The sequence below is a fragment of the Luteibacter sp. 329MFSha genome, from assembly GCF_900111665.1.
GTDB lineage: Bacteria > Pseudomonadota > Gammaproteobacteria > Xanthomonadales > Rhodanobacteraceae > Luteibacter.
Genome location: NZ_FOJE01000003.1, coordinates 113295 through 340930, shown reverse-complemented (window position 1 = coordinate 340930; position 227636 = coordinate 113295). Strand labels below are relative to the sequence as shown.

The window sequence follows — 227636 nt, the reverse complement described above, 5'->3', positions numbered from 1 at the left end:
CCCGATAGGGGCCGAAGCGCTCGCCGTTTCGTCCGATCCAGACCTGCATGGTGTTCCTTCCGATAACCTGACTCGATGTCCGGCATGATGCCAGATGGCCCCCGCGGCCGCCGAGGGCTGGAAGGCAGGGTTACGCCGCCCGGCGTTTCAGATGCACCAGCAGGAGCGAGATCGCGGCCGGTGTCACGCCGCTGATGCGCGACGCCTGGCCGATCGTCGCGGGCAACGAGCGTTTGAGCTTGAGGAGCACCTCGGCCGACAGGCCGCGCACGCGGTCGTAGTCGAAGCCCTCGGGAATCGCCGTCGATTCGTGCCGGCGCTGGCGTTCGATCTCCTCGCGCTGGCGCTCGAGGTAGCCGGAATACTTCGCCTGTACCTCCACCTGCGTCGCGACCTCGGGATCGTCGACGGCCGGGCCGAGTTCCGGCATCGAGGTGAGCGTCGCGTAATCCATCTCCGGACGGCGGAGCAGGTCGAGCGCATGGGTCTCGCGGCTGACGGCGATACCGAGCGAGCGTTCGACGGCGGCGCCGAGCGCGTTCGTCGGCGCCGCCCATAGACCGCGCAGGCGCGCGGTCTCGCGCTCGCTGGCGTCGCGCTTCGCCTCGAGCCGGCGGAAGCGTTCGTCCGGCACGACGCCGCGCGCATGGCCCTGCGGCGTGAGACGGAGATCCGCGTTGTCCTCGCGCAGGTGCAGACGGAACTCGGCGCGCGAGGTGAACATGCGATACGGCTCGATCGTGCCGTTGGTGGTCAGGTCGTCGATCAGGACGCCGATGTAGGCCTCGTCGCGACGCGGGCACCACGGCGCGTCGCCGCGGACCGCCAGCGCGGCGTTCATGCCCGCGATCAGGCCCTGGGCGCCGGCTTCCTCGTAACCCGTCGTGCCATTGATCTGGCCCGCGAAATACAGCCCGGGGATGCCCTTGGTCTCCAGCGACGGATGCAGGCCGCGCGGGTCGAAGTAGTCGTATTCGATGGCATAACCGGGTCGCGTGATGTGCGCGCGTTCGAAGCCGGGAATGGAGCGCACCAGCGCGTACTGCACGTCGAAGGGGAGCGACGTCGAGATGCCGTTCGGGTAGATCTCGAAGGTGTCGAGCCCTTCGGGTTCGACGAAGATCTGATGCGAGGTCTTGTCGGCGAAGCGCACCACCTTGTCTTCGATGGACGGGCAGTAGCGCGGCCCGACGCCTTCGATCTGGCCGCTGTAGAGCGGAGAGCGATCGAGGGCGCCACGGATCAGGTCGTGCGTCGCCTCGGTGGTCTGCGTGATCCAGCAACTGACCTGGCGCGGATGGTCCGCGGCCGATCCCATGAAGGAGAAATGCGGCATCGAATCGTCGCCCGGCTGCTCGTCGAGCACGGAGAAGTCGATCGTGCGGCTGTCGATGCGCGGCGGCGTGCCGGTCTTCAGCCGGTCCGCGGCGACGGGAAGCTCGCGCAGCTTCGCCGCGAGCGTGGACGCCGGCGGGTCGCCGGCACGGCCGCCCGCGTACTGGGCCTGTCCGATGTGGATCTTGCCGGCGAGGAAGGTGCCTGCCGTCAGCACGACGGCGGGCGCATGGAAATCGAGGCCCATCTGCGTCCGCACACCGGCGACGCGCCCATCGACGAGGATGAGGTCGTCCACCGCCTGCTGGAACAGCGACAGGTTGGCCTGCGTTTCGACGATCGAACGGATGGCCGCCTTGTAGAGGGCGCGGTCCGCCTGGCACCGCGTCGCCCGCACGGCCGGGCCCTTCGACGCGTTGAGCGTGCGCCACTGGATGCCCGCCCGGTCCGCCGCCATGCCCATGGCACCGCCCAGCGCATCGATCTCCTTGACCAGATGGCCCTTGCCGATCCCGCCGATCGCGGGATTGCAGCTCATCTGGCCGATCGTCTCGATGTTGTGGCTGAGCAGAAGGGTGCGCGCGCCCGCTCGGGCGGCGGCAAGCGCGGCCTCGGTGCCGGCGTGTCCGCCACCGACCACGATCACGTCGTAGGTTTCTTTATGCAGCATGGGAAGGGTGGGCTCGATGGGCCAGGATCGCGATTTTACGCCGGTCGGGCCGTGGCCGCTCGCACCCGGATACGGCAACGGGAACCTCGGTGGCACGACTCATGCATCCGTATTCGTGCACTTCCACCGGGCAGACGCTGCGCGATCAGACGCGCGCCGAGGCCGAACGCAGGGGTTTGGCCGCGTGCCGGGGGAAGGAAGCGGGATGTGGGCAAGGATGCCCCATTCGGTTCGACGAATGAGATCTGGCGCCCGGCGGTCTCAGGAACAGGGGGAATCCAGGATGACCGTGCTGCCGGGCGCCAGAAACCGAGTGACTGGCACGAACAGCCGCGACCGATGTCGCGGCTTTTTTTCGTTGTGGCCAACATACACCGTTCGAATGAACCGTGTGTGACTTTTGCGTCAAAAAACTGCTCCGTTCCGGCAAACAGTGACGCAGTACGTCAGTTTCTAACGCTGGACGAGACCCGGCGTGACGCGCCGCACAATTTCAGCCGAGTGCGACGCGCGCCAGGATGTCGGTCAGGTCGCGCGAGAGGTCCTTCCGCGCAGCCAGTTCCGACACCACGGCGTGGGCGGCTTCGCGCCTCACCGGTTCGAGGCGCTTCCAGCCGTTGAATGCCGTGGCCACGCGGGCCGCGACCTGGGGATTCAGCCCGTCGATGGCGACGAGGCGGTCGGCGAGCCACCGGTACGCCGCGCCATCGGCGCGATGGAAGCCCGTGGGGTTCGCGCGGGCGAAGGTGCCGATCAGCGACTGCACCCGGTTCGGATTCTTCAGCGTGAAGGCATTGTCGGCCTCCAGCGCCTGGACCCGCGCCAGCGCGCCGTCGCCCGGCAGTGCCGCCTGCAGCGCGAACCACTTGTCCAGCGCGAGCGCGTTGCCGTCGTAGCGCTGGCGGAAGTGCGCGATGGTGGTGGCCGCGCGTGCCGGATCGTGCAGGGCGAGCGTGGACTGCGCCGCGAGGCGGTCGGTCATGCCCGGTGCCTCGGCGTACTGCGCGGCGGCGAGCGCGACGGCCGTGTCCTTGTCGACCAGCGCGATCAGGTCGAGGACGCGCCGCTTGAGCTGCCGGCGGGCCTGGCTCTTCGCGTCGAGCGCGGCGCTGGTGGCGGCACGCAGCGTGTCGTAGCGGGCGCGGAGCGCGTCGGCGCCGATCCGCTGCGCGAGCGCGCGGAGCATCGCCTGGCGCGCCGAGCGGATGCGGTCCGGATCGCGCTCGGCCTGGCGCTCGACCAGCTCGATTTCGCCGGGCGGCGTCAGCAGTTCGGCGAGCAGCGCGTCGTCGAGCGACGGATCGGCGAAGAGGTCGGCGAGGGCCCGGGTCCACGCGTCCAGCGCGAGGCCGTCGGCGCGCCCGTCGCGACAATCGTCGTAGGCCAGCGCGGCGAGCTGCTGGCCGGCCTCCCAGCGATTGAAGCCGTCCGGATCGTGGCGAAGGAGCACCGCGAGCTCGGCCGGGGCGTAATCGCACTCGAGAATGACCGGCGCCGAGAAACCACGCAGCAGGGACGGCACCGGTACCGTATCGACGTCTTCGAACACGTAGCTGCGCTCGGCGGTGTCGAGCACCACGGTACGTTCGGTTCCTTCCGCCGCCGGCTCGCCCTCGAGGCGCAGCGGCAACGCCCGGCCTTCGCGATCGAACAGCGAGAGGCGCACGGGGATCGGCAACGGCTGCTTGTTGACCTGACCCGCGGTGGCCGGCGTGCGCTGGCGCAACGTCAGCCGGTAGCGCCGGGTCGCGGGATCGTGGCGGCCATCCGCCGTGAGACGCGGGGTGCCGGCCTGGCCGTACCACGCGAGGTAGGGCGTGAGGTCGATGCCATTGGCTTCGCCGAGCGCGCCGAGGAAATCCTCGATCGTCGCGGCGCGACCGTCGTTGCGGTCGAAGTACAGGTCCATGCCCTTGCGAAAGCCTTCTTCCCCCAGCCGGCCGGCGAGCATCCGCACCAGCTCGGAGCCCTTCTCGTAGACGGTGGCGGTATAGAAGTTGTTGATCTCGCTGTACTGCGAGGGGCGCACCGGATGCGACAGCGGACCGGCGTCCTCGGGAAACTGCGCGCGACGAAGCAGCGCGACGTCCTCGATGCGCTTGAGGGGCGCGGAATTCATGTCGGCCGAGAAGCTCTGCTCGCGGAAGACCGTGAGGCCTTCCTTCAGGCTGAGCTGGAACCAGTCCCTGCACGTGACGCGGTTGCCGCTCCAGTTGTGGAAATACTCGTGGGCCACGACGGCCTCGACGTGACGGTACTCGTCGTCGGTGCTGGAGTCCGGATCGGCGAGCAGGTATTTCGCGTTGAAGATGTTGAGGCCCTTGTTCTCCATCGCGCCCATGTTGAAGTCGTGCGTGGCGACGACGTGGAACACGTCCAGGTCGTAGTTGCGTCCGTACGTGCGCTCGTCCCACTGCATCGATCGGATCAGCGAGTCCATCGCGTAGCCGCAGCGGTCGATGACGTCGGCTTCCGCCCAGATGTGCAGGGCGACGGCACGCCCGTCGGCGGTGGTGTAGTCGTGGCTGATGCGCTCCAGGCGGCCGGCCACCAGCGCGAACAGGTAGCTCGGCTTCGGATGCGGATCGACGAAGTGAGCCCAGTGGCGGCCGTCGGGAAGGTCGCCTTCGCCGTCCGGGTTGCCGCCGGCGAGCAGGACGGGAAAGCGCGCCTTGTCCGCGCGCAGCGTCACCGTGTAACGCGAAAGCACGTCCGGCCGATCGGGGAAGAAAGTGATGTGACGGAACCCTTCCGCCTCGCACTGTGTCAGCAGGAAACCTTTCTCGCGGCTGCCCGAAAGATAAAGCCCTTCGAACGCCGTGTTCTCCGCGGGCAGCAACGCCACGCGGGTGGTCACCGTGCATGCCGCGGCGGCGACGGCGAATTCGAGCGTCCCGTTGTTGAGGATGTATTCGCCTTCGGCCAGCGGCCGCCCGTCGACAGCGATCGACAGCAGTTCCATGCCCTCGCCCTGCAGGCGCACCGGTTCGTCGGCCTGGCGGACCAGATCGAGTGTCGCGAGTACCTCGGTGCGGTCGATGCCGAGGTCGAACTCGAGCGCGACGTGCTCGACGGTCCAGGCCGGAGGCCGATAGTCGGCGAGGCGGATGACGGCGGTGGGGGCGTCGGAACGATCGCTCATGGCGGCAGGCAACGTTTGTCTGGTGTGTCTGGCAGGCTAACATGCGGTCGAACCCGTCAAAAGGAAGTCCCACCATGTCCCGTTTCACCGTGACGCGCGCCTCGCTCGGGGCGCAGGAAATCGTGGTCCTGCGCGATCTCGACGACGACCGCGAGGTCCGCATCGCCCGAAGTGGCGCCACCGTGCTGTCGATCACCACCGAAACGGGCGGCAAAACGCACGACATCGTCGACGGATTCAGGGACGAGAAGGAACTCGTCGGCCATAAGGGCTCCCGTTTCGCCGTCATGACGCCCTTCGCCAACCGCGTCGACGATGCACGCTTTACCTTTGAAGGATCATCCTATGACTTGCAGCCCGGTGCCGTGGGCGCGGACCGCGCCGCGCGCCATGGTTTTCTTCGCGGTGTCATCTTCGATGTGACAGCCGAGCAAGGCGGCGAGAGCGCCGCGACGGTGACGTTCTCGACGAACATCGCTCCGGACGAGCATCCCGGTTATCCGTTCAGCCTCGCTTTCTCGATCTCCTACACGCTCGACGCCAACGGTCTCACGCTGGAAGCGACGACGACCAACACCGGCGACCGCGACGCGCCGACGTTCTTCGGCTGGCACCCGTACTTCCGGATCTCGTCGCATCCGATCGAAACATGGGAACTGCATATCCCCGCCGACACGGTCATCGCCGCCCGGGAGGATTTCATCCCGCTGCCCGGGACGGCCGCGTGGATGTCGCTCGATCGCGCCGACCGCAAGCTCGACTTCCGGAAGCCAAGGCTCATCGGGGACACGGAACTCAACAACACCTACGCCGATCTCCAATTCGATCCCGACGGGCGCGCGCGCACCCGCCTGCGCGATCCCGCGACGGGCCAGTGCATCGCCCTCTGGCAGGAGCGCGGCGTCATGCTTGCCTTCACGTCGGACACCGCCGAGCGCGACGCGCGCAAGTCGGTCGCCCTCGAGCCGATGGAATGCATGCCCAACGCCTTCAACCGCGAGGACTGCGCACCGCTGATCACGCTCAAGCCCCGCGAAAAGCGCAGCTTCGTCTGCGGCGTGGAGTTCGACGCATGACCCTGCCGACCTTCGCCGACGTGCGCGACGCGGCGGCGCGCATCGCACCCCATGCCCTGGTCACCCCGGTGCTGCGTAGCGACCGTATCGACGCGCTCCTCGGCGCCACCATCGTTTTCAAATGCGAGAACCTGCAGCGCGGCGGAGCGTTCAAGTTCCGCGGCGCGACGAACGCCGTATGGTCGCTCGGCGACGACGAGGCCGCGCGTGGCGTCGTCACGCATTCCTCGGGCAACCACGGCAACGCGCTGTCGATGGCCGCACGCACGCGTGGCATCCCCGCGCACGTCGTGATTCCTGAGGGCGCGGTCAAGGCGAAGGTCGATGCGATCGTCGCCGCCGGCGCGACCGTGCACCGTTGCGCCCCCACCACGGCCGCGCGCGAGGCCATGGCGGCGGAGGTGCAGGCGCGGACGGGCGCGCGACTCGTGCATCCCTACGCCGATCCCCTCGTCATGGCGGGGCAGGGCACGCTCGTGCCTGAACTCTTCCGCCAGGCACCGGGACTCGACACGCTGCTGTTCCCCGTCGGCGGCGGCGGCCTCGGCTCGGGTTGTTCGATCGCCGCGCACGGCATCGACCCCGCGGTGAAGCTGTTCGGGGCGGAGCCCGAAGGGGCCGACGACGCGGCGCGCTCGCTCGAAGCCGACGCTCGCGTCGGGTCCTTCACTCCCGACACCGTCTGCGACGGACTGCGCACGCTGATCGGCGAGCCGAACTTCCACGTGCTGCGCGAGCATGGTGTCCAGGTGCTGCGCATCAGCGACGCCGAGGCGATCGCCGCCATGCGCCTGCTCTGGAGCGAATTGCGGATCGTCGTCGAGGTGTCGAGCGCCACGGTGCTCGCGGCCGCGCTGCGCTATCCGGAGCACTTCGCCGGCCGTCGCATCGGCGCCGTTCTCACGGGCGGCAACGTCGATCTCGACGCGCTCCCCTGGTGACAGGGAAGCGTCGCTTCTGTGAGCCGCGCCCATCGCGCTGACGGCAGGACACAGGTATCGCCGGTCGTGCGCACGGACAGCGCATTGCGAATTCAACGGACAGGCCGGCCGTTCCCGTAGTCCTATCCTCGCCGCTCCTACAGGACGACGGGGCGGGACATGCGTTGCAGCTGGGCAGAGCGAAGCGAAGTGGAGCGCGCTTACCACGATGACGAGTGGGGCGTGCCCGTGCATGACGACAGGACGCTGTTCGAGCGCCTGGCGCTGTCCACGGTGCAGGCGGGCCTCGCCCTGCGCACCGTGCTGGCGAAGCGGGCATCGTTGCGGGCGGCCTTTCACGAGTTCGACATCGACCGCGTGGCGGCGATGACCGATGCCGACATCGCCCTCGTCCTCGCCGATCGCGGTGTCATCCGGCACCGGCTGAAGGTGGAGTCGATCCGCAACAACGCCCGCGCCGCGCGGCGGATCGTCGAGGCGACCGGCTCGTTTTCCGACTTCCTGTGGACGTTCGCGCGGCCCGACGAACCACCGAGGGCGCGTCCGGACAGCGAGCCGCTACCCGGTCGCAGCGACGCGTCGGATCTCATGAGCGAGGCCTTGCGGCAACGTGGTTTTCGCTTCGCGGGCACGGCGATCTGCCATGCCCTGATGCAGTCCGCGGGCATGGTGAACGATCACGCGGTCGAATGCTTCCGCTACCGATGACGCTCCGTTCACCGCCGATGCACCGTCACCGCGGTGCCATGGCCCGATGGCAAAGACGCGAATCGGCATTTCCGGCTGGCGCTACACGCCCTGGCGCGGCGTGTTCTATCCGAAAGACCTCGCGCAGCGGCGCGAGCTGGAGTTCGCATCGCGGCAGTTTCCGACGATCGAGCTCAACGGCTCGTTCTACTCCTTGCAACGACCGGAAAGCTACCAGGCGTGGTACGACGAGACGCCCAAGGGCTTCGTCTTCGCGGTCAAGGGTCCGCGGTTCATCACGCACATGCTCCGGCTGAAGAACATCGACGCGCCACTGGCGAATTTCTTCGCTTCGGGCGTGCTCGCGCTGCGCGAGAAGCTCGGCCCGATGCTCTGGCAGTTCCCGCCGAATTTCCGTTTCGAGCCTGCCACGTTCGAGGCGTTCCTCGCCATGTTGCCTTCTTCGATGGAGGCGGCCGTCAGGCTCGGGCGCGGCCACGACGCGCACCTGAAGCGCGAGCCCTGGTTGCAGGTGGAGACGAATCACCGCATGCGGCACGCCGTGGAGATCCGGCACGAGAGTTTCGTGGATCCGGCGTTCATCGCATTGCTGCGCAAGTATGGCGTGGGCTTCGTCATTGCCGACACCGCCGGCAGATTTCCACGCTACTTCGACGTCACCGCACCCTTCGTCTATGTGCGCCTGCACGGCGACAAGAAGCTGTACGCGAGCGGCTATCGCGATGCCGCGCTCGCCGACTGGGCGCGCCGCATCCGCGCTTGGCGGCGTGGTGCGCAGCCATCGGGCGATCCGCGCATTTCGCGCGTGGCGCCCGCGAAGCGTTCGAGTCGCGATGTCTATGTGTATTTCGATAACGACATGAAGGTGAAGGCGCCGCGCGATGCCCGTTCGCTCATCGCGCTGGTGTAGCGTTTTCGCGAGCACCCATTCGCGCGCGAGCGCGCTCCCACAGGCCAGCGGAGTGTTCCGGCGCCCTCGTGAGCGAAGCGTGCCGCGGCACCACGCTCATCAGAACGGTGTTTTCCGCCGCGAGCCGCGCAGGTTTTCGATCGGGAAACTCGCGATTTCTCCGGCGCCTTCGCGCCGCGACTGTCCCGCAGGCGGGCCCCAGGCGTGACCCGTGACGACTTCCCATGTCGACGGAATGACACCGTCGCTGCGCATGGCCTCGTAGGCGTCGAGCATGCGCCGGTAATGCGTCTTGCCGGTGAGACCGCGCGGGCGCCCCGCATCGGCGTTGTTGGCGCCCAGGCCCTTCAACTCGTCGAGCAGCGCGCGTGGCGTCGGGTAGGTGAGGGTGTAGCGTTCGGCGAAGAGCACGGGATCCTTCAGGCCCTGCACGAGCATCGCGTCGCCGACATCGTGCATGTCGAGGAAGCGTGCCACGTGCGCCTGCTGGTCGGCCTCGGCCCATGCGGCGCGAAGTTCTTTCAGCGTGTCCGGCCCGAATGTGGAGAACAGCAGCAGGCCGCCGGGCTTCAGCACGCGGGCGCATTCGGCGAACAGTCGCGAGACGTCCTCGCACCACTGGAAGCAGAGATTCGAGAAGAGCACGTCGACGCTGCGATCGGGCACCGGCAACGCATAGGCGTCGGCGACGACCCGGCCGAACGGTTTCAGCCAGCTCGCGTGCTGCTTCGCCTGTTTCAGCATGGGCAGCGCGAGATCCACGGCGATGACCTGCGCCTTCGGGTAACGCTTCTTCAGCGCGGCGCTGCCGCGGCCCGTGCCGGCGCCGACGTCCAGCACGACCTCGGGCACCTGCTCGTAGAGTTCGAGACGCTCGACCAGCGTCGACTGCACTTCGCGCTGTAGCGCGTCGTGCTTTTCGTAGGTACCGGCCGCACGGCCGAAGTTGCGCCGCACCTGGCGCCGGTCGAAATGGAAGTCGCTCATGGGTTGCCGTCGGTGAACCGTGTCAGGACATCCGCCATGGCGGCGGCGTGTCCGATGAAGGGGGCATGCCCGGCGTGCGCGATCTCCTCGAAACGGCCGTGGGCGGCTTCGGCGGACCAGCGCATGGCCTCGGGATGGACAATGCGGTCGCGACGGCCGGCAATCCAGAGGCTGGGCTGACGGATGTCGTGCAGGCGCGGCCGCAGGTCGGCCGTCTCGAGCAGACGGATGCCTTCCATCAGCACGCGTGGATCGGGCTCGCCGCGCGAGAACGCGTCGGCCTTGAGCCGCCGCGTCTCCGCGACCGGATCGGGGCTGCCCATCGCTTCCAGCGCGATGAAGCGTTCCACCGTCGCCTTGTAGTCGGCTTCCAGATCGGCGGCGAGCTGGCGAACGACGGCGGCGTCGTTCCCCTGCGGCCAGTCGGCGGCGCGGACGAAGCGCGGCGTGGAGCACACGGGAACCACGGCGTCCACGGCCTCCGGTACGTCGAGCGCCGCGGTGAGGGCGACGAGCCCGCCGAGCGACCAGCCGAGCCATGTCGCGCGAGGCGTCGCGGCGGCGATGGCGCGGGCGCACGCGAGCGGGTCGAGTGGGATGTCGGACTGGCGGGAGTAGCCGTGACCCGGAAGGTCCACGACGTACATCGTGTAGCGCGAGGCGAGTTCGTCGACGAGCGGCTCGAGGATACCGCCGTGCATGGCCCATCCATGGATCATGACGAGCGGTTCCGGCCCGTCGCCACGCGTTTCGATGTGCAGGCCCGTCACGCGGGCGTTCCCGGTGCGAGCGCGGGATCGACCGTACCGCGACCGTCGAAGACGAAGCACTCGCCTCGCCAGTGCGCGCCACCCACTTCCTCGAAATACTTCAGGATGCCGCCTTCGAGCTGGAAGACGTTCTCGATGCCGATCTCGCGCATGTGGATGGCGGCCTTCTCGCAGCGGATGCCGCCCGTGCAGAACGACACGACGGTCTTGCCGTCGAAGCGCTCGCGGTCGGCGGCGACCGCCGCGGGGAATGCCGTGAAGCTGGTCAGGCCGTACTCCACCGTGCCCTCGAACGTGCCTTCGGCCACTTCGTAGTCGTTGCGGGTGTCCAGCAACACCACCGGCCGGCCGGCGTCGTCGTGGCCCTGATCCAGCCAGCGGCGCAGGTCGACGGGCAGCACGTGCGGCGCGCGTCCATCGGCAGGACGGATCGCCGGCGCGTGCATCGTGATGATTTCCTTCTTCAGCCGCACGCGCATGCGTCCGAACGGTACGGTGTCGGACCAGCTCTCCTTCGGCGCGAGGTCCGCGAAGCGCGGGTCCTGTCGCAGCCAGGCGACGAACGTGTCGATCGCCTCCCGCGGCGCGGCCAGGAAGACGTTGATGCCTTCCGGAGCGAGCAGGATCGTGCCTTTCAGCGCCAGGGCCTCGCAGCGCTCCACGATCCGCGCGCGCAGGGCGTCCAGGTCGTCGAGCCCGACGAACTTGTAGGCGGAGATGTTGAGGATCGTCATGGCGGGGCCAGGGGGATGCGACCGCTCATTATACGACCGCGACTTCCGCGGGGCGGGGCAGGCGGCCCAATGCGTCCAGCAGGCCGTCGATCCGGTCGTCGGTGTGGACCGCCGACAGCGTGATGCGCAGGCGGGCGCCGCCCTGGGGGACGGTCGGTGGACGGATCGCGACGACCAGGTACCCCTCGTCCTCGAGAGCCGACGCGGCGGCGGCCGCCGCACGGGCGCCGACCATGGGCAGCGGCTGGATCGCCGTGGCCGAAGGAAGCAGCGGCAGGCCCAATTGCGCCGCGCCCGCCCGGAAGCGGGCGATGTTGGCCGCGAGGCGTTCCCGTCGTCGTTCCGCATCCGTCCGTACCAGCCGGACCGCGGCACGCGTCGCCGCCGCGAGCGCGGCCGGCATCGCGGTGGTGTAGATCGCCGTGCGCGCGAACTGGGCGATGGCATCGATCACGCCGGCGTCGCCTGCGACGAAGGCGCCGGCGCAGCCCAGGGCTTTCCCCAGCGTACCCATCAGGACCGGCACGTCCGCGCTACCCAGTCCCGCTGCCGACACCGAGCCGGCGCCTTCCGGCCCCAGCACGCCCAGTCCGTGAGCGTCGTCGACGTACAGGGTCGCGCGGTGGGTACGGCAGACGGCGGCGAGGTCCCGCAGCGGCGCCACGTCGCCGTCCATGCTGAAGACGCCATCGGTCGCCAGCAGGGCCGGCAGCGCCGGCCGCGTGTCGAGTTGCCGCCCCGCGGCCTCCACGTCGCCGTGTGGGTAGCGACGCAGGTCCGCGCCGGCGAGCTGCGCACCGTCGATAAGGCTCGCGTGGTTGAGCTTGTCCTGGACGCACAGCGCCGTGGCGACGCCGCCGGCGGGAGGGGTGCCCGCGGCGAGCAGCGCCTGCAGCGCGCCCAGGTTGGCCATCACGCCGGTCGAGAACAGGAGCGCCCGCTCGCGGCCGGTCCATGCGGCCAGCTCTTCTTCCAGCGCGGCGTGTTCGCCGCGATGGCCGGAGACCAGGTGCGCGGCACCGGTGCCGACGCCTTCGGCGGCCGCGGCGCGCGAGAGCGCGCGGACGAGGTCCGGGTGGCTCGCCAGCCCAAGGTAGTCGTTGCCGCAGAAGTCGACGAGGGCGCGGCCCTGTACGAGGCGCTTTCCGTCGGCCAGCACGTCGCACGTCCGCGCGCGCCGGAGCAGGCCGGCGCGTTCACGCCCGGCCCGCGCCTGCTCCGCGCGGGCCAGCAGGTCCGGCCGGGTCACGCCGCGGCGTGCTCGACGATGTCCGCGTGGACGGTGCCTGGCTCGATCTCGACCTCCATCGGCTTCAGGCCAAGGCGCGCGAAGAGCTGGCGGTCGTGCTCGACATCGGGATTGCCGGTCGTGAGCAGCTTCTCGCCGTAAAAGATCGAATTGGCGCCGGCGGCGAAGCACAGCGCCTGCAGCGCGTCGTCCATCGTCTCGCGCCCGGCCGAGAGGCGCACGACCGAGGCCGGCATGAGGATCCGGGCGACCGCGATGCTGCGCACGAATTCGAACGGGTCGAGTGCCTCGGTACCGGCGAGCGGCGTGCCGGCCACCTGGACCAGGCGGTTGATCGGCACGGACTCGGGGTGCTCCGGCAGGTTGGCCAACGTCGCCAGCAGGCCCGCGCGCTGGGCGCGGGATTCGCCCATGCCCACGATGCCGCCGCAGCAGGTCTTCAGGCCCGCCTCGCGCACGTGCTCCAGCGTGTCCAGGCGATCCTGGTACTCGCGGGTGTGGATGATCTCGCCATAGAAGTCCGGCGAGGTGTCGAGGTTGTGGTTGTAGAAGTCGAGTCCCGCGGCCTTGAGCGTGTCGGCCTGCGGCTGGGAAAGCATGCCGAGCGTCGCGCAGGTCTGCAGGCCGAGCGACTTCACGGCGGTCACGATCTCGGCGACCTTCGCCACGTCGCGGTCTTTCGGCGAGCGCCAGGCCGCGCCCATGCAGAACCGGCTCGCACCGGCGTCCTTCGCGGCCTGCGCCCTCGCGAGCACGGCCTCGACGCTCATGAGCTTTTCGGCCTTGACGCCCGTGGCGTAGCGCGCCGCCTGCGGGCAGTAGGCGCAATCCTCGGGGCAGCCACCCGTCTTGATGGACAACAGCGTCGACACCTGCACGGCGTTCGGATCGTGGTGCGCGCGATGGACGGTCTGCGCCTGGAAGAGCAGGTCGTTGAAGGGCAGGGCGAAAAGGCTCTCGACCTCCTCGCGGGACCAGTCGTGGCGGATGGCTGCGGTCATGGTGGCGTTCCCGGGGCGAAGGCGCGCAGTGTGGAAACGACCGGCGCCACTGTCAACCTTAACGGCACTACGCAAGTTGACGGCTGCCTCGCGCTCCCTGCCGTACGATGAAATCGTCCCCCAGCGGAGAAATCGCATGTCTACCGGACAAGGCAGTGCCGGCAACGTTCTTGCCGCGATCTGCAGCCTCTTCATCCCGGGCCTCGGCCAGCTCGTGCAGGGTCGTGTGTTCAAGGCCCTGATCATGTTCGTCCTGGCCGCGGTGCTGTGGATCATCTGGCTCGGCTGGATCATCCACCTGTGGTCGATCATCGACGCCGCGATGTTCCGTCGCGACTGACGCGAGCGCACGCATGGACGCGTTCGACCTCCGGCGGATGGCCGCCGCCGTAAGGGCATTCGCCCTCCCGTCCCGCTGCCTCGTCTGCGGTGGGGACGGGCAGGGCGATGTGGAACTCTGCGATGGCTGCCGGTCGTCGCTGGTGAGCAACCCCTCGCGATGCGCACGTTGCGCGATCCCGCTGCCCCTGCCGGCGGCGGCCTGCGGGACGTGCCAGCGGCGGCCGCCGCCATGGCACGACATCTGGGTGCCGCTCGTCTACGCATGGCCGCTCGACCGGCTCGAGGCGCGCTTCAAGTTTTCGGGAAGCCTCGCCGCCGGACGCGCCCTGTCATCGTGCTGGATCGACGCAGGCCCACCACCGGCGATACCCGATGCCATCGTGCCGGTGCCGCTGCATCCGGCGCGACTGCGTGCGCGCGGATACAACCAGGCACTGGAGCTCGCGCGCCCGCTGGCGCGGCACCTCGGCGTGGCGGTGGCGCACGACGCGTTGCGGCGCGTCCGAGTCACCGAGGCGCAGTCGGACCTCGACGCGGTCGAGCGGCGGAAGAACGTGCGCGGCGCGTTCGCGACGCATCGTTCAACGGGAGCCGCGCACGTCGCGGTCGTCGACGACGTGATGACGACGGGTTCCACCCTGGCCGAGTGCGCGCGCGTGCTGCTCGCATCGGGCGTGCGGCGCGTCGACGTCTGGGCGCTGGCGCGGACGCCGCGGCCGGGCTGACCGGCCGGGCGTCCGTTCGCGCTCAGTGGTTGACGTACAAGGGATTGCCGAGCACGAGCAGTCCTCCGTCCGGCGCGCGGACATCCACGCGGAGCCAGTGCCGGCCGCCGTCGCCCGGCCAGTCGAACGACGCCGCGCCATCGACGGGAATCGCCTTTCCGAACTGATCCATGCGCTTCCCGTCGACCGTCACCGTCAGGACGGCGCCGGTGACGCCCGCCGTCTTCACGTCCACGTGCAGCGGCGCGCCCGCGGGTACCGCGATCGCATCGCCCATGGACGCACGTGCGCCCCCCGTCGTCGCGACGACGTCGAGCAGGCGGTCGCGCGTGCCTTCGGCGTCCACGAAGACGTGGCCAGCGCGGATGCCGTCGAGGATGCCCTCCATCGACTGTTCGCGGGCATGCACCACCGTCGTCGGCGTGCCGATCGCGCCGGCGTAGGCGTCGCGCGGATCGTCGCTGCCGTCATGGCTGTCGCTGCCGCCGATGGCCGTGATGCGCAGGCCATCGTTGAGCTGCGCCTCCCAGAACGGCAGTCCCGAGTCGGCACGCTGCGCATCGCGGCCGTTCACGACTTCGATCGCCTGGAAGCCGCGCATGTCGACGGGGCCACGCGGCGTGAAACCGCAGCCCATGCAGGTCTCGTCGTTCGGTCGGCGCGGATGGTTGATCGAGATCACGCCGTGGGCACGCGCCACGTCCGCGAGCAGCGCGTTCCAGTCCGGGACAGCCTTGCCGCCGAGACGGAAGTCCACCGTGCGCGACACGCCGAACAGGTTGGCGTGCCCCTCGAAGGTCGTCACCTCGCGCGCGGGGATGAGCAGCATCGTGTCGAAGTAGGGCTGCAGCTCGCGCAGCTCGGACACGTGCGACATCGTGTTGTGCTCCGACACCGCGATGAAGTCGAGGCCGCGCCTCGCCGCCGAGGCCACGGTGAGGAACAGCGGGCAACCGACCTTCCGCGTGCCCGAGGCGCTCGTGCAGTTGCCGTCGCTGTGCGCGGAGTGCATGTGCAGGTCGCCGCGATACCAACGATCCTGCGACGACAGCGCGGCGGTGAGTCCGTGTTCCGGACCGAACCCCTCGTCGTCCTTCGACAGCCAGACCTTCGCGGTGAACGTGGCATTCGACGCGGGCCGGATGTTGGGGATGCTGAGAAGGATGCGCCATCGGCCGGGTTCGATCGCGCCCGGCAGATAGGACGCGGTGGCGTCGGTGGCGGACACGGTGAAGCGGTGCTTGCCGCCGCCGCTCCAGCCGCGGAAGCCATCCTGCGCCTCGAACCCGCCCGGGCCGAGGAGGCCCAGGTCGATCGTGGTCTTCTCGGCGCGGCCCGTGTAGTCGACATCGACCGTGATGCGCGACGTGCCCTTCGGCACGTCGAACGGCAGCTCGCGATACGTGTGCTGGTCGCGCCCGGACAGCGCACCCGTGAGCACGAGGTCCGGAGCGCGCTCCGCCGACACCGGGGCGGCGGCGAGGCAGGCCAGCGCGATGGCGATCAGCGCGCGCATCAGAAACGGTACATCGCGGCGGCGCGGAACGAGCGGCCGAGCAGCGGACGCGCGATGAACGTGTTCGCGCCGGCATCGGCACTGGCGATCTCGCCGGCACGCGGGTTGCCTTCCGTCAGGCCCAGCGAGTTGGTCAGGTTGTCCGCGTAGAGGAACAGGGACAGCTGGCGCGTCGCGTCGAAGCGCGCGCTGGCACCGACGACGTGGTACGACGGCAGCACCACCGAGTTCGCGGTGTCGACGTAACGCTTGCCCTCGTGCTCGTACGACACCTGCAGGCGGAGGCGGCCGTCGAGCAGGTTCACGCCCGGCACGACGCGGTAGCTGACCTTGGGCACGCGGATGAGCTGGTTGCCGTCGTAGTCGCGCAGCACCGGCGCACCGGCCACCACGTCGGTATAGCTAAGGCCCTTGTACTTCGGGTCCTGCAGCGTGGCGTTGAACTGCACGTCGAACCAGCGGCTCGGGTAGAGCGTGCCTTCGAGTTCGAGGCCGTAGGTCTTCGTGTTCGCGTAGCCGGTCTGCGGGGTGGACGTGTTGCCGTTGCGATCGAAGACGTTGTTGGTGAAGCTCACGTTGTCGTACTTCGTGTAGAACGCGGTCGCGTACAGGTCCATCGTGCGGTCGCTGTACTTCCAGCCGGCTTCCGCGAGGTCCATCGTCTGCAACAGCGGCGTCGCGCTCGGGTTGGTGATGTAGGTGCTCAGGTTGGGCAGGCGGAACGCCGAGGTCCAGCGCGCGAACACGCCCTGCCGCGGCGAGAACTGCCAGTTCGCGCCAAGCGTCCAGCCGGTCTTGTCGAACGACTGGTCGTAGTGCGTGAACTGGCCATTGCCGGTCAGAACCTGCGCGGCCGCGGGCGAGCCGCCGAGGTTCACGGTCTGCTTGCCTTCGGTGTAGCCCTCCACGTTCACCTTCTCCCAGCGCACGCCGCCGTCGATGCGAAGCTCCGGCGTGATCTGCCACTCATCCGAGGCGTAGAAGGCGTTCGTCTTCGACTTGCCGCTCGCGTGCTCCCACTCGTAGCCGTAGCGGTAGAAGCCATGGTCGGTCAGCGAGCCGCGGACGTTGCCATTGGCGTCGACGCCGACGAGGTCGATCAGCCGTGCGTTGTCGCGCACGTCGGTGAGCACGGTGGACGAATAACGGTCGAAATCCTGCTCGAAGTTCGCGTGGTAGTAGCCGAAGGTGACGTCGTGCGTCTGGTCGCCGAACTCGAACTTGCGCAGGACGCGCGTGTCGTTGATGAACTCGTCCACCGGGGCCGTCACGCCGCGCAGGCCTCCCGTCACGACGAGGCCGTTGCCGTTCTGGTTGGCCACGTCGTAGACCTGCGAGGGGTTGTCGACGTAGCGGAACTGCAGCGCGGTGGCGCCGGGAATCAGGCCCAGTCGCTTGCTGTCCTGCGCGAGGAACGAGCTGGCGCTCTGCAGCGAGTTCGGGAAAACGCCGTTGCGCTGCGTGTCGGTGGTGTCGTAACGCATCGACTCGGCGAGCTTCCAGTCGTCGCCGAGGTCGTGGTCGAACTTGAACGTCGCCTGCGTGCGTTTGACGTGCGTGCCTTCGGTGTTGTCGAAGTCGTAGAGGCCACCGCCGGCCTCGCGCATGTTCAGGTGCTGCGTCTCCGGTCCCGCCAGCGTGCCGTAGTTGCCGTTGAAGCCGGGGACGGGGCGGATGTCGCCGTTGGCGTTGGTGCGCATCGGGATGCCGAGGTAGAGCGCGACCTTGTCGTCGAGGTGCTTCACGTCGAAGCTGATGTCGCCGTGTTCCAGGTCCTTCGACAGCGTGGCGCGCAGCTGGCCGCCATCGTCCGCATGGAAGCCCGGACGACGCACGCCGTCGTCGACGCGCCAGAAACCGCCGACGCCGAGCTTCCAGCCGCCGCCGACCGGCGTGCCGTACCAGAAGTCGAGCCGGTTAAGCGAGTAATTGCCGACGGTGTACTTGATCAGCCCCTCCGGCGTGTCGCCGGCCTTGCGCGGGATGAAGTTGATGGCGCCCGCCGGTGCGTTCGAATAGAACACCGACGACGGGCCGCCGCGCACCACTTCCACGCGTTCGATCGTTTCGTCCAGGCGGAAGGCCTGGTCGGCGTTGAGGTAGCCCAGCGCCGGGTCGTGCTGCACGGGGACGCCGTCCTCGAGCAGCGTGACCGAGCCGTAGCCGTCCACGGGAATGCCGCGCGCGCGAATGTTGCCCGAGGCCTCGCCGCCCGACGATTCGACCCAGAAGCCCGGCACGGACTTCACGGCCTCCGTCACGCTCGTCGGCGCCTGCATGCGCAGGCGATCCTCGTCGATGGTGGTGATCGAATAGCTCGTCTCGGCCTTCGTGCGCGATTCGACGCCCGAGCGGGCCGTCACCACCACGTTGTCGAGGTCGGTGGTTTTCTTCTCGGGGGCGCTGTCCTGGCCATGGGCGGCGGCGGAAACGAGCAGCGCGCCGACGAGCGCCGCGCGCACGGCGCGGCTGAGCTGGGTATTTCGCATCGTTGTGTCATCCGGGGAAGGGGCCGCGCGAACCCTCCCCCCGGACCGTACGTGTGCGTCGGTCCGCGGCCTCTCCGTGGGTCCGCGACCCCCGAACGTTATGCGTCACCGATGACGGATCGACTCAACTTACGTTACGACCGCATTTCAATCGAGACAAATGGTCATCGACCGCTCACGGCGTGATCACGATCACAGTGCGGATGCGATCACGATGCCGAGCCACAACGCGAGCCCGACCCAGTTGTTGTGACGGAACGCGGTCAGGCAGGCGGCACGATCGTGGTGGCGGATGAGCCACTGCTGGTACGCGAACAGGCCCGCCGTGACGACGAGCGCGATCCAGTAAGGCCACGCCAGCGACGCGCGCGTGCCCACCAGGAGCATCGTGAGCAGGAAGGTCGCCATCAGGATGCCGAGGATCGGAAGGTCGGCGTCGCCGAACAGGATCGCGGTGGATTTCGCGCCGGCCCTGATGTCCTCCTCGCGATCGATGATGGCGTACTCGGTGTCGTAGATGACCGACCACAGCACGTTGCCGATGAAGAGCAGCCAGGCGATGGGCGGCACCTCGTTCGTCACCGCCGCGAAGGCCATCGGGATCGACCAGCCGAACGCCGCGCCGAGCACCACCTGGGCCAGGTGCGTGTAGCGCTTGGAGAACGGATAGGCCGCCGCCAGGGCCGCGCCGACGAACGAAAGCCCGATGGTCAGCGGATTGGTGAACAGCACGAGGATGAACGCGAAGGCGAGCAAGGCGCCGAATACGTACAGCGCCTCGCGCGGCGTCACCCTCCCGCTGGCGATGGGACGGCCGGCGGTGCGCGCGACCTGCGGATCGAGCTTGCGATCGGCGTAGTCGTTGATCGCGCAACCGGCCGAGCGCATCGCGAACACGCCGAGCGTGAAGATGACCAGTGGCCCCACGGGCGGGAAATCCTTCGCCGCCAGCCACAGCGCCCACCAGGTGGGCCACAGCAGGAGCAGGGCGCCGATGGGCCGGTCCATGCGGGTCAGGACGAGGTAGGCATGGGCCTTTCCGCGCCAGCGCGGCGGCAGGCCCCGGACCAGGAAGGCGAGCACGCGCTCGGCGGTGGTCGAGGCGTCGGCGGGGCGTGCGGCGGGCGGCGGCGCGGCCGGTCGGCGCGGCGCCGGGGCGGGCGCCTTCCGCCGCGGGGCGGCTTTTCGGGACGTGGGGCTCATGGGCGGAAGTCTAATGGACGCCGGGGCCCCCGTTCATGGAATCATGACTCCCGCAGCGCAACACTGGGCGACATGCGCTTGTCCGGTGCCACCCCATGAGAACCCGCTACCGCCGCAGTCTCTGGATCGTCGGCGTCATCGCCATCGTGCTCGTCGCGGCGCGCATCGCGATGCCGTACCTCGTCCTCGATTACCTCAACGGGCGCCTCGCGCGGATGGGCGCGTATTCCGGGCATATCGCCGACATCGACATCCACCTGTGGCGTGGCGCCTATTCGATCGACGGGCTGACCATCACCAAGGTCGACGGCAAGGTGCCCGTGCCGCTGTTCAACACCGCGCGAGCCGACATCTCGCTGAGCTGGCGTGCGCTCGCCCGGGGCCGTCTGCGCGGGAAGATCGATTTCTACGATCCGGTGCTCAACTTCGTCGACGGCCGCGGCGAGGGGGATACGCAGACGGGTAAGGGCGTCGACTGGCGCGCGCAACTCAAGGCGCTCGCGCCCATCCGGCTCGACGAAGTCAACGTCATGAACGGCACGGTCACCTTCCACAACTTCGTCTCCCGTCCGAAGGTGGACCTGAAGATGACCGACGTGAACGCGGCGGCGAGCAATCTCACCAACGTACAGGGCGAGGGTGGCTCGCGCGTGGCCCATCTGCATGCCACCGCCAAGGTGCTCGGTGACGCGCCCCTGGAAACCAGGGCCGAATTCGATCCGCTGGAGCGTCTCGGCGATTTCCGTTACGAGCTGAGCGTCCGCAACATCAAGCTGGTGAAGGCCAACGACCTGGCCCGTGCCTATAGCGGGCTCGATTTCGCCGGCGGCGAAGGCGACTTCTTCATGGAGCTGCAGGCGAAGGACCGCCAGCTCAACGGTTATGCCAAGCCCCTGTTTCGCGGCCTGAAGATCTTCAGTTGGAAGCAGGACGTGGTCGAGGAAAAGAAGAACCCGGTGAAGCTCGCTTACGAGGCCGTCGCCGAAGGCGTCACGAAGCTGTTCAAGAACCAGTCGAAGGACCAGTTCGCGACCCGGGTTCCCATCTCGGGCAGCATCGACGCGAAGAACGTCTCGGCCATGGAGGCCATCGTCGGTGTGCTTCGCAACGCGTTCGTCGAGGCATACAAGCCGAACCTCGAACACCTGACGACGCGGCCGAAAGACGAATAGCCGACTTGGCAGGGGCGGCCAAACGCGCGAAAGTGCGGGCCAGTTTTCCAGGCAGGCAGCCGATTCCATGACCGTGACACCCCTCCACGTCCTGATCCTCGCCGCTGGCGAGGGCAAGCGGATGAAGTCCGCCTCCGCCAAGGTGCTGATGCCGCTCGCGGGCCGGCCCCTGCTGGCGCACGTCGTCGCCGCCGCGCGGGCGCTCGATCCGCAGGGCGTGCACGTGGTCTACGGTCACAACGGCGAGCAGGTGCGCGAGGCGTTCGCCTCCGACACGGGGCTCGGCTGGATCGAGCAGCGCGAGCGCCATGGCACGGGGCACGCGGTACGAACCGCGCTGGAGGCGCTCCAGGCCGACGGCAAGCTGGAAGGGCGCGTGCTCGTTCTCTACGGCGACGTGCCGCTGATCCGCGCCGAAACGCTCGCCGCGCTCGTCGGGTCGGACCAGGGCCTTGCGATGCTCGCCACGCGGCTTGCCGATCCGAAAGGCTACGGGCGCGTCGTGCTCGACGCGTCGGGCCGCGTGCGTCACATCGTCGAGGAAAAGGACGCCAGCGCCGCGCAACGCGCGATCGACATCGTCAACACCGGCATCGTCGCCGCCGATGCGCATCGCCTGCTCGACTGGACGCGGCGCCTGCGCAACGAGAACGCCCAGGGCGAGTACTACCTCACCGACGTGTTCGAGATGGCCGCGGACGAAGGCGAGCCGGCGGCGTGCGTGGATTGCGATCCCGTCGAGGCGTCGGGCGCGAACGATCCCTGGCAGCTGGCCGGGCTCGAGGCGCTGTATCGCGAACGCAGCGCACGCGCGCTCGCGCTCGCCGGCGTGCGCCTGGCGGACCCGTCGCGCCTCGACGTGCGCGGCACGGTGACCACGGGCCGCGACGTCGAGATCGATGTCAACGTCATCTTCGAAGGCGACGTGACCCTCGGCGACGACGTGCGCATCGGCCCGTTCACTCGGGTGCGCAACGCGCGACTCGCGGCGGGCACCGTCGTGCTCGCCCATTGCGATCTCGATGGCGTCGTCACGCACGGCCCGTGCACCATCGGCCCGTTCGCGCGCCTGCGGCCCGGTACCGATCTCGCCGCCGGCGTGCACATCGGCAACTTCGTGGAAACGAAGAACGCGACGATCGCCGAAGGCTCCAAGGCGAACCACCTCACGTACCTCGGCGATGCCGTCATCGGCAGCAAGGTCAACATCGGCGCGGGCACGATCACCTGCAACTACGACGGCGTGAACAAGAGCCGCACCACGATCGGCGACCGCGTCTTCGTGGGCTCGAACAGCTCGCTCGTGGCCCCGGTGACGCTGCACGACGGCGCGACGATCGGCGCCGGCTCGGTGATCACCAAGGACGCCCCGGCGGACACCCTCACGCTGTCGCGCGCGCGCCAGGCGTCCATCGACGGCTGGCAGCGACCGGTGAAGAAATCCTGAGCGCCTAGCTCCGGTAACGCCAGCCGTCGATTTCCACCAGCAGTTCCTCGCGGCAGATATCGCCGTGGAGCAGGAGCATCGGCGCTCGCGGCAGGTGCTTCGCCGCGAAAGCGCGCACGGCCTCGGCGTGCGCCGGATGCCGCACGTACGCCTTCAGTGGCGCGTCCGCGTTGAAACCCGGCGGCAGGCCGCCCGCGACGAGCAGCGCTTCGAGGTTGCGCAGCGTTTCGGCAAGCTGGGCGTCGATGTCGCCGGCGTGTGCCGACGCATGGCCGACCACGGCGGCCGTGCCGGAAATCGCCAGCACGTCGTCGGCTGGCAGCAAGGTGGCGCGCGCGAAGCTCGGCGGCGTGCGGCCGTACTGGCGCGGATACTGCCACGCGCTCACCTGGCGGGGGTTCTCCACCCGCGTGCCCGGGCGGTCGGTGGCGAGCAGGTACACCTGCAGCACGTCCCGGTCCGCGTGGTGACCGATGGCGGTGGCCGCGGGAAAGCCCTGCGCGAAGACATCGCCCATGCCGCCGATGCGGCCCGTGCAGAAATGCTTGTAGCGCTCGTCGTCATCCTCACCGGCGTTGATCGCGCCGAGGTAGTTCCAGATCCGCTGGACATGACGCTCGGGGCCTCGGGCGACGAAGCGCGAGAGCAGCTCGTACGCGTGCCGGGCGGCACCTTCGATGCCGCCATAGGCCGATTCACGGCACTCGACCGCCGCGAAGAGCCATCCGCCGCCGCGCGACCAGCGCAGGTCGCCGTCGCGGCCATGGGTCACCTCCGCGCCGACGTCCCAAGTTTCGACCACCGCGTCGCCGAACGGCTCCAGCGCGACGCGGAACCAGCGCGGATCGTCGACGGCGTCCGGGCCGTCGCCGAAGCCGAAGGCCGCCAGCGTCGTGGGACCGGGCTCGACCGGTCCGGTGCGGTAGCGGACGCGTGGCGCCGCGGGGGCTGTCGACGGCGCGGACGCGCGCATGTCACTGGCTTCGAGCATGGAGTCTTCCGTTCTGACGCTTCGTCCCATCATATCGTCCCCTCGCCGGGCGGAAGCGTGAAGCCGCCCTTCAGGAGCCTGAACGCTCCGCGGAGGGCCGCGGAAGCCGTGTGATAAACTCCGCGGCCGCTGCCATCCGGGGGGAGGCAGGAACATCCAGGACCTGGAAACGAACATGGCAACGCAGACCGCAGCACAGCAAGAACTCGCAGAACTCATCGTCACCAGCCTCAACCTGGAGACGGTGAAGCCGGCCGACATCGACCCGGAGGCGCCCCTGTTCGGCGGCGACCTGGGCCTGGACTCCATCGATGCCCTCGAGATCGCCCTCGCCGTTTCCAAGCGCTACGGCTTCCAGCTGAAGTCCGACAACCCGGACAACCGCACGATCTTCACGAGCCTGCGCTCACTGTCCGAGCATATCGAGCAGCACCGCGCGGCCGCCTGAGCCTCGCGCGTGCGCCGGGGCGGAAGGTTTCGCCCCGAACCTCAACGGCGGACGTCGTCCGCCATGCTCGTGGGCCGTAGATGCCGATGACCGAATCCGTCGACACCGCATCCTTCGTGCGTCCGCTGCGCTTCGACGCCGCGCACCCGAGCTTCGCCGGTCACTTTCCCGGCCGTCCGATCGTCGCGGGCGTCCTGCTGCTCGAGGAAGCGGCCGCCGCGCTGCGTGAATGGCGTGGCGTCGGCATCCGCCAGGTCGTCGACGCGAAATTTCTCGCGCCGCTGCTGCCGGGCGAGGACGCCGAGGTCGAGCTCGTCGCCCAGGACGCCGGCCGCGTCCGCTTCACGGTGCGGCGTGCCGGCGAGACGCTCGTGCGCGGCACGTTCGAGGCCGGCTGATGAGCCACTGGAAGCAGCGCGAAGGCGGCGGCATGTTCGCCATCTGGACGATCCGCACGATCGCCCTGGTGCTCGGCCGGTCGGTCGCGCGGCTGCTGCTCTATCCGATCACCCTGTATTTCTTCCTGCGCCGCGCGCACGAGCGCGCCGCGTCGCGGCTCTACCTCTCGCGCGTGCTCGGCCGTCCCGTGACCGGACGCGACGTGTTCCGGCACATCCACATGTTCGCCGCGACGCTGCTCGACCGGATGTTCTTCCTCGCGCGTGGCGAGAAGGACTTCCGGGTCGAGGTCGAAGGCCTCGCCGAGCTCGACCGCTGCATCGACGCCGGCCGTGGCGTGCTCCTGATCGGCTCGCACCAGGGCAGTTTCGAGGCCCTGCGCGCGCTCGGCGCGCGCCGCCCCGACGTGCCGCTGCGCGTGGTGCTCGACAAGCAGAAGACGCCCGCGCTCACGACGGTGCTCGAAGCGCTCGCGCCGGACGTCGGCGCCGCGGTCATCGACGCCTCGCTGGGTGGCGCGTCCGTCGCCCTGGCGATGGCCGAGGGTGCGGCGCAGGGCGGCATGGTGGCGCTGCTGGCGGATCGCGGGCATGCGGGCGAGGCGACGCTCGATGTGCCGTTCCTCGGCAAACCGGCGCCTTTCCCGGTCGGCCCCTGGCTGCTGGCGTCCGCGCTGAAGATTCCGGTGGTGCTGTGCATGGGCATCTACCTCGGCGGCAATCGCTACCGGCTGATCTTCGAGGCCTTCTCCGATGGCATCGAGATCCCGCGCGCCCAGCGCAAGGCCGTGCTCGAAGACATCGTCGCCCGTTACGCGGCCCGCGTGGAACACTACGCACGCGTCTATCCCTTCAACTGGTTCAATTTCTATGACTTCTGGCAAGAAATGGGTCCTGCTGCTGACGAGCCTGCTGCTTCCGCTCGCCTCCCTCGCCACTCCGACGCCTGATGCCGACGACGCGAACGCGCTGATCGCCAGCCTGCACCGGCCGGCGCCGGCACGCACGCCGTTCGCCGAGGCGCGCTTCATGCGCGTGCTGGACAAGCCTCTGGTGGTTTCCGGCGAACTCGGCTGGCTGGGTGGCGACAAGCTGGAGCGTCGCGTCGAGAAGCCGGCGAAGGAGGTCTCCACGATCGCCGACGGCGAGGTGACGCAGGAGCGCGAAGGCAAGAAGCCGCGCAGCTTCTCCCTCAATCGCGCGCCGCAGCTCAAGGTGCTGCTCGACAGCTTCGTCGCGCTGCTCGCCGGCGATCCGTCGCGGTTGTCCCAGTCGTTCGACGTCACCCTTGGTCGTGACGCGGATCGCTGGGCGCTCACGCTGACGCCGCGCGACGCGCGCGTCGCGAAGCAGATCGCGCGCATCCAGGTCTATGGCAGCGGCACGGTCGCGCGCTGCATGCGGATGGACGACGCCGATGGCGACATGTCCATCGATCTCCTCGGCGAGCTCGCCGGGAGCATGCCCGCGGCGCCGACTCGCGAAGGCCTGATCGCCCAGTGCGGCGGCGCGATGTGAGGGGGCGTCGCCTCGGCATCCTCATCGGCTGGCTCGTCGCGCTCGCGCTGCTCGGCGCGGTCGTCGCCACGCACCTGAAGGTCGGCACCGACCTGCGCAGCTTCATGCCCGCGCCGACGACGCCCGATCAGAAACTGTTGATGGACCAGGTGGGTGAGGGCCCGGGCTCGCGACTGCTGCTCGTCGCCATCGACGGCGGCGACGACGCGACCAAGGCGGCGCTCAGCCGCGGCCTCGCGTCGGCGCTGCGCAAGGACGACGGCTTCACCCAGGTCGTCAACGGCGACTTCGACCTCGGCATGCTCGACAGTTCGCTGCTGCCGTACCGGTTCCTGCTCTCGCCGACGCTCGATCACGGCGCGCTTGACGAAACGTACCTCGCGGACGAACTGCAGCAACGCCTCGACGACCTCGGTTCACCCGCCGCGACGCTGCTGAAAGGCCTGCTGCCGCGCGATCCCACGCTCGAAACACTGAAGCTCGCGGAGCGCTGGACGCCGGCGCGCTCGCCCGAGGTTCGCGAAGGCGTGTGGTTCTCGTCGAAGGGCGAGGCGCTGCTGCTCGCGCAGACGCGTGGCGCGGGTTTCGATCCGGGCGCGCAGGAGGCCGCGATCGGCCGGCTGCGCGCCGCATTCGCCGCGCTGCCCGGCAGCGGCGGCTCCCACCTCACGATCAGCGGACCCGGCTACTTCACCGTGCTGGTGAACGCCCAGACACGCGACCAGGCCGACTGGATCGGCCGTATCTCGACCATCGGCTTCATCGTGCTGATGCTCGTGGCCTACCGCAGCATCGGTGCGCTGCTACTCGGCGCGCTGCCGGTGGCGACCGGTGCGCTGGTCGGCATCGTGGCGCTGACGCTGAGCTTCCCGGAGGTCCACGGCATCACGCTCGCGTTCGGCTTCACGCTGCTCGGCGTGGCGCAGGAATACCCCATCCGGCTGCTGAGCCATCGCCGCGCGGGCGAATCGGCCGTCGCCGCCGTGCGCGGCCTGTGGCCCCTGCTGCTCACGGCGATCGCCTCGGCGTGCATCGCCTACCTCGCGTTCTACGCATCCGGCGTCGGCGGCCTGAAGCAGCTGGCGGTGTTCACCATCGCAGGATTGCTCGCCGCGGGCTTCAGCACCCGCTACATGCTGCCGTACGTGCTGCCGGAGCGCGCGCGCGACGTGTCCGGCATGCCGTGGCTCGCGTCGTTCCGCGACTGGCTCGACGCGTTGCCACGACCGCGCTGGCTACCGTTGCCGATCGTCGCCGCCGTGCTGGCGATGCTGTTCTTCGCGCCGGGTCCGTTCTGGCAGAACGATCTTTCCGCGCTGACGCCGCTTCCGCGCGACCTGCTGATGAGGGACGCGCAGCTGCGCGGTGAACTCGGCGCGCCCGACGTGCGCTATCTGCTCGTCGTGCAGGCACCGGATGCCGACGGCGTGCTCCGCGCCTCGGCGGCGCTCGAGCCACGGTTGCGCGAGCAGGTCGCGGCGAAGCACCTCGACGGGTTCGAGCTGGCCTCGATCTACCTGCCCGATCTCGCGACCCAGCGCGCGCGCCAGGCGAAGCTTCCCGACCGCGCCACCCTCGACGCGAGCCTCGACGCCGCGCTCGACGGCATGCCGTTCCGCAAGGACCTGTTCGCGCCGTTCGAGGACGACGTCGAAACGGCACGCCACGCCGCGTTGCTGACGCCGGAGATGTTCGCCCGTTCGCCCCTGGGCCAGCGCATCGCGTCGATGCTCGCGCACCGCGACGGTCACTGGGTCGGTTTGTCCACGCTGAGCGGCGTGCACGACGCGTCCGCCGTGGCCGCCGCCGTCGCATCGGCCGGCGTCGACGCGCGCCTGCTCGACCTGAAGGACGCGTCGGAATCGCTGGTCGTGGCGTACCGCACGCGCATTCTCCACGCCGTGCTGGCCGCCACGGCGTTGCTCTTCCTCACGATCACGCTCGCGCTGCGCAGCGTGCGACGCGCGTGGCACGTGCTGGCGCCGATGACGCTGGCCACGTTCCTCGTGCTCGCCGTCGAGCGCATGCTCGGCATTCCGATTTCGCTGTTCCACCTCGTGGCGCTGATCCTCGCCGCCGGTCTGGGACTGCATTACGCGCTGTTCTTCGAGCGCGACACCGGCGATCCGGCGGAGCAACGGCGCACGTTGCACGCCACCGTGGTCTGCGTGATCGCGGCCCTGCTGGTGTTCGGCATGCTGGCGTGGTCCTCGATCCCCGTGTTGCGCGCCATCGGCCTCACGGTGGCGCTCGGCGTCGGCTTCCATTTCTGCCTGTCGATCCTCATGGCCCCGCATGCTCGCAAAGACTGACTTCGTCGATCTCATCCCGCATGCCGGCGACATGTGCCTGCTGGATGCCGTCGTGGCATGGGACGAGGGATCCATCCATGCGCGCAGCACGAGCCACGTGCTCGCCGCGCACCCGCTTCGTGGCGCCGGCGGCATGCACGCGGTGCACCTCGCGGAATACGGTGCGCAGGCGATGGCCGTGCATGGCGCCTTGCGTGGTCGCGACGAGGCCCGCACGGCGCCGCGTCCCGGCATGCTCGTGAGCCTGCGCGGCGTGAAGCTGGCGGTGGATCGCGTCGATACGCTGGAAGGCGCGCTCGACGTGCACGCCGAATGCCTCATCGCCGATGCCTCCGGCGCGCAGTACGCGTTCCGCATCCTTCACGAAGGCCGGGAAATCGCCTCCGGCCGCGCCGCGGTGATCCATCCCGAAGGGTGAATCGCCGGCCCGGAGGGGCTTGAAAGGTGACTGATGAGGAGCCTGACCGCCACCCTCCGGACCGACGGAGAACAGTGTGGCCGCAGGGCGTCTCATGGATCGCGACGCTGGCGCAGGGTGGGAGCCGATCGTATCGGCGATCCCGCGGCAGCGGGCCCGGCGCGGCGACGTATCAGGCCACCGCGGGAAACAGCGCCATCCGCTCCGACTCCGTGTCCGCGAGATGCCCATACCCCTCGCGCACGGCAGGATGATCCACCGCGGCACGTTCGACGATCGTCGCCGCCAGCGCGCGCATCATGCCCACGTTGCGTCGCAGGCGCGCGACCAGCGCCTCGTCGTCGAGGCGGTCGTGGAGCGTGCCGTTCATGTCGGCGAACCAGGCCAGGTCGCGCTGGTCGAGCATCGCGCGCGGGTTGCGTCGTTCCGACACCTCGTGCCAGCGCTGGAAGAACGCCTGCATCGTCGTGTTGAGCTCGGTGGCCTCCGCGAACTCCGGCCCCATGCGCGCGATGAAATCCGAGTCGCCGAGGCGGCCCTGGAACACGATCTGGCAGAGGACGCCCCAGTAGTACGCGTAATCCCAGATCACCTTGACCGGAAGCACCTCGGGATCGCCGAACAGGTTGTACTGCCCGCGGTACATGCGCAGCGTGCCTTCGTAGAACGAGAAGAACAGCCGTTCGTAGTGGCGCGCGTGGGGCGCGAGTTTCTCGCCACGGCGATCGAGTCCGACCAGCAGCGTGATGTACGTGTTCGCGATCGCGATGAAGTCGCTGCCGGGCGAATAGAACGGGTCGAGGAACGCACCCGCTTCGCCCGTGAGCGCCCAGCGGTCCGGCGAGAACATCCGCGAGCAGCCGTACGAGAAGTGGCGGAAGAAGGCGAAGTCGAGCAGCTTCTCGCGCCGCGATTCGACGTGCCGCGCGACCAGTGGCTGATGTTCGCGCATCCATTCCAGCGCGAGGTCGAACGTCTTCATGCCTTCGAGCGGATGCATCGCGGCGTCCGCGACGATGCCAACCGAATGCGCGCCCGAAGCCAGGGGAATCAGCCATACCCAATAGCCCGGGCCGACGAGATGGTTCGTGGAACGCCAGCGTTCGGGCGGATGGCAACGGTCCTTCCATTCGGCGTCGTCGCACCAGTCGTCGATCGCGAGGCGGTCGTCGATGCGGAACCACACGGCGTTCGCGTGGTGACCGTTGTCGCGCGTGAGGTCGAGCTTGCGCCGCATCAGCCCTGCACGGCCCGAGGCGTCGAGCAGCCAGCGGGCGCGAAGCACGTCGTCGCCCTCGGCGGTCGACACGCGGATCGTATGGTCGGCCTCGCCTGGGCCCACGTCGAAGCCGCGCACGGTCACGCCTTCGCGGAAATCGATCCCGCGACGTCGGGCTTCGTCGCCGAGGAAGTTCTCGAGGATGCCGCGGTCGATCTGGTAGCTGGGCGTGGGAAGCACCGCGCTGACGCCGAGCTCGGTGACGTCGGCGATGTCGTCGAGGCCCTCGGAGAAGAAGAAGCGGAAGCCGAACTTGCGGATGTGCCGGGTTTCGAGATGGTCGCGCAGGCCGATCACGTCGGCGAAGTAATGCGCGGCGATCTCGACGGTCGACTCGCCGACCTTGTGCGCGGCCTCGGGCAGGGGACGGCCCTGGCGTTCGAGCACGACGATATCCATGTCCGGATACGCGCCCTTGAGCTGCATCGCGAGGGAGAGCCCCGCGAGTCCACCGCCAAGTACCACCGCGTCGTGCGTCTTCCCATCCATTCGATGCAACCCCTGCTGCGATTGGTCCGGATCAGTGGCCGTTGCGGCCGCCACCGATGATCGTCGGCGCGCCGAGCGAACGGCGGTAACTGCCCACCACGCTCCCGTAATGAAAAATGCGGCCGATCGTGTAGAGGGTGATGCGCGACACGTCGCGCACCGGCTTGAAGTGGCTCATGCGGAAGTCGCCCTGGTAGCGCGAGGCGATCGGCACGGAAACGACGCCGATGCCGCGCTCGCGGCAGGCGGTGATCAGGACGGCGGCCTCGAAGACGAAATGCTCCGCGGGCACGTCGACGAGATCGAGCACCGCGCGTGGATAGAAACGCTGGCCGCTCTGCGTGTCCGCGACGGGGCGCCCGCATGCCCACGAGATGCCCCAGTCGGCGACCGCGTTCGCGCGGCGCCGCCCGTTGGGCTGCTGCTCGCGTTCCAGCAGCCGCGCGCCGATGACGATGCTCCCGGGATGCCGCTCGGCCGCGGCGAGGATGGCGGGTATGTCGGAAGCGAGGTGCTGGCCGTCGCCGTCCATGGTGACCACGCCGTCGTAGCCTTGGCGGATGACCTCGCGAAAGCCCGTGCGCAGCGCTTCGCCCTTGCCTCGCCGCGTGTCGTGGCGAAGCAGCGTCACGGGAAGAGAGCGAACGATCGCCGGTGTGCCATCGTCCGATCCGTCGTCCACCACGATCACCGGGAGGCCGAGCGCCACCGCCTCGCCGACCACGCGCCCGATGGCCCGTTCCTCGTTGAGGCAGGGAATCAGGATGCAATAGCGAGGGGTCGCGGCGCTCATCCTGCGACTCCGACATCGATGTGCAGATCGAGGCCTTGGGCGGCCGCGACGCGGAGCGCCGTCGGGCGCGTCAACGCCAGCGCGCGCATCAACGGTATCGCGCGGGCCGACGGGTTGCTGGCGGCGATGCCGTCGAGCCATGCGTCACCCAACGGCTCGCTGCCGCTGTTGCCGGGCTCGGGCGTGATGTCGAGCCGGACGGCCGCGCCATCGGCGCGTGGCGAAAGCACGAGCGCGACGGCGAACGGGCCGGTGGTCGTGGTCATCTCGCCGAGCGGTCCGCTGCCCGCGATGTCGTAGCTGGCCAGGAGCACGTCGCGATCGTCGGCGACCGCCAGCGTCGCGGCTTCCAGCAGGCCCGCGCCGAAGGCGTACTCGCCGCCGGAGACGGCGCTCGAACTCGCATGGCAGTGCGTGGCGATCGTCCAGTAACCGGCAGGCGCGTTGTGCACCGAGTTGTGGAACTTCGTGGGCGAAAGCTCGGCCGGCGCGGTGGCCAGCGTCTGGCACATGTAGTCGGTGATCACCTGGTCGCCGTGCGCGGATGCGAAGACGCACGGCAGCGCGTCGGCCTCGCGGCCGCTCATGCGGACGGCCTGGCCGGCGGCGGCCGCCGCCAGCAGCACGCTCTCGGGCGCGCGACGGCGTTCGTTGGGTGGCAGCACGTCCGCAGCGGGCCGTGCCGTTTCGCCAGGCGTCGCGGCGCCGCTCACGATCTCGCGGAAGGCGTGCCAGTCGCCGGCGCCGGGCGCCCACAGGCCGATGCCGCCGACCCAGACGGAGAGTGCCGCGCTCATGCGAGATACCCCGCGCGGGCGAAGGCGAGGCAGGCGTTGTTGCCGCCGAAGCCGAACGAGTTGCTCAGGGCGACGCGGATGTCGCGCTCCTCGCGCGTCCATGCCATCTGCGGCCCGCAGAGTGGATCGGGCGCGTCGGCGCCGAGGTTGCCCGGCACGCTGCCGTCGCGCATCGCGAGCAGGGTGATCGCCGTCTCCAGGATGCCGGCGGCGCCGAGCGTGTGCCCGGTGAAGCCCTTGGTCGAGCTCGCCCGTGTGGACGCCGGGAACGCGCGGGCGACCAGGGCCGCCTCCACCTCGTCGTTCTTCTGGCTCGCCGTGCCGTGCAGATTGATGTAATCGACGTCGCCCGGCTCGATGCCCGCGCGCGCCAGCGCGTCGCGGAGGGCGAGCTCGGCGCCGAGGCCTTCGGGATGCGGCGTCGACATGTGGTGCGCGTCGCTCGCCTCGCCGTAACCGATCAGCAGCGGCGCATCGTCGTCGTCGCCGACGACGCGCTCGAGCAGCGCGAAGCCGGCGGCTTCGCCGATGGAGATGCCGCTGCGCCGCGCGTCGAAGGGACGGCACGGTTCGGGCGACACGAGCTCCAGCGCGTTGAAGCCGAAGAGCACGCTGTCGCAGAGGGTGTCGGTGCCGCCGACCACGGCGGCGTCGATGAGGCCGAGGCGGATCATGCGTTCGGCGTTGGCGAAGACCTTCGCGCTCGACGAACAGGCGGTGGCCACCGTGAGGCAGGGGCCGTCCAGATCGAACGCGGCGGCGACGAAACCCGCCAGCGAATGCGGCGTGTGGATGACCGACCGATGCAGGTCGGCCGGCATCCGGCCGTCCTCGAGGCGGCGGTAGCCTTCCTCGGTGGAGCCGATGCTCGCGGTGGACGTGCCGAGCAGCACGGCCACGCGTGCCGAGCCGTAGCGTTCGCGCGCGGCGTGGACCGCGTCGGCGAAGCCGTCCTGCTGAAGAGCCAGCCAGGCGAGGCGGTTGTTGCGGCATTCCCACTCGGCGAAGCGGGCGGGCAGCGGTTCGTCCTCGACCCCGGCGACGCGGCCGATCCAGCACGCGAGCGGGGCGACGCTGAAGTCGTTCGGGGCGAGGCCACCGCGCGAGGCGGCGAGGGCGTCTGCGTGGGCGCTGAGCCCCCGGCCGAGGGCGGATGTGGCGGTGTACGCGCGGATGGCGAGAGGAGGCATGGGATGGGGCATGCCGCGAGCCTATCCTTTTTGCTCGATAGCGTCGCGTGAACGCAAATCGTCGTTCAGCGATTGCACCCCGGAGCGACAGTACGCAGACTGCGCGTCTTCCCGCGGACCCGAGCGATGTCCGGTATCCAGGCACCGAAAATCCTGCGCCGAGGCGTATGGCGATACCTCAGCGACCGCGACATCCTCGTGGCGGCGTTCGTCACCGCGATCGCGTTCGCCGCCACGGCCGGACTGCTCTACGTGGCCCATGTCGCCCGGGTGGTGTGGCTGGCCACGCGTAGCCCGGCGAGCGCGCCGTCACGCCGCACGTTGCTGGTGTTCGGCCGCCGTCTGGTGGACGACCGGCCCGAGGCCGATTTTCGCCAGCGTCTGGCACGCGCGCGGGACGATGCGCTGGCGGGTCTCGCCTCGCGGGTCTATCTCCTCGGCGGTTTCAGCGGCGGGTCGGTAAGCGAGGCCGAGGCGGGGCGGCGCTGGCTGCTGGGCGAAGGCTGGCCGCGGGCGGTGCCGCTGGCGCTGGAACAGATGTCGATCGACTCGCTGGAGAACCTGCGCCATGCGCGCGTGCTGCTGCGCGAGCGCGACGACGACCCGTTGCCGCCGGTGTGGCTCGTGACCAGCCGCTACCACCTGGCGCGATGCCTGTACCTCGCCCGGCGGCTGGGTTTCGACGCCGGGCCGGTCGCCGCCGAACCGCATGTTCCGTGGACCCCGCGCTACGCGATCCGTCTCGCGATGGAGGCCGGGTATCTGATGTGGATCGACACGGGCATGCGCTGGGCCGCGGTCACGGGCAACCATCGGATGGCGGCGCGCATCACCTGACCGTGGCGGCTTGCCGCAGCGGTGCCGCCGCGTCCACTTGCTAAGCTCCCCGCCAGTTCCCTTACGAAGCGGCGCCGCCCATGTCCGACCAAGCCGATCTCGCCGAAGCCTACCTGCGCGGACTCCAGGACCGGATCTGCGCCGCCATCGAGTCCATCGACGGCAAGGCGCGGTTCGAGGAAGACGCGTGGACCCGTCCCGCAGGCGGTGGCGGACGCACCCGCGTCCTTCGCGACGGCGGCATCTTCGAGCAGGCGGGCGTCAATTTCTCGCGGGTGTCGGGATCGCCGTTGCCGCCGAGTGCCACGGCGCACCGGCCCGATCTCGTCGGCGGCAGCTTCGTGGCGACCGGGGTTTCGCTGGTGCTGCATCCGCGCAACCCGTACATCCCGACCACACACGCCAACGTGCGGTACTTCGAAGCCTCGAAGGAAGGCGTGGAGCCCGTCTGGTGGTTCGGCGGCGGTTTCGACCTGACCCCGTACTACCCGTTCGACGAGGACGTGCGTCACTGGCACCGTGTGGCGAGGGACCTCTGCGAGCCTTACGGCGACGACGTCTACGACCGCTACAAGCGCTGGTGCGACGAGTACTTCTACCTGAAGCACCGTGGCGAGACGCGCGGCGTGGGCGGGCTTTTCTACGACGACGTCAACGAAGGCGGCTTCGACCGCTGCCTCGACTTCACCCGCGACGTCGGCGACGGATTCCTCGAGGCCTACCTGCCTATCGTCGAGCGTCGTCGCGACATGCGCTACGGCGAACGCGAGCGGGAGTTCCAGCTGTACCGCCGTGGCCGCTACGTGGAGTTCAACCTCGTCTACGACCGCGGCACCCTCTTCGGGCTGCAGTCCGGCGGGCGCACCGAGTCGATCCTGATGAGCCTGCCGCCCCGCGTGCGCTTCGAATACGCCTACACCCCGGAACCGGACAGCCCCGAGGCGAAGCTGTCCGAATACCTCAAGCCGCGCGAGTGGCTGTGAGGCAAACGCCGATCAGGGCGAGGCGCCCGAGAACTTCTTCGCGGTCGCGCCATCGATGCGGCCGACGGTGGCCGAGTCGCTGACGTAGAGCTCGACCTCGCGTTCGAACCGGAGCGTGCCCTGCACGACGGCATGCGGACCGATCACCACCCTGGGCACGCGGCTGTTGCCGTTGAACCAGCTCATGCTCGGCTTCTTGACGACGATGCCGCCATCGATACGCGCGCCCTCGCCGATGGTGATGTCCGAGTTGGTCGTCTCGATCCCGCCGCCGACGTACGCGCCCTCGACGGTGATGTCACCGTTGACGTTCGACAGCTGGCCCTTTACGTCGGCGCCCTTCTCCAGCTTCAGACGGCCGTTGACCGTTTCCACCGTGCCCGAGACCTGGGCCTTCTCGTGCAGCGTCACCGCGCCGTTGACCGTCTCCGCCTTGGTGGCCGACGCGCCTTCGCCCAGCTCGACGGCGCCGTTCACGGTGCTGGCTTCCTTCACGATGGCACGGTCGCCGATACGAACGGAGCCGTTCACTGAACTGACGTCGCCGGCCCGCTGGCCGGCCTCGACCGAGGCGGTGCCGTTGACCTTGCTGACATCGCCATCGTCCGCGAAGGCGGCGCCGGAGACGGACAGGGCGATGAGGATCGAGAGAAGCGTGCGGCGCATGGGTCGGACTCCACGGGTGACTGAGCCCCTAGGATGCACCCCTCCGGCGCAAGGTTTAGCGTGACTGACGGCAGGGGGCCAGGCCGGAGGCAGCCAAGTTGACGCGACCGACCCCTCGCCCCACCATGGCTTTTTCCCTCGTATCGAAACGAACGCCATGTACAAGCTCGTCATGATTCGCCACGGCCAGTCGGCCTGGAACCTCGAAAACCGCTTCAGCGGCTGGGCCGACGTCGACCTCAGCGAGCAGGGTATCGCCGAAGCCCGCGAGGCCGGCCGTCTCCTGAAGGAAGCCGGCTTCACCTTCGACCTGGCCCACACGTCGTACCTGAAGCGCGCCGTGCGCACGCTGTGGCACGTGCAGGACGAGATGGACCTGATGTGGGTGCCGGTGGTGACCGACTGGCGCCTCAACGAGCGTCACTACGGCGCGCTGACCGGCCTCAACAAGGCCGAGACGGCCGCGAAGTACGGCAACGAGCAGGTGCACATCTGGCGTCGCAGCTACGACACGCCGCCGCCGGCGCTGGAGGCCGGCGCGAAGTCGTTCGCGGACGACGCGCGCTACGAGGGCATCGACGTGCCGCTGACCGAGTGCCTCAAGGACACCGTGGCCCGTGTGCTCCCGTACTGGCACGAGGTGCTGGCGCCGGCGATCCGGTCGGGCAAGAACGTCGTCATGGCGGCCCACGGCAATTCCATGCGCGCGCTGGTGAAGTTCTTCGACGACATCTCCGACGACGACATCGCCGACCTCAACATCCCCAACGGCATCCCGCTCGTCTACGAATTCGACGCCGAGCTGAAGCCGGTGAAGCACTACTACCTGGGCGACCAGGCGGAAATCGAGGCGAAGATGGCCGCCGTGGCCAACCAGGGCAAGGCGAAGTAATCGCAGGGCGGGGTGACATCCGTCATCCCCGATGCCTCACAACCGCCCCTCGTACCGAAGGGCGGTTCGCGCGAATCTGGCACCACGCCGTCCACGAGGCCATCGCCATGCTCGCCCCCTCCGCCCTCCCGCTGCTCGTCGCCCCGCTCATGGCCTTCGCCGTCTACCGCCGCGTCCGCGGCAGCTTCGGGCGGCAGCCGATCCGGACGACGCGGATGAAGGTCCGCATCGGGATCTTCGCCGTGGTGATCGGCCTCGCGATGCTCTCGGGGCTGCAGGACATCCGTCTGGCCGAGGGCGTTCTCGGGGGAGCCCTCACGGGCGCGGCGCTCGCCACCTTCGTCGGCCTGCGCCTGACGCGCTTCGAGGCAGGCGCCGGCGGCACCGACTTCTACATCCCGAACCCCTGGATGGGCGGCGCGCTGACCGCGCTGCTGGTGGGGCGGCTCGCCTGGCGCTTCCTGATGTTCGCTCCCGCGCTGGCCGGTGGCACGGTCGCCGCGGCGCATGGACCGGCTCCCGGCAACAGCCCGCTGACGATGGCCGTGATCGGCCTCACGCTCGGCTATTACCTCGCCTACTACGCGGGCATCCTCGTCCACCATCGCCGCTTCCTGCGCTCCCAGGCGCAGCCGGCCTGACCGGCGCGACGGCGTCCGTCAGAGGGCGTCGTTGTCCAGTTCGCCGGTACGGATGCGCACCACCTGCTCCAGCGGACTGACGAAGATCTTGCCGTCGCCGATCTTGCCCGTACGGGCCGCCTGCTGGATCGCTTCGACGACGCGTTCGATCTGATCGTCGGCCACGGCGACCTCGAGCTTGATCTTGGGCAGGAAGTCGACCACGTACTCGGCGCCGCGATAGAGCTCCGTGTGGCCTTTCTGCCGGCCGAAACCCTTCACCTCGGTCACCGTCACCCCCTGGACGCCCACATCGGCAAGGGCCTCGCGGACGTCGTCCAGCTTGAAGGGCTTGATGATGGCGACGACCAGCTTCATGTAGAACTCCTCGGGGACGCGCCGGGTGCCGGCGCGTGGACGAGCATTGTGCCATCCGGCCGTCCGATCGTGTCCATACGGTGGTCTGTAGGAAAACCCCTACAACACGTGTAGGCAACGACCTATAGCGCCTACAATCCCATCACTCTAAATTCATTCCACGACATCGAGGTGCGCAAGATGGATGTGCAGGGTATCGATCAACTCGCACAGCGATTGGCATCGTTGGTTCCGCCAGGGTTGGCGCAAGCGCGTGAGGATATGCATGCCAACTTCAAAGATATTCTGGCGCAGGGACTACGCCGCCTCGATCTCGTAACCCGCGAAGAATTCGATGTACAGAGTCAGGTCCTGGCGCGCACGCGCGACCGGCTCGAGCAGTTGGAAAAGCGCCTCGCCGATCTCGAAATCAGCGCGGCGCACCGCGGCCAGTAAGGACGGCTGCACAGCCCGGGACCGCCCCCGATCCGTCACCCTCACCCCGAGAGCGGTCGGGGGCGGTTATTTTCCCAGCGACCGCAAGGGAGTGCGTATGCGGAACGGAGCCCGCGAACACCTCGTCGGCGCCCTTTGGCGCCCGATCCGTTACCGGTTACGATTCCCGGCGCCATGAGCCTCGCCGTCACCCTCTCTCGTGCGCAGGAAGGTGTCACCGCGCCGCAGGTCGTCGTCGAGGTCCACCTGTCCGGCGGCCTGCCATCCACCTCCATCGTCGGCCTGCCCGAAGCGGCCGTGCGGGAGGCGCGCGACCGCGTGCGCGTGGCCATCCAGAGCACCGCCTTCGACTACCCGAACCGGCGCGTCACCGTGAACCTCGCGCCGGCGGAGCTGCCGAAGGACGGCGGCCGCTTCGATCTCGCGATCGCCCTGGGCATCCTCGCCGCCGGCTCCCAGGTGCCGCGCGAACGTCTCGACGACTGCGAGTTCCTCGGCGAGCTGGCGCTCTCGGGCGAACTGCGCGCCGTGCCCGGCATCCTGCCCGCGCTGATACGCGCCCGGCGTAGCGGCCGGCGCATCGTCGTCCCGATGGCCAACGCCGCCGAAGCGGCGCTGATCGGCGAGGGCGACGTCCTCCTGGCCGAAAGCCTGGCCGAGGTCTGCGCCTGGCTGCGTGGGCAGGCCGAGCTGACGAGCCCCGCGGCGGCCGACTTCTACCAGATGCCGACCTGCGGCCCGGACATGCGCGACATCCGCGGCCAGCACCAGGCGCGTCGCGCGCTGGAAATCGCGGCCGCCGGCGGTCACCACATCCTCCTCGTCGGCCCACCCGGTACCGGCAAGACGATGCTGGCCGAGCGCCTGCCGGGCATCCTGCCGCCCATGAGCGAAACCGAAGCGCTGGCCAGCTGCGCCGTGCGCTCCCTGTCCGGCGAGGACATCGATCCGCGTTGCTGGCGCCGGCGCCCGTTCCGCGCACCGCACCACACGGCGTCCGGTGCCGCGCTCGTCGGCGGCGGATCCTCGCCGCGCCCGGGCGAGATATCGCTGGCGCACAACGGCGTGCTCTTCCTCGACGAACTGCCCGAGTTCACCCGCCACGTGCTCGAGGTCCTGCGCGAGCCGCTCGAGTCGGGACAGATCGTCATCTCGCGCGCGGCGCGGCAATCGACGTTTCCGGCGGAGTTCCAGCTCGTCGCCGCGATGAATCCCTGTCCGTGCGGCTACGCCGGCGACCCGCTCCACGAGTGCCGCTGCACGCCCGATCAGGTACAGCGCTACCGCGCACGCATCTCCGGCCCGCTCCTGGATCGCATCGACCTCTGCGTGCATGTGCCGCGCGTACCGATCTCCGAGCTTTCGGCCCCACGCGGACCGCACGACGACGACAGCGCCACGGTGCGCGAGCGCGTCATGCACGCGCGCGACAAGGCGTTGGCGAGGGCAGGGCAACCGAACGCCGAACTCAGCGTCGTCAACCTCGAGCGCGACTGCGCGCTGCTCTCCGACGAACGCGAATGGCTCGAAGCCGCCCTCGACAAGCTCGGCGCATCGGCGCGCGCCTACCACCGCATCCTCCGCGTCGCCCGCACCATCGCCGACCTCGAAGGCGGCAGCGGTTGCGTCGAGCAGTCGCACCTCGCCGAGGCGCTGCACTACAGGCGCTTCTGACCGATCTTCGGATCACCGCGAACGTCGACCTATTCCTCCGACGTCGACGCCGGCCATTCCGGCGCATCGGGGTCGAAGACGAGGATGTCGCCCGGCTGGCATTGCAGGTACTCGCAGATGGCCGCGAGGGTGCCGAACCGGATGCCGCGCACTTTTCCCGATTTCAACAGCGACAGATTGCTCTCGGTGATGCCGACATGGGCGGCGAGGTCGCGCGATCGCACCTTGCGCAGTGCCAGCATCACATCGAGGCGGACAACGATTCCCATGCGTGGTCTCAGACGAAGCCGCGGTTGTCGTCTTCGAGGCGTCGTGCCTCGTCGAACAGGCGCGCGATGAAGAACAGGAGGGCGGCGACGATGAGGGCGAGCACGCGCCCGTCGTCGAAGCCGACGGTGATGAGTCCATGCCCTCCATGCGCGACGAACAGGCTCAGCTGCATGATCGGCGGCAGGAGCAGGTCGGCGACGACGGACAACAGGTAGAGCAGCGCGAAGCGCCGGAAGCTCCGCGTCATCGACCGACCGAACGGATCGCCCGCCTCAACGGCGCGTAACGTCGTGGCGAGGGATAGCAGACTCAGCACGGCCAGCGCGATCACGACGCCGCTGGCGACCAGACGCCACGCGCGCGGCAGCGCCTGCCCGGTGACCTGGATCACGCTGTTGTCCGACACCACGGATACGCCGAGCAGCATCAGGACAAGCAATGTGCTCGCCGCGAGCGTTAGCCAGCGCAGTTGCCGAGCCCGGCGTTGCACGAATTGCGATCTCATTGTTGAACGGCCATTGTTTTCTGTATTACAGTAAATAAAGTCGGTTTAACGAAGATTACCGAACGCATGGCGGCAGCGCAACCGTCGGTGCGACGTAGCGCCGTGCCCGACGAATTCAGCTGCGCCGCCCTGCGGCGCGAACCCCGACCCTGACGACAGGTTCCTTCTCATGAAAACAGGTAATGTCCGGCACCTCGTGGCCTTGCTCGCATGCGCGGGCTCGCTCGGTGCCATGGCTCATCAGTCCGATCCCACCCGCCGCGCCGAGGCGGCGCTCGACGCGTGGCGAATGAACGAGGTGAGCGCGCTGTTGCCGACGCTACCGGACACCGCCGCCGCCGATTACGTGCGCGGGGTCGCCGCGAACCGCGTGAACGACATCGAGGGGTCGAAGCGCTATCTGCTGCGTGCGCTGCCGCGGCTGGAGCAGGCGCATTCCCCGCTGGCGCTGAATACGCTGTTCGCCCTCGCCGACGACTACCAGAAGAGTTACGCCTACGCCGACCAGGCACGCGTCCTGCGCGACGTGTTGCAGGACCACGGTGCCGAACTCACGCCCGGGAACGTCCCGGGGGTGAAGAGCGTCCTGGCGCTGGCAAGCGCGCTGGCCGGCTCGCCGCCGCAGACCGTCACCTTCTCCGGGCCGTCGCAGGTGCCCATCCGGCGCAATCCCCTGGGCACGCTGGACGTGGAGGCCGTGGCGAACGGGGTCAGCGGGTCGTGGATGCTCGACTCCGGCGCCAACTACTCCGTCGTCAGCGAGAGCTTCGCCAGGCAGCTCGGGCTTTCCGCGACGGGCGCGATCGACGGACTTGCGAGTAGTACGGATGCCACGTTCCAGAGCAAGGTGGCCGTCGTCGACGAGATTCGTCTCGGCAGCGCGACGCTCCGTCACGTCGCCGTGCTCGTCGTTCCCGACGAGCAGCTGATGATGAAGCTGCCGACGGCCCAGCATCAGATTTCGGCGGCCTTCGGATTCCCCGTCTTTCAAGGCCTGGGCCGGATCCGCTTCATCGGCGACAAGGCGATCGCGATCGGTTCGGAGGCCGATGCCGTCGACGACGGCACGCCGCTCTTCATGGCCGACCTGAGTCCGGCCGTCCTGCTGCGCGTTGAGGGGGACATGCTTCCCTTCATCCTCGACACGGGTGCCAGCGCGACCGGTCTGACGTATCCGTACTGGAAGAGGGTGAAAGCACGCGCGAAAGACTGGCCGCACGCCCAGCATGCGACGGCGGGCGCGGGAGGAACGCGCAGCTACGACACGGTCAGGCAGCCGGAATGGAAGGTCGCCATCGGCGGCGGCGGCGACGTGGTGCTGAAGAACGTGCGCGTCGAGACGGTCAGTCGCGCCGGCGTGGGCAGCGCCCCGATGTTCGGCATCCTGGGGCAGGATCTCTGGGCGAACGCCGCCGGCTTCACGCTCGACTTCCGGTCGATGCGCTTCCGCATCGACAAGACCACGGCCGGGTCTACGACCGCGCTGCGGTGAGCAGCGGCCATGCCGCCATGGCGGAGGCGACGACGGAACGCAGTTCGTCCGTCGTCGTTCCGCCCCGCGCGCTGAGGCTCAGGCCCCTGTAGACGGTGGCGTAGAACGCGGCCACGGCCGCGATGTCGGTTCCGGCGGGGACGTCACCGTCGGCGATGCCCTTGCGCAGCCGCGCCGAGAAGTTCTCGTTGTTGGCCTCGCGCAAGGCGCGGAGACCGGCCTCGACATCGGGAGGCAGGTCGCCCGCCTCGCCCGCCGTCTGCTCGACCATGCAGCCGCTCGGGAAATCGGTGCGGGAAAAGACGGTCACGGCGTTTCGCAACAGCGCCTCGACGCTCTCGCGCGCGGTGGGCAGCGCCATGGCGCCCGATACGAGGTCCGCGTGGAGCGCGACGTAGCGATCGACGGCCGCCCGGTAGAGGCCCGCCTTCGAACCGAACGCCGCGTAGAGGCTGGGCGAGGCGATCTCCATGGCGCCGATGAGGTCGTTCATGGACGTCGCCGCGAAGCCCTTCGCCCAGAACACGCGCATGGCCCGTTCGAGCACGGCGTCCCGGTCGAAGGTGACGGGGCGGCCGCGCCTCGCGGCGGGGGACTTCGGTTGACGGGGCATCGTCCTGCTCCTGATTTGTTTGTCGATCATTACATAAATTGCTTGCGGCCGGAAAACAACGCCGGTAGGATTTATGTATCGATCGACACATAAATCAATCAGAGGACCCGACCATGACTTCTTCGACCCTCCCGCTCGCCGGAAAACGGGCGCTCGTTACCGGCGCGGCCCGCGGCATCGGCGCGGCCATCGCCCTGAAGCTTGCCGAAGACGGCGCCGATGTCGCGATCACGTACGAGAAGTCGGCCGCCAGGGCCGAGGCGCTGGTGGCCGAGATTCGTCGCCTCGGGCGCCAGGCCGTCGCGATACAGGCCGACGCGGCGAGTCCGGATGCATCCGTCGCCGCGGTGCACCGTACCGTCGCGGAACTCGGTGGCCTCGACGTCCTGGTTAATAACGCCGGCGTGCTGGTGGCGGGTGCGTTCGCGGACCTGACGCTGGAACAGATGGACCTGCAGCTGAACGTCAACGTGCGCGGCGTGTTCGTGATCACCCAGGCGGCGCTCAACCACATTCCGGACGGCGGTCGCATCATCACCATCGGCAGCAACGCGGGGCTCTCGGTGCCATTCCCCGGCATCGCCGTCTACGCGGCGACCAAGTCCGCCATGGAGAGCTTCACGCGAGGACTCGCTCGCGAGCTCGGTCCGCGCCACATCACCGTCAATCTCGTCCGGCCCGGCCCGATCGATACCGACATGAACCCGGCGGAAGGTCCGCTCGCGGCGTCGATCCTGCCGAGCCTTTCCATCGCCCGCTACGGCAAGGCGCGCGAAGTCGCCGAGGCCGTGGCTTTCCTCGCCGGACCGGGCGCCGCCTATGTCACGGGCTCCGGCATCCTCGTCGACGGCGGCATCAGCGCCTGAGCGTCCGGAAGCATCGAAGGAGATAAGACATGACGAAGATGATCGTGGTCTGCACCGGCGACGAAGGCACCCGATTCGATCGCGACTACTACGCCACGGAACATTTCCGCGTGGCGATGGCATCGTGGGGCAAGTACGGCCTTCAGTCCGCCGAGGCGTTCTTCCCCTACGCCGGCTCCGCCGAATGGATCTCCATCGGCGTCTACACCTTCGCTTCCGAACAGGGTGTGCACGACGCGCTGGCGAGTCCCGAAACCCAGCAGGTGATGGACGACGTGACGAACTTCACCGACGCGACCGTGGTGCTCAGAAGTCTGTTCACGCCGTTCTGAGCGGGGCGATCAGCGCTCCGCGAGCGGCTCGTCGGCAAGCATGCGGTCGGCGAGATCGAGCATCGCGCGCAGTCGATCCATGTGCCTCAGGTCCTGGTGGTAACCGACCCAGATGTCCCGCGACGGGGGCGGCGTATCGGTGTCGATGCGCTGCAATCCCGTGACGGCGTCGCCCAGCGGCCGCGGCAGCACCGCGAGGCCCATGCCGCGCAGGCACATCCGCGATTGCACGCTGCGGCTCGTGCTGGTGAAGGCGCGACGCGCGCGCGGGAAACGGTCGAGCAGCCACGCGACATCGGGGAAGTGCGCCTGCGCGGTGTTCATGAGGATGAGGCCGACCGACGCCGGATCGTCATGCATGGCGCGCACGGTTTCCGCCGAACCGTAGAGACCGTAAGGCATCGTCATCAGGCGGCGCTGCACGATGTCCGGTTCGCTGAAGGGCACGATGCGGAACGCGACGTCGGCGTCGCGACGAGACAGATCCAGCAACCGATAGCTCGCGATGACCTCGGGCACGACGGCCGGATGCAGCCGGCTCATCTCGCTAAGGACGGGTGCGAGGACGTAGCCGGCGAACCATTCCGCGGACGATATCCGCAGGATGCCCTCGAGGCGTTCCTGGTTACCGGCGAGGCGCCGCTCCATGGACAGGGCGGCGTTCTCCATGGACTCGGCGAGTGCCATGACGGCGTCGCCCGCGTCCGTGAGCAGAAGCCCGTCGCGCGTGCGGCGGAAAAGGGGCTGTCCCGCTTCGTCCTCCAGCGCCTTCACCCGTCGGCCGATGGTCGGATGACTGACACCGAGTCGTCGCGCCGCTTCGCCAAGGGACCCACCGCGGGTCACCGCGAGGAAGATCCGGACATCGCTCCATTCCATCTCGTCGGCCGTTCAAAAGTGAACGGTGAATATGCAGCAATGGCAGTGCCCGGACAATCCTGCACACGCCAACATGGTTCGCACCGTTTCTTTCGCCGAGGTAATCATGCCATCCCCATCGAATGCCGGACGTCCTCCGGCGCGGCCACATCCGGGCTCGCCGACCACACCGGTCTGGGCCGACGTGCCCGCGCGCACGTCGCGCCGCGGCGACTTCTGGATCACGGGCGATCGCGTCGAGAAGGACGGGGCGCAGTACCAGGCGGGCCCGATGTACGTCGCCTGGGAGGCGCCCGTCGATGTCACGCAGGCACTGCCGATCGTGCTCGTCCACGGCGGCACGTTGCAGGGAACCGAATGGGGCGACACGCCCGACGGGCGTCCGGGTTGGGCGCAGCGATTCGTCGAAGCGGGTCATGCCGTGTTCGTCGTCGACCGGCCCGGCCACGGCCGCTCGCCGTACCATCCGGACATCCTCGGGCCGACCAGTCCGCCGTTCTCCTACGAGCGCGGCCGTGCCGTGTATTTTCCCGAGCGCGGCGGCGAAACGCAGTGGCCGTTCGATCCGTCCGACGCGGACGCCTTCGACGCGTTCATCGCGGCGTACGGTCCCATGCCCGCCGATCTCGCGCACGCGCAAAGCCTCGACGCCGATCGCCTCGCGCGTCTGCTCGATCGCATCGGCCCGGCCATCGTCGTGACGCATTCCGCATCGGGGCCCGATGGCTGGCTGCTGGTGGATCGGCGCCCGGATCTCGTCCGCGCGATCGTCACCGTCGAACCGATGGGGCCGGCGTTCGGACACACGCCCGGTATCGGCACGCTCACCTGGGGCCTGACCGCGGCGCCCATGCGCTTCGATCCTCCGCGCGCCACGCCGGACGAGGTGCGCACGGCCGCGGCGGAGACACTGCGCATCCCGTCGCTCACCGGGCTGCCCGTCGCGCTCGTCACCGGGGAAACGTCGGTGTTCGCGACCTTCGCTCCGTCCATCATCGGTTTCCTGGAACACGCGGGCGCGCGTGTCGACCATCTGCACATGCCCGCGCATGGCATCCACGGGAACGGGCACGGGATGATCTACGAAAAGAATTCCGACGACGTGCTCGCCGTCGTGCTCGCGTGGCTCGAGGGTCTTCGTACCCGCTGACTGGTTCATTCCACGGCGCAGGGACCGGGCCCCATCGTCGGCCGCCGGGGGAGCCGATGCCCCGAAAGAGTTAATACTTATTTCATGTACTGGATAGTTGACAAATAGGGGGTCGGGGCGGAGAATTCTGTACCAGGCGGTTCTCTAAAGGGCTGCCCGCCCCGCTCCGGTGCTGGATACCCCTCCCTCCCCCCGCTCCAGCACCGGAGCCCGGCCTTCTTCGAGCGGCCACCCCTTCGCCCGCATATCGGCCCGCCATCCTTGGCGCCGGCCGATTTTTCCTTTTGGGGCTTGGGATCATGCCGCCGAGGCGGGGTGGAACTGGTCTTCCTCGGTCGAACCCGTGAGCGCCGACAGCGAGCTCAGCGAACCGGCGATCACCTGGTTGACCGTGTCGAAGTAGCCCGTGCCCACCTCGCGCTGGTGCTTGGCCGCCGTGTAGCCATCCTTCTCGGCCGCGAATTCCGCTTCCTGCAGTTCGACGTAGGCCGCCATCTGACGGTCGCGGTAGCCGCGCGCGAGCTGGAACATCGAGTAGTTCAGCGCGTGGAAGCCGGCGAGGGTGATGAACTGGAACGCGTAGCCCATCTCGCCCAGGCGTTTCTGGAATTGGGCGATCGTGGTTTCGTCCAGGTTCTTCTTCCAGTTGAAGCTCGGCGAGCAGTTGTACGCGAGCTTCTTGCCCGGGTACTTCGCGTGGATCGCCTCGGCGAAGCGGCGCGCCTCGTCCATGTCCGGCGTGGAGGTCTCGCACCAGATCAGGTCCGCGTAGGGCGCATAGGCGAGGCCGCGGCTGATCGCCTGGTCGATGCCCTGGCGCGATTCGTAAAAGCCTTCCACCGTGCGCTTGCCGGTGAGGAACGGCTTGTCGTGATCGTCGATGTCGGACGTGACGAGGCCGGCGCCCATCGCGTCCGTGCGCGCCACGATGAGGGTCGGCACGCCGGCGACGTCGGCGGCGAGACGCGCGGCGACCAGTTTCTGCACCGCTTCCTGCGTCGGCACCAGCACCTTGCCGCCCATGTGGCCGCACTTCTTCGCGCTGGCGAGCTGGTCTTCGAAATGCACGCCTGCCGCGCCGGCTTCGATCATGTGCGACATCAGCTCGTACGCGTTGAGCACGCCGCCGAAGCCGGCCTCCGCGTCGGCGACGATCGGCACGAGCCAGTCGATGCCGTCCTTGCCTTCCGCGTGATGGATCTGGTCGGCGCGAAGCAGCGTCTTGTTGATCTTGCGCACGACGTTCGGCACGGAGTCGACCGGATACAACGACTGGTCGGGGTACATCGTGCCGGCGGTATTGGCGTCGGCGGCCACCTGCCAGCCCGAGAGATAGATGGCCTGAAGGCCGGCCTTCACCTGCTGCATGGCCTGGTTGCCCGTCAATGCGCCCAGCGCGTTGACGTACGGTTTGTCGTGGATCGAGCGCCACAGGCGTTCGGCGCCGCGGCGGGCGAGCGTGTGTTCCACCTGCACCGTGCCGCGCAGACGGACGACGTCCTCGGCGGTGTAAGGGCGCTCGACGCCGCTCCAGCGGTCGTTGTTGGTCCAGTCGAGCGTGATCTGTTCGGCGGTATGCGTCTTCATCGAAGGCTCCTTGGGAAACGGGTGATCAGGCGAGGTGTTCGTAGGCGGGCAGGGTGAGGAAGTCGCGGAACTCGTCGGCGTGCGTGAGCGCGGCGATCAGTTCCGCCGCCTCCTTCGCCCGGGCCGCACCGGGGTGCGTGCTGCCGGCGAGCAGGTGTGTGTGTCGCGCGAGCGCGTGGTCGAAGAGGCTGCGCGTGACCGGCGCGTGGTCGCTGAATTCCACCGGGCCGTGATGCAGCCATTGCCACAGCTGCGCGCGCGCGATCTCCGCCGTGGCGGCATCCTCCATGAGGTTGTGGATCGGCACGCAGCCGAGGCCGTCGAGCCACGCGGCCGTGTAGCGCAGGCAGACTTCCACGTTGTTGTCGAAGCCCTGGCGAGTGATCGTGCCGATGGCCGGCGCGATCAGCTGGTCGCGGCCGACCTCCACGTCGTCGCGTGTGACGTGCAACTGGTTCGGCGTCGGCATGTGCGCGTCGAAGATCGCCTGCGCGATGGGAACGAGCGCGGGGTGGGCGACCCAGGTGCCGTCGTGGCCCGCCGTGACCTCGCGCAGCTTGTCCGCGCGAACCTTGGCCATCGCGGCGTCGTTCGCCGCGTCGTCGCCCTTGATGGGAATCTGCGCCGCCATGCCACCCATCGCGAAGGCGCCACGGCGGTGGCACGTACGGATGAGCAGTTCGGAGTACGCCTTGAGGAAGGGCACCGTCATCACCACCTGGCCGCGCTCGGGAAGCAGGCGGTCGGCGTGCGCGCGGAACGTTTTCAGGTACGAGAAGATGTAATCCCAGCGCCCGCAGTTGAGGCCGACGACGCGTTCGCGCAGCGCATGCAGGATCTCGTGCATCTGGAACACGGCCGGCAGCGTCTCGATGAGCACCGTCACCTTCATCGTTCCGCGCGGCAGCCCGAGCACGCTTTCCGCGTGCGCCATCACGTCGTTCCACAGCGCCGCCTCTTCCATGCTCTGCAGCTTGGGTAGGTAGAAGTAGGGGCCCCGGTCGCGCTCGTGCAGCGTCTTCGCGTTGTGGGACGCGAAGAAGCCGAAGTCGACCAGCGAGCCGGACATCGTGTCGCCATCCACCTCGGCGTGGCGCTCCGGCAGGTGCCACCCGCGCGGGCGCACCACCAACACGGCCGGATTGTCGCCCACGCGGTATCGCCTGCCGTCGGCATTGACGAATTCGATGCTGCCGCCGACCGCGTCGCGCAGGTTGCGCTGGCCCTCCATCTGGTTCGCCCAGGTCGGCGCGCTGGAATCTTCGAAGTCGGCCATGAACACTTTCGCGCCCGAATTCAGCGCGTTGATGATCATCTTGCGCTCGACAGGACCGGTGATCTCCACGCGACGATCCTGCAGGGCCGCCGGAATGGGGGCGACGGTCCAGTCGCCCTCGCGGATCGCGACGGTGTCCGTGCGGAAGTCCGGGAGGTCGCCAGCGTCGTAGCGCTGCTGGCGGGCGGCGCGCTCGGCGAGCAGGGCGAGACGACGGCGTTCGAAGCGACGGTGGAGGTCGGCGACGAAGCCCACCGCGCCCGGCGTCAGGATGTCGGCATAGGCGTCGGTCCCATCGCCGACGCGGGTGCCGGCCAGCGGATCGATCGCGCTCTGGGGAACTGCCATGGACGTGTCTCCGGATCGGGTCTGGAGGTCACGCTAGGACCGGCGCTATGCTTTTGACAAAGCATATGTTTCAAAGAAATGTATTAACCAAACAAATAATGCCCGCAAGCTATTGCCCAGACTAGGGAAAAAGAGTGGTCCGAAAGATGAATCCAGCCAGAAAGAGTGCCTCGCGGTCTCCGACAGCGACGCCGGCACCGCGCGGCGCCGGGGACGAGGCTGGCCGGTTCTACTACAAGGGCAACCGCCTCAAGCAACTCAGGGCGTTCGTATACACCACCCGCCTGGGCACCTTGAGCCGCGCCGCCGAAGCGCTGTTCCTGTCCCAGCCGTCGATCAGCCTCCAGATCAAGGCGCTCGAGCGCGAGCTCGGCGCGGTCCTGCTCGAGCGCACCCGGCGGCGCGTGACGCTGACGGACGCCGGCGAGGCGCTCTACGAGATGGCACGCCCGCTGGTGGAAGGATTCGAGGGGCTCGACCGGGAGTTCCACACGAAGACGCGCGGCGCACAGGCGGGTAAGCTCACCGTGGCGGCGGGATCGTCGACGATCCAGTACCTGCTTCCGGAACTGGTGAAGGCGTACCGCGAACGGTATCCCACGGTCCACCTGCAGCTCGCCAACGTGACGGGCAAGGACGGGCTGGCGCTGCTACGTGCCGACGAAGCGGACATCGCCATCGGCTCGATGCTCGACGTGCCGAACGACATCGCATGGGCGCCCGTCTACCACTACGACCCGATGCTCATCATGCCGCCCGACCATCCGCTGGCCGCGCGCGACGACATCCGCCTCGAAGATCTTTCACCCTACGGCCTGATCCTCCCGCCGCAACGCCTCACCACGTTCCGTCTCGTCGACATGGTCTTTCAGCAACGTCGCGTGCCCTACACGGTCGCGATCGAGGTCGGCGGCTGGGACGTGATCAAGCAATACGTGGCGATGGGTCTCGGCATCTCGATCGTCACCGGCATCTGCATCACCGATGCCGATCGCGAGCGGCTCGCCGTGCGCAACCTGCGCCGCTACTTTCCCCAGCGCAGCTACGGCGTCGTGATGCGCAAGGGAAAGTTCCTCAGCCCCGAAGCACGCGCGTTCATCGACCTGATCCGCCCGGGACTCCTGACGCATCGCGACTACGACGAGCCGGGGCACTCGGAACGGTGAGGCTCAGGCACGAATATCGATGGCTTTCACGCCCTTGATGGCAGCCGCGAGATAGTTGAGCCCGCGAGCGCTCATGCTGAATTCCGCGTAGATCTTTTCGGGCTGAAGGCTGCCGATCCTTCGAGCCATCGCGCGCACCTGTCGCGTGCCATCCCGCACCTCGCGCAGAAAGTCGAACGGTACCTCGGGACGAGGTCTTCCTTCGGAGTTCCTCGTCGCGTCACGAAACCGATAGTACACGTCGAGCGACATCGCTCCGTCCTTGCACAGAGCTCTAGCCAGATTCTCAAGTTCCGACGGGAGAACCCTTGTCAGATCGACATCACGGAGGAGGCTCCTCACACCGGGGGACACGTCCTGTGCAAGGCGCGCCACATCAGCGCGACGTTGGCCGACCTTTCCCAATGCGTCGACCTTCGCTGGTGGTGTCTCGAATCGACCTAACCAGGAGGGGACGATCATGGATCCTTACCCTTCGCGGAATTCTCGACAGGATTCCTTCAGCGGCGAGCGGCGTCTGTCGGTCATCGCGATGGGTACGAGTCATCCCGTTGCGCGGAGGTCTGGGCGACGAGATGTCGGCGGCGGCACGCATTCGAATCGACGTTCCCTGCCTCGGTCCGTCAGACTTCGCTACGTGGCCCACGGAGGCATGCGTCGTAATGTGACCGCGCGCAATCGAGCGCGATAGAGACGCTGAAAATGAAATACGTCATTCCCATGCTGGTCGCGATGGCGGGTCTTTGTGCTTCCCCAGAGCCGGTGCGATCAGAGACGAACAGTTCCGCGCGTGCAAGGTGCATCGGTTATGTGCCGGAGCTCAAGCTGTCAGGTCGTATCGAAGCGCAGCAGGAGGAAGAAGTACTGCGATGGACGACTACATGCACAAGCTCGGCGTATGCCGCCACCTCGGCTGGCGTGTTAGCCATTATTCAAGAGAAGGTGCCGGGCGGATGGAGGACTCTCGCATCGGGCACTTACGCCAGCATTCCAACCGTTCCCGGAACGTACCGCGTCGTCCTGAAGAGTATCTCGGCTTACTCGACCACCTACACTCTCAGGCACCGGAGAGGCCTGGGATAGCCTGAAGTCGTGGTCGTAGGGCGTTATGGGGCACGTCGCGGGGAGGCAGTAGGGGCGTTTCGATGCCGACAACCTTGCTCAGGCGCCGCGGTGTTTGCCGGTGTAGCCGACGAACATCGCGCGGATGCGCGACATGTCGGCGTCCGGTGTGGCGGTGGCGTGGATCAGCGGGCCGACCGTGAACGTCTTTGACGGGTAATCGATGAAGATGGGGAGGATGGGGACGCCGGCTGCGCGGGCGATGCGGAGGAAGCCCGACTTCCATTGCTTCACCGGTTTGCGCGTGCCTTCGGGCGCGATGCCGAGCCACATGCGGTCGTGGGTCGCGAAGCGGTCCACCATCTGCGCGACGACGTCCGTCGCGGCCTTGCGATCGATCGGCACCATGCCGAGACGGCGGACGATCGGGCCGAAGGGGCCGTTGAGCACCTCGCGTTTGATCATCACGCCGAGGTCCAGGCCCATCGCGGACTTCATCAGCAGGCCCCACACGCCGTCCCAATAGGACGAATGCGGCGCGCCGATCACGATCACCTTCGGCAGGTTCGGCAGTTCGCCGACGAGCCGCCAGCCGCTGCGCCGGATCGCCCAGCGGCTGAAGCGCTTCCACCACGAGTCGGGAAGCGACGGGATCTCCGGACCGAGCCGTTCGGGATACGGAGTCAATCGTGGCTCCAGTCGCGCGAGCGCGCGCGCTTGGTCTGACCGCGTTGCGCCTTGCCCGTCAGGCGGCGCTCCTTCGATGCGCGCGTGGGCTTGGTGGCGACGCGCTTCTTCGCCACCACGGTGCCCTCCCGGAGGATCTCCGCGAGGCGGTCGCGCGCGTCGTCGCGGTTGCGCGCCTGGTCGCGGAAGCGCCGTGCCTGGATCACCAGCACGCCGGCATCCGTCATGCGCCGGTCCTTGCGCGCGAGCAATCGCGCGCGCACGTCGTCCGGCAGGGACGGCGATCCGGCAACGTCGAAGCGAAGTTCGACCGCGCTCTCCGTCCGGTTCACGTGCTGGCCGCCGGGGCCATCGGCGCGCGTGAAGCGTTCGACGAGCTCGCTGTCGGGAATCGCGATGGTGGCGGTCACGATGAGCATGTGGCGCGGATTCTAGCAGCGAGGGGCGGACAGGCGACGTGACCGTCACTGCGCACCGCTGTTGGAGCGCACCTGGGCGCGATAGGGGTGCTTGCCGCGAGCACCCCTATCGCGCCCAGGTGCGCTCCAACGGGGGAAGAACCTTTCTCAGGCCGCGTCGTGCCAGCGGTCGTACGCCTCGCGCCAGCCGAACTGGTCGAGCAGGCGCGTCCACGTGGCATCGGGTCCGGCGCGCACGATCATCCGCTCCGCAGTCGCCGGGTGCTCGAACGAGAGCGACGCCGCGTGCAGCAGGAGTCGGTGCGACGCGAAGTGGATCTTGAACAGACGGTTGTGGTCGCCGCGCCCGTGCTGGCTGTCGCCGACGATCGGGTGATGGATATGCGCGAAGTGCTTGCGGATCTGCCGGAAGCGCCCCGTCCGGGGCTCGGCGGCGACCAGCGAGTAGCGTTGCTTCTCGTAGCGGCCGAGCGGGATGTCGACTTCGACGGTGCCGAGGCGCTCGTAGTCGGTGGTCGCGTCACGCCGCGGTCCGGTTTCGCGCGAGCCCGGCAGGGGATAGTCGATCGTCCCCTCGGTGGGCTCGGGCCAGCCGCGCACGACCGCGGCATAGCGTTTGTGCACGGTGCGGCCCATGAACTGCTCGCCGAGACGGCCCGCGATGTCGGCCGAGCGCGCGACGAGCAGGACGCCCGACGTCGCACGATCCAGCCGATGCGCGAGGTGCAGTGGCCCCTCCACCTGCTCGCGCAGCAGGTCGATCAGGAAGGCGTCGTCGGGACCGACGAACTTCGACCGGTGAACGGCGAGATTCGCGGGCTTGTCGACGGCGACGATGTCGCCGTCCTGATAGAGGATGCCGAGCACCGATCAGGACGCGCGGCGCGGCCAGCCCGCGACGAACGCGAGCACGCCGGCGATCGCGGTGACGGCGGCGGGCCAGGTGCCTCGCGGTGCGAGCGTGCCGATGAGCGCCGCGCACACGAGCAACGACGCACCCAGCAGGCCGCACGCGACGAGCCGGCGCATGCGCCGCGCGTCGTCCCGCGCGAGGGCCATCGCCAGCGGATCGGCCACCTGGCGATGCTCGCCACGCGCGACCTGGCGAAGCGCGTCGCGTACGAGCTCCGGCATCCGCGGCGCCGACTGCACCCACTCGGGCAGGCGCCGACGCACGTCGCGGAGCGTCGCGCGCATGCTGTAGCGCTCGCGCAGGATCCGGCGCAGCACGGGATGCGCGACGGCCCAGATGTCGATGTCCGGATCGAGCATGCGACCGACGCCTTCGATGTTCAGCAGCGTCTTCTGCAGCAGGATCAGCTGCGGCTGCAGCGTCAGTTCGAAGCGGCGCGCGGTCTGGAACAGCTTCACCACCAGCTCCGCGATCGAGATCTGCGAGAGCGGGCGTGTGAAGTACGGTTCGCACACGGTGCGCACGGCGGCTTCGAGCTCGTCGAGGCGGATCGTCGAGGGCATCCAGCCGGCGGCGACGTGCAGCTGCGCGATGCGCGCGTAGTCGCGTTCGAACAGCGCGATGAAGTTCTCCGCGAGCCAGAACTGATCCGCCTCGGGCAGCGAACCCATGATGCCGAAGTCGAGCGCGATGAAGCGCGGTTCCTCGATGCGCGACGTGTCCACCCAGATGTTCCCGGGATGCGCGTCGGCGTGGAAGAAGTTGTCGCGGAACACCTGCTCGTAGAAGAGGCGCACGCCCTTCTCGGCGAGTTGCTTGCGGTCGAGGCCGGCGGCGTCGATCGCCGCGATGTCGTCGGCGCTGACGCCGCGCACGCGTTCGAGGGTGAGCACGCGCTCGGTACTGAAGTCCCAGTGGACCTCGGGAACGTACAGGTCGACGCCGCTCGCGAAATTGCGCCGCAGCAGGCTCGCGCTGGCGCCTTCGCGCTGGAGGTCGAGCTCGTTGGAGAGCATCTTCTCCACTTCCGCCACAACTTCGAGCGGCCGGATCTTGTCGGCGTTCGGATGCCAGCGCTGCGCGAGCTCGCCGAGCGCATGCAGCAGGTCGATGTCGCGCGCGATGCGCTTGTCGATGCCGGGACGCAGCACCTTCACCACGACCTCGCGGCCATCGTGGAGCGTGGCGGCGTGCACCTGCGCGATGGATGCGGAAGCGAGCGCGACTTCATCGAACGTCGCGTAGAGCGTCGTCACCGGCGCCTTGAGTTCGCGTTCGACGATGGCCCGCGCCTCGGCGCCGGGGAACGGCGGTACCTGGTCCTGCAGCAGCGCCAGCTCGTCCGCGACGTCCGCCGGAACGAGATCGCGCCGCGTCGAAAGCACCTGGCCCGCCTTGACGAAGATGGGGCCGAGCTCCGTGAGAGCGAGGCGCAACCGCGCGCCGCGCGACAGTCCGCGCGTGTCGGCCGGTGCGCCAGGAAAGAACGGGCGGATGAGTTTCAGCGGGCGGTAGAGGTGCGCGCCGTCGACGAGTTCGTCGAGCTGATACTTGAGCAGGACGGCCGCGACGCGGAGGAGACGCGGGGCGAGGCGCAGCGACGTCATGCGCCGCCTCCCTTCAGCGCGCGCTCCAGCCGGGCGAGGCGTGCCTCGGCGCGTTCGGTGCGCTCGCGCAGCGCGTCGACGCCGTCGAGGAAGACGTCCATCTCACCCGGTGCCACGGCCACGCGCGCTTCGTCGCGAAGCCAGTCGGCCGTGTCGCCCGTGAGATGGGACGCGGTCTCCTTCGCATGGCCGAGCCCCTCGCGGAACGCTTTCGCCAGCGGCACGCCGATCACATCGCCGAACGTCTTCGCGAAGGCTTCCTCGACGTCGGGCGCATACTGCCGGGCGAGGCGTTCGAGGCGCCGCGCCAGTTCGGCATCGCCCGCGATATCCACCTTGCCCGGGGCCACGCTCTCGTCGTCGCCGCGCAACGCCATGGCGAGCAGGCTGCCGGGCGACGCCGTGACGCGCAGGCTGCCGCCTTCCTCGGTCGGGCCGACGCGCAGGCGTCCCTTTTCGACCGAGATCCGGATGGCGAGCTCCGGTCCGCTCAGGTGCACCTGCACGCTGCGGCCGTCGAGCGCGTCGAGGCGGGCACGGGTGTCGGGGTCGAGGTCGACGGCGCGGTTCAGCGCGGCCTCCATCGCCCGGCCCGCGAGGACGCGTAGCGGGCGGGGCAGGAACGAGGTGGGGCCGGCGTCGGCCTTCGGGCGATCGGGAGTCATGCCCGGATTGTAGCTTGGCGGGTCCGCTCCCATGCGTGGACGCGGTGTGCACGGTGTCGCGGGTCTAGGGCGCGGCGCCTTCGAAGCCGTTCTGCCGCCATGCCTCGAACACCGCCACGGCCACCGCGTTGGACAGGTTGAGGCTGCGGTTGTCGGGCCGCATCGGCAGGCGGATGCGCTGGTCCTCGGGCAGGGCGTCGATCACCTCATCGGGCAGGCCCGCGGTCTCGCAGCCGAACAGGAAGGCGTCGTTGTCGCTGTAGACGGGCGCCGTATGCAGCCGGCGGCCGCGGGTCGAAAAGGCGAAGACGCGTGGGTGACCGATCGCGGCGAGGCAGGCGTCGAGGTCGTCGTGCACGGCGACGCGGGCGAACTCGTGGTAATCCAGTCCGGCGCGGCGCAGGCGGGTGTCGTCCAGCTCGAATCCAAGCGGTCGTACCAGGTGCAAAGCCGCGCCGGTATTGGCGCACAGGCGAATCACGTTGCCCGTATTGGGCGGTATCTCGGGGCGGAAAAGGATGACGTGGGGCATGCCCCCATTATGACGCCGAGCGCGGGCAGACGATGCCGTCGGGCGGCAGGGCGCAGCTCGTCGCCGTCAGCGTGGCCGTCTGGCCGACGCCGGCCAGCTGGATGGGCTCGCCGGCGTACGTGAGCATGTTGCCCAGGATCAGGCCGCAGACCAGCAGCGAGGCGACGAGCAGGCTGCGGAGCATCAGGAGTTCGTGTTTCATGGTGTCGGTTCCTTGATCGAAGATTCTTGGAGGTCAGAACATCTGGCCGAGGGTCAGGCCGCAGACGAGCATCGAGGTCACGAGCAGGCTGCGCAGCATCAGCATTTCGTACTTCATGGCGTTCTCCTCATCGTGTGCCGGGTCGAGAGCCGACCGGCTTGGCACGGTTAGTAACGCAAACGCCGTGCCAGCCTTTAAGAGGCTGCAATCAGCTGATTCGCATGAGGTTTGTCAGGTCGGTCCGCGTGCGCGGGCTGTCCGCGGACACTGACCACGCGTCAACGGACACCGTCCGTACACCTGCCATGACGCCGATTGCGTCCGGAGGACCGGGCGGGCTAGCCTCCGACGATCGGGACCACGAGGGTCCCTCGAGGAGTGCTACATGAAGAAACGCTATGCCCTGCTCGCGGCAGGGCTCATGTCCCTGGTCGGCAACGCTTTCGCCGCACCCGCATCCTCCGATGCCATCCCCGATATCCCCTTTACCCGCTTTCAGCTGCCGAACGGACTCACCGTGGTGGTCCACGAGGACCACAAGGCCCCGGTCGTCGCGGTCAGCATCTGGTATCACGTCGGCTCGGCCGACGAGCCGGCCGGCAAGACCGGCTTCGCGCACCTGTTCGAGCACCTGATGTTCTCCGGCTCGGAAAACCGCAAGGGCACCTACTTCCAGCCGTTCGAGCTCGCCGGCGCCACCGACATGAACGGCACCACCTGGTTCGATCGCACCAACTACTTCGAGACCGTGCCCACCACCGCGCTCGACATGGCGCTGTGGATGGAATCCGATCGCATGGGCCACCTGCTCGGCGCCATCGGCCAGAAGGAACTCGACACGCAGCGCGGCGTGGTGCAGAACGAGAAGCGCCAGGGCGAGAACCGACCCTACGGCCGCGTGGACGAGAACATCCTCGTCAACACCTATCCGGCCAACCATCCCTACCACCACGACACCATCGGTTCGATGGCCGACCTCGACGCGGCCTCGCTGGCGGACGTGAAGAAGTGGTTCCACGACTACTACGGCGCCGCGAACACCACGCTCGTGCTCGCCGGCGACATCACCGTCGCCGAGGCGAAGGCCAAGGCCGAGAAATACTTCGGCGACATCCCCGCCGGCCCGCCGGTGCCGCGCCAGCAGGCGTGGATCACGCCGCTGCAGGCGTCGACGCGCGGCACCCAGCACGATCAGGTCGCGCAGACGCGCATCCTGCGCACGTGGGTCGTGCCGCAGCTCGGCACCGACGACGCCATCCAGCTCGACCTGGCCACGACCGTGCTCGGCGGCGGCAAGACTTCCCGTCTCTATCAGCGGCTCGTCTATCAGGACAAGCTCGCCGACGACGTCAGCATGGGCATCTCGCCCTTCGCGCTCGCCAGCCAGGTGCAGCTGAGCGTCGACGTGCGCAACGGCGTCGACCCCGCGAAGGTGGAAGCCGCCATCGCGGATGTCTGGAGGGACTACCTCGCCAAGGGCCCCACGGACGACGAGCTCGCTCGCGCCAAGGTCGTCAACCGCGCCGGGTTCGTGCGCGGGCTGGAAAAGGTGGGCGGCTCGGGCAAGGCGGCGATCCTGGCCGAGGGCCAGGTCTACCGGAACGACCCCGCGGCGTACAAGAAAGACCTCGCCCGCGCGCAGGCCGCCACGGTCGGCTCGGTGCTTGCGGCCTCGAAGACCTGGCTCGCGAAGGGCGACTACACCCTCACCGTGCTGCCCGCCGCACCCGGGTTCGACCCGGCGGCCGAGGACAAGGCGGTCAAGGGTCTGGGACCGTCGGACCATCGCCCGGACGCCGTCATGCCGAAGCCAGCCGACTACACGGTGGCGAAATCCACCGTGGATCGCTCGAAGGGCGTGCCGTCGGTCGACACCTTCCCCGACCTCGTCTTTCCCAAGCTGCAGCGCGGCAAGCTGAAGAACGGCATCGAGGTGATCCTCGCCGAGCGGCATACGGTGCCGATCACGCAGGTGCAGCTGCTGTTCGACGCCGGCTACGCGGCGGACCAGGGGCGCAAGCTCGGCACCGCCAGCTTCACGTCGACCCTGCTCGAGGAAAGCACGACCTCGCTCGATTCGGTGGAAGTCGCCCGTCGCAAGGAGCGCCTCGGCGCCTTCGTGAGTGCGAACTGCACGCTCGATACGTGCGGCGTCGGCCTCAACGCGCTGAACGAGCAGCTGACGCCGTCGCTCGAACTGTTCGCGGACATCGTCCGCAACCCCGCGTTCAAGGCGGACGACATCGAGCGCATCCGTGGCCAGTGGCTCGCGGGCATCGCGCAGGAGAAAACGGAGCCTACCGGCCTCGCGCTGCGTTCGTTGCCGCCGCTGCTCTACGGCAAGGATCACGCGTACGGCATTCCGTTCACGGGTAGCGGCACGGAATCGGCGATCAAGTCGCTGAAGGCCGCCGACCTCGTCGCTTTCCAGCGCGATTACCTGCGGCCCGACAATCTGCGCATCCTGGTCGCGGGCGACACGACGCTGGAAGCGATCCTGCCGCGACTCGACGCCGTGTTCGGCGACTGGACGCCGCCCGCGACGCCGGTGCCGAAGAAGAACATCGGTCAGGTCGCCGTCCAGCCGAAGCCGCGCGTGTTCCTCATCAACCGCACGGACGCGCCGCAGTCGCTGATCCTCGCGGGCCTGCTCGCGCCGTCGACCAAGGCGCCGAACGCGCTCGACCTCGGCATCGCCAACGGCGCCTTCGGCGGCACGTTCACGTCGCGACTGAACATGAACCTGCGTGAGGAGAAGCGCTGGGCATACGGGGCGGGTAGCATGCTCTCCGATGCCAAGGGCCAGCGCCCGATGCTCTTCTACGCTCCGGTGCAGACCGACAAGACCGCCGAATCCGCTGCGGAAATCCTCAAGGAATCGAAGGACGTCATCGGGGCCAAGCCGCTGACGGACGACGAGATCGCGAAGATCCGCGCGCAGCGCGTGCGCGCCTTGCCCGGCAGCTACGAGACCACCAGCGCCGTGCTCAGCGCCCTCTCCGGCATCGTGATCTACGACCGTCCGGACGACTACGTGCAGACGCTCAAGTCGCGCATCGAAGGCGTGGACCGCAAGGATGCCGAGGCCGCGCTGTCCGCGGTGATCCGGCCGGACGCGATGACGTGGGTGATCGTCGGCGACCTGCGCAAGATCGAGGCGCCGGTGCGCGCGCTGAACCTCGGCGAGGTGCACGTGATCGACGCAGACGGCAATCCTGCGAAGCCGGTCAAGGCACCCGTCGGCTCGAAGGCGGCGGCAAAGCACACGCCGTCGACGCCCGCCGCGGGAGAGTGAGCGACACGGTGGCGCGATCGCAAGCGTCGCGCCACCGCCGTCATCCCGTTAGCATTAGCGCCGATCGATTTCCCCGGAGTTCCGCCATGCGCAAGTACCTCATCTTCCTCGCCCTTCCGTTCGCACTCTCCGCCTGTAACTGGGGCATCAAGCTCGACGACAACGCACGCAACATCCGCACGGCATGGAACGGCGACGTCGGCAGCTGCCGTGAGCAGGGCAAGGTCACGGTGTCGGTGATGAACCGCGTGGGCCCCGTCGATCGCAGCGACCTCAAGGTGCGCGACGAACTCGAAGTCCTTGCGCGCAACGAAGCCGCGAAGATGGGCGCCGACACGATCAAGCCCCTCGGCGAGCCGCGCGACGGCTCGCAGGACTGGGCGGCCTACACCTGTGGCACCCGTAGCCTGCCGGCGTCCCCGTCGGCGGCACCGGCAACGCAGCCCGCCAATCCGGCACCGCAGGGCGGTTTCGAAACGGTTCCGCTCAAGAACTGATTCCGGAGCGCTTCGCTCGCGACCCGGCGCGTCAGCGTGACGCGCCGGCCGCCGAACAACCCTGCACCAGGCCTTCGTCGAACCATTCGCGCAGCAGCGTGCCGGCCTCGGCCGCCACGTCGATGGCCGGTACCCGGGTGCCGAGCCAGGCGCATACCTCGCCAAACGTCGCCCCCGACATGGCCAGCGACAGGCAGATGGCATCGCGCGACGGCAGCGTGGCGAAACGTGGCGCGAGGTGCCGGCGCCAGACGCGTACCGTGGAGGGCTCCGTCAGCGTTACCGCATCCGGAACGGGCGACGACGCGGCGAGCGCGGCCCATATCGTCGCGGCGTTCGTGTGCAGTCGGTGGAGGCGTACCGACGGTACGAAGCGGAACGTCGCCTCGCTCCAGTCATCCACGGGGCAGTCGCGCAGTGCGATGGACGGTACATCGGGGCCATAGAAGGCATCCCTGAGTGCCTCGTCGATCCAGGCCACCTCGGCGACCGCTTGCGGAACCGTGGCGAGGCGCTGGAGGAAATCCGGGAACGTGGCGCCATAGCCGTTGAGGCTCCACGCGTGCGAGGGATGGCCTTCCGCGTACGCATGGGCCATGGCCGCGAAACGCTCGTGGCCAAGCAGGCGTTCGGTGCGTTCGAAGGTGTCGCGCAGGGCCTCCACGAGGCCGCCGCGGTAATTGCCGAGATGCACGCGCCATCCGCGCGCATCGGCGACCGGCGGCTCGCCACCGTCGAGGAGTGAGCCGACGAACCGGCGCTGCAGCAGGGCGAGCGTCATGCCGCCACGCGGGCCGACACGCCGGCGATGCGACGGGCTTCGTCGAGCTCGTCGAGTAGTGTCGCCAGGGGCGGAATGTTTCCGTCTCGCTCGATCATGGTCGCGACGGGGCCGAGGCGTTCCATGAAGCGGGCATACAGATCCCACACCGGTGACGGGACGGGCGCATCGTGCGTGTCCACGAGGAGATCCTCTCCCCGACTGTGGCCGGCGAGATGGATCTGCCGGATCCGGTCGACGGGCAGCGTATCGAGCCAGTCCTCGACACGCTGGCCATGGTTAGTCGCGCTGACCACGATGTTGTTGACGTCGAGCAGCAGATAGCACCCTGTGCGGGCGCAGAGTTCGGCGAGGAACGACGCTTCGGTCATCGCGCCGTCGAACGAAAGATAGGTCGATGGGTTCTCGACGACGAGGGGCCGGCCGAGCGCCTCCTGCGCCACCATGATGTTGCGTGCGACGACGTCCAGCGCCTCGTCGGTGTACGGCAGGGGAAGGAGGTCGTGCGTGTGGATGCCATCGACGCCGGTCCAGCACACGTGGTCGGACACCCAGAGGGGATCGAACCGGTCCGCGAGGAGGCGCAGGCGGCGAAGGTAGGTCGCGTCGAGCCCGTCGACGGCGCCGATGTTCATCGACACGCCGTGCAGCGCGAGGCGGTAGCGCGCACGCACCTGCTCGAGTACGTGCAGCGGCTTGCCGCCGTCGACCATGAAGTTTTCCGAGATGACCTCGACGAAATCGAGCGGCTGCCGGGCTTCGAGCACGTCCGCGTAGTGCGGCACGCGCAAGCCGAGGCCGAAACCGGCGAAGGAAGGAAGTGCGGACGGTGCCATCGTGCTCTCCTCGAAGGCCCGGCCGACGAGCGGCCGGGCCGGGTCCATCAACCCGCCGGCGGCGTGGTGCTGCCACCCTGCGCCTTGCACTCCTGCACGGAAACCTCCTTGAAACCCTGGCCCTTGCAGCTGTTCTGGCCCTTGCACTCGTGGCTGCCGGACTTGCAGTCCGACGTGCCCTTGCACGAGTTGATGCCGTAACAGTGGACGGTCTTGCCGGCCGCCTGTTCGGCCGCCTGCGCTGGCGCGACGATGGCGGCGGTGGAAACGGCGAACAGCGCCGCGGCGGCAGCGATACTTTGCGAAGCGGTATGCATGGTGATACTCCATCATGTGAAGGAATGCCGGACCGGCACACATCAGTTCGTCCGGCGATGGCGCCCGGTTACAGCGCGATGAGATGTCGTCAGCGCACGCCGATGGCGCGATCCACCGACCAGCGCCCCGCGCCGCGGGCGATCAGGTAGAGCAGGATGGCCGCCCATGACAGATGCGTCGGCCACGCGTCGGGGTAGACGAAGATTTCGATGATCGTCGACATGCCGAGCAGCACGAACGCCGACAGGCGCGTGAAGAGCCCGAGCACCATCAGCACGGGCACGAACGTCTCCACCGCGGCGGCGGCGTGCGCCGCTATCTCGGGTGGGACGAGGGGCAACGCGTATTCGCTGCGGAACAGCTCGTAGGTGCTGGCGGTGATCGTCAGGAAGCCTTCGACCTTGGTGCGTCCGGACTGGAAGAAGATCGCCGCGATGGCGACGCGTCCGGTCAGCGCGATGAGGTCGCCACCGATCCATCGTTCGAGGTGCGCGGTCAGAAGATTCCATCGATCCCGCAAGGAGCGGGGGCGGGCGGCGAGGGCGGTGGCTGGGTTCATGGACGTTTCCTTCAGGCGGTCGTCAGTGCGCGCGCCTGGAGCAGGTGGGAGAACACCCGATCGGCGGGGACCGCCGGGTGCAGCGAGGCGACACGATCGATGCAGCGCGCCAGCGTGGCGCCTCCACGGCACGCGTCGAGGAAGTCGAGTGCCGCGCCTTCCGTGGTCGTCACCTCGACCTCGTGCAGCGGACGGGTGATCAGCGTGACCTGCGGTGTCCATGCGAGGTCGTCACCCACGGCGCGCCCCTGTCGACTCGCCTCCCAGATGGCGAAGGCGGGCGTCGCCGCGGCAAGGATGCGCGTCGCGGGATGAGGGGCGACGGCCAGCTCACCCAGTGCGCAGGCGTCGAGCGCGCGCAGGGCCGCGACGTCGAGGGACCGCGCATCGGCGGCGAACTGGCTTTCCAGAAAGAAGCGATCGAGCCGGGCGACATCGGCCAGGTAAGGCAGGTGCCGCGCGGCGGGTGCCGCGGCGAGGAACGCCGGAAACGCATCGCCGTAGGTGCTCGACCGAGGGTCGCCCGGCGGGCAGGCCACGGCATAGGCGGCAGCTGCGGATCGGAACCACTCGGCGCCGACGAGGCAAGCGACGGCCGGATAGTTGGCCTCGAGCGCGTCGATCGCGGCCTGTCGCGTGGTGCCGTAGTGCACGGCGAAACCTCGCACGCCGTCCCACGGCGCCGCGGGCGCCTCGCCCACCAGCGCCGCCTGGAACGAGCGCTGGAACCGCGACAGGGAGGCCGCCGGGCGAGGCATGACCTCAGCCCGTCTTGGTCAGCGAGCCGTTGCCCTTGGGCGTCCTGATCGACGTGCAGGTGCCGGCGGGTACGTTCTTCCATGCGTTCTTCTGGTAATCCGCCTTCGCGGTGCCGGCGCACGTGGTGCCTGGACCCGCCGCGCAATCGTTCTGGCCCGCCTTCGCGACGCCCCAGCATTTTTCGACGGCCGGCTGCTTGCCGCTTTGCTTCTCATCGGCATGCGCCACGCCCGCGACGAGGGCGGCGACGGAGAAAGCGAGCGACGTGACGTAACGGTGTGACATGGGAGCTCCCGTCATGCCGGACCCGGGTGGCCGGCTTCATGGACGAGTTCGTCGGCCGGGTCGCGACGGTTACAGCCGGCCATCGAGAAAAAATTTTTCGTCGCGCTGTAACCGCCGGGCGGCGCCGGACGAACTCGGGATCATGGACGCCATGCCGATCACGCGACTCATGCCTCGCCATGCGGATCGTCGCGTCGCCTGGTCTACACTGCCGGGCGCCGTGAACCGCATGGCGCGCATCCCCCTGGACGGAGCGTCAATGATCCCCGAGCGGACATGCGACCCAGCGGCCGAACGACGCACGCAGGTCGAGGACGAACTGCGCGTTCGCCTCATCGCCGGCATGGCTGGCGACGGCGTCGCGTATCGCGGCTTCCTCGATCGGCTGGCCCCCTACCTGCGCGCCTATCTGCGCCGGCGCCTGCCGCGGGCGCTCGAAGACGTCGAGGACATCCTCCAGGACACCTTGCTGGCCGTGCACAACGCGCGGCACACCTACCGGGCGGGCGAGCCGGTGACCGCGTGGATTCATGCGATCGCCCGCTACAAGCTCGTCGATTTCTTCCGGGCGCACGCCCGGCGCGAAGCGCTGCACGATCCGATCGCCGACGACGACCTGTTCGTCGCCTCCGACGACGAGCCGGCCGACGCGCGGCGCGACGTGGGACACTTGCTGCAGATGCTTCCGGACCGTCATCGCTTGCCCATCCAGCTGGTCAAACTGCAGGGACTCACCGTCGCGGAAGCCGCGGCACGCAGCGGCCTGTCCGAATCCGCCATCAAGGTCGGCATTCATCGCGGCCTGAAGGCGCTGGCCGCCCGCATCCGGGGTGACGCATGAAGACCGACGATCTGGTCGCCCTGCTGGCGCGCGAACCGTCCCCCACGCCGGCTCGCCGCGACGCGCGGCGCCGCTTTGTCCTGGGTCTCGTGGCCGGTACGGCCGCATCCACCGCGCTGATGCTCGTGCTGCTCGGCGTGCGCCCCGATCTGTCGACCGTGATCCACGACCCCGCGTTCTGGGTGCGCCTCGCGCTCCCTTCCGCGGTCGCCGTCGCCGCCCTGCTGGTGAGCCTGCGCCTGTCCCGCCCGGCGGCGCGGATCGGCACGCCCCGATGGGTCGCGCTCGGCCTGCCTTTCCTGCTCGCGTGGATGCTCGCCGCCATCGTTCTGGGCGGTGCCGAGGCCGCGCAGCGCGGCGCGCTCGTCCTGGGACACACGTGGAAAGTCTGCTCGGTGCTGATCACGTTGCTGTCGCTGCCCTCGATCGTCGCCGTGTTCTGGGGTATCCGCGGCATGGCGCCTGTCCGGCTGCGTCTCGCCGGCGCCGTCGCGGGGCTCCTCGCCGGGGCGATCGCCGCGATGGGCTACTGCTTCCACTGCCCCGAAATGGCCCCGCCGTTCTGGGCGATCTGGTACGTCGTCGGCATGCTGGCGGCGGCGGGCATCGGCGCGCTCGCCGGACCGCGCTGGCTGCGCTGGTGATCGTGCCGCCGTTCCCGGTCTGACCCGTCGCCGCGTGGCGCGATCATCGGCCATGCACGGCATGGCGCTCAGGATGCATCCGGAAGGGGGTGGCCCTGCGTATGCATGGTGACGAACCGATGCCCGGAGCCGATCATGCACCTCCTACGATGGATCGCCGTCGCGCTTGCCTGTCTCTCGGCCAGCGCCTGCTATCCGCTACGCGATACCTCGAAGCCGCCGGCGGTGCGCCGCCTTGCCGCCGAGCAGGCGCCGCGTCGCGTCGTCCTCGTCTTGCCGGGGATCGGGGACAACCTGGACTCCCTTCAGGCGGGTGGCGTCGGTGACGCGATTCGTTCGGCGTGGCCCGACGCGGACGTGGTGTTCGTCGAGATGACCATCGGTTACTACAAGGACGAGCGCGCGATGCCCGATCTGCACGCGCTGGTGGAGCAGGAGCGCGCCCGGCACGCGGAGGTATGGCTCGTGGGCGCCTCGCTGGGCGGCATGGGTGCGCTGCTTTACGACACGGCGTATCCCTGCGACGTCGACGGCATCGTGCTGCTCGCGCCGTACCTGGGCGACGACGCGATGCTTCGTCGGATCCGCGACGGCGGCGGTCTCGCGCGTTGGCAGGCGCCCGTCGCGGCGCCGCCCGACGCCGCGAACTGGCAGGAGCAACTGTGGCGCCGCGCGAAGGCGTGGTCGATGGAGGGCGGCGATCCGCGCGTCTGGCTGGCGTGGGGCGCGGACGACAAATTCGCCCGCAACATGCCGCTGCTGCGACCCGCGGTGCCCGACGCTCACGTGATCAGCGGGGATGGCGTGCACGCCTGGCGCTCATGGACCCCGCTGGCGGCGCAGGTGTTCGCCAGGGCGGGCGACGCGCCACGAACGACGCCGGCGGCGTGCCCGAAGTCCTGATTCCCGGCCCGGTCAGGCGCGGCCGCTGAGGAAATCGTCCAGCTGCGAGAATTGCCCGGGAAGCCCTTCGGCCGATCCGGCGAGAGCGTCTTCCAGCGCTTCGCTGCTCGGATAGCGTTCCCGGTACGTCACGAGCGTCTTCCCGTCGCGCTCCACGAACGTCACCGTGGTGAGCGCGCCATCGTCGCTTTCCTCGTTCGTCCAGACGATGCGCTCGTTCGGGATCACCTCCTTGTACGTGCCGAAGAAGGCCATCGGCTCGCCTGATTCCGGGTTGCGGAACTCGAGGCGATACGAACCGCCCTCGCGCACGTCGAGCCGGTGCGAGAGCAGGGCGGAAGCGAAGGCCTTCGGAACCCACCAGCTGATGAACGCATCGGGATCGCGCCAGGCTTCGAACACGTGACGGGCGGGTGCGGCGAACGTGCGCCGGACCACGAGCGCGCGGTCGGACTCGCGTTCCACGGTCGTGGCGGCGGACTGGGCGGGCGTCTTCTCAGGCATCGGTGGCTCCCTTGCGTAGCGGGTGATTGAGTTGTGCTTATTTCGCGCGTTCGAACGGGCGCATCGCTGGGTCACTGGCGCCACGCTCCTTCTGCAACGTGGCTTTCTCCCTTACGTCCGTGTAGCCCTCCGTCACGTCGGCGATCGTCGGCTCCATCGGTGTGCAGTCCTCATCCTGCAGACTATGAGATTGACCCGTCCCGACGCCGGTACCAGGGCTCATAAGACGTTTGATCGGAAATCAAGCACACAACGTCTGCAAGAGCAACGCATTTTCTCTCGTCAAAGAGGTCGGTCACCGGTCTCCGTCGTGCCCTCGAACGGGCGACTGGTTGGACTTCCGCCCGGAAGGCTCGTCCACTGGACCTTTCCCCACATGCCGCCGAGGCCGAAGTACAGCCTCGACCGGGCGAAGCACTTCTCCCCACCCGCTTCCATCGCGAACATCGCCGCCGTGATGAGGGCGGCTGAATTGCCGTATTCGGCGACGCGCTGATATTCACCGAATGCCTCTTTGAGGCGCCCGGCCGCCTCGTACTCGTGGCCGCGCTTCCGCCTATTGGCGTAAAAGCCATCTTTGGGCTTAGTTTCCCAGGAGAACTCCGGTTTCGTCAGGACCAAGCTTATGCCGGGGCGATGATCCTATCAGTGCTTCGGAATGATGAATTGCTCATACTGGCGCGTAACGTCAGCGATTGTCGGCGCGTTAGGCGTGCAATCCGCGTCCTTGCATGCAGAGATCATCAAGCGTCCAGCTCTGAAACCCCAATCGGATGGATCGCGATCTGGTGGCAGCACGAGAAGCCTCAGATCACAGCTTCCGTCCTGCCTAAGCCGCACGGACATTGCATGCCATGATCTGCCGCTCCAAGGAACATTGGCTTGATGTCCGATCGGCTCAACCGTGTCAGCAAGGCCCTTGCGGCAGCCTACCGGCTCGAATATCACCAGTAAAGACGTGGGGCGATGCATTTCCTGAAGCACCCATGTGTGGTCCGAAGTGTAACTTTGGCCCATCGCTTGTTTGCTTGTTATCTCGACGCTGCCTTGATGGATACACCAAGCTTTCTGCCGGACTTCGCATGCTAAAGGGAAGGATGCCGTAGAGGCTGGCTCCTTGCGCTCCGCCGACGCTGGGATTTTCCCGGAGTTGAGACTTGCATAGGCGAGCAGTAAAGTGAATGCGGTGATCATTTAGCACCTTCCATTCGCAGCTTTGACGCCAGGCGCACATGTATTCGTACGCGCCGGCTAATCCTCTGCCTCGCCCCCTTGGGTCTGCTCCTGCGATCAGCGGGACGTTGACTCCACGAATTTACGCCGAAGAGCGAGCCAAGGGTGAACTGCTAAGCGCGTCTTAGTGATTGGCCTTGTCGGCCAGCTCCTCGGGAACATTCGCCCCAATCTAGTCGCTTAGATCAAGCTTGATGGCAGGCAGGGCCATGGCATCCTCAAGCACACGCGGAAGTGCGCGTATCTCGTCGAAGTTCTTGATGACATCTTCAGCCGGGACGCGCACCTCAGCCCGCATGATGGTGGGGTGTCTAACGAACGCCATCCATGCCTTGTCAAGTGCGGCTCTGGGATCTTTGTCGAGATAGAGGGAGTTTCGCATCCACCAATCACGTATCTCGTTCCCGACATCGAGATGGTCAGCTTCGGCAGCGAAAAACGGTCTGGAGCATGCGCATCGAAAGCCGGTAGGCGTCCTGGTGCACCTCGAGTCGCTTCTCCAGTGCAGCGGACCGCATTGAGTAGTGCGCACGCAGCTCTTCGGTGAGCTTGGTGAGGCCGCGGGCGTTCCCGTCTTTGATGTTCTCGACGATCTCGGTCAGCTCCTCCAAGTCCTCTTTCGTCGCAAGGTTCTTGGCCTTCTCGCCGGTGTAGGTGCGAAGCATGGACAAACCGAGGCCGCAAAGGAAAGAGATAACGGCTATCGCCGCAGCATACGCAAGGTCCATGTACATCCCCTATCGATCCCGAATCCCGTAACGCGCGCGTGCCCGTGCCAGCGCACCGTCTATACCCTGCGACCTTCGGCGAGCCCGCACAGCCGCGATGCCGCCGACCAGCATACCGATCAGCACCACAGCGCCTACGGCGAAGAACGCAAGGTCGATCCAGTCATCCAGTTCTGTGTGCTGGTGATAGCGCCGCGGCCGGAAGGCCAACTCGGCAAGGCCTGCGATGTTCATGTGTCATTTCCCCTGTACAACGTTTCCCTTATCCCTGCGATACGCGTACGTGCTCGCGCCCAGTGTAATCCAACCGCAGCACGGCTCAGGGGCCAAGCATGTCCACCTTCGACTATTCCCGCCGATCGTTCCTGGGTTCGACGGGAACAACGAGGGCGACGAGTACAGCGCGGCTCAGTTCCTCGTTGACGAGATGGGTAGATTCGGCAGCTACAAGGGCAGAGCGATGTAGCAATCGCATGCTCGCGGTCTTCGGGCCGATCCGGGGCAGCATCGCCATGCGCCATCCGGTCCTGCTTACGGATCAGGAAATCATCGCTGTCATGAATGCCTGATCGCTTCACAACGTTCTAGCCCGCGCAAGAATCCCATCATCGCATTGGTGTGTCCTTCGGGCGCAGCGCAGGAGCAGTGCCCTTAGAAGTGGTGGAGAAGGCAGGGGTCGGGCAACTCCGATTGATCCCATGCGCCAAGGCTTGAAAAGCAAGCCACTTCAGCATTCCAGTTTTGAGCGAGGCGCGACGGCGCCGGCAGGCCCTCCAAGCCAGGCACGAAGGGTTCGAGTCCCTTGCTTCGCTCCACTTTTTTGCTGTGTGGGACCGGTGCTTACGGTCCAGCGAGATTGGCCGATGAGACCTCGGCAGCGCAGCGACGGTACCAGCTGCGAGGGTTCGATACCTTGACGGGTGCAGGAGACCCCGGACCGGACGCCCCTCCCAGCCGTTGCCGCGCAAGGCGGCCGTCCTGCACCCCAAATCCATTGAGCCGACGGTCGTTAAGGCGACGAAGGGAGGGGCCAGATCTCGAGTCGCTCGACGAAAAGCGGGAGCTTATTCAATTACACATATTGAATATACACAAATGAACTATATACTTATGGAGTAACCACCGCCGGAGCGCCGCCATGCGCGATTTCGCCACCACCGAAGCCCGTCTCGACATCACGATCGCCAAGTACCCCGCCTTCCCGCGGCAGCCTGCGATCGTCACGCGCCTGGTGAAGCATCTCTTCAAGGAGATCAACGACGACGCGAACGCGGCGATGCGCCAGTACGGCCTGAACCACCCCGAGTACAACATCCTGATGATGCTGTACGGCACGCCCGACAACAGCCTGCATCCGTCCGAGCTGGCCGACGTCGCCGGGGAAAAGTCGGCGAACGTCACGCGCCTGACCGGTCAGCTCTGCGACAAGGGCTACATCGTCCGCTCCGGCAGCGAGGACGACCGGCGCAAGGTCACCCTCACGCTCACCCCCGAAGGCGTGGAGGCGATCGAGGGCTTCCTTCCCGACATCGTCACGCTCCTTCACCGGCAGACCCGTAACCTGACGTCCGACGAGCAGGGCCAGCTCGAGGTCCTGCTGAAGAAGATGCTTGGTGGGTTCGGGGAGTAAGCGAGCGCGCCATGTCCGCATCGACGGCCTCAACCAGGGTTCCGCTCACCCGCGACGTACTCGCGAACACGCTGCGCGAGGAAGCGTCGGTGTGGCTGTTCGTCGCCAAGACGCTGACGGCCCTCTTCGTCGCGGGCTGGATCGCGATGCGCGTGGACCTTCCCGCGCCGTCCACCGCGATGATCACGACCCTGATCGTCGCCAATCGCCAGTCGGGCCTCGTGCTCGCGAAGAGCTTCTATCGCACGCTCGGCACGTTCGCCGGCGCGTTCGGCGCGATCGCCATCATGGCCACGTTTCCGCAGCAGCGCGACCTCCTGCTCGTCGCGCTGTCGCTCTGGATCGGCCTCTGCGCCGGCGGGGCGACGCTCTATCGGAACTTCAAGGCCTACGCGTTCGTGCTGGCGGGTTATACCGCCGCCATCGTGGCGATCCCGGTCATCGACAACCCGCCGGGCGTCTTCGATTCCGCCGTCGCGCGCCTGAGCGAAGTGCTGCTCGGCGTCCTCGTCAGCGGCGTGATCAGCGACGTGGTCTTTCCCAGCCGCATGCGCGACGTGCTGCGGCGCACGGCCCGCGACCAGTTCGCGCACTTCCTCGGCTTCGTCCGCGACAGCGTCGGCGGTGCCATCCCGCGCGAATCCATGGAGAAGGCGCACCTGCGCTTCGTGCGCGCGTCCGTCACGCTGGAAGACCTGCGCAGTTCGGTCATCTTCGCCGACGCGGATGCTCGTGCCCGCAGCAACCAGATGCGCCTGTTCAACCAGCGGTTCATGGCCGCCTCGACCAGCTTCCAGTCGCTGCATCACCTGATCAACCGCCTCAAGCGCGCGCGTCGCGACCGCGCGGCCGACACGCTCATCCAGCTGTACAGGCCGATCGGCGAGGCGCTGGACGCGCCGATCGAGGCCGGTTCGGCCGCGCGCATCCTGTTGCCTCGCCTGACGGCCGCACGCGACGCGATCGCCTCGTCGCGCGCCGCGTTGCGCGCCACCCTCGACGACGCGCACGACCTGCGCGACTTCGACACCGGCGCGTCGCTGCTGCGGCGCTTCGTCGATGAACTGCACGACTACGTCGACACTGCCGTGGCGCTGCAGGCGCCGCGCGTTATCGCCGGGTCCGCCGAACGCGTGCGTTTCGATCGCGGCAACGACTTCGTGGGCGCCGGCATCGCGACGCTGCGCACGACGCTGGCGATGCTCGCGCTCGGTGTGTACTGGATCGAGAGCGCCTGGCCGCAGGGCGGGGGCGCCATGCTCAACGCGACGATCTTCGCCGGCCTGTTCGCGACCATCCCGAATCCCACGCGCGCCACCTGGGAGCTTACGTGGGGCTATTTCATCGGCATGGTGCTCGGCTTCGTCTGCAACTTCTTCGTGCTGACGCAGCTCGAGGGTTACGGGCTGCTGGTCGCCGGCGTCTTCCCGTTCATCGTGGTGGGCGTGATGCTCATGGCGAGCCCACGCTGGGCCGGCCTCGGCCTGGGCTGGGCGCTCGGCCTCGTCTACATCCTGGCGTTCAAGAACACGCAGACCTACGATCCCGCGCACTTCATCAACGACGCGGTCGCGCAGATCGTGGGCCTGCTGGCGGCGGCGGTGTCGTTCATCGTGATCCCGCCCGCGATCGGCAGCGCCTGGCTGCGGCGCCGCCAGCTCGCGCGCCTGCGCGCGCAGGTGGCGCTCGCCGCGGAGGCGCCGCTGCCCGGCCTGCGCCACCGCTTCGAAAGCGTCAACCACGATCTCGTCAGTCAGATCGCCGCCCAGACCGAGCCCGGGAGCAGCGACTCGCGCGCGTTGTTCGCCTGGGCCCTCGCGGTGCATGAGACGGGACGCGCGTTGATCGAACTGCGCCACGACATGGTCCGTCGCGGCGTGCCGTCGACGCTCAAGCCCTATCTGGACGCGGCGTTGCGCAGCCTCGCCCGCTTCTACGAGAAGCCCGACGCGCCGGGCTACCTGCTGGCGCGCGACGCGGTCGCCACGGCGATCGCGAGCGTCGGTGAGCACGACGACAGCGCGCACCTCATCGAACACCTGCACCTCGTCCGCATGGCGCTGCTCGATGGCGAGTCCATCCTCGCCGCGTACATGCCGGACACCCCGCTGAGCAAGGAGATCGTCCATGCCACGTGAGATCGTTCTGGGCGACGCGCTCGTCCCGGGCCTGCTGATCCTGTTCGTCCTCGCGATCGCGGTCATCTGGCTGCTGGACGCGATCGCGGGACGCTTCAGTCTCTATCGCTTCGTATGGCACCCGCCGCTCTTCCGCCTCGCCGTCTTCGTCTGTGTCTTCGGCGCCTTCGCGCTGCTCCTGAACTAGAGTGATGCCGTCATGAAACTCGCCTCCCTTGTCCGTTTCGCCATCACCGCGCTGGTCGTGGTCGTCGGCGTCGTCGTCGGGTTAGCGCTGTGGAAGCACTACATGTATTCGCCATGGACGCGCGACGGCCGCGTGCGCGCCGAGATCGTGCGCATCGCGCCCGACGTGTCCGGCCTCGTGACCGATGTCCGCGTCATCGACAACCAGACGGTGAAGAAGGGCGACCTTCTCTTCGTCGTCGACCGCGCGCGCTACGAGAACGCGGTGGCGCAGGCGAAGGCGAACCTCAACGCCGCCGAGGCGGCCGCTCGCGCCGCCGGTGCCAACATCAACGCGGCCTTCGCCGGCGCGGAGCAGAGCCGCTCCAACTACGAGATGTACGAGGCGCAGTCGGAGCGTCGCCAGAAGCTGATCAACAACGTCATCTCCGCCGAGGACAAGGCCAACGCGGTGGCGGCGGCGAACGCGGCCCGTGCCGGGTGGCAGCAGGCGCAGGCGAGCACGAAGCAGGCCAGCGCGTCGCAGCAGCAGGCGCTGGCGGCGGTCGCGCAGGCCCAGGTCGAATTGGCGTCGGCGCAGCTCAACCTCGATCGCACCGAAGTGCGCGCCCCGGTGGACGGCTACGTCACCAACCTCGACGTGCGCATCGGCGACTATGCCAGCGCGGGCACGGCGCGCATGGCGCTGATCGACAGCGGCTCCTACTGGATCTACGGGTATTTTGAGGAGACGAAACTCCCGGGCCTGCGCATCGGCGATCCCGTCGACATCCGCCTGATGAGCGGCGGCGTGCGTCTGCAGGGCCGCGTCGAAAGCATCGCCCGCGGCATCACGGACGCCGACAATCCCACCGGCAGCGACCTGCTCGCCGATGTGAATCCGACCTTCAACTGGGTGCGGCTGGCGCAGCGTGTGCCGGTGCGCGTGAAGATCGACACGGCGCACATGCCGCAGGGCACGGTGCTGGCGGCGGGCATGACGGCGACGCTCGTGGTGCATCCGGCGGGCGTGGCGGCCCGCTGAGGGAGCATCAGGCTTCCGCGGGCGCCAGCCGCCGCAGGCGGTGCTGCAGCCAGCGGTCGACATCCGGCCATTCGGTGGCGAGGATGCTGTAGCAGACCGTGTCGCGCAGGGAACCATCGTTTCGGCGCTTGTGCGCGCGCAGGATGCCTTCCCGCTTCGCGCCGAGCCGCTCGATCGCCCGCTGCGAATCCTGGTTGTAGGCGTCGGTGTGGAATTCCACCGCCACCGCGCCGACCTCCTGGAACGCGTTCGAGAGCAGCAGGTGCTTGGTGGCCGTGTTGACGTGGCTGCGCTGCCAGCGCCGCGCGTACCACGTGTATCCGATGGCCAGGCGGGACGGGTCGGGCACGATGTCGTAGTACCGCGTGCAACCCACGATTTGCCCGCTGCCGTTCTCTCGCACCACCCAGGGCGACATCCGGCCTTCTTCCTGCCCGCGCAGGGCGGCCTCGACGTAGTCGGTCATTCGGCCCGGGGCGGGCACCGAGGTGAACCAGAGGTCCCAGAGGTTGCCGTCGGCCGCGGCGCTCTCCAGCGCGGCCACATGGTTCAGCCCGAGCGGCTCCAGCGTGACCCAGCGGTTCTCGAGGCGGACCGTATCCATGGGCTTCAGGCGTCCAGGTCCGGGATCAGCCGGCTCTCGATCCGCGCGATGGCGTCCTTCAGCAGCAATTTGCGCTTCTTCAGGCGCGTCAGCTGGAGTTCGTCGCGGCTGATGGCGGCCGCCAGGTGGTCGATGGCGGCGTCGAGGTCGCGGTGCTCGACCTTCAGTTCGGCCAGGCGCTGGGAGAGCTGCATCGGATCCTGGACCTGCATGGCGTTCGGCCGGTCGGGGGGAAGGGGCGATTGTAACCCCCGGCGCGCCCGGCCGCAGCGGCTACAATAGGCGACTCGCCCGTCCCGAAGTGCCACCCTCATGTCCGCCTCCCCCGACGCCACCCGCAAGCAGACCTTCGAAGCCGGCAAGCTGGCCAAGCGGCTGCGCCGCCAGGTCGGCCAGGCGATCGCCGACTACGGCATGATCGAGGAGGGCGACAAGGTCATGGTCTGCCTGTCGGGCGGCAAGGATTCCTACACCCTGCTCGACATGCTGCTCTCGCTGCAGGCGAAGGCTCCCGTGCGTTTCGAGATCGTTGCGGTCAATCTCGACCAGAAGCAGCCGGATTTCCCCGCGCACGTGCTGCCGGAGTACCTCACGGCCCGCGGCGTGCCGTTCCACGTGATCGAACAGGACACCTACAGCGTCGTCACCCGCGTCATCCCGCAGGGCAAGACGATGTGCAGCCTGTGCTCGCGCATGCGCCGCGGCGCGCTCTACCAGTGGGCGGCGGACAACGGCGTCACGCGCATCGCGCTGGGCCATCACCGCGACGACATCCTCGGCACGTTCTTCCTCAACATGTTCTACCAGGGCAGCCTGAAGGCGATGCCGCCGAAGCTGCTCTCCGACGACGGCCGCCATGTCGTGATCCGTCCGCTCGCGTACTGCCGCGAAGACGACATCGCGGCGTATGCCGAGTCCCGTGCGTTCCCGATCATCCCCTGCAACCTGTGCGGTTCGCAGGAGAACATGCAGCGCAAGGTCGTCAAACGCATGCTCGCCGACTGGGAGAAGGCGCATCCCGGTCGCAGCGAAACCATCTTCCGCGCGATGGGCAACATCGCGCCGTCGCAGCTGACCGACCGCTCGCTCTTCGACTTCGCCTCGCTCGGCGCACGCGACGACGCGTCGCGGCCCGACGCGCACGCGTGGCTCGCCGGCGGCGACAGTCACGACGAAACCGACTGATCATTCCCCTTAACGTCTACAAGGCCCTCCGATCATGACCCTGTTCTCTTCCGTCGAACTCGCGCCGCGCGATCCGATCCTCGGCCTCAACGAAGCCTTCGGCGCCGATACGCGCGCCGACAAGGTGAACCTCGGCGTCGGCGTGTACTACGACGAGAACGGCCACGTGCCGCTCCTGCGCGCCGTGCGCGAAGCCGAGAAGGCGCGCCTCGAGGCGCAGCTGCCGCGCGGCTACCTGCCGATCGACGGCATCGCCCTCTACGACACCGCGGTGCAGAAGCTGCTCTTCGGCGCGGATTCCGCGCTGCTCGCCGATCGCCGCGTGGTCACCGCGCAGGCCCTGGGTGGCACGGGCGCGCTGAAGGTCGGCGCCGATTTCCTCAAGCGCCTGAATCCGGACGTGCCGGTCGCGATCAGCAATCCGAGCTGGGAGAACCACCGCGCACTGTTCGAGAACGCGGGCTTCGAGGTCGTGGAGTACCGCTACTACGACGCGACCACGCATGGCGTCGACGTGGACGGCATGCTCGCCGACCTCGCGAAACTGCCGAAGGGCGCCGTCGTCGTGCTGCACGCGTGCTGCCACAACCCCACGGGCGTGGACCTCGGCACAGGCGACTGGAAGCGCGTGATCGAGACGGTGCGCGAGCACGGCCTCGTGCCGTTCCTCGACATCGCCTACCAGGGCTTCGGCGACGGCATCGAGGCGGACGCCACCGCGGTGCGCCAGTTCGCCGACGCGGGTCTGCCGTTCTTCGTCGCCAGCTCGTTCTCGAAGTCGTTCTCGCTGTACGGCGAACGCGTCGGCGCGCTGTCGATCGTCACGGGTTCGCACGACGAAGCCGCGCGCGTGCAGTCGCAGGTCAAGCGCGTCATCCGCACGAACTACTCCAATCCGCCGACGCACGGTGCGGCCGTGGTGGCCGCCGTGCTCAACCACGACGACCTGCGCGCGACGTGGGAAGCCGAACTGGGCGAGATGCGCGAGCGCATCCGTCGCATGCGCAGCGAACTGACGCAGCGCCTGGCGAAGGCCGGCGATTTCGGTTTCATCGAGCGACAGCGCGGTATGTTCTCGTACTCGGGACTCTCCGCCGCTCAGGTCGAGCGCCTGCGCAGCGAGTTCGGCATCTACGCCGTCGGCACGGGCCGCATCTGCGTCGCCGCGCTCAACGGTGGCAACATCGAGCGCGTGGCCGACGCCATCACCCGCGTGGTCTGACCTCGCACCCATCGTGTTTCGCCGGCGGACGCATGCGCGTCCGTCATGGCCACCCCTTCGCAAGAGATTTGTCGATACATGTTCTTTCGCAACCTGACGCTTTTCCGTTTTTCCGAACCCGTCGCCGCCGATCTCGACCGTCTCGACGAGGCGCTGCCGGAACACCGTCTGCGTCCCGTCGGTCCGATGGAGCTCTCGACGCGCGGTTTCGTCTCGCCGCTCGGCCGCAACGAGGAAGCGCTCACGCATACGGTCGGCCGCAACACGATGGTCACGGTGGGCAGCGAGGATAAGCTCCTGCCGGCGGCCGTCGTGAACGACGAGCTGGCCAATCGCATCGAGAAGATCGTCGAGGAAGAGGGACGCAAGGTCGGCGGCCGCGAGCGCAAGAAGCTCAAGGACGACGTCATGAACGAGCTCCTGCCGCGCGCCTTCGTGCGCAGCTCGCGCATGAAGGCCTACGCGGACAAGAAGAATGGCTGGCTCGTGCTGGATACCTCCAGTCGCAAGTCGGCTGAGAATACGCTGAGCCAGATCCGCGAAGCCCTGGGAAGCTTCCCGGCCGCCCCGCTGGCGCCGGAAGAGTCCCCGCGCATCCTCATGACCCACTGGGTCGCGTCGGGCGAGCTGCCGGCCGGCCTGGTCCTCGGCGACGAGTGCGAACTCCGGGACCCGGCCACGGCCTCGGGCGCAATCGCGCGCTGCCGCCGCCAGGATCTCGACACCGATGAGATTCGGGAGCACCTCCGAACCGGCAAGCAGGTCTTCCAGTTGGGTCTGGTGTTCGACGACCGCATATCGTTCGTGCTGGGCGAGGACCTGATCCTGCGTAAAATCAAGTTCACAGACGTCGTGCTCGACGAACAGGCGGACAGCCCCGAATCGGCCGCGGCGGAAATGGACGCGAACTTCGCCCTGATGGCGCTCGAATACGAACGCCTGCTCGGCAAGCTCGCCGAATGGTTCACGCTGCCTCGCCCGGAATGATCCCGGCCCGCCAGTCGCAGTGTCTGATATGAGTTGGTGGGATGTTCGTCGGGATCGCAACGAGACTCGGCTCATGGCATCGGACGAAGGCGACTGGCTGGAACTGGCGACCCCCACGGGCGCCACGATCCGTGTACTGAAGGCGGCGCACCCCCGTGCGCGCCGCCTGCGGCTGACGGTGACGCCGAAGGGCGCCCGTCTCACCTATCCCAACGGCACGCACGTGGCGCAGATGACCGCGTTCCTGCGCCACCATGCCGACTGGCTCGAGCAGAAGCTCGGCGAGTTCAACCTCGATGCCGAGCCCCTGCCGCCGCTGCGCGTGGGAGTCCCCACCACGTTCCCATTCCGTGGCGAGGACGTCACCCTCGATTGGGCCGAGGGCCCCTATCCGCGCGTGGAGCACGAGCCGGGCCTGCTCACCCTCAGCATCCCGCGCCCGCATACCCGCGCGTTGCTCGTCGCCCGGGGGCTGCTCGCGACCCATTTCGAGGCGCAGATCCGGCGCGACGTCTCGCGCTGGCTGCCCGCCTACATCCCCCAGATCAACGCGGCGCCGACCGCCCTGCGCATCCGGCCGCTGAAGAGCCTGTGGGGAAGCCTGGACACGCGCGACAGGATCAATCTCGATCTCGCCCTCGCGCTCGCCCCGCCCGCGGCGCTGCGCTACGTGCTCGTGCACGAGCTGTGTCACCTGAAGGTGCGCAACCACTCGGCGAAGTTCTGGCACTGGGTGGAAGCCGTGTTTCCCGACTACAAGGAACAGCGCACGTGGCTGCGCGCGAACGGCAGCGGGCTGAAGATGCAGCTCGATCGTCTGATCGCCGACGTGGCGGACTGAGCTTCGCCCGCCGGCGGGCGCCGGTCGCGTTGGCGATCAATGCGCCAGCGCGAAACCCGTCAGGACGCGCGCGGTGTCTTCCGGCTTCTCGAGCATGGGCATGTGATTGCAGCCGTTCAGCACCGTGGCGCCGATCGACGGCGAGCTCTTCAGGCCTTCGCGCAGCGTGTCCAGCGCGGACACGTCGATGATCTTGTCCTCGCGGCACCACAGGCCGAGCACGGGCATCTGCAGCTTGCCGATGACCGGGTCGAGCGCGAACGCCTGCGCCGGCTGCTTCAGTTCGACGAACGTGCGCTCGATGAAGGCGTGGTCCTTGCGGTTGCGTGCGACCAGCGCATCCTCGATGCGACCGGGGAATTGCGGCGGCTTGAGGAAAATGCGCGCCAGCAGGGCTTCCAGATCGGCACGATCCTCGAGAAGGAATGGATTCTTGCCCGACTTCACGTCGCGGGTGAAGTCGTTGTCCTTGAACGTGAGGCCGAGCGAGCTCATCAGCACCAGACTCGCCACGCGCTCGGGATGCTGCTGCGCGTACACGCCAGCGATCGCACCGCCCATCGAATGGCCGACCAGCAGGAAGCGCTGCGCGCCGACTGCGGCCGCGAAGGCCTCGAGGCGGGCGGCCTGCTGGGGAATGCCGTAGTCGCCGGTGTCGATGCGCGAGGAATCGCCCCAGCCCGGAAGATCGGGAATGAGGATGTGGAAATGTTCGCCGAGCGCCTTGGCGGTTTCGAGCCAGGTGGCCTTGTCGGCGGCGAAGCCGTGCAGCAGCACGATCGTCGGACCCTGGCCGCCTTCGTAATACGACCACGTGGTGTCGCCCGCCACGATCGTCTTCTTCTCCATGTGCGCGCTCAGCGCCTGCCGGGCCGCGTCGGCCTTGAGCAGCAGGGAGGGCGCGAAGAGGTAGACGATGCCCGCGCCCAGGCCCAGCACGACCGCCACGATGACGAGGAACTTCAGCCGGCGCAGCAGCAGGCGCTGCCAGAGCGGGCGGCGATCGGACGAGGCGAGGGTGGGGGTCTTGGCCATGAATGGGGGCTTCGTAACGGTGGACGCCCCGCAAGATGCGGGGCGTCGCAGGAGGATGCAACCCTTGCGGCCGCCTTCGCGGCCGCAAGATCGTGCGTCACGGCTTCTTCGCGGTACCGGCGAGGATGCGTTCGACGGCCTGTTGCGTCATCGGGTGGTAGCCGGACTTCGCCTTGGCATACGTCGCCTTCGCGAACGCGAGGCCTTCCGGCGTGCGGGCGAAGGCGCGGTAGACGGGCGTCGTCAGGTAAAGGCGGCCGATGCGCGTCATGTGCTCCGCGGCGGCCGACCACACGTCCTTGTCGCCCGCGGCGATGGCGTGCGCGTACCAGCGCATGCCGATCTCGGCGTTCGGCGTGCCGGTGAGATGCCACGCGGCGTCGATCTCCTTCATCTTCGCCAGCGGCGGCACGTCCGGCAGGCGATCGAGGAAATACATCCACTCCTGGGTGTTCCACGACTTCGCATCGAGCTTGTCCGCGGCGAGCTTGCCGGCGAGGAACGCCTCGCGCTCCTTGTCGATCGCGTCGAAGCGCGGCGATTCGGGCAGCGGCGCGTCCTTCGGAATGCCCGGCTGCCAGATCCACGCGCGGGCCTCGGCTTCGCTCATCTTGCCCGGGTACTTGTCGAGCAGGTTGGCCTTCAGGTACGCGAACATCGTGTCGGTATCGATGCTCTGGAACGCGAAGTGCGAGAAATAACCCTTCAGGTAGGTGTCGAAGGTCTCGCGCCCGAAGCGGGCTTCCAGCGTGCGCAGGAACCAGGAACCCTTGTCGTAAGCCACCGACGAAAGCGAATCGTCGGCACCCACGCCGCGCGGCTCGGGCGTCAGGCGCTGGACGTTCTCGGGCATCTTGCCGATCGTCTTCTGCAGTTCGCGCGCGGAAAGAAGGCTTTCCTCGTCGGCTAGCGCCTTGCCGTAGACGGCTTCGGTGATGCGTCCCTGCACGTAGGTGGTGAAACCTTCGTTCAGCCAGATGTCGCGCCATGCGGCGCTGGTGACGAGGTTGCCCGACCAGGAGTGCGCCAGCTCGTGCGAGACCAGCGACACGAGGCTCTTGTCGCCGACGAGTACCGTCGGCGTCGCGAACGTCATGTTCGGATTTTCCATGCCGCCGAACGGGAACGACGGCGGCAGCACGAGGATGTCGTAACGGCCCCAGGCATAGGGACCGTAGAGCTTCTCGGTGGTCTCGATCAGTTTCTCGGTGTCCTCGAACTCGTGCGCGGCCTTGCCGACGACACTGGGCTCGGCATACACCGCGCTGCGTGGACCGGTTTCCTTGACGGCGAGGTCGCCCGCAGCGATGGCGAGCAGGTAGGACGGGATCGGGTGCGGCTGGTCGAAGCGGAAGTCGCCATCGAGCGGATGCTTCGCGTCGTTGATCGCGCTCATCACGACGCGGACGTCCTTCGGCGCGGTGACGTGCGCGTCGTACGTGAAGCGGATCGCCGGCGAGTCCTGCAGCGGCACCCACGAACGCGCGTGGATCGACTCGGACTGCGAGAACATGAAGGGCTGCTTCTTGTCGGCCGTCTGGTCGGGCGTCAGCCATTGCAGGCCGGAGGCTTCCGGCACGGTGGCATACGTGATGCGGACGCTTGCCGGATGCGCCGGGGCCTGGATCGTCAGCTTCGAACCGAGCTCCTTGTCGCGCGGCGCGAGGGCGAACTTCAGCGGCGAGGCCTTGCCGGTCGCATCGACGGCTTCGACGCCGGCGATCTTGAGGTCGCGCGTGTCGAGGACGAGGTCCTTCGCCTTCGCGTCCTTCCAGTCGAGCTTGAGCGTCGCGTTGCCCGCGAGCTCACGCTTGCCGAAGTCGAGCTTCAGGTCGAGGTCGAGATGGGTGACCCGGACCGCGTCGGGCTGGGCGTAGGAATGCGGATCGGCGGCGAAGGCCACGACGGGAAACGTCATGGTCAGGGCAACGACGGGAAGCAGGCGCATCGCAGGGTTCCGTACGGGGGAAGCCCCGAGTATGCCACCGGGCGCCGCGTTCCGTTCCCTAGAGCTTGTACGCCCGGTGGATCGCCACGATGCCGTTGGTGAGGTTGCGCACCTCCACGTGCCCGAAACCCGCGTTGAGCATCATGCCCTTGAGCGTTTCCTGATCGGGGTGCTTGCGGATCGATTCCGCCAGGTACTGGTAGCTGTCGGCATCGTTGGCGAACAGGCGGCCGAGCCGCGGCAGGATCCGGAACGAGTGCACGTCGTAGAGCTTCGACAGCAGCGGACTCTGCACCTTAGAGAACTCCAGCACGAGCGCGCGGCCGCCGGGCTTGAGGATGCGGTGCATGTCCGCCAGCGCCTTGTCCTTGTCGGTGACGTTGCGCAGGCCGAAGGCGATGGTGACCGCGTCGAAGCTGTTGTCCGGGAACGGCAGCATTTCGGCGTTCATCTGGGCCCAGCGCAGGCCCGCGACGAGGCCGCGGTCGGTGAGCCGGTCGCGGCCCACGCCCAGCATCGCGGCGTTGATGTCGCCGACCACCACCTCGCCCTCGTCGCCCACGACGGGCTTGAGCAGCGCCGCGATGTCGCCGGTGCCACCGGCGAGGTCGAGTACCCGGTCACCGCGGCGAACGCCGCTGACGGCCACGAAATGACGCTTCCACAGCCGGTGGATGCCGAACGACATCAGGTCGTTCATCAGGTCGTAGTTGCGCGCCACGGACGTGAAGACCTGGCCGACGAGCTTCTGCTTGTCGGCCACGGGAACGTCGCGGAAGCCGAAATGGGTGGTTTTCTGGGATTCCATGCGTCCATGGTATCCCGAACCCGTGCCCCTCGCAGCTTCCGCGACGCCACCTCGTCACACGCCGCCGACCGGGCGGCCAGCGTCAGCGGGGAGCCAGCGTGTTGTAGACATGGAAGTTGAAGATGCGAAGTTCCGTGGCCCCGTCGGCGGGCATGAGGTAATACGTGCCTGCCGGTCCGTCGACTGGCGCGAAGACTTCGACCGCCGGACGCGCGAGGTGCGGAGGCCGCTCCGCGAGGCTGCGGGCGTTGAATTCCACGGCGAACGTCTTCGACCGCGGTAGACCGCGGAGACCCATCGCGGCGATGATCTGGTCATGTGGCGCACTCAGATCGAACGAGGTCGCGCGTACCACCGGGAAGCCATCCCTCAGCAGAGTCGTGCGGATGGTGCCCGCGTTGTTGGAATAGCCCTGGTTCCCCACGAGGATCGACCGGGTGAGCCGGCTTCGCTTGAAGGGCAGTTCGTCGTAGAACCAGAGCTGCGGCGGCACCTCGTGGGCGGGCACACGCCGGATGCCGGGTGGAAGCGGTTGTTGCGACAGGTCCATCGCGACGGATCGCGGCAGCCCACCCACCCACGGGTCGCGTTGGATCGCGCGCCCGGCACCTCGCAGGGCCGCCGTCTCCCATGCCGCGCGCTGTGCGGGCGTGATCATCGCCGGAATGTTTTCGGTGAGCTCGGCGCGCATCGCCGTGGCGACACGCTCGCGCTCCACCGGATCGGGGAAGGCGCGTTCGATCTCGTCGGCGTAGTCGTCGAAGAGATCGGTGGGCCGCACGCCGGCACCGCGTCCGGAGCCGCCGCGCAGGCCCACGGTCCGGAACGCCCAGCCCTGGCTTGCGCCGCGCTCGATGGCGGGTCCCCAAGCGCCGGAGGCGGCGCCCGGACGGGCGAGTCGCCAGGTGCCGTAGTCGGCGTCGAAGCGTACGCCGTAGAGGCCGCCGTCATGCTCGATGTACTGCTTGCCGTCGATCGTGTAGACGCCCTCGCTGCTCGCCTGGCCGGTCTTGCGGACGTTCGGGGCGCGATACTGCGATTCGAAGACGACCTTCTGCGGCGCGGGCGCGCGGCCTTCGACCAGCGTGCCACCGGCGCGGAAGCGACCGCCGACGAAGCCGCGGCCCGCGGCGACCTTCACGAACTGCTGCGCGCCGGGCGCGGCCCAGAGCGAGGCGACGTAGAGCTCCGTGAAGTCGACGAAGGCCTGCCGGGTGTCGCCGGCCTTGACGCTGTCGTAGAGGCGCCAGCCGGCGGAGGCGGCATGCACCGGGGCCGTGACGACATCGCGCACGACGCGACCCAGGCTCTCGAGCACGCGGCGATCGTACTCTTCCGTCCAGCGGCGCTTCGCGTCGTCGGTGCTGGTGGTCAGCGTGCGCGCGTTGCGCTGGCCGAGCTGGACGTCCGTCTCGTAGAGCGCGTGCAGGAAGTCGCCGGTGACACGGCGCTCGTCGAACGGCTCGGCGGTGAACGTGACGTCCGCGGCGGATGCGGACGAGCCGAGGATCCAGTTGGCGAGCCGGTCGCCGGCGAAGACGCGCGTGCCGTTGGGACGGACCGCGGCGTGCTCGAGCGGGAGTCGATCGAGCAGGTACTCGCGGAACCGCGGTGCGTAGAGGAACTGTCGCGCGGCCTCGGCGCGGCTGCCGAACTCGCGGAAGCTGATGCCGTCGGGGGCCTCGGGCGTGTACAGGACGATGGTGGACACGCTGCGCGGATCGCGTACACCGACCATGAACACGTCGCGCAGCGCGACGCCCTGGTAGGTGAGCTGGCTGACCTGGATATCGTGGTTCTCGACGCGGGCGCGTCCGGCTTCCGACGGACTGGCCAGCACCGCTTCGACCCAGCGGTAGCCGCGGTAGGCATGGTCCTTCTGGAACGAGCGCGGCAGGTCGCTCAGGAAATACGACAGCCGCGCCTCGTTGGCGAGCAGGCGCATCTGCGCCAGTTGCAACGAGGAGGTGGCGTCGCGCCGCGCGGTGGCGTCCGGTCCGCTGCGCAGCGCGGTATCGAGGTAGGCCGGGTAGGTGCGATGGACGTCGAGGTCGTTGACGATCACGCGCAGCGCCGCGTCGTCGAGCCCGGCCACCGGCGCGCCGTCGGGGCCGATGGCCTTCATCCGTACCGGATCGGTGCCGCCGATGTTGCGGTAGGCGAGGTCGACGAGGCTCAGCGAGGGCGGCTTGCCGCCGGCGAGGAAGTCCAGCACGGACTGCGGCAGGAGGCTGTGGTAATTCTCGATGTCGATGCGGATGTCGCTGGGATCGAGCGTGACGCCCAGTGCCTTCAGGCGCGTGCGCAGGCCGTCGTGCGTGAACGCGTAGAGGCCCTTGACCGGTGCCGCATGCGGCTTGCCCGCGTCGGCGGCGAGCAGATCGTGCGTCGCCAGGAAGTGCTCGCTGGCGTCGCGCCAGTCGGCGGCGACATTCGCCGGCACGCGGGCCAGGCGCGCCTCGTTCACCGCGTCGACGACCGCGGCCTGGCGGATCGCGAGCAGGGCGGTGGCGTCGAAGAGGTAGTCGTCGCGCAGGGCGTGGGTGACGCCATCGACGAGCAGGCGCGAGGCGCGGTCGGCGTCGCCGGCCAGCTTCGCCTCGAACCACGCCTGGTTCAGCTTCTCGCGCTGTACGCCGACGAAGCGATTGACGACGGCGGTGAAAGGATCGCTGCTCATGGGCCGGGAGTCGATGAAACGGCCCTCCGCGATCCCCGCGGCATACCGTCGCGCCAGCCCGGGCAGGTCGCTGGACGTCACGAGCATGGCGCGGAAGCGCGCTTCGAACGCCGCGTAGGCCGCTTCCAGGTCGTCGAACGGTTCCCAGCCCGTCTGGGTCGAGAAGGCGAGGACGCGGTTGTCGCGTGCGAGGTCCTGCACGAGCAGCACGCCCGCGTAGCCCGTGCCGCCGATCCGCAGTTCGCGAACGACCACCGACTCGGCCGCGCCGCCGGCGATGGTGACGGAACGCGCGAGATCACGCGCGTCGGCGTCGAGCGTGCCGTCTTCGTAGGCCAGGACGGCGAGGGCGCGCGCACCGTCGGCGATACGCGCGGCGAACGCGTCGCGACGCGTCCGCGCGGTGCCGCCGTCGGTCGCCGGTCCGTACCAATAGGCCCTGTGTGCCTCGATGAAGGAGTTCAGCGGCACGGCGTCGATCGACTCGGGCGTGGCTGGCAACGCGGCACGCTCGTTGGCGAGCCATGCCTGCACGCCGACGATGCGATCGTACGCCTGCTGGGCTTCCTGATAGACGTGTTGGATGTGTGCAGGCGGTGCCTGCGGGGGGAGCATGTCCAAGAGCTTTCCTTTGCGTGGGTGAACCGGCGCAAAGTGTAGGAACTGCCCTTGGGATGACGCGCGAGGCGGGGGCCTCGCGCGAGTCATCGTTTGCCCTCGTCTGCCTGTCAGCGTCGACTGATCGGCCGGGTCGCCACGAAGACGTCAGTGCTGGCCGTGATGGCGTTCCCGCTCGTTCGCCACGTGGCGGTCGTGCAGGGACGGGCCTGCCGAACCATCGTCGGGATCGACGGGAGGCCGCGCATCGAAGTCGCGATCGTTCTCACCACCCGGCGTGATCTTCAGGATCGAATGGCGCACCTCGCGCGCGAGAATCACCCGGGCGTCGCGGACCATCTCCTCCAGGGCCTCGCTGAAATCCAGCTTCCCCGCGTCGTCCGTCCAGACGACCCTGGCTTCGCGCAGCTTCTGGATGAAGCCGCGGAAGAGGGCCTTGTCGAAGAACTCCGGCGCCGAGAGTTCGTTGAGCAGGCTGAGGCGCTGCGCGGTGAGCGTGCAGGCCGTTTCGAGTTCGCCCGCCGTCATGGTGTGCGGACCGTTCTTCACGAGCGCGGCGATGGCGATGTAATAGCGTTCGAACGCCTGCAGCATGCTGCGCGCGATCACGCGTAATTGGTAGGCGCCATCGTCCTGGCCGGGACCGCGCTCGAGCACGCGGCCCTCCGCGCTGGCCTCGAGAATGCCGCGACGCACGAAGAACTCGATGGTGTCCTGAACCTGGGCGGCGAAACCATCCTCGTCCCAGGGCAGGAACAATTCGCCCTGGATGAAGGGGTAGATGATGCGGCCGAGTCGCACGACCGACGAGCGCGACATGCGGCGATTGTTGAGGAAGCATGCGGCGACCCACGCCGCGGCGGCGTTGAGGTGCAGCACGTTGTTGCGGAAGTACGAAAGCAGGACGGCCTGCTCGCCTTCCGTCACCAGCACGTCGCCCAGCGGATGGCGCACGCGACGGATCCAGCCCATCTGCTCGCCATAGGCGATCACGCCCTGCGGATTCATCGGCGTGATGGTGACGCGGTCGGAGTAGGGCAGTTCCTGCAGCATCGCCTTGGTGAGTTCGATCTGCGCGAGCAGATCGTTTTCCGCCATCGCGTGCTTCGGCGTCGCGAGGAGGGCCAGCGCGAGCAGGTTGATCGGATTCACGTCGGCCGCGCGATTGATGTTCACCTGGATGCGTTCGGCGAGGTCGTCGACGACACGGTTCATCCATTCGGGCTTCGTATCGGGATCGGCGCCGGCCTCGCGCCAGTCCGGCGCCGCCGCGTCGAGCATCGGGGTGAGCAGGATCGGCTCGCCGAAGTTGAGGGTGACGTGGCCGTAGCGTTGGCGCAGCACCTTCAGGCCGCGGATCAGGCCGAGCAGCGATTCCTTCTCCTTCGGCTTGCCGGAAAGCTCGCCGATGTACGACTTGCCTTCCATGAGCTTCTCGTACCCGATGTATACCGGCTGGAACAGGACCGGGCGGCGTGGCGCGCGCAGGAACGCGCGCAGCGTCATCACCAGCATGCCGGCGCGCGGCGCCAGCAGCCGGCCCGTGCGCGAGCGGCCGCCCTCGATGAAATACTCGAGCGGCACGCCGCGATCGACGAGCTGGGCGAGGTATTCGTTGAACACCACCGAGTACAGCGCGTTGCCCTTGAAGCTGCGACGAAGGAAGAAGGCGCCACCGCGGCGCAGGATCGGGCCGACCACCGGCAGATTGAGGTTGACGCCCGCCGCGATGTGCGGCGGCACCACGCCCGAGTGGTGCAGCTGGTAGGAGAGCAGCAGGTAATCGGTGTGGCTGCGATGGCAGGGCACGTACACCACTTCGTGACCCGGCGCGGCGGCGCGCGCCTTGTCGAAGTGATGCATCGCGATGCCGTCGTAGAGCTTGTTCCAGAAGTTGGACAGCAGGAACGACGACGAGCGCACCACGGGGTGCGAGTAGTCGGCGGAGATCTCCAGCGCGAAATCCCGTGCCCGGCGCTCCGCCTTGGCGAGGGGAATGTTCTCCTTGCTCGCGGTGGCGGCGATGGCGTCGCGCACGGGCTCGGTGTTCAGCACGGCGTCGACGACGGTGCGGCGATGCGAAAGATCGGGGCCGATGACCGCCGCCCGGATGCGGCGGAAGTGCGTGCGCAGCACGCGCGCGATCTTGCGCGTCAGCCGCTCCGGGCTGATGCCGGCCGATTCGGCGAGCACGCTGCGAAGGGACACTGGCGCGGAGAAGTGCACGACGGTGTCGCGGCCGTTGAGCAGCAGCGCGAGCATGCGGCGGAAGCGGCCGACGACCAGCCAGTTCTCGGCGAACAGCACGCTGAACCAGCCGCTTTCGCGGTTCGGCGCACGACCGACGTAGATCGAGACGGGCACGATCTGGATGTCGCGCTCCGGATCGTCCTCGAGCGCGCGGATGAGCTGGCCGATCGGCTCCCTGGGCCCCCGTGCGTCCGTCCGGCCGAACAGCCAGCCGTGGCGGCGGCTCAACGAGAACACCGAGCGGCGGCGTCGCCCGGGCAGGTCGAGCAGTTGCATCGGGCTGGGGAGCCCGGCTTCGCGGCACGCGCGCTCGAGGATCAGGGCGTCGGACGTGCCGTCGCGTTCGATGGCGTAGCAGACCGCGGCCCCGCTGCCGAGCAGCGTGGCGGGCTCCGCGGGATCGCGTTTGATACGCACCCAGGGTTCGAGCATGCGCCCCAGCAGCTTGAACCACCAGGGCGAACGGGCGACATGGACGTGCGGATCCGCACTCATCGGGATATCAGGCATCGGACGATTGTAAGGCCTCAGCGGGCTCTGGCGTCCGCGACGGGCGGCGCGGGGGTGGCGGCGGTGCCGGGGCGCGCGGGAACGCTGGTTGCGGGAGCGGGAGCGGGAGCGGGAGCGGGCGCGGGCGGGGCGAGGCGGGCGTGCTCGTCGCGCACGCGTTGCAGGAGATCGCTGTCGTACCAGCGGCCGTCGAGCAGCACCATCGTGGCGTCGGTCTGGATGGGCTTGTCGAGCAGGGTGTAGGTGATCTTCACGTGGGCGGAGCCGCCGCCGCGCTCCAGCGTGTCGATGCTCACCGAGTCGAACGTCTTGTCGATCGACAGCCCGTACACGTCCAGCAGGCGCTTGAAGCCCAGCCACGCCGTCGACCAGGTCGCCATCGATTGCTCGAAGTTCATCGCATGCAGCGCGTCGGGCGTCGAGAGATGGGCCTGCCGCGCGGTGTCGACGACCGTGGCGATGGCCTGCTTCGCCTTCGCCTGATCGCCCCACGACACCGTCTGGGCCCACGGGCCGACGATGTTCACGGCCTCGCGAAGCTGCCGTTTCTGCGACAGCGTCAGGTCCTTCGCCTGGTCGATGGCCGTGAGCGCCATCGACTGGCCGATGCCCGCGATCAGCGGCATCTGGTCCTTGTAGTCGCGGTCGAAGCGTACCAGCGTCGGCCGCAGGTCGGCGAAGAGTTTCTTCTCGGCGTCGGGCTCCGTGAGCCGTTTCACGCCGTTCTCGAACTTCGCCCGATCCTCGTCCGACATCGGCTCGTTCGCGGCGTTGCGGCGCGGCCAGTCGGCGCGCAGCGTCGCGAAGTCGGCGGGCGGCAGGGCGTGTTTCCAGAAGAGATCGAACTTACCGTCGCGCAGCAGCTGCAGCGATTCGCGCGTGGCGTCCTCCGGCGAGCCGCCGCCGGGCGTGCCGGGCGCTTCCTTCTGCCGGTTGCAGGCCGCGACGAGCGCGAGGACCAGCAGGAGGGCCAGGGTCTTCGGGAAAGTGCGGGGCATGGCACGCATGTCGACAACGGGATCGGGAAGCGTAACAAGAAAAAACCCCGGAAGCCGGAGGCCTCACGGGGTTATCCAGCCCGAAGCCGGAAAGGGAAATGGCCTTGCCTGCTTTGCTTTGGGCACCGCAGGTTTCGGCGAGTGGAATGATAGTTGGCTCACATTGCTAAAGCAATATGTCAGGTTATGTGCCGTAACTCACTGATTTAGTTGGTGCGAAGCGATTCGATCTTCTTCGCGCGGCGCCCGGACCGCGGCAGGCCGTAGTCGTTGTCGAACAGCGCGCTTTCCCAGGCGCCGTACGTCGGGTTCGGCAGCACGAACCAGCGCTCTCCGATCCACGCGGTGTAGGGCGCCATGGCCTTCGCGCGACCTTCGGCGTTGTTGCCGTACACGTCGGTGAAGTCGCCGATCTGATCGCCGAACTGCATCAGCACGCGATGGTCCTTGCCGACCAGCTGGCGGCGGCAGCCCTTCTCGCTACCCGCCTGCTCGCATCCTTCGACGAAGGTGCCCAGGCCCAGGAACGAGGACTTGTCCGCGACCGGGAACCCGGCCGAACGGAGGTTGGCGAGCGTCGCCTCGTCGAGATCCTTCGCCCGGTTCGAGATGTAGAACACGGCCACGCCATGGTCGGCGGCGAACTTCGTGAATTCGAGCGCGCCGGGTAGCGGACGGGCGATCGCCTCCTTGCACCACGCCGCCCATGCGGCCTCGTCGAACTCGCCGCCGGAGCGCACGAGGCGGGCCTGGTAGGGCGAGTTGTCGAGCACGGTCTCGTCGATGTCGAGGATCACGGCCGGCTTCAGACCCTTCAGCGACGGGTGCGCGGCGCGGTCCGCCTTCGGCAGGGCGTCCCACGTCGGGTCCTTCTTCGCCTTGAGGAGTTTCTCCGTCGCGTCGCGGTAGGTCTGCAGATAGATGAAATCGTGCTCGCTCGCGTTCTGCGACCAGGCCACGGCGTTGAGGTTGTCGTCGGCGGCGGGGCCAGCCGGCGCCGGCGCGGACGCGCTGGCACTCGACGCCGGAACCGGCATCGGCGCGGTGGCCTTCGGCGTGTGAGCGCAGCCCGCGAGTGACAGCGCGGCCGCGAGTGCGACCGGAGCGAACCTGATCATGCAAACCCCTGTGGAGACGGGCACCGCGCCCGTGGCGCGGCGATTCTGCGGGCAGTTTACGACAGCGTGACGACGGCGGCACGCCTCTGGCGCAAAGGCCCCACCTGCTGACAGACTGCGCTCTCATCCACGACGGAACCGTCCATGGAAGTCGCCACCTCGCGATCGCACGCCGTGCGCATCGCCAGTTATATCGCCGCCGGACTCGGCCTGTTCCTCGTCCTTTACCTGCGTCTGTTGCCGGCGCTCCTGGCCGGACTCCTGGTCTACGAGGTGGTCGTGTCGACCGCGCCGCTCATGGGCCGCCGGCTTTCGGGCGACCGGGCGCGCGTGCTCGTCGTGGCCCTCGTCGGCGTGCTCGTCGTGGGTCTGCTCACGCTCCTAGTGTTCGGCGGCATCAGCTTCTTCCGCAACGAGATCGGCAACCCGGAAGACCTCTGGCAGAACCGGCTCATGCCGCTGGTCGAGCGCGCCCGGCAGCAGCTGCCGCCCGCGATCGTCGACCGCCTGCCGGACAGCGTGGAGGCGCTGCGCGTGACGGCGATGGATTGGGCGCGCTCGCACGCCGTCACGCTGCAGCTGGCGGGCAAGGAAGCCGCTCGCGTGGTGGTGCACATCCTGATCGGCCTCGTGCTGGGCGCGATCGTGGCACTCAGCCGTACGCGGCCGACGCACCAGGTCGGGCCGTTCGCGGCGGAGCTGAGCCTGCGCGCCGCGCGCCTCGCCGACGCCTTCCACAACATCGTCTTTGCGCAGATCAAGATCTCGCTGTTCAATACCTTGTTCACCGCGATCTATCTGCTCGCGGTGCTGCCGATGTTCGGCGTGCACCTGCCGCTGACGAAGACGCTGATCGTGATCACCTTCGTGGTCGGGTTGCTGCCGGTGATCGGCAACCTCCTGTCCAACACGGCCATCACCGTCGTGGGCCTGTCGGTATCGCTGTACGTCGGTCTCGGCGCGCTGGCGTTCCTGATCGTCATCCACAAGTTCGAGTACTTCCTCAACGCGCGCATCGTCGGCAGCCAGATCCGCGCCCGGGCGTGGGAGCTGCTCGTTGCGATGCTGCTGTTCGAGGCGGCGTTCGGGCTGCCCGGCGTGGTGGCGGCGCCGATCTTCTACGCCTACCTGAAAGCCGAGCTGGAAGCCGAGCGGCTGATCTGACCTCGCGGGCTTGATGCCGCGTTCATCGCCGTGCTGCTGGAATCGCGCCACCCCGAGGAGCCCTACATGCCGGATACCCCGTACAACGCACGCGCCATCCGCATCGTCACGTACGTGCTGGCGGCGCTCGCGCTATGGGGCATCCTGATGCTCCATCTCATCTCCGCGCTTCTGGCGGGGCTCCTGGTCTACGAGGTCGTGGAAACGCTGACGCCGCTGATCCGGCGGGTCGTCCCCGGCGAGCGCGCCCGCTTCTTCGCTGTCGGCGTGGTCACCGTGGTGGTCGTCGGCGCCATCATCGGGATCGTCGTGGCCGCGTTGACGTTCTACCGTCGCGACCTGGGCGATCCCCAGGCGCTGTGGGATGCCAAGCTGCTGCCGCTCCTGACCAAGGCGCACGAGCAGCTGCCCGCCTGGCTCACGTCGAACCTGCCCGACAGCTTCATCGACTTCCGCGAGCAGGGCATGGCCTGGGCCCACGAGCACTCCGGCGACCTGCGCCTGGTCGGCACGACCGCCGCGCGCGTCTTCGCGCATGTCCTGATCGGCCTCGTGCTCGGCGCCATCGTGGCCGTGAGTCACGGTGCCGGGCACCGGCCGTCGCGTCCGCTCTCGTCGGAGCTGGCGACGCGCGCGGCGCGCCTCGCGCGCGCCTTCCACAACATCATCTTCGCGCAGCTGAAGATCTCGGCGATCAACACGGCGCTCGCCGGTCTCTTCCTGCTGGTCGCGCTGCCGCTGTTCGGCGTGCACGTGCCGCTGGCGAAGACGCTCGTGATCGTGACCTTCGTGACCGGCCTGCTGCCCGTCGTCGGCAACCTCATCTCGAACACGCTCGTGACGATCGCGGCGCTATCGGTATCGCTATGGGTGGGCGTGGCCGCGCTCGGATTCCTCGTCGTCGTGCACAAGCTCGAGTACTTCCTCAACGCGCGCATCGTCGGCGGGCAGATCCGTGCGCGCACCTGGGAGCTGCTCGTCGCGATGCTCGCCTTCGAGGCCGCGTTCGGCCTGGCGGGGCTGGTGGCCGCGCCGATCTACTACGCCTACCTGAAGAGCGAGCTCGAGGCCGAAGGGCTGGTGTGATCAAGCGCCGCCGCGCGGCATCGCCGATGCGATCGGGTGCTCGCGGTGGCGTCAGCCGCCGGCGAGCATGGCGCGGATGCGCGCCATGTGCGTCGCCGCCGTCTCCTTCTTCACCTCGGCGTCGGCTTCCGGATCCTTGCCGTCCCAGTGCAGGTCGTCCTGCGGCAGCTCGTCGAGGAAACGGCTGGGATCGTTGGTGAGGATCTCGCCGTACTTGCGCGACTTCGCGGCGAAGGAGAGCGTAAGCAATTCCTTCGCGCGAGTGATGCCGACGTACATCAGGCGCCGTTCCTCGTCGAGGCGCCCTTCGTCGATCGCACCCTCGTGCGGAAGGGTGCCGTCCTCGCAGCCCACGATGAACACGAAGCGGAATTCGAGGCCCTTGGCCGAGTGCAGCGTCATCATGCGCAGCGCGTTGCCCGGATCGTCGCGGTCGGCATGGCTGAGCAGTGCCAGCTGCGCCGCGATGTCGCCGGTGCGGCCGCCGTCCTTGCCCATCGCGCGGAACCAGTCGGTCAGTTCGCGCAGGTTGCCCAGCCGACGTTCGCGCAGCGCTTCGTCCGGCGTCGAGGCCGCGATCTGCGCGCCGTATCCGGTCTTCTCGATGACCGTGTTCACCAGGTCCGCGGCGCTTTCGTGCACGGCGTGGCTGCGCAGTTCGTCCATCAGCCGCGCGAAGCTGGCGAGCGCGCCCGCCGGACGGGGGCTGATGGATTTCAACGCCGCGTCGCTGCGGGCGGCGTCGAGGAGCGACGCGTTGCGTGTCTGCGCGATCTGCCCGAGCTTCTCCAGCGACGTGGCGCCGATCTCGCGCCTGGGCACGTTGACGACGCGCAGGAAGGCGGCGTCGTCGGTCGGGTTGGTGATCAGCCGCAGGTAGCAGAGGATGTCCTTCACCTCGGCGCGGTCGAGGAACGACAGCGCGCCGCTGAGGTGGTACGGCACGCGCGCCAGGCGCAGCGCCTTCTCGATCACGCGCGCCTGGAAGTTGCCGCGGTAAAGGATGCAGAAGTCGTCCCAGCGAACGCCCTTTTCCTTGTACTTCTCGTGCAGGTTCGAGGCGATGGCGGCGATGCGTTCGGCCTCGTGCTCGTTGTCCTTGCACTCGAGCACGCGGATCGGCGGACCCTCGATGTGGTCGCTCCAGAGCTTCTTCTCGTGCACGTGCGGGTTGTTCGCGATCAGCTGGTTCGCGGCACGCAGGATGCGCTTCGCGCAGCGGTAGTTCTGCTCCAGCTTGATCACGCGCAGGTTGGGGAAATCGCGGCCGAGCTGGTCGATGTTCTCCGGATTCGCACCGCGCCACGCGTAGATGCTCTGGTCGTCGTCGCCGACGCAGGTGAAGCGCGCCTTCGGGCCTGCGATGGCCTTCAGCAGACGGTACTGCGCGTCGTTGGTGTCCTGGTATTCGTCGACCAGCAGGTAGCGCAGGCGCTCCTGCCAGATGGCGCGCGCCTCGTCGTCCGTCTCGAGGATGCGCAGCGGCAGCCGGATGAGGTCGTCGAAGTCCACCGCGTTGAAGGCGGCGAGGCGCTGCTGGTAGAGATCGTAGATCGTCGCGGCCTCGATCTCGCGCGGGCTGCGCGCGGAGGCCATCGCTTCCTCGGGCGTCAGGCCGGCGTTCTTCGCGCGGCCGACGAGGTTGCGAATGCCCTGGATCACCTCGGGCTTCACGCCCTTGGGTGAGAGCTCCTTGATCATGTTCGCGCTGTCGTCGGCGTCCAGCACCGAGAACCCGCGGCGCAACTGCGCGCGGTCGTGCTCGATCTGCAGGAACTTCAGGCCCAGCGCATGGAAGGTGCACACCGTCAGCGCCCGGGCGGCATCGTCCGAGATGAGCTTCGAGACGCGCTCGCGCATCTCCTTCGCCGCCTTGTTGGTGAAGGTGATCGCGGCGATCTTCTCGGCGGCGAGATGCCGGCGGGAAATCAGGTGCGAGATCTTCTCCGTGATGACACGGGTCTTGCCGGAGCCGGCGCCGGCCAGCACGAGGAGGGGGCCGTCGCAGTATTCGACGGCCGCGTGTTGTTGCGGGTTGAGCATCGTGGGATCGGCCACTAGGACAGGCGGACGAGGGCCCCGATGGTAGCAGGTGGAGGCCCCGGGCTCGCGAGGCGGTAAACTGGACCGTCACGTACCGGAAAGTCCATGGCCAAGCTCTACTTCTACTACTCGGCGATGAATGCCGGAAAGACCACCACGCTGCTGCAGAGCGCGCACAACTACCATGAGCGCGGGATGCGGACGCTGATTCTCACGCCGGCCCTGGACAACCGCTACGGCGAAGGCGTCGTGGCCTCCCGGATCGGCCTCCAGGCCCGCGCGATGCGGTTCGCGGGGGAGGACGACATCTTCGCGATCGTCGAGAAGGACATCGCGAACCGTGGCGCGCTCCACTGCGTGCTGGTGGACGAGGCGCAGTTCATGAGCAAGGCGCAGGTCTGGCAGCTGTCGGACGTGGTCGACCGCCTGGGCATCCCGGTCCTGGCCTACGGCCTGCGGACCGATTTTCGCGGCGAGCTCTTCGAGGGCAGCCGTTATCTGCTGGCGTGGGCCGACAACCTGGAGGAGATCAAGACGATCTGCCACTCGGGCAAGAAGGCCACGATGGTCGTCCGCGTCGACGAGCACGGGCGCGCCGTGACCCAGGGCCCGCAGGTTGAGATCGGCGGAAACGACCGCTATGTCTCCGTCAGTCGCGCCGAGTTCAAGAGCATCACCGGCGGCGACGGACGTATCGAGCTTCAGCAGCCCGTGCTGCCCCTCGGCGAAACCGACCCCGAAGAAGGATCCCACGCGTGACCGAGACGACGACCCCCGCCGCCGAATGGCCGCGCCCCTACTGGCAGGAAAGCGACGAGCAGGCCGTGCTCCTGTTCTTCGTCTTCGGCGCCTTCCCCGAGGACCTCGCCATTCCGGCCGCGAAGTACGGTAGCCCGGGCCTGCCCGAGGGCGTCGAGCTGCAGCGCTTCCAGAACGCCGTGCTCGCGCGTTGGGAAGGCTACCCGCTTTCCGGCGCGCTCGGCGAACTGTTGCGCGAGGACAACGCCGAGGCCTTCAAGGCCGCGAAGGCCGCACCGCATGTGATCGCGATCCGTGGGCGCTTCCCCGACCGCGACACCCTCGACTACCTGCGCGACACCCTGGGCGTCGTGGCGGGGCTGCTCGATGTCGGCGGCACCGCGGTGGTGGATCCGCAGATCCTGACCCTGTTCGACAAGGGCGCCTGGCGCGAGCATTACCTCGTCCAGGGCGGCGCGCCGCCGCGGAACCACGTGCTGATCCTGTGCAGTCCCGAAGAGACCAAGGGTCGTTCGTGGATCCGGACCCGCGGCATGCGCAAGTTCGGACGCCCGGACATCAGCCTGACCAACGTGCCCGATCGCGAAGTCGACCGCGCGGGCGCGCTCTCGGAGCGCCTCGTGGAGCTCGGGGCGCTGGGTTCGCGCTTCGACGACGGGCAGGCGCTCGAGGTCGACGGCGTGCCGGGCGGCCTCGCCGTCGTGCTTTCCGGCGACGAGGAAGATCCACGCTTCAACAACTCCCATGCGGCGATGCGCTGGCCGGACTGACGCGTCAGTCCGGCGCGAACGCGTTGAGCCAATGCACGAACTTCGCCGTGTCGCCGTCCTCGTGGATGTCGACCGCGACGAAGTTCGGCTTGCGCCCCGCGGCGGGACGACAGTAGTCGACGTAGCGGACGTGTAGCCGGTCGAAGGCGTTGTCCGCCCCCACGTGCCAGTCGGTCAGGGGCGTCGCCGCGTCGTGGAAGTGGTTCATGGTGAAGAGCCGGCGCCATCCCGGTTTGCCCGCGACCTCCGGTTCCGAGAGGGGAACGTGGTTCCATCGGGTGTAGCACGCGTAATTGTGCTCGATGACCGGTGTGCCGAGGCTCCAGTAATTCTCCACCGTGAACGCGTCGCTGCGCATGAAGTGGACGGGCCCGGCCGGCGTGTCGATGCGGCCGCTTTGCTCGTTGGCGAGGGTGAAGACGAGGATGCGCCGGCCGCTCTGCACGATCGCTTCGTAGGACGGCCAGCCATCGGTGTCCCACGCGTCGGGATCGAACGTCATCGCCGCCAGGGCGGGCGCCATTTCCAGTTCGGCGACGAGCGCGTCGCGCGTCGTGAAGTCTTCCAGATGGAGCATCAGCACCGCCGACGGATCGCGCTCGAGGAACGGTAGCAACGTTCCGTTGACCAGATCGGCGAAGTGGGTCGGCGGGGTGGTGCACCGGTTATGGCAAAGGCTCACCCGGCCGCGGTGTTCATGCAGATCGAGCATGAACGCGCGAACGCCCGCGGCGAGCTGCTCCTCGATCGTCTGGCGCTGGTTCGGAAACGAGCCGTTGCTGGTGAACGCGTTGTGCGTCGTCACCCAGCTGTAGCGGTCGAAGGGGCGGCTCAGGTCGGTCGGCGTGTCGGCATTGGCTGCATGGGCCAGCAGGTTGGCGATGGCGAATACCGTCAGTCCGGCGAGCCGCGTGTGCATGGTGGTGGGCACGGGAGACTTCCATGTGGCAAGGCATGGAGAAAGTCTATGAAGCGGTGCCCGGGCGTCGCCGTCGGTTCACTACCCGGGTTCGTGTAGTCCTGCCTACTTCTGGCAGCCTGGGCAGTAGAACGAGGCGCGTTGGCCGAGCGTCACGACGCGGATGGCCACGCCACAGGTCTTGCAAGGCTCGCCCGCTCGGCCATAGGCGTTGAGTTCCTGGAAGAAGTAGCCCGGCGCGCCGTCCGGTGCGAGGAAGTCGCGCAGCGTCGTGCCGCCGCGTTCGATGGCGTACGCGAGGATGCGCTTCACCTCCGCGGCGAGCCGCGCGTAGCGCTCGCGCGAGACCTTCCCGGCGGCGCGACGCGGATCGATGCCGGCGGCGAACAAGGCTTCGCTCGCATAGATGTTGCCGACGCCGACGACCACGGCGTTGTCCATCAGGAACGTCTTCACGGCCGCGGTGCGACCGCGCGAGAGGCGCCACAGCAGGTCGCCGTCGAACGCGTCGGTGAGGGGTTCCGGCCCGATCCCTTCGAGCAGCTCGTGCGTTTCGTCCGGCATCTGCCAGAGCAGGGCGCCGAAGCGGCGCGGATCCGTGAAGCGGAGCACGCGGCCGGAGTCGAGCAGGATGTCGACATGGTCGTGCTTGCCGGGCGGCGTGTCGGCGGGGAGCACGCGCAGCATGCCGGACATGCCCAGATGCAGTAGCGCCGTACCGGCCGCCGTGTGCAACAGGAGGTACTTCGCACGCCGTTCCACCGCGTCGACGACCTGGCCCGGCAGCAGCGTCGCGATCTCCGGCGGAATGGGCCAGCGCAGATCGGGACGGCGCAGGACCACGCCGGTTACCCGTCGCCCTTCGATGTGCGGTGCGATTCCGCGGCGGGTGGTTTCGACTTCGGGCAGTTCAGGCATGCGCGAAAGATGGGGTTTCCCGGCGTTCCGGGCAAGCGGTCACGGTGCCGTCGAGGCCGACGTGGGCAACGACGACGTGCGCGGCGCCCTTGGCAGGGCTTGCGCGGGGACGATGGCGATGCGGTCGCCGATGCGCGCGTAGCGCTGCTTGCCCAGGGCGGTCATCTCGCCGAACTCGATCCGTGTATCGTCCAGGCGCAACTCGGCCAGCGGGGGCGCCAGGCCGATCTTCGCGGGGTCGAAGGCGCTCGCCGGCCGCCAGTCCGCGACGGGCGTGGCCGCCAGCGACGCGAGCTCGTCGGCGCGACCCTGATCGACGGCGCCGGTGCCGTTCGTCCAGCGGCCGTCGCGGCGGTCGAACCGCTGGACGGGCAGGCCTTTGAGCGACACCTCGACATGCGTCACGGCATCCGGATCGAGCGTCGTCAGCAGATGCGCGCGCGCTTCGGCGTCGTCGGCATGCCATTGCCAGGCCACCGCGCCCACGAGCGCGATCAACGCGACGATGCCGGCGACGCGTGCGAGCACGTCAGCGCCGCCGGCGTCGCCACGCGATGCCGACGCCGAGGGCCAGCAGCACGAGGGGCAGGAAGACGAGGAAGCCAAAGGTCACGGCGTTGAGGCCGTCCTGCGAGAGCGAGATCACGCGATCGGGCGCGCCGCGCGCCGGCAGGTCGACGAGCACGTCGTCGCCGAGCAGCCAGTCGAGGATGCGCTCGCCGAGCGCGCGATTGCCGCCGTTGCCGACATAGGTGTTGGAGAGGAAATCGCCATCGCCGATCACGACCGCTCGCTGTTCGCTCTTCGCCGGGCTGGGCGAGAGGCGGTTGAGCGCGAACGCGAAATCGAGCGGTCCCTTCAGTTCGCCGGCTTCGGGATGGAAGGCGACCGTCGACGGCTTGTCGTTGTCGATGCCTCCGAACGCGGTCCAACTGCGTTCGCCGGAGCGCAGGAAGGGCACCACGGCCCAGTCGTGGTCGGATACCTGCGCGAGTGCCGCGACCTGCGGGAACAGCGTCGTTTCGCGGAACGCGCGCGTGATCGCATGGAAAGGATAGTCGCCCACCACAACGAGGCGCGGATCGTTGACGTTGAGCGTGCTGCCCTGGCCATCGACGAGGACGCCGGGCAGCACGCGCACGCCGAGCACGTCGGCGAGCGCGCCGGTGCCGAGGTCGTCGTTCGCGGGCTCGGTGAGCCAGAGCAGGTTGCCGCCGTCGCGCACGTAGTCGACGAGCGCCGTCACGCTCTGGGCGGGCACGGCGGCCACCGGGCTCGCCAGCACCACGAGGTCGGTGTGCTCGGGAACGCCGCGCGTCTGGCTGAAGTTGAGGGGCACGGCCCGGATGCCGCGCCGTTCCACCTGGCGCATGAACGTGCCGAGGTCGGCGTTCGCACGACCGTCGGCCTGACGCTCGCCGTCGCCGGTGACGAAGGCGACGATGCGCTGGCCGCCGCGCGCGAGGCGTTCGAGCGCGTTGGACAGGTTGCGTTCGTTGATGGGGCTTTCGACGCGTTCCTCGCGGCCGTGGTAACGGATCAGCAGCGCGCCGTCGCCTGCGATGCCCAGCTGCCGCGACGCCGCCGGATCGAGGTCGGGATCGACGAAGGAGAGGACCAGATCGGGTTTCGCACGCGTGTAACGCTCCATCACCGCGGCGATCTGCTCGCGCAGCGGGCCGGCTGGCGACAGGTAGCCGACGACCTCGACGCGGCCCGGAAGTTTTCCGAGCACGGCGACGCTCTCCGGCGCGAGGCTGGCGCGCGCGCCGCGCGTCCAGTCCCACGTCCAGCTGTGTCGCGCGCTGAGGAAGCCGAGGCAGCCGGTCGCGACGATCAGGCCGAGGAGCACGAACCAGCGGTCGAGGCGGCGCATCACTGGCGCTCCCGGTCGGCGCCCAGGCGACGGATCGCGAGGGTCAGGGCGAATGCGATCGCGAGCGCGAACCATGCGAGGTCCGCGGTGGTCACGAGGCCGCGCAGGAGGTTCTGCAGGTGCGTCGCCATCGTCAGCCACTCGAGGAACCCACCGTTCACGCCGGCCGCCTGGGCGCCCCGGTCGATCGTCCACAAGGCCAGCGTGACGATCAGCGCCATGGCGGCGGCGATGGCGGGAAAGCTCGTCGCCGCCGAGCAGGCGACGCCGATGGCGGCGAGCGTGGCCAGCATCAGCGCCGTGCCGAGGGTGGCCGAGGCCAGCTTGCCCCAGTCGGCGGTCGACTCGAGGCCGACGACAAGCGGCATGGCGAGTGTCGCCATCAGCCACAGGGCGAGCCACAAAAGCACCGCGAGGTACTTGCCGAGCACGATCCGCCACGGCGGCAGGCCGGTCGAGGCGAGAAGGGCGAGGGTGCCGTTCCGGCGCTCGCCGGCGAGCTGCGTCATCGTCATCAGCGGCACGACGAGGAAGGCGAGCTTCGCCAGTTCGGCCAGCAGCGGAATGGCGACGAGATCGGTGAAGCCCGGCGCGTCGGCCACCGCGGCGTATTTCACCTGCTGGGCGACGAACTGGCCGAGGCCGAGGATGAAGGTCCACGCGAGCCAGGCGATCGTGAGCGCGGCGAGCGCCCAGGCCAGGGGCCGGACGGCGAGGCGGCGGAGTTCGAGTCGCGTGACGGCGAGGACGGTCATGCCGCGTTCCCCGTGGCGATGCCAAAGAAGGTGGCCTCCAGCGACTTGCCGCCTTCATCGCCGTGCAGCGGGGCGTCATGGCGGAGCGAGCCCTCGTGGAGGATCGCCACCCGGTCGCACACGGCGACGACCTCGCCGAGCACATGCGTGGAAAGGATGACCGCCGCTCCGGCGGCGGCGCGCTCGCGGATGAGCTTGCGCAACTCGCCGACCTGGACGGGGTCGAGCGCGTTCGCCGGTTCGTCGAGGATGATCAACGCCGGATCGTGCACGAGGGCGCAGGCCAGCCCCAGGCGCTGGCGCTGGCCCTGGGAAAGCACTCCGGCCATCCGCCGCCGCAGCGGCTCCAGCTGGAGGCGCGCGACCATCGCATCGGCCGCCCGGCGAGCGGCCGCGCGCGTCGCCCCGCGCAGCCGGGCGAGCGCCAGCAGGTGCTCGTCGACCGAGAGTTCGGGCCACAAGGGGGCGCTTTCGGGGAGCCAGCCCACCAGCGTGCGTGCCAGGCCGGGGTGGGCCACGAAATCCTTTCCGGCCAGGAGGATCCGTCCGCGATCGGGTCGCAGGGCGCCCGCGAGCATCGAAAGCGTCGTGGATTTGCCCGCGCCATTGACGCCCAGCAAGCCGAGCACTTCACCGCCGTTCAGGCGGAACGAGACGTCGGCGACCGCCGAGCGGCCGGCGCGGCGGCGGGAAACGCCTTCGACGTTCAGCAAGCCGTCTCCCATCATGCCCGTACGTCGCCCATCGCCGCGCTTCTTGCAGAATCCTGCTCCCATCGTGTCGACGGGGCGGCGTGCGGATGAACGGTGGGCGTCGGTGTCATCCCGCGATTGTGCGGAATGGCCGCGGGATCCGACAACCGCCGTTTTCACAAATCGCCCGAAACCGTGCTGGTGGGTATGGAACCGGCTGGTTAGACTGGTCGGGCACGATCCCTTCACTTCCCGCGCGGTACCGACTGAATGCTCGACACCCTGCTCGATTTCCTGTCCAACGGCCTCACCCGCGCAAGCTGGGGCGAGATCGTCGTGTACATGCTGGTGGTCACCCAGCTCACCATCTTCACGGTGACGCTCTACTACCACCGTAGCGCAACCCATCGCGGCGTGGATTTCCACTGGACCCTCAACGGCTTCTTCCGTTTCTGGGGCTGGCTGACCACGGGCATGGTGGTGAAGGAGTGGGTGGCCATCCACCGCAAGCACCACGCCAAGGTCGAGACCGAGGAGGATCCGCACAGCCCGCAGATCTTCGGCATCAAGAAGGTCTTCCTCGACGGCGTCTCCCTCTACCGTGAGGCCAGCGAAAACAAGGCCGACATGGAGAAGTACGGTCGCGGCACGCCCGACGACTGGTTCGAGCGTCACCTGTTCGGCAAGCACCCGTACTGGGGTCCGGTCCTCATGGCCGTGATCGACCTGTCGCTGTTCGGCGTGGTCGGCATGGCGTTGTGGGCGGTGCAGATGATCTGGATCCCCTTCTGGGCCGCCGGTTTCGTCAACGGCATCGGCCACTGGTGGGGCTACCGCAACTTCGAGAGCTCCGACACGGCCACGAACATCTCGCCGTGGGGCTTCTGGATCGGTGGCGAAGAGCTGCACAACAATCACCACGCGTTCCCGAGCTCGGCGAAGTTCGCGCTGCGCAAGTGGGAGTTCGACATCGGCTGGGCGGCCATCTGCGGCCTGCGCTTCCTCGGCCTCGCGAAGGTGCTCCGCGTCGCGCCGACGCTGAACATCCGCCCGAACGTCCACCTGCCGGACGCCGAGACGCTCAAGGGCGTGCTGGCGCTGCGGTTCCAGGCCACCACCGATTACTACCGCAACGTCATCCTGCCGACCATGCGCGAGGAAGTCGGCCAGGCCGGCGAGAGCATCAAGGCCATTCCGCGTCGCCTGCGCCGCGCGCTGGCCGATGGCGGCCGCTGGCTGGACAACGACGCCCGCGAGCGCATGCATGCCGCGCTCGCCAATCGCCCCGCGCTGCAGACCGTGTGCGAGTTCCGCGCTCGCCTCGTCGCGCTGATGGAAGAGCGCGGTGCGGAGAAGTCGCTCAAGGCGCTCCAGCAGTGGATCGTCGAGGCGGAGCAGAGCGGCATTCGTTCGCTCCAGCAGTTCGCGCAGCGCCTGAAGGGGTACTCCGCGGTCGGCGTCTGAGTCGAAGCGCTACGCAGGTCCGAAAGGGCGCCGACTCGGGAGGGTCGGCGCCTTTTTCATGCGTGGACGATCACCAGTGTCGTGCCGCGTCGGCGAACAGTTCGACGGCCCAGTCGATGAAGGCGCGCACGGCGGGGGCGAGGTGGCGACTCTGCGGATAGAGAGCCGACACCGGTTCCAGGGGCGCATCGACATCGGCGAGTACCCGGATCAGACGCCCCTCCGCGAGCGGCTCGCGCACCATGTAGCTGGCGGCGCGGATCAGGCCCAGTCCGGCCATGCCGGCCGCGACATACGCATCGGTGTCGTTGACGCGGACGCGTTCCTTCATCGCGATGCTCACCGTCTCCGTCCCTTGCCGGAACGGCCACGCGATCGAGCGGCCCGTCTGGCTGTTCACGTAGCCAACGGCCGTGTGCCGGCCCAGTGCCTCGATGGAGTCGGGCATGCCGTGGCGTTCGAAGTACGCCGGTGAACCGCATACGTACCATCGGAACGCGCCGAGGCGACGGGCGACGAGGCGCGAGGGGCGAAGCTCGCCGGCCCGGATCACGCAGTCGATGCCGCGCTGGATGACGTCGACGGTGGCGTCCGCCAGGTGCAGGTCGAGGTCGATGCCCGGATACCGTGCGTGGAAGCCTCCGAGGGCGGGAATGATGAAATGCGTCGCGAGCGACGGGGTGGTGCCGATCGTGATCGATCCTCGCGGCGCGCCGGCCTGCTGAGCCGTGGCCTCCGCCGCCCGCACGTCGTGCAGGATCGCCTTGCAGCTGTCGAAGTAGCGCAGGCCCGCGTCCGTGAGGCTCAGGGAGCGGGTCGTCCGGTTAAGCAGTCGCGCGCCCAGATGCGCTTCGAGCTCCTTGATGGTGCGCGTCACCGTCGACGGAAGGACGTGCATCGTCTCGGCGGCCCCGCGGAAGCTGCCGGCCTCGATCACGCGAATGAAGGTCTCCATCGCCTGCAGACGATCCATGCGGGGCTCCGTGGCGCGGCCGGCGCACCGACCAGGATTGTTGCGCGATGACGAACTATGAAGTCGTGCACGCGCAGCCTATCACCGGCTTCGCTTCGAGCACCATGGCGGCTGGCTTGGTCATTGCATCGAAGAGGGCGAACAACATGGTGAACGAAAGCGAAGTGCTCAAGGACGTCCTCGTCCTCGGCGCAGGACAACTGGGCATGGCGGTGCTGCGCGCGCTGGCGCCGCGCGCTCGGGCGGCGGGCCACCGACTGACGGTGCTGGTGTCGCCGGCGAGCCTGACCGAGCCGTCGGGGCAGGAGGCGCTCGAACGGTTGGGCGTCGACGTCATCGGCTTCGACCTCATGGCGGACGAAGCATCGCTGGCGGCGCTCTTCTCGCGGTACCGCACGGTGCTGAACGCGACCGGGTTCGTCGCGGGTCCGGGAACGCAGATGAAGATCACGCGCGCCGTGCTGGCGGCAGGGGTTCGCCGTTACTTCCCGTGGCAGTTCGGGGTGGATTACGACGTCGTCGGACGTGGCAGTGGGCAGCCCGTCTTCGACGAGCAATACGACGTCCGTCAGGTGCTGCGTGCGCAGCGGGGAACCGAATGGGTGATCGTGTCGACGGGCATGTTCACGAGTTTCCTGTTCGAGCCGGCGTTCGGCGTGGTCGACCTCGGCGCAGGAAAGGTCAACGGCCTCGGCAGCTGGGAAACACGAGTCACCGTCACCACGCCCGACGATATCGGCAGGCTCACGACGGAGATCCTTCTAGCCGAGCCGCGGATCGCGAACGAGGTCGTCTACCTGGCCGGCGACACGATCTCGTACGGCGGCCTGGCGGACGTGGTCGAGCGCGTGACGGGGAAGAAGGTCGAAAGGACGCTGTGGACGCTCGACAGGCTGCGCGCCGATCTCGCCAACGCGCCCGACGACGTGATGGCGCGATACCGGGCGGCCTTCGCGCGCGGCGACGGGATGTGGTGGGAGATGTCGCGGACGTTCAACCGGCGGCACGGGTACGAGACGGTCGACGTCGAGGGCTACCTGCGATCCCGCCTCGAGTGTTGAAGCAAAAAGAAAGCCGCCTTTCGGCGGCTCCCGCCATCGTCAGATGGCACGCCTTTATCACGGCAAAAAGAAAGCCGCCTTTCGGCGGCTCCCGCCATCCTCAGATGGCACGCCTTTATCAAGGCAAAAAGAAAGCCGCCTTTCGGCGGCTTTCTTCGGAAGATCACTTGATCTTGCCTTCCTTGTATTCGACGTGCTTCCGGACGACGGGGTCGTACTTCATGAAGACCATCTTTTCCGGAGTGTTCTTCTTGTTCTTGGTGGTCGTGTAGAAGTGACCGGTGCCCGCGGTGGAAATCAGGCGGTGCTTATCGCGCTTGCTTGCCATGTTCGATCTCCTTAGATCTTTTCGCCGCGGGAACGGAGGTCGGCCAGCACGGCTTCGATGCCGTTCTTGTCGATGGTGCGCAGCGCGTGGTTGGAAACGCGCAGCTTCACCCAGCGGTTCTCGCTGGCGACCCAGAAGCGACGCTCGTGCAGGTTCGGCAGCCAGCGGCGACGGGTCTTGTTGTTCGCGTGCGAGACGTTGTTACCGGTCTGCACACCCTTGTTGGTGACTTGGCATCTACGGGCCATGATGACCTCCTCTAGATTCGTTGGACCATCCTTTGGCCAGGACGGCGACGGCCCAGCGACGCGCCGTTCGACCGGGCGCCACGCGATGGCTGGAGGGTGGAGCGCTTCCGCCGCTGAGGGCCCGCATCGCGTGACGGGCCTGCCCGACGCATCGGGTTGGCATAGGGAAGCCGGGCATTCTCTCAGAATCCCACGTGCCCGCGCAAGCCGGACTGTGCGCCGCGCCGTGTTGTATGAAACAATCCCGGCTTTCGTGCCCCCGGCACACGCCCACTCCAGACGACGCCTTCCCGAGGACAACGCAATGGCAGAAATCACCGCCAACGGCCAGGCCGGCCAGCCGCAGCTCGTGCTGCAGAAGATCTACGTGAAGGACGCCTCCTTCGAAGCCCCGAACGCCCCGCAGGTGTTCCAGGAAATGGGCGAGACCGAGGCGCAGCCGCAGGTCCAGCTCAACCTGGGCCACAAGGCGACGGACCTGGGCAACGATCTGTTCGAAGTCGTCCTCAGCCTGACCCTCACCTGCAACCTGGGCGAGCGCACGGCGTACCTGGCCGAAGTGCACCAGGCCGGCATCTTCGGCATCGCCGGCTTCAGCGACGAAGACCGCGACGGCATCCTCGGCTCCTACTGCCCGAACCTGCTGTTCCCGTACGGCCGCCAGATGGTCTCGGCGATGATCCAGGAGGGTGGTTTCCCGCCGTTCCTGCTGCAGCCGATCAACTTCGACGCCCTCTACGCCGAGCAGCAGCGCCAGCAGGTCGAAGGCGTGGGTGCCCATACCCTCAACAGCTGACGCGATGAGCGCCGCTTCCCGACCCACCGTCGCCGTTCTCGGCGCCGGGTCCTGGGGTACCGCGCTGGCCGCGCTGCTGGCGCGCAACGACGTCCCCACGCGACTGTGGGGGCGCGACGCGGATGCGCTCGCGGCCATGGCCGCGGCGCGCCGCAACCTGCGTTACCTGCCCGATCTCGACCTCCCGCCCGAGCTCGCCTACGAGTCCGATCTCGCGGCGGTGCTGCGCGGGGCGGACATCGTCCTCATGGTGGTGCCGAGCCACGCCTTCGCGGCGATGCTCGACCAGATCGTGCCGCTGCTCGAGGCCGGAGCGAAGATCTCCTGGGCGACCAAGGGCTTCGAGACCGGCACCGGCCGTTTCCTGCACGAGCTCGTCAACGAGAAGCTGCCCGGACGCCCCGCGGCGGTCGTCACCGGACCCTCGTTCGCGCGCGAAGTCACGGCGGGTCTGCCCAGCGCGGTCACGGTGCACGCGACCGACGAAGCCTTCGGCAAGAAGCTCGCCGTGCTGCTGCACGCGCCGAACTTCCGTGCCTACACGGGCAACGACATCCTCGGCGCCGAGCTCGGTGGCGCGATGAAGAACGTGCTCGCGGTGGCGACGGGCGTGGCCGACGGCATGGAGCTTGGGCTCAATGCGCGCGCGGGCCTCATCACCCGTGGCATGAACGAAATGCTGCGGCTCGGCGTGGCGCTGGGCGCGCGGGCCGAGACCCTGATGGGACTGGCGGGCCTGGGCGACCTCGTGCTCACGTGCACGGGCGACCTGTCGCGCAACCGCCGGCTCGGGCTCGCCCTGGGCAAGGGCATTCCGCTCGACGAGGCCGTGCGCCAGATCGGCCAGGTGGTCGAGAGTGTCGTCACGGCCGACGAGGTGGCCCGGCTCGCCGGCTTCCACGGGCTCGACCTACCGATCTCGGCCGCGGTGCGTGCCGTGCTGCATGGTGAAGTCACGCCCGCCGAGGGCCTGCGCAGCCTGATGGGCCGTGAGCAGAAGGCCGAGTACCCGGTCGACCTGTTCGCCAACCGGCGCTGAGACGCGGGCAAGACCGACGCCCGGCTCGCTGAACCGGGCCGGTCCACTGGGTAAAAAGTCCTACGGGTTCCTCATCCTGCGTTTGCTAAGCTTCCTGTTTTGATCGCGCGGGCAGGATCGGTACGGATGCATCAACCGGACGACAAGCGCAGCAGGGGAGACGAGCCGGCCGGTTCACTGCCGCAGGCGTGGCGGCGCGCGCTCGACGGCGCGGCCCCGGCGGCGCCGACCGACCGCACCGTGCTCGGCTTTTTCGTCGAGGCCGTCAACGACGACCACGAGCCGGCCGCCCGGCTGGACGTCGCGCCCGTGCTGCTTTCCGTCAGCGCCGATGGCCGCTATTCGCGCCCCTTGCCGCTCGACAGTCGCCACCTGCCCGAATCCGCGCTCACGGTGACCGAGAAGCGGCTTGCCGCGACGCTGCTCGGACTGCCCCAGACGTTGCGCAAGAGCCGGAGCTACGCCCGCTTCACCGGTACGCTCGGCGACCAGCTGCTGGCCGAAGTGCTCGACAACGCACCGTGCTTCTTCGGCGGCGTCGCCGGCCTGCAGCTCTCGCGCGGCAAGCCGCACGCGTTGCGTTGGCGCTGGAGCCTCGAGAAGGACGGCAGCCAGAAGCTGCTACCCGACGTGCCTGCGAGCCAGCGTCTGTTCCGCGTGGGTTCGCTCTGGTACCTCGATGCCGAACACGCCGAGGTCGGCCCGCTCGAAGGCGACCCGTCCGAGAGCGCGTGGCTCGACCTCCCGGCACTGCCGCCGGAGAGCACCGCTGCGTTCATCGCCGGCCGCGACGGCACGCGCTTCGGCAATCGTCTTCCGGAACCGCAGGTGTTCGGCGCGATGCGCCGCGCGGAAGTCTCGCCACGGCCCGTGCTCGTACTGCATGCGCTGACGCGCCACGCCCGCCTCGCCGCCGGAACGCCGCCGCTCGCATACGGCCGGCTCGCTTTCGATTACGCCGGCGAGCGCCTGCCCGGACGTGGCGGCGAGCCACTGGTGCGCCGCGTGCGCAACGGAACGCTCCTCGAGATCTGCCGTCGCCGGGCCGAAGAACTCGCGACCATGGAAAGCCTCGAGTCCGCCGGGCTGAATCCTGCCGTCGACACCGAGGGTCTGCCCTGGGACATGGCGGACACGCTGCCGGAGGACGCCTGGCTCTTTCCGGGCAAGGGCTATGCCGGCGCGCTGGAAGTGAACACGCCGGCGCGATGGCTCGCCCTGCGTCCGCGGCTCGAAGCGGACGGTTTCCTGCTCGAGTACGACCGCAGCTTCCCGTTCGAAGTCCTCGAAGGCCCGGTGCGCTGGTACGGACAGGCCGACGAGGACGATGCCGATCGCGCGTTCGATCTCGAGATCGGCATCGAAGTCGAAGGCAAGCGGGTCAACCTGCTGCCGGCCGTGGCGCAGGCCCTGGCCGAGCATCAGCTCAGCCTGAGCCCGCTCCCGGGCGAGGCGGAAGACTCCGTCTGGTATGCCCCGGTCGACGATCGTCGCCGCGTGCCGGTGCGGCTGAAGGAATTGCGCGGCCTCCTCGCGCCGCTGGCCGAATACCTCGAGAAGCCTCGCCAGCAGCTTCACCTTCCGCGCGTGCAGGCGGGGCGTCTGGAGGAACTCGTGCAGGCCCTGCCGAGCGGCGGGTCGTTCGAAGCGCCGGAGCGACTGCGCGGCTTCACGCGCCGCCTGCGCGAGGCGGCCGAGCGCGCGAGCGACGCCGTGCCGGCCGGCATCCGTGCCGAGCTGCGCGGTTACCAGCGCGATGGCCTGCGCTGGATGAACGCGCTCGCCGAAGCGGGCACCGGCGGTGTGCTCGCCGACGACATGGGCCTGGGCAAGACCCTGCAGCTCATCACGCACCTGGTCGCGCTGAAGGAGAGCGGCAACCTGTCGTCGCCAGCGCTGGTCGTGGTGCCGACGAGCCTCGTGCCGAACTGGATTTCCGAGGTCGCGCGCTTCGCGCCGGAACTCACGTTGCTGGCGCTGCATGGCCCGCAACGCGCCGAGACGTTCGCGCGCATCGCCGAACACGACGTGATCCTGACCACGTACGCGCTTCTTCCGCGCGACGTCGAGACACTGAAGAAGCACGCTTTCTCGCTCGTCGTCCTCGACGAGGCGCAACAGGTGAAGAACCCGCGCACGCAGGCGCGCCGCGCGCTGCTCGCGCTGAAGGTGCAGCGTTGCCTGTGCCTCACCGGCACGCCGCTGGAAAACCACCTGGGCGAGTTGTGGTCGCAGATCGACCTCGCGGTGCCGGGACTGCTCGGCGACGAGGGAGCGTTCCGTCGTCACTATCGCGTGCCGATCGAGAAGCACCAGGACATCGACTGCCAGGACCGGCTCAATCGCCGCATCGCGCCCTTCATCCTGCGCCGCACGAAGGCGCAGGTGGCATCGGAACTGCCGGCGAAGACGGAAATCACGCGTCGCGTCGTCATGGAGCCGAAGCAGCGCGATCTGTACGAAAGCCTGCGTCTGTCGCTGGCGGAAGAGCTGCGCGAGGTGATCGCGCAGCGCGGAATCGCGCACAGCGGCATCGTGGTGCTCGACGCGCTGCTGAAGCTTCGCCAGGTCTGCTGCGATCCGCGCCTCGTGAAGCTCGAAGCCGCGCGTGGCGTCCGCGAATCCGCGAAGTTCGAGCTGCTGATGGACATGCTGCCCGCGCTGCTCGCCGAAGGGCGCCGCGTGTTGCTCTTCAGCCAGTTCACCGAGATGCTCAAGCTCATCGCGCACGAACTCGATCGCCGTCGCATCGCGTACGTGACGCTCACCGGCGAGACACGCGATCGCGCCGAGCCCGTGCAGCGCTTCCAGGATGGCGAGGTGCCGCTCTTCCTGCTGTCGCTCAAGGCCGGCGGCGTCGGACTCAACCTCACCAGCGCCGACACCGTCATCCACTACGACCCGTGGTGGAACCCGGCGGCCGAAGCGCAGGCGAGCGATCGCGCGCATCGCATCGGCCAGGACAAGCCCGTCTTCGTCTATCGCCTCATCACGGCGGGAACGGTGGAAGAGCGCATCGAAGAGCTGAAGGCTCGCAAGGCGGAACTCGCCGACGCGGTCCTCGAAGGCGGTGGCAGTCGCGAGCGCCTCAGCTTCGACGAAAGCGACCTCGACGCACTGCTCGCTCCCTCGACGTAGGCCGCATCGCCGGGGAATGCGCCGGCGATTGCGTCGGACCACGGCGCGAGGCTTGTAATCCATAGGTCACGAGCGTAACTTATGGGTTACAGTCGATCCATGTATGAGATCGTCCAGAGCGAGACATTCCGGCGCTGGTTTTCGCGGCTTCGCGATGCGGACGCGACTGCGCGCATACAGGCGAGGTTGCGTCGTATGTCGTTGGGTCATCCGGGCGACGTCAAGCACGTCGGATCGGGTGTCCGCGAGATGCGCATCGCCTGCGGTCCCGGATATCGCCTCTACTACATCGTGCGCGCGTCGGCGCTGGTCATCCTTCTGACAGGCGGCGACAAGAGCAGTCAGCGCGCCGACATCGAACGGGCGATCGCCATCGCCGCAGCATGGGACCACGGTGCATGAAAGAACGATTCACACGCTGGGATGCCGCCGACCACCTCCGGACCGAGGCCGACCAGACGCGCTACCTCAACGCCTGTCTCGCCGACGACCCAGGCGATGGCAGCCTCGTACGCGCCGCGCTTGGCGACATCGCGCGCGCGCGCGGCATGACGCACGTCGCACGCGCCAGCGGCATCTCGCGCGAAGGCCTCTACAGGGCGCTGGCGACGGACGGCAACCCCGAGTTTGCCACCGTCATGCGCGTGATGCGCGCGCTCGGCGTGCACCTGCACGCGGCCTGATCTCGCAAGCACCTGACCGCGCCAACCGGCCGTTCGCGTGCGACGGTATCGCCGCGCGTCGCGTCATTCGCGCCCACGGGTGAGAAACCTCGGAGATTCGTCGCGCGGGCGCTCGTCGGGCAGCGTCTCGCGCTCGGCGTCAAAAGAACCAGCAACTGTGATCTCCATCGCACTTTTGCGACGGGTGCGCTAGGTCATATCTCATTCTCAAGACGTAGGCGTGCTCGACAGGAATGATCGGCACGCGGTGCTCAAGCGGCCGCCGCGTATCGTTCTGACCAGGAGAAACACGTGCGAAAGAATCGCATCTCGTGCGTCGCTATCGGCGCCTTCTGTCTGCCTTTGTGCGCGTTCGGCCAGGGAGCGGCAGGGTCTTCGGAGACGGCGTTCGACAACGAGCCGTTTTTTCAGCGCATCGAGGCGCTGGCCCACGATGCCGCTGATGGGGCGGAAGCCTTGCAGGAGCATTGGCCGATCCGGGCGCCCGCACGGGAAATGCGCAGCAATACCGTCAGCTATGTCGGCGGTGGCGCGCCGCTCGTGCCGGGCATCGACGTGCTGGCCTCCGAGATCAGGGTGAGACGAACAGATCCGTCGCACGTCGTCGTTGCGAACATGCAGCTCTCCGCCCCGTGCATCAGCCTCGACACCGTCCGCGCACGTTACCCTTCGGCGATCGTGACCGGCTCGCCACACAACGGTTCGCCGGACGCATATGGTACGTGGTCGATCTTCGGGCCCGACGGGGAGATCGCCTTCGGATTCTCCTACGTCAATCCGAAGTGCGTCGGGCGGGTGACGCTGGTGCCGGGTGCGTCGCCGCCGGCCTGATCCCTCTAGGGAGGCACCAACAAAACGCCTGGCAGGAGCCGGGCGTTTCATATCAGCGCACGAAGCGTATGCAGCCGCGTGCCGCTGGCTTCGACGATGGCGAGCCCTGCGCCGCCGATGAGGCCTGGCTCGGGGTCCATGATCGCCAGGATCAGAATCGCCTCCGTCGTTCCGCGGGAAACGTAGCGTCGGAGTTCTAGCCTCGCCCACGCGCGAATCAGGCCGAACTCAAGCATGGGCTTCGGCAGATTGCGGATGGTTCTCAAATGCGAAGGCGACAAGCAGCGCCGATGTTTCGCCACGCAAGCTGGACATTAAGGAGTCATCGATGATCGCAAGAGTGGCTGGCGCCTTTCTGCTGGCCTTGTTCACGCCGTACGACGCCAACCACAGCCTTCCCGCATCCGGCGACGCTGGCGATCAGGATCCCGTTTTCTGGCAGCGGGTGAACGACATCGCGAGCCGGCTGGCGGAGGGCGAGGAAGCGCTGCGCGGCGTTTGGCCCGGAAGCTCCCTGTCATCGAGCGACGACGATCGATCCGAACGCGGTGCTGGTCCCTTTTCGCCCTCGACCACCGTCACGCGTTCCGAGTTGCGACAGCGCAGGGATGGACGGCTGGCGGTGGCGGTCATCGACATCGGCGGGCGTTGCGTCTCCCGAGGTGAAGTCCTGACTCACTACCCAGGGCTCGAACTTCGGGATACGCCGAGGCCGGACATGCCCGACGCGTCGAAGCGAGTGGTCTGGTCAGCGAACGTTGATCGCGGAAGCGTGGTGTTCAGCTTCGCGGACGGCGCACCCGGATGCCTTCGGAGCGTCTCGTTCAGTCCAGACTGACGTCGAGGAAGCTGGCAAAACGAAACGCCCGGCACGAGCCGGGCGTTTCGTTTCAGCACGAAGCGAGGGATCAGCGATGCAGCGGCGTGCCGCCGGCTTCGACGATGGCGAGCGCTGCGCCGCCGATGAGGCCCGGCTCGGGATTCATGATCGCCTGCGTCGGCACCTTTTCCATCGTGTCGCGGAAGCGGCCCTTGGCTTCGAAACGCTCGCGGAAATGCTTCTGGATCCACGGGAGCAGGATCGGTGTCATGCCGCCGGTGAGATACACGCCGTCCCATGCGCCGAGCGTGAGGACCAGATCGCCCGCCACGCTGCCGAAGATGCCGGCGAGGGCTTGCACGGCCCGCGCGCACATCGGGCAGGTGCCTTCCGTCGCACGCTTGGTGACATCTTCCGGCGTGATCGTCTCATCGGGCTTCTGGCCGGCGATCTCGCAGATCGCGGTGTAGAGGTTCACCAGGCCCTGGCCACTGATCAGGCGCTCGTTGGAGACGCGGCCGTAGCGGAGGTTCAGCACCTTGAGGATCTCGATGTCCTCGGCGCTGTGTGCCGCGAAGCCGGCATGGCCGCCTTCGGTCTGCAGCACGCTGACCTTGTCGCCGCGGATCAGCAGGCCGCCGACGCCCAGGCCCGTGCCCGGACCCACGACGACGAACGTCTGCTCGTCCTTGGCGCCGATCACGGGAACGGCCGGCTCGCCGATCCGCTCGAGCTCGCGATGGCCGTCGCGCAGGGCCTTGTCCGGGCTCATCAGCATCACGGCCATCGACTGCGCGGCGAAGTCGTTGACGAGGTGGACCCACTCGAGGCCGAGTTCGCCCGCCAGCGTATGCGCCGAGATGGCCCACGGATTGTTCGTGACCTTGACGGTCTCACCGTTGTCGATACGGCCGGCGGCGGCGATGATCGCGCGGGTCGCCTCGTGGCCCGTTTCCTTGAAGTACTGCTTCGCGGCGTCCGCCATGGAGGCGTAGTCCTTGACGTGGTACTTCCGTATGCTCGATTCGATAAGCGGTTGATCTTCTTCCGGATGCGCGATGCCGAAGCGCACATTGGTGCCGCCGAGGTCGGCGAGCAGGGTCGGCGCCGGAGCGCTAACGTTGGCCATGTTGGAGAACCTGTCGTGTCACGGAAGCACGCAAGGGTGCCTCGCATGGGGGCTGGCGTCTAGTGAAGGCTGTCCCCGCGCTTAGCTACCAGCGTGGTTCTCCTTGAACGGCCTTCCCTGCCGGCACTTTGACGTAAACGATTACGTCGGCAGAATACTCCATTGCCCGGACCATTGGCAGGCTCGACCTGTCGCCCGCGGCGCCCACCGGAGAAAGTGATGGCAGCGGTTCGCCTCGACAAAGTACGCAAGGTCTACCCGAACGGTCACGTGGCGCTGAAGGAGGCCAGCTTCGAGATCGCCGACGGCGAACTCCTCGTACTCGTCGGCCCGTCGGGCTGCGGCAAGACGACCCTGCTGCGCATGATCGCCGGCCTGGAGTCGATCAGCGGGGGCACGATGACCATCGGCGACCGCGTGGTGAACGACGTCGCGCCGAAGGACCGCGACATCGCGATGGTCTTCCAGAACTACGCGCTGTATCCGCACATGACCGTGCGCGAGAACCTTGGCTTCGGCCTGCGCCTCCGTGGCGTGGCGAAGGAGGAGATCGACCGTCGTGTCGACGGCGCGTCCGGGATGCTCGGCCTCGACGAACGCCTCGACCATCGACCGGCCGCGCTCTCCGGCGGGCAGCGCCAGCGCGTGGCGCTCGGTCGCGCGCTCGTGCGCGATCCCGCCGTGTTCCTGCTCGACGAGCCGTTGTCGAACCTCGACGCGAAGCTGCGTCTGTCCACGCGCGTCGAGATCGCGCGTATTCATCGACGCCTTGGCGCGACGATGGTCTACGTCACGCACGACCAGATCGAGGCGATGACGCTCGGTCAGCGCATCGTGGTGCTCAACGGTGGCGTGATCCAGCAGCTCGATACGCCGATGAACCTCTACAACAAGCCGGCGAACCTCTTCGTGGCCGGCTTCCTTGGCAGTCCGGCGATGAACCTGTTCCACGGCACGCTGCGCCGCGCCGACGGACTCGTGCTGGAAACGCGTGATGGGGCGATCGCGCTCGGTTCGGATGTCGCCGCGCTCGCGGCCTACGTGGACAAGCCGGTCATCGTCGGCATCCGTCCCGAGGACCTCCTCACCGTGGGCGATCACGAGGGCGTCGCGGAGCGCCTGCGCGCGCACGTGGAAGTCGTCGAGCCCGTGGGCAACGAGGTGTTCCTGAACATGCGCCAGGGCGACGACGAGCTGGTCGCGCGCGTTCCGCCGCACTCCACGGTGCAGCCGGGTACCGATGTCGCGCTCGGCTTCCTGCCCGAACGCCTGCATTTCTTCGATCCGGAAACCACCGCCCGCATCGGCTGAGCGCCGGGAACCACGGTCGCCGCCCCTGCGACGCTTTGCCCCCCGGCAGGAGGGCGAGGAGGCGTAAAATGGGCGGATCGCCAACGAACAGGTTCGTCCCATGACCTTTCCCGCCGTCCGTATGCGCCGCATGCGTCGCGACGCCTTCTCCCGCGCGCTGATGCGCGAGAACGTGCTCACCGCCAGCGACCTCATCATGGTGGCCTTCGTGGTCGAGGGCCAGGGCGTCCGCCAGCCGGTGCCGTCGATGCCGGGCGTGGATCGCCTGTCGATCGACGAACTCGTGAAGCTCGGCGAGGAATGCGTCGCGCTCGGCATCCCCGCGCTCGCGCTGTTCCCGTCCGTGGACGCGTCGGCCAAGTCCGAGGACGCCGCCGAGGCCTGGAATCCGGATGCGCTGTTCCAGCGCGCCACGCGCGAGCTGAAGGCGCGCTTTCCGGAGCTCGGCCTCATCGGCGACGTGGCGCTCGATCCGTACACGACGCATGGGCAGGACGGTCTCATCGACGCCGGTGGCTACGTGATGAACGAGCCGACGGTCGAGGCGCTCATCCGGATGTCGCTCGCGCAGGCCGAGGCCGGCATGGACTTCATCGCGCCGTCCGACATGATGGACGGCCGCATCGGCGCCATCCGCGAGGCGCTCGAAGACGCCGGCTACATCCACACGCGCATCCTGGCGTACTCGGCGAAGTACGCCTCGAGCTTCTACGGCCCGTTCCGTGATGCCGTCGGATCCTCGGCCAACCTGGGCAAGGGCAACAAGCACACCTATCAGATGGACGTCGGCAACAGCGACGAGGCCCTGCGCGAGGTCGAGCTCGACCTCCAGGAAGGCGCCGACGTCGTCATGGTGAAGCCGGGCCTGCCGTACCTCGACATCGTCCGCCGCGTGAAGGACACCTTCGGTGCGCCGACGTTCGTCTACCAGGTCAGCGGCGAGTACGCGATGATCAAGGCGGCGGCGCAGAACGGATGGGTCGACGAGAAGGCCGTGGTGATGGAATCGCTGCTCGCGATGAAGCGCGCCGGTGCCGATGCGATCCTCACCTATTTCGCGATCGACGTCGCGCGCTGGCTGAAGGGCTGACGCAAGTCCCGGATTCTGCAAATCCCATCCGTGCACGCGTGACATAATCGCGGACGACATTGGTGGGAGTCGCAGGATGGATGGGCATCATTTTCTGGAGACGGCAGTCGTCTTTCTTCTGGCGACCGTCATCGCGGTTCCGCTGACCAAGCGCTTCCGCCTCGGCGCCGTCCTCGGCTACCTGCTCGCGGGCGTGGTCATCGGCCCGTCAGTGCTCGGCCTGGTGAGCGATACCGAGGGCGTCGCGACGATCTCCGATTTCGGTGTCGTGCTGATGCTGTTCGTCATCGGCCTCGAACTCTCGCCGTCACGCCTGTGGGTGATGCGGCGCGCGGTATTCGGCAGCGGCAGTCTCCAGGTGCTGACCTGCGCGCTGGCGTTGGGCGCCATCGGCTACTTCCTGTTCGGCCTCACGTGGAAGGCGGCCGTCATCGTCGGCGGCAGCCTGGCGTTGTCCTCGACGGCGTTCGGTCTGCAGATCCTCGCCGAGCGCAAGGAGGCGGGCACCGTCTATGGACGCCAGGCCTTCGCGATCCTGCTGTTCCAGGACCTCGCGGCCATTCCCCTGATCGCCGCCGTGCCCCTTCTCGGGGGCGCCATCGCGCGCGACGCGCATGCCCCCGATCTGTTCAGCGTCCTCCGCGTCGTCGGCACCATCTTCGCGGTGATCGTCGGTGGCCGGCTGCTGCTGCGCCACGTCTTCCGATTCGTCGCGCGTGCCAAGAGCACGGAAGTCTTCACCGCGACCGCGCTGCTCGTGGTGATGGGCACGGCGTGGCTGATGGAGCTGGCCGGCATCTCCACGACGCTCGGCGCGTTCCTCGCCGGTCTGCTGCTGGCGGATTCGGAATATCGCCACGAGCTCGAATCCAATATCGAACCCTTCAAGGGCCTTCTGCTCGGCCTGTTCTTCGTCAGCGTGGGCATGTCCGTCGATCTCGGCATGCTGGTGGCGAAGCCGCTGCTCGTGCTCGGCATGGTGGCGCTCCTGCTCGCGGTGAAGGCCGTGCTGATCCTGCCCCTGGGCCGGGTGGTCGGCGCGTTGACCATGGGCGATTCGGTGAGGCTCGCCGCGGTGCTCGCATGCGGCGGCGAATTCGCCTTCGTGCTGCTCAACCTCGCGCAGCAGAACCAGCTGATCAACGGCAGCCAGCGCGGCCTGATGGTGATGGCCATCTCGCTGTCGATGGCGCTGACGCCGCTGCTCGTGCTGCTAGCGTCGCGCCTGGTGCACGACCGGGTGCGCAAGCCGGACCGCGAATTCGACGCGATCGAGGCCGATACGCCGCGCGTCATCATCGCGGGCTTCGGCCGCATGGGGCAGATCGTCGCCCGCGTGCTGCGCGCTCAGGGCATCCAGTTCGTGGCGCTGGAGAGCTCGGTCGAACAGGTCGAGACGTCGCGTCGCTTCGGCGGTACGTCATTGTTCTTCGGCGACCCCGGCCGGCCCGAGATGCTGCGCGCGGCGCAGGCGGACAAGGCCGAAGTCTTCGTCATCGCCACCGACGATCCGGAGGCGAACCTGCGCACCGCCCGCCTGGTGCGTCGCCAGTATCCGCACCTGAAGATCGTCGCCCGCGCACGCAATCGTCAGCATGCGTTCCGCCTGATGGACATCGGCGTCGAGGACCCCGTACGCGAAACGTTTTACTCCAGCCTGGAGATGACGCGGCACGTGCTCGAATCGCTGGACATGCCGGCGGACGTCGCCGCGAGCCGCATCGAGCGTTTCCGCAAGCACGACGATCAGGTGCTGCGCGCGCAATACCTCGTCTACGACGACGAGACCGCGCTCGTGCAGACGAGCAAGGAAGCGCTGCACGACCTGCAGCAGCTCTTCGAGGCGGACGCCGTGGAAGAGCGCGTCCGCGACGGCGAGAAATAGATCAGTCCGGCTGGGCCGGCTGCCTGAGGGTCTGCCTCACGCTCGGGATCGCGCCGACGCGCGTGCCGAGTTCGTGCGCGATGTCGACGTAGCCGAGGTGCCGCGCGACGTCGCCGGCCGTGCGGCCGAACGCATCCGCCGCGTTGCGGTTCGCGCCGCGCTGGAGGAGCACGCGGGCCGGCGGCAGCAAAGCGTGCATCGCGCACGCGTGCAGCGCGCTGACGCCGCGATGGTCGGCGTGTTCCATGGCGGCGCCGGCATCGAGCAGCACGGGCACCAGTGCGCCGAGATGGGTCGCGTCCGCGTGGCTGCCCGGGCGCATGTGCGCGCCAAGCAGGATCAGCAACGGCGTGACGCCGTCCTTGTCGGCCTTGTTCACATCGGCGCCCTTGCGGATCACGGTGTCCAGCAGGCGGCGTGCGCGCAGGCTGTCGCTGCTGCCGAAGCAGTACTGCGCGGCGGCATGCAACGACGTATGCCCGTGCGCATCCTCCGCCGCCGCATCGGCGCCGGCGGCGAGCAGCATCTCGGCGATCTCGGGATAGCCGAGCGTGGCGGCGATCATGAGCGCGGTGGCGTTGCCGGGCAGTCGCTGGTCGGCGGCGACGCCTCGCGAGAGCAGCAGTTCGACCACCGATTCCCGGCGTGCGTTGACGGCGGCCGCGAGCGGCGTGACCCCGGAGGCCGCGGCCGCCGACGGATCGGCGCCGGCCGCGAGCAGGTGCTCGGCCACTTCGCGCTGGCCCGCGCCGGCGGCGCGGAGCAGGGCCGTCGCACCCTGCGCGTCGCGGGTGTCGACATCGAAACCCAGTTCGAGGAGGCGATCCACGGCCGCCATGTCGCCCGCGGCGGCCGCCGCGGGGAGGTCGGCGGCACGCAGCGCGCGACGCGGCAGCGGCCACGTGGCCCAGCTGAGCCAGCGCTCCACGTCGCCGTGGCCGATACCGAGGCCGTATGGCGTCTCGCCATTGACGTCCGCGGCTTCGGGGTCGGCACCGTGGGAGACGAGCGCGCGGACGAGCGGCAGGTTGTCGCCGCCATGTTCCAGCGCCGCGTGCAGCGGCGTGCGGCCGCCGAGGTCGCGGACGTTCGGATCCATGCCGCAGGCCAGCAACGCGTCGAGCAACGCGACGCGACCGGTCGCGGCCGCCATGTGCATGGGCGTGCGACCGCGCGCGTCGGCGCCGAAGGGGTCCGCGCCGGCGTCGAGCATCGCCAGCGTCAGGCGCTCGTCGACACCGTCGAGGCGGCAGACGGCCTGACCCAGCAGCCCGGCGCCCGCCGGCGACGCGCCGGCTTGCATCAGCTGCAGGAGCGCTTCGGCCGATTGCGGCAGTTGCGGCAGCAGCGCGTCGAAGAGGCGCCGGCCGAGGACGCCTTCGTCTTCGGCGGGAGGCGCCAGGCGCGCATCGGCGGAAAGACCATGATCGAGCAGCCACGCGCGCGCCATGTGCAGGCCGGTGCCGGCCAGCTCGACATAGAGCGCGGCAAGCTGTTCGGCGGGCCATTCGCGAACCTTCGTGGCGAACGTCGACGCGACCGCCCAGTGGCCGAAGCGCAGCGCGTCGTAAAGATGCGCCGGGGAGTCGGCGCCCGCTTCAGGCACCACGGATTCGCTCAGCGAGGTGGGCAGCGGCGTGTCGGGATCGAGCAGCGCGACGAAGTCCCAGCGTCCCGCGGCGGCCGCATGATCGAGGGCGCTGCGTCCGTCGGCACCGGCTTCCTTAGGCTGGGCGCCGAGCGTGAGCAGCGCGCGCACCGTGGCGGCCTGCGCGCGCGGCGACTGGCAGGCGAGCGTCAGGGCGTCGCGTCCGTGGCCGTCGCGGGGAGATGCGTCGGCGTGGGCATCGGCCAGCGCCTGCACGATGCCTTGCGCGCCCGCGCGAGCCGCTTCCATCAATGCGGTCGTGCCGTGGCGGTCGGCGAGGTTGGGATTGGCGTGCGCCTGGAGCAACGCGCGCGCGATCTGTTCGTGTCCTTCCGCCGCGGCGGCGATCAGCGCCGTTCGGCCGTGCGCGTCGGTCGCGTTGACCGGCGCCTTGTAACGCAGCAGGACCTTCACGCCCTCGCTGTCGTCGTCGGGAATGCCGGCCGCCGCGACGAGCGCCGGTTCGCCACCCACCGGCGCCGGCTTCGCGCCGTGTTCGAGCAGGAAGCGGGCGAGCGTCCAGTTCGCGGCGCGGCAGGCGATGACGAGCGGCGTGTCGCCCGCCGAGTTGACGGCGTCCACCGGCGCGCCGGCGTCGAGCAGCATCGCCGCGACGGTCGGCTCGGCGCTGAGCACCGCGCCGTGCAGCGCCGTGTTGCCATGGGCGTCGGTCGCGGCGGCATTGGCGCCATTGGTGAGCAACGTGAGCACGGCTTCCGGTCGGCCGTGCCAGCTGTCGCGGCACGCCGCGAGCAGGGCGGTCATGCCGCCGTGGACGCGGTCCACGCGAGCGCCCTTCGCGATCAGCGCGCGCAGCAGGCGCGTGTCCGGCGACAGCGCGGCGAGGGTGAGGACGGGGCGCTGGTCGCGCTCGCCGGGCTCGGCATCGCCATCGGGTGCCGCGCCGGCCTCGACCAGCGCGACGGCGCGCGCGATGTCGCCTTCGCGCAACGCGGCACGAAGGGCGCGATCGCGCACGCCCGGCTGGGCCTCCTCGGTGCTCAGCACGGGGATGGGTGCACGCGGCGGCTCCACGGGCGCCATCGCGGGCTCGCGGCGCGGCTCGGCGCGCCCGGTCCGGACGTGCCCGCGACGATCGCTGAGCAGGGCGCGGAGCGTGCGGTTGGCGATGACCATGCAGCCGAGCGGCAGGAGCACGAGCGCATAGAGGCCCAGCGCGGCGATGCGCAGTTCGGCCGGAAGCACGCCGTACAGACCGGACAGCGCGACCGCGCAGAACGCGAGCACGAGCAGGCCGAGCGCCGCGGGAAGGAAATGGGAGAAGAAGCGCTCTTCCGCCGAGAGATGGCGGCCGAACGAGATCGAGCGGGCGATCGCGGTGAAGATCCACGATCCGTCGCCGCTTTCCTCCGGATAAGCGTCGTCCCAGAGGAACACCAGGCCGAACGCGGGCCAGACGCGCCATAGTGCCGCGAACGCCACGACCAGGGTCGCGGCCAGCAGCAGCGCCGCGCCGAGGCTCGGCGCTTGCGTCAGCTTCAGCAGCGGCCAGGCGACGAGCACGAAGACCACGAAGGCGTACGCGGTGAACATCACCAGATGCGCCGACCCGCGGCGCAGCACCGTACGCACGTAGCTCGGCTCCGGATCGAAACCGATCGCGTGGCACACCGCGCCCATGGCCAGGGCGTTCGCGAGCAGCAACGGAATGAGGGCAAGCGGCGATGCGGTGAGACCCGCGCACGCGACGGCGGCGAGGGCCGGGAGGAACCAGGGCAGTGCCTTGATCAGCGATGGTCGACGACGTTTGGGATTGGCCATGCGCGCGAGTATACGGAGCACGTCAGGCCTACGCGGTAACGTCGCGTTAACTCGCGCTGCACGCCGCGATTCCGTGCGTTTTCGGCCGGGTCAGTTCCTTACCAGGACCAGGTCGGGATCGATCTCACGATTGTGGTTCGGCTGGTTGCACACGCTGAGCGTCTCGTTCGGCGGACTCTGCAAGTGCCAGCCCTGCGCCGCGAGATTCGCCATCACGCGTTCGCTGTCCTCGTTCGGCAGCTTGCGCTGGGGCGTCAGTTCGACCTCGAGCACGAAGCGCAGCTCGCCCAAAAGCAGGGCGAGGGGCTCGGGAACGGCCTGGAAGCCGTCACGTTCGGCAAGCCACAGATAGGAGTCGGGCTTTCGCTGGCTGGCGTAGACGAAGCAGTGCATGACGGCAGGTCTCGCTGGGGGCCAATGGGACAAGGTAGCAAAAGGCGCAGGGAAATGCGTGACGGACTTCCCGGTCGTTTCATCTTTGTTGCATCCGCACTTGCAAAAACAGCGTCAAGTCCGCCAGAGTTCGCTGCCAGATTGTTAAACGCGCGTATGAAAACAAGAAATTTTTGCGTTTTTTCGCGTGATCCAGTCGCCCCAGAGCAAAACAGGAAGCAGGAGCCCGTCCGCATGCAGAAGCTGAACCTTTCGACCCGTCCGCTGGCCGCCGCCGCCCTTTCGCTGGCCATCGCCGGCGCGCTGGTCGCTCCGCAGGCCGCCCACGCCAGCGCGTTCCAGCTCAAGGAAAACAGCGCCAAGGCCCTCGGCCGCGCGTTCGCGGGCTCCGCCGCCGCTGGCGACGACGCCTCGGCCATCGTCAACAACCCGGCCGCCATGACCCTCCTGAAGGGCAACGTGTTCCAGGCCGACGTGACGGGCATCAACTTCAGCACCAAGTTCCACGGCACCGCGACCGACGCGCAGGGCCGTCCGATCAGCGGTGGCAACGGCGGCGACGCCGGCACCACGATCCCGGTTCCGGCGCTGTACTTCGCCACGCAGGTCGCCGATCGCTGGCACTTCGGTCTCGGCCTGACCGCGCCGTTCGGCTTCAAGACCGAGTACGACTCCGACTGGAAGGGCCGCTACAACGGCATCAAGTCCGACTTCAAGTCGTTCGACGCCACGCTGTCCGCCTCGTTTGACGTCACCGACACCTTCACCTTCGGTGTCAGCGCCATCGCGCAGAAGACCAGCGCCGAGCTGACCAGCGCCATCAACTACAACACCGTCGGCCTGGGCCTGATCCAGCGTGCCGCCGCCGCCGGCCAGCTGTCGCCGGCCGTCGCTCGCGCCCTCGCCGCCCAGTACGCGGCGGTCGTTCCGCCCGGCAGCGACGGTTACGCCAAGATCAAGGGTGACGACTGGGCCTACGGCTGGCAGGTCGGTGGTCTGTGGAAGCTGACCCCGAACGATCGTCTCGCGCTCAGCTACCGCAGCAAGATCAAGCACAACCTGGAAGGCACGGGTAACTTCACCATGCCGACCAACGTGACGGCCGTGCTGTCGAACCCGACCGTCGCCGCCCTGCTGGGCCGCGGCCAGCCGCCGTTCACCCACACCGACGGCCGCGCGGGCTTCACCACGCCGGCGATCGCCACTGCCAGCTTCTGGCACCAGGACGAGAAGTTCGGCCTCGGCTTCGACCTGTCGTGGACGAAGTGGGATGCGTTCGAGAACCTGACGGTGAACTACTCCAACCCGAACCAGCCGCCGACCAGCGAGAAGTACGGCTGGCGCAACAGCTGGTTCGTGTCGGCCGGTGGTGAGTACTACCTCAGCGACAAGCTGACGCTGCGTGGCGGTATCGCCGTCGACAGCACCCCGACCTACGACGACACCCGTTCGCCGCGCGTGCCGGACTCCACCCGCAAGTGGCTGGCCTTCGGTGTCGGCTACAAGGCCACGGAGCGCTTCGAGCTCAACGCCGGCTACGCCCACATCTTCGTGAACAAGGCGCACATCGGCGGCGTGAACAGCGGCACGAACGACCGCATCGTCGGCGAGAACGACGACAAGGGCAACCTGCTCAGCGTCTCGGCCAAGTACGCGTTCTGACCGAACGATACCTGGCGAAAAAAAACCTCCCCGGCGACGGGGAGGTTTTTTTGGTTGGAGCGCACCTGGGCGCGATACGCGTTGCGCTCGTCTCCGCCGGATCCCCGCGCTCAGTACGCGTATTCGCGGAACACCGGGTCCACGCTACCGTTCCACTCGCCGTGGAACTTCTCGAGCTTCACATCCGCCTGCGTCTTGCCCGAAAGCGCGATCTCGAGCAGCGGTTCGAGGTAGATCGACTCGTCGATGCCGCGATTGCCGCGCTGGTTGCGACGCTTCAGGCCATGATCCGCGATCTTCAGCGACTCCAGCGCGAGCTCGCGCACGTGGTGGCCGCGGAAGGGAAGGTCGAGCGCATGCTTCGGCACGCCGTCACGAAGCGCATGGCGCTCCGCCTTGCTGAAGTCCTTGACGAGGTCCCACGCGGCGTCGAGCGCCACGTCGTCGTACAGCAGGCCGACCCAGTACGCGGGCAGCGCGCAGAGCGAGCCCCACGTGCTGGTGTCCGCGCCGCGCATCTCGAGGTACTGCTTCAGGCGCACTTCGGGGAAGGCCGTCGTGAGATGGTCGGCCCAGTCCTTCATGTCCGCCTTCACCCCGGGCAACGCCGCGAGCTCGCCGCGCATGAACTTCTTGAAGTCCTGGCCGGAAAGGTCGACGTACTTGCCGTCCCGGTAGCTGAAGTACATCGGCACATCGAGGATGTAATCGACGTAGCGTTCGTAGCCGAAGCCATCCTCGAAGACGAAGTCGAGCATGCCGGTACGGTCGGCGTCGGTGTCGGTCCACACGTGCGACCGGAACGACTTGTAGCCGTTCGGCTTGCCTTCGGTGAAGGGTGAATTGGCGAACAGGGCGGTGGCGATCGGCTGTAGCGCGAGGGCGACGCGGAACTTCTTCACCATGTCGGCCTCGCTCGCGAAATCGAGGTTGACCTGCACGGTGCACGTGCGCGTCATCATGTCGAGCCCGAGCGAACCCACCTTGGGCATGTACTCCCGCATGATCTTGTAGCGACCCTTAGGCATCCACGGCATCTGGTCGCGCCGCCACTTCGGCTGGAAGCCCATGCCGAGGAAACCGATGCCGAATTCCTCGGCGACCGAGCGCACTTCCTTCAGGTGGTTGGTGACCTCGTCGCAGGTCTCGTGGATCGTCTTCAGCGGGGCGCCGGACAACTCCAGCTGGCCTGCCGGTTCGAGCGTGATGTTCGCCTTGCCCTTGGTCAGCGCGACCGGCGTTTCGCCCTCGCGCGCGATGTTCCAGTGGTACCGCTCCGCCAGGCCTTCGAGGATCGCGCGGATGCCCGGCCGCTCGCCTTCGAACGGCGGCGGCGTCAGGTCGTCGGTATAGAACCCGAACTTCTCGTGCTCGGTGCCGATGCGCCACTCCGCCTGCGGCTTCTCACCCTTGGCGAGGTATTCGACCAGATCGTTGCGGTCGCCGATGGGCGTGCTCTTGGCGGCGCTGGGTATGGACACGTCACTTTCCTTGGCTGATCGGCTGACCGGTGCCGCCCACATGGGGGCGCGATGGGGCGAGCAAAAGGTCGGGGGAGGGTAACAAAAGCGGAGCGGGGAGCAGGAAATCGGGGGCGCGATCCCGGCGTGCGCTCGAGGGTACGTGAAGCGTTCGGCTGCGGCGTCGCCAGCGCGGAGTTGTGCATCGCCTCGTGCGCCCGCCGGCTATGTCGCCCCCACTTCCCATCCCCCGGCCCGCCGCTCCGAAAAATAAAAGGCCGCCCCATCGAGGCGGCCTTTCGTCATGTCCGACGATCCGGCAGGCGCGAGGCCTAGCGCTTCATCGAATTGAAGAACTCGTCGTTCGACTTCGTGTTCTTCATCTTGTCGAGCATGAACTCCATGGCGGCCAGTTCGTCCATCGGGTGGAGGAGCTTGCGCAGGATCCAGATCTTGGCGAGCAGGTCCGGATCGATCAGGAGGTCTTCGCGGCGGGTGCCCGAGCGGTTGATGTCGATCGCCGGGTAGACGCGCTTCTCGGAGATGCGGCGGGACAGGTGCACTTCCATGTTGCCCGTGCCCTTGAACTCCTCGTAGATCACCTCGTCCATCTTCGAGCCGGTGTCGGTCAGCGCCGTGGCGATGATGGTCAGGCTGCCGCCTTCCTCGACGTTGCGCGCCGCGCCGAAGAAGCGCTTCGGACGCTGCAGGGCGTTGGCGTCGACACCGCCGGTGAGCACCTTGCCGGAGCTCGGCACCACCGTGTTGTAGGCGCGGGCCAGGCGGGTGATGGAGTCGAGCAGGATCACGACGTCCTTCTTGTGCTCGACCAGGCGCTTGGCGCGCTCGATCACCATCTCGGCGACCTGCACGTGGCGGACGGCCGGCTCGTCGAAGGTGGAGCTGATCACTTCGGCACGGACCGTGCGGGCGATTTCGGTGACTTCCTCCGGACGCTCGTCGATCAGCAGCATGATCAGGTGGACGTCGGGATGGTTGTACTGGATGGCCTGCGCGACGTTCTGCAGCATCATCGTCTTACCGGACTTCGGCTGGGAGACGATGAGGCCGCGCTGGCCGCGACCGATCGGGGCGACCAGGTCGAGGATGCGGCCCGTGATGTCCTCGGTCGAACCGTTGCCGCGCTCGAGCTTGAAGGCCTTGCGCGGGAACAGCGGGGTGAGGTTCTCGAACAGCAGCTTGTTCTTCGACGCCTCCGGCGGATCGCCGTTGATGTCGTCGACCTTGAGCATCGCGAAGTAGCGCTCGCCTTCCTTCGGATGGCGGACGCGTCCGGTGATGTAGTCGCCGGTGCGCAGGTTGAAGCGGCGGATCTGGCTGGGCGAGACGTAGATGTCGTCCGGGCCGGCCAGGTAGGACTCGTCGGCCGAGCGCAGGAAGCCGAAGCCGTCCTGCAGGATCTCGAGCACGCCTTCCGCCCAGATGCCGCCGCCCGAGCGGGCGTGGGCCTTGAGGATGTTGAAGACGACGTCCTGCTTGCGCTGGCGCGCGACGCCCTCGCGCACGCCGAGCGATTCGGCGAACTCGAGCAGCTGGATCGCGTTCTTGCGCTTCAGTTCCGTCAGGTTGATCAGGCGATCGTTGCTGCCGGCGTCGGCGTTCTCGTCGTCGTCGACCGGATAGCCGTTGTTGTTGCGCGGATTCTGGTAGTTGCCGTTGCCGTTGCCACCGCCGCCACCCTGGCGCTGCTGGTTGCGCTCGTTGCGACGGCGGCGACCGCGGCCTTCGCGCTCATTGCGGTCGTTGCGATTGTTCTGGTGCTGATTCGGGTTGTCGCCGCGGGCCTGCTGGCCCTGCGGCTGCCCATTGCCCTGGGGCTGCGACGAGCCGCCGTCACGGGACTCGCCCTGCGGCGGCGCCGGACGCGGCTCGGCCGGCGCGTTGCCGAGCTGCAGCTCCGCCTGCGGGGCGGGCGCCGGAGCCGGTGCGGGCACGGCCTTGGCGGGAGCCGGCGCCGGAGCGCTCGTCTCGACCGCGGGCGCCTCGGGGGCGGCCGCCTTGCGGCGGGTACGCGGACGCGGCTCGGTCGCAGGCTGGTCGCCGGCGCCCTTGGCGTCGATGGAGTCTTTGGTTTCGATATCGGACACGGGCAAACCTCACGGGGCGCCGTTGGAAGAAAGAAGTGAGAGGGTTCGCGACAGGGGGGACAAGCGGTGTCCCGGCGAACTCCTAGAGCCTAGCATCGCGTGAGGCGCGTCGTAAAGCGCCTCACGCGGCGGCGAAAGGTGGAGCGGGGTGTTACGTCAGATGGACTTGTCGATGAACTGGGCGAGGACGCCCTTGTTGACGGCGCCGACCTGGGTACCGGCGACCTTGCCGTCCTTGAACACCATCAGCGTCGGGATGCCGCGGATGCCGTACTGGCGCGGCGTCTGCTGGTTCTCGTCGATGTTGATCTTGACGATCTTGACCTTGCCTTCGTACTCGCCGGCGAGCTGCTCGAGCGCGGGAGCGATCGACTTGCAGGGGCCGCACCATTCGGCCCAGAAATCGAGCAGGACGGGGGTGTCGGATTCGAGGACGTCCTTCGAGAAGGCGGCATCGCTCGTATGGGTGATCTTGTCGCTCACCGTGGTCTCCAATAGAGGGGCGGGAAGGGGGTTGACGACCGTGACGCTGGCATCGGCTACACTTAGGAGCCCCATGTCGCGGGTCCAACCGGAACCGAAGGTCTTGGCCATTGCGGCCGGTGGCCCTCATTCCACCCGAACTAGGGGCGCGATTCAAGCGATTCAAGGTCGCCGACGGATGGTTTCCGTTGACATAGGTAAACCGGTTCACGCAGCCGGTTCACCTATGCCAGCGGGAACCCTCCAGGCGGCCGCCACCCGCCTCCGGCCTTCGCGCGCCGGGCGCGTCGACAGGCCGCCGGACTGGCAACCGGCCCTTCCCGACTCTCCCGTGACGCCGGCCGGACCATCCCCGTCCCGTGGTGCACGCTTTGCCGCCGGGACGGCGCCGCGCACGCGCGGCGCGAGCTTCCAGGCCTTCCATTCCATGTCCGAAACCGTACTCACCGACGTCTTCTACGAAAACCTCGACCTGCATCCGCTGCTCCAGCAGGGTCTCGCCGCCGCCGGCATCACCCGCTGCACGCCGATCCAGGCCCTCACCCTCCCGATCGCCCTGACCGGCCGCGACGTCGCCGGCCAGGCCCAGACCGGCACCGGCAAGACGTTCGCCTTCCTCGTCGCGCTCGTCGACCGGCTGCTGAAGAATCCGGCCCACCCGGACCGCAAGGATTCCGACCCGCGCGCGCTGGTCATCGCCCCGACGCGCGAACTCGCCATCCAGATCGAGAAGGACTTCCAGACCATCGGCAAGGCCACCGGTCTGCGCAGCGCGCTGATCTACGGCGGCGTCGACTACGACAAGCAGCGCCAGCAGCTGCGCGACGGCTGCGACATCATCATCGCCACGCCCGGCCGCCTGCTCGACTACTACAAGCAGGACGTCTTCGGCTTCGGCAGCGTCGAGGTCATGGTCATCGACGAAGCCGACCGCATGTTCGACCTCGGCTTCATCAAGGACGTCCGCTTCATCTTCCGCCGCCTTCCCGCGCGCGAGAAGCGCCAGGTCCTGCTGTTCTCGGCCACGCTCAGCCACCGCGTGCTCGAGCTCGCCTACGAGCACATGCACGAGGCCGAGAAGCTGGTGGTCGAAACCGAGAACGTCACCGCCGACCGCGTGCGCCAGATCGTCTACTTCCCGTCCAAGGAAGAGAAGATGCCGCTGCTGTTCAACCTGCTGGAGGAAACGAAGGCGGAGCGCAGCATCATCTTCGTCAACACGAAGGCGGCCGCCGAGCGCATCACCGATCGCCTGAAGCGCCACAACTTCCGTGTCGGCGCCATCTCGGGCGACGTGCCGCAGGTGAAGCGCCAGAAGCTCCTGCAGCGCTTCCAGGCCGGCCAGATCGACCTGCTCGTGGCGACCGACGTCGCGGCGCGCGGCCTGCACATCCCGGCCGTCAGCCATGTCTTCAACTACGACCTGCCGCAGGATGCCGAGGACTACGTCCACCGCATCGGCCGCACGGCGCGCCTCGGCGCGGAGGGCGACGCGATCAGCTTCGCGTGCGATCTCTACGCGATGGGCCTGCCGGACATCGAGACCTACATCAACCAGAAGATCCCCACCGCGTCGATCGAGGCCCGCATGCTCGTCATGCCGGCGCCGCGCCCGCGCGCCGACGGCGTGCAGGACGAAGTGGACGATCCGAACGACAACGACGGCCACATCCCGACCCGCGGCGCGCCGCCGGAGAAGGGTGGTCGCGGCGGCCGTGGTGGCCGTGACGGTCGCGGTCCGCGTTCCGGCGAACGTTCGGGCACGCGCGAGCGCCGCCCGCGTCCGCCGCGCGAAGAGGGCGCCGCCGCTCCGTCGCCGACCGAGGTGCCGGTGAAGACGGTCGTCGTCGCCGAAACCGTCGCCGGCCTGCCGGCCGCCGCGGAAGCGATGGCGGACGCGTCCGCGACGAAGAAGCGTCGCCGTCGTCGGGGCGGCCGTGGCCGCGGTGCGCGCGAAGGCGCCGAAAACACCGCCGGCACCGTCGCCACGGCGGGCGAGAGCCAGCCGTCCGCGCCGCGCAAGGCCGACGGCCCCGCCAACCCGAACCGCCGTCCGTCCCGCCAGGTGACGGCCGCGCGTCCGGCCGCCACCCCGGCGCCGACCGCGCCGAAGGCGCCGGAAAAGGTCGGCCTGCTCCGTCGCATCGGCCGCCTCTTCGGCGGCCGGTAACACCGGTCGCCGGTGATCGGCTCCCGCCTCTCGCCAGCCGGGTTACGCAGGCTGGCAACCGGAGGGTGGGAGCCGATCGCATCGGCGATCCGCGCGCAGCGCGGCAGGGCCTCAAAACCTCGCGGCAATCCCTTATCCTCTGAGGCTTAACAGCCAACGGGTGATGCGGTGATCGGTTTCGATCTGGTGAGCAAACGATACGAGGGCGGCCACCAGGCCCTTACCGATGTGTCGTTCCAGGTCGGTGCGGGCGAGATGGCATTCGTCACCGGTCATTCCGGCGCGGGCAAGAGCACCCTGCTGAAGCTGCTGGCCATGATCGAGCGGCCCACCAACGGCGTCGTCACCCTCGACGGCCAGAAGCTCAACACGGTCCGCCCCGGCGACATCCCGAAGATCCGCCGCAAGCTCGGGATGGTCTTCCAGGACCACCGCCTGCTGCTGGACCGTACCGTCTTCGCCAACGTCGAACTGCCGCTGATCATCGGTGGCGTGTCGCCGGCCGATCGTGGCCGTCGCGTCCGCGCCGCCCTCGAGAAGGTCGGCCTGCTCAGTTACGAGAAGCAGCTGCCCGAGGCCCTGTCCACGGGCGAGCAGCAGCGCGTGGGCATCGCGCGCGCCATCGTCGCCAAGCCGGCCGTGCTCATCGCCGACGAGCCCACGGGCAACCTCGACCCCCAGCTGGCCATGGAAATCATGTCGCTCTTCGCCGAATTCCAGGCCGTGGGCACCGCGGTGCTGGTCGCCAGCCACGACCTCATGCTGATCAAGCGCATGAAGAAACGCGTGGTCGTCCTCGACCACGGCAAGCTCGTCGCCGACGTGCCCGCGACGGAGGTCGTATGAACGCCGCCCGCGACGCACGCAAGACGCCCGAGGCCGAAGCGACCCGCCGCAGCGGGCCGCGCAAGGTCGGCGCGTGGCGCGAACACCACGCGTGGAGCATGTCGATCAGCCTGCGCCGCCTCGGCGCGCGACCGCTCGGCACGCTGCTCACCATTGCGGTGATGGGCGTGGCGCTCGCCCTTCCGCTGACGTTCTACCTGCTGCTCGACAACGTCCAGCGCATGGGCGACGCCCTCGGCCGCAACCAGTCGATCAGCGCCTTCCTGAAGCCCGGGCAGAACGCGGGCGTCGCCGAGACGGCGGCCTCCGCCCTGCGCGGACGCCCCGAGGTCGCCGACATCGTCGTGCGGACGCCGAAGGATGGCCTCGACGAACTGGCGGAAGTGCAGGGTTTCTCCGGCGCGTTGCAGTCGCTCGACGCCAACCCCTTGCCGTACGTGCTCTCGGTGCAGCCGAAGGCCGGGTTATCGGCGGACGACGTCAACCGGCTGGTCGAGGCGATGAAGGCGACGCCAGGCGTCGACATGGTCCAGGAGACCGGCGCGTGGCGGCAGCGCCTCGACGCCCTCGTCGGCGTCGGTGGCCGCGCCGTCGGATTGCTCGCGTTGCTGCTGGGCGTGGCCGCGTTGCTGGTCGTCGGCAACACCATCCGCGTGGACATCCAGAGCCGCAGCGCCGAGATCGGCGTGCTGCTGCTCATCGGCGCGAGCCGTCCGTTCGTGCGCAGGCCTTACCTGTATGCCGGCATCTGGCTCGGTTTCCTCGCCGGCGTGCTCGCCGTCGCCCTGGCCGTCGTGCTCGAACTGGCGATGGCCGGACCGGTCGGGCGGCTCGCCGCCGCGTACGACGGCAGCGTGAGCTTCGGCGCACTCCCCGCGTGGCTGCTGCTTTCGGTACCCTTCGCGTCTGCCGTGCTGGGGTGGCTCGGCGCACGTCTCGTCAGTGCGAGGCAGATCCGCCGCGCCGCGGCGGGCTGAGAGGGAAGGGGGCTTAGGGTGGGATCTCACATCGGTTCGGGTGTCGCCGGCGCCACGCCACGCATCCTGCTCGTCGACGGCTCCAAGGTCGTCCGGCAGCTGATCGCGCGCGTCGTCGCGGCCGAGGTGCCCGGCGTGGAAATCGTCGGTGCGGCCACCGGCGCGGAAGCGCAGACCGAACTGCAGCGGGGCGTCTTCGATTTCGTGACCGTCGCCCTGCGCCTGCCCGACATGGACGGCCTCGAACTCGCCCGCTTCGTGCGCGAGGCCACGCCGCAGATCTACATGCCCATCGTCGTGGTGTCCGGCGACGTCGAGGCGCGCCTGCACCGGCGCGAACTCGGCGAGTTCGTCACCGACTACTTCGACAAGTCGCTCGGCTTCGGCGCACTCGCGGAGTTCATCCGCGGCTACGTGCGCCCCGAGGGCGGCGCCGAAGGTGAAGTGCTTTACGTGGAAGACAGCCGCGTCGTCGCGCTGGCCACGCGGCGCATGATGGAGAAGTACGGCCTGACCGTGCACCACGTCATCAGCGCCGAAGACGCGCTCGAACACCTGCGCGCGGCCAGGGATCGGGGTGACGTCGGCGCCGACGTCGTGCTCACCGACGTCAGCCTCAAGGGCGAGCTCACCGGCGGTGATCTCGTCGAACGCATCCGCAACGACTTCGGCTACGGCAAGGGCCAGCTGCCCACGCTGATCATGACCGGCGACGAGAACCCGGCGAACCAGGCGGCGCTGCTGCGCGCCGGCGCCAACGACCTCGTCGAGAAGCCCGTGGAAGAGAAGCTGCTCATCACCAAGCTGCTCTTCCAGCTGCGCGTGGCCCTGCATCTCCGCGACCGGGTCGAACATTGAACGACCGCGTGAAGCTCGAGCCGAGCTGGAAGGCGCGGATCGGCGATTACCTCGACCGTCCCGACATGCTGGCGCTGTCGGCGTTCCTCCGTGAGGAGAAGGCGCGGGGCAAGGAGATCTATCCGCCCGGTCCCGAGATCTTCAACGCCTTCGCGCACACGCCGTTCGACGCGGTCCGCGTGGTCATCCTCGGCCAGGACCCGTACCACGGCCCGGGGCAGGCGCATGGGCTGAGCTTCTCGGTGCGGCCCGGCGTGCGCGTGCCGCCTTCGCTGCAGAACATGTTCAAGGAGATCGAGGCCTGCCTCGGCATCCCGCGCCCCGACCATGGCTGTCTGACGCCATGGGCCGACCGCGGCGTCCTCCTGCTCAACGCGGTGCTGACCGTCGAGGCCGGGCAGGCGGGTTCGCATCAGGGCAGGGGCTGGGAAGGTTTCACCGACGCCGCCGTCGACGCGCTCAACCGCGGGCGGGACGGCCTGGTCTTCATGCTCTGGGGCAGCCACGCCCAGAAGAAGGGCCAGCTGATCGACGGCAAGCGCCACCTGATCCTTCGCAGCGTGCATCCGTCGCCTCTCTCGGCCCACCGTGGTTTCCTCGGCTGCGGTCACTTCGCGCAGGCCAACGCCTGGCTGGAAGCCCGCGGCGAGCAGCCGATCGACTGGTCGCTGCCGCCGCGCCCGGGAATCGCCGCCCTTTAATTGGTCCGGCGGAGACCCATATTCCTATGTGGAACAGCCACCTGGCTGGGAGCCCCCCCCGGCTTCCGGCCTGGGGTTGCCGTCTCTCCCCTGAATGCCCCGAACCTCCCTCTGGACACCTGCCCGCTATTTCTGTACTATGGCGTACAGTTAACCGATGAACTTCGGGCTGGCTTAGCACTCTCATTCCGGGACTGCTAATCTGCATACAGACTTTCAGGAGGTTCCACACATGTCCCAAGCCCTCGCCACCCGTAACTACGGGCTACCGAGCGTCGTTGGCAGTCTGGATTCCTATATCTCGGCCGTCCATCGCATTCCGGTGCTCAGCCTTGACGAGGAGCAGTCGCTGGCGCGCCGCTTCCACGACGACGCCGATCTCGACGCCGCCAAGCAGCTCGTGATGTCCCACCTGCGTTTCGTGGTCCACGTCGCGCGCGGCTACAACGGCTACGGCCTGCAGCTCTCGGACCTGATCCAGGAAGGCAACATCGGCCTCATGAAGGCGGTGAAGCGTTTCGATCCGGACCAGGGCGTGCGCCTGGTCAGCTTCGCGGTCCACTGGATCCGTGCCGAAATGCACGAGTTCATCCTGCGCAACTGGCGCATCGTGAAGGTCGCCACCACCAAGGCGCAGCGCAAGCTGTTCTTCAACCTGCGCAAGAGCAAGAAGCGCCTGGGCTGGATGAACGCCGAAGAGGTTCGCGTGGTCGCCAACGACCTGGGCGTGCCGGAAGCCACCGTGCGCGAGATGGAATCGCGTCTTTCGGGCCGTGACATCGGCTTCGAGGCGCCGACCGACGCGGACGACGACGAGAAGCCGGCCCCGGCCGCCTTCCTGGTCGACGAAGGCGCCGATCCGTACGACAACCTCGCCGAGGAAGACGCCAGCAACAACCAGATGGGCGCGCTGTCGTCGGCCCTGAGCAACCTGGACGAGCGCTCGCGCGACATCATCCAGCGTCGCTGGCTGGCTGAGGAGAACAAGGCCACGCTGCAGGATCTCGCGGACGAATACGGCGTGTCGGCCGAGCGTATCCGCCAGATCGAAGCGAACGCCATGAAGAAGATGCGCGTCGCCATCGCCGCCTGACCGGAGCGATTGGCGTAACATCCGGACGGCCCCGTGCTTCGCGCGGGGCCGTTTTCCGTTGGTTCCGAAGGTGGAGTGCAGCCGGATGCCCAGGGCGCTGGTCATCGAAGACGACGAAGTGACCGCCCGCGACATCGTCGCGGAACTCGGTGCGCATGGTCTCACCGCCGAGTGGGTCGCGAACGGCCGCGACGGCCTCCAGCGCGCGCTCGCGGACGGCTTCGACATCATCACCCTCGACCGCATGCTGCCCGGCATGGACGGCATCGATGTCGTTTCGGAGCTGCGCGAGCGCGCGGTGGACACGCCGGTGCTGATGATCAGCGCGCTGTCCGACGTGGACGAGCGCGTGCGCGGCCTGCGCGCCGGTGGCGACGACTACCTCACCAAGCCGTTCGCACCCGACGAACTGGCCGCGCGCGCCGAGGTGCTGCTGCGCCGCCGTCGTCCGGCCGCGAACGAAACCCGGCTGCGCGTCGCCGACCTCGAACTCGACCTCGTGCGCCACGACGCCGTACGCAACGGCCAGCCCCTGACGCTGCTGCCCACCGAGTTCCGCCTGCTCGAATTCCTGATGCGCAACGCGGGCCAGGTGGTGACGCGGCAGATGATCTTCGAGCACGTCTGGGGTTTTCATTTCGATCCGGGTACCAACGTGATCGACGTCCACATCGGCCGCCTCCGTCGCAAGATCGACGGGGCCGGCCAGTCGCCGCTCATCCGCACGGTGCGCGGCTCGGGGTATGTCCTTGCGCCCGCTGACTGACGCCTGGCGTTCCGCCACCTCGCGCCTGATCATCATCTATGGCGCGCTCTTCGCCATCTGGTGCGTGATGCTGCTGGGCGTCGTGCAGTGGGAGGCGTCGCGCTACCTGAGCAACGTCGTCGACCAGATGCTCGTCGCCCGCATCCATTATCTGGAGAACACCGATACGCACCGGCTGCCGGCCACGGTGGAAGCGGCGAGCGAGATCGACATCCAGGGTTACATGTGGGTCGGCCTGTTCGACGCGCAGGGCAGGCGCGTGGCCGGCAACATCGCGTCGGTGCCGAAGCAGCTCACGGAAGACGGCGTCGTGCAGTCGGTCAACGCGACGCTCGACAGCCCCGGGCGCAAGCTCGACGGCGCGCGCGCACGTGCCATCACCCGCGTGCTTCCCGGCGGCGAGCGCCTCGTCGTCGCGAAGGAGAGCACCACGATCGACAGCCTCGGCGCCATCATCCGCCGTGGCGCGCTCTGGGGCCTGACGCTCACGCTGATTCCCGGCCTCCTCGGCGGCGTGCTCATCGCACGTGGCCCGGCGCGTCGCATCCGCGCGATCCAGCAGGCGATGGAGCCGATCCGCGAGGGCGACCTCAGCGTGCGCCTGCCGGTCAGTCGCAGTGGCGACGAAGTGGATCTGCTCGCTGCCACGGTCAACACGACGCTGACGGAGATCGAGCGCCTGCTCGGCGAGGTCAAAGGCGTGACGGACAACATCGCCCACGACCTGCGCACGCCGCTGACACGCATGCGGACGCGGCTCTACCGCCTGCAGCAGCAGTTCGAGGGCAGGCCCGAGGGCGAACAGCTCGAAGCGTGCGTCGCCGAGATCGACACGGTGCTCGGCCGCTTCCGCGCGCTGCTGCGCGTTTCCGAGCTCGAAGACCGCCAGCGCAGCGCCTGCTTCGCTTCGATGGATCTTGGTGCCGTGCTGCAGAACGTGCATGAGTTCTACGCCCCGCTCGCGGAGGATCGCGGGCAGTCCTTCGAACTGACGGTGGGCAAGCTTCCGCCGCTGCGCGGTGATCCGCAGCTGATGTTCGAGGCCTTCGCGAACCTCGTCGGCAACGCCATCAAGTTCACGCCGAACGGCGGCGCGGTGCGACTCGTCGCGTCCACCGATGCGAACGGCGGCGCGCGCGTGGACATCGCCGACACCGGCCCCGGCATCCCGCCCGACGAACGCGAGGCGGTGTTCCGCCGGTTCTACCGGGCCGACGAGACCCGCGCCAAGCCCGGCTGCGGCCTGGGGCTCGCGATCGTCAGCGCCATCGTGCGCCTTCACGGCTACTCGATGTCGGTCGGCGGCGACGAGCGCGGCGCGGTGTTCTCGGTGAGCTGCCCGGCCGCCTGATCGCGGCCTTCTAAATAAATCTTAACTACGCCGGAAAAGCGCAGGGGCGCAGAATTCGCCGCGACGCAACATCGCGCTCGGAATCCGTCCCCCATGATTGGCATCGTCCGGATCGCTCTCACGCGGCCGTATACCTTCGTCGTTCTCGCCCTGCTGATCCTGATCGTGGGACCGCTGGCGGCGCTGCGCACGCCGACGGACATCTTCCCCGACATCAAGATTCCCGTGATCGCGGTGGTCTGGCAGTACACGGGCCTCCCGGCCGACCAGATGGCCGGTCGCGTGTCGTCGCCGTTCGAACGCGTGCTCACGACCACGGTGAACGACGTCGAGCACATCGAGGCGAACTCGATCCAGGGCTTCGGCATCGTCAAGATCTTCTTCCAGCCCACGGTGGACATCCGCACGGCGAACGCGCAGGTGACGGCGGTGGCGCAGACGCTGCTGCGCCAGCTGCCGCAGGGAACGACGCCGCCGCTGATCCTCAACTACAGCGCGTCGACGGTGCCGATCATCCAGCTGGCGCTGTCGGGCCAGGGGCTTACCGAGCAGAACCTCGCCGACCTCGGCCAGAACATCATCCGCCCGCAGCTGGTCTCCGTGCCGGGCGCGGCGATCCCTTATCCGTATGGCGGCAAGACTCGCCAGGTGCAGATCGACATCGATCCGCCGGCGCTGCAGGCGCGCGGTCTGTCCGCGCAGGACGTCGCCAACGCGCTCGCGGCACAGAACCTCATCACGCCCGTCGGCACGCAGAAGATCGGGCGCTACGAATACACGCTGCAGCTGAACAACTCACCCTCGGACATCGACGAGCTCGGCAACCTGCCGATCAAGGTGGTCAACGGCGCGACCGTGTACATCCGCGACGTCGCCCACGTTCGCGACGGCTCGCCGCCGCAGACCAACATCGTGCACGTCGACGGCGACCGCTCGGTGCTGATGACGGTGCTGAAGAACGGCTCGGCGTCCACGCTGGCGATCATCAAGGGCATCAAGGACCGCGCGGCCGCCATGAAGGACGCGCTGCCGCCGAACCTCAAGATCGCCCCGATCGGCGACCAGTCGCTGTTCGTCAGCGGCGCCATCGAAGGCGTGGCACGCGAGGGCGTGATCGCCGCCGCGCTGACGAGCCTGATGATCCTGCTGTTCCTCGGCAGCTGGCGCTCCACGATCATCATCGCGACGTCGATTCCGCTGGCGATCCTCGGCTCGATCGCCGCGCTGTCCGCGATCGGCGAGACGATGAACATCATGACGCTCGGCGGCCTCGCGCTCGCGGTGGGCATCCTCGTCGACGACGCCACGGTGACCATCGAGAACATCAACTGGCACCTGGAGCAGGGCAAGGACGTCGAGACGGCGATCCTGGACGGCGCCGCGCAGATCGTGACGCCGGCCTTCGTCTCGCTGCTGTGCATCTGCATCGTGTTCGTGCCGATGTTCTTCCTCGAAGGCGTCGCGCGTTTCCTCTTCGTGCCGATGGCCGAGGCGGTGATGTTCGCGATGATCGCGTCCTTCATCCTCTCGCGCACGCTCGTGCCGACGATGTCCAAGTACCTGCTCAAGCCGCACACGCACAACGATCCGCACGGCGAGCACGGCGCGCCATCGCGCAATCCGCTGGTCCGCTTCCAGCGCGGATTCGAGAAGCGCTTCGAGAAGATGCGCGCCGGCTACCACGTGCTGCTCGAGACGGCGCTGAATCACCGCAAGGTGTTCACCATCGGCTTCATGGCCTTCGTGCTGCTCTCGTTCCTGCTGGTGCCGATGCTCGGCCGCAACTTCTTCCCGTCGGTGGACTCGGGCCAGATCCTGATGCACGTCCGCGCGCCGATCGGTACCCGCGTGGAGGAGAGCGCGCGTCTGTTCGCCGAAGTCACCGATGCCGTCCGCAAGATCATTCCGAAGGACGAGCTCGGCACCGTCGTGGACAACATCGGCCTGTCGACCTCGGGCATCAACACCACGTACAACAACACCGGCACCATCGGCTCGTGGGACGGCGACATCCAGATCGCGCTCAACGAGGACCATGCGCCGACCGCCGACTACGTGCGCGAGCTGCGCGAGAAGCTGCCGCGCCAGTTCCCAGGCGCCACCTTCTCGTTCCCGCCCGCGGACATCATCAGCCAGATCCTGAACTTCGGCTCGCCCGCGCCGATCGACCTGCAGATCCGCGGTCCGAACATCGGCGCCAATTTCGCCTACGCGAACACGCTGCTGCGCGACATCCGCCGCGTGCCGGGCGTCGCCGACGCGCGCATCCAGCAGTCGCAGGCGAATCCCGGCTTCAACGTGGACGTCGACCGCAGCCGTGCGCAGCAGGTGGGCATCACCGAGCGCGACGTCACCACGAGCCTCGGCGTCAATCTCGCCGGTTCGAGCCAGGTGGCGCCGACGTTCTGGCTCAACCCGCAGAACGGCGTCTCGTACCCGATCGTGATGCAGACCCCGCAGTACAGCCTCGACAGCCTGCCCGATCTGGAAAACGTGCCCATCTCGCCGAGCTCCGGCACGGCCGGCTCGCAGATCCTCGGTGGCCTGGCGACGGTGAGCCGCACGACGACCAACGCCGTGGTCAGCCAGTACAACATCAACTCGATGGTCGAGATCTTCGCGACCACGCAGGATCGCGATCTCGGCGCCGTGGCCGCGGACATCCAGAAGATCCTCGACGCGCACAAGAAGGAACTGCCCAAGGCGTCGAGCATCGCGCTGCTCGGTCAGGTGCAGACGATGAACAACGCGTTCTCGGGTCTGATCTTCGGCCTGCTCGGCGCGATCGTGCTGATCTACCTGCTGATCGTCGTGAACTTCCAGTCGTGGAGCGATCCGTTCGTGATCGTCACCGCGCTGCCCGCCGCGATCGCCGGCATCGTGTGGATCCTGTTCGCCACGCACACGACGCTGTCGGTGCCGGCGCTCACCGGCGCGATCATGTGCATGGGTGTCGCGACGGCGAACTCGATCCTCGTGGTCAGCTTCTGTCGCGAAAAGCTCGCCGAGCACGGCGACGCCGTGCAGGCGGCCCTCGAGGGCGGTTTCGTCCGCTTCCGCCCGGTCCTGATGACCGCGCTGGCCATGATCATCGGCATGGCGCCGATGGCGCTCGGCCTGGGCGAAGGTGGCGAGCAGAACGCGCCCCTCGGCCGCGCGGTGATCGGCGGCCTCATCTTCGCGACGACGGCGACGCTGTTCTTCGTCCCCATCGTCTTCAGCATCATCCACGGCCGCCGCGGCCACCCGTCCCCCACCCCGGCGAACGCTTCCGGAGAGCCTGTCCATGTCGCCTGAAACCCTGCACACCCCGCCGCCGCGCCGCCTGCGCCTGGCCGGCATCATCGCCGCGATCGTCGTGCTCGCCATCGTGGTCGCGGGTGTCGCCACGCGCGCCAACGACTCGCGTCGCCTGCGCGAATGGACGAACGACCAGGCGGTGCCGACGGTCAGCGTCGTCAAGCCGGATGGCGGCCAGGGCGGCGGCGACCTCCAGCTGCCGGGTCGTCTCCAGGCCTACGCGCGCGCGCCCATCTTCGCGCGCACCAGCGGTTACCTGAAGTACTGGAAGGCGGACATCGGCCAGAAGGTGAAGGCCGGCGATCTGCTCGCCGAAATCGAAACGCCCGACCTCGACCAGCAGCTGCTGCAGGCGAAAGCCGATCTCGCCAGCGCGCGCGCCAACGAAGCGCTCGCATCGACCACGGCGAAACGCTGGCAGGCGATGCGCGACTCCGACTCGGTATCCAAGCAGGAAGTCGACGAGAAAACCGGCGACTACGACGCCAAGCACGCGCTGGCCCAGGCCGCGCAGGCCAACCTCGAGCGCATCCAGGCGCTCAAGGGCTTCGCGAAGCTCGTCGCACCGTTCGACGGCGTGGTCACGGCGCGCGAGACGGACGTCGGCGCGCTGATCAACGCCGGCGGCGGCGGCCAGGAGCTCTTCGTGGTCTCCGACGTGCGCAAGCTGCGCATGTACGTCAACGTGCCGCAGAACTACGCGCCGTCGATCCGCCAGGGCGCCACGGTCAAGCTCGCCGTTCCGGAGTATCCGGGCAAGAGCTTCACCGGCACCGTCGAGTCGACGTCGTCCGCGATCAACTCGGCGTCCGGCACGACGCTCGTGCAGGTCTCGGTGGATAACGCCGACGGCAAGCTCCTGCCGGGTGGCTACGCGAGCGTGACGTTCGATCTGCCCAGCGACGGCGCACTGCTGCGCGTCCCGGCCAGCGCGCTCGTCTTCGACGACAAGGGCCTGCGCGTCGCCGTGGTCGACGCGCAGAACAAGGTGAAGTTCAAGGACGTCACGATCACGCGCGACTTCGGGAAGACGGTGCAGCTGGGCTCGGGCATCGCCGCCGGCGATCGCCTTATCGAAAGCCCGCCGGACGGCCTGGCCGACGGCGACACCGTGCGCATCGCCGCACCGAAAGCGGAAGGCGACCATGCCAAGGCTTGATTCCGGCATCGCCGCCCTCCTGATCTCCGTCGGGCTCTCGGCCTGCTCGCTCGCGCCGACGTACAAGGCGCCCGAGGTGCCGGTGACGGACCAGTACGCGAACGCGACGACGCCGTGGACAGAGGCCAGGCCCGCCGATCACCTCGACCGCGACGGCTGGTGGAAGCTCTACGGCGACGCGCGCCTCGACGACCTGCAGACGCGTCTCGTCGCGAACAACGCGACGCTCGCCGCGGCGCTGGCCCATTACCAGCAGTCCGAAGCGTTCACGAAGCAGGTCCGCGCCGGGTTGTATCCGCAGGTCGGGCTGAACGCGAACGCGACGCGCAACAGGGAATCCGACACGCGACCGCTGCGCGGCGCGACGTCGCCGACGTACTACGACTCGTACACCATCGGCGCGCAGCTCGATTACGAGGTCGACCTGTGGGGCAGGGTGCGCGACACCGTCGCCGCCGGCACCGCCGAACAGGCGGCATCCGCGGCGGACCTCGCCTCCGCCCGCCTCAGCCTGCAGGCGCAGCTGGCCGACAGCTACCTGCAGCTCAACGGCTTCGATCGGCAGATCAAGGTCCTCAACGAAAGCATCGACGCGTTCACGCGCGCGTTGCAGCTGACGCAGTCGCGGCACGAGGGCGGCATCGCTTCCGGCCTCGACGTCGCGCGTGCGCAGACGCAGCTGTCCAACGCGAAGTCGCAGCTCACGCAGGCGCAGGCGCAGCGCGCGCTCGTGCTGCACGCCATCGCGGTGCTGGTCGGCGATTCCGCGTCACGCTTCGAGCTCGCGACGAACGATGCGAAGGTCGAGGTGCCGACCCTTCCGGTCGACGTGCCGTCGACCCTCCTGCAGCGCCGTCCGGACATCGCCGCCGCCGAGCGCCGGACCGCCGCGGCGAACGCGCGCATCGGCATCGCCCGCTCCGCGTTCTTCCCGCAGCTCACGCTCGACGGCCAGGGCGGCTGGCAGAGCTCGCAGTGGGGCAACATCGCGACGGCGCCGAACCGCTTCTGGGCGATCGGCCCGAGTCTGTTGCTCAACGTCTTCGACGGTGGCCGTCGCAAGGCGGGCGTCGAAGCCGCGAAGGCGGCGACCGACGAAGCCGGCGCGCAGTATCGTGCCGTGGTGCTCAACGCGTTCGCGCAGGTGGAAGACAACCTCACGCTGCTGCGCGATCTCGGCACGGCGCTCACCGACCAGCGCGCCGCCGCCGACGCGGCGCAGCGCTCCGTCGATCTGTCGCTCGACCGCTATCGCCAGGGCGCCGTGGGTTATCTCGACGTGGTGCAGGCGCAGACGGCCGCGCTCGACGCGCGACGCAGCGTGATCGACCTCGAAACGCGTCAGCTCCGCGCGAGCGTCCAGCTGATCCGCGCGCTGGGTGGCGGCTGGAACAACACCTGATTGTCGCGGCGAGCACCCATCGCCGATACGATCGGCTCCCACCCTTACGGTAGGAGAGCTTGCGACCGAAGGGTGGGAGCCGATCGCATCGGCGATCCCGCGAAGCGGCAAGGTCGCGAGCATCCACCTTCGGAACGGTGGGAGCCGATCGCATCGGCGATCCCGCGAAGCGGGCACGACGCGGCATGATTTCGGCTATCGTGCGCGCATGCGCACCCTCCTCGATCGCCAGAAGCTCGCCCAGCTCGCCGATGGCTCGCCCTCCTTGCAGGTGCGGATCGATCGCCTCGACCGCGCCATCGGACTGCTCGTCGATCACGCGGAAGACATCGCCGACGCGCTGAGGGAGGACTTCGGGCACCGCTCCGTGCAGGGCTCGCTCGTCACCGATGTCGCGGCGTCGATCGAACCGCTGAAGCACGCGAAACGCCACGTGCGGAGGTGGATGCGCCGCGAGCCGCGCAAGGTGTCGCCGACCGCGCTCGCACTGCTCGGAGCCCGCGCCTGGATCGACTACCAGCCCAAAGGTGTGGTCGGCATCATGTCCCCGTGGAACTTCCCGTTCAACCTGACGTTCGCGCCGCTCGCCGGCGTGCTCGCGGCGGGCAACCGCGCGATGATCAAGCCATCGGAGTTCACGCCACGCTCGTCGGCGCTGATGCAGCGCATGATCGCCACCGCGTTCGACGAGACCGAACTCGCGGTCGTCACCGGCGACGCCGAGGTCGGCGCCGCGTTCTCGGCGCTTCCTTTCGACCATCTCCTGTTCACCGGCGCGACGTCGGTCGCCAGACACGTCATGCGCGCCGCGGCGGCGAACCTCGTGCCCGTCACCCTCGAACTGGGCGGCAAGTCGCCGGCGATCGTCGGGCGCGACGCCGACCTCACGCTCGCGGCGAAGCGCCTCATGTTCGGCAAGACGCTCAACGCGGGCCAGGTGTGCGTGGCACCGGATTACGCGCTGCTGCCGCGCGATCGCGTGGACGCGTTCGTCGATGCCTGCCGGGGTGCGACGCGCGCGATGTTCCCGCGAGTGTCCGGCAATCCCGATTACACGGCCATCGTCAACGACCGTCACCGTGCGCGCTTGCGCGGTTACCTCGACGACGCGCGCGCGAAGGGCGCCAAGGTGCTGCCGTTGCACGACGACCTGCCGGACCCCTCGGACGGACGCATGGCGCCCGTCGCGGTGCTGGGTGCGAACGACACGATGGACGTGATGCGCGACGAGATATTCGGCCCGATCCTTCCGGTGCTGCCCTACGACGGCATCGACGAGGCCGTGGCATACGTCAACGCGCGCCCGCGGCCGCTGAGCCTCTACTACTTCGGCGACGACGCACGGGAGCAGGCGCGCGTGCTCGGCGGCATCGTCGCGGGTGGGGTCACCGTCAACGACACGATCATGCATCTGACGATGGACGATCTTCCGTTCGGTGGCGTCGGGCCGTCGGGCATGGGTGCGTATCACGGTATCGATGGCTTCCGCACGTTCAGCCACGCCCGCCCGGTCTACCGACAGTCGCGCCTCGACGTCACGGCGATGTTGAGGCCACCGTACGGTAAGACGATCCAGCGGTTGCTGGCGTTCAAGCTCCGGCGGTAGGCAGGCACGAAGAAGGGGCCTTTCGGCCCCTTCTTCGTCGAGCGATGGCGAAGCGCTTACGCGCTGGCCTTCGCCGCGCTCAGCTTCTCGCCCAGCAGCGCTTCGAGCTTGCGCTGGTCGACGGCGAACTTGCGGATGCCTTCGGCCAGCTTGTCGGTAGCCATGGCGTCTTCATTGTGGCCCCAGCGGAACTTGGCTTCGGTGAGCTTGTCCTTCGGCGGCTCTTCCTTCTTGCCGGTGTCCTTCAGCGCGACGTCGAGCTTGTCGTTGGTCTCGCTCAGCTGCTCGAGCAGCTCCGGCGCGATCGTCAGGCGGTCGCAGCCCGCGAGGGCCTGGATCTGGCCGATGTTGCGGAAGCTCGCGCCCATCACGATCGTCTTGTAGCCGTGCATCTTGTAGTAGTCGTAGATGCGACGCACCGACTTCACGCCCGGGTCTTCCGCCGGGGCGTAGGTCTTCTTGTCGGTGTTGGCGACATACCAGTCGAAGATGCGGCCGACGAACGGCGAGATGAGAAACGCGCCGGCCTCGGCGCACGCCACCGCCTGCTCGAAGCTGAAGAGCAGCGTCATGTTGCAGTTGATGCCTTCCTTCTGCAGCGTCTCGGCGGCCTTGATGCCTTCCCACGTGGACGCGAGCTTGATCAGGATGCGCTTCGGATCGACGCCGACGTCCTTGTACAGGCCGAGCAGGCGCTTGGCCTTGGCGATGGACGCCTCGGTGTCGAACGAGAGGCGGGCGTCGACCTCGGTCGAGACGTAGCCTGGCACGATCTTCAGGATCTCGCGGCCGAACAGGACGGCGAGGCGGTCGCCGGCGTCGATCAGCTGCTGCTCGCGGCTGTCGCTCTGTTCGGCGGCCCATGCCACAGCCTCGTCGACGAGATGCGCGTACTCGGCGATGCCGGCGGCCTTGAGCAGCAGCGACGGATTGGTCGTCGCGTCCTGCGGCTGGTACTTCTTCATGGCGGAGAAGTCGCCGGTGTCGGCCACGACGGTGGTGATCTCTTTGAGCTGTTCGAGTTGGCTGGTCACGTTCTTGTTCCGTTACCTGATAAGGGGGCTATTGTCGCGCCGATCGCGGGCCAGATACAGGCATCCGAAGGTATCGGTCGGCCGATCATGACAACGTGAGAGCACGGCGCCCGGGAATCAACCGCGCCGCTCAGTAGAGATCGATCGGATCCACGTCGAGCGACCAGCGGACCTTCCGTGCCGAGGGCAGGCTGGCCAACGCCTGCTGCCACGTCCGCAGGAAGCCGTGGAGCTGCGCGCGCGTGCCGGCCTCCACGAGCAGCTGGCCGCGATGCCGACCCGCGCGCATGGGCATGGGCGCGGGCATGGGTCCGGCGATCCGCAGCGGTCCCGGGGCGCCGATGGCGACGTGGGCTTCGCCCAGGAACGCGTCCACCTCCGCCCGGCCCAACGCGTCGGCGCGCAGCAGCACCTGATGGGCGTACGGCGGCAGCTCGAGCAGCCGGCGCTCTTCGAGCAGGCCGGCGGCCACCGCGGGATAACCGCCACGGAGCAGGGCGTGCAGCATCGGGTGGTCGGGGTGATGCGTCTGCAACAGCACGCTGCCGGGCTTGGCCGAGCGCCCCGCGCGTCCCGCGACCTGGACGACGAGCTGGGCCAGGCGTTCGCCGGCGCGGAAGTCGACGCTGTGCAGGCCCTCATCCACGCCGACGATGGCCACGAGGGTCAGGTTGGGCAGGTCGTGGCCCTTGGCGAGCATCTGGGTCCCGACCAGGATCGCCGGCTTGTCCTCGCGCAGGCCGTCGAGGATCTCGCCGAAGGCGTCGCGGCGCCGTGTCGTCTCGCGGTCGATGCGGACGACGGCGACACCGGGGAAACGTTCCGTCAGGGCCTCTTCGAGCCGCTCGGTGCCCTGTCCCTGCGGACTCAGGTTGGCCGAGCCGCAGGCCGGGCAGGCCGCCGGCACGTGCATCGTGTTGTCGCAGTGGTGGCAGACCAGCCGCCGGCGGCCGGCGTGCAGCGTCATGGGACGTTCGCAGCGCGGGCAGTCGGCGTGCCATCCGCAGTCGTGGCAGAGCAGCACCGGCGCGTAGCCGCGCCGGTTGCGGAAGACCAGCGCCTGCTCGCCCCGTTCGATGCACGCGGCCACGGCGTGCACCAGCGTGGGCGAGAGGCCATGGTCGAGGCGTTGGGCGCGCATGTCCACGATCTGCACGCGCGTGGGCTGCGACGCACCGGGGCGCGCCTTCAGCACCACGCGCCGGTAGCGGCCCGCCTCGACGTTGCCCAGCGTCTCGAGCGACGGCGTCGCGGAGCCGAGCACGACGGGCACGCCGAGCGACCGGGCCCGGACCACCGCGAGATCGCGGGCGTGATAACGGAAGCCTTCCTGTTGCTTGTAGGAGGGGTCGTGTTCCTCGTCGACGATGATGAGACCCGCGTGGGGCAAGGGAGTGAACACCGCCGAGCGCGTGCCGAGCACGACGCGGGCGCTGCCGTTGCGCGCGCGCAGCCACGCGCGGGCGCGCTCGCCCTCGGCGAGATTGGAATGCAGCACCTCGACCGCGACGCCCAGACGGTCGCGCAGGCGACGCACGGTCTGCGGTGCGAGGCCGATCTCGGGCACCAGCAGCAGGGTTTGCCTGCCCTCTGCCAGGGCCCGCTCGATCAGCGCGAGGTAAACCTCGGTCTTGCCGCTGCCCGTCACGCCATCCAGTAGCCAGGGCTGGAAGCCGTCGAAGGCCTCGCCGATGGCCGCCACGGCCGCCGTCTGCTCGTCGCTCAGCGCCGGGCCCGGGGCGGCACCGCCGGGCGGCGGCGCGTCCTCGACCTCCCGTTTTTCGACGAGACCGGCTTCCAGCAGTCGGCGGGCCGCTGCGCGCCAGTCGGGCAGGGCGACGCCGAGATCGTCGGCGGCGCGTGGCCCGTCCTGGAGCGCGGCCAACAAGGCGGCCGAGCCGCCCTTCCGGCTGCCCGCCGCCAGGGCATCGCGCCCCTGTTCCGTGAGTGCCCACACCTCGATGCCCGTGGGCGGCAGCGCACGCGGCTCGCGCAGCGCGAGGGGCAACGCGTTGGCCACCGCCTCGCCCGGGGCACCCGCCCAGTAGTCGGCGGCCCAGGCGAGCGTGGCGAGCAGCTCGGCGTCCAGCAGCGGATAGGGGTCCAGGACCTCGATGGCCTGTTTCAGGCGCTTCGATCCGACCGCCGTCTCGGCCGCTGGATCGACCACGACGCCGACCATCTCCCCCTTGCCGAACGGAACCCGCACGCGCGACCCCGCGCGCGCTTCGCCTACCGCCGGGGGCAGGTAGTCGAAGAGCGTGGGGAGGGGTACGGGAAGGGCGACGCGGAGGGTGAGCATGCGAGGCCTAGTTTAATGGCATATGCCGATTTCGCTGGTCAATGATTGACCAGCGGCACATGGGTTTGCCTCTCAATGGCATCCCCCGAAAGAGGAATGAAAGCTAAGTGCCCGCCCCCGGGACGCTTTCCGTGTTATCCACAACCTCTGTGGATAACTCTGTGGATGAGCCTCGGATGGGACCCTTCCAGACCGCATGGTTGGGCCGTTCGGGTCAGCTTGGGTACATTTTAACCAAGCTGAAATGTACTTATAAATCAATTGGTTGGACTTTAGGTGCCGCCCGACGTTCATCAAACGTCCATCCGATCTTGACAAACGCGAAGGGTGCGCCGGCCCTGTGCACAACCGTCCGGCCGGTAGGAATAAATCCTAGTGCGACGCACCGATAAAGAAGGCCACGGTCAGCGCGAAGAGGAGCAGCCAGAAATAGACGCTGCCTATCAACCAATACTTAAGGATGGTCATAGGCCATGCCTGACGGTAGACCCGTTTCTGCATGATCAGGAGGTACACCGGCATCCACACCCACATGATCCCCTGGACCAGCCCGATGAGGCTGGCCGCGGGCCATGCATGCGGCCGGATCGCGTCCTTGGCGAAGCCGAGCACCATCAGGAGGAGCAGCGAGAGGAACAGGAACGCGTGGCTGTGCAGCGCCACGATGATGTGCTCCATGTAGAGCCGGCGCCGGAAGGCGTAGAAGAGCTTCAGGATCAGCGCGAAGACCGGGATCATCACCAGCATGGTCTGCGGCAGCACCGAGAAGAACCCCTCGCCCATGCGCTTCAGGGCTTCGGCCTTCGCCTCGCCGCCCTCTTCCAGCCGGGCGATGTTGGCCTTGAAATGACCGATGCCCACGGCGATCCGCCGGGTCACCACGTCGGGGAGCCAGGCGATGTCGACGACGGTCGGTTCGTGGGTCCATTTGAGATCGTCGTCGCGCGCCGCCGGTGCGGCGCCCGCCGCGGGGGCCGGAATCGGATCCGCCTTGAGTTCCGCCAGGCGACGGTTGGCGGCATCGCGGACCAGGCCCTGCCCGAACTCGAGGGCTTTCTTCGTGGCCGCCGGTACCTCGGGATTGGCGATCGTGGCGTCCAGCTCGCCGATCTGCGCGTCGTAAAGGCGGCGCACGTCCTCCGGTGTTTTCGCGGCATGGATCGCGCCGACGCTGTCCGGCGGGGCGGCCTCGTCGTCGTCGTCCCCGAAACGGACGTCGCTGAAGGCGAGGTGCACGAAGAAGAACGCGAGCAGGCAGAACACGAACATCAGGCGGAACGGCGCGACATAGCGGATGCGCCGCCCCGAGAAGTACTCCAGGGTGAGGAACCCGGGTTTCGTGTACAGCGGCGGCAGCGTATGGACGATGCGTTCGTCCATGTGCAGGAACAGGTCCCCGGCGTCTTCCAGCATGTGCGAGACAGGCCGGATCACGCTGTGGATCGACTGCCCGCATGCGTGGCAGAACTCGCCCTGCAGGGCCGTGCCGCAGTTCGCGCAGAGCAGAGCCGGCGAAGGCGTGAGCTCGTTCATCCCCTGGTTGTCCCCGATTGACCCCTGTCGGGTTCGGATGATGGCACGGCAGCCGCTACAATGGCGGGCCCCATTGGTCATCCTTCCCATGTCCCTCGACCGCGCCCGCGCGCGGCGTGAGATCGGCGCCACCGTACGGCTGGCCCTGCCGATGATCGTCGCCCAGCTCTCCGCCATCGGCACCAACGTGGTCGACGCCGTGCTCGCCGGCCACCAGGGTGCGCACACGCAGGCCGCCGTGGTCACGGGCGCGAACATCTGGGTGCTCGCCATCGTGACCGGCATCGGCACGATGATGGCGGTGCCGCCCACGGTCGCGCAGCTGGACGGCGCGGGTCGCCGTGGCGAGGTCGGGCCGGTGTTCCACCAGGCCCTCTACATCGCCTGGGGCCTGGGCATCCTGCTCGGCATCGGTGTCTGGCACGCTTCGCCGCTGATGGCCCTGTTCGGCGTCGTCGAATCGATGCGCGCCGACGTGACCGCCTTCCTCCACGCGATCGCGTTCGCGGCCCCGGCGCTGACGACGTATTTCGCGCTGCGCGGCCTCTCGGACGGTCTGTCGATGCCACGACCCTCGATGTACTTCAGCTTCGGCGGATTGCTGGTGCTGGCGCCGCTGGGCTACGTGCTGATGTACGGCAAGCTGGGCTTTCCGGTGATGGGCGCGCGCGGCAGCGGCATCGCCACGGCGCTCGTGCTCTGGCTGGAGATGATCGGCTTCGCCACGTACGTCCTGAAGCACCGCAATTACCGCGACCTCAACCTGCGTTCGCGCATGGCCGCGCCCGATCGCCGGCAGATCGGCCAGCTCCTGCACATCGGTCTGCCGATGGCCGTGACGCTCCTGATGGAGGCGGGGCTGTTCGTAGCCGTCGCGTTGCTGATCGGCCGGCTCGGCGAGACCGTCACGGCGAGCCACCACGTGGCGCTCAACGTGGCGTCGGTCGCCTTCATGATTCCACTGGGCCTGTCGATGGCCATCACGGTCCGCGTCGGCAACGCGGCCGGCCGTCGCGACGTGGCGGGCGTCCGCTACGCCGGCCTGTCCGGCATCGCGCTGGTCCTGGTCACGCAGTGTGTGTCGTCGGGCGTCATGCTGCTGTTCCCGGCGGCCATCGCCCGGCTGTACACCAGCGACGCCGCGGTGATCGCCACGGCATCCCAGCTGCTGATCCTCGCGGGCTTCTTCCAGTTCTCCGACGGCATCCAGGTGGCGTCGAACGGGGCCCTTCGCGGGCTGAAAGACACGCGGGTGCCCATGGGCATCACCCTGTTCGCCTATTGGGGCGTCGGCATGCCGATCGGCTGGTACCTCGCGTTCGTCCACGACCTGGGTGCGCGGGGCATGTGGATGGGGCTCATCGCCGGCCTCAGCATGGCCGCCATCCTGCTGTTCGCAAGGTTCTGGCGGAGCAGCGTCCGCGGGCGCTGGCGCAGCGATCCCGAGACGGCGGAGCCCGTGCCTTTCCACACGTGATACGCACGGTGTTACGCGTTACGCTGCGCACAACCTTCGAGGAAACCGCTTAGATGACGGACCGTTACGACGCCGTGCCGCCGCCCCTGCCGGGTCGTCCCCAGCCCGTGCCGCCACCCCGGCGGCGCAACGGCTTCGGACGCTTCATGCGTGGCCTGGGCCGGGGCATCAACATCACGCGGCTGGTCATCATCAACGTGATCTTCTTCGGCATCCTCGGTGTTTTCCTCCTGCTGTTGTTCCTTGGAGGCCGTGGCAACGCCGTCGACGAGCGCACCGTGCTCGTACTGGCGCCCGAAGGCGCGCTGGTGGAGCAGTACAGCGCCGACGCGTTCTCGCGTGCCGCCGGCCGGCTTTCCGGCGACGGCGTGAAGCAGGTGCAGGTGCGCGACCTCGTCCGCGCCATCGACAGCGCGGCGAAGGACGACCGCATCAGCCGCATCGTGCTCAACCCGGACAAGCTGCAGGCGGGCGGGTTCGCCGCGCTGCGCGAGGTCGGCGCGGCGCTCGACCGCTTCCGCAAGGCCGGCAAGCCGGTGCTCGTCTGGGGCGCGAGCATGGAGCAGGGCCAGTACTACCTGGCCGCGCACGCGGACAAGATCTACATCGACCCGCAGGGCGGCATCCTCGCCACGGGGCTCGCCAACTACCGCCTGTTCTACAAGGACATGCTCGACCGCCTCGGCGTGCAGGTGCACCTGTTCCGCGTCGGCCAGTTCAAGAGCGCGGCCGAACCCTTCATCCTCGACCACGCGTCGCCCGAGTCGAAGGAAGCCGACGCGTTCTGGCTCGGCGGCCTGTGGACGACGTGGATCGACGAGGTCTCGAAGCTGCGCCGGATCGACGCCGCTCAGCTGCGCGCCGACATCGACGGTCTCGCCGCGCGCGTGCGCGACGCGAAGGGCAGCCTCGCGGAGCTGGCGCAGGAAGAAAAACTGGTCGACGGCATCGCCACCGAGCAGCAGTTCGTGCAGATGCTGCGCAAGGAAGGCGTCCCCGCGGGCAAGAAGGACCAGGGCTTCCGCCAGGTCGATCTCTCCGCCTACCTCGCCGACCGTGGCCTTTCGAACATCGATCTGCTGCAGACCGGCAACGGCGTCGCCGTGGTGGTCGCCGAGGGCGAGATCACGGGCGGCAAGCAGTCGCAGGGCACCATCGGCGGCGACTCGACGGCGGCGCTCATCCGCACGGTGCGCAACGATCGCCGCACGCGCGCGCTCGTGCTGCGCGTGAATTCGCCGGGCGGCGAGGTCTACGCGGCCGAGCAGATCCGTCGCGAAGTGGAGCGCACGCGCGAGGCGGGCATTCCGGTCGTCGTCTCGATGGGCGACGTGGCCGCGAGCGGCGGCTACTGGATCTCGATGAACGCCAATCGCATCTACGCCGAGCCCAACACCATCACGGGATCGATCGGCATCTTCGGCATGTTCTTCACCGTGCCGGACACGCTGGCGAAGATCGGCGTGAAGAGCGACGGTGTCGGCACCGGCCCGCTGGCCGGCGCGTTCGACATCACACGCCCGCTCGATCCCAACGTCGGCGTGCTGATCCAGAGCATCATCGACAAGGGTTACCGCGACTTCGTCGGTAACGTCGCCAAGGCGCGCGGCAAGGATTTCGCGGCGATCGACGCCGTCGCGCAGGGTCGCGTGTGGACCGGGCAGCAGGCGCTCGATCGTGGACTGGTCGACCGCATGGGCAGCCTCGACGACGCGATCCGCGACGCGGCGGAGCAGGCGGGACTCGGCAAGGATTACAGCGTCCGTTACGCCGAAAAGCCGATGGGCGCCTTCGAGCGCTTCCTGACGAACATCGGCGACAGCCCAGAGGCGCGCGTCGCGATGTCCTGGGGCCTGCGCCTGCCGTCGTGGGTCGCCGACCTGCCGAAACTCGCGCCGGAATGGGCGCTGTTCCGCACGGCCGAGGCAGGCAAGCCGCACGTCTACGCCTACTGCTTCTGCTCGCCGCGCTAAGAGCAGGGCAGGGGCGGGAGATGGGAGTTGGGGGCGCGTTCCCGGCGGTTGCCACAGGGTGCCGGCAGCGCCGTGGTTGCCGTGTCGTAGCGTCGAGCTTGCCGTCCCCTCGGGCGTACGTCGACGGCCACGCCCGCGCCTCCCATCTCCCGCCTCCCACCTCCCGGAAGAAAATGCTTTCGTTCAATTGACCCTACTGCGCCTGCGCGTCGGCTGCGGCGGCCTGCGCTTTCGCCTGCGCGTCGACGGTCTTCTGGACGTCCTGCGCCTTCTTCTTCTGGGCTTCGAGCGAATCCCACGGCGTTTCGACGCGGGCCTGCGGCGCCGGCGGCTCGTGCGGTTGCGGCGGCTTCGAGCACGCGGCGCAGGCGAGCGGAAGGGCCAGCAGCGGGGCGTATCGGATCATCGCGTGTTCCTCCGGAGTGATCCGAGTCTCGCGCCGGCTTCGCCTCAGCGCAACCGCGCGCCGTAGAAGTCGCCGGAGCGCTCCACTTCCATGCGCCAGTCGAACAGGCCGGAAAGGTGTTCGTCGGCGAGCAGCTCGTGTTTCGGGCCCTGGCGGAGAAGCTTGCCGTCCCGGAGCATCACCACGTGTTCGATGGCGGGAACGATCTCCTCGACGTGATGCGTGACGAGCAGCAACGTCGTTCCCTCGCGCGCCAGTTCCCCGAGCAGGTCGAGGAAGCGGCGGCGCGTGCCGGGATCGAGTCCCGCGCAGGGCTCGTCGAGCAACAGCGCCCTGGGGCGGTGCACGAGCGCACGCGCGATCAGCACGCGGCGCGCCTCGCCGGTCGACAAGGTCGACACGTCGCGCTGGGCCAGATGCGCGGCGCCGACACGTTCGAGCGCCTCGCGCGCACGCGTGCGCATGGCGTCGTCGACATGGTGATCGAGGCCGAGCGTCATCGATGCGAAGAACCCGGAAAGCACGGCGTTCCCGGCCGTCTCGTTGCTCGCTTCGAACTCGCGGCGCAGGTCCGACGACACCACGCCGAGCAGTGAGCGAAGCTCCGCGACGTTCCAGCGGTCGCGCCCGAAGACACGCACGACGGGCGAGCGGTCGTCATGCACGACGGGGTAGACCCGGCGTTCGAGGAGTTTCACGAGCGTCGACTTGCCCGACCCGTTCGGGCCGAGGATCGCGGTGTGCTGGCCCGGCGCGATGTCGAGCGAGAGCGTATCGAGCAGCGCGCGGCCGTCGCGCAGTACCGTGGCGCGATCGATGGAGAGCAGGGGCGTGGTCGTGTCCATCGCCCGAGCATACCAAGCCACGAAGACCCCGTTGGAGCGCACCTGGGCGCGATGGGTTTTTGCGACAAAGCATCAGGGCCTGTTGCTCTTCGCGAAAAACTGTCGCGCCCAGGTGCGCTCCCACCCGAAGTGTCGTGGCAAGCTACGCCTTGTCGTCACACCCGGAGAACCGACATGCATCCACGCCTCGCCAGCTGGCGCCTCGACGGCCGCACGGCGCTCGTCACCGGAGCCAGCAAGGGCATCGGCTTCGCCTGCGCGCGAGAACTCGCCGCGCTCGGCGCCGACGTGCTGCTGGTGGCCCGCGACGAGCTCGTGCTGCAGGAGGTTCGCGACGAGATCGCCGACGAGTGCCCCGATGTCGAGGTGCTCGGCATGGCGGCCGACCTGTCCGACCACGAGGACCGGCTCGCGGTGTTCGACTGGGTCGCCGACCTCGGCATGAACCTGTCGATCCTCGTCAACAACGTCGGCGGCAACACGCCGAAGGCGACGCTCGACTATGACGGGGACGAGTACCGCGACCTGTTCGAGCTCAACGTGTTCTCCGCCTTCGAGATGAGTCGCGCCGCGTATCCGCACCTCGTCCAGCACGCGAACGCAGCGATCGTGAACGTCGGCTCGGTCTCCGGCATCACGCACGTGCGCACCGGGTCGCCTTACGGCATGACGAAGGCGGCACTGCACCAGATGACGCGCAATCTCGCCTGCGAATGGGCCGAGGATGGCATCCGCGTGAACGCCGTCGCGCCCTGGTACATCCGCACCCAGCGCAGCGAGCCGGCGCTCGCCGATGCCGAGTACCTCGAGGAAGTGCTCGCCCGTACGCCCATGGGCCGGATCGGCGAGCCCGAGGAGGTCGCCGGCGCGGTGGCCTTCCTGTGCCTGCCCGCCTCGAGCTATGTGACGGGCGAGGTGGTCGCCGTGGACGGCGGGTTCCTGCGGTACGGCTTCTGACGGGTTAGACTTCGCGGTCCCCCGGAGCCCGCGGCGCGCCACCGCGCCTGCCGCCCGCCCGTCACGACCCCCGAGAACCCCATGACCATCGGCATCGATTTCGGCACCAGTTACTCGGCCGCCGCGACCTTCGTCGGCGAGACGCTGACGCACATCCACTTCGGCGAGGCGAAGCAGTTCCGCACCGCGGTGTTCTTCCCCGAGGTGGTGCCCGACCCGAACGACTTCCAGTTGACGCCCGAACTCGAAGCGCAGGTCGAAGGACAGATCCGCTCGGCGCGTGCCCAGCAGCGGCAGTTCGCGACCGAGGCGCAGCAGCAGGGACGCGCCTTCGTCGAACGTTCCGACGCCGACCTTCGCCGCGACGCGCTGCGCACCGTGCGCCGCCAGTGGATGGAACGCCGCGCCGCGGAATCGCCCACCGCGACCGTCGAGAGCTTCCAGCACGCGCTGTTCGGCGAGGAGGCCGTCGAGGCATACCTGGAATACGGCGACGGCAACCTCATCGAATCGCCCAAGTCGATGCTCGGCTACCGTCTCGATCCGCAGGTGCGCAAGGTCATCGTGCACATCGCCACGCACATCCTCGAGCACATCCGCCTCGCCGCCAGTCGCCAGCTCGGCGAGCCGGTGCGCACGGCGGTGATCGGACGCCCGGTGCACTTCCGCAGTTCGATGGGCGAGAAAGGGTCGGAGCAGGCGGTGGACATCATCCGCGAGGCCGCGGCCGTCGCGGGATTCGACGGCGTGACCTTCCTCGAAGAGCCCGCCGCCGCGGCGATGCATTACCACAAGCGCCTGTCGACGCGGCAGACCGCGCTGATCGTGGACATCGGCGGCGGTACCACCGACGTCGCGTTCGCCGAGCTGGGCGGCGACGCCCTGCCGCGCATCGTGCGCACGTGGGGCCTGGCCAAGGGCGGTACCGACCTGGACATCAACCTCAGCATGCACAGCTTCATGCCGCAGCTGGGCAACAACGTCACGCGCGTGCCGGTGCATCATTTCGTCGAGGCCGCGAGCGTGCACAACCTTCCGAAGCAGCGCGAGTTCCGCCGCCAGGATTACCGTTTCGTGGACGAGCCCTGGCAGTCGCGCCTGCGCGCGCTGCAGCAGCCGGGCGCGACCACGCGCCTCAACCAGACGGCCGAGCGCGGAAAGATCGCGTTGAGTTCCGCCGACGACACGCATGCCGACCTCGGTTTCCTCGAGGAAGGTCTCGGCGTGGTCATCGCGCGCGCCGACATGCATGAAGCGGTCGAGCCTTTCGTCGAGCGCATGCAGCGGTTGTTCGACGAGGTTCGCCAGGAATGGCCGAGCGTGCCGGACAGCGTCTTCCTCACCGGCGGTACCTCGCGATCGCCGATCGTGAAGGCGGCGGTGCGCGAGGCGTTCGAGGGCATCCCGATGGTCGAAGGCGATCCGTCTCTGGGCGTGGTGTCGGGGCTCGCGGTCGCGGCGATGTCGGCGAACTGAACTAGCCGCAACCGGCCAGCTGGCCGCGCAGCGCCGCATCCTTCGCCTCGAGCGGTCCACGCTCGCTCTTGAAGGCGTTGCGGATGGCCCGCTGATTCGAATCGGCGTCGTCGCGCAGTGCGCGGCACGCTTCCGCAGGACTCAGCTGTCTGCACTGGTCCCGCACCCAGACGTAGTTGCTCGTCGCGACCGCGGCTGCGTTCCCCTTGCCGCGATTGAGTTCCGGGGCCGACGCGATGGCGGCATCGCGGCTTCCGTAGGTGTCGGCGAGCGGCTGGCTGATCGCGCCGAGCACGCCCAATGGAGCGAGGTACGGCTCGGGCTGTCCGTTCGCCGAGGTGTACGCCTTGCCATCGGTGGCGCGGATGCACCCGTAAAGAATCGGCGGCGGCGCCGCGGGCACCGGCGGCGGCGCCGCGTCGTCGTCGGCCACGGAACGAACGGGCGCCGCAGGCATCGGTGCGACCGCACCGGACGGCGCCGGTGGTTGCAGCTCGATCGTCTGCTGATGCTGCCCCTTCGTGCACGGCGCCTGCTGGTAGATCGTCTGGCCGCCGGCCTGGCACTTGTAGACCGTCTGCGCCGCCACCGGGCCGATGGCGGTGAGCGCCGCGAACGCCAGCAGGACGCGCGCGCCGTGCATGGCCTAGAAGTCGGCCACGTGGTCTTCGGATGCGAAGCCGATCGTCATCGCGCCTTCCCCGACGTTGACCATGCCCGTGATACCCATCGGGCTTTCGAGGATCTCGACGCCGGATTCGCCGCACGTCCGCACCATGGAGGTGTAGCCGGGCAGGTTGCGCATCTCGTCGAGATCGCCGCCGTAGCTGAGCGAGAGCGACGGCACGAGCAGGCCGGCCTGCACGCGCTTGGTCACGTAGTCGAACAGCACCTGCGCGCCGTGCTCGAAGCCGCGGACCTTGCCCACCGGGCCGGTCTCGCCGCGATGGCCGCGCAGGATGGGCTTGATGTCGAGCGCGGTGCCGAGCATGGAACTGAGGAAGCTCACGCTGCGGTCGCCCTTGCTGCGGGCGCGCGAGCGCAGGTAATTCAGGTCGCGCGGCAGCATGTACCCGTAGGAGCAGTCGGCGATGTGCGCGGCACGCTCGCGGACCTCCGCCGGCGAGCGGCCCTCCTGGATCATGCGCACCGTTTCCACGACGGCCGACGCGGCACCGGCGAAGATGTTCCGCGTGTCGACGACGCGCATCAGGAACGGCCCGCCGATGCCGGCGGCCTCGCGCACCGGGCGATAGTTTTTCAGGATGGCGAAGCTCGCCTTGATCACGTTGTCGTGGATGGGGCTACGCGTGGCCATGATCGTCAGGCAGATGACGCAGTCGTATTCCTTGACCATGCGGCCCAGGAACAGGTTCTGCACGTCCTCGACCGAACTGGCCTCGGTCTCCGCGGAATGACTCCGGCTGCCGAGCTTCTGGTCGCGGAAGCGCTGGATCTCCGCCGGATCGCGGTCGTCCTTGAAGCGCTGCTGGTCCACCTTGACCGTGATCGGCATGACCGCGATGCCATGCTTCTCGATGAATTCATGCGGCACGTCGCAGGCCGCATCGATCGCCACACCGATTCGCATCGGTCACCCCCCGTCGAAGGTCGCAAGGACCCCGGGGTGCCCGGCCCGCCCTGCGCGTTCCAGCTCGCCCCCGCTGGGCGGATGCTACACTTGCACGAATGAATTTGGCACTCCGCCGGCGTGGCGTCGCCGGTAACCGCGCCGTCGGCACCTGAAGGGCGAAAGCCGCCGGCGCACGCGCAACCGGATTCGACATGAAAACCAAGAACGAGATCGTCTCCAACTGGCTGCCCCGCTACACGGGCACGCCGCTGGAGGACTTCGGCCGGCACATCCTGCTGACCAACTTCGGCCATTACGTCGACCGCTTCGCCCAGGAGCACGGCGTGGAGGTCAGGGGCCGGGACCGGCCGATGCCGAACGCCACCGCCGACGGCATCACCCTGATCAACTTCGGCATGGGCAGTCCCAATGCCGCCACGATCATGGACCTGCTGAGCGTCATCGAGCCGCAGGCCGTGCTGTTCCTGGGCAAGTGCGGCGGCCTGAAGCGCAAGAACGCCATCGGCGACCTCGTGCTGCCGATCGCCGCCATCCGCGGCGAGGGCACGTCCAACGACTATCTCCTCCCCGAGGTGCCCGCACTGCCGGCCTTCCAGCTCCAGCGCGCGGTCTCGACGATGATCCGCGACCTCGGCCACGACTACTGGACCGGCACCGTCTACACGACGAACCGCCGCGTCTGGGAACACGACGATGGCTTCAAGGACTACCTGCGCCGCACGCGCAGCATGGCGATCGACATGGAGACCGCGACGATCTTCGCCGCCGGCTTCGCCAACCACATTCCGTGCGGCGCGCTGCTGCTCGTCTCCGACCAGCCGATGATTCCCGAAGGCGTGAAGACCGAATCCAGCGATGCCTCGGTCACCGCGAACTTCGTCGAACGCCACATCAAGGTCGGCGTGGAAGCCCTGAAGCTGGTTCGCCGCCACGGCCGCAGCGTGAAGCACCTGCGCTTCGAGGACGACGCGGAGTAACGCGCCGCACCCGCGGCGGCTCCATGCGGGAAGCCTTCGCTGGAGCGGCCCAGCCGGGCCGCACTGTGGGAGCGGACCCGGCCGCGACGGCTCCTCGCGAAACGCGACACAGGACACGCTCCGGCATTCCCGGAGCGCTTTTACGATTTCTTCCATAGCCGCCGGCATCGCGTCCCGCTAGGGTCCGCTCCGACCTCAGCGGAGATTCTCCATGCGTGACCGTTCCTGCGTTTGCGAACAATCGACGTGAAGCCGGGCCACCTCGCACTCGGCGTCCTCGTCACGGTGATCTGGGGAAGCAACTTCTCCGTCATCGAAGCCGGACTGCGCGACCTCGATCCATTCCTCCTCACCGCGCTGCGATTCACGTTCACGGCGTTTCCGCTCGTGCTGTTCGTCCGGCGTCCGCGACAGGTCCCGCTCGCCGCCCTGGCGGGGTACGGCGTCCTCTTCGGCGTGGGCCTGTGGTGGGTCGTCAATCTCGCGATGTCGCGGGGCATGTCGCCCGGCCTGTCGTCGCTGTTGCTGCAATCCAGCGCCTTCTTCACCGTGTTGCTGAGCGCGCTCCTCCTGCGGGAGCGCGTCCGCATGCCGCAGGTATGGGGCATGGTGCTCGCGCTTTGCGGGATGGCGCTGGTGATCGGTCACGCGCCATCGTCGTCGACGCTCGTGGGTGTCGCGCTGGTGATGCTGGCGGCGGTCAGCTGGAGTGCCTGCAACGTCATCGTGAAGATGCATCGCCCCGAGGACATGCTCGCCTTCGTCGTCTGGTCGAGCGTGTTCTCGGCGCCGGCCCTTTTCGTGCTGGCATGGGTCCATGGCGGCGTTCAGCCCTTCGTCGCACTGACGGATGGGCTGACCTGGCGCGCGGCGGGTTCGATCGCCTTCCAGGCGTACGTCACGACGGTGTTCGGATACCTGGTGTGGAACAACCTGATGAAGACCTATCCCGCCGCCTCGGTCGCACCGCTGTCGCTGCTGGTTCCGGTATCGGGCATCGTCACCTCGTGGATCGTGTTCGATGAGCACTTCGCGCCGCAGGTGTGGGCCGGCATGGCCATCATCCTGGCTGGCATCGCCCTGTTCGTCGCATCGCCGTGGCTACGCCCCGGCGACGAAGCCGCCGCATGATTTCCGCGCCGGATCGAGCCGACGCTACGTGGCGCGTAGTCGCTCACGCGCGCGTAGCGCCGCCAGCGATATCCACACGCCGTCGGCGGCGCAGACGCTGATGAAGCTCCGTACGCCACTGTCGGCTTCGAGCGTCGCCGCGTAGCGCTCGGCGAACGCGAGCGCCTCGTCGTGGTCGTCGAACCAATGGAGGCCGGTGCCATCGCAGCGGACCTCGCTCAGTTCCTTCGCGGTCGATCCCAGTACCACTTCGATCACATGCATCCGTGCGTCCTCGTGTCCGGCGTTCACGAGCCGGTGTACGCGGCGAGGACGCTCACGCCGCGGTACGCCGACGGCGAGGTCAGCCGGATGAAGTAGCGTCCCGCCGCCGGCGCGGCGATGACGACCGCATCGGTGGTGCCGGCGCGACTGGCGCGCCATTGGCTGCCCGTGCCGTCCGCGGCGGGTGCGGCCGAGCGTGCGACGGCGATGTCGGCTTCGCCGCTGCCGCCCGAGGTCCGGATGGTGAGCGCGCGCGCATTGGCCGGCACGTCGATGTAGTACACGCCGCCGGCGCCCGACACGCCGTCCTGCGCGGCGAGCAGTCCGCCGCTGCGCAGCGGCACGCCACCGATCACGGCCGCCTGCACGGCGGCGCCGGCGTCGAGGATGCCGGCGCCGACCGCGCGATCCGGCGTCGCGGGGAACGGCTTCACCGTCGCGAGCAGCATGCTGCGCAGCGTGCCCGGTGCGGGGTCGGCGCGACCCATCTGGCGCGATGCCGAAAGCATCAGCGCGAGCGCGCCGGCGACGTGCGGCGTCGCCTGCGACGTGCCCGCGTAACCGCCATAGATGGCGTCGCCCGGTACGGTCGTTCCCCCGTTGATCGCCTGCCAGACGAAACCCTCGGGCGATGCCTCGGTGTCGGTCGCCGGATCGTCGTTGACGTAGATGCCGCCACCGGGCGCCGCCATCGATACCGTGCCGCCGTAGTTGCTGTAGAACGCGCGCTTGCCCGTGATGCCGGTGGCACCGACGACGATCGCACCGGGGCAGCTCGCCGGACTGAACTTCGAAGCGTCCGCGCCGCTGTTGCCGGCGGCCACCACCACGGTCGTTCCGCGCGTCAGCGCATCGGCGATCGCCGTGCCGAGCACGTCGGACGGGCCGCAGACGCCACCGCCGCCCAGGCTCATGTTGATGACGCTCGCGGGATGCGCGTTATCGGGCACGCCGTCGACGTGACCGCCGGACGCCCAGACGACGGCATCCGCGATGTCGGACGTCGAGCCCCCGCAATGGCCGAGCACGCGGATGGGCAGCACGCGGCTGCGACCGGCCATGCCGGCCAGGCCGACGCCGTTGTCCGTGAGCTCCGCGACGGTGCCGGCCACGTGCGTGCCGTGCCAGCTGCTCGGCGCGTCTTCGCCGCAGGCGAAGTTGTAGATCGGCTCGTTCGTCCAGTCGCCGGGATCCCAGCCGCCGGGGACGCGACCGTTCTGCGCACGTCCCGACAACAGCGCGTCGGTGATGAAGTCGTATCCGGCATCGGCGAGCGACGTGTCCAGGTCGGGATGCGCGGTGATGCCCGTGTCGATCACCGCGACCACGACGCCGCTGCCGTCGGCGAAGTCGAGTGCGTCCGGGAGGCTCACGCCACCGGGTGCATCCGCGTAATGCCACTGGCGCGCCGCGTACGATGGATCGGTGGGTACGCCCTGCGCGCGCGTGTCCCGCACGGCGTGCAGGATCGCGTCGGGCTCCACGTGCGCCACCGCGGGATCGGTCGCGAGTTGCTGCATGAAGGCCGTCGCGTCGGCGACGCCGAGCGTGCGCGAGGTGCGCAACACGTCGCTGCTGGCGCCGGCCTTGCGCAGCCAATCGGCGGAGAGCGTGCTCCCCGCGCCTTGCGCCGTGAATCGCGCCGCCGCCGCGCGTGCCGATCGGGTCGCGTCGGCGCCCCCTCGGCGTTCGACGCTGCCGTCGCGGTAGGTGACGATGAAACGGTCGACCGGTCGTGCGGGATCGAGCGTGCTGGTGTTGATCTTCGTGTCCGTCGTCGCCGCCGCTGCCGCGAGCGACGACGCGGCAAGGCATAGCCCGAGAACGAGGGGAGCAAGCGTGTGGCGAGCCATGAGGACTTCCCGTGATCGAGGTCAGGGCTTCGCGGCGACGAACGCGCCGAGCAGCGAGACGTTGGTGAAGGAAGGCGCGCCGACGAGGCGCGCGTAGTAGATCCCGGCGGCGTCGGCCGGGAGCACGGCCACCTGGGCGGTGCCGGCGCGCGACGCCACGATATCGGCGTCGCTGCCATCCGCCGCGGGCACGGCGCCGCGCTTCACGTAGAGACGCACCGTGCCGCTTCCGCCGAGCGTGCGCAGGCTGGCGTTGGTCGAGCCGTACGGGATCGTCAGGCGGAACACGGGCGCGCTGCCCGCCGTCGCGGCGATGCCGCTGGCGGTCCTGCCGTTCACAAGTGGCGTCGTCGACGGATCGGGCGCCTGTCCCGCGCCGGCGAGACGCAGCGCGGCATCGATGTCGAGGATGCCGGTACCCAAAGGATGCGGCTGCGTGACGGGGAAGGGTCGTGCCGACGCCGCGACGAGTTTCTTCAGCGACGCGGGCGTGAGCGGATCGAGTCCACTCGCGACGAGGCCCGACTGCACCATCGCGACCGCCGCCGCGACATGCGGGGTCGCCTGCGAGGTACCCGCCAGGCCGCCATAGGCGGGCGTCGTCGGTGTCGTCGCGCCGAAGTTGCTCAGCGACCAGACGAAGCCCTGGTCGACGAGCTGGCCCGAGGCCGGATCGTCGTCCTGGAACACACCGCCGCCGGGCGCGGCGACGGTGACCACCTTGCCGAAGTTGGAGTAGTACGACGCCTTGCCGGTGATGCCGGTGGCACCGACCGTGATCACGCCCGGACACGAGGCCGGCGCGTAGTTCTGCGCATCGTCGGTGTCGTTGCCCGCGGCCACCACGACCGACACGCCGCGCGCGAGGGCGATAGCGATGGCATCGCCCAGCGGACTGTCCGAGCAAGCGCCGTAGCCGCCGAGGCTCATGTTGATGACCTGCGCGGGGTGCGTGTTGTCGGGCACACCGTCGACATGGCCGCCCGCCGCCCAGACGACCGCATCGGCGATGTCCGAATCGTAGCCACCGCAGTGGCCGAGCACGCGGACCGGCAACACGGTGGCGTCGTGCGCCAGGCCGGCGAGGCCGACGCCGTTGTCGGTGCTCTCGGCGATGGTGCCGGCGACATGCGTGCCGTGCCAGCTCGAGTCTTCCGACGTGCCGCACTCGCTGGTATAGGGCTCGGTCGACGTCCAGTCGCCGGTGTCCCATCCGCCCGGCGCGCGGCCGTCGGACGCGCGGCCCGACACGAAGGCGTCGCTGATGAAGTCGTAGCCGTCGCCAGCCAGCGACAGGTCGATGTCGGGATGGGCGACGATGCCGGTATCGAGCACGGCCACCACGACGCCAAGACCCGTCGATACCTGCCATGCCTCGGGCGCGCGCACGCCGCCCGTCGGATCGAAGTAATCCCACTGGTACGCGGCGTAGCTGGGATCGTTCGGGGCTGCCACGGCAGCCCGACGCACGGGCGTGCCGCCGGTCGCGTGGCGCCGGACGTCCGGACGCACGGACAGCACGTTCGGATCGGCGGCGATCTGGCGCATCAGCGTCGCCGCGTCGGCGGCACCAAGCTTGCGCGAGAGCTTCACGAGTTCGCCACCCGCGGCGAGGCGGCGGACGAAACGCGGCACCGGCGCCGCGACACGCGCGTTCCCGGCCACCGTCTTCGCGACGGCGGCATCGACCGTGTTCGCCGCTGCACCGGCAGGCACGGGCGACTTATAGGTGACGATGAAACGGTCCGTGAGGGAGCCGGGACGCAGGGGCGCGGTGGCCGCGGTGCCCGCGAAGGCGGGGGCGGCGAGGAGGATGCACGCCGCGACGAGCGCGCGACGTGGGAGGACGGCGGGAAGTGTCATGGGTTGGGTCCGCGTGTCGAGGAGGAGGGGTTCACCAGCTGAAGCTGACGCCGACGCTGCCGGTGGATTCGCCGCCGCGCGAGAGGGCGCCGCCGAGCAGCACGGCACCGTTGCCCGGAATGCGCTGCGCGAAGCCCACGGCCACGGCGCCTTCGCCGTGGTAGCCGCCGACCGCCGCGCTCACGCGGTGATCGGTGCCCGCCGCGGCGGCGATCGCGCCGGCCATGCCGGCCATCGCGGAGCCCATCGCGCCGACGCCGTCGAGGCGCTGGTCGACCGCGTGGAAGCGGCGGTCGGTGTCCGCGCGGAACGCGTCGAAGCGTTCGGACGAGACCATGCCGCTGAGCTTCGCATCCGCATAGGCGTTGGCTTTCGACAGCGTGGCCTGGTCGCCGCGGTCCGCGTACTGCTGGGCCGTCACGATCGCCTGGTCGACCTGCGCGGTGTTCGCCGCGTCGGTCGGCCGCGTGCCGGCCGCCACGTTGGTCACGCGGCGCTCGTTACCCGCCGAGCCGACCGACACCGTGTTCGCTTCGTCGGCGCGCGCGCCCTGGCCGAGCGCGACGGCGTTCTGCGCGGTGGCGCTGGCACCTTGCCCGACGGCGACGCCGCCGGCGGCCGTGACCTGCGTGTCCGCACCCACCGCCACGGCGTTGGTGGCCGCCGCGGTGATCGTCGCGTTGCTGCCGAGCGCCGTGCTGCCGTCGGCGCCGATCGTGGCGCCCGTGCCGACCGCGGTATCGCGGCCGTCGGTCGCCACCGAGCCCTGGCCGATGGCGAGTCCCTCGCCCCGGCCCAGCGGCGCGCCCGGTTGCGACGGACCGGAAGGATCAGCCTCGAGGACGTCCAGACGGCCAAACACCTCGCCGAAGGCCGCGTCGACGGCACCGAACGCGGCGCCCACGCTGTCGTACACCGTGCCGCGGATCAGGTAACCGCCGCCCGCGCCGCCACCGTTGCCCATGCCGAGCAGCGCGTCGAGCTGGCCCTTGTTGACCGCGTCGTTCTCGAAGACGCCCGCGGCCACATGCGCGATCTGCCGGTCCGCCCCCTCGGCGCCGACGGAGACCGTGCCGTCGCGGTCGGCGACCGATCCGGCGCCGATCGCCACGCTGCCCTCGGCGATGGCCTGCGCCGACGCCCCCAGCGCGAGACTGTCGGGGGCGTACGCCGCGGCGCCGTAGCCGACGGCGCCGCTGCGATCGCCGATCGCCGCGGCGAGGCTGCCGAACGCGGCGGCACCTTCACCGAGGGCGAGCGCGCCGGAACCCGCGCCGGTGGCGTACGCACCCAGCACCTGCACCTGGTCGAAGGCGTCGCCGTTCGCGCCGAAGTAGTCGCGCAGCGGCGCGACGGACGCATCCAGCGCCTGCAGCTGCCCCACCGTGGCGGCGTCGCTCGCCTGCGTGCCGTCCGCGACGTTGGTGATGCGCCGCTGGATCGGTGCGCCGCCGTCGCTGCCGTCGTAGCCGACGGTCACCACGTTGGACTCATACGTGAATGAGCCGGCACCGAGGGCCACGCTGTTCGTCGCGTCGACCGTGCTGGCGCCATGGCCGATGGCGACCGAATCGGCGCCGCCGGCCTGCGCGTTGTCGCCGAGGGCGAGCGCGCTCGCCGCGCCCGCCGACGCGCCGGGGCCGATGGCGACGGCGCCCAGGTCCGTCGACCGTGCGAAGGCACCGATCGCGACGGCACGGTCGGCGAGGGCGCTCGCGGCGCCGCCGAGCGCGACGGCGTCGGTGCCGCTCGCGGTCGTGGGGATCGAGATGTAGATGATCTGATCGCCGTTCGGCGTGCTGGCGATCAGGTAGTCGTCCAGCGACCCGCCGATCGCGACGCTGCGCAGGCCCGTCGCCTTCGCGTAATCGCCGACGGAGACGCCGTTCGCGGCGGACGTCGCGCCGTAGCCCACGGCGGTGGCGCGCACGCCGGTCGCGCTCGAACTGGTGCCGATGGCGGTCGACGACACGCCTTCCGCGCGGCTGCCGGCGCCCACCGCCACCGCGAGGTCGCCCGCGTACGTGCTGTCGACGATGGCGTTTCCGTTCTCGTCCACGAGCGGCACGCTCGTCGCCGCGTCGATCCGCTGCGCCCGTCCGCCGATCGCGGTGCTTCCGAGGCCGTCCGCGATGGCGTCGTGGCCGCTGGCGATGCTGTCGTCGCCATTGGCCTGCGCGGCGTATCCGTTGGCGAGCGAGAATTCGCCGATGGCGCCCGAGAGACTCCCGTAGGCGGCGCTGCCGGTGCCGAACGCGAAGGCGAGCGATCCGGCCGCGACGGCGTACTGGCCGTACGCGAGCGCGGGATCGGTGGCATCCGGATCGCCGTTGGCGGCGAAATACGTGGCGGCCGCGTCCTGCGCATGGAGGGTCTGCGTGCCCGCCATACCGGCGAGCGCGAACACCAAAGCGGCACGGAGCCGACCTGGCCTTGCTGAAGTCATGGATTTTCCCCGGTGGCGCGGCAGCGCGGGGCTGCCCGTGGAAGCGTCGAAGACGGCTTTCCTGCGTTAGACTCGGCGCGAGGGACGACCCCGGCCGCGTGTGGATGAAACGTAGTCGGCGGCGGCGGACGCTGTCACGCATGGGGACTCACGGGGACTCACGAAAACTCACGCAGCGGATGCGCGCCTTGGGGGAGGTCTCGCGTCACGCATGTGGAAGTCGTTGAAAGGCTGGCTCGCCAGCGTGCCCATCGCGGATCCGATCGAGCGCAAGAGCGCCGTCTTCCTGCAACTCGTGCTGGCCTACGAAGGCCTGTTCGTTCCGTTCAACAAGATCTACCGGCGCTGGTTCGTCGACAGCGCGCTCGGTGGCGCGCCGGACTACGGCAACTACGCGATCCTCGTCGACAACCTCACCGACGCCGGTATCACCGTCGCGGCATGGGTGGCGTTCGCCCTCGTTCGCCGGGGTAATTTCCGCGGGGCGTCGATCACCATCCTCGCCACGATGTGGTGTTCGATGCTGCTCGCGTACGCCACGTTCGGATACGCGGTGATGCCCACCGACGAGACGGCCATGGAAGTGCTGGTGCTGGCGACGCTGTTGCTCGGCAAGCGCGCGCTGTGGACGACCTTCGGCGTCATCTGCGGCAGCCTGCTGCTCGCCATGACCCGCGACGCCATCGCCTCGGGCGACTGGTCGGCCAACTTCTGGCGCAGCTACAACGAGTTTCCGTCCGTCGGCGCGTCGTACGTGGCGATCACGCTGTTCCTCAACCAGCTCAACTACAGCCTGCGCTCGGCGCTGTCCGAGTCGGAGGCGCGCGGACGCGCGCTCCGGCAGGAGGTCGCGGCACGCGAGCGCAGCCAGGCGGCGCTGCTGCACACGCGCAAGCTCGAAGCGGTCGGGCAGCTGGCGAGTGGTGTCGCCCACGACTTCAACAACGTGCTCGGCGTCATCCAGGGCTACGCGCGCGAGCGGTTCCGTGTCATGACCGGGCGTGCCTCGCAGGGCGACGACGTGGAACGGCTGCAGGATGCGCTCGAAGGCATCGAAGAGGCCGCCGATCGCGGCGCCGCCGTGACGGGACGCCTGCTCGGCTTCAGTCGTCGCGACACGGGTGCCGTCGAGGTGGTCGACCTCGCGGCGGTATGCGCCAGCCTGACGACGATGCTCCGCCAGCTGCTGCCGCCGGGCGTGCGACTGCAGGTCGCGCCACCGTCGCAGCCGCTCTTCGTACGCGTGGATCGCAACGAGCTCGATCTCGCCTTCCTCGACATCGCCTCGAACGCGCGTGACGCGATGCCCCGTGGCGGATGCTTCAGCGTGACGGTGACCGGGGGCGCGTGCGTGACCATCCAGTGCAGCGACACCGGCACGGGCATCGAGCCGTCCGTCATCGAACGCGTCACGGAGCCGTTCTTCACCACGAAGGGCCGCGGACAGGGGACGGGGCTCGGTCTGTCGACGGTCTACGGCATGCTACGTCGCGTGGGCGGCGACCTGCGGATCACGAGCGTGCCGGGGCAGGGCACGACGATCGCCATGATCCTTCCGCACGCGGACGAGCCGGACGATCAGGTATCCGTCGCGACCAGCATGTAGCCGTTGCCGTGCACGGGATTCAGCGGGAAGCGTTCGTCGGTCGCGGCGGCGATCTTCCGGCGCAGGCGATGCAGGAGCGAGTCGAGGCGGTGCGGGTCGTAATCGTGCACGTTGTCCGTCATGGCCTGCACCAGATCGTCGCGCGGAACGGTCTCGTCCACGCGATCGAACAGCACCGTGAGGAACGTGCGCTCCGTCGCGGTGAGGCCGATGCGTACGCCGGCGGGAGAACGCAGGGCCCACTGGCTGCCCACGAGTCGCCAGGGTTCGGCGGGCGGCGGCGCGACGAGGCGGCCGAGCCGCCGGGCGACGCTGCCGAGCGTCGCGACCAGCACGTCGACCGACACCGGTTTGGTCAGGTAGGCGTCGGCGTCGTTCAGGCCGCGCACCACGTCGTCGGTGTCGCGGCGACCGGTGAGCATCACGATGCCCATGTCCGGCCGGGCCTCGCGACAATGCTTCGAGAGCGAGAAGCCATCGCCGTCGGGCAGTCCCACGTCCAGCACCGCGATGTCGACGGCCTCGTGCGAGAGGTGTTCGCGCAGTTCCGCCGCCAGCGCCATGGGTCGCACGTCGAAGCCGGCGCGCCGCAGGCTGGGCAGCAGGACGCGATCGCGCAGGGCGATGTCGTCCTCGACGAGTGCCACGCTGATCACCGGCCCGTTCCCCTGCTGTTCTGTCGGGACCCTAACATACGCGAATTCGGCAGGGTGGTAGTGAAGCTGCGATCGGACGAAAAAGGTCCGCCCGTGGGAGCGGGCGGCAATCCGGGGTCGCCCGCGCGATGGCGCGTCGCGGGCGTGTCCTGCCATGCGGAGCAGGACGGGAGTCGTGTCTTAAAAAAGGACCGCTCCCGAAGGAGCGGCCAAAGCGCAGGAGCCAAGAACGACGATTGGTTCCCGGGACCAGAGGCTAGGGATGGCCGGGTCGCGCGGATATGGAAGGATTCTGAGTAACGCGCGTTACGCGGGAAGGTGCGAGCGAGGTCGCAGTTTTTTGCTTCACCGGAGATGTCGCGCCGTTTTCTCATGACGAGGCGTGCAGTACGTGCTAGCTGGCGCGCGCCGAGGTGTTGATGCCCGGCCCTCCCAGACGTTAGCGTCCCTCTCCATGGAACTCGTCATCACCATCCTCGTCCTGTTGCTCGTCGTCGCGCTGTCGGGCGCGCTCGTGCGCATCCTGCCCGTGCGGCTGCCGCTTCCCTTGCTGCAGATCGGCCTGGGCGCGCTGCTCGCGCGGCCCTTCGGCATGCATGTCGAATTCGATCCCGATCTGTTCTTCCTGCTCTTCATCCCGCCGCTCCTCTTCGCCGACGGCTGGCGCATTCCGAAGCGGGAGCTTTTCCTGCTCCGCGGTCCGATCCTCGCGCTGGCCGTGGGCCTCGTCTTCTTCACGATCCTGGGCATCGGTTACTTCGTGCACTGGATGATCCCGACGGTGCCGTTGGCGGTCGCGTTCGCGCTGGCCGCGGTGCTGTCGCCGACGGATGCGGTGGCGGTGTCGTCGATCACGGGCCGGTCGCCCATGCCGCCACGCCTCATGCACATCCTCTCGGGCGAGGCGCTGCTCAACGACGCATCGGGCCTCGTCGCGCTGCAGTTCGCGATCGCGGCCGAACTGACCGGCCATTTCTCGCTCCTGTCCGCCACCGGCGATTTCGCCGTCACGGCGTTCGGTGGCCTGCTGGCCGGCGCGTTCGTCAGCGCGGTGTTCGGCGTGGTGCGCCGGCGCCTGGTGCGCTGGAGCAGCGAAGTCGACCCGGCGAGCCAGGTCGGCCTGCTCCTGCTGCTGCCCTTCGCCGCGTACCTGCTCGCCGAGCACTTCGGCGTGTCGGGCATCCTCGCCGCCGTCGCCGCGGGCATGACGATGAACTACACCGACATGCAGAAAGGCACGTACGTCGCGACGCGCGTGCAGAGCGTCGCGGTCTGGTCGATGGTGGAGTTCACCTTCAACGGCCTGATCTTCCTGCTCCTCGGCCTCCAGCTACCAGGCATCGTCGGCAACGCGAAGCTCGACCTCGCACAAGCCGGCGGAGGCGAGCTGTGGTACCTCGCGGCCTACGTCGTCGCCATCACGTTCGCGCTGGTGATCCTGCGCTTCGTCTGGGTGTGGATCTCGCTGCGCTTCGTGCTGCTGAGGGCGTGGCATCGGGGCGAGCAGCGGCCCAAGGTGGGCACGCGACTCATGTGGACCACCTCGCTCGCGGGCGTGCGCGGCGCGATCACGCTGGCCGGCGTGCTCTCGCTGCCGTTGATGAAGAGCACGGATGTGCCGTTCCCCACGCGCGATCTGATGATCTTCCTGGCGACGGGTGTGATCCTCTGCACGCTGGCGTTCGGGGCCATCGGCCTGCCGCTCTCCGTGCGCAAGCTGAATCTACCCGGCGAGGATCCACGTGTGCGGGAGGAGCGGATGGCGCGTGCGCTGGCCGCCGAGGCGGCGCTGCGCGGCATCGCCGATGAGCAGAAAAAGGTGGAGGCCGACGGCGACGAGAACGCGATCGCCCTGGCGTCACGTGTCGCGGCGCGCGTGCTGGGCGATTACCAGCAGCGCCTGGAAGCCGCGGGCGAGGAGGGCGATGTGCCGGAGAAGGCACGCGCCGAAGCGGGCACCGAGCGTGCGATGCGTCTCGCGGCCCTGCGCGCGGAACGTCGCGAGCTGTTCGAGCTGCGGCGCTCGCATCGCATCAACGACGAGACCCTGCGCACGCTCGTGCGCGAAGTGGATCTCGCGGAGGCGGCGTTGACCGGCCTGCATTCGGAGTGAGCGGTGGGCACGCCGATACGATCGGCTCCCACCCGTTCGTCAGAGTCCGAAGAAGGCTTCCGCCGCGCGCGTCGATGACTCCGTCAGCGCCTCGCGCGACTCGCCGCGGTCACGCGCGACCTCGTCGCGGATGTGCGCCAGGTACATGGGTTCGTTGCGGCGGTCCTTGGGCATGGGACGGATCGTGCGGGGCAGGAGGTAGGGCGCATCCGTTTCCAGGAGCAGGCGGTCCGCCGGTATGAGCTTCACCAGTTCGCGCAGGTGCGCGCCGCGGCGTTCGTCGCAGATCCAGCCCGTGATGCCGATGTGGCAGTCGAGGTCGAGGTAGTCGCGCAGCGCTTCGCCGGTATCGGTGAAGCAGTGCACGACGGCCGCGGGCACCCGGTCGCGATAGTGCTTCAGGATCGCCAGGAAATCGTGGTGCGCGTCGCGCTGGTGCAGGAATAGCGGCTTGCCCAGGTCCACCGCGATTCGCAGCTGGCGCTCGAAGACCTCGCGCTGAACGTCGCGGGGCGAATAGTTGCGGTTGTAGTCGAGGCCGGTCTCGCCGATGGCCCGCACCTCCGGCTGCACGGCGATCTCGCGCAGGAGCGCGTCGGTCGCGTCGTCGTACTCGATCGCATGGTGCGGATGCACGCCGGCCGTCGAGAAGAGCCTCCCTCCACTCGCCCGTGCGATCTCGAGGGCGTGCACGCTTCCCTCGCGCGAAGCACCCGTGACCACCATGCGCCCGACGCCATGCGCGCTGGCGCGGTCGAGCACGTCGTCAAAATCCTGACGAAAGGATTCGTGGGTGAGATTCGCGCCGATGTCGATCAAGTCCATGTTTTCTTTCGCTTTGGGTCGTTTCGTTGACTGAAGGAGGTGTGCGTTATCGAAACGCAAGGCCATGAATCACCGCGCCTTTGCCCCTGTGAAACGCGTTTCGCCGGGATTTTCGCATAGGCCGTTCGGCCGACACGACATCGCGAGTCAAAAGATTGACGTTCGCATTTTCGTGCTGCTACGTTCCAACGACGGGCGTCAAAAAGACGCCGCGCTTAAACACCTTTTCGCAGGGGGTGCCCGCCACGGGCATCAAAAGGGAAGACGGCCTGCAAGTGGCCGTCTGAAGGCAGTACCACGGGGCAAGGGGTAGTGCAGATGGTAAACCGTACGACCGTGAGCGCGTTCGTCCGCTCGCACCTTCCGGGCCGTTCGCCCGGGCCGTTCGTCGCATCGCACCCCGCCGGTTTCGCCGGCTGTCCCACCACGTCATGAATCGTCGCCGTCGCGCGAGGCGCGGCGGCGGGCAGGGTTTGACGTTGTGGGGAACGTCCGATCCTCGAGTGTTTACGCCGGCGAGGGGGTCTTCGCCGGTGGGCGTGCAGGGAGGGGTCCCGGCGCCGCACTAGGGAGGTACTGGTAATGACTTCACGAACACTGGCACAGGCCATGGGCCTCGTGCTGACGGGCATGTTCTTCGTCGCGGGAGCGGCGCACGCCGCCGACACACCGCAGGCACAGCCTGCGCCGCGCGCCGCCGGGGTGCAGGTGGCCATCGATCCCGCGACCGGCAAGCTCCGCGAGCCGACCGCCGCCGAACGCGCGGCCTATTCCCAGGCCTTCCAGGCGCGCCAGGCACGGCTCTCCGCGCTGTCGGGCCAGCCGCTGACCAACGCCGACGCGAAGACGACGCTGCGCAAGGTGACCCTCGGCAACGGCGTGAAGGCCACGGGCGCGCGGCTTCCGCAGTCGCGCATGACGAGCCTCGTGGCCACGCGCGCCGCGGACGGCACGATCACCATCAGGCACGACGACGCAGCCGCTCCGGCCGCGCCGCAGGCACCGGAGGCGACCCGATGATCCGCCGCGGCCTTCTCTATTCCGCCCTCCTCACGGCCGGACTGTGCGGCGCGATCAGCGCCAACGCCGCCGAGATCAAGATCGTCAACCAGGACGTCGGCACCGGCCAGGGTCTCGACGATCCCACGCCGGCGACGCCTGTCGGCGGCAATCCGGGCACGACGTTCGGCCAGCAGGCCCTGAACGTGTTCAAGTTCGCCGCGCAGATCCATGGCTCCTACCTCAAGAGCAACGTGACGATCATCAACAACGCCACGTTCGAACCGCTCGAATGCGACGCCACCGGTGGCGTGCTCGGTTCGTCCGGTCCGCTTTCCGTCTTCACCTTCGACGCGGGCGCCACGCTGCCGGCCGGCGCGCTCGCCAATACGTGGTACGCGGGTCCCACCGCCGACGCGCTCGCGGGCGAGGATCTCGATCCGGGTAACGCCGACATCCAGAGCCAGTTCAACGGCGCGCTCGGCTCGCCGGGTTGCATCGAAGGCTCGAAGTGGTACATGGGTCTCGATCACCAGGTGCCGGCGGGACAGATCGATTTCCTCAACGTGGTGCTGCACGAGATGGGTCACGGTCTCGGCTTCCTCGACCTGACGGACCTCGAGACCGGTGAGGATTTCCCGGGCGGCGCCGGCTCGTATCCGAACATCTACGGCACCTACGTCAAGCACGACGGCGTACTCTGGAACGACCTCACCCCCGCGCAGCGCGTCAGCGCCGCGCTCGACGACGGCCACCTCGCCTTCTCCGGCGCGACGGTGATCGCCGAGGCACCGCTGGCCCTGGGTCTGCCCGATGTCTATCGCGTCACCGCGCCGGCCGCCGCCGTGGGCGAATACGGCTACGCGCAAGCCAGCTTCGGTCCGACCGCCACCGCGTCGAACTTCACGGGTAGCGTCGCCCAGGCCGTGCCGAACGACGGCTGCGCCGCGATCACGAACGCGTCCGCCGTCGCCGGCAAGGTCGCGCTGATCGATCGTGGCTCGTGCGACTTCACCGTGAAGTCGCTCAACGCGCAGGCGGCCGGTGCCACGGCCGTGCTCCTGGCGAACAACCAGGCGGCGGGCGTCACGCCGGGCGGCACGCCGGCGTCGCCGGTGAACATTCCCGTGATCCTCGTGAGCCAGGTCGATGGCGCGAAGCTCAAGGCGAATCTCGCGGGCCTCACGGGCAGCGTCGGCAAAGGCACCGGCCTCGCCGGCACGAACGCCGACGGTGTGCTGATCTACGCGCCGGCGACGCTCTCGCCCGGCTCGTCCTTCTCGCACTACGACACGCGCCTGACGCCGAACGCGATCATGGAGTACGCGATCAACCAGGACCTCCGCGGCGAGATCGACCTCGATCTGACTCCGGCGCTGTTCCAGGACATCGGCTGGGGCATCGATCGCAGCAACCAGACGCTGCTCACCTGCGACACGGGTATCCCGAGGCTCGTCCCGGGCGGCCTCGTCATCGGCGCGAACGTGATCGCCAACGCGAAGATCATCGCCGAGAACTCGGCCGACGTCGGTGCGTACCGTGCGGGTATCACGGCGTACGCCGCGAAGCTCGCCAGCGACGGTCTGATCACGGCCGGCCAGGCATCCAGCCTGAACGCCTGCCTCTCCGACGCGGAAACCCAGAAGCAGTACGCCGCGTTCGGTCCGCCGCCGGCTCCTCCGGGCATCGCGCTCAGCAACAACAAGGCGCTGGCCAACCAGAAGGGCGCCGCGGGCTCGACGGTGGTCTACACGCTCGACGTACCGGCACGGGCGAAGACGCTCAGCCTGCGCACGTTCGGCGGGTCGGGCGACGTCTCGATCTCGGTGACCGATCCGAAGGGCGCCGTGAAGACGCAGCCGAACAAGCCCGGCAACAGCGAGGCCTTCACCACCGGCAATCCGGCGGCGGGCGTCTGGACGCTGACCGTGAAGGGCGTGAAGGCGTACTCCGGCGTTTCGGTGCTGGGCGTGTACACGCAGTAACGCGCGACGACGAAGAGGCCCCGGTTCGCCGGGGCCTCGACGTTCGGCAAGGGGGCCCGCCTCGCGGGCAGGGGACACATCGAACGGTTTCATCGGCCGACGGCGTCGCCGCCGGTCATCAGGACACACACATCGTCCGCCGCGATCGCGACGGACCGGTGACGGGCAGCGCGCCGCGCGCCCGCGCTCCGATCGCCCACATGCGGACATTTCCGGGAGGAAGGTTGACGTGAATACCATCTACAGCAAGGTCTGGAACAAATCGCTCGGCATCCTGGTCGTCGCCTCGGAACTGGCACGGGCCAACGGCAAGGGTGGTGCGTCCCGACGCGTGCGCGCCGCGATTGCCGCGCTGCCCCTGGCCGCCGGCATCGTGCTGGCGCTGGGCAGCTCGCCGGCACAGGCCGGCAACATCTGCGGCGGTTACCTCTTGGGCATCCAGGGCAAGGCGCCGGTCGCGAAGGGCGCCGATGCGTTCGCATGCGGCACCTCGGCGAAGGCCGCGGGCGACTACAGCACGGCGGTGGGCACCGCCGCCGACAGCAGCGGCATGTACAGCGTCGCGCTTGGCCAGAGCGCCCGATCGGATGGTGCGTGGTCCACGGCACTGGGACAGAACGCGCGTGCCAGCGGCACGGGCGCGGTGGCGATCGGCGAATCGTCGTACGCGAGCGGTTCGGCGGCATCGGCGTTCGGCACGGACTCGCGCGCCACCGCGAAGAATTCCGTCGCGCTGGGCGACGGCTCGATCGCCGATCGCGCCAACACGGTGTCGATCGGCAAGGTCAACGAGGATCGCCAGCTCGTCCACGTCGCCGACGGCACGCAGGACACGGACGCCGTGAACAAGCGGCAACTCGACAAGGTATCGACCTCGGTCGGCGGTGTGTCCACGCGCGTCGACGCGTTGTCGACCCGTGTCGATGGCGTCTCCACGCGCGTCGACGATCTCGCCGGCAGCGTCAGCGACGCATCGCATTACTTCAAGGCGAACGGCCTCGCCGATGGCAGCGACGACGCGCAGGCGGTCGGCGAGCAGGCGACCGCCTCGGGCTCCGGCGCGTTCGCCGGCGCGCAGGGTGCGAGCGCGTTCGGTAGCGGCGCGGTGGCGACGGGGCAGCAGGCGACGGCGACGGGCTATGGCACGGTCGCCTCGGGACAGAACAGCGCGGCGTACGGCGCCGGTGCGCAGGCCACCGGCCCGGCATCGGTCGCGGTGGGCGGCGTGGCGGTGGGTGCCGACGGCAATCCCCTGGTCACGCATAGCGGCGAGCCGGTCGAAACGGCAGCGACCAGCGCCGGCGTCGCCGGCACGGCGATCGGCGCCAGCGCGGAAGCCAGTGGCTTCGCCGCGTCGTCGCTCGGCGTGGGCGCGTATGCGAGCGGCGCGCAAGGCACCGCCGTGGGCGCGGTCGCGAACGCGATCGGCGACTACTCCACCGCCGTCGGCACGGCGAGCGCGGCGGTCGGTGTGAGCAGCGTCGCGGTCGGCGAGTCGTCGCAGGCGACGGGCGAGGAAAGCGTCGCCGTGGGTGGCACCGCGTACGGGTTCATCCCGACGCTCGCCAGTGGCGTGGGATCGTCGGCGTTCGGCAATGGCGCCTGGGGATCGGCGGATTACACCACGGCCGTCGGCTGGTCGAGCACGGCCAACCAGCTCAACGCGACGGCCGTCGGTGCGCTGGCCGGCGCGCTCGATGTCGACGCGGTGGCGGTCGGTTTCCGCAGCGCCGCCATCGGCGGACAGACGACGACCGTCGGCACGAATTCCTTCGTCTGGGGCGAAGGCGCGTCGGCTTACGGTGCGAACAGCTTCATCTGGGGCGACAACGCGACGGGCCTCGGCAGCGCCACGAACATCGACGGCGACGACACCACGACGGTCGGCGCGAACACGAGCATCACCGGCAGCGGCTCCACCGCGATCGGCGCGAACAGCGCGGTCTTCGGCGACGAATCCACCGCGAACGGACACGGTGCGCTGGCGACCGGCACGGGCGCCTCGGCCGTGGGCGCGAGCAGCCTGGCCAGTGGCGATTACACGACCGCCGTCGGGCAGGGCTCGTTCGCCGGTGCGACGGGCGCGACGGCGAACGGCAGCGGTGCCGTGGCGACGGGCCAGCAGTCGACGGCGAGCGGATACGGCGCGGTGGCGACGGGACAGAACAGCGCGGCGTACGGCGCGGGCTCGCAGGCCAATGGCCCGGGCAGCGTCGCGGTGGGCGGCAACGCGGTGGACGACGAGGGCAACGCGCTGATCACCAACGGTGGCGTGCCGGTCGACACCGGTGCGACGACGGCGGCGATCGGTGGCACGGCGATCGGCGCGAGCGCGCAGGCGTCGGGCTTCGCGTCCTCCTCGCTGGGCGTCGGTGCGTACGCCAGCGGCGCGCAGGCGACGGCGGTCGGTGCGGTGGCCAATGCCACGGGTGATTACTCGACATCGGTGGGCACGCAGAGCGCGGCTACCGGCGCGAGCAGCGTCGCGGTCGGCGAAAGCGCGCAGGCCACGGGCGACGAGAGCGTCGCGCTCGGTGGCACGACGTTCTTCGGCTTCATCCCGGCGCTCGCGTCGGGCTACGCGACGACGGCGCTCGGTGCGGGCGCCTGGGCGACGGCGGACTACGCGACGGCGCTGGGCTGGAACAGCTACGCGGAAGGGGCGAACAGCACGTCGATCGGCAGCCTGTCGTACGCATCGGCGGAAAACAGCGTCGCGCTGGGCGTGTCGTCGCTGGCCGATCGCGCGAACACCGTCTCGGTGGGCGGCGTCGGCAGCGAAAGGCAGATCACGAACGTCGCGGCAGGCACGGAAGCGACGGACGCGGTGAACAAGGGACAGCTGGACGCGAGCGTCAACGACGCCACGCGCTACTTCAAGGCGAACGGCCTCAACGACGGCAGCGACGACGCGCAGGCGATCGGCGATTACGCGACCGCTTCCGGCTCCGGCGCGTTCGCCGGCGCGCAGGGTGCCAGCGCCTATGGCAGCGGCGCGGTGGCGACGGGTGTGAACGCGACGGCATCCGGTTACGGCAGCGTGGCGACGGGCGAGGGAAGCTCCGCTTCCGGTGCCAACGCGCAGGCGACCGGCGACCGGAGCACGGCGCACGGGTCCGACGCCGTGGCGTCGGCGGCGCAGAATTCGGCGTTCGGCAGCGCGGCACAGGCGACCGGACAGCGATCGACGGCCGTGGGCGCGAGCTCGCGAAGCGTGGGCGACTACGCCGCGTCCGTGGGCAACAACAGCATCGCGAACGGCGAATCCAGTGTCGCCATCGGCGGTCCCGCCAACGCGCTCTATGGCACGGGATACAGCATCCTCTTCAACACCGAGGCGAACGGTTACGGCTCGACGGCGGTCGGCGCGGGCTCGTTCGCCCGCGATTACGGCACCGCGGTCGGCCTGCTCGCGACGGCGGGCGCGACGCGCGCCACCTCGGTGGGCTGGTCCGCGCTCTCGTACCAGGAGAACGCCACCGCGCTCGGCGAGTTCGCGATCGCGTACGGTGCGAACTCGACCGGCGTGGGTGGCGAGGCCACGGCGTACGGCGACAACTCGATCGCGTTCGGTTACCGCGCCGGAACGGCGAACGCCAACACCATCGCGATCGGTCCGCATAGCATCGCCGTGTTCGACGGCGCGGTAGCCCTCGGTGCCAACGCGTACGCGAACAGCGCCGGTTCCGTCGCGCTCGGCAACAATTCGCTGGCGACGCGCGACAACAGCGTGTCGGTCGGCGCGTCGGAGCCGTGGATGGACACCAGCGGCGTCGTGCATGAGCCGTTCACGCGGCAGATCACCAATGTCGCCGCGGGCACGGAAGCGACGGATGCGGTGAACAAGGGACAACTCGATGCGGTATCGGGCAGCGTCACGGACGCCACGCGTTACTTCAAGGCGAACGGCCTGAACGACGGCAGCGACGATGCGCAGGCGGTCGGCGATTACGCGACCGCGTCCGGCGCCGGTGCGTTCGCCGGTGCGACGGGCGCGACGGCGAACGGCAGCGGTGCCGTGGCGACGGGCCAGCAGTCGACGGCGAGCGGTTACGGCGCGGTGGCGACGGGACAGAACAGCGCGGCGTACGGCGCGGGCTCGCAGGCCAACGGTCCGGGCAGCGTCGCGGTGGGCGGCAACGCGGTGGACGACGAGGGCAACGCGCTGATCACCAACGGTGGCGTGCCGGTCGACACCGGTGCCACGACGGCGGCGATCGGTGGCACGGCGATCGGCGCGAGCGCACAGGCGTCGGGCTTCGCGTCCTCCTCGCTGGGCGTCGGTGCGTACGCCAGCGGTGCGCAGGCGACGGCGGTGGGTGCGGTGGCCAACGCCACGGGTGATTACTCGACATCGGTGGGCACGCAAAGCGCCGCGACGGGCGCGAGCAGCGTCGCGGTCGGCGAAAGCGCGCAGGCCACGGGCGACGAGAGCGTCGCGCTCGGTGGCACGACGTTCTTCGGCTTCATCCCGGCGCTCGCGTCGGGCTACGCGACGACGGCGCTCGGTGCCGGCGCCTGGGCGACGGCGGACTACGCGACGGCGCTGGGTTGGAACAGCTACGCGGAAGGCGCGAACAGCACGTCGATCGGCAGCCTGTCGTACGCGACGGCCGAGAACAGCGTCGCGCTGGGCGCGTCGTCGCTGGCCGACCGCGCGAACACCGTCTCGGTGGGCGATGTCGGCAGCGAGCGGCAGATCACGAACGTCGCGGCAGGCACGGAAGCGACCGACGCGGTGAACAAGGGACAGCTCGATGCGGTATCGGGCAGCGTCACGGACGCCACGCGCTACTTCAAGGCGAACGGTCTGAACGACGGCAGCGACGACGCGCAGGCACTCGGCGATCAGGCCACCGCTTCCGGTTCCGGCGCGTTCGCCGGCGCGCAGGGTGCCAGCGCCTATGGCAGCGGTGCGGTGGCGACCGGTCAGCAGGCCACGGCGACGGGCTACGGCGCGGTCGCCTCGGGGCAGAACAGCGCGGCCTACGGTGCCGGTTCGCAGGCGAACGGACCGGGTAGCGTGGCCGTCGGTGGCAACGCCGTCGACGAGGACGGCAACGCCCTCATCGCGGACGGCAACGGCAATCCGGTGGATACCGGTGCGACGACCGCCGCGGTCGGCGGCACGGCGGTCGGCGCGAGCGCGCAGGCCGGTGGCTTCGCCGCCACCTCGGTCGGCGTCGGCGCCTTCGCCAGCGGCGATCAGTCGACGGCGCTCGGCGCGGTCGCCAACGCCACGGGCGACTACGCGACGGCGGTGGGCACGGCCACGACCGCCTCGGGTGCCGGTTCGGTCGCCGTCGGCGGACCGAGCAATCTGCCCGGCGTCGGTCTCATCTATACCGGCGCGACGGGCGACAGCGCCGCGGCGTTCGGTGCGGGCGCGCAGGCGACGGCGGATTACGCCACGGCCCTGGGTGCCATCGCGGGCGCCGAAGGCGTCGGCAGCACCGCGGTCGGTTACTTCGCGTATGCGCCGGGGGCGAACGCGACGGCGCTCGGCATCAACAGCTGGGCCTCGGGTGCCAGCAGCGTGGCGGTCGGCGACTACTCGACCGCGACGGGCAGCCGGAGCGTCGCCGTCGGCGCGGACGCCACGGCCTCGGCGGCCAACAGCGTGGCGCTGGGAACCAACTCGGTGGCGAACCGCGCGAACACCGTCTCGGTGGGATCGACGACCGGGACGCGGCAGATCGCCAACGTCGCCGCGGGCACGCAGGGCACCGACGCGGTCAACGTCGACCAGCTGACCGCCCTGTCCGATAGCGTCGGCAGCGCGCAGCACTACGTGGCCGCCAACGGTGCCGGCGACGGTTCGGACGACGCCAGCGCCACCGGCGCGTTCGCGACCGCCACGGGTGCCGCCAGCGGCGCGAGCGGCGACATGTCCACGGCGATCGGCGCGTTCGCCACGGCCAGTCGGGAATCGGCGACGGCGATCGGTGCCTCGGCGAACGCCGGCGCCGCCGGTGCCACGGCGATCGGTGACAGCGCCCGCGCGCTGGGCGCCAATTCGGTGGCCCTGGGCAGCGGATCGCTGGCCACGCGCGCCAACACGGTGTCGGTGGGCACGGCGGCCAGCAACCGGCAGATCACCAACGTGGCGGCCGGTACGCAGAACACCGACGCGGTGAACCTGGGCCAGCTCAACTCGGCCCTGAGCAGCGCCTTCTCGGGTACCTCGAACGCGGCCGGCAATGCCGTCGCGATGGCCCTCGGCGGCGGCGCGACGATGGGCGCCAACGGCCTCGTCGGTCCGACCTACCGCGTGCAGGGCGCGCAGTACGGCTCCGTCGGCGACGCGGTGGGTGCGCTGGACGGTGCCCTCGGTTCGCTCAACAACCGCGTGGGTGCCCTCGAGTCGAAGTCCGGCACCGGCGGCAGCACGATCCCGGGCGGCACGCCGCCGCGCGGCGGTAGCACCGCCACGCTCGCCGCCAAGGCCACGACGACGGCGGCCGTGCCGCAGGAAGTCGCGGCCGCGGTCGCGGCGCCCGTCGCCGCCGGCAGCCCGGTGGCGGCCGCGGCGGTTCCGATCGCGCCGGCCGCGATCGACGGCGGCAACGCCCCGATCACGAACGTGGCCCCCGGCGTGGCGCCGACGGACGCCGCCAACGTCAGCCAGGTCGACCAGGCGCTGACCACGGCCAAGTCGTATGCCGACCAGGGCGACGCGGCGACGCTCAACAGCGCCAAGCAGTACACCGACCAGCGGTTCGGCGACGTGGTGAGCGGCGGGGCGTTCGACGAGTACAAGCGCACCGTCGACCGCCGCTTCAGCAACCTCAACGACCGCCTGAACAAGGTGGGCGCGATGGGCGCCGCCATGTCCCAGATGGCCTTCAGCGCCCAGGGCGTCAACGGCGACAACCGGCTTGGCGTGGGCGTCGGCGGATACAAGGGGCAGGGCGCGCTGTCGGTGGGCTACTCGCGGAGCATCTCGTCCAACGCCGCCCTGACCTTCGGCGCGGCGGTCAGCGGCGGGGAGTCCTCCGGTGGCGTCGGCGTAGGTATCGGCTGGTAAACGAGTCCGGCGGCGGCCGACAAGCCGCCGCCAGGTGCCTGAAAAGCCGGCGGTGACGCCGGCTTTTCTTGTTGCGCCACGTCGCGGATCGTCACGCGCACGGTCGCCGTCGACGCACCGTATGTGCTACCAATAGCGCCCCATCCGGTCAGGAACGACCGGGCGGTACGACGTAACCAACGGACAGCGTGTGGAGATGGCATGTCTGCGATGACCGAGCAAAGGGACATGCTTACCGGGGAACCGGGAGAAGCCCAGGTCTGTGCGCACCTCGTGGCGCATGGGCGGCTCAAGGATACCGATCTGGCGCGGGCGCGCCGGCTGCACGACGAGGCACCGGAAGGAACGCTCACGGCGCTGATGGCCCGCCTCGGGCTCGTGTCCGAACGCGACCTCGCCGACGCGTGGGCCGATCTGCTCGGCCTGCCGCTGCTCGCGGCCAAGGACGCCCCGGAGCTGCCGCCGGCCGACGTCGAACTCTCGCCCCGGTTCCTCAAGCAATACCACGTCGTGCCCGTCCGCGAGGGCGAGGAGGGGCTGGCGCTGCTCGTCGCCGACCCGGCCGATCCCTATCCGTTGCAGGCCGTGCGCCTGGCGACCGGACGCGACGTCCAGCTCCGCGTCGGCCTGCGTTCGGAAATCGACGACCTGATCGAACGTTATTACGGCCAGGGCCGTTCCGCGATGGGCAGCATCGTCGAGAGCCTCGACGGCAGCGCCGCGGTGGAAGACGACGTGGAGCACCTGCGCGACCTCGCCTCGGAAGCGCCCGTCATCCGCCTGGTGAACCTGATCCTGCAGCGCGCGGTGGAACAGCGCGCGTCGGACGTGCACATCGAACCGTTCGAGAATCGGCTCAAGGTGCGCTATCGCATCGACGGCGTGCTGCACGAGGTCGAGGCGCCACCGTCGAGTTCCACGGCGGCGGTGATCTCCCGCGTGAAGATCATGGCGCGCCTCAACATCGCCGAGCGTCGCCTGCCGCAGGACGGCCGCATCCAGCTGCGCGTGCAGGGCAAGGAACTCGACCTGCGCGTTTCGACGGTGCCGACCAGCTTCGGCGAATCGGTGGTGATGCGTATCCTCGACCGCGAATCCATCGTGTTCGACTTCGCGTCGCTCGGGTTCACCGACCACTTCCGCGACCGCTTCGTCGAGGTGCTCGACCGGCCGCACGGCATCCTGCTCGTCACCGGCCCGACCGGTTCGGGCAAGACCACCACGCTGTACACCGCGCTGTCCCAGATCAACACGCCGGACGTCAAGATCATCACGGTCGAGGACCCGGTCGAGTACCAGATCGAGGGCATCAACCAGATCCAGGTCAAGCCGCAGATCGGCCTCGATTTCGCCGGCGCGCTGCGCTCGATCGTCCGCCAGGATCCGGACGTCATCATGATCGGCGAAATGCGCGACCTGGAAACCTGCCGCATCGCGATCCAGTCGGCACTCACGGGCCACCTCGTGCTCTCCACGCTGCATACCAACAGCGCGTCCGGCGGCATCACCCGCCTGCTCGACATGGGCGTGGAGGATTACCTGCTCGGTTCCACGGTCAACGGCATCCTCGCCCAGCGACTCGTGCGCCGCCTCGATCCCGAAACCGCCGTGCCTTACGAGGCCCTGCCGGAGGTGATCGAACAGTTCGAGCTGCACAAGTACACGGACGAGCGCCCGATCCGCCTGTGGAAGCCGGGCAGCAGCGCCGCCAACCCCACGGGCTACCGCGGGCGCCGGGCGATCATGGAATTCCTGGTGATGAGCGATCCGCTGCGGCGGCTCGTGATGCAGCGCGCGGATGCCGGCGAGATCGAGCGCCAGGCGCGCTCCGAAGGCATGCGCACGATGTACGAGGACGGCCTCGCCAAGGCGGTGGCCGGTGTCACGACGATCGAGGAAGTCCTGCGCGTCACGCAGGAATCGTAAGGCCGCCCGCGAATGAGCCAGTTCCGCTACCGCGCCATCAGCGCCGCCGGCGAAGCCCTCACGGGTCGCATGGAGGCCGCGTCGATCGAGGACGTCGTCGCCCGTCTGCAGGACCAGGGACACACGCCGATCGAGGCCGTGCCCGCCGATGGCGACGCCTCGGGCGGCAGCTTCGCCGCGCTCTTCCGCAAGGGGCCGTTCACGGGCGACCAGCTCGCGCAGTTCACGCACCAGCTCGCGACGCTCCTCGGCGCGGGCCAGCCGCTCGACCGCGCGCTCGGGATCCTGCTCGACCTGCCCGAGGGCGAGCGCGCGAAGAACATGGTCGAGCGCATCCGCGACCGCGTGCGTGGCGGCACGACGCTGTCGACCGCGCTCGACGAGGAGAACGGGGTGTTCCCGCGTCTCTACGTCAGCCTCGTGCGCGCCGGCGAGGCCGGCGGTTCGCTCGATGAGACCCTGCGCCGGCTCGCCGACTACCTCGAACGCGCGCAGGCCCTGCGCGGCAGCATCATCAACGCGCTGATCTATCCCGCGTTCCTGATGGTCGGCGTGCTCGGGTCGCTGGTGCTCCTGCTGGCCTACGTCGTGCCGCAGTTCGTGCCGATCTTCGCTGACATGCAGGTGCCCATCCCGCTCATCACGAAGGTGGTGCTGGGTATCGGCACGACCATCGGCGACTGGTGGTGGGCGATCCTCGCTTTCGGCGTCGTCGCCGTGGTGCTGCTGCGCCTCCGCCTGCGCGATCCCGAGACGAAGCTCGCGTTCCACGGACGCCTCCTGACGATGCGCGTCGCCGGCCCCCTGTTGCTCAAGGTGGAGACCGCGCGCATCGCGCGCACGCTCGGCACGCTGCTGAAGAACGGCGTGCCGCTCCTCTCGTCGCTGGCCATCGCCCGGCAGGTGACGGGCAATCGCGCCCTCGACCTCGCGCTCGAGCAGGCCGCCGAACGCGTGAAGGGTGGCGCGGGCCTCGGTTCGTCGCTCGGCCAGACCGAACGCTTTCCGCGCCTCGCGCTGCAGATGATCCAGGTGGGCGAGGAAGCCGGCGCGCTGGACACGATGCTGCTGAAGGTCGCCGACACCTTCGACGTGGAGGCGAAGCGCGCGATCGACCGCCTGCTCGCCGCGCTCGTGCCCACCCTCACGATCGTCATGACCGTGCTCGTCGCCTTCATCATGGCGGCGATTCTCCTGCCCCTGCTCAGCCTCACCAGCAACATCAACTGACCGAATCGTTCCAAGGAGTCGTACCCATGCGTGCCAACCGAACCCTTCGCCACGGCCATGCCCGCGGCTTCACGCTGCTTGAAATGCTGGCCGTCATCGTGCTGATCGGCATCATCGGCGCCATCGTCGTCACCCAGGTCGGCAAGAACGTCGACAAGGGCAAGTACGGCGCCGGCAAGGCGCAGCTGACCACGCTCGGCCAGAAGATCGAAAACTACGCGCTTGACAACGGCACGCCGCCGCACGCGCTGGAAGACCTCACGACGAAGCCCGCCGACGCCAGCAACTGGCAGGGGCCGTACGCGAAGGAATCCGACCTCAAGGATCCCTGGGGCCACGCGTTCGGTTACCGCTATCCGGGCGAGCACGGCAGCTTCGACGTCGTGTTCTACGGCCAGGACGGCAAGGCCGGCGGCGAAGGCTATTCGGCCGACGTCGGCAACTGGCAGTAAGGGCCTCCGGAGCCGGATGATCCTGCATGCGCGCGCGCGGTTTCACGCTGTTCGAGATGCTCGCGGTGATCCTGTTGATCGGGATCGCCGCGGCCGCCGTCTCGATCCCCGTGACGCAGGGACTCGCCAGTGCCCGCGTCAACGCGGCCAGCGGTGAGCTCGCCGCCGCGCTGCGCTGGACCCGCGCGCAATCCATCGTTCGCGGCGAGAGCCTCGCGCTCGAGGTCGACACCGCCGCGGCGACGTACAAGCCGCCGGGCAAGGGCGACGTGCGACTGCCGAAGGACATGCGCGTCTCCATCACCAGCGCCCGCGAGGACCAGGCGAACGCCACCACCGGCCGCATCCGCTTCTTTCCCGACGGCAGCTCGACGGGCGGACGCGTCACGCTGAAGCGTGGCGACCGCGAATGGCACGTCAACGTCGGCTGGCTGACCGGCGCGGTCAGCGTGGTGGACACGCGATGAGTCGCGCACCAGCCCGCCAGCGCGGCTTCAGCCTGCTCGAGGTGATCGCGGCCATCGCCATCCTCGCGATCGCGTTCGCCGCGCTGATGCAGGTCGCCGGCAGCTCGCTCAGCCTCACCGCGAGGGCGAACGAGCGGACGCAGGCCGCGCTGCGCGCGCGCACGCTGCTCGACGGCGCGTTCGTCATGGACCCCGTGCGGGAAGGTTCCAGCGAGGGGCGGTTCGACGATACGTATCGCTGGCGCATGAACGTCGCGCGCTATCGACCGCCCGACGATGCCACGCGCGACGATGCGAGCGACGCCGGCGGCATGTTCCGGATCGATCTCGACGTCATCTGGGGTGACCCCTCCAGCGAACGCCATGCCCGCTTTTCCACGTTGCGCCTCGCGGGCCCCGGCGCGGGCAACGTGCCATGAGGCACGCACGCGGTTTCAGCCTGATGGAGGTGCTCGCGGCGCTCGCGCTGCTGACGATCGTGCTGCTGGGCGTGTACTCCGGCATCTCGACGGCGACGCGCATCGTCCGCGGCGGCAGCGCGGCGATCGAGCGCATGGACGAGATCCGTTCGGCGCAATCCTATCTGCGCACCGAGCTGGCGCAGGCCCTGGTCATTCCCTTCGGCGAGAACGACGACGGCGATCCCATCGTCTTCTCGGGCGACGACCACTCGCTTCGCTTCGTCGCGCCCATGCCAGGCTATCTCTCGCGCCTCGGGCCGCAACTGCAGACCGTTTCGCTGGTCGGCGACGGCAAGGATGGCTACCGCCTCGAGGTCGCCCTGGCGCTGCTGCCGCCCGACGGCGGCGACCCGCAACCGCTGGGCGAGCCGGAGGTGCTGCTTCGCGGCATTCGCAAAGGCGCCTTCGCGTTCCGCGGGCTCGACGAACAGGGCAAGCCGGGCGACTGGCAGGACGCGTGGACGGACAACCGGCGCACCCCATCGCTGGTGCGGATCGCGCTCGATGTCGGCGGCAACGTGGCTTTCCCGACGCTCGTGGCGCCCCTGCGCATCGATGCCTCGGCATCGCGCAATGGATTCACGTTGTCGCGGACGCGACGAACGACGGGCATACGATGATGTTCGGTCGACACACCCGGGGCGTCGCCCTGCTCATCGTCCTCTGGGGCTGCACGTTGCTGGCGATCATGCTCGGCGGATTCGCCGCGCTCGCGCGCACGGAAGGGCTGCAGGCCCGCTACCAGTTCGCGCAGACGCGCGCCCATTACGCGGCCGAGGCGGGCGTGATGCGCGCCATCGCGGCGCTGCAGGCACCGGATGCGTCGTCGCGCTGGATCGCGGACGGCCGCGTCTACGTGTTCGCCTTCGACGACGCGAAGGTCGACATCACCATCGTCGACGAGGACGGCAAGGTCGACCTCAATGCCGCGTCGGGCGACGTCCTGACCGGACTGTTCAAGGCGGCCGGCGTGCAGGACGACCGCGCGGGCCGGTTGTCGTCGGCCATCCAGGACTGGCGGCGCCCGGGCGACGCGGCGTCGCCCAACGGCGCGAAGAAACCGCAGTACGAGGCGGCGGGTCTCGCCTACGGGCCGAGGAACGGACCGTTCGCCAGCGTCGAGGAAGCGCGCATGGTGCTCGGCATGGACGCGGCGACATGGGCGACGGTCGCGCCCGCGCTGACCATCTGGTCCGGCCGCGAGCGACCCAACACCGAGCACGCGCAGCCCCTGGCCCTCGCCGCGATTCCCGGCCTCGGCGGCGCGGGCGCGGAAGCGGTGCTCGCCACGCGCGCGCAGGGCGGCGGCGGTGCGATGGCGGGCGGCAACGGTGTCACGCACACGATACGTGCTGAGGCGATCCTTGACGACGGAACCAGGAGTTCCCTTACATCGACGATCCGGCTCCGTGGGATAAGATCCGGAAATCAGCCCTACGCAGTGTTGCGTTGGCGCGAAGGAGATACTGAATGACCACATGGCAGGACGCATCGCAGCTGCAGCTCGATCGCCTGCGCCGTGCCTGGCGCGGTAGCGCGCTGCCGGGCTTCCTGCGCTGGTGGGGTGGCGAGTTGCAGGCGTTCGTGCCCGTGCGCTGGCGCGCCGTGTTCGCCGGTGGCGAACGCTGGTACGCGATCGAACGGCACGGCGACGCCTGGCGCGTGCGCCGGGCGGGCGAGGCGTACGCCGTCGCGGAAGCATCCGACGGCGGCGCGACGGAAGACCGCGCCGCGTCGCTCGCGCGCGCCTTCGCCGATGCCGATCCGTCCGATCGCCGCGTGGCGCTGGTGCTTCCGCCGGCCGCCGTCCTGCGTCGTCGCCTCGTGCTGCCACTGGCCGCGCGCGACAACCTGCGTCAGGTGGTCGGCTACGACCTCGACAGGCAGACGCCGTTCCGCGCGGAAGACATCCACTTCGGCGTGCGCGAACTCGGTGAGGGTGGTCCGGAAGGCCGCTTCGTCGCGGAACTCGCGGCGACACCCCGCGCCGGCCTCGATCCCCTGCTCGACGAACTGGCCGCGCTCGGCATCCAACCCGACCGCGTCGACGTCGCGGACGGCAACGCGCTCGCTGGCGTCAATCTGCTTCCACCCGCGCGCGTGCCGCGGCGCGTCGATCGGCGGCGCCGCCTCAACGGTGTGCTCGTGGCCGCGATCGTGCTGCTCGCGGTCGCCTGCATGGCCGCGTGGCTGCACAATCGCGGCGTCGCCCTGCAGGCGATGCGCGACGAGGTCGAGGCCATGCGCGGCGACGCGCAGCGGGTGAAGGAGCTGCGTCAGCGACTCACCGACAGCGCGGGTGCGTCCGGCTTCCTCGCGCGAAAGAAAACCGAGGCGCCGTCCATCCTGCCGGTGCTCGAAGACCTGACACGCCGCCTGCCCGACGACACCTGGCTGGAGCGTTTCACGCTCAATGCCACGGGCCAGATCGGCTTCCAGGGCCAGAGCCCGCAGGCCGCGCGCCTCATCGACGCGCTGAAGGGCGCGTCCACCATCGGCGACCCGAGTTTCCAGGGAACGATCCAGACCGATCCCACGTCCGGCAAGGAACGCTTCTACATGCAGGCGAAAGCGCAGATGCCGAAGCCCGAGGCCGCCGGTGCGAAGACCGCGCCCGCCGCGGCGTCCACGTCGTCGCGCGCGGCCGCCGAAAAACCGGTCGCCTCGCCGGCGGCGTCCGGCACGAGCAACGGGACGAAGGAGGGCGCTCGTGCGAATGAAACCCGCTGAGTCCCGCATCGCCGCCGTGCTGTTGCTCGTGCTCGCCCTGGCGATAGGTTACTTCGCGCTCGTGCACTGGTGGTTCGTCGCGCCGCAGCTGACGATCACCGACGAGATGGACGATCTGCGCGACACGCAGCGCCGTTTCGCCGCGGCCATCGCCGAACGGCCGCAGCTGGAGAAGCGCCTCGCCGCGCTGGAGCAGGGGCAGACGCACAGCGACGCCTTCCTGCCGGGTGACGACGCCAACGCGGCCGCGGCGGGCCTCATGCAGCGCATCGTCGACGTGGCGGCCGCCCACCGCGAGGACGGCGCATGCGACGTCGTGCAGAAGATGCCCGTGCCCAGCCAGGAGAAGGCGGGCGATCCGTATCGCAAGGTCACCGTCAACATCAGCCTGCGTTGCCAGATGCAGCCGATGACGGCCGTGCTGCACGACATCGAGGAAGAGACGCCTTACCTCTTCATCGAGGATTTCAGCATCTATCGCAATCCCGTCGCCGCGCGCGCCGGCGGTAACGCGCCCATGGAAGTGCAGTTCACCGTGTCTGGCTACATCCATGCCGCGCGCGACGCGAAGGTGTCCTCGTGAACGCCGCCGGTCAGCGTCGCCTCACCCCGGTTCTCGCCATCACGGCGGCGCTGCTCGCGGCGGTGTGCGCCTCGTTCGTGCTCGGTGTGGGCCGCGGCGTCCAGTGGGACGACCCAGGCACGCCCGAGCCCCTCCCTCCCGTCCGGCAGCTTTCCATGCCGCCGCCGACACCGCTGGCGCGTTTCGCCGAGGTCTGGCAGCGCCCGTTGTTCATGGCCGATCGCAAACCGGTCGCCGCGGCGGAGGGTGACGACACGTCGAGCAATATCGGCGATCTCGAACTCACCGGCATCATCATGACGCCCGGCCTGCGCATGGCGCTGCTCCGGGACCGCGGCAAGGACAGCACGGTCCGCGTCAAGGAGGGCACGGCGCTCGCCGACGGCCACTGGACGTTGTCGTCGCTCACGCCGCGAAGCGCCGTCTTCGACAACGGTGGCGAGCATCGCGAACTCACGCTCAAGGTCGCCGCGCCCGAAGCGCTCGCCAGGACGCCCGCCAAACCCGGCCAGCCCGCCATGCCGGGGCAGCCGACGGCACGCCCGTCGACGCCCGCGGGCAACGGCGTGCAGGTGCAGCAGCAGGCGGGGCAGGGCATGACGGGCCCGGCGCTGCCGCGTCCGCCCACGGATGCCGCCCGCACGCCGCCGCCGCGCCAGGACGAAGACGCCCTGCAGAGGGCACGTGTCGAGGCGCTGAAACAGGCTGTCCAGAAACGCCGCATGGAGCAGCAACAGCAGCGGCAGCAGGAAATGGATTCGAGGTAGAGGGCGCACGACGCGCCCCAGGGAAGGAGGCAACACCATGAAACGCAGCATGCTCGGCATGGCCGTCCTGACGGCCCTGCTGACGGTGGCTTGCGCCCCGCAGAAAGCGCGCAAGGACGACGGCAGGCTACAGCGCGAAGCGCTCGCCGGCGTCGAACGGCCGGTACCGGAGAGCCTTCCCCTCGCGCGGACGGCGGACCCGTCCGTCGACGACCCGCGGCCGGCGCAGGAGTCCGTCGCGCGCGAGATCAGTCGTGGCACCGGGCAGTTCATCCGACCGCAGGGCGTGGAACGGGCCGTACCCGTGGCCAGCGGAGCGGACGCGGTCACGCTCAACTTCGAAGACCAGCCCGTGGAAGCGGTGGTCAAGGCGATCCTCGGCGATCTGCTCGACGCGAACTATTCGGTGGCTCCTGGGGTGCAGGGCTCCATCTCGTTCGCGACGGCCAGGCCCGTGGCGAAATCCGAAGCGCTGCCGATCCTCGAGACGTTGCTCTCGTGGACGGGCAACGCGCTGGTGAAGGAACACGGCCGCTTCAGCGTCCTGCCGGCGAACCAGGCGGTCGCCGGCCGTCTTTCACCGACGTTGCGCGCGACGAAGCCGGCCGCGGGCCTGAGCGCGAGCCTCTTCCCGCTGCGCCATGTGTCCGCGCCCGCGATGGCGAAACTGCTCGGCCCCTTCGTCAAGTCCGACGCCCTGCTGCTCACCGATCCGTCCCGCAACGTGCTGGTGGTCGCCGGTACGCGCGACGAACTCGCACGCGTCGGCGAGACGATCGAGACCTTCGACGTCGACTGGGTCGCCGGCATGTCCGTGGGTGTCTTCAGTCTGCGCAACGCGACGGTCGGCGAATTGCTCCCCGCGCTCGAGGGGACGTTCGGCGAATCGAGCAACACGCCCATCGCGGGCCTGCTCAGGTTCATCCCCATCGAACGGACCAACGCCATCGTCGTCATCGCGACGCGCTCCTCGCACCTCGATCAGGTCGGCGACTGGATCGATCGCATCGACCGTGGCGGCGGCAACGAGCCACGGCTGTTCGTTTACGACGTACGCAACCTTCTGGCGACCGACGTCGCGCGCTACGTGGCGAACGTGTTCGGCGGCGCCGTGTCGGGCGACGGCGGCGCACGAGTCGCACCGGGGCTCACGCCCGCGACCGTGGCAAGCGCGGGCGGCCTGGACGGCGCGAACGCCGACGCGGCCGCTGCCGGCGCCCCCGCGGATGAACAATCCGACTTCTTCCAGGCACCGGCGGCGCCGGCGTCTTCGTCGCCGCCCGCCTCCGGCGCCTCCGACCTGCGCATCACGGCGATCGACGCCAACAACCAGCTCATGGTGCGTGCGCGACCGTCCCAGTGGGCCGAGGTGCGCCAGGCCATCGAACGCCTCGACGCGGTGCCGCTGCAGGTGCAGATCGAGACGCGGATCCTCGAGGTGAAGCTGCGCGACTCGTTCCGTTTCGGCGTGCAGTGGTACCTGGAAGGGCTCGCAGGAGGCAATGGCGGTGTCACTCAGCCCGGCAACAAGCAGCAGTGGGCGCTCGGCGGTGGAACGGCGGCGGCCAGCGGTACGAACACGTTGTATTACTCGTTCGTCAACAAGGATCTCCAGGTGACGCTGCGTGCGATGGAGCGCGACGGGAACACGAAGACGCTCTCCGCGCCGTCGCTGGTCGTCGTGAACAACCACAAGGCACGCATCCAGGTAGGCGACCAGATTCCCGTGACGCAGACCTTCGTCAACACGGGGCAGGGCGGCAACAGCACGGTCGGCCAGGTGGAATACAAGGACACCGGCGTCATCCTCGACGTCCGGCCGCGCGTGAATCCGGGCGGCCTGGTCTACCTCGACGTCGCGCAGGAGGTCAGCAACGCGGATGTCGAGGGCCTGATCGGCAACGCTCCCATATCGAAGCGCAAGCTGACGACGCAGGTCGCGGTGCAGAGCGGGCAGACGGTGTTGCTCGGCGGCCTCATCGGCGAGAAAGAGGCCAGACACCGCAGCGGCGTTCCCTTCCTCGGCCGTATCCCCGGCCTTGGCATCCTTTTCTCGGAGCGCTCGGAATCGCGCGATCGCACGGAGCTCGTGGTGCTCATCACGCCGCGGGTGATCACCAATGGCGACGATGCGAAGCGCGTCTCGGACGACTATCGGCGCGCGTTCCAGTCCCTGCGCCCGTTCGACGTGACGGCCGCGGACAGGAAGCCCTCGCCCGCAGGAGGCGACATCGAACGCGAGGGCTGAGAGCGGCGGCGTCCGCCCTTGCGTACCATAGCGGGGACATGCAGACCGTCTTTCCCATCACTCCGCTTCTCCCCGACATCGTCGACGCGCTGGCGGCCCACCCGCGACTCGTGCTCGAAGCACCGCCCGGTGCGGGCAAGACGACGCAGGTGCCGCTGGCGCTGCTCGACGCGCCCTGGCTCGCCGACGGTCGCATCCTCGTGCTCGAGCCGCGACGGATCGCCGCCCGTGCCGCCGCCGCGTTCATGGCGTGGCAGCGGGGCGAGGAGGTTGGCGAAACGGTGGGATATCGCATCCGCTTCGAGTCGCGTGTCGGGCCGCGCACGCGCATCGAGGTCGTGACGGAAGGCATCCTTGGGCGGATGATCCAGGACGATCCGTCGCTCGATGGCATCGGCGCCATCTTGTTCGACGAATTCCACGAGCGGCACCTCGCGGGCGACCTCGGCGCCGCGCTGGCGCTCGATGTGCAGGCGAGCCTGCGGCCCGACCTCCGTCTCGTCGTGATGTCGGCGACGCTGGATGGCGAACGCATCGAGCGGTGGTTCGGAGCCCGGCGCATCGGCAGTCCGGGGCGAAGTTTTCCCGTGCGCATCGACCATCCACCGGCACGGCCACAGGAAACCGTCGAGCAGCATCTCGTGCGTACGATCGGGCAGGCGTTGCGCGAAACGGACGGCGATGTGCTCGCCTTCCTTCCGGGACGTCGCGAGATCGAGCGAGCGCGCGGCATGCTGGAACGCCAGTCCGAAAGCGTCGAAGTCGTCGCGTTGCATGGCGAGCTCTCGCTCGCGGAACAACAACTCGCGCTTACGCCGGCCGATCCGGGCACGCGCCGCATCGTCCTCGCCACGAACGTCGCGGAGTCGAGCGTGACGCTCCCGGGCATCCGCGCGGTGGTCGACTCGGGGCTGGCGCGCGAGCCCCGCTTCGATCCGCGATCCGGCTTCGCGCGCCTCGAGACGGTGACGATCTCGCAGGCGTCGGCGGACCAGCGTGCCGGCCGCGCGGGCCGCGTCGCCGAGGGCGTCGCCTATCGCCTGTGGCCGCAGAGCCGGAGGCTGGAGCCCTCGCGAAGCGCGGAGATCGAGCACACGGAGTTATCCGGTCTCGCGCTGGAGCTCGCCGGGTGGGGCAGCGACGACCTGCCATGGCTGGACGCGCCGCCGGCGGGCGCGATGGGTCAGGCCCGCGATCTCCTTCGTCGACTCGGCGCGATCAACGACGCCTCGTCGATCACGCGCCTCGGGCGCGACATGCTCGCGCTCGGCGCGACGCCGCGTCTCGCGGCTGCCGCATTGCGCGCTCCGGTAGCACAGCGGGCACTCGTCGCCGACCTGCTGGCGCTCATCGAAGCGCGTTCGCCATTGCGAGGCGAGCAAGGGCGCACCGACGACTTTCGCCAGCGGCTCGCCGCGCTGCATCTCTGGCGCGACGGCGGCGCACGTGCGGCGCGCAACGGCGGCGCCGACGTCGGCGCGCTGGCGGCGATCGAAAAAGCATCGGCGGGCTGGCGTCGCCGCCTCGATGCGAGGACCGCGGCGAGCGGCGTGCCCACCGCTCATGCGGTGGGCGATCTGCTGGTTCACGCGTTTCCCGACCGCGTCGCGAAGCGCGACGATGCGAATCCGTCGAGGTACGCGCTGGCCAACGGTCGCGGCGCCCGTCTGCACGAGGCCAGCGCGCTTCACGGCGAGCCCTGGCTGGTCGTCCTCGACCTCCGCCTCGACGCACGCGACAGCCTGATCTTCGCCGGAGCGCCGTTCGACGCCGACGTGCTCGCACGCGACCATGCGGACCGTTTCGTCACCGAACGCGTATTGCGATGGGATGAGGACCGCCAGATCGCCGAGGCGTTCGAGGAACGCCGCTTCGACGCCTTGCTCGTCGAACGCCGTGCGGTTCCTCTCGATCCTGCCGATGCCCTGCCTCTGTTGTTGGCGGCCATCCGGACACGTGGCATCGAAGCCTTGCCCTGGAGCGACAACGCGCGCGTCCTCCGCGCGCGCATCGGCGCGCTCCGTCTGTGGCGACCGGAACTCGATCTGCCCGATGTCGGCGACGACGCGCTGCTGCGAACGCTCGAGGCGTGGCTCGCCCCGTACCTGCGGGGAAAGCGGCGGCTGGAAGCCATCGAGGCCTCGGAGCTCGGCGAGGCGCTCGCGTCGATGCTGGACTACGACCAGCGCCGGGCGCTCGACGCCCACGCGCCGGAGGCGCTGACGGTCCCCAGCGGCATGACGCGCCGGCTCGCCTATGGCACGCGCGACGACGATGCCGGCGCCCCGCCCATCCTCGCCGTGAAGCTGCAGGAGCTCTTCGGTCTCGCCGACACGCCGCGCGTCGGCGACGGAAGGGTGCCCGTGATGCTCCACCTCCTTTCGCCCGCCGGGCGTCCCATCCAGGTCACGCAGGACCTCGCGGGCTTCTGGAACCGCACGTACCCGGAAGTGAAGAAGGAACTGAAGGGCCGCTACCCGAAGCATCCGTGGCCGGACGATCCCTGGACGGCCACGGCGACGCATCGGGCGAAACCAAGAGGCACCTGATCGTCCGGGCGTCCGCCCGGAGCGCCTCGTCGTTCGGCACCCTCCCGACGGTCGGGCGGAGCCCGACGGCTCGCGACCGACGACGACGCTACGCTTCGCGGGCTACCGAGCCAAGAATGGCCGGGCCGCGATCCACGCGGTCTGACAAGGACGATCATGATCTCAGGATTAAGGGTTATGGCCAGCGCGCCCCGACGAGGGAGGCCTCGCGTTTCGCCGCGCATCCGGTACGCACTTGCCGTCGCGCTCGTAGTGCCGGGCACGACCGTCGCCGCCGCGACGCTCGATCAGGGGTTCGGATACTCGACCGAGCCTGTGCCGTCCGAAGTGTTCTGGCGAAAGGACGCGGTGCTCGCCCTCCTGCGGGAATACGCGGCGGCGGGGCAGGCGCATGCCTACATCAACGAGTCGACCGATGCCTCCTACTCGCGATGGGTGTTCGGCGGCGACGAGACGCCTTATGCCGAACTCAGGGAGAACGTCTCGCTCTCACCGGTCGACGAACCGACGCGGGAGGCCATGTACCTCGTCGCGGAAGGCCGCGAAGCCATGACGCAGCGGCAGTTGCATGACTGGAAAGTCCGCGACCTCGGTTACACCAAGGCCACCGCGATGCGTGAAGCGCCTGTGCCGGACGACCTGCGCGACGGTGCGTGGGGCGTTCCCCACATCCTGAAGGCGGGTGTCGATGCGGATATCTACAAAGCGTGCATGCGCGGCATACTCGATATCGGCCGGCCGGCGATGCAGGCCAATTACGCGATGGCCCTGCAGGTGCTGCGAGAGAGGCTGCTCGGCACGCCGCGGGACGCCTGGTACGAGCGAGGTCTGCGCAGCGACGTCATCGGACGCTTCCTCGATCCCGCGCGTCATGGCCAGCCGCACCGGTCCGACATGCACTATCTGATCCAGCTGCTCGACGGCGAGCTCTCGACCTGGCGCGCGACGAGCGGCACCAATCGATACGGGTTCCCGGCGCTGCCTGCCAACCTGCGACTGGCGCGAATCGCGGCCGCGTATCGGGAGGGCATGCCGGGCGGCACCGACGCCTGCCTGCCGAACGGCAGGCACGATCTCGCGAAGGCCGGCATGGGCGGCGCGGATCCTCGCCCGCTGTGCCTCGCCGACGCGACCGACCGCGCGATCCACCGGTGGTACGGGCAGGCGATCATCGATGAAGTGCTGGCTGTCGGCGACATCTCCGGCGAGAGCCTGTCGACCCCGCTTCAGAACCTTGCCTCACCCCTGCAATCCAGCAGCCTGGGGCACCTCGGCATTCCACTCGACGGCCAGCTGGACCGCATCGTCAGTCTGGACATGGCGGAGGCGAAGGCAGCCAACCGGTTGGTATCGGTCGGCCAGATGTCCATGCGACAAGGCGACATGGTGCTGCGTCACGTCTCGATGAAACAGTGCGGGAGGACGCCATGATGCCGTCCACCATTCCCTCCTGGCGTCGGAGGTCCCTTTTCCGGGGCCGCATGCTGGGCGCGGCGATGCTCGCCACGCTCGTTGTCGGGGGTCTGCCGCGCCACGCGGAAGCAGGCGGGGACGGCAGGGTCACCATGCTGGCGGTCGCGAACGACGACGAATACTTCATGCAGACATGGCTCGCGGTGCCCATGCGCCGCTATGCCTTCGGCATGCGGCGATGGTTGCAGGAAGCCTTCGCCGGCCACGGTGGACGCGCCGCCGACGCGGCCGAATTGCTGCGCTTCCAGCAGCAGATCCGCCGCGCCACCTTCTCGCATTTCCAGTACACCTATACCGTGGAGGGTGTGGAACACGCGCGCATCTATCTGGGTGTATCGGGCCGCCCCTTTTCCGAGCTCATCAATACGGCCTATCGCGGCGCGCGACACCTCGAGGTGCCGCCGATGCCGACGAGGAACTATTTCAACGAGGACAACGTCGTCAGCTTCGGTTCCGTCGGTGCGCCCACCTGGTCGGACGTGACGCCGCAACCGGTCACGCCCGGCACGCCGAACCGCGCCAACGACGCCGAGATCAAGGTCTTGCAGGCGATCATGCGCGACATATCCAGCGGTTTGATCCCGGCGGGCGGACGCCTCCTCGGGTTCGTCAGCCAGCAGCCATGCCCCTCCTGCCATGCCGCCTTCCAGCAGTTCTCGGTGGAAGCCCGGGCGGACGTGCACATCAACTACGTCGAAGGCAGTCCGCATTCGCCGCAAACGATGACGCCGGCACTCGCGGTCATCCGCAACCTGCGGAACGTCCTCGCGGACGAACTGACCACGCACTTCGCTCCGCCGGTCAACGTCGTGCGGATGAGTTCCGAGGTCGAGTCCACCGACGAAGCCTCCACGTCGATGTGCACGAACCGCTAGCTTCCGCCGCGGACGTCCACTCAGCCCAGGGGCCGCACGCGAAAGCTGCGGCCCTTGATCTTTCCGGCGCGCAGGCGCTCGAGGGCCTTGTTCGCGAGGTCCCGCCGGATCGCGACATAGGCGCGCGTGGCGTAGACGTCGATCTTGCCGATGTCCTTGCCGTCGAGACCGGCATCGCCGGTGAGCGCGCCGAGGATGTCGCCAGGCCGCATCTTGTCCTTGCGTCCGCCATCGATGACGAGGGTCTTCATCGGCGCGAGGTTCAGCACCTTGCGTGCCTCGTTCGCCGGTCTCGCCGGATGTCGCGGCAGCGGCGCGCCGATCCGTTCCTCGATCGCCCGCAGCTTGTTCAGTTCGCGCGAGCCGGCGAGCACGATCGCCAACCCGCTCGCACCCGCGCGGCCCGTGCGGCCGACGCGGTGCGTGTGCGTGTCCGGATCGTGCGCCACGTCGAAGCTCACGACGAGCGGCAGTCCGGCGATGTCGAGGCCTCGCGCGGCGACGTCGGTCGCCACGAGCACCCCGCAACTGTGGTTCGCGAACCGCACGAGCACCTCGTCGCGATCGCGCTGGTCGAGGTCGCCATGCAGGGCCAGCGCGGAGAAACCGCGGCGGTCCAGTTCCGCCGCGACGGCTTCGGTGTCCTTGCGCATGTTGCAGAAGACCAGCGCGGCCTCCGGCTTCTCCTGGGTGAGGATACGGGAAAGCACGTCGACCTTCACCGGCGGTTCGACCTCGACCACGCGCTGTTCGATCGTGGTGGCGTCGTGGCCTTCCTCGACGGTCACCTCCAGCGGATCCTTCTGCACCCGCCCGCTCACCGCGCGAATCGCATCCGGATAGGTCGCGGAAAACAGGAGCGTCTGGTGGTGCTTCGCGATGCGGCCGACGATGTCGTCGATCGCTTCCTCGAAGCCCATGTCGAGCATCCGGTCGGCTTCGTCGAGCACCAGCACCTTGATGCCGCCGCCGTGCAGGCTGCCGCGCTTGAGGTGCCCCTGCACGCGGCCGGGCGTGCCGACCACGATGTGGGGATCGTGTTCCAGCGACGCCAGCTGCGGACCGAGCGGCATGCCGCCGCAGAGGGTGAGGAGCTTCACGTTGGGGATGTTGACCGCGAGCCGGCGTATGGCCTTGCTGACCTGGTCGGCGAGCTCGCGTGTCGGACAGAGCACGAGCGCCTGCAGGCGGATCTGCGAAACGTCGATGCGCTGGAGCAGGCCGAGGCCGAACGCCGCCGTCTTGCCGCTGCCCGTACGGGCCTGCGCGATGACGTCGCGGCCTTGCAGGATGGCCGGCAGGCTTTCACGCTGGATGGCCGTCATGCCGCCGTAGCCGAGGGACTCGACGGTGGAGAGAAGGGCCGGATCGAGCCCGAGGGTCTGGAAATCGTTCATCCGCCCATGATCGCATGCCGCGAAAGACGGCGTGCGATCATGCCCGGCTACCAGCGCGTCCGGTCGGGCAACAGGCCCTTCAGCTCGGCCTCGGTGAGGTTGCGCCACTGGCCCACCTTCAGATGACCCAGCTTCACGTTGATGATCCGCACGCGGCGCAGTTGCGTGACGCGGTAGCCGAACGCGGCGGCCATCAGGCGGATCTGCCGGTTCAGGCCCTGCGTGAGCACGATGGAGAAACCGAATTTGGCGATGCGCCGCACCTTGCACGGCTTCGTCATCTGCCCGTGGATACGCACGCCGCGCGCCATGCCGGTGAGGAACTCGTCCGTCACCGCCTTGTTCACCGCGACGAGGTATTCCTTCTCGTGGTTGTTCTCGGCCCGGAGGATCTCGTTGACGATGTCCCCGTTGCTGGTCAGCAGGATCAGGCCCTCGGAGTCCTTGTCCAGGCGGCCGATCGGAAAGATGCGCTGGGCATGGTCGACGAAATCCACGATGTTGCCGCTGACCGTGGTGTCGGTGGTGCAGGTGATGCCCACGGGCTTGTTCAGCGCGATGTACACGCCTCGGCTCTTCGCCGGGCTGGCGACGAGCGTGCGCGCCACGACGACCTCGCCGTCGACCTTGACGACATCGCCATCCAGCGCCTTGGCGCCCATGCCGACGACCTCGTCGTTGATCGTGACGCGCCCGGCGACGAGGAGCTCGTCGGCCTCGCGGCGGGAGCAGAGGCCGGCTTCGCTGATGTACTTGTTGACGCGCATCGCGGTTCCGTTACGAGCGGAGGCCGACGCCGCGCTTGAGCAGACGCAGGGCGACCGCGGAGAGTCCGACGACGAAGACGAGCATCACGACGAACGCGGTGGCGATGGGCACGTCGCTGACGCCGAGCACGCCGAAACGGAACGCGTTGACCATGTACAGGATGGGATTCACCAGCGAGATGCTGCGCCACGGCTCGCCGAGGAGGTCCACCGAATAGAAGACGCCGCCGAGGTACGTCAGCGGGGTGAGCACGAAGGTCGGCACCAGCGCGATGTCGTCGAACTTCTTCGCGAACACGGCGTTGACGAAGCCGGCGAGCGAGAACACCGTGGCGCCGAGCACCACCGAAAGGAACGTGGTGACCGGGTGCGCGACGTGCAGGTCGGTGAAGAACAGGGCGATCACCAGCACCAGCGCGCCGACGATCACGCCGCGCGTCACCGCGCCCGTGACGTAGCCGAGGAGGATCACCCAGTTCGGCATCGGCGACACCAGCATTTCCTCCACGAAACGGCCGAACTTGGCGCCGAAGAAGGAGCTGGAGATGTTGCCGTAGCTGTTCGTGATGATGCTCATCATGACGAGGCCCGGCACGATGTACTGCATGTACGTGAAGCCGTGCATCGTGCCGATGCGGCTGCCGATCAGCTTGCCGAAGATGACGAAGTAGAGCGTCATCGTGATCGCCGGCGGAATCAGCGTCTGCGTCCAGATGCGCAGGATGCGCACGATCTCGCGGCGAACGATGGTGCCCAGCGCGACGAGGTTGGTGGAGGCGCTCATGCCGCGTTCTCCCGGCCGTGCTCGACCAGGCGCACGAAGAGTTCCTCCAGGCGGTTGGCCTTGTTGCGCATCGACGTCACGGTGACGCCGTGCGCCGACAGGGCCGCGAAGAGCGAGTTGAGGTCGTGCGAACGGGACATTTCGGCTTCGATCGTATGGTCGTCCAGCGCGCGGAGCACGACGCCGGGCAGGCTGGGCATGTCGGCGGGCACGCCGGAGACGTCGAGCACGAACGTCTCGACGTCGAGGGTGGCGAGCAGGCTCTTCATCGACGTGTTCTGGACGATGCGGCCCTGGTCGATGATCGCGATGTTGCGGCAGAGCTGCTCCGCTTCCTCGAGGTAGTGCGTGGTGAGGATCACCGTGGTCCCGGCCTCGTTGATGCCGCTGACGAACTGCCACATGGAACGGCGGATCTCGATGTCGACGCCCGCCGTGGGCTCGTCGAGGATCAGCAGCTTCGGCTCGTTCATCATGGCGCGCGCGATCATCAGGCGGCGCTTCATGCCGCCCGAGAGCATGCGCGCCTGGTGGTGCGCCTTGTCCCACAGGCGCAGCTCCTTCAGGTACTTCTCGGCGCGCTCCGACGCCTCGGCCCGGCCGATGCCATAGAAGCCGGCCTGGTTCACGCAGATGTCGAAAGGCTTCTCGAACTGGTTGAAGTTGATCTCCTGGGGTACCAGGCCGATCAGCCGCATGGCCTCGCTGCGGTTCCGGTGGATCGACACGCCGAACACCTCGGCGTCGCCCGACGAGGCGTTCACGAGGGACGAGAGGATGCCGATCAGGGTCGACTTTCCGGCGCCGTTGGGGCCCAGCAGGGCGAAGAAATCGCCGGGCTGGACGGTCAGGGAGATGCCCTTGAGGGCCTCGACCCCGTTGCCGTAGGTCTTGCGTAAATCGTTGACGTGCAAAGCGGGAGTGGTCATGGGCTGCGCCGGGATGACAAGCCGCCTATTATACCGGGCTTTGCCGGGCCGCCCCGTTCCCCGGCGTCAATAGAGACTTTCCATGGCCGAACAATTCCAGCTCCGCCTCGCCGACAGCTTCATGCTGGCGCCGACGGTGCGGCACCTGTCCTTCGAGCGGGTGGACGGCCAGCCGCTGGCCTTCGTGCCCGGCCAGTTCCTCCAGGTCCACTTCCATTACGACGACGGCAAGGCCACCAAGCGGAGCTATTCCGTGGGCACGGTGGGCGACGGCAAGGGCCCGGTGGACCGCATCGAGATCGCCGTGAGCTACGTCGAGGGCGGCGCCGCGACGAAGCTGCTCGGGGAGCTGGAGCACGGAGGCACGATCGACGCGAGCGGCCCCTACGGCCGCTTCTGTCTCATGGACGGCGACACGAACCGGCGCTACATCCTGATCGCCACCGGCACGGGCGTGACGCCCTACCGCGCCATGCTGCCGCAGATCGAGGCGCTGATCGCCAGCCGCGGCTGCCGTTTCGTGCTGCTCTACGGCGCGCGCAACGAGGGCGAACTGCTTTATGGCGAGGAATTCGAGGCGTTCGCGCGCGAGCACGAGGGATTCGATTTCCACCCCTGCCTCTCGCGGGGTGCGCGTCCGAATCCGCGCCCGCACGACCGGCTGGGCTACGTGCAGGACATGCTGGCCGAGCTCGAGCCTAGCGCCGAGGGCGATATCGCCTACCTGTGCGGAAACCCGAACATGGTGGATGCCGCGTTTTCGGCACTGAAGGAGCACGGGCTCGCCGTGCAGCACATCCGTCGCGAGAAGTACATCTCGTCGCGGTGATCCCGGGGCCATCGGCCTATACTTCCCGACCATGCACGCCCAGGCCGCCCCGTTCCACCTCTCGCCCGAGATGCAGCGTTACGCGGCGCTCGACCAGCGCCTGCTCGCGGCGGTCCGCACCATCCGCATCCTGCCCACGATCTCGTGGCCCGCGTCGGTCGAAGAGCGGCTGATCGCCGAATTCGGGGCCGGCCGGCTCTCGCTTCCCGACATCCGTTACAGGCCCCCCGACCTCGGCGACACGCGCGCCGAGCTCGAGGCGATCGAGGCCGAGGCCGACGAAGATCACCCGATCGCCGAATACCTCCGGCGAACGGCGGAATCCTGGCGCGTCGCGACCGGGATGCTGGACGCGGCGGGCACCGACGGCGTGACGCAGGCCTCGGTGGCGCTCTACGGGAAGCCTGGCGACGCCATTCCCGGCAGCAATCGCAGCAATCTGGACGCGGCGCGTTACTTCGTCGACCTGGCGGACGAACTCGGCGCCGATCTCGAAACGGAGGACGCGACCGGCACGATCCCGGCCGAGGAACTGCGTCGCGACATGACCGAGCGGCTGGACGCGTTCTTCGCGCCCGGCACGATCGCCGTCGAGGTCGATCCCGAGCTCACCGCGAAGGCCGCGGCCGGCGCGACGCGCATCCGCCTGCGCGGCGGCGTGCGCTTCACGGAGTACGACCGTCACCAGCTGCTGGCGCACGAAGCGTTCGTGCATTCGCTCACGGCGCTCAACGGCAGGGAACAGCCGGTGCTCGCATCGCTGGCACGCACGTCGCCGCGCGTCACGGCGACACAGGAAGGCCTGGCGGTGTTCGCCGAACTGATGTCGGGCGCCATCGACATCTCGCGCCTGAAACGCATCAGCCTGCGCATCCTCGCGATCGACATGGCGCTCAACGGCGCCGATTTCGTGGAGGTGTTCCGTTACTTCCGCGAATGCGGCCAGAACGTCCCCGACAGCTTCCACTCCGCGCAGCGCGTGTTCCGTGGCGTGCCGCTGACCGGCGGCTCGGCCTTCGCCAAGGACAACGTCTACCTGAGCGGCCTGCTCGCCGTGCACACGTTCTTCCGCTGGGCGCTCCGCCAGCGTCGGCTCGATCTCCTGCGCAACCTGTTCGCCGGCAAGCTCGCGTTGCACGATGTGCTGAGCCTCGAATCGCACTTCGTCGCCGGCGACATCGCCGAACCGCGGTACCTGCCGCCATGGATGCAACACGTGCATGGACTGGCCGGCAAGCTCGCGTTTTCCCTGTTCGTCAATCACATCCACATGGCGGGCGTGGAGGCCGAGGAAATTTCCCTCGGCCTCTGACCGTTCGCTCAGCGGATCTCGATCTCCGGCGACAGCGCGAAGAAGCGACCGTCGGCGCATTCGACACGCAGGCGTGCGTTCCGGGTCGGCGTCATCTCCGCGGGGAGGGTGACGGTGGCGCGGCCCTTGTTGGCCACGGCGACCGCGAGTGGCGTGGCGAGGAACGTCTTGCCACCATCGACCGAGAGATCGATGTCGACCTTGGGGCAACCGATGGGAGCGACGGCGGTGCCGGCCACATTCCAGCGCACCTGTCGGGCCTTGCCGCGCCTCAGCACGGTGCCCGCGGCCGGAGCCTCGATCGCGAACGCCTCGCCCGTGTCGACCACGCGTACCGTGCGGTCGGCGCTCACGACGTGCGACCGGTGGTCGCGGTTGTCGCGTGCCGTAAGGCGGAAATGCAGGTTGCGGTCGTACTGCGGCAGGGCGTCGCCGAGGCCCGCCGGCTCGTTGCCGAGCAGAACGTCCATGGCAGGGAAGGTCTGCTCGCCGCGGGCCTGCGGCGGTCGCGAGCGGAACAGGGCACCGCGCCTCAGGTCCACCAGATCCTCATCCGCGGGCTGCAACGGGCCCCGGTCCATCTGCTCGAAGGTATAGGTGATGTTCGCGCGCGGATCGGCGAACGATGCCACCGCCTGCAGGCGGAGAGGAGTCTGTGCGGGCACCAGGACCGGCTTGTTCCACCCCGTGGTATCGATGACGGGCACCGGCGCCGTATTGGGTCGCGTGGCGGCGCACTCGCCACCGATGCCGTCGAGCCACGTCCCGATCTGCTCGATGCTGGCGGCGTGGAAGTAGGGGTCGCTATGGGCCTGCAGGTTGTTCCGGGGACAGATGCCCGCGTATCCCATGATCGTGGAACCGCTGCCCGGCTCCACGTTGGAGTCGGTGTCTTCGTGATCACCGGTGCAGCCATTGAACGTGTGGTGCGCGCCGAACTGATGGCCGAGTTCGTGCGCGACGAAGTCGACGTGGAAGGCGTCGCCGAACGGATGCGCGCTGCCCGTCATGCCGGCCGCCTTCGCCTGGTGCAGGCGTGCCTCGTCACCCGACCACGGCATGCAGGTGTTCCCGATCTGGCCGGCCACGCCGGCGTCCCGCCGGCCATCGAGCAGGTGGCCCACGTCGAACGCGTCTTCGCCGAGCTTTTCCCGGGTGACGAGGACGTTCATGTTGGCGGCGTCGAAGTCGGACAGGCCGGCGCCCGGCGCTGCGAGCTCGAACGGGTCGAGTGCCTTGTTCGGGAACACGAGACGGTCGTTGTTCTCCGCGAGGACGAAGTGCACGCCGAGATCGTTCTCGAAGATCGCGTTGACGCGGTTGACCGTGCGAACGATGCCGGCGAGCCCGTCCTCGATCGTGCCGCCCATCTTCGCGGTGTAGCTTGATGTGGCGGTCATGGCCAGGCGGAACGTGCGCAGCACGGGTGTACCCTCCGGAGCGGCGCCACGGCGGAACGGTGCGGCGCCTGGGGCGATCGTGGCCGCGCTGCCGATGCCCGCGTTTTCGGTCCAGGTCGACATGGGCGCATCGGCGCGACGGAAGACGATGTGGCGATCGGCGCCCTTCGCGCGGCTACCGCCCGCGGATTCGGGGCGAAGCATCCAGTCGCCGGCTTCGTCGCGGACGATGGCGTGCACGCCGTCGCGTGCGATGTCGAGGCGGACCTGGCGGCCCGCCGCGTCCTTGCCCTTGAGGCTTCGCAGGTTCGGGTATTTCGCCGCGAGGGAGGCCGGAAGGACGTTCGCGTCCTCCAGCTCGAAAACGGTCTGCCCGCCATCGGGCAGCGGCAGTTCGAGGCGCGCGGGAGCCGCGCCGCGAGCGGAGCGCGTCGCCGCCAGCCCGGCCCGGTCGAGGATCACGCTGCGGTAGCGCGACGGCATGTCGGTATCCGCGGCCCGGGCCGCGGTCGTCGAAACCGTCGGGCCGTCACGCCACAGCGAGGCGGCGGTGGCGCTCATGGAGGCGGTGCCGAGGCATGCCGCGATGGCGAAGGAGAGCGTTGTTTTCAGGCGCATGGAGTGGACCTTCCTGGTGAGAACCGGCGGGAGCCGGAAAGGCGCCCATGAGGCCAGACGGGGTGGCGGTCGTGCTGTCGGCGTCACCCGCAGTCAATGTCAGCGCGCCGCGCGCTTCACGACGGAAAAGTCCGACGTGGTCACTGCGAAGAACGGACGTCTGTCGCACCGGACCCGCACGCGCGCACGATCGCTGGCGATGTGGTCCGGCAACACCGGCGCCGCGTCGCCGTCGTTCGGTTCGTCCACGGCGATCGTGGTCCAGTCGTCACCGCCATCGAGCGACAGGTCGACGTCGACGAAGTGGCAGGCGATCGGGTCGGCATCGGTGCCGGCGACGTTCCAGCGCAGCGGCATCGGTTCGCCAGCCGTCGCCGTCGCGGGAACGTCGACGGCGAAAGCCTGGCCGGTATCGACGACGTGCACGCGCGCGTTCGCCTGGGCGAGCGTCGACGACTCGCCCGCGTTGTCGCGGACGGTCAGCGTGAAATCCAGCGTGCGCGTCGCCGTGGGCAGGCGCTCGCCCGTTCCGCCGTCCTGACCGCGCAACGCGTCCGCCATGCGCGGAAACGTGCGCCGGCCGGACGTGGTCGGCGGCCACGAGCGGAACAGGATGCCGTCGGTGTCCGTACCTGCGCCGCCATACGCGCCCACCTGTTCCCACGCGTACGTCAACCGGCGGCCGCCCTCGCCGGGTGTGGCGAGCGCCTCGAGTACGAAGGGCGTGCGCGCGGGCACGACGATCCATTCGTCGAGCTGGCGTGGGTCGATCCACGGCGCGGTCGCGCCGTTCAGCCGTTTCGTCGCACAGCGGCCGCCGCGCGACGAAAGCCAGTCGTGCATCTGGCCGATGCTCACGGCATGGAAGTAGCGATCCGCGCGCGCCTGCAGCGTCGCGGCGGGCGCGCAGGTCGCCGACGCGTATCCCATCGCCGTGCTACCGCTGCCAGGTTCGACCGCGTGATCGCCTAGCGCGTCGCGCTGGCACCCCGCGGCCGTCGGCCACGCGCCGAGCTGGCGCCCGAGGACGTGGATGAAGAAGTCGAGGCCCTGCGGCGACATCGCCGGCTCTTTCGTTCCGCTCCATGCGGCCGCCTTGTGAGTCGCCATGAAGTCGGCGTCGCGGGCGTCGCTGCACGAGGTGCCGACCTCGCTTTGTCCGCCCGACATGTCCAGCAGCGCATGACCGATGTCGTAGTTCGCCCCACCGACGATGCCGTCGATCCATTCGACCGCCGTGGGGACGGGATCGCCACGCAGGAACGGATCCTGGCGTGTACGCGTCGGGATCAACCGGTCGCTGTCTTCCACGAGCGTGAAGTGGACGCCCATGTCCGTCTCGAACACCTCGTTCGCCCGGTTGACGAGGTGGACCACCTCGCCGAGCGTCTGCGCGACGGTACCTCCGGCTTTCGTCGCGTACCCGCTGTCCGTGGCGACCGCGAGGCGGAAGTCGTAGCGCACGCCGCCTTGGGCACGGGCGTTGGCTCCGGACGCGTGTGCCTTGCGCGAACCCGCCTCGCCGGCGCCGGGGACTGGCGGCAACACCTTCGCGTCGGCCGTGTTCGCCGACGCCGGCGCCGTCCATCCGCCCCCCTTCGTGGCACGCGCCACCCATTCGTTCGCGCCGTCGCGGACCGCGAGCCGGAGATCGTCGTTCGCCAGATCGAGCCGGGCCGTGCGGCCGAGCGGATCCACGCCCCGGAAACTCCGCAGTCCCGGGAAGCGTCGCGCGAGGCCGGGCGGCACGGTGCGCGAATCGCGCAGTTCGAAGGTGGACGAGGCGCCGTCGCCGACAGGCAGCTCGACCGGCACGCCCGAATCGGGTGCGCCGATGGCCAGCGCGAGCAGGGCGTCGCGCAGGGCGTCGGGCGAGGCGTCGGCCGCCACGGCGGCGGGTGACGCGATGACGACGAAGAGGGCGAGGAGAAGGGCGAAACGGCGCATGACGGCTCGTGCTTGCGAGAGGAGCCGGCGAGCGTACGCAGCCGCACGGTCGCGCAATGCCGGCACGCGTCCTTTCGAAAGGTCGTTTTCGATATCACTGCTTGTCGCAATGCATCACAACGTCGAGGGCGGAGCCCGCGTGGGGCGGTGCTACCATGGCCGCTTGCGCGGAGCCCGACGGCCCGCCAGCGCTCTTCCTTCCGTTATCACGTCCCACAGGATCCCATGGCCATCTCCGAGGAACTGAGGCAAGCCGCTCTCGAATACCACCGCCTTCCCCGTCCGGGAAAGATCAAGGTCACGCCGACCACGTCGCTGCTCACCCAGCGCGACCTGTCGCTCGCGTACTCGCCCGGCGTGGCCGCGGCGTGCGACGCGATCGTGGCCGATCCGCGCGAAGCGGCCGACCTGACCGCGCGGTCCAACCTCGTCGCCGTGATTTCCAACGGCACCGCGGTGCTCGGGCTGGGCAACATCGGCGCGCTGGCGAGCAAGCCGGTGATGGAAGGCAAGGGCGTCCTGTTCCAGAAGTTCGCCGGCATCGACGTTTTCGACATCGAGATCAACGAGACCGATCCCGACAAGCTGGTCGACATCATCGCCAGCCTCGAGCCCACGTTCGGCGGGATCAATCTCGAGGACATCAAGGCACCCGAGTGCTTCATCGTCGAGCGCAAGCTGCGCGAGCGCATGAAGATCCCCGTGTTCCACGACGATCAGCACGGTACCGCGATCATCGTCGGCGCCGCCGTCATCAACGCGCTGCTCGTCACCGGCAAGAAGATCGAGGACGTGAAGCTGGCGACCACCGGCATGGGCGCGGCGGGCATCTCCTGCGTCGACATGCTGGTGACGCTCGGCATGAAGAAGGAGAACATCCTCGCGTTCGATCGCGACGGCGTGCTCCACAGCGGCCGCACCGATCTGGACCCCGACAAGCAGCGTTACGCGCGCGACACCGACAAGCGGACGCTCGCCGAGATCGTCGAGGGCGCGGACATCTTCCTCGGCCTTTCCGCCGGCGGCATCCTCAAGCCGGAGATGGTCGCCACGATGGCGGAGCGCCCGATCATCTTCGCGCTCGCGAACCCCAATCCGGAGATCCTGCCGGAAGACGCGAAGGCGGTGCGCCCGGACTGCATCATGGCGACGGGCCGTTCGGATTACCCGAACCAGGTCAACAACGCGCTGTGCTTCCCGTACCTCTTCCGCGGCGCGCTCGACGTCGGCGCGTCCGTCATCAACGAAGCGATGAAGGTGGCCTGCGTGCAGGCCATCGCCGAGCTGGCGCGTCGCGAGTCGTCGGACGTCAGCGCCCGCGCGTATGGCGGCAAGCCGCCGAGCTTCGGTCCGGACTACCTGATCCCGCAGCCGTTCGATCCGCGCCTCCTGATCCAGCTGCCGCCGGCCATCGCGCGCGCCGCGATGGACTCGGGCGTGGCCGAGCGTCCGATCGAGGACTTCCCGGCGTACATCGAGAAGCTGACGAGCTTCGTCTTCCGCACCGGGCTGCTGATGAAGCCGGTGTTCGATCGCGCGAAGGCCGATCCGAAGCGCGTCGTCTACGCCGAGGGCGAGGAAGAGACCGTGCTGCGCGCCGTGCAGACCGTCGTCGACGAAGGCCTGGCGCGCCCGATCCTCGTCGGTCGTCCCGACGTCATCGAGAAGCGCATCGCGCGGGCGGGCCTGCGCATGAAGCCCGGCGTCGACTTCGAGATGTGCAACATCCACTCGGATCCGCGCTTCGAGGACTACTGGCGCCTCTACCACTCGATCATGGAGCGTCGCGGCGTCACGCCCGCGTCGGCCAAGGCCGTGGTCCGCTCGCGTCCCACGGTGATCGCGGCGCTGATGGTCGAGCGCGGCGAGGCCGACGCGATGATCTGCGGCCTCGTGGGCACGTACCAGAGCAAGCTCGATTACATCTGCGACATCATCGGCCTGGACGAGGGGCTCGCCGAGGCCTCGGCCATGGCGGCCGTCGCCACCGAGAAGGGCACGTTCTTCTTCCTCGACACGTACGTGCAGGAGGACCCGACGGCCGCGCAGATCGCCGAGGCGACGCTCCAGGCCTCCATCCGCCTGAAGCTGTTCGGCATCCAGCCCAAGATCGCGCTGCTCTCGAACTCCAACTTCGGCAGCCGCGAGACGCGCAATTCGCGCAAGATGCGCGAGGCGCTCAAGCTGATCCGCGAGCGCGTGCCCAAGCTGGAAGTCGAAGGCGAGATGCAGGCCGACGTGGCGCTCACCCCCGAGCTCCGCGAGCGGATCTTCCCGAACTCGCGGCTGGAGGGTAAGGCCAACGTGTTCGTCTTCCCGAACCTCGATGCCGCCAACACGGCCTACAACATGGTCCGCGTCCTCTGCGACGGCGTCGTGATCGGCCCGATCCTCATGGGCGTGGCCAAGCCGGCGCACATCCTGACGCCGCAGGCCACGGTCCGTCGCGTGGTCAACATGACCTCGGTGGCATGCGTCGAAGCCCAGATCCGCGCAGGTAAGCCGCGGACCGTCGTAACCGATTGATTTGGTGACATCCCGGGGGCCTTTCGCCGATACGATCGGCTCCCACCCCCTCGGTAGGAAGGCTGCTACCGGAGGGGTGGGAGCCGATCGCATCGGCGATCCGGCGCAGCCGGCCAGCGCTCCCCGGTCGCCATTTGCATCGATCCAAACCCCCATACGGCCGCGTATCCGGAAACGTTGCGCTATCATGGAAAGGTTTTCCCGCCACCCCAGCGGCCTCCTTCAGTCCCCATGAGCGCGCGTCACGCGCGAGCGGAGCATCCATGGACCAGATCGACGATTCCCTGAATCAGGACCTCGACCCCACCGAAACCCGTGAATGGGTCGAGTCGCTCAACGCCGTCATCAACCACGACGGCACCGAGCGCGCGCACTTCCTGCTGGAGCGCATGGTCGACTCCACGCGTCGCGCCGGCGGCTACCTGCCGTTCGATCCGACCACCGAGTACGTCAACACCATCCCGCCGCACATGGAAGCGCGCAGCCCGGGCGACGCCGCGATCGAATGGCGCATCCGCTCCCTGATCCGCTGGAACGCGCTGGCGACGGTCGTGCGCGCCAATCGCAAGCCGGGCGACCTCGGCGGCCATATCTCCAGCTTCGCCTCGTCGGCGACGCTGTACGACGTCGGCTTCAACCACTTCTGGCGCGCGCCGAGCGCCGACCATCCGGGCGACCTCGTGTTCCACCAGGGCCACTCGGCCCCGGGCGTGTACGCGCGCTCGTTCCTGGAAGGCCGCCTGAGCGAAGACCAGCTGGACCTCTTCCGCATGGAAGTGGCCGGCAAGGGTCGTGGCCTGTCGTCGTATCCGCACCCGTACCTGATGCCGGACTACTGGCAGGCGCCGACCGTCTCGATGGGCCTCGGTCCCATCCAGGCGATCTACCAGGCGCAGTTCTGGAAGTACCTCGAGCACCGTGGCCTGATGCCGAAGACCGATCGCAAGATTTGGTGCTTCATGGGCGACGGCGAGTCGGACGAGCCGGAATCGCTGGGCGCGATCGCGCTCGCGGGCCGCGAGGGCCTCGACAACCTGATCTTCGTCATCAACTGCAACCTCCAGCGCCTCGACGGCCCGGTTCGCGGCAACGGCAAGATCATCCAGGAGCTGGAAGGCGTCTTCCGCGGCGCGGGCTGGAACGCGATCAAGGTCGTCTGGGGCAGCTACTGGGATCCTCTCCTGGCGCGCGATACCTCGGGCAAGCTGCGCCAGCTGATGATGGAAACGGTCGACGGCGAGTACCAGGCGTGCAAGGCCTTCGGCGGCGCGTACACGCGTGAGAAGTTCTTCGGCAAGTACCCGGAGACCGCCGCGCTCGTCGCCAACATGTCCGACGACGACATCTGGCGCCTCAACCGCGGTGGCCACGATCCGCACAAGGTGTACGCGGCGTACCACGCGGCCGTGAACACCACGGGCATGCCGACCGTGATCCTCGCCAAGACGGTGAAGGGTTACGGCATGGGCGCGGCCGGCGAGTCGCAGAACCCGGCGCACAACACCAAGAAGATGGACGACGAGGCGATCCGCGCGTTCCGCGACCGCTTCAACATCCCCGTGCCGGACGACAAGCTCGCGGACGTGCCGTTCTACCATCCGGGCAAGGACTCGGAGGAAGTGCAGTACATGCTCGAGCGCCGTCGCGCGCTCGGCGGTTCGCTGCCGCAGCGTCGCCGCAAGGCCGACCAGTCGTTCAAGGCGCCGTCGCTCGACGCCTTCGAGCAGATCACGAAGGGCTCCGGCGATCGCGAGATCTCGACCACGATGGCGCTCGTTCGCGGCATGAACCTCATGCTCCGCGACAAGGAGCTCGGTCCGCGCATCGTGCCGATCGTCGCCGACGAAGCGCGCACGTTCGGCATGGAGGGTATGTTCCGCCAGATCGGCATCTACGCGCCGTTCGGCCAGAAGTACCGTCCGCAGGATGCCGACCAGCTGCTGTACTACCGCGAGGACCAGAAGGGCCAGGTGCTGCAGGAAGGCATCAGCGAAGCCGGCGGCATGAGCGCCTGGCTCGCGGCGGCGACGAGCTACAGCGTCAGCAACACGCCGATGCTGCCGTTCTTCATCTACTACTCGATGTTCGGCTTCCAGCGCATCGGCGATCTGTGCTGGGCGGCGGGCGACATGCGCGCGCGCGGCTTCCTCATCGGTGGCACCTCGGGCCGCACCACGCTCAACGGCGAGGGCCTGCAGCACGAGGACGGCCATTCGCACCTGCTCTCCGGCGCGATTCCGAACGTCGTCTCGTACGACCCCACGTTCTCGTACGAGCTGGCGGTGATCCTGCAGGACGGCACGCGCCGCATGATGCAGGAGCAGGAAGACGTCTACTACTACATCACCGTCATGAACGAGAACTATGCCCACCCCGACCTGCCGAAGGGCAGCGAGGAAGGCATCGTCAAGGGCATGTACCTGTTCAAGGACGGCGGCAAGGCGAAGAAGAACGAGCCGCGCGTGCAGCTGATGGGCTCGGGCACCATCCTGCGCGAAGTCATCGCCGCGGCGGAGTTGCTCGAGAAGGACTTCGGCGTCACGTCCGACATCTGGTCGGTGCCGAGCTTCTCGGAAGTGCGTCGCGAAGGCTTCGACGCCGAGCGCTGGAACCGTCTGCATCCGGAAAGCCCGCAGCGCGTGCCGTACGTCACCGGCCTGCTGGCCGATCGCCAGGGTCCGGCGATCGCCGCCACCGATTACGTCCGCGAGTTCGCCGACCAGATCCGTGCGTTCATGCCGGACGGCATGCGCTACACGGTGCTCGGCACGGACGGCTACGGTCGTAGCGATACCCGCGCCAACCTGCGTTCCCACTTCGAGGTCGACCGCTACTGGATCGCCCAGGCCGCGCTCGCCGCCCTCGCGAAGGAAGGCAAGGTCAACGCCAAGGACGTCAGCCGCGCCATCAAGGAATACAAGCTCGACATGGACAAGCCGAACCCGATGACGGTCTGACCGCCATCGAATGCTGACGCGACGAAGGCCGGAGCGATCCGGCCTTCGTCGTTTTCGCATCACGCCTCGTCCATACTGCGGCTGCTATTACCTGTGCCACAACGATTCAAGGGTCGCTCCGTCATGCGCATCGCACTTCCGGCCATCGCCGCTCTCGCCATCACCGCCTGTGCCACCGCTCCCGTCGAGCATGGCTCGCGCTCGCGGCTGCTCTACATCGCGTCGACCAAGGCGCCGTGCACGAACGGTGTGATGAAGACGGAATGCCTGCAGTACCGCGAGGAGCCGACGCAGCCCTGGCAGCTCAACTACGCGCCGGTCGAAGGGTTCGAATGGAAGCAGGGCAACGAGTACCTGCTGAAGATCACCGAGGTGCACGCCAGCGACGCGCCCGCGGACGCGTCCCGCGTGACATGGCACGTCGACAAGGTGGTCGAGCAGCACCCCGTCCCCTGACGCGCGTTTCGCGAGGCAAAAAAAAGCCGGGATCGCTCCCGGCTTCGCCCTGCCCTGCAGCAGGCTTCAATCGTCGTCGCGCAGCGCGTGGCGGATCAGCAGGAACGTCCCGATCGCCGCGGCGGCGATGCCGATCGTGACGCCCGGATTACGGCGCACCTGCTTGCGTAGCTTGCGGTACTGGTACGTCGCTTCGTCGGCGAAGTCCTCGGCGAGGTAACGGACACGCTTGCCGTTGCTGCGGCTGGCAAGCTTGTTCGTGACGCGCCGGCTGCGGTCCAGCAGGTCGCTGCCGACACCCGTGGCCTCGTCGGCGTAATGACGGACGCGGCCGGAAACGCCGTTGACGGCGCTCTCCACCTGACGTGCGAATTCGCGATTTCTGCTCATCGGAAGGCTCCCTGTGAAGCTCGTTACTGACGGGTCCCGACTTTGCGTTCGCTGCCGTGAGCACGATGTAAACGTGGAAAGCCGGATTGAACAGGCATTCAGCGTGCGAGTGCGTACTCGCCGCCGCGCTCCAGCGCCGCGCGATAGGCGGGACGCGCATGGATCCGCGCGAGGAACGCCTTCAGGCGCGGTCGCGAGGCGTCGAGCCCGGCACGGCTTGCGGCGGCCTCCAGCGGAAAGCTCATCTGGATGTCCGCCGCGGTCAGGGTGTCTCCCGCGAAGTAGTCCGCGTCGGCGAGCTGCGATTCCAGATAATCCAGGTGCAGCTTCAGCTGCGGGTCGACGAAGGTTTTCTGCGCCCCGCGCGCGAGCATGCGCGCGATCGGCTTCGCGAAGAACGGCACCGGCGCGGTCTCCATGCGGCTGAAGACGAGCTTCAGCAGGAGCTGGGGCATCGCCGAGCCTTCCGCGTAATGAAGAAAATAGCGGTAGCGAAGCGCTTCCGGCGTCCCGGCCGCGGGCCTGAGGCGCCCTTCGCCGTAGCGGTCGACCAGGTATTCCACGATCGCGCCCGACTCGGCCACCGTCACGTCCCCGTCCACGACGACCGGCGACTTGCCGAGCGGATGGACGTCGCGCAGCGCCTTCGGCGCCAGCATCGTCTTCGGGTCGCGCTCGTAGCGGACGATCTCGTAGGGGAGGCCGAGTTCTTCCAGCAGCCAGAGCACGCGCTGCGATCGCGAGTTGTTGAGGTGGTGGACGACGATCATGGGGCCGGCTCTCTCATGAGGGAGCCGGCAGCGTAACAGGTGCGGTCAGCCGGCCGACGTCAACGATTCCTGCAGTTTCTTCACCTGATCCGGAAACGCCTTGCCTTCGGCGGCCGTGGTGGCGGCGACCACCTTCTTCGCCTCCGCGTCGCGATTCGTGGCACGCAGCGCCTTTACCTGGTAGGTCGCGACGACGATGCGGTTCGCACCGTAGGCTTTCTTCGCGGCGGCATCGAGGTAGGGAAGGGCTTCGGCCGCCTTGCCGCTTTCGACCAGGCGCCTGCCGTAGCGATAGTTGTAGACGTAGTCGTCGGGCCAGGCGGCGATCAGCTGCTTCTCCAGCGTGTCGAGTTCATCGCCGGCCTTCGCGCGGACGAGGTAGACCCGGAGGTTGTCGGCGAGGTTGCGGTCGCTCCGCAGATCGCCGTGCAGCTTCTCGCGGCTGAGATCGATGGCCTTGCGCAGGACCGCCTGCTCCCCGGCGGTATCGCCGAGGGCCGCGTCGAGATCCGCGGCGGTGAGTACCGCGCTCCGCTGGTCGGCGCACGCGGGTGCGGCGGTGAAGACCTGGGTGGACAGGAACGATTCGTACGGTGCCTTCTGCGGCGCGAGCAGTGTCTTGCGATCGGCTTCGGGCTGCGACTTGCTGGCGCCGACGAGGTCGTCGAGCACGTAGGGACGCTCGCAGCCGATGTCGCCGGCCAGCACCTTCGTGGCGGCATCGACGATGCCCTTGTCGTCCTTCGCGTCCTTCGCCTGCAGCAGCAGGAGGCGCTGCTTCGCCAACGCCACGCGCTTGTCCTTGTCGGACACGTTCCGCACCATCGGCGGCAGGGTGGCGAACCAGGCCATGCCCTCCTTGCCGGCATAGTGCAGCTGGTAGGTATCGAGCACGTCGGCGACCGCCGCCATCGAGCCCTTCGCCGCATCCGCCTTCAGCTTCGACAGGCGCGCGTCGCCGGACAGGATGCCGGCCACCTCCTTGTAGAACGTGTCGCGCGGACGCTCCGCGAGGATGCGGCCGAGCTCTTCGCCGTCGGGGCCGATGGCGACATAGGTGGGCAGGAAGTGGACGTTCCACTTCGTCATCCAGGCCTTGTCGGCCGGCTTGTCGGCATCCGCCTCGTAGAACACGACCTTGCTGTTGAGGTCGTCCCACTCCTTGCCGTTGAGCACGTGGCTCGCCATGAAGTAGCACGAGTAACACCACACCGCCTGGAAATCGACGAGGACCGGCTTGTTCTCGCGCTTGCCCTGGGCGAGCGCGGCGTCGAGGCTGGCGGGCGGGGTGTGCGCCGCGAACGCGGGCGCGGCGGCGAGAACGAGAATGGCGACGAGCAGGCGCTTCATGGTGATACCGTCCCCTTTTGGAGGTATAGACGGCCAACCAATAGCACGTTTTTTCGTCCGTGTCAGATGGTGCCGGTGGCGCCTTCGACCGGCTCCGGGTCGGATACCAGGCCCTGCCGGCGGCGCAGCGAGGGAAACCACCACATCCAGAGGCCCACCACGACCAGGGTGCCGATGCCGCCGATCAGGGTCGCGTTGACCGCGCCCAGGGCGGCGGCCAGCAGGCCGGATTCGAACTCACCCAGCTGGTTGGAGGTGTTCACGAAGATCGCGTTGACCGCGCTGACGCGGCCGCGCATGTCGTCCGGGGTTTCCAGCTGGACGAGCGCCCCGCGGATGACCATGCTGACCATGTCGAACGCGCCGAGGGCGAACAGGGCCGTCACCGAGAGCCACAGGGTGGTGGACAGCGCGAAGACCAGCGTGGCCACGCCGAATCCGGCCACCGAGGCGAACATGATCGGGCCGACCCGGCGTTCCAGCGAATGGCGTGTCAGCCAGAGCGACATGAGGAGGGCGCCCACGGCGGGCGCCGCCCGGAGCACGCCGAGCCCCCAGGGGCCCGTGTGGAGGATGTCCTTCGCGAAGATCGGCAGCAGCGCCGTGGCGCCGCCCAGCAGCACCGCGAACAGGTCGAGCGAGATGACGCCGAAGACCGCGGGCCGATGGCGGATGAAGTGCACGCCCGCGAACAGGGTTTTGAGGGTCGCCGGTTCGCGGCGCGGTGGGAGGTGGTCGTACGCCAGCCGTGTCATCAGCGCCAGCGCGACCAGGTAGAGCAGGGCGGATACGCCGTAGACCGTCGCGGCGCCGGCGACGTAGAGCAGGCCGCCGAGGGCCGGGCCGGCGATCATCGCGGCCTGGCCGGCCGCGGCGTTCGCGGCCATCGCACGCGGCAGCACCGCGGCCGGCACGAGCGCGGGCAGCATCGATTGCAGCGCCGGAAACTCGAAGGCCTTGGCGGTGCTCACGACGAAGACCAGCCCCAGGATGCCGGCTTCGTTCAGATGCCCCGACAGGCTGAAGCCGGCGAGCAGGGCGATGGCGATCCATTCGACGGCCTGGCAGACCGTGACGATGCGGCGGCGTTCGAACTGATCGGCGACGTGGCCGGCGGGGAGGGCGAGGAGCACCGAGGGAATGAACTGCGCAAGGCCGATGAGGCCGAGGTCGAGGGCGCGGTGGGTGATCTCGTAGACCTGCCAACCGACCGCGACCGACATCATCTGGAAGCCGAAGCTGGAGGCGTTCTTCGCGAACCAGAACTGCACGAAGGCGCGATGGCGAAGCAGCGACACCGCTCCGGGGGAAGATGGCGGCATGGGCGTTCCTTTGAGGCGATCCCCGATTTTACTCCCGGCCGCCGCGCGAAATTGATCGGCGCGGCCCTATCGGCGAAGCTAGGCCCTTTCCTGCCGGGGGTTCGCAAGATCATGCGCCGTATCGCCATCCTTCTCGCCAGCGCCGCGCTCGCCACCGCCTGTTCGTCGCCGCAGGACCAGCAGGCCGCGCAGGCGCCCGCCGCGAACAACCAGGCCGAGGAAGCGGCGAAGAAGCTCGAGACCTACCAGCAGCTCGTCAAACTGCACAACGACGGCCCGGCGGTGCAGCTCGGCCACGAGATCGTCCACAAGTATCCGGACACGCCGGCGGCGGCCGAGGTGAAGAAGACGCTCGACGAGCTCGAAGCCAACTACAAGGCCACGAGCGAGAAGAATCGCCTGGCGGCGCTGTGGCTCTATCAGACCTCGCCCATGCAGGGCGGCACGCAGAGCACGGCGACGATCCAGTCGAGCCGGCCCACCGGCGACCAGACGGTGCGGCTGATCCTGCGCCGCCACACCGCCTGGGGGCAGAGCGTGTTCCTTTATGCCACGAGCGGGAAGGGCTTCGTCTGCAAGGGCGACTGCTCGCTGAAGGCGACGTTCGACGGCAAGGCGAAGACGATCAAGGCGTTCCGGCCGCCGACCGGCGAACCGGCGCTGCTGTTCCGCAACGACGCCCAGTTCCTGAAGGATCTGGCGAAGACGAAACGCCTGACCATCGACGTGGTCACCATCAGCCGCGGCGAAACCACGCTGACGTTCGAGACCGGCGGGTTCGATCCGGACAAGTGGACGGCGCTGCCGAAGAAGAAATGACCCGCGCCGTCGCACCGGCGCGGGCCGGTACGACGATCAGTGCAGGAACAGCTTCTCGGTGATCCGCGTCAGCGGCCACTCGAGCATCGTGTTGAGCTTCGGCGGAAGGTCCAGCGGGCGCAGCAGCATCTTCACGGTCATCTCCGCGGGGATGTGCCGCTTGAGCAGGCCTTCCGCGCGCGCCGTGATCCGGCGGAACTCCGCGTCGTCGTGCGCCTTTTCCGGATAGCGCACGTTGAACACGTGGCGCAGCGCGATGTCGCTGTCCTCGTTCTTGATCTCGCGCAGGCGCTTGAGCAGCGTGCGGAAGGTGCTCAGGCGGCCGATGCGGTCGCGCGTGCGGTAGACGCGGAAGTGCTGGTAGAAGTGCTTGTAATGACGCACCTCGTCGCTCTTGATGAGGTTGGTCAGCTCGCGCAGCACGGGTTCGTCGGTGACATCGTTGAGCGCGCGGTAGAGGCTCGCGGTGCCCGTCTCCACGACGCAGCGCGCCGCGAGCTCGAGGCCGCGGTTGGGCTCCAGCTCCTCGGCGGTGCACACCGAGCCGTAATGCGCGAAGAAGTTGCGGAAGCCGGTGTCCCAGTCGAATTCGGGCCAGACGTGCTTCACGTAGGCCGCGAGGGCGCGGCCGTGCTGGAGTTCCTCGTGCTCCCAATGATCACGGAGCCAGCCCTGCAGTTCGTCGTCGCCGGCGAAATGGTCGACGAGGTTGTGCGTGTAGAGATCGGACCCGCTCTCGACGAACGACGAGCTGCAGAGCAGCAGGAAAAGGTCTTCGTTGGCCCTGACCTTCTCGATCTCGATGCGCGAGAGGTCCAGTTTTTCGAGCGTCCATGGCAAGGTGGCGGCATAGCTCACTGCGGGTGTTCCTCGATCACTTGGTCGTGCGCCCCCTTCGGGCAATGACCGGATTGTGACAAAGGCGGGCCGTCAGCGCACCACGGTGACCGGCACATGGGCTTTCGCGAGCACGTCCGTCGAGGTCGAACCCACCAGCCAGCGGGCCAGGGCGCCCCGTTCGCTGTGGCCGATCACGATGTGATCCACGCCGTGCCGGGCGACATAGGAGAGCAGGGCGTCCCCCGGGCTCCCCTGGAGCAGTTCGACGTCGACCGGCACCCCGCCGCCCTGCGCGAGGCCGGCGACCTCGTCCCGCAGCGCGCGCAGCCGATCGTCGCTGTTGTCGGTCATGAGCAGGGCGGAGACGTCCGCGCCGTTCTCCAGCTGTTCGACCCGGATCACGTGGACCTTCGCCCCGGCGCAGGCCGCCAGTTCGAGGGCGAAACCATAGGCCCGGCGGGCGGTCGCGGAACCGTCGTAGCCGACGAGGATGTTCTTGGGCATGGGGATGGCCTCCTGGGGGTTGGGTCGATCTTAGGCCGAGCCCGAAGTCCCGGCGAGGGCGCTTCACGAACCGTCCGACAAACCCTCTCATTCGCTGAACGGCCCTCGCGACGCTCCGTGTTTCTTCACATTCGTGAGCGGAGAATCCGCCCCGTAAGTGGTTGCGAGCCACCATGCCGCGCCATTCGTCGTCACCTCAAAAGCAGGGAGAACCACACATGATCAAGCGCATCACGGGTATCGCCGCCGTCGTCCTGGCCGCCGCGGGCGTCTTCGCCGCCCAGCCGTCGGCTGCCGCCGAGGCCGCGACCAAGTGCCACATGACGTTCAGCACCACGGGCTGGGCCGCCATCTACAAGAAGGCCGACGGCCGAGGCCACGTCCGCTGCGATAACGGCCAGAGCGCGGACGTGATCATCCACGTGCGTGGCGGCGGCCTCACCGCCGGCAAGTTCAGCATCGAAGGCGGCAAGGGCGAGTTCACCAACGTCAAGGGCATCAGCGAGATCTACGGCGAATACGCGAGCGGCGGCGCCAACGCCGGTATCGTGAAGTCGGCCGAGAGCGCCGCGATGACCAAGGGCGAAGTGTCCCTGGCCGTCACCGGCACGGGCCGGGGCTTCAACCTCGGCGTCGACCTGAGCAAGTTCGAGATCGAGCGTCTGAAGTAAGGCGCCAAAGGCGCCTTACGTGTAGGAGCGGACGTGGCCGCGATCGCTTTAGCGAAGCATTCAAGGACCGACATCGCGCCACTGAACGATTGCTTTCAGGCCGCGCCAACCCGTCAAAGGCGCCTTACGTGTAGGAGCGGACCTGGCCGCGATAGCTTTTAAGCGTTTAGACGATCGCGGCCAGGTCCGCTCCAACCGACCACCCAAAGCGCCCCCCGGGGCGCTTTTTCGTGCGCGCCATCCCATCGCCGCCACGGCGAGTACACTCACGCGATTCCACTCGTCCAGAGGTTCCCCATGCGTCGCCTCCTCAGCCTCATCGCGTTGTCCCTCGTCACCGTCTCGGCCTGGGCCGCCGGCCCCGCCGTGGGCGACAAGGCCCCCGATTTCCGCCTCCAGGACCAGAAAGGCGACTGGCACACGCTCGAGACCCACCAGGGCAAGTGGCTGGTCCTCTACTTCTACCCGAAGGATTTCACGGCCGGCTGCACGACGGAGGTCTGCACCTACCGCGACGACACCGCCAAGCTGCACAAGGCCGGCGCGGTGGTCCTCGGCGTCAGCCTCGACGACGTCAAGTCGCACGCCGAGTTCGCCGAGAAGTACCACGTGCCGTTCCCGCTGCTCTCCGACGCCGACAGCGCGGTCGCTGTGAAGTACGACGTGCTGACCACGACCCCGACCGGCAAGAAGTACGCCCGTCGCGAGACGTTCCTGATCGACCCCAGCGGCAAGATCGTCAAGGTCTACAAGGACGTCGATCCGGAAAAGAACTCCGGCCAGGTGCTCGCCGACATCGCGGCCCTCAAGAAGGCGGGTGCCTGATCGTGCCCGTCGCCATCAGGGGGCCGAAGCGTACGCGGCCCTTCGCGCTCTGGCGCATCGTCGTATGGATCATGATGCTGCTCGCCGCGGTCGGCTTCGTGATCCATGCGTTCGCGGCCGTGGTCAGCGCCGGTGCCATCGGGGCGGTGAGCGCCGAGGCGCTGGCGGCCGGCGTGCCCGACCCGCGCGTGCGGCTGATGTGGTCGCTGGCTTACGCGCTCGCCGCGTTTGTCACGATCGCCGTCACGCTGTCGGCGCTGCGCTGGCGCGCCTGGAGCCGTTCCGTCCTGCGCGTGATCGCGCTCGTGCTCGCCGTCTGGTTCGCCTGGACGGCCTGGATCGAGTTCGGCCAGTGGAAGCAGGTCGGCGCGGTGCTGGCCCAGGCGGGGCTTTCGGCGGATGACCTGGCCGAGTGGACGCGCCGCCGGACGATCCTGCTTGCCGGCGTCGTGCTGAAACTCGTCTCGATACCGGTGCTCGCCTGGCTCGGATGGGTGCTTGGCAGCCTCCGCGTGCGTCAGCAGTTCGCGGCACCTTCCCTCTGAGCGCGGTTCAGCCCCTATTCGCGCGCCGGCCGCTATCGAGGGGTTTTCCGGAAGGGCATCCATGAACGCACGCCGCCTGCTGACCTTCGCCATCGCGATCGGCGCCACGTGCGCCGCTTCCGCCCAGGATCTCGCCACGACGTGCCGTGTGGCGAGCACCTACGACCTGACCGTGAAGCCCGAGGCCCTGCTCTTCGACCGCGCCGACGGCGCGCCCCGCAGCGTGTCGATGCACGACGGCGCCCTGCGCACCGACGGCCGTGCGGTGCCGTTACGTCCGGACGAGCAGGATCGCGTGGGCATGTTCGAAAGCCGCGTCCGCGCCCTGGTTCCCAAGGCGAAGGCGATCGCGAACGACGGGGTCGATCTCGCCGCCCGCGCCGTGCGCGACGAGGCGGCGACGGCCGCTCCGAACGCGGTGGCCAGCGGCGAGCTCGACCGCGTGCTCGACACGCGCGTGGCTGACATCAAGCGCCGCATCGCCGCGAGTCAGAGCACCCGCGACTGGCAGGAGGACGCGATGCGCGCCTACGCGCAGGAGATCGTCGCGGACGTCGGCCCCGTGCTGACCCAGGACGTGGGCAGCGAGGCGATGCAGCTGGCCATGAGCGGCGACCTGCAAGGCGCGGCCGCCTTGCGCGATCGCGTGGCCTCGGTATCGACGGGCGGCCAGGCTCGCGTGGTCGCCAGGCTGCAGGCGGCGCTGAAGCCTCGTATCCAGGCGCTGTGCCCGTCGATCCAGGAACTGGTGGACCTGCAGTCGGGCCTGAAAGATGCGTCGGGTCGGCCGTTGCAGTTACTCGAACTCGGTGAATGACCGCCCGCTGACCGGAATCCCTGACGTTTAGGACCGGCTAAGTGCCGTGGGTCTAAGGTCTGGCCCATGGAACGCACTTCGACCCGAGTGGTAAATGGCCTGATCAGGCGAGTGATTGCGGACCGCGACCTCTACCGGCAAGCCGCGCGCGGCGTCCGCGAACCCGGCCTCAAGGCCATCCTCGAAGAATCAGCCGATGCATTGACCGCGATTGCTGGCGACCTGCAGTCGCAGGTGACGGCCACCGGCGCTCGACCGGCCACCGCGGGTGGCCCCATGAGCGGCGTGCGCCGGACGATGATGGAGGCGTCGGTGAAACTTTCGCACGATCCCGACGTGACCTACATCCGCACCCTCGAGCAGATGGAGCGGCGCCTGCTCGATGCTTTCCTGAAACTCGAAGCGACGTCGGGCGATCGCGCCCTGGTCGGACGCCATATCGCGCGCTTGCGCCTGCTGCATCTGGACATGACCAATCTGGGCGGCGCCGCCGGACGTTAGGCGGCGCGGAGCAGCCCCAGCATGCGATGCAGGCAGCTGTCCGCCGACACCATGACCGGCTGCCGCGTCGCCAGAGTCTCGCGATCCGCGAAGAAGTTCGCGAATGCGATGGCATCGGCGGGGTCCTTCCGCACGGCGATCTGCATGCCCTCGCGAAAGATGCCCCAGCCGTCGCTCGTATCGGCGATGTGGTAATCGATGATCTCTGTCACGTCGGCCTTCCTCTGCAGTCGGCTTAGGATTTCGCTGACAGGATGGCGGAAAGCGCCGGCACGGCATATCAGACTAGTCTGAAAATGAGGCTCCGATTTTTCAGACGTTTCTCAATTCTCGACGACAGAAGACGCTGCGATCCGCTCCAGCCGGACGATGAAGCGCTCGAGCGCCGCGCGTATCGCGGGCAGTGCCTCGAGGCCGGCCACAGGGTCGCCGCGCAGTAACGTCAGCAGCGCTTCCGCCTGCATGCACTCGGGCGAGTCGCCGAACATGCGCATGCCGCCGAGCACCCGGTGTACCCACGCCGCGGCATCGGTGGCATCGACGACCCGGTCGAGGGCCTCCAGGTCGTTGCGCGTGGAGGCGATGAACCGTTCGACCATGGCCGGGAGCAATGCGAGATCGCCATACGTGCCGACCCACGCGTCGTCATCCCATGGCATCGGCAGGGAGGCGTCCGCCGCACGACGGAGCAGGGCGTCCAGCTCCGCGAGGCGGACCGGCTTGGTGACGAAGTCGTCCATGCCCAGCGCGAGGCAGCGCTCCCGTTCTCCCGGCATGGCGTTGGCGGTCATGGCCGCGATGCGAAGCGATGCGCCGCGCTCGCGCAAGGTCCGCGTCAACGTATAGCCGTCCATCACCGGCATGTGCAGGTCGGTGAGCAGGATGTCGACCTCGCGCGTCGCGAGCAGGTCGAGCGCTTCCCCGCCGTCGTGGACGACGTGACAGCGATGGCCGAGGCGTTCGAGCTGCACGGCGACGAGTTCGCGATTGATCGGGTTGTCCTCGGCCACGAGCACATCGAGCGGCCGTTGGGCATGCCGGGGTGCGTGTGTGCGGTTCTCGTTGGCGGAGCTTCCCGCCGCGATGTCGAGAGCGATATCGAGTGTCACGCAGGTTCCGACGCCCTCGTCGCTCGTCATTTCGATGCGTCCGCCGAGCAATTCCACCAGGCGTCGGCATATCGCGAGTCCGAGGCCGCTGCCACCGAAGCGGCGCGTGGTCGACGCTTCGGCCTGGCTGAAGGGTGCAAAGAGCCGTGCGACATGCTCCGCCGCGACGCCGATGCCGGTATCCCGCACGAGGATGCGCAGGTGCTGGCGCCCGCTCTCCGTGTCGACGACGTCGACACGCACGCCGATGCCGCCGGATGCGGTGAACTTGACGGCGTTGCTCACGAGGTTGAGCAGCACCTGGCGCAGCCGGGTCGCGTCGCCCATGAGCAACGGGGCGAGCGCGGCGTCGATCGCCACATCGAGCGTGAGACCCTTCTCACGCGCACGCGCCCTGAACAGGTCGGCGGCGGCGGTGACCACGTCGCGCAGGTCGAGCGGCGCGCGTTCGATGCTCAGCTTGCCGGCCTCGATCCGGGAGAAGTCCAGCACGTCGTCGAGGATGCGCAGCAGGCTCTCCGCGGACTCCGACGCGGTATCGAGCAGGCGGCGCTGCCCGTGTTCCAGCGGCGTGTCCCCGAGCAGCTCCAGCATGCCGATCATGCCGTGCATCGGCGTGCGGATCTCATGGCTCATCACGGCGAGGAACTGGCTCTTCGCTTCCGCCGCCACCTCGGCGGCCCGTTTCGCTACCGCGAGGTGTTCGGCGTGTTCGAGCCGGCGTCGCGTTTCTCTGCGCAGCCGGACATGGGCGTGAGCGAGACATCCGAGCACCGCGAGCAGCGCGAGGCCGAACGGGCCCGCTTTTCGCGCGACGTCGCGCCACGACCCGCCCCACGTATAGACCGAGCGGAGCCAGGTGTTGCGTAGGGAGTGGGCACGGCGCTCCGGGACCGCGGCGAGCGCGCGGTCGAGCAAGGGGACGAGGCGGGCGAGGCGTCGGTCGACGGCGATGGAGAGTTCGGCACGCTCGTCGGTCGCCGCCGCGAGCTTCAGCCGTGCCGCGTGATCGCGCCGCATGACGTACTCGGCGGTGGCGATATCCCCCATGTATGCGTCCGCGCGACCCGCCTCGACCGCGTCGAGACCCTCCGCCACGGAGTGCACGTCGGTGGCGACGACGTCCGGAAGCGCACCGACCGCCCGGGCGATCGCCCCCTGCGACAGGTTCGCCACGACGCGCCGACCGGCGAGATCCGTCGAACCCGCGATCGGAGCCGCGTCGGCCCGCGTCACGACGACGATGGGGAACTCCGTATACGGCGCGGTAAACACGAAGCGGCGACCGAGCGCGTCGTTGTAGCGCGAGGCCGAAGCGAGCAAGTCGATATCGCCCGCGGTGGCGCGGGCGACCGTGTCAGGCCAGTCGCTCGTACGCACGACGACATGGCGCAGGCCGAGCGACGTCAGCGCCTCGGCGAGGTAATCGAGCGCGAGTCCGGTGGGAATGCCGTCCTTGCCGTTGAACGAGATCGGCGCTGCCGTCGGATCCATGCCGACGCGCAACGGCGGAAGGCTGGCGAGCCATGCGCGATCGTCGTCGCTCAGCGGAGCGCCCTGGTCTGGCGCGTCGCAGCCCGGCGACTCCTGTCGTCCCCGAGCGTCTCGCTCCATGGCGTTCGTGGACGCGAGCGTGTCGGCCTCGCGTCGCTCTCGAGGTCCGATGTTCTCACACGCGATCACCGGATCGGCATGAATCGCCCGCGCCTCATTGCCGGTAGAAAGGGGCGCCGCGTAGGCGTTCACGCAGGTCGCGGCGAGCCACAAAATGGGCAGTTTTCTCAATAGCGTCATGGCGTTCCTTCGACCACGCACAGGGGTTTCCTGTAATCTCCACGATGGTACGACGAGTAACACATCTCACGGAGGGCGGGTGCACCTTTCCGCCTGCGAGGAAACGCATGGTTCTGCGCACGATCATCGCCGACGATCACCCTGTGGTCCTGATGGGTACCCGCGCGGCGCTCGAAGGCACGGGCGATATCGACGTGGTCGGCGAGGCAGCCAATGGAGATCAGCTGGTCGATCTGCTGGCGACGCATCCGTGCGATGTCGTGGTCACCGATTTCTCGATGCCCGGCGGCCGCCACGGCGACGGCCTCGCGCTGATCGATCTGGTGCGTCGTCGCTATCCGCGCCTGCCCATCGTCGTCCTGACGATGGTGAACAACGCGGCCGTGCTCCACACGATGCGGTCGCGCGGCGCGCTCGGCCTGTGCGATAAGCGCGCACCGCTGAAGGAGGTCGCCGTCGCCGTGCGCCAGGCGGCGGCGGGTCGCGCGTTCCTCAGCGACACGATACGACGCCAGTTCGACGCCGCGGGCGTGCACGATACCTCCGAGGTGGCGCGGTTGTCGGCCCGGGAGATCGAGGTCGTGCGGCTCTACGTCAGCGGCATGTCGATATCGCAGATCGCCGAGCGGCTCAGCCGCAGCGTCAAGACCGTCAGCCGGCAGAAGCGCGACGCGATGCGCAAGCTCGGCATCGATCACGACAGTCGCCTGTCCGAATACGCGCGCGAGCGAGGCCTGGCCTCCTGACCCTGCCGGAAGTCACCGGTGACGAACGACCCGCGCGCGGACGGGCCGCCGGGGTTTAAACCATCCCCGTGTCGGGCGCATCCGACGTTGCGCCTATTCGTCCCCGGGGAGAAGGACCATGCGTCATCCGCTGATCGCCATCGCCATCGCCACCACCGCGGCATTCGCGTCCGCGTCCGCCAGCGCGGCGGGCGGCGCCAGTTTCAGCACGGACACCTGCCGGTACGATTACTCGACGCCCTTCGACGTGGACGTCGCCGCTGCCGGCCTGTCGTTCCACCGGACGGAGGGCAGCCCCGCGAAGGTGTTCCTCCACGACGGCACCCTTCGGGTCGACGGCAAGCTGGTGGCGGTGTCCGATGCCGACGCCGTGGCGTTGCGCCGTTACGAGGACGGCGTGCGGAAGCTCGTGCCCGAGGTGGCCGCGATCGCCCGCGAAGGCGTGTCGATGAGCTACGAGGCGATGACGAGCGTCACGCTCACCTTCGCGGAAGGCGACCAGCGTGCGGAGATCCTCGAGAAGCTCAAGCGCAAGCAGGCGGATTCGTTGCGGTCCATCGACGAGGGCATCGGCGCCGGGCACTGGTCGTCGAACCGCATGGCCGAGACGGTCGCGGGATCGGTGTCCGACGGCGTCGGCGAGCTCGTCGGTTCGGTGACGTCCAGCGCGGTGACGGCCGCGCTTTCCGGCGACACGTCGAAGGTCGCCGCACTCCAGGCCCGCGCGGATTCGCTGGACAAATCGCTCAATCGCGAGATGAACAAGCGATCCAGGGCGCTCGAATCACGCACCGCGACGATCTGTCCGCGCCTCGACGCGCTGGCCGAGTTGCAGCGAGCCTGGAAAGTACGCCTTCCCGACGGAAAGCCGCTGGAACTGATGACGATCAAGCCGAAGCACAGTAGCGACAACGACCACGACAAGGTCGCATCGTTCTGACGCCCGTCCGCCTCCACTCGTCTGCCTTCGGGTGGAGCGCGAGCATCACCGAGCCGCCGCCACCCGATCGAGCCACGCCACCAGATTCGCCACCGTGTCGCCATGGAACGTGCGGTACATCTCTTCCGTGACGTAACCGATGTGCGGCGTCGCCAGCACGTTCGGCAACGTACGGAACGGATGGTCGGGCGGCAGCGGCTCCTCCGCGAACACATCGACGGCCGCGCCGGCGATCCGCCGTTCGCGAAGCGCGTCGATCAACGCCGCCTCGTCCACGATGGGGCCGCGCGAACTGTTGACCAGGAACGCGGATGGCTTCATTGCCGCAAGCTGGTCGGCACCGACGAGGCCGCGGGTGCGGTCGCTCAGCCGCGTATGGATCGTGAGCACGTCCGATCGCGCGAAGAGCGCATCCTTCGGCACCCGTGTGGCGCCGGCCGCCGCCGCATCGTCGTCCGTGAGGTTCTGGCTCCACGCGATCACGTGCATGCCGAAGGCCTGGGCGATGCGCGCGACGCGGGAGCCGATCCTGCCGAGGCCGACGATACCGAGGGTCTTGCCGCGGAGTTCGGTGCCGAGACCCACCTGCCATCCTCCCGCGCGGACGGAGGCCGCCTCCGTCGCGATGCCGCGCACCAGGCCGAGGATGGCCGCCCAGGTGAACTCGATCGTGGGCGTGGAGGAGTAATGCGTGTGGACGACTTCGACGCCACGCGCCGCCGCGGCCTCCTCGTCGATCGAGGCGTTGCTTCCGCCGGTCGAGGCGATGAGCCGCAGGCGCGGCAGGGCCGCGAGGAGCGCCGCGTCCACCGGCGTGCGCTCGCGCATCACGCAGATGGCGTCGAACGGCGCGAGCCGCCGTGCCAGCGCTTCGCGATCGGCGAGGTGGTCGCGGAAGACCGTGACGTCGGCACGGCCTCGCAGTGGGGACCAGTCGGCGCTCGTCAGGGCGACGCCCTGGTAATCGTCGAGTATCGCGATGCGCTTCGTCGCGTCGTTCATGAGGGCGTCCCGGTCAGGCCGGCTGGATGAGATCCCAGCCGTTGCCGTAAAG

Annotated in this window: 205 protein-coding genes and 1 tRNA gene (2 of these 206 cut by a window edge); 106 read left to right on the top strand and 100 right to left on the bottom strand. The window is 68.6% G+C overall.

Going from position 1 to position 227636, the window contains the following annotated elements:
• The 3 genes from BMW54_RS15570 to pepN all read right to left on the bottom strand — a co-directional run.
• Positions 1-49, bottom strand: the 5' portion of a protein-coding gene (locus tag BMW54_RS15570) for an RDD family protein (RefSeq protein ID WP_090057791.1). Its footprint begins 713 nt before the window's first position; 49 of the gene's 762 nt are visible here — the first part of the coding sequence; the start codon lies at positions 47-49; the stop codon falls past the left edge of the window.
• 81 nt (positions 50-130) lie between these two features.
• Positions 131-2005, bottom strand: coding sequence for a tRNA uridine-5-carboxymethylaminomethyl(34) synthesis enzyme MnmG (mnmG, locus tag BMW54_RS15565; RefSeq protein ID WP_090057789.1), 1875 nt, complete (start codon positions 2003-2005; stop codon positions 131-133).
• A gap of 493 nt (positions 2006-2498) precedes the next feature.
• Positions 2499-5147, bottom strand: coding sequence for an aminopeptidase N (pepN, locus tag BMW54_RS15560; RefSeq protein WP_090057786.1), 2649 nt, complete (start codon positions 5145-5147; stop codon positions 2499-2501).
• 74 nt (positions 5148-5221) lie between these two features.
• Here pepN and BMW54_RS15555 point away from each other — a divergent pair, with 74 nt between their 5' ends.
• The 4 genes from BMW54_RS15555 to BMW54_RS15540 all read left to right on the top strand — a co-directional run bounded on the left by BMW54_RS15555 (position 5222) and on the right by BMW54_RS15540 (position 8782).
• Positions 5222-6223 (top strand): aldose 1-epimerase, encoded by a 1002-nt coding sequence (locus tag BMW54_RS15555; protein WP_090057782.1) that lies wholly within the window; start codon positions 5222-5224, stop codon positions 6221-6223.
• Positions 6220-7164, top strand: a complete 945-nt coding sequence (locus BMW54_RS15550; RefSeq protein ID WP_090057779.1) for a pyridoxal-phosphate dependent enzyme — start codon at positions 6220-6222, stop codon at positions 7162-7164. The genes BMW54_RS15555 and BMW54_RS15550 overlap by 4 nt, the downstream gene beginning before the upstream one ends.
• A gap of 159 nt (positions 7165-7323) precedes the next feature.
• Entirely contained in the window at positions 7324-7872 is a 549-nt protein-coding gene (locus tag BMW54_RS15545) for a DNA-3-methyladenine glycosylase I (protein ID WP_090057777.1), read from the top strand.
• A gap of 46 nt (positions 7873-7918) precedes the next feature.
• Positions 7919-8782 carry a DUF72 domain-containing protein gene (locus tag BMW54_RS15540; protein ID WP_090057774.1) on the top strand — a complete coding sequence of 288 codons (864 nt, stop codon included), beginning with the start codon at positions 7919-7921 and terminating at the stop codon, positions 8780-8782.
• 99 nt (positions 8783-8881) lie between these two features.
• Here the strand turns inward: BMW54_RS15540 and bioC are convergent, their stop codons facing one another.
• From bioC to bioB, 5 genes are read right to left on the bottom strand one after another with little or no spacing between them, the layout of a single operon-like run.
• A complete protein-coding gene (bioC, locus tag BMW54_RS15535) occupies positions 8882-9769 on the bottom strand; it encodes a malonyl-ACP O-methyltransferase BioC (RefSeq protein WP_090057771.1) in 888 nt (295 codons plus the stop codon).
• Entirely contained in the window at positions 9766-10539 is a 774-nt protein-coding gene (gene bioH / locus BMW54_RS15530; RefSeq protein WP_256374603.1) for a pimeloyl-ACP methyl ester esterase BioH, read from the bottom strand. The genes bioC and bioH overlap by 4 nt, the downstream gene beginning before the upstream one ends.
• Positions 10536-11273, bottom strand: coding sequence for a sulfurtransferase (locus tag BMW54_RS15525; RefSeq protein ID WP_090057770.1), 738 nt, complete (start codon positions 11271-11273; stop codon positions 10536-10538). The genes bioH and BMW54_RS15525 overlap by 4 nt, the downstream gene beginning before the upstream one ends.
• Before the next feature lie 28 nt (positions 11274-11301).
• Positions 11302-12522, bottom strand: coding sequence for an aminotransferase class I/II-fold pyridoxal phosphate-dependent enzyme (locus BMW54_RS15520; protein WP_090057767.1), 1221 nt, complete (start codon positions 12520-12522; stop codon positions 11302-11304).
• Positions 12519-13523, bottom strand: a complete 1005-nt coding sequence (gene bioB, locus BMW54_RS15515; protein ID WP_090057766.1) for a biotin synthase BioB — start codon at positions 13521-13523, stop codon at positions 12519-12521. Before bioB ends, BMW54_RS15520 begins: the two co-directional genes overlap by 4 nt.
• A 136-nt stretch (positions 13524-13659) precedes the next feature.
• Between bioB and BMW54_RS15510 the strand changes: the two genes are divergently transcribed.
• Positions 13660-13863, top strand: a complete 204-nt coding sequence (locus tag BMW54_RS15510) for a hypothetical protein (protein ID WP_090057763.1) — start codon at positions 13660-13662, stop codon at positions 13861-13863.
• A gap of 13 nt (positions 13864-13876) precedes the next feature.
• Positions 13877-14590 carry a ComF family protein gene (locus tag BMW54_RS15505; RefSeq protein ID WP_090057762.1) on the top strand — a complete coding sequence of 238 codons (714 nt, stop codon included), beginning with the start codon at positions 13877-13879 and terminating at the stop codon, positions 14588-14590.
• 22 nt (positions 14591-14612) lie between these two features.
• On the opposite strand, the gene BMW54_RS15500 is transcribed toward BMW54_RS15505, so the two are convergent.
• The 3 genes from BMW54_RS15500 to ubiA all read right to left on the bottom strand — a co-directional run bounded on the left by BMW54_RS15500 (position 14613) and on the right by ubiA (position 19678).
• Positions 14613-16106, bottom strand: coding sequence for a CehA/McbA family metallohydrolase (locus BMW54_RS15500; protein WP_090057758.1), 1494 nt, complete (start codon positions 16104-16106; stop codon positions 14613-14615).
• On the bottom strand, positions 16106-18595 hold the full coding sequence (locus BMW54_RS15495) for a TonB-dependent receptor (protein WP_090057755.1): 2490 nt from the start codon (positions 18593-18595) through the stop codon (positions 16106-16108). The genes BMW54_RS15500 and BMW54_RS15495 overlap by 1 nt, the downstream gene beginning before the upstream one ends.
• A gap of 192 nt (positions 18596-18787) precedes the next feature.
• The gene (gene ubiA, locus BMW54_RS15490; RefSeq protein ID WP_254779403.1) at positions 18788-19678 is read right to left on the bottom strand and encodes a 4-hydroxybenzoate octaprenyltransferase; all 891 of its coding nucleotides are present in this window, start codon (positions 19676-19678) and stop codon (positions 18788-18790) included.
• Between the two features lie 215 nt (positions 19679-19893).
• On the opposite strand from ubiA, the gene BMW54_RS15485 reads away from it, so the two are divergent.
• Together BMW54_RS15485 and glmU are read left to right on the top strand one after the other, a co-directional pair.
• Positions 19894-20970 (top strand): AsmA family protein, encoded by a 1077-nt coding sequence (locus tag BMW54_RS15485; RefSeq protein ID WP_090057749.1) that lies wholly within the window; start codon positions 19894-19896, stop codon positions 20968-20970.
• Between the two features lie 67 nt (positions 20971-21037).
• Complete coding sequence (glmU, locus tag BMW54_RS15480) at positions 21038-22417, top strand: bifunctional UDP-N-acetylglucosamine diphosphorylase/glucosamine-1-phosphate N-acetyltransferase GlmU (RefSeq protein ID WP_090057746.1); 1380 nt, start codon at positions 21038-21040, stop codon at positions 22415-22417.
• Between the two features lie 4 nt (positions 22418-22421).
• On the opposite strand, the gene BMW54_RS15475 is transcribed toward glmU, so the two are convergent.
• The gene (locus tag BMW54_RS15475; RefSeq protein ID WP_254779398.1) at positions 22422-23408 is read right to left on the bottom strand and encodes a chorismate transformation FkbO/Hyg5 family protein; all 987 of its coding nucleotides are present in this window, start codon (positions 23406-23408) and stop codon (positions 22422-22424) included.
• Positions 23409-23583: 175 nt separating this feature from the next.
• Here BMW54_RS15475 and BMW54_RS15470 point away from each other — a divergent pair, with 175 nt between their 5' ends.
• From BMW54_RS15470 to BMW54_RS15445, 6 genes are all read left to right on the top strand, one after another.
• Positions 23584-23856 carry a phosphopantetheine-binding protein gene (locus tag BMW54_RS15470; RefSeq protein WP_090057743.1) on the top strand — a complete coding sequence of 91 codons (273 nt, stop codon included), beginning with the start codon at positions 23584-23586 and terminating at the stop codon, positions 23854-23856.
• Between the two features lie 86 nt (positions 23857-23942).
• On the top strand, positions 23943-24254 hold the full coding sequence (locus BMW54_RS15465) for an ApeI family dehydratase (protein ID WP_090057867.1): 312 nt from the start codon (positions 23943-23945) through the stop codon (positions 24252-24254).
• A complete protein-coding gene (locus BMW54_RS15460; protein WP_090057741.1) occupies positions 24254-25204 on the top strand; it encodes an LpxL/LpxP family acyltransferase in 951 nt (316 codons plus the stop codon). The genes BMW54_RS15465 and BMW54_RS15460 overlap by 1 nt, the downstream gene beginning before the upstream one ends.
• On the top strand, positions 25125-25772 hold the full coding sequence (locus BMW54_RS15455) for a LolA-related protein (protein WP_090057738.1): 648 nt from the start codon (positions 25125-25127) through the stop codon (positions 25770-25772). Before BMW54_RS15460 ends, BMW54_RS15455 begins: the two co-directional genes overlap by 80 nt.
• Positions 25769-28084 carry an MMPL family transporter gene (locus BMW54_RS15450; RefSeq protein ID WP_254779396.1) on the top strand — a complete coding sequence of 772 codons (2316 nt, stop codon included), beginning with the start codon at positions 25769-25771 and terminating at the stop codon, positions 28082-28084. The genes BMW54_RS15455 and BMW54_RS15450 overlap by 4 nt, the downstream gene beginning before the upstream one ends.
• On the top strand, positions 28068-28502 hold the full coding sequence (locus BMW54_RS15445; RefSeq protein WP_090057733.1) for a hotdog family protein: 435 nt from the start codon (positions 28068-28070) through the stop codon (positions 28500-28502). Before BMW54_RS15450 ends, BMW54_RS15445 begins: the two co-directional genes overlap by 17 nt.
• A 172-nt stretch (positions 28503-28674) precedes the next feature.
• Here BMW54_RS15445 and BMW54_RS15440 read toward each other — a convergent pair whose 3' ends face one another.
• Genes BMW54_RS15440 through BMW54_RS15425 form a run of 4 tightly spaced genes read right to left on the bottom strand, consistent with a single transcriptional unit; the run spans position 28675 to position 33062 of the window.
• Positions 28675-30270: an NAD(P)/FAD-dependent oxidoreductase gene (locus BMW54_RS15440; RefSeq protein WP_090057731.1), complete on the bottom strand. Its 1596-nt coding sequence runs from the start codon at positions 30268-30270 to the stop codon at positions 28675-28677.
• A 31-nt stretch (positions 30271-30301) separates the two neighbouring features.
• Positions 30302-31063, bottom strand: coding sequence for a glycosyltransferase family 2 protein (locus tag BMW54_RS15435; protein WP_090057729.1), 762 nt, complete (start codon positions 31061-31063; stop codon positions 30302-30304).
• Positions 31060-31860, bottom strand: coding sequence for a beta-ketoacyl synthase chain length factor (locus tag BMW54_RS15430; protein WP_090057726.1), 801 nt, complete (start codon positions 31858-31860; stop codon positions 31060-31062). Before BMW54_RS15430 ends, BMW54_RS15435 begins: the two co-directional genes overlap by 4 nt.
• Positions 31857-33062 carry a beta-ketoacyl-[acyl-carrier-protein] synthase family protein gene (locus BMW54_RS15425; protein ID WP_175472892.1) on the bottom strand — a complete coding sequence of 402 codons (1206 nt, stop codon included), beginning with the start codon at positions 33060-33062 and terminating at the stop codon, positions 31857-31859. Before BMW54_RS15425 ends, BMW54_RS15430 begins: the two co-directional genes overlap by 4 nt.
• A 114-nt stretch (positions 33063-33176) precedes the next feature.
• On the opposite strand from BMW54_RS15425, the gene BMW54_RS15420 reads away from it, so the two are divergent.
• Together BMW54_RS15420 and hemF are read left to right on the top strand one after the other, a co-directional pair.
• Positions 33177-33887 carry a YdcF family protein gene (locus tag BMW54_RS15420; RefSeq protein ID WP_090057724.1) on the top strand — a complete coding sequence of 237 codons (711 nt, stop codon included), beginning with the start codon at positions 33177-33179 and terminating at the stop codon, positions 33885-33887.
• Positions 33888-33967: 80 nt separating this feature from the next.
• A complete protein-coding gene (hemF, locus tag BMW54_RS15415) occupies positions 33968-34870 on the top strand; it encodes an oxygen-dependent coproporphyrinogen oxidase (RefSeq protein WP_090057721.1) in 903 nt (300 codons plus the stop codon).
• A 12-nt stretch (positions 34871-34882) separates the two neighbouring features.
• On the opposite strand, the gene BMW54_RS15410 is transcribed toward hemF, so the two are convergent.
• Entirely contained in the window at positions 34883-35536 is a 654-nt protein-coding gene (locus tag BMW54_RS15410; protein ID WP_090057718.1) for a DUF4097 family beta strand repeat-containing protein, read from the bottom strand.
• A 157-nt stretch (positions 35537-35693) separates the two neighbouring features.
• On the opposite strand from BMW54_RS15410, the gene gpmA reads away from it, so the two are divergent.
• On the top strand, positions 35694-36428 hold the full coding sequence (gene gpmA / locus BMW54_RS15405; protein ID WP_090057716.1) for a 2,3-diphosphoglycerate-dependent phosphoglycerate mutase: 735 nt from the start codon (positions 35694-35696) through the stop codon (positions 36426-36428).
• Positions 36429-36535: 107 nt separating this feature from the next.
• Complete coding sequence (locus BMW54_RS15400) at positions 36536-37069, top strand: CcdC protein domain-containing protein (protein ID WP_090057713.1); 534 nt, start codon at positions 36536-36538, stop codon at positions 37067-37069.
• 18 nt (positions 37070-37087) lie between these two features.
• On the opposite strand, the gene glnK is transcribed toward BMW54_RS15400, so the two are convergent.
• Entirely contained in the window at positions 37088-37426 is a 339-nt protein-coding gene (gene glnK, locus BMW54_RS15395) for a P-II family nitrogen regulator (protein ID WP_089981492.1), read from the bottom strand.
• A gap of 180 nt (positions 37427-37606) precedes the next feature.
• Between glnK and BMW54_RS15390 the strand changes: the two genes are divergently transcribed.
• Both BMW54_RS15390 and BMW54_RS15385 read left to right on the top strand, forming a co-directional pair.
• Positions 37607-37861, top strand: a complete 255-nt coding sequence (locus BMW54_RS15390) for an accessory factor UbiK family protein (protein ID WP_090057710.1) — start codon at positions 37607-37609, stop codon at positions 37859-37861.
• A gap of 174 nt (positions 37862-38035) precedes the next feature.
• A complete protein-coding gene (locus tag BMW54_RS15385; protein ID WP_090057706.1) occupies positions 38036-39535 on the top strand; it encodes a YifB family Mg chelatase-like AAA ATPase in 1500 nt (499 codons plus the stop codon).
• A gap of 29 nt (positions 39536-39564) precedes the next feature.
• Here the strand turns inward: BMW54_RS15385 and BMW54_RS15380 are convergent, their stop codons facing one another.
• Entirely contained in the window at positions 39565-39804 is a 240-nt protein-coding gene (locus BMW54_RS15380; RefSeq protein ID WP_090057704.1) for a helix-turn-helix domain-containing protein, read from the bottom strand.
• 8 nt (positions 39805-39812) lie between these two features.
• Positions 39813-40295: a DUF2975 domain-containing protein gene (locus tag BMW54_RS15375; protein WP_175472891.1), complete on the bottom strand. Its 483-nt coding sequence runs from the start codon at positions 40293-40295 to the stop codon at positions 39813-39815.
• A 184-nt stretch (positions 40296-40479) separates the two neighbouring features.
• Here BMW54_RS15375 and BMW54_RS15370 point away from each other — a divergent pair, with 184 nt between their 5' ends.
• Positions 40480-41802 (top strand): retropepsin-like aspartic protease, encoded by a 1323-nt coding sequence (locus tag BMW54_RS15370; RefSeq protein WP_090057698.1) that lies wholly within the window; start codon positions 40480-40482, stop codon positions 41800-41802.
• Here the strand turns inward: BMW54_RS15370 and BMW54_RS15365 are convergent.
• On the bottom strand, positions 41783-42415 hold the full coding sequence (locus BMW54_RS15365; protein WP_175472890.1) for a TetR/AcrR family transcriptional regulator: 633 nt from the start codon (positions 42413-42415) through the stop codon (positions 41783-41785). The genes BMW54_RS15370 and BMW54_RS15365 overlap by 20 nt on opposite strands.
• 113 nt (positions 42416-42528) lie before the next feature.
• Between BMW54_RS15365 and BMW54_RS15360 the strand changes: the two genes are divergently transcribed.
• Both BMW54_RS15360 and BMW54_RS15355 read left to right on the top strand, forming a co-directional pair.
• The gene (locus BMW54_RS15360) at positions 42529-43281 is read left to right on the top strand and encodes an SDR family oxidoreductase (protein ID WP_090057693.1); all 753 of its coding nucleotides are present in this window, start codon (positions 42529-42531) and stop codon (positions 43279-43281) included.
• 29 nt (positions 43282-43310) lie between these two features.
• Positions 43311-43613, top strand: coding sequence for an EthD family reductase (locus BMW54_RS15355; RefSeq protein WP_090057691.1), 303 nt, complete (start codon positions 43311-43313; stop codon positions 43611-43613).
• A gap of 9 nt (positions 43614-43622) precedes the next feature.
• Here BMW54_RS15355 and BMW54_RS15350 read toward each other — a convergent pair whose 3' ends face one another.
• Positions 43623-44492, bottom strand: a complete 870-nt coding sequence (locus BMW54_RS15350; RefSeq protein WP_090057688.1) for a LysR family transcriptional regulator — start codon at positions 44490-44492, stop codon at positions 43623-43625.
• Between the two features lie 106 nt (positions 44493-44598).
• On the opposite strand from BMW54_RS15350, the gene BMW54_RS15345 reads away from it, so the two are divergent.
• On the top strand, positions 44599-45642 hold the full coding sequence (locus BMW54_RS15345; protein WP_217642665.1) for an alpha/beta fold hydrolase: 1044 nt from the start codon (positions 44599-44601) through the stop codon (positions 45640-45642).
• 297 nt (positions 45643-45939) lie between these two features.
• Here BMW54_RS15345 and aceA read toward each other — a convergent pair whose 3' ends face one another.
• Positions 45940-47229, bottom strand: a complete 1290-nt coding sequence (gene aceA, locus BMW54_RS15340; protein WP_090057684.1) for an isocitrate lyase — start codon at positions 47227-47229, stop codon at positions 45940-45942.
• A gap of 25 nt (positions 47230-47254) precedes the next feature.
• Positions 47255-48853 carry a malate synthase A gene (gene aceB, locus BMW54_RS15335; protein WP_090057681.1) on the bottom strand — a complete coding sequence of 533 codons (1599 nt, stop codon included), beginning with the start codon at positions 48851-48853 and terminating at the stop codon, positions 47255-47257.
• A 146-nt stretch (positions 48854-48999) separates the two neighbouring features.
• Between aceB and BMW54_RS15330 the strand changes: the two genes are divergently transcribed.
• On the top strand, positions 49000-50019 hold the full coding sequence (locus tag BMW54_RS15330; RefSeq protein ID WP_090057678.1) for a LysR family transcriptional regulator: 1020 nt from the start codon (positions 49000-49002) through the stop codon (positions 50017-50019).
• A 3-nt stretch (positions 50020-50022) separates the two neighbouring features.
• On the opposite strand, the gene BMW54_RS15325 is transcribed toward BMW54_RS15330, so the two are convergent.
• The 9 genes from BMW54_RS15325 to BMW54_RS19125 all read right to left on the bottom strand — a co-directional run bounded on the left by BMW54_RS15325 (position 50023) and on the right by BMW54_RS19125 (position 56271).
• Positions 50023-50271 carry a hypothetical protein gene (locus tag BMW54_RS15325; RefSeq protein WP_090057676.1) on the bottom strand — a complete coding sequence of 83 codons (249 nt, stop codon included), beginning with the start codon at positions 50269-50271 and terminating at the stop codon, positions 50023-50025.
• Between the two features lie 909 nt (positions 50272-51180).
• Entirely contained in the window at positions 51181-51768 is a 588-nt protein-coding gene (locus BMW54_RS15320) for a 1-acyl-sn-glycerol-3-phosphate acyltransferase (RefSeq protein ID WP_254779394.1), read from the bottom strand.
• Positions 51765-52187, bottom strand: coding sequence for an alternative ribosome rescue aminoacyl-tRNA hydrolase ArfB (gene arfB, locus BMW54_RS15315; protein ID WP_090057673.1), 423 nt, complete (start codon positions 52185-52187; stop codon positions 51765-51767). The genes BMW54_RS15320 and arfB overlap by 4 nt, the downstream gene beginning before the upstream one ends.
• 147 nt (positions 52188-52334) lie before the next feature.
• Positions 52335-53054 (bottom strand): pseudouridine synthase, encoded by a 720-nt coding sequence (locus BMW54_RS15310; protein ID WP_090057670.1) that lies wholly within the window; start codon positions 53052-53054, stop codon positions 52335-52337.
• Between the two features lie 3 nt (positions 53055-53057).
• On the bottom strand, positions 53058-54707 hold the full coding sequence (ubiB, locus tag BMW54_RS15305; protein WP_090057667.1) for a ubiquinone biosynthesis regulatory protein kinase UbiB: 1650 nt from the start codon (positions 54705-54707) through the stop codon (positions 53058-53060).
• The gene (locus BMW54_RS15300; RefSeq protein ID WP_090057665.1) at positions 54704-55372 is read right to left on the bottom strand and encodes a ubiquinone biosynthesis accessory factor UbiJ; all 669 of its coding nucleotides are present in this window, start codon (positions 55370-55372) and stop codon (positions 54704-54706) included. The genes ubiB and BMW54_RS15300 overlap by 4 nt, the downstream gene beginning before the upstream one ends.
• A gap of 64 nt (positions 55373-55436) precedes the next feature.
• Entirely contained in the window at positions 55437-55904 is a 468-nt protein-coding gene (locus BMW54_RS15295; RefSeq protein WP_090057663.1) for a tRNA (cytidine(34)-2'-O)-methyltransferase, read from the bottom strand.
• A 7-nt stretch (positions 55905-55911) separates the two neighbouring features.
• On the bottom strand, positions 55912-56106 hold the full coding sequence (locus BMW54_RS15290) for a hypothetical protein (RefSeq protein WP_090057661.1): 195 nt from the start codon (positions 56104-56106) through the stop codon (positions 55912-55914).
• 33 nt (positions 56107-56139) lie between these two features.
• Positions 56140-56271 (bottom strand): hypothetical protein, encoded by a 132-nt coding sequence (locus BMW54_RS19125; RefSeq protein ID WP_255364576.1) that lies wholly within the window; start codon positions 56269-56271, stop codon positions 56140-56142.
• Between the two features lie 220 nt (positions 56272-56491).
• Between BMW54_RS19125 and BMW54_RS15285 the strand changes: the two genes are divergently transcribed.
• Entirely contained in the window at positions 56492-59401 is a 2910-nt protein-coding gene (locus tag BMW54_RS15285; protein WP_090057658.1) for a M16 family metallopeptidase, read from the top strand.
• A gap of 86 nt (positions 59402-59487) precedes the next feature.
• Entirely contained in the window at positions 59488-59898 is a 411-nt protein-coding gene (locus BMW54_RS15280; protein ID WP_090057656.1) for a DUF4156 domain-containing protein, read from the top strand.
• Between the two features lie 31 nt (positions 59899-59929).
• Here the strand turns inward: BMW54_RS15280 and BMW54_RS15275 are convergent, their stop codons facing one another.
• From BMW54_RS15275 to BMW54_RS15250, 6 genes are all read right to left on the bottom strand, one after another.
• A complete protein-coding gene (locus tag BMW54_RS15275) occupies positions 59930-60679 on the bottom strand; it encodes an HvfC/BufC N-terminal domain-containing protein (protein ID WP_090057655.1) in 750 nt (249 codons plus the stop codon).
• The gene (locus BMW54_RS15270; RefSeq protein ID WP_090057861.1) at positions 60676-61515 is read right to left on the bottom strand and encodes an MNIO family bufferin maturase; all 840 of its coding nucleotides are present in this window, start codon (positions 61513-61515) and stop codon (positions 60676-60678) included. The genes BMW54_RS15275 and BMW54_RS15270 overlap by 4 nt, the downstream gene beginning before the upstream one ends.
• Before the next feature lie 47 nt (positions 61516-61562).
• Positions 61563-61832, bottom strand: coding sequence for a BufA2 family periplasmic bufferin-type metallophore (locus BMW54_RS15265; protein WP_090057651.1), 270 nt, complete (start codon positions 61830-61832; stop codon positions 61563-61565).
• Between the two features lie 89 nt (positions 61833-61921).
• Positions 61922-62392, bottom strand: a complete 471-nt coding sequence (locus tag BMW54_RS15260; protein WP_090057648.1) for a DoxX family protein — start codon at positions 62390-62392, stop codon at positions 61922-61924.
• 11 nt (positions 62393-62403) lie between these two features.
• Positions 62404-63150, bottom strand: coding sequence for an HvfC/BufC family peptide modification chaperone (locus BMW54_RS15255; protein WP_090057646.1), 747 nt, complete (start codon positions 63148-63150; stop codon positions 62404-62406).
• Positions 63151-63154: 4 nt separating this feature from the next.
• Positions 63155-63436, bottom strand: coding sequence for a BufA1 family periplasmic bufferin-type metallophore (locus BMW54_RS15250; protein WP_090057644.1), 282 nt, complete (start codon positions 63434-63436; stop codon positions 63155-63157).
• A gap of 142 nt (positions 63437-63578) precedes the next feature.
• Here BMW54_RS15250 and BMW54_RS15245 point away from each other — a divergent pair, with 142 nt between their 5' ends.
• The 3 genes from BMW54_RS15245 (at position 63579) to BMW54_RS15235 (ending at position 65824) form a co-directional block, all read left to right on the top strand.
• Complete coding sequence (locus tag BMW54_RS15245) at positions 63579-64277, top strand: sigma-70 family RNA polymerase sigma factor (RefSeq protein WP_217642664.1); 699 nt, start codon at positions 63579-63581, stop codon at positions 64275-64277.
• The gene (locus BMW54_RS15240; RefSeq protein WP_090057642.1) at positions 64274-64921 is read left to right on the top strand and encodes an NrsF family protein; all 648 of its coding nucleotides are present in this window, start codon (positions 64274-64276) and stop codon (positions 64919-64921) included. The genes BMW54_RS15245 and BMW54_RS15240 overlap by 4 nt, the downstream gene beginning before the upstream one ends.
• Before the next feature lie 135 nt (positions 64922-65056).
• Positions 65057-65824, top strand: a complete 768-nt coding sequence (locus tag BMW54_RS15235; RefSeq protein WP_175472889.1) for an alpha/beta hydrolase — start codon at positions 65057-65059, stop codon at positions 65822-65824.
• A 12-nt stretch (positions 65825-65836) separates the two neighbouring features.
• Here BMW54_RS15235 and BMW54_RS15230 read toward each other — a convergent pair whose 3' ends face one another.
• The 6 genes from BMW54_RS15230 to BMW54_RS15210 all read right to left on the bottom strand — a co-directional run bounded on the left by BMW54_RS15230 (position 65837) and on the right by BMW54_RS15210 (position 68523).
• Positions 65837-66328: an SRPBCC domain-containing protein gene (locus BMW54_RS15230; RefSeq protein ID WP_090057637.1), complete on the bottom strand. Its 492-nt coding sequence runs from the start codon at positions 66326-66328 to the stop codon at positions 65837-65839.
• Between the two features lie 282 nt (positions 66329-66610).
• Entirely contained in the window at positions 66611-66949 is a 339-nt protein-coding gene (locus BMW54_RS15225; RefSeq protein WP_090057635.1) for a hypothetical protein, read from the bottom strand.
• Positions 66950-66973: 24 nt separating this feature from the next.
• Positions 66974-67522, bottom strand: coding sequence for a hypothetical protein (locus tag BMW54_RS18630; RefSeq protein WP_139206123.1), 549 nt, complete (start codon positions 67520-67522; stop codon positions 66974-66976).
• A gap of 211 nt (positions 67523-67733) precedes the next feature.
• Positions 67734-67943 carry a hypothetical protein gene (locus BMW54_RS15220; RefSeq protein ID WP_090057632.1) on the bottom strand — a complete coding sequence of 70 codons (210 nt, stop codon included), beginning with the start codon at positions 67941-67943 and terminating at the stop codon, positions 67734-67736.
• 37 nt (positions 67944-67980) lie between these two features.
• Positions 67981-68226 (bottom strand): hypothetical protein, encoded by a 246-nt coding sequence (locus BMW54_RS15215; RefSeq protein ID WP_139206122.1) that lies wholly within the window; start codon positions 68224-68226, stop codon positions 67981-67983.
• 72 nt (positions 68227-68298) lie between these two features.
• The gene (locus tag BMW54_RS15210) at positions 68299-68523 is read right to left on the bottom strand and encodes a hypothetical protein (protein WP_090057628.1); all 225 of its coding nucleotides are present in this window, start codon (positions 68521-68523) and stop codon (positions 68299-68301) included.
• A gap of 511 nt (positions 68524-69034) precedes the next feature.
• On the opposite strand from BMW54_RS15210, the gene BMW54_RS18850 reads away from it, so the two are divergent.
• From BMW54_RS18850 to BMW54_RS15185, 5 genes are all read left to right on the top strand, one after another.
• Positions 69035-69104: transfer RNA gene (locus BMW54_RS18850), tRNA-Gly, on the top strand.
• A gap of 323 nt (positions 69105-69427) precedes the next feature.
• Entirely contained in the window at positions 69428-69919 is a 492-nt protein-coding gene (locus tag BMW54_RS15200) for a MarR family winged helix-turn-helix transcriptional regulator (RefSeq protein ID WP_090057623.1), read from the top strand.
• An 11-nt stretch (positions 69920-69930) separates the two neighbouring features.
• Positions 69931-72057, top strand: coding sequence for an FUSC family protein (locus BMW54_RS15195; protein WP_090057621.1), 2127 nt, complete (start codon positions 69931-69933; stop codon positions 72055-72057).
• On the top strand, positions 72047-72244 hold the full coding sequence (locus tag BMW54_RS15190) for a DUF1656 domain-containing protein (RefSeq protein ID WP_090057619.1): 198 nt from the start codon (positions 72047-72049) through the stop codon (positions 72242-72244). The genes BMW54_RS15195 and BMW54_RS15190 overlap by 11 nt, the downstream gene beginning before the upstream one ends.
• A gap of 12 nt (positions 72245-72256) precedes the next feature.
• Entirely contained in the window at positions 72257-73267 is a 1011-nt protein-coding gene (locus BMW54_RS15185; RefSeq protein ID WP_090057616.1) for an HlyD family secretion protein, read from the top strand.
• A gap of 7 nt (positions 73268-73274) precedes the next feature.
• Here the strand turns inward: BMW54_RS15185 and BMW54_RS15180 are convergent, their stop codons facing one another.
• Together BMW54_RS15180 and BMW54_RS15175 are read right to left on the bottom strand one after the other, a co-directional pair.
• Complete coding sequence (locus BMW54_RS15180; RefSeq protein WP_090057614.1) at positions 73275-73871, bottom strand: GNAT family N-acetyltransferase; 597 nt, start codon at positions 73869-73871, stop codon at positions 73275-73277.
• A 5-nt stretch (positions 73872-73876) separates the two neighbouring features.
• Positions 73877-74083 carry a YdcH family protein gene (locus BMW54_RS15175; protein WP_090057611.1) on the bottom strand — a complete coding sequence of 69 codons (207 nt, stop codon included), beginning with the start codon at positions 74081-74083 and terminating at the stop codon, positions 73877-73879.
• A 100-nt stretch (positions 74084-74183) separates the two neighbouring features.
• Between BMW54_RS15175 and ttcA the strand changes: the two genes are divergently transcribed.
• From ttcA to BMW54_RS15155, 4 genes are all read left to right on the top strand, one after another.
• On the top strand, positions 74184-75056 hold the full coding sequence (ttcA, locus tag BMW54_RS15170) for a tRNA 2-thiocytidine(32) synthetase TtcA (RefSeq protein WP_090057608.1): 873 nt from the start codon (positions 74184-74186) through the stop codon (positions 75054-75056).
• 34 nt (positions 75057-75090) lie between these two features.
• Entirely contained in the window at positions 75091-76278 is a 1188-nt protein-coding gene (locus BMW54_RS15165) for an amino acid aminotransferase (RefSeq protein WP_090057606.1), read from the top strand.
• A gap of 78 nt (positions 76279-76356) precedes the next feature.
• Positions 76357-77265 (top strand): recombination-associated protein RdgC, encoded by a 909-nt coding sequence (locus BMW54_RS15160; RefSeq protein ID WP_090057604.1) that lies wholly within the window; start codon positions 76357-76359, stop codon positions 77263-77265.
• A 73-nt stretch (positions 77266-77338) separates the two neighbouring features.
• The gene (locus BMW54_RS15155; protein WP_090057602.1) at positions 77339-78106 is read left to right on the top strand and encodes a M48 family metallopeptidase; all 768 of its coding nucleotides are present in this window, start codon (positions 77339-77341) and stop codon (positions 78104-78106) included.
• A 36-nt stretch (positions 78107-78142) separates the two neighbouring features.
• Here the strand turns inward: BMW54_RS15155 and BMW54_RS15150 are convergent, their stop codons facing one another.
• The 7 genes from BMW54_RS15150 to BMW54_RS15120 form a co-directional block, all read right to left on the bottom strand.
• Complete coding sequence (locus tag BMW54_RS15150) at positions 78143-79141, bottom strand: alpha/beta fold hydrolase (RefSeq protein WP_090057599.1); 999 nt, start codon at positions 79139-79141, stop codon at positions 78143-78145.
• Between the two features lie 97 nt (positions 79142-79238).
• Complete coding sequence (locus BMW54_RS15145) at positions 79239-81089, bottom strand: M1 family metallopeptidase (RefSeq protein WP_090057598.1); 1851 nt, start codon at positions 81087-81089, stop codon at positions 79239-79241.
• 58 nt (positions 81090-81147) lie between these two features.
• Complete coding sequence (ubiE, locus tag BMW54_RS15140; protein WP_090057595.1) at positions 81148-81897, bottom strand: bifunctional demethylmenaquinone methyltransferase/2-methoxy-6-polyprenyl-1,4-benzoquinol methylase UbiE; 750 nt, start codon at positions 81895-81897, stop codon at positions 81148-81150.
• Between the two features lie 82 nt (positions 81898-81979).
• On the bottom strand, positions 81980-85192 hold the full coding sequence (locus BMW54_RS15135) for a dermonecrotic toxin domain-containing protein (RefSeq protein WP_090057593.1): 3213 nt from the start codon (positions 85190-85192) through the stop codon (positions 81980-81982).
• A 150-nt stretch (positions 85193-85342) separates the two neighbouring features.
• Positions 85343-87955: a glycerol-3-phosphate 1-O-acyltransferase PlsB gene (gene plsB, locus BMW54_RS15130; protein WP_254779392.1), complete on the bottom strand. Its 2613-nt coding sequence runs from the start codon at positions 87953-87955 to the stop codon at positions 85343-85345.
• Positions 87956-87972: 17 nt separating this feature from the next.
• On the bottom strand, positions 87973-88953 hold the full coding sequence (locus tag BMW54_RS18845) for a hypothetical protein (RefSeq protein WP_175472888.1): 981 nt from the start codon (positions 88951-88953) through the stop codon (positions 87973-87975).
• Between the two features lie 206 nt (positions 88954-89159).
• Positions 89160-90071, bottom strand: a complete 912-nt coding sequence (locus tag BMW54_RS15120; protein WP_090057585.1) for a 5'-nucleotidase, lipoprotein e(P4) family — start codon at positions 90069-90071, stop codon at positions 89160-89162.
• Between the two features lie 144 nt (positions 90072-90215).
• Here BMW54_RS15120 and BMW54_RS15115 point away from each other — a divergent pair, with 144 nt between their 5' ends.
• Complete coding sequence (locus BMW54_RS15115; protein WP_090057582.1) at positions 90216-91235, top strand: AI-2E family transporter; 1020 nt, start codon at positions 90216-90218, stop codon at positions 91233-91235.
• 66 nt (positions 91236-91301) lie between these two features.
• On the top strand, positions 91302-92321 hold the full coding sequence (locus BMW54_RS15110; protein ID WP_090057581.1) for an AI-2E family transporter: 1020 nt from the start codon (positions 91302-91304) through the stop codon (positions 92319-92321).
• A gap of 51 nt (positions 92322-92372) precedes the next feature.
• On the opposite strand, the gene BMW54_RS15105 is transcribed toward BMW54_RS15110, so the two are convergent.
• Positions 92373-94364 carry a UvrD-helicase domain-containing protein gene (locus BMW54_RS15105; protein ID WP_090057578.1) on the bottom strand — a complete coding sequence of 664 codons (1992 nt, stop codon included), beginning with the start codon at positions 94362-94364 and terminating at the stop codon, positions 92373-92375.
• Positions 94365-94469: 105 nt separating this feature from the next.
• Between BMW54_RS15105 and BMW54_RS15100 the strand changes: the two genes are divergently transcribed.
• Positions 94470-95123, top strand: coding sequence for a thymidine kinase (locus tag BMW54_RS15100; RefSeq protein WP_090057576.1), 654 nt, complete (start codon positions 94470-94472; stop codon positions 95121-95123).
• Entirely contained in the window at positions 95120-95893 is a 774-nt protein-coding gene (locus tag BMW54_RS15095) for a hypothetical protein (protein WP_090057573.1), read from the top strand. The genes BMW54_RS15100 and BMW54_RS15095 overlap by 4 nt, the downstream gene beginning before the upstream one ends.
• Before the next feature lie 4 nt (positions 95894-95897).
• Here BMW54_RS15095 and BMW54_RS15090 read toward each other — a convergent pair whose 3' ends face one another.
• The 6 genes from BMW54_RS15090 to BMW54_RS15065 form a co-directional block, all read right to left on the bottom strand.
• Positions 95898-96824, bottom strand: a complete 927-nt coding sequence (locus BMW54_RS15090; protein WP_090057570.1) for a PI-PLC domain-containing protein — start codon at positions 96822-96824, stop codon at positions 95898-95900.
• Between the two features lie 93 nt (positions 96825-96917).
• On the bottom strand, positions 96918-97730 hold the full coding sequence (gene mutM / locus BMW54_RS15085; protein ID WP_090057567.1) for a bifunctional DNA-formamidopyrimidine glycosylase/DNA-(apurinic or apyrimidinic site) lyase: 813 nt from the start codon (positions 97728-97730) through the stop codon (positions 96918-96920).
• 39 nt (positions 97731-97769) lie between these two features.
• The gene (locus tag BMW54_RS15080) at positions 97770-98258 is read right to left on the bottom strand and encodes a hypothetical protein (protein ID WP_090057566.1); all 489 of its coding nucleotides are present in this window, start codon (positions 98256-98258) and stop codon (positions 97770-97772) included.
• A gap of 1 nt (position 98259) precedes the next feature.
• Positions 98260-99606, bottom strand: a complete 1347-nt coding sequence (locus BMW54_RS15075) for a GldG family protein (protein ID WP_175472887.1) — start codon at positions 99604-99606, stop codon at positions 98260-98262.
• Positions 99606-100361 carry an ABC transporter permease gene (locus BMW54_RS15070; RefSeq protein WP_090057560.1) on the bottom strand — a complete coding sequence of 252 codons (756 nt, stop codon included), beginning with the start codon at positions 100359-100361 and terminating at the stop codon, positions 99606-99608. The genes BMW54_RS15075 and BMW54_RS15070 overlap by 1 nt, the downstream gene beginning before the upstream one ends.
• Complete coding sequence (locus BMW54_RS15065; RefSeq protein ID WP_254779390.1) at positions 100358-101302, bottom strand: ABC transporter ATP-binding protein; 945 nt, start codon at positions 101300-101302, stop codon at positions 100358-100360. The genes BMW54_RS15070 and BMW54_RS15065 overlap by 4 nt, the downstream gene beginning before the upstream one ends.
• Before the next feature lie 21 nt (positions 101303-101323).
• On the opposite strand from BMW54_RS15065, the gene BMW54_RS15060 reads away from it, so the two are divergent.
• The gene (locus BMW54_RS15060; RefSeq protein WP_090057555.1) at positions 101324-102517 is read left to right on the top strand and encodes a DesA family fatty acid desaturase; all 1194 of its coding nucleotides are present in this window, start codon (positions 101324-101326) and stop codon (positions 102515-102517) included.
• 70 nt (positions 102518-102587) lie between these two features.
• Here BMW54_RS15060 and BMW54_RS15055 read toward each other — a convergent pair whose 3' ends face one another.
• Positions 102588-103490 (bottom strand): LysR family transcriptional regulator, encoded by a 903-nt coding sequence (locus BMW54_RS15055; RefSeq protein ID WP_090057553.1) that lies wholly within the window; start codon positions 103488-103490, stop codon positions 102588-102590.
• A 146-nt stretch (positions 103491-103636) separates the two neighbouring features.
• Between BMW54_RS15055 and BMW54_RS15050 the strand changes: the two genes are divergently transcribed.
• Complete coding sequence (locus BMW54_RS15050) at positions 103637-104551, top strand: aromatic alcohol reductase (RefSeq protein WP_090057855.1); 915 nt, start codon at positions 103637-103639, stop codon at positions 104549-104551.
• Between the two features lie 163 nt (positions 104552-104714).
• Here BMW54_RS15050 and rpmG read toward each other — a convergent pair whose 3' ends face one another.
• Positions 104715-104879, bottom strand: a complete 165-nt coding sequence (gene rpmG, locus BMW54_RS15045; protein ID WP_036109728.1) for a 50S ribosomal protein L33 — start codon at positions 104877-104879, stop codon at positions 104715-104717.
• 11 nt (positions 104880-104890) lie between these two features.
• The gene (gene rpmB / locus BMW54_RS15040) at positions 104891-105127 is read right to left on the bottom strand and encodes a 50S ribosomal protein L28 (RefSeq protein ID WP_089981369.1); all 237 of its coding nucleotides are present in this window, start codon (positions 105125-105127) and stop codon (positions 104891-104893) included.
• A 304-nt stretch (positions 105128-105431) separates the two neighbouring features.
• Here rpmB and secB point away from each other — a divergent pair, with 304 nt between their 5' ends.
• The 6 genes from secB to BMW54_RS18620 all read left to right on the top strand — a co-directional run bounded on the left by secB (position 105432) and on the right by BMW54_RS18620 (position 111614).
• Positions 105432-105923 carry a protein-export chaperone SecB gene (gene secB, locus BMW54_RS15035; RefSeq protein WP_090057550.1) on the top strand — a complete coding sequence of 164 codons (492 nt, stop codon included), beginning with the start codon at positions 105432-105434 and terminating at the stop codon, positions 105921-105923.
• A 4-nt stretch (positions 105924-105927) separates the two neighbouring features.
• Entirely contained in the window at positions 105928-106962 is a 1035-nt protein-coding gene (locus tag BMW54_RS15030; protein WP_090057547.1) for an NAD(P)H-dependent glycerol-3-phosphate dehydrogenase, read from the top strand.
• 126 nt (positions 106963-107088) lie between these two features.
• On the top strand, positions 107089-110100 hold the full coding sequence (locus BMW54_RS15025) for a DEAD/DEAH box helicase (protein ID WP_090057545.1): 3012 nt from the start codon (positions 107089-107091) through the stop codon (positions 110098-110100).
• A 99-nt stretch (positions 110101-110199) separates the two neighbouring features.
• Positions 110200-110502 (top strand): type II toxin-antitoxin system RelE/ParE family toxin, encoded by a 303-nt coding sequence (locus BMW54_RS15020; protein ID WP_090057542.1) that lies wholly within the window; start codon positions 110200-110202, stop codon positions 110500-110502.
• Entirely contained in the window at positions 110499-110783 is a 285-nt protein-coding gene (locus BMW54_RS15015; RefSeq protein ID WP_090057539.1) for an addiction module antidote protein, read from the top strand. The genes BMW54_RS15020 and BMW54_RS15015 overlap by 4 nt, the downstream gene beginning before the upstream one ends.
• Before the next feature lie 291 nt (positions 110784-111074).
• The gene (locus BMW54_RS18620; protein WP_139206120.1) at positions 111075-111614 is read left to right on the top strand and encodes a hypothetical protein; all 540 of its coding nucleotides are present in this window, start codon (positions 111075-111077) and stop codon (positions 111612-111614) included.
• 47 nt (positions 111615-111661) lie between these two features.
• Here the strand turns inward: BMW54_RS18620 and BMW54_RS15005 are convergent, their stop codons facing one another.
• A complete protein-coding gene (locus tag BMW54_RS15005) occupies positions 111662-111850 on the bottom strand; it encodes a hypothetical protein (RefSeq protein ID WP_090057535.1) in 189 nt (62 codons plus the stop codon).
• Between the two features lie 92 nt (positions 111851-111942).
• On the opposite strand from BMW54_RS15005, the gene BMW54_RS15000 reads away from it, so the two are divergent.
• Entirely contained in the window at positions 111943-112452 is a 510-nt protein-coding gene (locus BMW54_RS15000; protein ID WP_090057533.1) for a hypothetical protein, read from the top strand.
• A 70-nt stretch (positions 112453-112522) separates the two neighbouring features.
• Here the strand turns inward: BMW54_RS15000 and glk are convergent, their stop codons facing one another.
• Positions 112523-113563 carry a glucokinase gene (gene glk, locus BMW54_RS14995; protein ID WP_090057530.1) on the bottom strand — a complete coding sequence of 347 codons (1041 nt, stop codon included), beginning with the start codon at positions 113561-113563 and terminating at the stop codon, positions 112523-112525.
• Between the two features lie 219 nt (positions 113564-113782).
• Between glk and ugpC the strand changes: the two genes are divergently transcribed.
• The 3 genes from ugpC (at position 113783) to BMW54_RS14980 (ending at position 117849) form a co-directional block, all read left to right on the top strand.
• Positions 113783-114874: an ABC transporter ATP-binding protein gene (gene ugpC, locus BMW54_RS14990; protein ID WP_090057528.1), complete on the top strand. Its 1092-nt coding sequence runs from the start codon at positions 113783-113785 to the stop codon at positions 114872-114874.
• Between the two features lie 100 nt (positions 114875-114974).
• Complete coding sequence (hemB, locus tag BMW54_RS14985) at positions 114975-115964, top strand: porphobilinogen synthase (protein ID WP_090057525.1); 990 nt, start codon at positions 114975-114977, stop codon at positions 115962-115964.
• A gap of 76 nt (positions 115965-116040) precedes the next feature.
• Complete coding sequence (locus BMW54_RS14980; protein WP_090057523.1) at positions 116041-117849, top strand: monovalent cation:proton antiporter-2 (CPA2) family protein; 1809 nt, start codon at positions 116041-116043, stop codon at positions 117847-117849.
• A 1-nt stretch (position 117850) separates the two neighbouring features.
• Here the strand turns inward: BMW54_RS14980 and BMW54_RS14975 are convergent, their stop codons facing one another.
• Together BMW54_RS14975 and BMW54_RS14970 are read right to left on the bottom strand one after the other, a co-directional pair.
• Positions 117851-121279 (bottom strand): ankyrin repeat domain-containing protein, encoded by a 3429-nt coding sequence (locus BMW54_RS14975; RefSeq protein ID WP_090057520.1) that lies wholly within the window; start codon positions 121277-121279, stop codon positions 117851-117853.
• Positions 121280-121369: 90 nt separating this feature from the next.
• A complete protein-coding gene (locus BMW54_RS14970) occupies positions 121370-121672 on the bottom strand; it encodes a YcgL domain-containing protein (RefSeq protein ID WP_090057518.1) in 303 nt (100 codons plus the stop codon).
• Between the two features lie 234 nt (positions 121673-121906).
• Here BMW54_RS14970 and BMW54_RS14965 point away from each other — a divergent pair, with 234 nt between their 5' ends.
• Positions 121907-123334, top strand: a complete 1428-nt coding sequence (locus BMW54_RS14965; RefSeq protein ID WP_090057516.1) for an OmpP1/FadL family transporter — start codon at positions 121907-121909, stop codon at positions 123332-123334.
• Positions 123335-123444: 110 nt separating this feature from the next.
• On the opposite strand, the gene BMW54_RS14960 is transcribed toward BMW54_RS14965, so the two are convergent.
• From BMW54_RS14960 to trxA, 3 genes are all read right to left on the bottom strand, one after another.
• Positions 123445-124815 carry a glutamate--cysteine ligase gene (locus tag BMW54_RS14960; protein ID WP_090057513.1) on the bottom strand — a complete coding sequence of 457 codons (1371 nt, stop codon included), beginning with the start codon at positions 124813-124815 and terminating at the stop codon, positions 123445-123447.
• A gap of 311 nt (positions 124816-125126) precedes the next feature.
• Positions 125127-126902: a transcription termination factor Rho gene (gene rho, locus BMW54_RS14955; protein ID WP_090057511.1), complete on the bottom strand. Its 1776-nt coding sequence runs from the start codon at positions 126900-126902 to the stop codon at positions 125127-125129.
• A 156-nt stretch (positions 126903-127058) separates the two neighbouring features.
• Positions 127059-127385 (bottom strand): thioredoxin TrxA, encoded by a 327-nt coding sequence (gene trxA, locus BMW54_RS14950; RefSeq protein ID WP_090057509.1) that lies wholly within the window; start codon positions 127383-127385, stop codon positions 127059-127061.
• Between the two features lie 427 nt (positions 127386-127812).
• Here trxA and BMW54_RS14945 point away from each other — a divergent pair, with 427 nt between their 5' ends.
• The 12 genes from BMW54_RS14945 to BMW54_RS14890 all read left to right on the top strand — a co-directional run bounded on the left by BMW54_RS14945 (position 127813) and on the right by BMW54_RS14890 (position 143614).
• Entirely contained in the window at positions 127813-129555 is a 1743-nt protein-coding gene (locus BMW54_RS14945) for a DEAD/DEAH box helicase (RefSeq protein ID WP_090057506.1), read from the top strand.
• 168 nt (positions 129556-129723) lie between these two features.
• On the top strand, positions 129724-130401 hold the full coding sequence (gene ftsE / locus BMW54_RS14940; RefSeq protein WP_090057503.1) for a cell division ATP-binding protein FtsE: 678 nt from the start codon (positions 129724-129726) through the stop codon (positions 130399-130401).
• Complete coding sequence (gene ftsX, locus BMW54_RS14935; RefSeq protein ID WP_090057501.1) at positions 130398-131378, top strand: permease-like cell division protein FtsX; 981 nt, start codon at positions 130398-130400, stop codon at positions 131376-131378. The genes ftsE and ftsX overlap by 4 nt, the downstream gene beginning before the upstream one ends.
• An 18-nt stretch (positions 131379-131396) precedes the next feature.
• Positions 131397-132236 carry a response regulator gene (locus BMW54_RS14930; RefSeq protein WP_254779388.1) on the top strand — a complete coding sequence of 280 codons (840 nt, stop codon included), beginning with the start codon at positions 131397-131399 and terminating at the stop codon, positions 132234-132236.
• A complete protein-coding gene (gene ung / locus BMW54_RS14925) occupies positions 132233-132937 on the top strand; it encodes a uracil-DNA glycosylase (protein ID WP_090057499.1) in 705 nt (234 codons plus the stop codon). The genes BMW54_RS14930 and ung overlap by 4 nt, the downstream gene beginning before the upstream one ends.
• Positions 132938-133169: 232 nt before the next feature.
• Complete coding sequence (gene rpoH, locus BMW54_RS14920) at positions 133170-134030, top strand: RNA polymerase sigma factor RpoH (protein WP_090057497.1); 861 nt, start codon at positions 133170-133172, stop codon at positions 134028-134030.
• A gap of 85 nt (positions 134031-134115) precedes the next feature.
• Positions 134116-134796, top strand: coding sequence for a response regulator transcription factor (locus tag BMW54_RS14915; RefSeq protein WP_090057494.1), 681 nt, complete (start codon positions 134116-134118; stop codon positions 134794-134796).
• Positions 134774-136147, top strand: coding sequence for a sensor histidine kinase (locus tag BMW54_RS14910; protein WP_090057492.1), 1374 nt, complete (start codon positions 134774-134776; stop codon positions 136145-136147). Before BMW54_RS14915 ends, BMW54_RS14910 begins: the two co-directional genes overlap by 23 nt.
• Positions 136148-136240: 93 nt before the next feature.
• Positions 136241-139444: an efflux RND transporter permease subunit gene (locus tag BMW54_RS14905; protein WP_090057490.1), complete on the top strand. Its 3204-nt coding sequence runs from the start codon at positions 136241-136243 to the stop codon at positions 139442-139444.
• The gene (locus BMW54_RS14900) at positions 139434-140606 is read left to right on the top strand and encodes an efflux RND transporter periplasmic adaptor subunit (protein ID WP_090057487.1); all 1173 of its coding nucleotides are present in this window, start codon (positions 139434-139436) and stop codon (positions 140604-140606) included. The genes BMW54_RS14905 and BMW54_RS14900 overlap by 11 nt, the downstream gene beginning before the upstream one ends.
• On the top strand, positions 140593-142008 hold the full coding sequence (locus tag BMW54_RS14895) for an efflux transporter outer membrane subunit (RefSeq protein ID WP_090057485.1): 1416 nt from the start codon (positions 140593-140595) through the stop codon (positions 142006-142008). The genes BMW54_RS14900 and BMW54_RS14895 overlap by 14 nt, the downstream gene beginning before the upstream one ends.
• A gap of 208 nt (positions 142009-142216) precedes the next feature.
• A complete protein-coding gene (locus tag BMW54_RS14890) occupies positions 142217-143614 on the top strand; it encodes a coniferyl aldehyde dehydrogenase (protein ID WP_090057482.1) in 1398 nt (465 codons plus the stop codon).
• A 56-nt stretch (positions 143615-143670) separates the two neighbouring features.
• Here the strand turns inward: BMW54_RS14890 and tal are convergent, their stop codons facing one another.
• The 3 genes from tal to BMW54_RS14875 all read right to left on the bottom strand — a co-directional run bounded on the left by tal (position 143671) and on the right by BMW54_RS14875 (position 148483).
• A complete protein-coding gene (tal, locus tag BMW54_RS14885) occupies positions 143671-144648 on the bottom strand; it encodes a transaldolase (protein WP_090057480.1) in 978 nt (325 codons plus the stop codon).
• Between the two features lie 130 nt (positions 144649-144778).
• Positions 144779-146950 (bottom strand): primosomal protein N', encoded by a 2172-nt coding sequence (locus BMW54_RS14880; protein ID WP_090057478.1) that lies wholly within the window; start codon positions 146948-146950, stop codon positions 144779-144781.
• Between the two features lie 372 nt (positions 146951-147322).
• Entirely contained in the window at positions 147323-148483 is a 1161-nt protein-coding gene (locus BMW54_RS14875; RefSeq protein ID WP_090057477.1) for a DUF3667 domain-containing protein, read from the bottom strand.
• An 88-nt stretch (positions 148484-148571) separates the two neighbouring features.
• On the opposite strand from BMW54_RS14875, the gene BMW54_RS14870 reads away from it, so the two are divergent.
• The gene (locus BMW54_RS14870) at positions 148572-149960 is read left to right on the top strand and encodes an MATE family efflux transporter (RefSeq protein ID WP_090057851.1); all 1389 of its coding nucleotides are present in this window, start codon (positions 148572-148574) and stop codon (positions 149958-149960) included.
• Between the two features lie 53 nt (positions 149961-150013).
• Positions 150014-151933, top strand: a complete 1920-nt coding sequence (sppA, locus tag BMW54_RS14865; protein ID WP_090057475.1) for a signal peptide peptidase SppA — start codon at positions 150014-150016, stop codon at positions 151931-151933.
• Between the two features lie 193 nt (positions 151934-152126).
• On the opposite strand, the gene BMW54_RS14860 is transcribed toward sppA, so the two are convergent.
• Positions 152127-152339, bottom strand: coding sequence for a hypothetical protein (locus tag BMW54_RS14860; protein WP_175472885.1), 213 nt, complete (start codon positions 152337-152339; stop codon positions 152127-152129).
• Positions 152340-152383: 44 nt separating this feature from the next.
• Positions 152384-153184 carry an ABC transporter ATP-binding protein gene (locus BMW54_RS14855; protein ID WP_175472884.1) on the bottom strand — a complete coding sequence of 267 codons (801 nt, stop codon included), beginning with the start codon at positions 153182-153184 and terminating at the stop codon, positions 152384-152386.
• Between the two features lie 174 nt (positions 153185-153358).
• Between BMW54_RS14855 and BMW54_RS14850 the strand changes: the two genes are divergently transcribed.
• Positions 153359-154141 carry an SDR family oxidoreductase gene (locus BMW54_RS14850; protein WP_090057473.1) on the top strand — a complete coding sequence of 261 codons (783 nt, stop codon included), beginning with the start codon at positions 153359-153361 and terminating at the stop codon, positions 154139-154141.
• An 81-nt stretch (positions 154142-154222) separates the two neighbouring features.
• Positions 154223-155617 (top strand): Hsp70 family protein, encoded by a 1395-nt coding sequence (locus tag BMW54_RS14845; RefSeq protein WP_090057472.1) that lies wholly within the window; start codon positions 154223-154225, stop codon positions 155615-155617.
• 1 nt (position 155618) lies between these two features.
• Here the strand turns inward: BMW54_RS14845 and BMW54_RS14840 are convergent, their stop codons facing one another.
• Both BMW54_RS14840 and BMW54_RS14835 read right to left on the bottom strand, forming a co-directional pair.
• Positions 155619-156260, bottom strand: coding sequence for a DUF4124 domain-containing protein (locus BMW54_RS14840; protein WP_090057470.1), 642 nt, complete (start codon positions 156258-156260; stop codon positions 155619-155621).
• Between the two features lie 3 nt (positions 156261-156263).
• A complete protein-coding gene (locus BMW54_RS14835) occupies positions 156264-157208 on the bottom strand; it encodes a DegV family protein (protein WP_175472883.1) in 945 nt (314 codons plus the stop codon).
• 194 nt (positions 157209-157402) lie between these two features.
• Between BMW54_RS14835 and BMW54_RS14830 the strand changes: the two genes are divergently transcribed.
• Both BMW54_RS14830 and BMW54_RS14825 read left to right on the top strand, forming a co-directional pair.
• Positions 157403-158188 (top strand): AMP nucleosidase, encoded by a 786-nt coding sequence (locus tag BMW54_RS14830; RefSeq protein ID WP_090057469.1) that lies wholly within the window; start codon positions 157403-157405, stop codon positions 158186-158188.
• A 246-nt stretch (positions 158189-158434) separates the two neighbouring features.
• Positions 158435-159319, top strand: coding sequence for a DMT family transporter (locus tag BMW54_RS14825; protein WP_090057467.1), 885 nt, complete (start codon positions 158435-158437; stop codon positions 159317-159319).
• Positions 159320-159343: 24 nt separating this feature from the next.
• Here BMW54_RS14825 and BMW54_RS14820 read toward each other — a convergent pair whose 3' ends face one another.
• The 4 genes from BMW54_RS14820 to BMW54_RS14805 are packed head-to-tail and all read right to left on the bottom strand — an operon-like array spanning position 159344 to position 165745.
• Positions 159344-159583, bottom strand: a complete 240-nt coding sequence (locus BMW54_RS14820) for a hypothetical protein (RefSeq protein ID WP_090057466.1) — start codon at positions 159581-159583, stop codon at positions 159344-159346.
• Positions 159584-159606: 23 nt separating this feature from the next.
• Positions 159607-161436: a S8 family serine peptidase gene (locus tag BMW54_RS14815; protein ID WP_090057463.1), complete on the bottom strand. Its 1830-nt coding sequence runs from the start codon at positions 161434-161436 to the stop codon at positions 159607-159609.
• A gap of 21 nt (positions 161437-161457) precedes the next feature.
• On the bottom strand, positions 161458-163299 hold the full coding sequence (locus BMW54_RS14810) for a S8 family serine peptidase (RefSeq protein ID WP_090057460.1): 1842 nt from the start codon (positions 163297-163299) through the stop codon (positions 161458-161460).
• Between the two features lie 31 nt (positions 163300-163330).
• Positions 163331-165745, bottom strand: a complete 2415-nt coding sequence (locus tag BMW54_RS14805; RefSeq protein WP_090057459.1) for a YadA-like family protein — start codon at positions 165743-165745, stop codon at positions 163331-163333.
• Between the two features lie 211 nt (positions 165746-165956).
• Between BMW54_RS14805 and BMW54_RS14800 the strand changes: the two genes are divergently transcribed.
• Complete coding sequence (locus BMW54_RS14800; RefSeq protein ID WP_090057456.1) at positions 165957-167351, top strand: sensor histidine kinase; 1395 nt, start codon at positions 165957-165959, stop codon at positions 167349-167351.
• Here BMW54_RS14800 and BMW54_RS14795 read toward each other — a convergent pair.
• Positions 167324-167998: a response regulator transcription factor gene (locus tag BMW54_RS14795; RefSeq protein WP_175472882.1), complete on the bottom strand. Its 675-nt coding sequence runs from the start codon at positions 167996-167998 to the stop codon at positions 167324-167326. The two genes, BMW54_RS14800 and BMW54_RS14795, sit on opposite strands and share 28 nt — an antisense overlap.
• A 463-nt stretch (positions 167999-168461) precedes the next feature.
• Between BMW54_RS14795 and BMW54_RS14790 the strand changes: the two genes are divergently transcribed.
• Positions 168462-170120 (top strand): Na+/H+ antiporter, encoded by a 1659-nt coding sequence (locus BMW54_RS14790; protein ID WP_090057451.1) that lies wholly within the window; start codon positions 168462-168464, stop codon positions 170118-170120.
• A 39-nt stretch (positions 170121-170159) separates the two neighbouring features.
• Here the strand turns inward: BMW54_RS14790 and BMW54_RS14785 are convergent, their stop codons facing one another.
• Positions 170160-170945 carry a TatD family hydrolase gene (locus tag BMW54_RS14785; protein ID WP_090057449.1) on the bottom strand — a complete coding sequence of 262 codons (786 nt, stop codon included), beginning with the start codon at positions 170943-170945 and terminating at the stop codon, positions 170160-170162.
• A 582-nt stretch (positions 170946-171527) separates the two neighbouring features.
• Here BMW54_RS14785 and BMW54_RS14780 point away from each other — a divergent pair.
• The 17 genes from BMW54_RS14780 to BMW54_RS14700 all read left to right on the top strand — a co-directional run bounded on the left by BMW54_RS14780 (position 171528) and on the right by BMW54_RS14700 (position 196717).
• A complete protein-coding gene (locus BMW54_RS14780; protein ID WP_139206119.1) occupies positions 171528-171965 on the top strand; it encodes a post-PEP-CTERM-1 domain-containing protein in 438 nt (145 codons plus the stop codon).
• Complete coding sequence (locus BMW54_RS14775) at positions 171962-173929, top strand: PA domain-containing protein (protein WP_090057444.1); 1968 nt, start codon at positions 171962-171964, stop codon at positions 173927-173929. Before BMW54_RS14780 ends, BMW54_RS14775 begins: the two co-directional genes overlap by 4 nt.
• 229 nt (positions 173930-174158) lie before the next feature.
• On the top strand, positions 174159-180956 hold the full coding sequence (locus tag BMW54_RS18840; RefSeq protein ID WP_090057442.1) for an ESPR-type extended signal peptide-containing protein: 6798 nt from the start codon (positions 174159-174161) through the stop codon (positions 180954-180956).
• A gap of 228 nt (positions 180957-181184) precedes the next feature.
• Positions 181185-182882 (top strand): type II secretion system ATPase GspE, encoded by a 1698-nt coding sequence (gene gspE / locus BMW54_RS14765; protein ID WP_175472881.1) that lies wholly within the window; start codon positions 181185-181187, stop codon positions 182880-182882.
• 12 nt (positions 182883-182894) lie between these two features.
• The gene (gene gspF / locus BMW54_RS14760) at positions 182895-184112 is read left to right on the top strand and encodes a type II secretion system inner membrane protein GspF (RefSeq protein WP_090057438.1); all 1218 of its coding nucleotides are present in this window, start codon (positions 182895-182897) and stop codon (positions 184110-184112) included.
• Positions 184113-184138: 26 nt separating this feature from the next.
• A complete protein-coding gene (gene gspG, locus BMW54_RS14755) occupies positions 184139-184564 on the top strand; it encodes a type II secretion system major pseudopilin GspG (protein ID WP_090057435.1) in 426 nt (141 codons plus the stop codon).
• 26 nt (positions 184565-184590) lie between these two features.
• The gene (locus tag BMW54_RS14750) at positions 184591-185031 is read left to right on the top strand and encodes a GspH/FimT family pseudopilin (protein ID WP_090057433.1); all 441 of its coding nucleotides are present in this window, start codon (positions 184591-184593) and stop codon (positions 185029-185031) included.
• The gene (locus BMW54_RS14745) at positions 185028-185450 is read left to right on the top strand and encodes a prepilin-type N-terminal cleavage/methylation domain-containing protein (protein WP_090057430.1); all 423 of its coding nucleotides are present in this window, start codon (positions 185028-185030) and stop codon (positions 185448-185450) included. Before BMW54_RS14750 ends, BMW54_RS14745 begins: the two co-directional genes overlap by 4 nt.
• Positions 185447-186112: a prepilin-type N-terminal cleavage/methylation domain-containing protein gene (locus BMW54_RS14740; RefSeq protein ID WP_090057428.1), complete on the top strand. Its 666-nt coding sequence runs from the start codon at positions 185447-185449 to the stop codon at positions 186110-186112. The genes BMW54_RS14745 and BMW54_RS14740 overlap by 4 nt, the downstream gene beginning before the upstream one ends.
• The gene (locus BMW54_RS14735) at positions 186109-186966 is read left to right on the top strand and encodes a type II secretion system minor pseudopilin (protein WP_090057424.1); all 858 of its coding nucleotides are present in this window, start codon (positions 186109-186111) and stop codon (positions 186964-186966) included. The genes BMW54_RS14740 and BMW54_RS14735 overlap by 4 nt, the downstream gene beginning before the upstream one ends.
• Positions 186963-188222: a PilN domain-containing protein gene (locus BMW54_RS14730; RefSeq protein WP_090057421.1), complete on the top strand. Its 1260-nt coding sequence runs from the start codon at positions 186963-186965 to the stop codon at positions 188220-188222. Before BMW54_RS14735 ends, BMW54_RS14730 begins: the two co-directional genes overlap by 4 nt.
• On the top strand, positions 188209-188805 hold the full coding sequence (gspM, locus tag BMW54_RS14725) for a type II secretion system protein GspM (protein ID WP_090057418.1): 597 nt from the start codon (positions 188209-188211) through the stop codon (positions 188803-188805). The genes BMW54_RS14730 and gspM overlap by 14 nt, the downstream gene beginning before the upstream one ends.
• Entirely contained in the window at positions 188802-189572 is a 771-nt protein-coding gene (locus BMW54_RS14720; protein ID WP_090057416.1) for a hypothetical protein, read from the top strand. The genes gspM and BMW54_RS14720 overlap by 4 nt, the downstream gene beginning before the upstream one ends.
• A 37-nt stretch (positions 189573-189609) precedes the next feature.
• Positions 189610-191820: a type II secretion system secretin GspD gene (gene gspD, locus BMW54_RS14715; protein WP_090057413.1), complete on the top strand. Its 2211-nt coding sequence runs from the start codon at positions 189610-189612 to the stop codon at positions 191818-191820.
• A gap of 38 nt (positions 191821-191858) precedes the next feature.
• Entirely contained in the window at positions 191859-194369 is a 2511-nt protein-coding gene (gene hrpB / locus BMW54_RS14710; RefSeq protein WP_090057411.1) for an ATP-dependent helicase HrpB, read from the top strand.
• Positions 194370-194621: 252 nt separating this feature from the next.
• The gene (locus BMW54_RS14705) at positions 194622-195800 is read left to right on the top strand and encodes a hypothetical protein (protein WP_090057408.1); all 1179 of its coding nucleotides are present in this window, start codon (positions 194622-194624) and stop codon (positions 195798-195800) included.
• Entirely contained in the window at positions 195797-196717 is a 921-nt protein-coding gene (locus tag BMW54_RS14700; protein ID WP_139206118.1) for a hypothetical protein, read from the top strand. Before BMW54_RS14705 ends, BMW54_RS14700 begins: the two co-directional genes overlap by 4 nt.
• A gap of 20 nt (positions 196718-196737) precedes the next feature.
• Here BMW54_RS14700 and dbpA read toward each other — a convergent pair whose 3' ends face one another.
• The 4 genes from dbpA to BMW54_RS14680 are packed head-to-tail and all read right to left on the bottom strand — an operon-like array spanning position 196738 to position 200594.
• Positions 196738-198114, bottom strand: coding sequence for an ATP-dependent RNA helicase DbpA (dbpA, locus tag BMW54_RS14695; protein WP_090057403.1), 1377 nt, complete (start codon positions 198112-198114; stop codon positions 196738-196740).
• A gap of 47 nt (positions 198115-198161) precedes the next feature.
• A complete protein-coding gene (locus BMW54_RS14690) occupies positions 198162-198881 on the bottom strand; it encodes a pseudouridine synthase (RefSeq protein WP_090057401.1) in 720 nt (239 codons plus the stop codon).
• 10 nt (positions 198882-198891) lie between these two features.
• The gene (locus BMW54_RS14685; RefSeq protein ID WP_090057399.1) at positions 198892-199665 is read right to left on the bottom strand and encodes an ABC transporter permease; all 774 of its coding nucleotides are present in this window, start codon (positions 199663-199665) and stop codon (positions 198892-198894) included.
• Complete coding sequence (locus tag BMW54_RS14680) at positions 199662-200594, bottom strand: ABC transporter ATP-binding protein (RefSeq protein ID WP_090057396.1); 933 nt, start codon at positions 200592-200594, stop codon at positions 199662-199664. The genes BMW54_RS14685 and BMW54_RS14680 overlap by 4 nt, the downstream gene beginning before the upstream one ends.
• An 82-nt stretch (positions 200595-200676) precedes the next feature.
• On the opposite strand from BMW54_RS14680, the gene BMW54_RS14675 reads away from it, so the two are divergent.
• Both BMW54_RS14675 and BMW54_RS14670 read left to right on the top strand, forming a co-directional pair.
• Positions 200677-201423 (top strand): FAD-binding oxidoreductase, encoded by a 747-nt coding sequence (locus BMW54_RS14675; protein ID WP_090057394.1) that lies wholly within the window; start codon positions 200677-200679, stop codon positions 201421-201423.
• Positions 201424-201454: 31 nt separating this feature from the next.
• Positions 201455-202735, top strand: coding sequence for a flavohemoglobin expression-modulating QEGLA motif protein (locus tag BMW54_RS14670; RefSeq protein ID WP_090057391.1), 1281 nt, complete (start codon positions 201455-201457; stop codon positions 202733-202735).
• An 8-nt stretch (positions 202736-202743) separates the two neighbouring features.
• Here BMW54_RS14670 and BMW54_RS14665 read toward each other — a convergent pair whose 3' ends face one another.
• Together BMW54_RS14665 and BMW54_RS14660 are read right to left on the bottom strand one after the other, a co-directional pair.
• Positions 202744-204753 carry a reprolysin-like metallopeptidase gene (locus tag BMW54_RS14665; protein ID WP_090057388.1) on the bottom strand — a complete coding sequence of 670 codons (2010 nt, stop codon included), beginning with the start codon at positions 204751-204753 and terminating at the stop codon, positions 202744-202746.
• 99 nt (positions 204754-204852) lie between these two features.
• A complete protein-coding gene (locus BMW54_RS14660) occupies positions 204853-206700 on the bottom strand; it encodes a reprolysin-like metallopeptidase (RefSeq protein ID WP_090057386.1) in 1848 nt (615 codons plus the stop codon).
• Between the two features lie 225 nt (positions 206701-206925).
• Here BMW54_RS14660 and BMW54_RS14655 point away from each other — a divergent pair, with 225 nt between their 5' ends.
• The 3 genes from BMW54_RS14655 to BMW54_RS14645 all read left to right on the top strand — a co-directional run bounded on the left by BMW54_RS14655 (position 206926) and on the right by BMW54_RS14645 (position 212639).
• On the top strand, positions 206926-209226 hold the full coding sequence (locus tag BMW54_RS14655; protein ID WP_090057383.1) for an NADP-dependent malic enzyme: 2301 nt from the start codon (positions 206926-206928) through the stop codon (positions 209224-209226).
• Positions 209227-209489: 263 nt separating this feature from the next.
• Complete coding sequence (gene aceE, locus BMW54_RS14650) at positions 209490-212183, top strand: pyruvate dehydrogenase (acetyl-transferring), homodimeric type (protein WP_090057380.1); 2694 nt, start codon at positions 209490-209492, stop codon at positions 212181-212183.
• A gap of 123 nt (positions 212184-212306) precedes the next feature.
• Positions 212307-212639: a DUF4377 domain-containing protein gene (locus tag BMW54_RS14645; RefSeq protein ID WP_090057378.1), complete on the top strand. Its 333-nt coding sequence runs from the start codon at positions 212307-212309 to the stop codon at positions 212637-212639.
• A gap of 66 nt (positions 212640-212705) precedes the next feature.
• On the opposite strand, the gene BMW54_RS14640 is transcribed toward BMW54_RS14645, so the two are convergent.
• The 4 genes from BMW54_RS14640 to BMW54_RS14625 all read right to left on the bottom strand — a co-directional run bounded on the left by BMW54_RS14640 (position 212706) and on the right by BMW54_RS14625 (position 216471).
• A complete protein-coding gene (locus tag BMW54_RS14640; RefSeq protein WP_090057376.1) occupies positions 212706-213029 on the bottom strand; it encodes a hypothetical protein in 324 nt (107 codons plus the stop codon).
• Positions 213030-213127: 98 nt separating this feature from the next.
• A complete protein-coding gene (locus BMW54_RS14635; protein ID WP_090057374.1) occupies positions 213128-213799 on the bottom strand; it encodes a glutathione S-transferase in 672 nt (223 codons plus the stop codon).
• Positions 213800-213844: 45 nt separating this feature from the next.
• On the bottom strand, positions 213845-215149 hold the full coding sequence (locus BMW54_RS14630) for a thioredoxin family protein (protein WP_090057372.1): 1305 nt from the start codon (positions 215147-215149) through the stop codon (positions 213845-213847).
• Positions 215150-215211: 62 nt separating this feature from the next.
• Positions 215212-216471: an MFS transporter gene (locus tag BMW54_RS14625; RefSeq protein WP_090057370.1), complete on the bottom strand. Its 1260-nt coding sequence runs from the start codon at positions 216469-216471 to the stop codon at positions 215212-215214.
• 111 nt (positions 216472-216582) lie between these two features.
• Here BMW54_RS14625 and BMW54_RS14620 point away from each other — a divergent pair, with 111 nt between their 5' ends.
• Positions 216583-217290, top strand: a complete 708-nt coding sequence (locus BMW54_RS14620; RefSeq protein ID WP_090057367.1) for a hypothetical protein — start codon at positions 216583-216585, stop codon at positions 217288-217290.
• Between the two features lie 36 nt (positions 217291-217326).
• On the opposite strand, the gene BMW54_RS14615 is transcribed toward BMW54_RS14620, so the two are convergent.
• Together BMW54_RS14615 and BMW54_RS14610 are read right to left on the bottom strand one after the other, a co-directional pair.
• Positions 217327-218148 (bottom strand): ferritin-like domain-containing protein, encoded by an 822-nt coding sequence (locus BMW54_RS14615; protein WP_090057365.1) that lies wholly within the window; start codon positions 218146-218148, stop codon positions 217327-217329.
• A 72-nt stretch (positions 218149-218220) separates the two neighbouring features.
• Entirely contained in the window at positions 218221-218634 is a 414-nt protein-coding gene (locus tag BMW54_RS14610; protein WP_090057363.1) for a universal stress protein, read from the bottom strand.
• Positions 218635-218852: 218 nt separating this feature from the next.
• On the opposite strand from BMW54_RS14610, the gene BMW54_RS14605 reads away from it, so the two are divergent.
• The 5 genes from BMW54_RS14605 (at position 218853) to BMW54_RS14585 (ending at position 221993) form a co-directional block, all read left to right on the top strand.
• Positions 218853-219305 carry a hypothetical protein gene (locus tag BMW54_RS14605; RefSeq protein ID WP_090057361.1) on the top strand — a complete coding sequence of 151 codons (453 nt, stop codon included), beginning with the start codon at positions 218853-218855 and terminating at the stop codon, positions 219303-219305.
• Positions 219306-219602: 297 nt separating this feature from the next.
• The gene (locus BMW54_RS14600; RefSeq protein WP_090057358.1) at positions 219603-220130 is read left to right on the top strand and encodes a peroxiredoxin; all 528 of its coding nucleotides are present in this window, start codon (positions 219603-219605) and stop codon (positions 220128-220130) included.
• A 2-nt stretch (positions 220131-220132) separates the two neighbouring features.
• Positions 220133-220675, top strand: coding sequence for a hypothetical protein (locus BMW54_RS14595; RefSeq protein ID WP_090057356.1), 543 nt, complete (start codon positions 220133-220135; stop codon positions 220673-220675).
• A gap of 61 nt (positions 220676-220736) precedes the next feature.
• On the top strand, positions 220737-221492 hold the full coding sequence (locus BMW54_RS14590; protein ID WP_090057354.1) for a DUF2884 family protein: 756 nt from the start codon (positions 220737-220739) through the stop codon (positions 221490-221492).
• Positions 221493-221558: 66 nt separating this feature from the next.
• Complete coding sequence (locus BMW54_RS14585; protein WP_090057352.1) at positions 221559-221993, top strand: PA2169 family four-helix-bundle protein; 435 nt, start codon at positions 221559-221561, stop codon at positions 221991-221993.
• On the opposite strand, the gene BMW54_RS14580 is transcribed toward BMW54_RS14585, so the two are convergent.
• Both BMW54_RS14580 and BMW54_RS14575 read right to left on the bottom strand, forming a co-directional pair.
• Positions 221990-222205, bottom strand: a complete 216-nt coding sequence (locus BMW54_RS14580) for a hypothetical protein (RefSeq protein ID WP_090057350.1) — start codon at positions 222203-222205, stop codon at positions 221990-221992. The two genes, BMW54_RS14585 and BMW54_RS14580, sit on opposite strands and share 4 nt — an antisense overlap.
• Positions 222206-222316: 111 nt before the next feature.
• Complete coding sequence (locus BMW54_RS14575) at positions 222317-224896, bottom strand: ATP-binding protein (protein ID WP_090057348.1); 2580 nt, start codon at positions 224894-224896, stop codon at positions 222317-222319.
• A gap of 107 nt (positions 224897-225003) precedes the next feature.
• Between BMW54_RS14575 and BMW54_RS14570 the strand changes: the two genes are divergently transcribed.
• Positions 225004-225642 (top strand): response regulator, encoded by a 639-nt coding sequence (locus tag BMW54_RS14570; RefSeq protein ID WP_254779386.1) that lies wholly within the window; start codon positions 225004-225006, stop codon positions 225640-225642.
• A gap of 118 nt (positions 225643-225760) precedes the next feature.
• Positions 225761-226582, top strand: coding sequence for a DUF2884 family protein (locus BMW54_RS14565; protein ID WP_090057345.1), 822 nt, complete (start codon positions 225761-225763; stop codon positions 226580-226582).
• A 45-nt stretch (positions 226583-226627) separates the two neighbouring features.
• Here the strand turns inward: BMW54_RS14565 and BMW54_RS14560 are convergent, their stop codons facing one another.
• Together BMW54_RS14560 and BMW54_RS14555 are read right to left on the bottom strand one after the other, a co-directional pair.
• On the bottom strand, positions 226628-227584 hold the full coding sequence (locus BMW54_RS14560; RefSeq protein WP_090057343.1) for a D-2-hydroxyacid dehydrogenase family protein: 957 nt from the start codon (positions 227582-227584) through the stop codon (positions 226628-226630).
• A gap of 13 nt (positions 227585-227597) precedes the next feature.
• Positions 227598-227636, bottom strand: the final stretch of a protein-coding gene (locus tag BMW54_RS14555) for a VOC family protein (RefSeq protein ID WP_090057341.1). The gene runs 345 nt beyond the window's last position; the window shows 39 of its 384 coding nt (coding positions 346-384); the start codon falls outside the window, past its right edge; the stop codon is at positions 227598-227600.

Excerpts from the sequence above, each read along its gene's own strand:
- mnmG (WP_090057789.1), bottom strand. The coding sequence starts at position 2,005 with ATGCTGCATAAAGAAACCTACGACGTGATCGTGGTCGGTGGCGGACAC.
- pepN (WP_090057786.1), bottom strand. The coding sequence starts at position 5,147 with ATGAGCGATCGTTCCGACGCCCCCACCGCCGTCATCCGCCTCGCCGAC.
- BMW54_RS15555 (WP_090057782.1), top strand. The coding sequence starts at position 5,222 with ATGTCCCGTTTCACCGTGACGCGCGCCTCGCTCGGGGCGCAGGAAATC.
- BMW54_RS15550 (WP_090057779.1), top strand. The coding sequence starts at position 6,220 with ATGACCCTGCCGACCTTCGCCGACGTGCGCGACGCGGCGGCGCGCATC.
- BMW54_RS15545 (WP_090057777.1), top strand. The coding sequence starts at position 7,324 with ATGCGTTGCAGCTGGGCAGAGCGAAGCGAAGTGGAGCGCGCTTACCAC.
- BMW54_RS15540 (WP_090057774.1), top strand. The coding sequence starts at position 7,919 with ATGGCAAAGACGCGAATCGGCATTTCCGGCTGGCGCTACACGCCCTGG.
- bioC (WP_090057771.1), bottom strand. The coding sequence starts at position 9,769 with ATGAGCGACTTCCATTTCGACCGGCGCCAGGTGCGGCGCAACTTCGGC.
- BMW54_RS15525 (WP_090057770.1), bottom strand. The coding sequence starts at position 11,273 with ATGACGATCCTCAACATCTCCGCCTACAAGTTCGTCGGGCTCGACGAC.
- bioB (WP_090057766.1), bottom strand. The coding sequence starts at position 13,523 with ATGACCGCAGCCATCCGCCACGACTGGTCCCGCGAGGAGGTCGAGAGC.
- BMW54_RS15510 (WP_090057763.1), top strand. The coding sequence starts at position 13,660 with ATGTCTACCGGACAAGGCAGTGCCGGCAACGTTCTTGCCGCGATCTGC.
- BMW54_RS15505 (WP_090057762.1), top strand. The coding sequence starts at position 13,877 with ATGGACGCGTTCGACCTCCGGCGGATGGCCGCCGCCGTAAGGGCATTC.
- BMW54_RS15500 (WP_090057758.1), bottom strand. The coding sequence starts at position 16,106 with ATGCGCGCGCTGATCGCCATCGCGCTGGCCTGCCTCGCCGCCGCCCCG.
- BMW54_RS15495 (WP_090057755.1), bottom strand. The coding sequence starts at position 18,595 with ATGCGAAATACCCAGCTCAGCCGCGCCGTGCGCGCGGCGCTCGTCGGC.
- BMW54_RS15485 (WP_090057749.1), top strand. The coding sequence starts at position 19,894 with ATGAGAACCCGCTACCGCCGCAGTCTCTGGATCGTCGGCGTCATCGCC.
- glmU (WP_090057746.1), top strand. The coding sequence starts at position 21,038 with ATGACCGTGACACCCCTCCACGTCCTGATCCTCGCCGCTGGCGAGGGC.
- BMW54_RS15475 (WP_254779398.1), bottom strand. The coding sequence starts at position 23,408 with ATGCTCGAAGCCAGTGACATGCGCGCGTCCGCGCCGTCGACAGCCCCC.
- BMW54_RS15470 (WP_090057743.1), top strand. The coding sequence starts at position 23,584 with ATGGCAACGCAGACCGCAGCACAGCAAGAACTCGCAGAACTCATCGTC.
- BMW54_RS15465 (WP_090057867.1), top strand. The coding sequence starts at position 23,943 with ATGACCGAATCCGTCGACACCGCATCCTTCGTGCGTCCGCTGCGCTTC.
- BMW54_RS15460 (WP_090057741.1), top strand. The coding sequence starts at position 24,254 with ATGAGCCACTGGAAGCAGCGCGAAGGCGGCGGCATGTTCGCCATCTGG.
- BMW54_RS15455 (WP_090057738.1), top strand. The coding sequence starts at position 25,125 with ATGACTTCTGGCAAGAAATGGGTCCTGCTGCTGACGAGCCTGCTGCTT.
- BMW54_RS15445 (WP_090057733.1), top strand. The coding sequence starts at position 28,068 with ATGCTCGCAAAGACTGACTTCGTCGATCTCATCCCGCATGCCGGCGAC.
- BMW54_RS15440 (WP_090057731.1), bottom strand. The coding sequence starts at position 30,270 with ATGGATGGGAAGACGCACGACGCGGTGGTACTTGGCGGTGGACTCGCG.
- BMW54_RS15435 (WP_090057729.1), bottom strand. The coding sequence starts at position 31,063 with ATGAGCGCCGCGACCCCTCGCTATTGCATCCTGATTCCCTGCCTCAAC.
- BMW54_RS15430 (WP_090057726.1), bottom strand. The coding sequence starts at position 31,860 with ATGAGCGCGGCACTCTCCGTCTGGGTCGGCGGCATCGGCCTGTGGGCG.
- BMW54_RS15425 (WP_175472892.1), bottom strand. The coding sequence starts at position 33,062 with ATGCCCCATCCCATGCCTCCTCTCGCCATCCGCGCGTACACCGCCACA.
- BMW54_RS15420 (WP_090057724.1), top strand. The coding sequence starts at position 33,177 with ATGTCCGGTATCCAGGCACCGAAAATCCTGCGCCGAGGCGTATGGCGA.
- hemF (WP_090057721.1), top strand. The coding sequence starts at position 33,968 with ATGTCCGACCAAGCCGATCTCGCCGAAGCCTACCTGCGCGGACTCCAG.
- BMW54_RS15410 (WP_090057718.1), bottom strand. The coding sequence starts at position 35,536 with ATGCGCCGCACGCTTCTCTCGATCCTCATCGCCCTGTCCGTCTCCGGC.
- gpmA (WP_090057716.1), top strand. The coding sequence starts at position 35,694 with ATGTACAAGCTCGTCATGATTCGCCACGGCCAGTCGGCCTGGAACCTC.
- BMW54_RS15400 (WP_090057713.1), top strand. The coding sequence starts at position 36,536 with ATGCTCGCCCCCTCCGCCCTCCCGCTGCTCGTCGCCCCGCTCATGGCC.
- glnK (WP_089981492.1), bottom strand. The coding sequence starts at position 37,426 with ATGAAGCTGGTCGTCGCCATCATCAAGCCCTTCAAGCTGGACGACGTC.
- BMW54_RS15390 (WP_090057710.1), top strand. The coding sequence starts at position 37,607 with ATGGATGTGCAGGGTATCGATCAACTCGCACAGCGATTGGCATCGTTG.
- BMW54_RS15385 (WP_090057706.1), top strand. The coding sequence starts at position 38,036 with ATGAGCCTCGCCGTCACCCTCTCTCGTGCGCAGGAAGGTGTCACCGCG.
- BMW54_RS15380 (WP_090057704.1), bottom strand. The coding sequence starts at position 39,804 with ATGGGAATCGTTGTCCGCCTCGATGTGATGCTGGCACTGCGCAAGGTG.
- BMW54_RS15370 (WP_090057698.1), top strand. The coding sequence starts at position 40,480 with ATGAAAACAGGTAATGTCCGGCACCTCGTGGCCTTGCTCGCATGCGCG.
- BMW54_RS15365 (WP_175472890.1), bottom strand. The coding sequence starts at position 42,415 with ATGCCCCGTCAACCGAAGTCCCCCGCCGCGAGGCGCGGCCGCCCCGTC.
- BMW54_RS15360 (WP_090057693.1), top strand. The coding sequence starts at position 42,529 with ATGACTTCTTCGACCCTCCCGCTCGCCGGAAAACGGGCGCTCGTTACC.
- BMW54_RS15355 (WP_090057691.1), top strand. The coding sequence starts at position 43,311 with ATGACGAAGATGATCGTGGTCTGCACCGGCGACGAAGGCACCCGATTC.
- BMW54_RS15350 (WP_090057688.1), bottom strand. The coding sequence starts at position 44,492 with ATGGAATGGAGCGATGTCCGGATCTTCCTCGCGGTGACCCGCGGTGGG.
- BMW54_RS15345 (WP_217642665.1), top strand. The coding sequence starts at position 44,599 with ATGCCATCCCCATCGAATGCCGGACGTCCTCCGGCGCGGCCACATCCG.
- aceA (WP_090057684.1), bottom strand. The coding sequence starts at position 47,229 with ATGAAGACGCATACCGCCGAACAGATCACGCTCGACTGGACCAACAAC.
- aceB (WP_090057681.1), bottom strand. The coding sequence starts at position 48,853 with ATGGCAGTTCCCCAGAGCGCGATCGATCCGCTGGCCGGCACCCGCGTC.
- BMW54_RS15330 (WP_090057678.1), top strand. The coding sequence starts at position 49,000 with ATGAATCCAGCCAGAAAGAGTGCCTCGCGGTCTCCGACAGCGACGCCG.
- BMW54_RS15325 (WP_090057676.1), bottom strand. The coding sequence starts at position 50,271 with ATGTCGCTCGACGTGTACTATCGGTTTCGTGACGCGACGAGGAACTCC.
- arfB (WP_090057673.1), bottom strand. The coding sequence starts at position 52,187 with ATGCTCATCGTGACCGCCACCATCGCGATTCCCGACAGCGAGCTCGTC.
- ubiB (WP_090057667.1), bottom strand. The coding sequence starts at position 54,707 with ATGACGTCGCTGCGCCTCGCCCCGCGTCTCCTCCGCGTCGCGGCCGTC.
- BMW54_RS15300 (WP_090057665.1), bottom strand. The coding sequence starts at position 55,372 with ATGACTCCCGATCGCCCGAAGGCCGACGCCGGCCCCACCTCGTTCCTG.
- BMW54_RS15295 (WP_090057663.1), bottom strand. The coding sequence starts at position 55,904 with ATGCCCCACGTCATCCTTTTCCGCCCCGAGATACCGCCCAATACGGGC.
- BMW54_RS15290 (WP_090057661.1), bottom strand. The coding sequence starts at position 56,106 with ATGAAACACGAACTCCTGATGCTCCGCAGCCTGCTCGTCGCCTCGCTG.
- BMW54_RS15285 (WP_090057658.1), top strand. The coding sequence starts at position 56,492 with ATGAAGAAACGCTATGCCCTGCTCGCGGCAGGGCTCATGTCCCTGGTC.
- BMW54_RS15280 (WP_090057656.1), top strand. The coding sequence starts at position 59,488 with ATGCGCAAGTACCTCATCTTCCTCGCCCTTCCGTTCGCACTCTCCGCC.
- BMW54_RS15275 (WP_090057655.1), bottom strand. The coding sequence starts at position 60,679 with ATGACGCTCGCCCTGCTGCAGCGCCGGTTCGTCGGCTCACTCCTCGAC.
- BMW54_RS15270 (WP_090057861.1), bottom strand. The coding sequence starts at position 61,515 with ATGGCACCGTCCGCACTTCCTTCCTTCGCCGGTTTCGGCCTCGGCTTG.
- BMW54_RS15265 (WP_090057651.1), bottom strand. The coding sequence starts at position 61,832 with ATGCATACCGCTTCGCAAAGTATCGCTGCCGCCGCGGCGCTGTTCGCC.
- BMW54_RS15260 (WP_090057648.1), bottom strand. The coding sequence starts at position 62,392 with ATGAACCCAGCCACCGCCCTCGCCGCCCGCCCCCGCTCCTTGCGGGAT.
- BMW54_RS15255 (WP_090057646.1), bottom strand. The coding sequence starts at position 63,150 with ATGCCTCGCCCGGCGGCCTCCCTGTCGCGGTTCCAGCGCTCGTTCCAG.
- BMW54_RS15250 (WP_090057644.1), bottom strand. The coding sequence starts at position 63,436 with ATGTCACACCGTTACGTCACGTCGCTCGCTTTCTCCGTCGCCGCCCTC.
- BMW54_RS15245 (WP_217642664.1), top strand. The coding sequence starts at position 63,579 with ATGGACGCCATGCCGATCACGCGACTCATGCCTCGCCATGCGGATCGT.
- BMW54_RS15240 (WP_090057642.1), top strand. The coding sequence starts at position 64,274 with ATGAAGACCGACGATCTGGTCGCCCTGCTGGCGCGCGAACCGTCCCCC.
- BMW54_RS15235 (WP_175472889.1), top strand. The coding sequence starts at position 65,057 with ATGCACCTCCTACGATGGATCGCCGTCGCGCTTGCCTGTCTCTCGGCC.
- BMW54_RS15230 (WP_090057637.1), bottom strand. The coding sequence starts at position 66,328 with ATGCCTGAGAAGACGCCCGCCCAGTCCGCCGCCACGACCGTGGAACGC.
- BMW54_RS18630 (WP_139206123.1), bottom strand. The coding sequence starts at position 67,522 with ATGATCACCGCATTCACTTTACTGCTCGCCTATGCAAGTCTCAACTCC.
- BMW54_RS15220 (WP_090057632.1), bottom strand. The coding sequence starts at position 67,943 with ATGCGAAACTCCCTCTATCTCGACAAAGATCCCAGAGCCGCACTTGAC.
- BMW54_RS15215 (WP_139206122.1), bottom strand. The coding sequence starts at position 68,226 with ATGCTTCGCACCTACACCGGCGAGAAGGCCAAGAACCTTGCGACGAAA.
- BMW54_RS15210 (WP_090057628.1), bottom strand. The coding sequence starts at position 68,523 with ATGAACATCGCAGGCCTTGCCGAGTTGGCCTTCCGGCCGCGGCGCTAT.
- BMW54_RS15200 (WP_090057623.1), top strand. The coding sequence starts at position 69,428 with ATGCGCGATTTCGCCACCACCGAAGCCCGTCTCGACATCACGATCGCC.
- BMW54_RS15195 (WP_090057621.1), top strand. The coding sequence starts at position 69,931 with ATGTCCGCATCGACGGCCTCAACCAGGGTTCCGCTCACCCGCGACGTA.
- BMW54_RS15190 (WP_090057619.1), top strand. The coding sequence starts at position 72,047 with ATGCCACGTGAGATCGTTCTGGGCGACGCGCTCGTCCCGGGCCTGCTG.
- BMW54_RS15185 (WP_090057616.1), top strand. The coding sequence starts at position 72,257 with ATGAAACTCGCCTCCCTTGTCCGTTTCGCCATCACCGCGCTGGTCGTG.
- BMW54_RS15180 (WP_090057614.1), bottom strand. The coding sequence starts at position 73,871 with ATGGATACGGTCCGCCTCGAGAACCGCTGGGTCACGCTGGAGCCGCTC.
- BMW54_RS15175 (WP_090057611.1), bottom strand. The coding sequence starts at position 74,083 with ATGCAGGTCCAGGATCCGATGCAGCTCTCCCAGCGCCTGGCCGAACTG.
- ttcA (WP_090057608.1), top strand. The coding sequence starts at position 74,184 with ATGTCCGCCTCCCCCGACGCCACCCGCAAGCAGACCTTCGAAGCCGGC.
- BMW54_RS15165 (WP_090057606.1), top strand. The coding sequence starts at position 75,091 with ATGACCCTGTTCTCTTCCGTCGAACTCGCGCCGCGCGATCCGATCCTC.
- BMW54_RS15160 (WP_090057604.1), top strand. The coding sequence starts at position 76,357 with ATGTTCTTTCGCAACCTGACGCTTTTCCGTTTTTCCGAACCCGTCGCC.
- BMW54_RS15155 (WP_090057602.1), top strand. The coding sequence starts at position 77,339 with ATGGCATCGGACGAAGGCGACTGGCTGGAACTGGCGACCCCCACGGGC.
- BMW54_RS15150 (WP_090057599.1), bottom strand. The coding sequence starts at position 79,141 with ATGGCCAAGACCCCCACCCTCGCCTCGTCCGATCGCCGCCCGCTCTGG.
- BMW54_RS15145 (WP_090057598.1), bottom strand. The coding sequence starts at position 81,089 with ATGCGCCTGCTTCCCGTCGTTGCCCTGACCATGACGTTTCCCGTCGTG.
- ubiE (WP_090057595.1), bottom strand. The coding sequence starts at position 81,897 with ATGGAATCCCAGAAAACCACCCATTTCGGCTTCCGCGACGTTCCCGTG.
- BMW54_RS15135 (WP_090057593.1), bottom strand. The coding sequence starts at position 85,192 with ATGCTCCCCCCGCAGGCACCGCCTGCACACATCCAACACGTCTATCAG.
- plsB (WP_254779392.1), bottom strand. The coding sequence starts at position 87,955 with ATGCCTGATATCCCGATGAGTGCGGATCCGCACGTCCATGTCGCCCGT.
- BMW54_RS18845 (WP_175472888.1), bottom strand. The coding sequence starts at position 88,953 with ATGCCCCGCACTTTCCCGAAGACCCTGGCCCTCCTGCTGGTCCTCGCG.
- BMW54_RS15120 (WP_090057585.1), bottom strand. The coding sequence starts at position 90,071 with ATGATCAGGTTCGCTCCGGTCGCACTCGCGGCCGCGCTGTCACTCGCG.
- BMW54_RS15115 (WP_090057582.1), top strand. The coding sequence starts at position 90,216 with ATGGAAGTCGCCACCTCGCGATCGCACGCCGTGCGCATCGCCAGTTAT.
- BMW54_RS15110 (WP_090057581.1), top strand. The coding sequence starts at position 91,302 with ATGCCGGATACCCCGTACAACGCACGCGCCATCCGCATCGTCACGTAC.
- BMW54_RS15105 (WP_090057578.1), bottom strand. The coding sequence starts at position 94,364 with ATGCTCAACCCGCAACAACACGCGGCCGTCGAATACTGCGACGGCCCC.
- BMW54_RS15100 (WP_090057576.1), top strand. The coding sequence starts at position 94,470 with ATGGCCAAGCTCTACTTCTACTACTCGGCGATGAATGCCGGAAAGACC.
- mutM (WP_090057567.1), bottom strand. The coding sequence starts at position 97,730 with ATGCCTGAACTGCCCGAAGTCGAAACCACCCGCCGCGGAATCGCACCG.
- BMW54_RS15075 (WP_175472887.1), bottom strand. The coding sequence starts at position 99,606 with ATGCGCCGCCTCGACCGCTGGTTCGTGCTCCTCGGCCTGATCGTCGCG.
- BMW54_RS15070 (WP_090057560.1), bottom strand. The coding sequence starts at position 100,361 with ATGACCGTCCTCGCCGTCACGCGACTCGAACTCCGCCGCCTCGCCGTC.
- BMW54_RS15060 (WP_090057555.1), top strand. The coding sequence starts at position 101,324 with ATGCTCGACACCCTGCTCGATTTCCTGTCCAACGGCCTCACCCGCGCA.
- BMW54_RS15055 (WP_090057553.1), bottom strand. The coding sequence starts at position 103,490 with ATGGATCGTCTGCAGGCGATGGAGACCTTCATTCGCGTGATCGAGGCC.
- BMW54_RS15050 (WP_090057855.1), top strand. The coding sequence starts at position 103,637 with ATGGTGAACGAAAGCGAAGTGCTCAAGGACGTCCTCGTCCTCGGCGCA.
- rpmG (WP_036109728.1), bottom strand. The coding sequence starts at position 104,879 with ATGGCAAGCAAGCGCGATAAGCACCGCCTGATTTCCACCGCGGGCACC.
- rpmB (WP_089981369.1), bottom strand. The coding sequence starts at position 105,127 with ATGGCCCGTAGATGCCAAGTCACCAACAAGGGTGTGCAGACCGGTAAC.
- secB (WP_090057550.1), top strand. The coding sequence starts at position 105,432 with ATGGCAGAAATCACCGCCAACGGCCAGGCCGGCCAGCCGCAGCTCGTG.
- BMW54_RS15030 (WP_090057547.1), top strand. The coding sequence starts at position 105,928 with ATGAGCGCCGCTTCCCGACCCACCGTCGCCGTTCTCGGCGCCGGGTCC.
- BMW54_RS15025 (WP_090057545.1), top strand. The coding sequence starts at position 107,089 with ATGCATCAACCGGACGACAAGCGCAGCAGGGGAGACGAGCCGGCCGGT.
- BMW54_RS15020 (WP_090057542.1), top strand. The coding sequence starts at position 110,200 with ATGTATGAGATCGTCCAGAGCGAGACATTCCGGCGCTGGTTTTCGCGG.
- BMW54_RS15015 (WP_090057539.1), top strand. The coding sequence starts at position 110,499 with ATGAAAGAACGATTCACACGCTGGGATGCCGCCGACCACCTCCGGACC.
- BMW54_RS15005 (WP_090057535.1), bottom strand. The coding sequence starts at position 111,850 with ATGCTTGAGTTCGGCCTGATTCGCGCGTGGGCGAGGCTAGAACTCCGA.
- BMW54_RS15000 (WP_090057533.1), top strand. The coding sequence starts at position 111,943 with ATGATCGCAAGAGTGGCTGGCGCCTTTCTGCTGGCCTTGTTCACGCCG.
- glk (WP_090057530.1), bottom strand. The coding sequence starts at position 113,563 with ATGGCCAACGTTAGCGCTCCGGCGCCGACCCTGCTCGCCGACCTCGGC.
- ugpC (WP_090057528.1), top strand. The coding sequence starts at position 113,783 with ATGGCAGCGGTTCGCCTCGACAAAGTACGCAAGGTCTACCCGAACGGT.
- hemB (WP_090057525.1), top strand. The coding sequence starts at position 114,975 with ATGACCTTTCCCGCCGTCCGTATGCGCCGCATGCGTCGCGACGCCTTC.
- BMW54_RS14980 (WP_090057523.1), top strand. The coding sequence starts at position 116,041 with ATGGATGGGCATCATTTTCTGGAGACGGCAGTCGTCTTTCTTCTGGCG.
- BMW54_RS14975 (WP_090057520.1), bottom strand. The coding sequence starts at position 121,279 with ATGGCCAATCCCAAACGTCGTCGACCATCGCTGATCAAGGCACTGCCC.
- BMW54_RS14970 (WP_090057518.1), bottom strand. The coding sequence starts at position 121,672 with ATGCACTGCTTCGTCTACGCCAGCCAGCGAAAGCCCGACTCCTATCTG.
- BMW54_RS14965 (WP_090057516.1), top strand. The coding sequence starts at position 121,907 with ATGCAGAAGCTGAACCTTTCGACCCGTCCGCTGGCCGCCGCCGCCCTT.
- BMW54_RS14945 (WP_090057506.1), top strand. The coding sequence starts at position 127,813 with ATGTCCGAAACCGTACTCACCGACGTCTTCTACGAAAACCTCGACCTG.
- ftsX (WP_090057501.1), top strand. The coding sequence starts at position 130,398 with ATGAACGCCGCCCGCGACGCACGCAAGACGCCCGAGGCCGAAGCGACC.
- rpoH (WP_090057497.1), top strand. The coding sequence starts at position 133,170 with ATGTCCCAAGCCCTCGCCACCCGTAACTACGGGCTACCGAGCGTCGTT.
- BMW54_RS14915 (WP_090057494.1), top strand. The coding sequence starts at position 134,116 with ATGCCCAGGGCGCTGGTCATCGAAGACGACGAAGTGACCGCCCGCGAC.
- BMW54_RS14910 (WP_090057492.1), top strand. The coding sequence starts at position 134,774 with ATGTCCTTGCGCCCGCTGACTGACGCCTGGCGTTCCGCCACCTCGCGC.
- BMW54_RS14905 (WP_090057490.1), top strand. The coding sequence starts at position 136,241 with ATGATTGGCATCGTCCGGATCGCTCTCACGCGGCCGTATACCTTCGTC.
- BMW54_RS14900 (WP_090057487.1), top strand. The coding sequence starts at position 139,434 with ATGTCGCCTGAAACCCTGCACACCCCGCCGCCGCGCCGCCTGCGCCTG.
- BMW54_RS14895 (WP_090057485.1), top strand. The coding sequence starts at position 140,593 with ATGCCAAGGCTTGATTCCGGCATCGCCGCCCTCCTGATCTCCGTCGGG.
- BMW54_RS14890 (WP_090057482.1), top strand. The coding sequence starts at position 142,217 with ATGCGCACCCTCCTCGATCGCCAGAAGCTCGCCCAGCTCGCCGATGGC.
- BMW54_RS14880 (WP_090057478.1), bottom strand. The coding sequence starts at position 146,950 with ATGCTCACCCTCCGCGTCGCCCTTCCCGTACCCCTCCCCACGCTCTTC.
- BMW54_RS14875 (WP_090057477.1), bottom strand. The coding sequence starts at position 148,483 with ATGAACGAGCTCACGCCTTCGCCGGCTCTGCTCTGCGCGAACTGCGGC.
- BMW54_RS14870 (WP_090057851.1), top strand. The coding sequence starts at position 148,572 with ATGTCCCTCGACCGCGCCCGCGCGCGGCGTGAGATCGGCGCCACCGTA.
- sppA (WP_090057475.1), top strand. The coding sequence starts at position 150,014 with ATGACGGACCGTTACGACGCCGTGCCGCCGCCCCTGCCGGGTCGTCCC.
- BMW54_RS14860 (WP_175472885.1), bottom strand. The coding sequence starts at position 152,339 with ATGATCCGATACGCCCCGCTGCTGGCCCTTCCGCTCGCCTGCGCCGCG.
- BMW54_RS14855 (WP_175472884.1), bottom strand. The coding sequence starts at position 153,184 with ATGGACACGACCACGCCCCTGCTCTCCATCGATCGCGCCACGGTACTG.
- BMW54_RS14850 (WP_090057473.1), top strand. The coding sequence starts at position 153,359 with ATGCATCCACGCCTCGCCAGCTGGCGCCTCGACGGCCGCACGGCGCTC.
- BMW54_RS14845 (WP_090057472.1), top strand. The coding sequence starts at position 154,223 with ATGACCATCGGCATCGATTTCGGCACCAGTTACTCGGCCGCCGCGACC.
- BMW54_RS14840 (WP_090057470.1), bottom strand. The coding sequence starts at position 156,260 with ATGCACGGCGCGCGCGTCCTGCTGGCGTTCGCGGCGCTCACCGCCATC.
- BMW54_RS14835 (WP_175472883.1), bottom strand. The coding sequence starts at position 157,208 with ATGCGAATCGGTGTGGCGATCGATGCGGCCTGCGACGTGCCGCATGAA.
- BMW54_RS14830 (WP_090057469.1), top strand. The coding sequence starts at position 157,403 with ATGAAAACCAAGAACGAGATCGTCTCCAACTGGCTGCCCCGCTACACG.
- BMW54_RS14820 (WP_090057466.1), bottom strand. The coding sequence starts at position 159,583 with ATGCATGTGATCGAAGTGGTACTGGGATCGACCGCGAAGGAACTGAGC.
- BMW54_RS14815 (WP_090057463.1), bottom strand. The coding sequence starts at position 161,436 with ATGGCTCGCCACACGCTTGCTCCCCTCGTTCTCGGGCTATGCCTTGCC.
- BMW54_RS14810 (WP_090057460.1), bottom strand. The coding sequence starts at position 163,299 with ATGACACTTCCCGCCGTCCTCCCACGTCGCGCGCTCGTCGCGGCGTGC.
- BMW54_RS14805 (WP_090057459.1), bottom strand. The coding sequence starts at position 165,745 with ATGACTTCAGCAAGGCCAGGTCGGCTCCGTGCCGCTTTGGTGTTCGCG.
- BMW54_RS14800 (WP_090057456.1), top strand. The coding sequence starts at position 165,957 with ATGTGGAAGTCGTTGAAAGGCTGGCTCGCCAGCGTGCCCATCGCGGAT.
- BMW54_RS14790 (WP_090057451.1), top strand. The coding sequence starts at position 168,462 with ATGGAACTCGTCATCACCATCCTCGTCCTGTTGCTCGTCGTCGCGCTG.
- BMW54_RS14785 (WP_090057449.1), bottom strand. The coding sequence starts at position 170,945 with ATGGACTTGATCGACATCGGCGCGAATCTCACCCACGAATCCTTTCGT.
- BMW54_RS14780 (WP_139206119.1), top strand. The coding sequence starts at position 171,528 with ATGACTTCACGAACACTGGCACAGGCCATGGGCCTCGTGCTGACGGGC.
- BMW54_RS14775 (WP_090057444.1), top strand. The coding sequence starts at position 171,962 with ATGATCCGCCGCGGCCTTCTCTATTCCGCCCTCCTCACGGCCGGACTG.
- gspE (WP_175472881.1), top strand. The coding sequence starts at position 181,185 with ATGCTTACCGGGGAACCGGGAGAAGCCCAGGTCTGTGCGCACCTCGTG.
- gspF (WP_090057438.1), top strand. The coding sequence starts at position 182,895 with ATGAGCCAGTTCCGCTACCGCGCCATCAGCGCCGCCGGCGAAGCCCTC.
- gspG (WP_090057435.1), top strand. The coding sequence starts at position 184,139 with ATGCGTGCCAACCGAACCCTTCGCCACGGCCATGCCCGCGGCTTCACG.
- BMW54_RS14750 (WP_090057433.1), top strand. The coding sequence starts at position 184,591 with ATGCGCGCGCGCGGTTTCACGCTGTTCGAGATGCTCGCGGTGATCCTG.
- BMW54_RS14745 (WP_090057430.1), top strand. The coding sequence starts at position 185,028 with ATGAGTCGCGCACCAGCCCGCCAGCGCGGCTTCAGCCTGCTCGAGGTG.
- BMW54_RS14740 (WP_090057428.1), top strand. The coding sequence starts at position 185,447 with ATGAGGCACGCACGCGGTTTCAGCCTGATGGAGGTGCTCGCGGCGCTC.
- BMW54_RS14735 (WP_090057424.1), top strand. The coding sequence starts at position 186,109 with ATGATGTTCGGTCGACACACCCGGGGCGTCGCCCTGCTCATCGTCCTC.
- BMW54_RS14730 (WP_090057421.1), top strand. The coding sequence starts at position 186,963 with ATGACCACATGGCAGGACGCATCGCAGCTGCAGCTCGATCGCCTGCGC.
- gspM (WP_090057418.1), top strand. The coding sequence starts at position 188,209 with ATGAAACCCGCTGAGTCCCGCATCGCCGCCGTGCTGTTGCTCGTGCTC.
- gspD (WP_090057413.1), top strand. The coding sequence starts at position 189,610 with ATGAAACGCAGCATGCTCGGCATGGCCGTCCTGACGGCCCTGCTGACG.
- hrpB (WP_090057411.1), top strand. The coding sequence starts at position 191,859 with ATGCAGACCGTCTTTCCCATCACTCCGCTTCTCCCCGACATCGTCGAC.
- BMW54_RS14700 (WP_139206118.1), top strand. The coding sequence starts at position 195,797 with ATGATGCCGTCCACCATTCCCTCCTGGCGTCGGAGGTCCCTTTTCCGG.
- dbpA (WP_090057403.1), bottom strand. The coding sequence starts at position 198,114 with ATGAACGATTTCCAGACCCTCGGGCTCGATCCGGCCCTTCTCTCCACC.
- BMW54_RS14690 (WP_090057401.1), bottom strand. The coding sequence starts at position 198,881 with ATGCGCGTCAACAAGTACATCAGCGAAGCCGGCCTCTGCTCCCGCCGC.
- BMW54_RS14685 (WP_090057399.1), bottom strand. The coding sequence starts at position 199,665 with ATGAGCGCCTCCACCAACCTCGTCGCGCTGGGCACCATCGTTCGCCGC.
- BMW54_RS14680 (WP_090057396.1), bottom strand. The coding sequence starts at position 200,594 with ATGACCACTCCCGCTTTGCACGTCAACGATTTACGCAAGACCTACGGC.
- BMW54_RS14675 (WP_090057394.1), top strand. The coding sequence starts at position 200,677 with ATGGCCGAACAATTCCAGCTCCGCCTCGCCGACAGCTTCATGCTGGCG.
- BMW54_RS14670 (WP_090057391.1), top strand. The coding sequence starts at position 201,455 with ATGCACGCCCAGGCCGCCCCGTTCCACCTCTCGCCCGAGATGCAGCGT.
- BMW54_RS14665 (WP_090057388.1), bottom strand. The coding sequence starts at position 204,753 with ATGCGCCTGAAAACAACGCTCTCCTTCGCCATCGCGGCATGCCTCGGC.
- BMW54_RS14660 (WP_090057386.1), bottom strand. The coding sequence starts at position 206,700 with ATGCGCCGTTTCGCCCTTCTCCTCGCCCTCTTCGTCGTCATCGCGTCA.
- BMW54_RS14655 (WP_090057383.1), top strand. The coding sequence starts at position 206,926 with ATGGCCATCTCCGAGGAACTGAGGCAAGCCGCTCTCGAATACCACCGC.
- aceE (WP_090057380.1), top strand. The coding sequence starts at position 209,490 with ATGGACCAGATCGACGATTCCCTGAATCAGGACCTCGACCCCACCGAA.
- BMW54_RS14645 (WP_090057378.1), top strand. The coding sequence starts at position 212,307 with ATGCGCATCGCACTTCCGGCCATCGCCGCTCTCGCCATCACCGCCTGT.
- BMW54_RS14640 (WP_090057376.1), bottom strand. The coding sequence starts at position 213,029 with ATGAGCAGAAATCGCGAATTCGCACGTCAGGTGGAGAGCGCCGTCAAC.
- BMW54_RS14635 (WP_090057374.1), bottom strand. The coding sequence starts at position 213,799 with ATGATCGTCGTCCACCACCTCAACAACTCGCGATCGCAGCGCGTGCTC.
- BMW54_RS14630 (WP_090057372.1), bottom strand. The coding sequence starts at position 215,149 with ATGAAGCGCCTGCTCGTCGCCATTCTCGTTCTCGCCGCCGCGCCCGCG.
- BMW54_RS14625 (WP_090057370.1), bottom strand. The coding sequence starts at position 216,471 with ATGCCGCCATCTTCCCCCGGAGCGGTGTCGCTGCTTCGCCATCGCGCC.
- BMW54_RS14620 (WP_090057367.1), top strand. The coding sequence starts at position 216,583 with ATGCGCCGTATCGCCATCCTTCTCGCCAGCGCCGCGCTCGCCACCGCC.
- BMW54_RS14610 (WP_090057363.1), bottom strand. The coding sequence starts at position 218,634 with ATGCCCAAGAACATCCTCGTCGGCTACGACGGTTCCGCGACCGCCCGC.
- BMW54_RS14605 (WP_090057361.1), top strand. The coding sequence starts at position 218,853 with ATGATCAAGCGCATCACGGGTATCGCCGCCGTCGTCCTGGCCGCCGCG.
- BMW54_RS14600 (WP_090057358.1), top strand. The coding sequence starts at position 219,603 with ATGCGTCGCCTCCTCAGCCTCATCGCGTTGTCCCTCGTCACCGTCTCG.
- BMW54_RS14590 (WP_090057354.1), top strand. The coding sequence starts at position 220,737 with ATGAACGCACGCCGCCTGCTGACCTTCGCCATCGCGATCGGCGCCACG.
- BMW54_RS14585 (WP_090057352.1), top strand. The coding sequence starts at position 221,559 with ATGGAACGCACTTCGACCCGAGTGGTAAATGGCCTGATCAGGCGAGTG.
- BMW54_RS14575 (WP_090057348.1), bottom strand. The coding sequence starts at position 224,896 with ATGACGCTATTGAGAAAACTGCCCATTTTGTGGCTCGCCGCGACCTGC.
- BMW54_RS14570 (WP_254779386.1), top strand. The coding sequence starts at position 225,004 with ATGGTTCTGCGCACGATCATCGCCGACGATCACCCTGTGGTCCTGATG.
- BMW54_RS14565 (WP_090057345.1), top strand. The coding sequence starts at position 225,761 with ATGCGTCATCCGCTGATCGCCATCGCCATCGCCACCACCGCGGCATTC.
- BMW54_RS14560 (WP_090057343.1), bottom strand. The coding sequence starts at position 227,584 with ATGAACGACGCGACGAAGCGCATCGCGATACTCGACGATTACCAGGGC.